Annotated in this window: 188 protein-coding genes and 3 tRNA genes (2 of these 191 running past the window's edge); 80 read left to right on the forward strand and 111 right to left on the reverse strand. The window is 38.6% G+C overall.

The features are described 5' to 3' along the window. Nucleotides 1–464, reverse strand: the beginning of a protein-coding gene (locus A994_RS01015; protein WP_004029388.1) for a UbiD family decarboxylase. 820 nt of this gene lie to the left of the window's left edge; 464 of the gene's 1284 nt are visible here — the first part of the coding sequence; it begins with the start codon at nt 462–464; its stop codon lies beyond the left edge, outside the window. A gap of 508 nt (nt 465–972) precedes the next feature. Next, entirely contained in the window at nt 973–2034 is a 1062-nt protein-coding gene (gene purE, locus A994_RS01020) for a 5-(carboxyamino)imidazole ribonucleotide mutase (protein ID WP_004029389.1), read from the reverse strand. A gap of 183 nt (nt 2035–2217) precedes the next feature. Between purE and A994_RS01025 the strand changes: the two genes are divergently transcribed. Further along, nucleotides 2218–3948, forward strand: a complete 1731-nt coding sequence (locus tag A994_RS01025) for a glycosyltransferase (protein WP_048203987.1) — start codon at nt 2218–2220, stop codon at nt 3946–3948. A gap of 195 nt (nt 3949–4143) precedes the next feature. Here A994_RS01025 and mmp11 read toward each other — a convergent pair whose 3' ends face one another. The 7 genes from mmp11 to A994_RS01060 all read right to left on the reverse strand — a co-directional run bounded on the left by mmp11 (nt 4144) and on the right by A994_RS01060 (nt 10760). Next, a complete protein-coding gene (gene mmp11, locus A994_RS01030) occupies nt 4144–5076 on the reverse strand; it encodes a methanogenesis marker protein 11 (RefSeq protein WP_004029391.1) in 933 nt (310 codons plus the stop codon). 115 nt (nt 5077–5191) lie between these two features. Then, on the reverse strand, nt 5192–5602 hold the full coding sequence (gene ribH / locus A994_RS01035) for a 6,7-dimethyl-8-ribityllumazine synthase (RefSeq protein WP_004029392.1): 411 nt from the start codon (nt 5600–5602) through the stop codon (nt 5192–5194). A 242-nt stretch (nt 5603–5844) separates the two neighbouring features. Beyond that, nucleotides 5845–7041, reverse strand: a complete 1197-nt coding sequence (locus A994_RS01040; RefSeq protein WP_004029393.1) for an aminotransferase class V-fold PLP-dependent enzyme — start codon at nt 7039–7041, stop codon at nt 5845–5847. A 212-nt stretch (nt 7042–7253) separates the two neighbouring features. Next, nucleotides 7254–8240 carry an isocitrate/isopropylmalate family dehydrogenase gene (locus A994_RS01045; RefSeq protein WP_004029394.1) on the reverse strand — a complete coding sequence of 329 codons (987 nt, stop codon included), beginning with the start codon at nt 8238–8240 and terminating at the stop codon, nt 7254–7256. 95 nt (nt 8241–8335) lie between these two features. Continuing rightward, nucleotides 8336–8845 carry a 3-isopropylmalate dehydratase small subunit gene (locus A994_RS01050; protein ID WP_004029395.1) on the reverse strand — a complete coding sequence of 170 codons (510 nt, stop codon included), beginning with the start codon at nt 8843–8845 and terminating at the stop codon, nt 8336–8338. A 98-nt stretch (nt 8846–8943) separates the two neighbouring features. Next, nucleotides 8944–10194: a homoaconitase large subunit gene (gene hacA / locus A994_RS01055; RefSeq protein ID WP_004029396.1), complete on the reverse strand. Its 1251-nt coding sequence runs from the start codon at nt 10192–10194 to the stop codon at nt 8944–8946. A gap of 128 nt (nt 10195–10322) precedes the next feature. Further along, complete coding sequence (locus A994_RS01060; RefSeq protein ID WP_004029397.1) at nt 10323–10760, reverse strand: MarR family winged helix-turn-helix transcriptional regulator; 438 nt, start codon at nt 10758–10760, stop codon at nt 10323–10325. Nucleotides 10761–11077: 317 nt separating this feature from the next. On the opposite strand from A994_RS01060, the gene A994_RS01065 reads away from it, so the two are divergent. The 7 genes from A994_RS01065 (at nt 11078) to A994_RS12795 (ending at nt 20867) form a co-directional block, all read left to right on the forward strand. Then, on the forward strand, nt 11078–13453 hold the full coding sequence (locus A994_RS01065; RefSeq protein ID WP_004029398.1) for an OB-fold nucleic acid binding domain-containing protein: 2376 nt from the start codon (nt 11078–11080) through the stop codon (nt 13451–13453). 112 nt (nt 13454–13565) lie between these two features. Further along, entirely contained in the window at nt 13566–14501 is a 936-nt protein-coding gene (gene radA, locus A994_RS01070) for a DNA repair and recombination protein RadA (RefSeq protein WP_004029399.1), read from the forward strand. 557 nt (nt 14502–15058) lie between these two features. After that, nucleotides 15059–17035 carry a CoB--CoM heterodisulfide reductase iron-sulfur subunit A family protein gene (locus tag A994_RS01075; protein WP_004029400.1) on the forward strand — a complete coding sequence of 659 codons (1977 nt, stop codon included), beginning with the start codon at nt 15059–15061 and terminating at the stop codon, nt 17033–17035. Between the two features lie 435 nt (nt 17036–17470). Further along, nucleotides 17471–18739 (forward strand): serine hydroxymethyltransferase, encoded by a 1269-nt coding sequence (gene glyA / locus A994_RS01080; protein WP_004029401.1) that lies wholly within the window; start codon nt 17471–17473, stop codon nt 18737–18739. A 225-nt stretch (nt 18740–18964) separates the two neighbouring features. After that, nucleotides 18965–19657 (forward strand): dihydromethanopterin reductase (acceptor), encoded by a 693-nt coding sequence (locus A994_RS01085; protein WP_004029402.1) that lies wholly within the window; start codon nt 18965–18967, stop codon nt 19655–19657. Nucleotides 19658–19875: 218 nt separating this feature from the next. Continuing rightward, nucleotides 19876–20265, forward strand: a complete 390-nt coding sequence (locus A994_RS01090) for a HEAT repeat domain-containing protein (RefSeq protein WP_100222230.1) — start codon at nt 19876–19878, stop codon at nt 20263–20265. Between the two features lie 122 nt (nt 20266–20387). Then, nucleotides 20388–20867, forward strand: a complete 480-nt coding sequence (locus tag A994_RS12795) for a nuclear transport factor 2 family protein (protein WP_157787242.1) — start codon at nt 20388–20390, stop codon at nt 20865–20867. A 104-nt stretch (nt 20868–20971) separates the two neighbouring features. Here A994_RS12795 and A994_RS01100 read toward each other — a convergent pair whose 3' ends face one another. Together A994_RS01100 and A994_RS01105 are read right to left on the reverse strand one after the other, a co-directional pair. After that, on the reverse strand, nt 20972–21256 hold the full coding sequence (locus A994_RS01100; protein ID WP_004029408.1) for a DUF5750 family protein: 285 nt from the start codon (nt 21254–21256) through the stop codon (nt 20972–20974). A gap of 153 nt (nt 21257–21409) precedes the next feature. Beyond that, nucleotides 21410–21799, reverse strand: a complete 390-nt coding sequence (locus A994_RS01105; RefSeq protein ID WP_004029409.1) for a DUF192 domain-containing protein — start codon at nt 21797–21799, stop codon at nt 21410–21412. A gap of 226 nt (nt 21800–22025) precedes the next feature. On the opposite strand from A994_RS01105, the gene A994_RS01110 reads away from it, so the two are divergent. Both A994_RS01110 and A994_RS01115 read left to right on the forward strand, forming a co-directional pair. Further along, nucleotides 22026–23066 (forward strand): SIR2 family protein, encoded by a 1041-nt coding sequence (locus A994_RS01110; RefSeq protein ID WP_004029410.1) that lies wholly within the window; start codon nt 22026–22028, stop codon nt 23064–23066. Between the two features lie 901 nt (nt 23067–23967). After that, nucleotides 23968–25185 carry a hypothetical protein gene (locus A994_RS01115; protein ID WP_004029411.1) on the forward strand — a complete coding sequence of 406 codons (1218 nt, stop codon included), beginning with the start codon at nt 23968–23970 and terminating at the stop codon, nt 25183–25185. A 22-nt stretch (nt 25186–25207) separates the two neighbouring features. Here A994_RS01115 and A994_RS01120 read toward each other — a convergent pair whose 3' ends face one another. The 11 genes from A994_RS01120 to A994_RS13010 form a co-directional block, all read right to left on the reverse strand. Next, the gene (locus A994_RS01120) at nt 25208–25615 is read right to left on the reverse strand and encodes a DUF365 domain-containing protein (RefSeq protein ID WP_004029412.1); all 408 of its coding nucleotides are present in this window, start codon (nt 25613–25615) and stop codon (nt 25208–25210) included. A gap of 204 nt (nt 25616–25819) precedes the next feature. Continuing rightward, on the reverse strand, nt 25820–26713 hold the full coding sequence (locus tag A994_RS01125) for a hypothetical protein (protein ID WP_004029413.1): 894 nt from the start codon (nt 26711–26713) through the stop codon (nt 25820–25822). Beyond that, nucleotides 26714–28102, reverse strand: a complete 1389-nt coding sequence (locus A994_RS01130) for a restriction endonuclease subunit S (RefSeq protein WP_004029414.1) — start codon at nt 28100–28102, stop codon at nt 26714–26716. Then, nucleotides 28095–29921, reverse strand: coding sequence for a restriction endonuclease subunit M (locus A994_RS01135; RefSeq protein WP_004029416.1), 1827 nt, complete (start codon nt 29919–29921; stop codon nt 28095–28097). Before A994_RS01135 ends, A994_RS01130 begins: the two co-directional genes overlap by 8 nt. A gap of 1 nt (nt 29922) precedes the next feature. Beyond that, nucleotides 29923–30144 carry a ribbon-helix-helix protein, CopG family gene (locus tag A994_RS01140; RefSeq protein WP_004029417.1) on the reverse strand — a complete coding sequence of 74 codons (222 nt, stop codon included), beginning with the start codon at nt 30142–30144 and terminating at the stop codon, nt 29923–29925. A 302-nt stretch (nt 30145–30446) separates the two neighbouring features. Beyond that, nucleotides 30447–30776, reverse strand: coding sequence for a hypothetical protein (locus A994_RS01145; protein WP_004029418.1), 330 nt, complete (start codon nt 30774–30776; stop codon nt 30447–30449). Nucleotides 30777–30780: 4 nt separating this feature from the next. Beyond that, nucleotides 30781–31005: a hypothetical protein gene (locus A994_RS01150; RefSeq protein WP_004029419.1), complete on the reverse strand. Its 225-nt coding sequence runs from the start codon at nt 31003–31005 to the stop codon at nt 30781–30783. A gap of 683 nt (nt 31006–31688) precedes the next feature. After that, nucleotides 31689–32219 carry a hypothetical protein gene (locus A994_RS01155; protein WP_004029420.1) on the reverse strand — a complete coding sequence of 177 codons (531 nt, stop codon included), beginning with the start codon at nt 32217–32219 and terminating at the stop codon, nt 31689–31691. A gap of 444 nt (nt 32220–32663) precedes the next feature. Next, complete coding sequence (locus A994_RS01160) at nt 32664–33125, reverse strand: hypothetical protein (RefSeq protein WP_004029421.1); 462 nt, start codon at nt 33123–33125, stop codon at nt 32664–32666. Beyond that, nucleotides 33125–33304 carry a hypothetical protein gene (locus A994_RS01165; RefSeq protein ID WP_048203989.1) on the reverse strand — a complete coding sequence of 60 codons (180 nt, stop codon included), beginning with the start codon at nt 33302–33304 and terminating at the stop codon, nt 33125–33127. The genes A994_RS01160 and A994_RS01165 overlap by 1 nt, the downstream gene beginning before the upstream one ends. A 4-nt stretch (nt 33305–33308) precedes the next feature. Further along, nucleotides 33309–33479, reverse strand: a complete 171-nt coding sequence (locus A994_RS13010) for an AbrB/MazE/SpoVT family DNA-binding domain-containing protein (protein ID WP_004029422.1) — start codon at nt 33477–33479, stop codon at nt 33309–33311. A gap of 186 nt (nt 33480–33665) precedes the next feature. Here A994_RS13010 and A994_RS01170 point away from each other — a divergent pair, with 186 nt between their 5' ends. Next, on the forward strand, nt 33666–34505 hold the full coding sequence (locus A994_RS01170; RefSeq protein WP_004029423.1) for a hypothetical protein: 840 nt from the start codon (nt 33666–33668) through the stop codon (nt 34503–34505). Nucleotides 34506–34527: 22 nt separating this feature from the next. Here A994_RS01170 and A994_RS01175 read toward each other — a convergent pair whose 3' ends face one another. After that, on the reverse strand, nt 34528–35586 hold the full coding sequence (locus A994_RS01175; RefSeq protein WP_192812685.1) for a tyrosine-type recombinase/integrase: 1059 nt from the start codon (nt 35584–35586) through the stop codon (nt 34528–34530). A 279-nt stretch (nt 35587–35865) separates the two neighbouring features. On the opposite strand from A994_RS01175, the gene A994_RS01180 reads away from it, so the two are divergent. From A994_RS01180 to A994_RS01195, 4 genes are all read left to right on the forward strand, one after another. Then, nucleotides 35866–37071 (forward strand): methionine adenosyltransferase, encoded by a 1206-nt coding sequence (locus tag A994_RS01180; RefSeq protein WP_004029425.1) that lies wholly within the window; start codon nt 35866–35868, stop codon nt 37069–37071. 305 nt (nt 37072–37376) lie between these two features. Continuing rightward, the gene (gene ileS / locus A994_RS01185; RefSeq protein ID WP_004029426.1) at nt 37377–40520 is read left to right on the forward strand and encodes an isoleucine--tRNA ligase; all 3144 of its coding nucleotides are present in this window, start codon (nt 37377–37379) and stop codon (nt 40518–40520) included. A 21-nt stretch (nt 40521–40541) separates the two neighbouring features. Next, entirely contained in the window at nt 40542–42707 is a 2166-nt protein-coding gene (gene purL / locus A994_RS01190; RefSeq protein ID WP_004029427.1) for a phosphoribosylformylglycinamidine synthase subunit PurL, read from the forward strand. Nucleotides 42708–42816: 109 nt separating this feature from the next. Further along, entirely contained in the window at nt 42817–43380 is a 564-nt protein-coding gene (locus A994_RS01195) for a diacylglycerol/polyprenol kinase family protein (RefSeq protein WP_004029428.1), read from the forward strand. Between the two features lie 167 nt (nt 43381–43547). Here A994_RS01195 and A994_RS01200 read toward each other — a convergent pair whose 3' ends face one another. The 4 genes from A994_RS01200 to A994_RS01215 all read right to left on the reverse strand — a co-directional run bounded on the left by A994_RS01200 (nt 43548) and on the right by A994_RS01215 (nt 47668). Then, nucleotides 43548–44702: an ABC transporter permease gene (locus A994_RS01200; protein ID WP_004029429.1), complete on the reverse strand. Its 1155-nt coding sequence runs from the start codon at nt 44700–44702 to the stop codon at nt 43548–43550. Nucleotides 44703–44721: 19 nt separating this feature from the next. Next, the gene (locus tag A994_RS01205) at nt 44722–45918 is read right to left on the reverse strand and encodes an ABC transporter permease (protein ID WP_004029430.1); all 1197 of its coding nucleotides are present in this window, start codon (nt 45916–45918) and stop codon (nt 44722–44724) included. A 102-nt stretch (nt 45919–46020) separates the two neighbouring features. Next, entirely contained in the window at nt 46021–46920 is a 900-nt protein-coding gene (locus A994_RS01210; RefSeq protein WP_004029431.1) for an ABC transporter ATP-binding protein, read from the reverse strand. A 160-nt stretch (nt 46921–47080) separates the two neighbouring features. Next, nucleotides 47081–47668, reverse strand: a complete 588-nt coding sequence (locus tag A994_RS01215) for a cadmium resistance transporter (protein ID WP_004029432.1) — start codon at nt 47666–47668, stop codon at nt 47081–47083. Nucleotides 47669–48048: 380 nt separating this feature from the next. On the opposite strand from A994_RS01215, the gene A994_RS01220 reads away from it, so the two are divergent. Continuing rightward, nucleotides 48049–49263, forward strand: a complete 1215-nt coding sequence (locus tag A994_RS01220; RefSeq protein WP_004029433.1) for a molybdopterin molybdotransferase MoeA — start codon at nt 48049–48051, stop codon at nt 49261–49263. A gap of 39 nt (nt 49264–49302) precedes the next feature. Further along, complete coding sequence (locus tag A994_RS01225) at nt 49303–50460, forward strand: site-2 protease family protein (RefSeq protein ID WP_004029434.1); 1158 nt, start codon at nt 49303–49305, stop codon at nt 50458–50460. A 177-nt stretch (nt 50461–50637) separates the two neighbouring features. Here the strand turns inward: A994_RS01225 and A994_RS01230 are convergent, their stop codons facing one another. Beyond that, nucleotides 50638–50826: a hypothetical protein gene (locus A994_RS01230; RefSeq protein ID WP_004029435.1), complete on the reverse strand. Its 189-nt coding sequence runs from the start codon at nt 50824–50826 to the stop codon at nt 50638–50640. Nucleotides 50827–51011: 185 nt separating this feature from the next. Between A994_RS01230 and A994_RS01235 the strand changes: the two genes are divergently transcribed. Continuing rightward, nucleotides 51012–52397 (forward strand): NAD(P)/FAD-dependent oxidoreductase, encoded by a 1386-nt coding sequence (locus A994_RS01235; protein ID WP_004029436.1) that lies wholly within the window; start codon nt 51012–51014, stop codon nt 52395–52397. A gap of 404 nt (nt 52398–52801) precedes the next feature. On the opposite strand, the gene A994_RS01240 is transcribed toward A994_RS01235, so the two are convergent. The 3 genes from A994_RS01240 to A994_RS01250 all read right to left on the reverse strand — a co-directional run bounded on the left by A994_RS01240 (nt 52802) and on the right by A994_RS01250 (nt 55309). Continuing rightward, nucleotides 52802–53416, reverse strand: a complete 615-nt coding sequence (locus A994_RS01240; protein ID WP_004029437.1) for a rubredoxin — start codon at nt 53414–53416, stop codon at nt 52802–52804. 131 nt (nt 53417–53547) lie between these two features. After that, the gene (locus tag A994_RS01245) at nt 53548–53964 is read right to left on the reverse strand and encodes a ferritin-like domain-containing protein (RefSeq protein WP_004029438.1); all 417 of its coding nucleotides are present in this window, start codon (nt 53962–53964) and stop codon (nt 53548–53550) included. A 121-nt stretch (nt 53965–54085) separates the two neighbouring features. Continuing rightward, complete coding sequence (locus tag A994_RS01250; RefSeq protein ID WP_004029439.1) at nt 54086–55309, reverse strand: FprA family A-type flavoprotein; 1224 nt, start codon at nt 55307–55309, stop codon at nt 54086–54088. A 384-nt stretch (nt 55310–55693) separates the two neighbouring features. Between A994_RS01250 and A994_RS01255 the strand changes: the two genes are divergently transcribed. Further along, nucleotides 55694–56461 carry a V4R domain-containing protein gene (locus A994_RS01255; RefSeq protein WP_004029440.1) on the forward strand — a complete coding sequence of 256 codons (768 nt, stop codon included), beginning with the start codon at nt 55694–55696 and terminating at the stop codon, nt 56459–56461. A 164-nt stretch (nt 56462–56625) separates the two neighbouring features. Here A994_RS01255 and A994_RS01260 read toward each other — a convergent pair whose 3' ends face one another. The 6 genes from A994_RS01260 to A994_RS01285 form a co-directional block, all read right to left on the reverse strand. Further along, the gene (locus tag A994_RS01260; RefSeq protein ID WP_004029441.1) at nt 56626–57615 is read right to left on the reverse strand and encodes an alpha/beta fold hydrolase; all 990 of its coding nucleotides are present in this window, start codon (nt 57613–57615) and stop codon (nt 56626–56628) included. Nucleotides 57616–57695: 80 nt separating this feature from the next. After that, nucleotides 57696–58325, reverse strand: a complete 630-nt coding sequence (locus A994_RS01265; RefSeq protein ID WP_004029442.1) for a DUF447 domain-containing protein — start codon at nt 58323–58325, stop codon at nt 57696–57698. Then, on the reverse strand, nt 58325–59041 hold the full coding sequence (gene cobI, locus A994_RS01270; protein WP_004029443.1) for a precorrin-2 C(20)-methyltransferase: 717 nt from the start codon (nt 59039–59041) through the stop codon (nt 58325–58327). Before cobI ends, A994_RS01265 begins: the two co-directional genes overlap by 1 nt. A gap of 192 nt (nt 59042–59233) precedes the next feature. Beyond that, nucleotides 59234–59515: a nucleotidyltransferase family protein gene (locus tag A994_RS01275; protein ID WP_048203990.1), complete on the reverse strand. Its 282-nt coding sequence runs from the start codon at nt 59513–59515 to the stop codon at nt 59234–59236. A 343-nt stretch (nt 59516–59858) separates the two neighbouring features. Next, entirely contained in the window at nt 59859–60722 is an 864-nt protein-coding gene (locus A994_RS01280) for a hypothetical protein (RefSeq protein WP_004029445.1), read from the reverse strand. 37 nt (nt 60723–60759) lie between these two features. Next, nucleotides 60760–69162 (reverse strand): right-handed parallel beta-helix repeat-containing protein, encoded by an 8403-nt coding sequence (locus A994_RS01285; RefSeq protein WP_004029446.1) that lies wholly within the window; start codon nt 69160–69162, stop codon nt 60760–60762. A 474-nt stretch (nt 69163–69636) separates the two neighbouring features. Between A994_RS01285 and A994_RS01290 the strand changes: the two genes are divergently transcribed. The 3 genes from A994_RS01290 (at nt 69637) to A994_RS01300 (ending at nt 77868) form a co-directional block, all read left to right on the forward strand. Then, nucleotides 69637–71385: a helicase C-terminal domain-containing protein gene (locus tag A994_RS01290; protein ID WP_048204022.1), complete on the forward strand. Its 1749-nt coding sequence runs from the start codon at nt 69637–69639 to the stop codon at nt 71383–71385. 120 nt (nt 71386–71505) lie between these two features. After that, a complete protein-coding gene (locus tag A994_RS01295) occupies nt 71506–76980 on the forward strand; it encodes a DUF3320 domain-containing protein (protein WP_004029448.1) in 5475 nt (1824 codons plus the stop codon). Nucleotides 76981–77418: 438 nt separating this feature from the next. Beyond that, on the forward strand, nt 77419–77868 hold the full coding sequence (locus A994_RS01300; protein ID WP_004029449.1) for a carboxymuconolactone decarboxylase family protein: 450 nt from the start codon (nt 77419–77421) through the stop codon (nt 77866–77868). A 189-nt stretch (nt 77869–78057) separates the two neighbouring features. Here A994_RS01300 and A994_RS01305 read toward each other — a convergent pair. The 7 genes from A994_RS01305 to A994_RS01335 form a co-directional block, all read right to left on the reverse strand. Further along, a tRNA-Arg gene (locus A994_RS01305) sits at nt 78058–78133 on the reverse strand. A gap of 137 nt (nt 78134–78270) precedes the next feature. Continuing rightward, nucleotides 78271–78879, reverse strand: coding sequence for a TMEM175 family protein (locus A994_RS01310; protein ID WP_004029450.1), 609 nt, complete (start codon nt 78877–78879; stop codon nt 78271–78273). A 171-nt stretch (nt 78880–79050) separates the two neighbouring features. After that, the gene (locus A994_RS01315; protein ID WP_004029451.1) at nt 79051–79734 is read right to left on the reverse strand and encodes a DUF4013 domain-containing protein; all 684 of its coding nucleotides are present in this window, start codon (nt 79732–79734) and stop codon (nt 79051–79053) included. A gap of 170 nt (nt 79735–79904) precedes the next feature. Further along, nucleotides 79905–80522: an FmdE family protein gene (locus A994_RS01320; RefSeq protein ID WP_004029452.1), complete on the reverse strand. Its 618-nt coding sequence runs from the start codon at nt 80520–80522 to the stop codon at nt 79905–79907. Between the two features lie 38 nt (nt 80523–80560). After that, the gene (locus A994_RS01325) at nt 80561–81187 is read right to left on the reverse strand and encodes a flavin reductase family protein (RefSeq protein ID WP_004029453.1); all 627 of its coding nucleotides are present in this window, start codon (nt 81185–81187) and stop codon (nt 80561–80563) included. Between the two features lie 134 nt (nt 81188–81321). After that, on the reverse strand, nt 81322–82095 hold the full coding sequence (locus A994_RS01330) for a DUF4013 domain-containing protein (protein WP_004029454.1): 774 nt from the start codon (nt 82093–82095) through the stop codon (nt 81322–81324). A 210-nt stretch (nt 82096–82305) separates the two neighbouring features. Beyond that, the gene (locus A994_RS01335; RefSeq protein ID WP_004029455.1) at nt 82306–83967 is read right to left on the reverse strand and encodes an ABC1 kinase family protein; all 1662 of its coding nucleotides are present in this window, start codon (nt 83965–83967) and stop codon (nt 82306–82308) included. Nucleotides 83968–84009: 42 nt separating this feature from the next. On the opposite strand from A994_RS01335, the gene A994_RS13210 reads away from it, so the two are divergent. Then, the gene (locus tag A994_RS13210; protein ID WP_157787243.1) at nt 84010–84261 is read left to right on the forward strand and encodes a hypothetical protein; all 252 of its coding nucleotides are present in this window, start codon (nt 84010–84012) and stop codon (nt 84259–84261) included. Between the two features lie 90 nt (nt 84262–84351). Here the strand turns inward: A994_RS13210 and A994_RS01340 are convergent, their stop codons facing one another. Continuing rightward, entirely contained in the window at nt 84352–85623 is a 1272-nt protein-coding gene (locus tag A994_RS01340) for a threonine/serine exporter family protein (RefSeq protein ID WP_004029456.1), read from the reverse strand. Nucleotides 85624–85848: 225 nt separating this feature from the next. Continuing rightward, complete coding sequence (locus A994_RS01345; protein WP_004029457.1) at nt 85849–86550, reverse strand: DUF4013 domain-containing protein; 702 nt, start codon at nt 86548–86550, stop codon at nt 85849–85851. A 255-nt stretch (nt 86551–86805) separates the two neighbouring features. On the opposite strand from A994_RS01345, the gene hisF reads away from it, so the two are divergent. The 3 genes from hisF to A994_RS01360 all read left to right on the forward strand — a co-directional run bounded on the left by hisF (nt 86806) and on the right by A994_RS01360 (nt 91079). Next, a complete protein-coding gene (gene hisF, locus A994_RS01350) occupies nt 86806–87630 on the forward strand; it encodes an imidazole glycerol phosphate synthase subunit HisF (RefSeq protein ID WP_004029458.1) in 825 nt (274 codons plus the stop codon). A gap of 95 nt (nt 87631–87725) precedes the next feature. Next, entirely contained in the window at nt 87726–88217 is a 492-nt protein-coding gene (locus A994_RS01355) for a hypothetical protein (RefSeq protein WP_004029459.1), read from the forward strand. An 855-nt stretch (nt 88218–89072) separates the two neighbouring features. Beyond that, a complete protein-coding gene (locus tag A994_RS01360) occupies nt 89073–91079 on the forward strand; it encodes a beta strand repeat-containing protein (RefSeq protein ID WP_004029460.1) in 2007 nt (668 codons plus the stop codon). A gap of 583 nt (nt 91080–91662) precedes the next feature. Here the strand turns inward: A994_RS01360 and A994_RS01365 are convergent. Beyond that, nucleotides 91663–92508, reverse strand: coding sequence for a pirin family protein (locus A994_RS01365; RefSeq protein ID WP_004029461.1), 846 nt, complete (start codon nt 92506–92508; stop codon nt 91663–91665). A gap of 11 nt (nt 92509–92519) precedes the next feature. Next, nucleotides 92520–92849, reverse strand: a complete 330-nt coding sequence (locus A994_RS01370) for a rhodanese-like domain-containing protein (RefSeq protein ID WP_004029462.1) — start codon at nt 92847–92849, stop codon at nt 92520–92522. A gap of 337 nt (nt 92850–93186) precedes the next feature. On the opposite strand from A994_RS01370, the gene A994_RS01380 reads away from it, so the two are divergent. The 3 genes from A994_RS01380 (at nt 93187) to A994_RS01390 (ending at nt 97126) form a co-directional block, all read left to right on the forward strand. After that, nucleotides 93187–94881 carry an NAD-dependent malic enzyme gene (locus tag A994_RS01380; protein WP_048203992.1) on the forward strand — a complete coding sequence of 565 codons (1695 nt, stop codon included), beginning with the start codon at nt 93187–93189 and terminating at the stop codon, nt 94879–94881. Between the two features lie 375 nt (nt 94882–95256). Then, nucleotides 95257–96222, forward strand: a complete 966-nt coding sequence (locus A994_RS01385) for a hypothetical protein (RefSeq protein WP_004029466.1) — start codon at nt 95257–95259, stop codon at nt 96220–96222. A gap of 205 nt (nt 96223–96427) precedes the next feature. Then, nucleotides 96428–97126, forward strand: coding sequence for a GAP family protein (locus tag A994_RS01390; RefSeq protein ID WP_004029467.1), 699 nt, complete (start codon nt 96428–96430; stop codon nt 97124–97126). 177 nt (nt 97127–97303) lie between these two features. On the opposite strand, the gene A994_RS01395 is transcribed toward A994_RS01390, so the two are convergent. Both A994_RS01395 and A994_RS01400 read right to left on the reverse strand, forming a co-directional pair. After that, complete coding sequence (locus A994_RS01395) at nt 97304–98605, reverse strand: acetyl-CoA hydrolase/transferase family protein (protein ID WP_004029468.1); 1302 nt, start codon at nt 98603–98605, stop codon at nt 97304–97306. Between the two features lie 60 nt (nt 98606–98665). Continuing rightward, on the reverse strand, nt 98666–99322 hold the full coding sequence (locus tag A994_RS01400; protein ID WP_004029469.1) for a DUF998 domain-containing protein: 657 nt from the start codon (nt 99320–99322) through the stop codon (nt 98666–98668). A gap of 347 nt (nt 99323–99669) precedes the next feature. Here A994_RS01400 and A994_RS01405 point away from each other — a divergent pair, with 347 nt between their 5' ends. Continuing rightward, a complete protein-coding gene (locus A994_RS01405; protein ID WP_004029470.1) occupies nt 99670–100947 on the forward strand; it encodes an alpha/beta hydrolase in 1278 nt (425 codons plus the stop codon). A 139-nt stretch (nt 100948–101086) separates the two neighbouring features. On the opposite strand, the gene A994_RS01410 is transcribed toward A994_RS01405, so the two are convergent. Then, entirely contained in the window at nt 101087–101905 is an 819-nt protein-coding gene (locus tag A994_RS01410; protein ID WP_004029471.1) for a class I SAM-dependent methyltransferase, read from the reverse strand. Between the two features lie 280 nt (nt 101906–102185). Between A994_RS01410 and A994_RS01415 the strand changes: the two genes are divergently transcribed. Both A994_RS01415 and A994_RS01420 read left to right on the forward strand, forming a co-directional pair. After that, nucleotides 102186–102821 carry a GIN domain-containing protein gene (locus A994_RS01415; protein ID WP_004029472.1) on the forward strand — a complete coding sequence of 212 codons (636 nt, stop codon included), beginning with the start codon at nt 102186–102188 and terminating at the stop codon, nt 102819–102821. Between the two features lie 241 nt (nt 102822–103062). After that, entirely contained in the window at nt 103063–104049 is a 987-nt protein-coding gene (locus tag A994_RS01420) for a DNA glycosylase (protein WP_100222218.1), read from the forward strand. Nucleotides 104050–104133: 84 nt separating this feature from the next. Here the strand turns inward: A994_RS01420 and A994_RS01425 are convergent, their stop codons facing one another. From A994_RS01425 to A994_RS01435, 3 genes are all read right to left on the reverse strand, one after another. Beyond that, nucleotides 104134–104313, reverse strand: a complete 180-nt coding sequence (locus A994_RS01425; protein WP_048203993.1) for a hypothetical protein — start codon at nt 104311–104313, stop codon at nt 104134–104136. A 149-nt stretch (nt 104314–104462) separates the two neighbouring features. Beyond that, entirely contained in the window at nt 104463–105338 is an 876-nt protein-coding gene (locus tag A994_RS01430; RefSeq protein WP_004029474.1) for a hypothetical protein, read from the reverse strand. A 211-nt stretch (nt 105339–105549) separates the two neighbouring features. Continuing rightward, on the reverse strand, nt 105550–107223 hold the full coding sequence (locus A994_RS01435) for a lipocalin-like domain-containing protein (protein ID WP_004029475.1): 1674 nt from the start codon (nt 107221–107223) through the stop codon (nt 105550–105552). A gap of 374 nt (nt 107224–107597) precedes the next feature. Between A994_RS01435 and A994_RS01440 the strand changes: the two genes are divergently transcribed. Together A994_RS01440 and A994_RS01445 are read left to right on the forward strand one after the other, a co-directional pair. Next, a complete protein-coding gene (locus A994_RS01440) occupies nt 107598–108200 on the forward strand; it encodes a hypothetical protein (RefSeq protein WP_004029476.1) in 603 nt (200 codons plus the stop codon). A 111-nt stretch (nt 108201–108311) separates the two neighbouring features. After that, a complete protein-coding gene (locus tag A994_RS01445; protein WP_004029477.1) occupies nt 108312–108830 on the forward strand; it encodes a GAF domain-containing protein in 519 nt (172 codons plus the stop codon). Nucleotides 108831–108974: 144 nt separating this feature from the next. Here A994_RS01445 and A994_RS01450 read toward each other — a convergent pair whose 3' ends face one another. The 3 genes from A994_RS01450 to A994_RS01460 all read right to left on the reverse strand — a co-directional run bounded on the left by A994_RS01450 (nt 108975) and on the right by A994_RS01460 (nt 110335). Next, nucleotides 108975–109268, reverse strand: a complete 294-nt coding sequence (locus tag A994_RS01450; protein WP_157787244.1) for a hypothetical protein — start codon at nt 109266–109268, stop codon at nt 108975–108977. Nucleotides 109269–109445: 177 nt separating this feature from the next. Then, entirely contained in the window at nt 109446–109871 is a 426-nt protein-coding gene (locus A994_RS01455) for a peptidylprolyl isomerase (RefSeq protein WP_004029479.1), read from the reverse strand. 125 nt (nt 109872–109996) lie between these two features. Next, the gene (locus A994_RS01460; RefSeq protein WP_004029480.1) at nt 109997–110335 is read right to left on the reverse strand and encodes a hypothetical protein; all 339 of its coding nucleotides are present in this window, start codon (nt 110333–110335) and stop codon (nt 109997–109999) included. 273 nt (nt 110336–110608) lie between these two features. On the opposite strand from A994_RS01460, the gene A994_RS01465 reads away from it, so the two are divergent. From A994_RS01465 to dapF, 3 genes are all read left to right on the forward strand, one after another. Beyond that, a complete protein-coding gene (locus tag A994_RS01465; RefSeq protein ID WP_004029481.1) occupies nt 110609–111787 on the forward strand; it encodes an acetylornithine transaminase in 1179 nt (392 codons plus the stop codon). A gap of 161 nt (nt 111788–111948) precedes the next feature. Next, nucleotides 111949–113235, forward strand: a complete 1287-nt coding sequence (gene lysA, locus A994_RS01470) for a diaminopimelate decarboxylase (protein WP_004029482.1) — start codon at nt 111949–111951, stop codon at nt 113233–113235. Then, on the forward strand, nt 113232–114104 hold the full coding sequence (dapF, locus tag A994_RS01475; protein ID WP_004029483.1) for a diaminopimelate epimerase: 873 nt from the start codon (nt 113232–113234) through the stop codon (nt 114102–114104). The genes lysA and dapF overlap by 4 nt, the downstream gene beginning before the upstream one ends. A gap of 476 nt (nt 114105–114580) precedes the next feature. Here dapF and A994_RS01480 read toward each other — a convergent pair whose 3' ends face one another. The 3 genes from A994_RS01480 to A994_RS01490 form a co-directional block, all read right to left on the reverse strand. After that, nucleotides 114581–114934, reverse strand: coding sequence for a DUF488 domain-containing protein (locus tag A994_RS01480; protein WP_004029484.1), 354 nt, complete (start codon nt 114932–114934; stop codon nt 114581–114583). Nucleotides 114935–115166: 232 nt separating this feature from the next. Then, the gene (gene cobJ / locus A994_RS01485) at nt 115167–116228 is read right to left on the reverse strand and encodes a precorrin-3B C(17)-methyltransferase (RefSeq protein WP_004029485.1); all 1062 of its coding nucleotides are present in this window, start codon (nt 116226–116228) and stop codon (nt 115167–115169) included. 63 nt (nt 116229–116291) lie between these two features. Then, nucleotides 116292–116801: a hypothetical protein gene (locus A994_RS01490; RefSeq protein WP_004029486.1), complete on the reverse strand. Its 510-nt coding sequence runs from the start codon at nt 116799–116801 to the stop codon at nt 116292–116294. Between the two features lie 628 nt (nt 116802–117429). Here A994_RS01490 and A994_RS01495 point away from each other — a divergent pair. The 3 genes from A994_RS01495 (at nt 117430) to A994_RS01505 (ending at nt 120198) form a co-directional block, all read left to right on the forward strand. Beyond that, nucleotides 117430–117837: a hypothetical protein gene (locus A994_RS01495; protein ID WP_237739674.1), complete on the forward strand. Its 408-nt coding sequence runs from the start codon at nt 117430–117432 to the stop codon at nt 117835–117837. Nucleotides 117838–117993: 156 nt separating this feature from the next. After that, complete coding sequence (locus A994_RS01500; RefSeq protein WP_004029488.1) at nt 117994–119460, forward strand: DNA-directed DNA polymerase II small subunit; 1467 nt, start codon at nt 117994–117996, stop codon at nt 119458–119460. Nucleotides 119461–119625: 165 nt separating this feature from the next. Next, nucleotides 119626–120198, forward strand: a complete 573-nt coding sequence (locus A994_RS01505; protein WP_004029489.1) for a class II aldolase/adducin family protein — start codon at nt 119626–119628, stop codon at nt 120196–120198. Between the two features lie 371 nt (nt 120199–120569). On the opposite strand, the gene A994_RS01510 is transcribed toward A994_RS01505, so the two are convergent. The 3 genes from A994_RS01510 to A994_RS01520 form a co-directional block, all read right to left on the reverse strand. Continuing rightward, nucleotides 120570–120824, reverse strand: a complete 255-nt coding sequence (locus tag A994_RS01510; protein ID WP_004029490.1) for a UPF0147 family protein — start codon at nt 120822–120824, stop codon at nt 120570–120572. A 198-nt stretch (nt 120825–121022) separates the two neighbouring features. Beyond that, nucleotides 121023–122027 carry a cobalt-precorrin 5A hydrolase gene (locus A994_RS01515; RefSeq protein ID WP_004029491.1) on the reverse strand — a complete coding sequence of 335 codons (1005 nt, stop codon included), beginning with the start codon at nt 122025–122027 and terminating at the stop codon, nt 121023–121025. 262 nt (nt 122028–122289) lie between these two features. Continuing rightward, nucleotides 122290–123396, reverse strand: coding sequence for a cobalamin biosynthesis protein (locus tag A994_RS01520; protein WP_004029492.1), 1107 nt, complete (start codon nt 123394–123396; stop codon nt 122290–122292). A gap of 1917 nt (nt 123397–125313) precedes the next feature. Here A994_RS01520 and A994_RS01525 point away from each other — a divergent pair. Next, nucleotides 125314–126462, forward strand: coding sequence for an orc1/cdc6 family replication initiation protein (locus tag A994_RS01525; protein WP_004029493.1), 1149 nt, complete (start codon nt 125314–125316; stop codon nt 126460–126462). Between the two features lie 139 nt (nt 126463–126601). Here the strand turns inward: A994_RS01525 and pyrB are convergent, their stop codons facing one another. The 4 genes from pyrB to A994_RS01545 form a co-directional block, all read right to left on the reverse strand. Further along, complete coding sequence (gene pyrB, locus A994_RS01530; RefSeq protein ID WP_004029494.1) at nt 126602–127516, reverse strand: aspartate carbamoyltransferase; 915 nt, start codon at nt 127514–127516, stop codon at nt 126602–126604. Between the two features lie 184 nt (nt 127517–127700). After that, nucleotides 127701–128429: a tRNA (adenine-N1)-methyltransferase gene (locus tag A994_RS01535; protein ID WP_004029495.1), complete on the reverse strand. Its 729-nt coding sequence runs from the start codon at nt 128427–128429 to the stop codon at nt 127701–127703. Between the two features lie 144 nt (nt 128430–128573). Then, entirely contained in the window at nt 128574–130973 is a 2400-nt protein-coding gene (locus A994_RS01540; protein ID WP_004029496.1) for a DEAD/DEAH box helicase, read from the reverse strand. 190 nt (nt 130974–131163) lie between these two features. Beyond that, the gene (locus A994_RS01545) at nt 131164–131727 is read right to left on the reverse strand and encodes a hypothetical protein (RefSeq protein ID WP_004029497.1); all 564 of its coding nucleotides are present in this window, start codon (nt 131725–131727) and stop codon (nt 131164–131166) included. Nucleotides 131728–131914: 187 nt separating this feature from the next. Between A994_RS01545 and A994_RS01550 the strand changes: the two genes are divergently transcribed. Next, a complete protein-coding gene (locus tag A994_RS01550) occupies nt 131915–132829 on the forward strand; it encodes a hypothetical protein (RefSeq protein ID WP_004029498.1) in 915 nt (304 codons plus the stop codon). A gap of 57 nt (nt 132830–132886) precedes the next feature. On the opposite strand, the gene A994_RS01555 is transcribed toward A994_RS01550, so the two are convergent. The 5 genes from A994_RS01555 to A994_RS01575 all read right to left on the reverse strand — a co-directional run bounded on the left by A994_RS01555 (nt 132887) and on the right by A994_RS01575 (nt 138655). Beyond that, nucleotides 132887–134548, reverse strand: a complete 1662-nt coding sequence (locus A994_RS01555) for a glycosyltransferase family 39 protein (protein WP_237739675.1) — start codon at nt 134546–134548, stop codon at nt 132887–132889. A gap of 202 nt (nt 134549–134750) precedes the next feature. Further along, nucleotides 134751–135950: an aconitase X gene (locus A994_RS01560; RefSeq protein ID WP_004029500.1), complete on the reverse strand. Its 1200-nt coding sequence runs from the start codon at nt 135948–135950 to the stop codon at nt 134751–134753. Nucleotides 135951–136226: 276 nt separating this feature from the next. Continuing rightward, a complete protein-coding gene (locus A994_RS01565; RefSeq protein ID WP_004029501.1) occupies nt 136227–137582 on the reverse strand; it encodes a single-stranded-DNA-specific exonuclease RecJ in 1356 nt (451 codons plus the stop codon). Continuing rightward, nucleotides 137548–137949, reverse strand: coding sequence for a 30S ribosomal protein S15 (locus tag A994_RS01570; RefSeq protein WP_004029502.1), 402 nt, complete (start codon nt 137947–137949; stop codon nt 137548–137550). Before A994_RS01570 ends, A994_RS01565 begins: the two co-directional genes overlap by 35 nt. 118 nt (nt 137950–138067) lie before the next feature. Further along, the gene (locus A994_RS01575; RefSeq protein ID WP_004029503.1) at nt 138068–138655 is read right to left on the reverse strand and encodes an XTP/dITP diphosphatase; all 588 of its coding nucleotides are present in this window, start codon (nt 138653–138655) and stop codon (nt 138068–138070) included. 139 nt (nt 138656–138794) lie between these two features. Here A994_RS01575 and A994_RS01580 point away from each other — a divergent pair, with 139 nt between their 5' ends. From A994_RS01580 to A994_RS01595, 5 genes are all read left to right on the forward strand, one after another. Beyond that, the gene (locus A994_RS01580; protein WP_004029504.1) at nt 138795–140015 is read left to right on the forward strand and encodes a tyrosine-type recombinase/integrase; all 1221 of its coding nucleotides are present in this window, start codon (nt 138795–138797) and stop codon (nt 140013–140015) included. Between the two features lie 170 nt (nt 140016–140185). Beyond that, the gene (locus tag A994_RS13595) at nt 140186–140314 is read left to right on the forward strand and encodes a hypothetical protein (protein ID WP_272942725.1); all 129 of its coding nucleotides are present in this window, start codon (nt 140186–140188) and stop codon (nt 140312–140314) included. A 432-nt stretch (nt 140315–140746) separates the two neighbouring features. After that, nucleotides 140747–143194 carry a hypothetical protein gene (locus A994_RS01585; RefSeq protein ID WP_157787245.1) on the forward strand — a complete coding sequence of 816 codons (2448 nt, stop codon included), beginning with the start codon at nt 140747–140749 and terminating at the stop codon, nt 143192–143194. A 1-nt stretch (nt 143195) separates the two neighbouring features. Continuing rightward, on the forward strand, nt 143196–143606 hold the full coding sequence (locus tag A994_RS01590; protein WP_004029506.1) for a hypothetical protein: 411 nt from the start codon (nt 143196–143198) through the stop codon (nt 143604–143606). Nucleotides 143607–143973: 367 nt separating this feature from the next. Then, the gene (locus tag A994_RS01595; RefSeq protein ID WP_004029507.1) at nt 143974–144210 is read left to right on the forward strand and encodes a hypothetical protein; all 237 of its coding nucleotides are present in this window, start codon (nt 143974–143976) and stop codon (nt 144208–144210) included. Nucleotides 144211–144247: 37 nt separating this feature from the next. On the opposite strand, the gene A994_RS01600 is transcribed toward A994_RS01595, so the two are convergent. Beyond that, nucleotides 144248–146434, reverse strand: coding sequence for a DUF262 domain-containing protein (locus A994_RS01600; RefSeq protein ID WP_004029508.1), 2187 nt, complete (start codon nt 146432–146434; stop codon nt 144248–144250). 241 nt (nt 146435–146675) lie between these two features. Between A994_RS01600 and A994_RS01605 the strand changes: the two genes are divergently transcribed. Next, the gene (locus tag A994_RS01605; protein WP_004029509.1) at nt 146676–149849 is read left to right on the forward strand and encodes an Eco57I restriction-modification methylase domain-containing protein; all 3174 of its coding nucleotides are present in this window, start codon (nt 146676–146678) and stop codon (nt 149847–149849) included. 15 nt (nt 149850–149864) lie between these two features. Here A994_RS01605 and A994_RS01610 read toward each other — a convergent pair whose 3' ends face one another. From A994_RS01610 to A994_RS01625, 4 genes are all read right to left on the reverse strand, one after another. After that, nucleotides 149865–151805 (reverse strand): DUF3732 domain-containing protein, encoded by a 1941-nt coding sequence (locus tag A994_RS01610; protein ID WP_004029510.1) that lies wholly within the window; start codon nt 151803–151805, stop codon nt 149865–149867. Further along, nucleotides 151802–152299, reverse strand: coding sequence for a three component ABC system middle component (locus tag A994_RS01615; protein WP_004029511.1), 498 nt, complete (start codon nt 152297–152299; stop codon nt 151802–151804). The genes A994_RS01610 and A994_RS01615 overlap by 4 nt, the downstream gene beginning before the upstream one ends. Before the next feature lie 7 nt (nt 152300–152306). Next, the gene (locus A994_RS01620; protein WP_004029512.1) at nt 152307–153479 is read right to left on the reverse strand and encodes an ABC-three component system protein; all 1173 of its coding nucleotides are present in this window, start codon (nt 153477–153479) and stop codon (nt 152307–152309) included. A 217-nt stretch (nt 153480–153696) separates the two neighbouring features. Further along, nucleotides 153697–154938 (reverse strand): hypothetical protein, encoded by a 1242-nt coding sequence (locus A994_RS01625; RefSeq protein WP_004029513.1) that lies wholly within the window; start codon nt 154936–154938, stop codon nt 153697–153699. A 1020-nt stretch (nt 154939–155958) separates the two neighbouring features. Between A994_RS01625 and acs the strand changes: the two genes are divergently transcribed. Then, the gene (gene acs / locus A994_RS01630; protein ID WP_004029514.1) at nt 155959–157863 is read left to right on the forward strand and encodes an acetate--CoA ligase; all 1905 of its coding nucleotides are present in this window, start codon (nt 155959–155961) and stop codon (nt 157861–157863) included. Nucleotides 157864–158139: 276 nt separating this feature from the next. Here the strand turns inward: acs and A994_RS01635 are convergent, their stop codons facing one another. Further along, on the reverse strand, nt 158140–159795 hold the full coding sequence (locus tag A994_RS01635) for a bifunctional N(6)-L-threonylcarbamoyladenine synthase/serine/threonine protein kinase (protein ID WP_004029515.1): 1656 nt from the start codon (nt 159793–159795) through the stop codon (nt 158140–158142). A gap of 348 nt (nt 159796–160143) precedes the next feature. Here A994_RS01635 and cobT point away from each other — a divergent pair, with 348 nt between their 5' ends. After that, nucleotides 160144–161211, forward strand: coding sequence for a nicotinate mononucleotide-dependent phosphoribosyltransferase CobT (cobT, locus tag A994_RS01640; RefSeq protein ID WP_048204027.1), 1068 nt, complete (start codon nt 160144–160146; stop codon nt 161209–161211). A 97-nt stretch (nt 161212–161308) separates the two neighbouring features. Then, nucleotides 161309–162040, forward strand: a complete 732-nt coding sequence (locus tag A994_RS01645) for a cyclase family protein (protein ID WP_004029518.1) — start codon at nt 161309–161311, stop codon at nt 162038–162040. Nucleotides 162041–162195: 155 nt separating this feature from the next. Here the strand turns inward: A994_RS01645 and uppP are convergent, their stop codons facing one another. Both uppP and ilvE read right to left on the reverse strand, forming a co-directional pair. Further along, entirely contained in the window at nt 162196–163035 is an 840-nt protein-coding gene (uppP, locus tag A994_RS01650) for an undecaprenyl-diphosphatase UppP (RefSeq protein ID WP_004029519.1), read from the reverse strand. Nucleotides 163036–163584: 549 nt separating this feature from the next. Then, on the reverse strand, nt 163585–164505 hold the full coding sequence (gene ilvE / locus A994_RS01655) for a branched-chain-amino-acid transaminase (RefSeq protein ID WP_004029520.1): 921 nt from the start codon (nt 164503–164505) through the stop codon (nt 163585–163587). Between the two features lie 423 nt (nt 164506–164928). On the opposite strand from ilvE, the gene A994_RS01660 reads away from it, so the two are divergent. After that, nucleotides 164929–165000: transfer RNA gene (locus A994_RS01660), tRNA-Val, on the forward strand. 83 nt (nt 165001–165083) lie between these two features. Then, a tRNA-Val gene (locus A994_RS01665) sits at nt 165084–165155 on the forward strand. A gap of 428 nt (nt 165156–165583) precedes the next feature. On the opposite strand, the gene A994_RS01670 is transcribed toward A994_RS01665, so the two are convergent. Further along, nucleotides 165584–166438, reverse strand: coding sequence for a restriction endonuclease (locus A994_RS01670; RefSeq protein WP_052309300.1), 855 nt, complete (start codon nt 166436–166438; stop codon nt 165584–165586). Nucleotides 166439–166568: 130 nt separating this feature from the next. Here A994_RS01670 and surE point away from each other — a divergent pair, with 130 nt between their 5' ends. Further along, nucleotides 166569–167345: a 5'/3'-nucleotidase SurE gene (gene surE / locus A994_RS01675; protein WP_004029522.1), complete on the forward strand. Its 777-nt coding sequence runs from the start codon at nt 166569–166571 to the stop codon at nt 167343–167345. A 349-nt stretch (nt 167346–167694) separates the two neighbouring features. Here surE and A994_RS01680 read toward each other — a convergent pair whose 3' ends face one another. The 4 genes from A994_RS01680 to A994_RS01695 form a co-directional block, all read right to left on the reverse strand. Then, on the reverse strand, nt 167695–168699 hold the full coding sequence (locus tag A994_RS01680) for a methanogenesis marker 12 protein (protein WP_004029523.1): 1005 nt from the start codon (nt 168697–168699) through the stop codon (nt 167695–167697). 193 nt (nt 168700–168892) lie between these two features. After that, entirely contained in the window at nt 168893–169879 is a 987-nt protein-coding gene (gene ilvC / locus A994_RS01685; protein ID WP_004029524.1) for a ketol-acid reductoisomerase, read from the reverse strand. Between the two features lie 261 nt (nt 169880–170140). Next, nucleotides 170141–170641 (reverse strand): acetolactate synthase small subunit, encoded by a 501-nt coding sequence (gene ilvN, locus A994_RS01690; protein ID WP_004029525.1) that lies wholly within the window; start codon nt 170639–170641, stop codon nt 170141–170143. 1 nt (nt 170642) lies between these two features. Then, entirely contained in the window at nt 170643–172379 is a 1737-nt protein-coding gene (locus tag A994_RS01695; protein ID WP_004029526.1) for an acetolactate synthase large subunit, read from the reverse strand. Between the two features lie 334 nt (nt 172380–172713). Between A994_RS01695 and purD the strand changes: the two genes are divergently transcribed. From purD to argF, 3 genes are all read left to right on the forward strand, one after another. After that, nucleotides 172714–174027: a phosphoribosylamine--glycine ligase gene (gene purD, locus A994_RS01700; RefSeq protein WP_004029527.1), complete on the forward strand. Its 1314-nt coding sequence runs from the start codon at nt 172714–172716 to the stop codon at nt 174025–174027. A 76-nt stretch (nt 174028–174103) separates the two neighbouring features. Next, nucleotides 174104–174667: a hypothetical protein gene (locus A994_RS01705; RefSeq protein ID WP_004029528.1), complete on the forward strand. Its 564-nt coding sequence runs from the start codon at nt 174104–174106 to the stop codon at nt 174665–174667. 234 nt (nt 174668–174901) lie between these two features. After that, on the forward strand, nt 174902–175807 hold the full coding sequence (gene argF / locus A994_RS01710; RefSeq protein ID WP_004029529.1) for an ornithine carbamoyltransferase: 906 nt from the start codon (nt 174902–174904) through the stop codon (nt 175805–175807). Nucleotides 175808–175982: 175 nt separating this feature from the next. Here the strand turns inward: argF and A994_RS01715 are convergent, their stop codons facing one another. The 4 genes from A994_RS01715 to ilvD all read right to left on the reverse strand — a co-directional run bounded on the left by A994_RS01715 (nt 175983) and on the right by ilvD (nt 180769). Continuing rightward, on the reverse strand, nt 175983–176534 hold the full coding sequence (locus A994_RS01715) for a TetR/AcrR family transcriptional regulator (RefSeq protein WP_004029530.1): 552 nt from the start codon (nt 176532–176534) through the stop codon (nt 175983–175985). Between the two features lie 238 nt (nt 176535–176772). Next, nucleotides 176773–178467 (reverse strand): arginine--tRNA ligase, encoded by a 1695-nt coding sequence (argS, locus tag A994_RS01720; protein ID WP_004029531.1) that lies wholly within the window; start codon nt 178465–178467, stop codon nt 176773–176775. A gap of 148 nt (nt 178468–178615) precedes the next feature. Continuing rightward, nucleotides 178616–179104, reverse strand: coding sequence for a signal peptidase I (locus A994_RS01725; RefSeq protein ID WP_004029532.1), 489 nt, complete (start codon nt 179102–179104; stop codon nt 178616–178618). Between the two features lie 9 nt (nt 179105–179113). Then, entirely contained in the window at nt 179114–180769 is a 1656-nt protein-coding gene (gene ilvD, locus A994_RS01730) for a dihydroxy-acid dehydratase (RefSeq protein ID WP_004029533.1), read from the reverse strand. A 430-nt stretch (nt 180770–181199) separates the two neighbouring features. Between ilvD and A994_RS01735 the strand changes: the two genes are divergently transcribed. The 4 genes from A994_RS01735 (at nt 181200) to A994_RS01750 (ending at nt 185944) form a co-directional block, all read left to right on the forward strand. Next, a complete protein-coding gene (locus A994_RS01735; protein ID WP_004029534.1) occupies nt 181200–183041 on the forward strand; it encodes a threonine--tRNA ligase in 1842 nt (613 codons plus the stop codon). A gap of 226 nt (nt 183042–183267) precedes the next feature. After that, nucleotides 183268–184473 (forward strand): M24 family metallopeptidase, encoded by a 1206-nt coding sequence (locus tag A994_RS01740; RefSeq protein ID WP_004029535.1) that lies wholly within the window; start codon nt 183268–183270, stop codon nt 184471–184473. A 257-nt stretch (nt 184474–184730) separates the two neighbouring features. Continuing rightward, nucleotides 184731–185519, forward strand: a complete 789-nt coding sequence (locus A994_RS01745; RefSeq protein ID WP_004029536.1) for a ParA family protein — start codon at nt 184731–184733, stop codon at nt 185517–185519. After that, nucleotides 185516–185944, forward strand: coding sequence for a hypothetical protein (locus A994_RS01750; RefSeq protein WP_004029537.1), 429 nt, complete (start codon nt 185516–185518; stop codon nt 185942–185944). Before A994_RS01745 ends, A994_RS01750 begins: the two co-directional genes overlap by 4 nt. Before the next feature lie 364 nt (nt 185945–186308). Here the strand turns inward: A994_RS01750 and A994_RS01755 are convergent, their stop codons facing one another. After that, on the reverse strand, nt 186309–187433 hold the full coding sequence (locus A994_RS01755) for a radical SAM protein (protein WP_004029538.1): 1125 nt from the start codon (nt 187431–187433) through the stop codon (nt 186309–186311). Between the two features lie 166 nt (nt 187434–187599). Here A994_RS01755 and cfbB point away from each other — a divergent pair, with 166 nt between their 5' ends. From cfbB to A994_RS01775, 4 genes are all read left to right on the forward strand, one after another. Continuing rightward, nucleotides 187600–188952: a Ni-sirohydrochlorin a,c-diamide synthase gene (gene cfbB, locus A994_RS01760; RefSeq protein WP_004029539.1), complete on the forward strand. Its 1353-nt coding sequence runs from the start codon at nt 187600–187602 to the stop codon at nt 188950–188952. Between the two features lie 638 nt (nt 188953–189590). Beyond that, entirely contained in the window at nt 189591–190763 is a 1173-nt protein-coding gene (locus A994_RS01765) for an oligosaccharide repeat unit polymerase family protein (protein ID WP_004029541.1), read from the forward strand. A 479-nt stretch (nt 190764–191242) separates the two neighbouring features. Next, the gene (locus tag A994_RS01770) at nt 191243–192073 is read left to right on the forward strand and encodes a F420-dependent methylenetetrahydromethanopterin dehydrogenase (RefSeq protein ID WP_004029542.1); all 831 of its coding nucleotides are present in this window, start codon (nt 191243–191245) and stop codon (nt 192071–192073) included. 159 nt (nt 192074–192232) lie between these two features. Further along, nucleotides 192233–193429, forward strand: a complete 1197-nt coding sequence (locus tag A994_RS01775; protein WP_004029543.1) for an HD domain-containing protein — start codon at nt 192233–192235, stop codon at nt 193427–193429. Nucleotides 193430–193617: 188 nt separating this feature from the next. Here A994_RS01775 and A994_RS01780 read toward each other — a convergent pair whose 3' ends face one another. From A994_RS01780 to A994_RS01820, 9 genes are all read right to left on the reverse strand, one after another. Further along, nucleotides 193618–194088, reverse strand: a complete 471-nt coding sequence (locus A994_RS01780) for a flavodoxin family protein (RefSeq protein ID WP_004029544.1) — start codon at nt 194086–194088, stop codon at nt 193618–193620. An 84-nt stretch (nt 194089–194172) separates the two neighbouring features. After that, a complete protein-coding gene (locus A994_RS01785) occupies nt 194173–194826 on the reverse strand; it encodes a TMEM175 family protein (RefSeq protein ID WP_004029545.1) in 654 nt (217 codons plus the stop codon). A 99-nt stretch (nt 194827–194925) separates the two neighbouring features. Beyond that, nucleotides 194926–195564, reverse strand: a complete 639-nt coding sequence (locus A994_RS01790) for a TMEM175 family protein (RefSeq protein ID WP_004029546.1) — start codon at nt 195562–195564, stop codon at nt 194926–194928. A 162-nt stretch (nt 195565–195726) separates the two neighbouring features. Then, a complete protein-coding gene (gene hisB / locus A994_RS01795; protein WP_004029547.1) occupies nt 195727–196305 on the reverse strand; it encodes an imidazoleglycerol-phosphate dehydratase HisB in 579 nt (192 codons plus the stop codon). Then, nucleotides 196268–196495, reverse strand: a complete 228-nt coding sequence (locus tag A994_RS01800) for a 4Fe-4S binding protein (RefSeq protein ID WP_004029548.1) — start codon at nt 196493–196495, stop codon at nt 196268–196270. The genes hisB and A994_RS01800 overlap by 38 nt, the downstream gene beginning before the upstream one ends. A 153-nt stretch (nt 196496–196648) precedes the next feature. Beyond that, on the reverse strand, nt 196649–197245 hold the full coding sequence (locus A994_RS01805) for a flavodoxin family protein (RefSeq protein WP_004029549.1): 597 nt from the start codon (nt 197243–197245) through the stop codon (nt 196649–196651). Between the two features lie 105 nt (nt 197246–197350). Continuing rightward, complete coding sequence (locus A994_RS13510) at nt 197351–200818, reverse strand: PAS domain S-box protein (RefSeq protein WP_004029550.1); 3468 nt, start codon at nt 200816–200818, stop codon at nt 197351–197353. 208 nt (nt 200819–201026) lie between these two features. Continuing rightward, nucleotides 201027–202247, reverse strand: coding sequence for a bifunctional 5,6,7,8-tetrahydromethanopterin hydro-lyase/3-hexulose-6-phosphate synthase (locus A994_RS01815; protein WP_004029551.1), 1221 nt, complete (start codon nt 202245–202247; stop codon nt 201027–201029). A 202-nt stretch (nt 202248–202449) separates the two neighbouring features. Continuing rightward, nucleotides 202450–203742, reverse strand: coding sequence for a TrpB-like pyridoxal phosphate-dependent enzyme (locus A994_RS01820; protein WP_004029552.1), 1293 nt, complete (start codon nt 203740–203742; stop codon nt 202450–202452). A 297-nt stretch (nt 203743–204039) separates the two neighbouring features. On the opposite strand from A994_RS01820, the gene A994_RS01825 reads away from it, so the two are divergent. The 7 genes from A994_RS01825 (at nt 204040) to albA (ending at nt 210729) form a co-directional block, all read left to right on the forward strand. Continuing rightward, nucleotides 204040–205062, forward strand: coding sequence for a DUF1786 domain-containing protein (locus A994_RS01825; protein ID WP_004029553.1), 1023 nt, complete (start codon nt 204040–204042; stop codon nt 205060–205062). A gap of 124 nt (nt 205063–205186) precedes the next feature. Next, nucleotides 205187–205834, forward strand: coding sequence for a PHP domain-containing protein (locus A994_RS01830; RefSeq protein WP_004029554.1), 648 nt, complete (start codon nt 205187–205189; stop codon nt 205832–205834). 134 nt (nt 205835–205968) lie between these two features. Beyond that, nucleotides 205969–206763 carry a DUF63 family protein gene (locus A994_RS01835; protein ID WP_004029555.1) on the forward strand — a complete coding sequence of 265 codons (795 nt, stop codon included), beginning with the start codon at nt 205969–205971 and terminating at the stop codon, nt 206761–206763. Nucleotides 206764–206891: 128 nt separating this feature from the next. Next, complete coding sequence (locus tag A994_RS01840; RefSeq protein ID WP_004029556.1) at nt 206892–208409, forward strand: 2-isopropylmalate synthase; 1518 nt, start codon at nt 206892–206894, stop codon at nt 208407–208409. 154 nt (nt 208410–208563) lie between these two features. After that, nucleotides 208564–209304: an ATP-binding response regulator gene (locus A994_RS01845; RefSeq protein ID WP_004029557.1), complete on the forward strand. Its 741-nt coding sequence runs from the start codon at nt 208564–208566 to the stop codon at nt 209302–209304. A 57-nt stretch (nt 209305–209361) separates the two neighbouring features. Next, complete coding sequence (locus tag A994_RS01850; protein ID WP_004029558.1) at nt 209362–210120, forward strand: ATP-binding response regulator; 759 nt, start codon at nt 209362–209364, stop codon at nt 210118–210120. Nucleotides 210121–210444: 324 nt separating this feature from the next. Continuing rightward, complete coding sequence (gene albA / locus A994_RS01855) at nt 210445–210729, forward strand: DNA-binding protein Alba (protein WP_004029559.1); 285 nt, start codon at nt 210445–210447, stop codon at nt 210727–210729. Nucleotides 210730–211107: 378 nt separating this feature from the next. Here the strand turns inward: albA and A994_RS01860 are convergent, their stop codons facing one another. The 4 genes from A994_RS01860 to A994_RS01875 are packed head-to-tail and all read right to left on the reverse strand — an operon-like array spanning nt 211108 to nt 215182. Further along, nucleotides 211108–212355 carry an outer membrane protein assembly factor BamB family protein gene (locus A994_RS01860; protein ID WP_004029560.1) on the reverse strand — a complete coding sequence of 416 codons (1248 nt, stop codon included), beginning with the start codon at nt 212353–212355 and terminating at the stop codon, nt 211108–211110. Between the two features lie 39 nt (nt 212356–212394). Further along, nucleotides 212395–213588 carry an ABC transporter permease gene (locus tag A994_RS01865; RefSeq protein ID WP_004029561.1) on the reverse strand — a complete coding sequence of 398 codons (1194 nt, stop codon included), beginning with the start codon at nt 213586–213588 and terminating at the stop codon, nt 212395–212397. After that, the gene (locus A994_RS01870) at nt 213589–214677 is read right to left on the reverse strand and encodes an ATP-binding cassette domain-containing protein (protein ID WP_004029562.1); all 1089 of its coding nucleotides are present in this window, start codon (nt 214675–214677) and stop codon (nt 213589–213591) included. A gap of 4 nt (nt 214678–214681) precedes the next feature. Further along, on the reverse strand, nt 214682–215182 hold the full coding sequence (locus tag A994_RS01875; RefSeq protein WP_004029563.1) for a PadR family transcriptional regulator: 501 nt from the start codon (nt 215180–215182) through the stop codon (nt 214682–214684). A 193-nt stretch (nt 215183–215375) separates the two neighbouring features. Here A994_RS01875 and A994_RS01880 point away from each other — a divergent pair, with 193 nt between their 5' ends. The 4 genes from A994_RS01880 to A994_RS01895 all read left to right on the forward strand — a co-directional run bounded on the left by A994_RS01880 (nt 215376) and on the right by A994_RS01895 (nt 218922). Next, nucleotides 215376–216092, forward strand: coding sequence for a sugar phosphate isomerase/epimerase family protein (locus tag A994_RS01880; RefSeq protein ID WP_237739676.1), 717 nt, complete (start codon nt 215376–215378; stop codon nt 216090–216092). A gap of 48 nt (nt 216093–216140) precedes the next feature. Beyond that, nucleotides 216141–217244, forward strand: coding sequence for a DUF362 domain-containing protein (locus tag A994_RS01885; protein ID WP_004029565.1), 1104 nt, complete (start codon nt 216141–216143; stop codon nt 217242–217244). Between the two features lie 394 nt (nt 217245–217638). Then, nucleotides 217639–218169, forward strand: coding sequence for a DUF6790 family protein (locus A994_RS01890; RefSeq protein ID WP_004029566.1), 531 nt, complete (start codon nt 217639–217641; stop codon nt 218167–218169). A 135-nt stretch (nt 218170–218304) separates the two neighbouring features. Then, nucleotides 218305–218922: a TMEM175 family protein gene (locus A994_RS01895; RefSeq protein WP_004029567.1), complete on the forward strand. Its 618-nt coding sequence runs from the start codon at nt 218305–218307 to the stop codon at nt 218920–218922. Nucleotides 218923–219162: 240 nt separating this feature from the next. On the opposite strand, the gene A994_RS01900 is transcribed toward A994_RS01895, so the two are convergent. From A994_RS01900 to ala, 4 genes are all read right to left on the reverse strand, one after another. Then, nucleotides 219163–219951 carry an HAD family hydrolase gene (locus A994_RS01900; RefSeq protein ID WP_004029568.1) on the reverse strand — a complete coding sequence of 263 codons (789 nt, stop codon included), beginning with the start codon at nt 219949–219951 and terminating at the stop codon, nt 219163–219165. A 116-nt stretch (nt 219952–220067) separates the two neighbouring features. Continuing rightward, the gene (locus A994_RS01905) at nt 220068–220700 is read right to left on the reverse strand and encodes a LysE family transporter (protein WP_004029569.1); all 633 of its coding nucleotides are present in this window, start codon (nt 220698–220700) and stop codon (nt 220068–220070) included. Nucleotides 220701–220997: 297 nt separating this feature from the next. Beyond that, nucleotides 220998–221162, reverse strand: coding sequence for a hypothetical protein (locus tag A994_RS13345; protein WP_004029570.1), 165 nt, complete (start codon nt 221160–221162; stop codon nt 220998–221000). Between the two features lie 102 nt (nt 221163–221264). Beyond that, on the reverse strand, nt 221265–222248 hold the full coding sequence (ala, locus tag A994_RS01910) for an alanine dehydrogenase (protein WP_004029571.1): 984 nt from the start codon (nt 222246–222248) through the stop codon (nt 221265–221267). Nucleotides 222249–222514: 266 nt separating this feature from the next. Here ala and A994_RS01915 point away from each other — a divergent pair, with 266 nt between their 5' ends. From A994_RS01915 to A994_RS01930, 4 genes are all read left to right on the forward strand, one after another. Next, nucleotides 222515–223297, forward strand: a complete 783-nt coding sequence (locus A994_RS01915; RefSeq protein ID WP_004029572.1) for an acetyltransferase domain-containing protein — start codon at nt 222515–222517, stop codon at nt 223295–223297. A 214-nt stretch (nt 223298–223511) separates the two neighbouring features. Continuing rightward, nucleotides 223512–224147 carry a thioredoxin family protein gene (locus tag A994_RS01920; RefSeq protein ID WP_004029573.1) on the forward strand — a complete coding sequence of 212 codons (636 nt, stop codon included), beginning with the start codon at nt 223512–223514 and terminating at the stop codon, nt 224145–224147. A 384-nt stretch (nt 224148–224531) separates the two neighbouring features. Further along, complete coding sequence (gatA, locus tag A994_RS01925) at nt 224532–225908, forward strand: Asp-tRNA(Asn)/Glu-tRNA(Gln) amidotransferase subunit GatA (RefSeq protein ID WP_048203994.1); 1377 nt, start codon at nt 224532–224534, stop codon at nt 225906–225908. A gap of 233 nt (nt 225909–226141) precedes the next feature. After that, a complete protein-coding gene (locus tag A994_RS01930; RefSeq protein ID WP_004029575.1) occupies nt 226142–227683 on the forward strand; it encodes a nucleotide-binding protein in 1542 nt (513 codons plus the stop codon). 154 nt (nt 227684–227837) lie between these two features. Here the strand turns inward: A994_RS01930 and ribB are convergent, their stop codons facing one another. From ribB to sepS, 4 genes are all read right to left on the reverse strand, one after another. After that, a complete protein-coding gene (ribB, locus tag A994_RS01935) occupies nt 227838–228515 on the reverse strand; it encodes a 3,4-dihydroxy-2-butanone-4-phosphate synthase (protein WP_004029577.1) in 678 nt (225 codons plus the stop codon). Nucleotides 228516–228697: 182 nt separating this feature from the next. Next, complete coding sequence (locus A994_RS01940) at nt 228698–229072, reverse strand: DUF120 domain-containing protein (protein WP_004029578.1); 375 nt, start codon at nt 229070–229072, stop codon at nt 228698–228700. Between the two features lie 125 nt (nt 229073–229197). Continuing rightward, entirely contained in the window at nt 229198–229392 is a 195-nt protein-coding gene (locus tag A994_RS13350) for a hypothetical protein (RefSeq protein WP_192812686.1), read from the reverse strand. Between the two features lie 281 nt (nt 229393–229673). Next, on the reverse strand, nt 229674–230686 hold the 3' portion of the coding sequence (sepS, locus tag A994_RS01950) for an O-phosphoserine--tRNA ligase (protein ID WP_004029580.1). Its footprint extends 643 nt past the window's final position; only the last 1013 of its 1656 coding nucleotides appear in the window; its start codon lies beyond the right edge, outside the window; the stop codon is at nt 229674–229676.

A 230686-nucleotide genomic window follows, 5' to 3' on the forward strand; every position in this document is an offset into this window, starting at 1 on the left:
CTGGCAGTTAGCCTGTCTTTACCCAGAACGAGCATACGGTGTATGGAAGCGTTACGAACGTCAGTTTCAGGATCCTTGGCAATTATCACCCCAGAAGTGATGTAAGGCCCACCATCCCGAGAATAATAAGTTAATATTGGAATTTCAGAAAGATCAGCTGGTTTAGAAACACTGAAAATATCTTGCACACTTTGACAATCACTGATTGGCATAGGATTGTTAATTGCTCCCATTATTCTCTGAGTAATCCCTGCTACATCTGTGTTTAGAGCTCTGGCAATCTTTTCACGAGTATTACATATACCCGATACGACCTTCATATTTGATTCATGGATATTTTCCATGATGATGGTGTCTTTTGGATTTTTTTTCAGAAATTCAGCAGCTTCAAGGTTAACTGAAACCTCTTCCCCAATTCTAAGGGTGTTAAAGTCTTTTTCAAGAGTTTTTAAGAATTCTTTCATGATTCCACCAACTGATTCATTTGATAGTAGTAATAATAAACAGAACCAAAAATATTAGGAGTATTCCTCCCCAAATATAATTTGCAGGGCACGAAAGTTTGCTTGTGGAACAACTCTCATTTCCCCTTTGGTTTTTCTTTTGTTTCATAAATTCACAGTAAATCGTTAGTTAATCTTATGAATATATTGGAGCTAATTTGGAATATATTTTATGGATATATGGCAGTTAGTGATATTCATTCGATTGCACCTGATTTGTGTAAAAATACATGAAGGAAGTAAAAATCTGAATTAGACTTTGATAACTGCAAATTAAATTTATTTAACAATTAAATTATAATTATAATTATAATTATTTTGAATAAAAATGGTAAATAATAACCTTTTAAGCGAATTATGACGTTTATTGGAAATAATGACCTTTTAAGGGAAATAGTAACCTGTTGAAATATTCCTGAATTTCATTTTAAAAAAAAGTAAATTTATTGAGTTTAAAAAAAGTAGCTCGTCATCTTTTACAGTTAATATTACCTTTAAATCTAAGCAAATCTCTTTTTATCAATGAATCACCTATACCCAACATTTCAGCAGCAAGCAGGGCCGCATTACCCCCTGCATCCACACCCATGGTGGCTACTGGAACTCCAGGCGGCATGTTCACCATCGATAAAAGAGCATCCATACCCCCCATTTTAATGGCACATGGCACCCCTATTACTGGTTTTTCAGTGTAAGCTACCACTGCCCCGGTTACATGGGCTGAAAGGCCAGATATGGCAATGAAAATCTGGGCATCTTTATTTCTTTTGAGGAAATTCTCAAATTTATCAGGAGACCGGACTGGTGAAACAACTGCCGAGTCATAAGTTATGTTAAGTTTATCAAGGAACATAGTGGTCTTTTTAGCCACTTTTATGTCACTGTAACTTCCAGATATCACTGCCACCTGAGGAAGGATATTCCTATCTCTAACTTTACCTGGATGGGTTGTGATCTTATTTTTTGTACCCTCCAGATTTCCATTAACTACTTTTACTTCTTCCTGATCAGGAGTAGGGTTGATTTTAGAATAATATTTCCCCTTCATCTGGAGAAAAAGCTTTTCCTCATCTCCGGCTATCTTTGAATAAAAATCTTTGCGGAAAGAGGATAACCGTTCCCGAACATCGGCATTTCCAATACCTATTATTTGAGCAGCCAGTATAGCAGCATTATCACCCCGATCAATACCCACAGTTGCCACTGGCGCCCCCAATGGCATCTGAACTGAGGCAAAAAGAGCATCAAGCCCGGCCACTTTAACATCCACTGGGACTCCAATAACAGGTTTATGAGTAATACCTGCCATTATGCCAGGGAGATGAGCAGAGAGCCCAGCTATTCCTATAAAAACTTCCACTCCACTTTTTGTTGCTGTTAAAACAATATTTTTTACTTTTTCATGGGTACGGTGCGCTGATGCCACCCTGAGATCATAGTATATTCCCAGTTTTTCCAGAATTGCAGTTGCTTTTTCGGCAATTTTAAAATCTGAAGCACTACCCAGTATAATCATAACCTTTGGTTCCATTATAAACCTCACTTTTTAGTATCGTATACAATTAGGTATCAATGAGACCCTTATGTACATAATAATATGTATAAACTGATAATAAAAGTTTTAGTTAAATTGACCTAATAAAAGGAGAAACCTTATATAATCTTATAAGTTAGTTTAGGTAATAGAAGGTATAGGAATAGAGGTGTAATATAAGTGTATTGGATTATTCTATTATTTGTCCTGTTCATCGCTTCGGTGAAACCCAGGAGTTCAAAAAAACCAATGACCGTTTCGGTCATATTACCCGCTTATAACGAGGAAAAAACCGTTGATAGCGTTATTAAAACTGTTAAAGCACTTAATTATGTTGACGAGATCATCGTGGTTAACGATGGTTCTCTGGATGCCACTGAACAAGTAGCAAAAGAAGCAGGAGCCACAGTTATAAGCCATACCAAGAATCGAGGAAAAGGTGCTGCAATAAAAACCGGGTTTAAAAACTCTAAAGGTGATATAGTAGCATTTATTGATGCTGATCTCCAGAAATTAGCCCCTAAACAGGTGGACAAGATGATCCAGCCCATCCTCAATGGTGAAGCCGATGTTACCAAGACCAAATTTAAAAGAGAAGCCGGCCGAGTTACAGAGTTAACAGCCAAACCTCTTTTAAGCTTTTTCTTCCCTGAAATCAGGTTTGAACAACCCCTGAGTGGTCAGTTTGCCGCTAAAAGATCATTCCTGAGCAACATCCAGCTGGAAGATGATTACGGTGTGGATGTGGGAATTGTACTGGACGCCGATGTAATGGGCGCACGGGTTAAAGAGGTGGATATTGGTAACATAAGCCATTCAATGTCTTCCCTATACGAACTGAACATTGTGGCCACTGAAGTGGTGCGTACCATTGTGGATCGAGCCAACAGCTACGGTAGAATAACCATGATCGACACCCTGGGAAGATCCATCAGGATGGCTGTTTTAGGCCTTTCACTGATAACATTAGGATTTTTCTTTGTGTTCTTCATCCGAATCCGCCCTTCATACTTGGCCCTGTACCTTGGAACAGGTATAATCATAACTGGAATTATAATTGCCGCTTACTATATCATTAAGATCATCAGGGCATCAATTAAAACTATTTTAAGGCCTGATGGTAAGTCCAGGAATCTTAAATCATTTTTTTACATGCATTCGCCCCTGATTGTATCCGCCCTCATTATGTTCGCGGTGCTCTTTACCATGCTGGGCTCGGTGCACGTGGATGAGGGTAAAATATCCATTGAACCTGCAGCCAGGAATGTTATATTCTGGAAACAACCCGTGGAAAACCAGACCATTGATATAAGAGGACCCTATACTGTGGATAGCGCTCTGGAAAATGAATTCACAACCATTAGAATACCACAGGATGCCTTAAATACATTGGAACTGGGGTATGGAGACACCATTATCATTGGGGGGCAGAGTTATAGTCTGAATCAGACCATTCCTGGTGAAGATAGTATAATACGGATCCCATATAATGCCCGAACCACACTGGGACTTAATGTAAGGGATGTTATCAGAGATACGGATCTGCGTAATTACTTTAAGGATCTTTACGCCGAGAAAGCAATTCCACTGAACACGTCCAATTTGACTGTTACCCAGGGTCTTGTGCTTAAAAACACGGTAAGTGATGCTAAAGTTATCAATCTGTATCTGAACAATCAGAAAATAGGCACAACCACAGGAATACTTAAAGATGGGACCTATAGGATTTATGTGAATGGTTATCTTTATGAAACTATCCGCGTGGATAATAACAGTACCCAAAAAACGTTTCTGGTGACTAAAGGGAATAATGTGGTGAAGATGGAAATTGCTGGAGATGCCAAATCCGGCGCAGAGTTCCCCACCTCCGATAAGGGAATAATGTTCTACTTCAACTTCCCCAGCAGTTGATTATTCCCTAATTCATTTTTAAACTCTTAAACTTTTTTTAACAGGATTTTTACTGAATTAATTATTTAACTGAATTATTAAATTTTGGAATTATAATACTAAATTATCCAGTAAAAACAGATAAAGAAAAATTCAAAAAAAATAGAAGATCAAGATATAATTAACGTATCTATGTAAAAATAAGGCATGAAAAAATCAGTAATAAACCTTTACTGCCTCTTCAATATCATTGTACATCCCCAAAGCAGCTAATGCACCAATTTTACCCTGAGAACCTGTGACTTCCACCAGTTCCACTCCCACACCTTCAGCCACTTTTTCAGCTTCATCCACAGTTAGCATGGATTTTTTAGCAGCCTCTGAGTATGAACGGAGAGTTTCTGGGATATTTATGCCTTTAAGAACTGCAATTGCAGTTTTATCAGATAATGTATCTTTTTTAAGTAGTTTCACTACTTTTTGAACCAGTTCATCTTTTTCACCAGGTTTTACTGCGAATACTAAGGCAATGCCCACACAATTCTGGGTTTTATTGGGGTTATGGGGGTAAAGTTGAACCGTGATGTGATCCAAATACTCATATCCCTGTTTAGCAAGTTCTGCACCTACGTTATGAGCTAAGGTCCAAGTAGCACCTTCATCTTTGGTGTCAGTATCATCAATACCAATAACCACTTTTTCCATTATGGGTGTGACTACAGTAGCCCTTCCCACCTTGGATCCACCCCCAATATCCTGAAGTTCTACTCGTTTGACTCCTTCAGCCATTCCCCGGCACATAGCTGCCCCCACACCGGCACCAGCCAGTCCAGCATGAACCACTTTAACTTCATCTTCTTCAACACAGACTTCTTCAATCCCCGCAGCATGTAAACTGGGTTTAAGGCTTAAATTAGATTTACCAGTTTTCACCAGAAATGTGTGTTTATTACCATCTCTTTTAGCGTTTAGAACTATATCACTGCTGTGCTGGTACTGGTAGATCATCCACTGTGATCCGCTGATGCAGGGGTGGTATTCCACAATTTCCACCAGGTCCTCATCTACCATGGTGAGAACTTTCTGGTAGGGTGCAACCCATGGGTCCTGGAATTTATCCTTTAAGTCTTGTGGGGTGAGTATTTCCATAAAATTCCTCCAAAAAAAATCTGATTATGACAATGTACTGTGAATTAGTTTATTTTTATGATTTAGGCTTATTCTAAAAAAATAATAAAATAATTGGATAGGTCTATTAATCCAACTATTTGAGCCGTTCAGTCATTTTTACTACGGCTTCAACGGCACGTTTGGCATAATCTATCCTCTGATGAGCTTCAAGACGTGTCATGCCAGGCCCGGTGATTCCTAACCCCACTGGTTTATCGTATTCTAAGGCCAGGTCTGCGATTTTACGGGAGGCGTGCTGGACTACGATTTCATCATGGGAAGTGGCACCTTCAATAACCGCCCCTAACGTAACCACGGCATCGATATCATCCTGCTCTAAAAGCTTTTTTATAGCTAAAGGCATGTCAAAAACACCAGGAACAGTTATTACCTCTGTTATTTCTGATTCTAAAAATTTAGCGTGTTCTTTAGCTAGTTCTAACATCATGTGAGTGATGTCATAATTAAATTCTGCAACTACTGCACCTATTCTTACTTTTACCATGTTTAATGCCTCCCTAAACTTTTGATGATGTTGATTAAATTCAAACTTTTTACATAATCATTTCAGTTATTATTCATTTTACCGTATTTTAACAACTATCAATAACATGTATAAATCTGGTTACACGTTTAAACTTATATATAAGCTATGATAGCAGCTATTGAGCTGGTACTCATGATTATTATTATAAAAATGGCTATCCACTGAGGTCTGGTCATTTCTTTTGTCTCCTTTAATCTTGATTATCCCAGGAATTTAGAAACCTCTTTGAGAGTCTCAGCCAATATTTCTATTTCTTCCCGAGTATTGTAGTAATGTATGGATGCCCTGACGGTTCCACCCACCTCATAAGCCCCTATATGTTTCATTGATGGTATTGCACAGTGAAAACCACTCCGGACACATATGGATCTACTCTCGTCCAGTATCTTGGCCAGGTCGTGGGGGTTTATATTATCTATATTGAAGGAAACAATACCATAAATATTTTCTGGACTGCCGTAAACTGTGACCTTCTCCAGATCATGAATCTCACAGTACATGAACCTGGTCAGTTCTCGGCTGTGTCTCTCCACATTGGACATTCCAATTCTCATCAAGTAGTCCAGGGCCGCACCCAGACCAATAAACCCTGCAATGTTTTGAGTGCCACCTTCAAAGCAATAAGGGGCTCCAGTGAGTTCAAAATTATCTTCAGTGACCTGGTCAACTGTTCCACCGCCCAGGTTAAGGGGTTGTAATTTTTCCTGCACATTCCGGGCACAGTACAGGAACCCAGTTCCAACTGGACCTAAAAATCCTTTATGTCCCGGGAAAGCAACAAAATCAGCCCCTAACTTTTTCACATCAACTCCCATATGCCCTGCAGACTGGGCAGCATCAACAAGGTACAGTGCTCCAGTTTCACTGGCTATCTGGGCGATTGCCTCCACTGGTTGTACTGAACCTATGGAATTGGAGATGTGGGTGATACTTATTAGTCGAGTGTTTTCATCCACTGCCCTTTCAACTGAATCTGGATCAATCACTCCGTTTTCATCTGCACTTACCACCCTTAATTCCACGCCTTTACTGCGCAGATTAAGCCAGGGCACCATGTTGGAGTGGTGTTCAATGTTAGGGACAACAATGTTATCCCCTTCCTCAAATTCAAGACCACGTGCAACCATGTTTATGGATTCTGTGGTGTTTTTAGTGAAAATAATCTCATCAGGATAAGCATTCACAAATCCTGCAATCTTTTTCCGTGCTTGATCCATTTTCTCAGTGGCCCGGATTGCCATTTGGTAAGCACCTCGACCCGTGTTGGCATTGTAATTGTAGAAATAATCACACATGGCATCCACCACTGGTCTGGGTGTGGGGGTGGTACTGGCAGCATCCAGATATATGACATCTTCCAGTAAGGGAATATCCCTTCGAACATCGGTTGTTTTCATAATATGCCTTAAAATTTACTTTAAATCTAATTATCAATATGGTTTAAATTAGTATATAAAAATTTAAGAAATAATTTGTATAAAAAATAAATAAAAAAATGGGTTAAAACTAAGAATTAAAAAATGGGAATATAAATGAGAAAATAAAAAGAATATATAAAGTAGGCATGGAATATGGTTGCCTACATTGACTGATTGTTTTACTGATTTTTCTATTCTTCCAGTTTCTTTCTGACCTCTACAGCCATTTCCATGGTGGATGCATTACCACCCAGATCTCCGGTTACTGCTTTACCTTCTGCCAGGACTTCTACCAGGGCATTTTCAAGTTTTCGGGCTGCATCGTTTTCTTCCAAGTAATCCAGCATTAACACTGCAGATAAAATCATGGCAGATGGGTTTGCAGTTCCTTTACCTGCATGATCTGGTGCTGAACCATGCACTGGTTCAAACAATCCAATTTTTTCTCCAACGTTTGCTGAAGGGGCCAATCCCAAACCTCCTGCCAGCCCTGCCGCTTCATCAGACAGGATGTCTCCAAAGAGGTTGGTGGTTACTATTACATCGAACATTTCTGGTCGGGTGATGAAGAACATGGCAGTGGCATCCACGTAACGATCATCCAGTTCCATATCTGGATAATCCTTGGCTACTTGGTAGAATGTCTCCCTGAAAAGCCCATCAGTTTTTTTGAGGACGTTTGCCTTGTGTACTGCGGTTACCTTCTTCCTACCTGTTTTTTTAGCATATTCAAAGGCATACTTACATATCCTCTCGGCGGCTTTTCGGGTGGTAACTCGAAGAGCAGTTGCCCCTTCCTCACTTTCCTCTTCCAGGCCAATGTATAAGCCTTCTGTGTTTTCACGGACTATGACAAAATCCACATTATCGAAAAGACATTTTGTACCAGGATATGATTTTGCCGGTCGGATGTTAGCGTACAGTTCCAGTTCCTGGCGCAGTTTAACGATCACATCAGCTGCTGATTCCCCTGCAGCCCCGAACAGACATGCTTGAGATGCTTTGACTATTTCCACGGTTTCTTGAGGTAATGCCACCCCTGTTTTTTCCATGTACTCATCTCCAGCATCGGCGAATGTGTAATCAAATTCAACATCAACTGCTTCCAGGACATGGAGCGTTGCTTCCATAACCTCTTTTCCAATTCCGTCTCCGGGTATAACTGCTATTTTATACATATAAACACCTAAATTTTTTATCCAAATCTTTTTTAATATTCACCCTTAATTCATCCGAGTTTTCCAATTAAAATCTTTAATAATCATTTATTTTACTAATCCTTTATCTCGGCAAGATGGTTCCTCAGGTAACTGATTAGTCCTCCTTCGTTCATGATCCCCATCATGAAATCAGGGAGCGCTGTTATCTGGAACTCTTTGGAATTTGTTAAATCCTTTAAAACACCTTTATCAATGTCTATCTGGATTTCATCTCCTTCTTCGATGTTTCGAGAAATACCTTTGGCTTCTATAAGGAGTAATCCAATGTTTGTGGAGTTTCTGTAGAATATTCTGGCAAAGGATTCTGCTACCACTGCAGATATTCCTGCTCCTTTTATGGCGATTGGTGCGTGTTCACGTGATGATCCGCAGCCAAAGTTTTTCCCAGCAACAATTATGTCACCTTTTCCTACTTTTTGTGAGAATTCAGGGTCGTATCCTTCCATAACGCATGATGCGAGTTCTTTTTCCCCCGTTAACACCAGGTATCTGCCAGGAACTATTATATCAGTGTCCACGTCATCCGGGAACTTCCAAACCTTTCCTTTAAGTACTTTTTCCATAATTACCACCTTTAAATATCGTATAATGATTAATACCTTGTTTAAGATCTTTAATTAGATCAAAACTTCTAATAACAATTAAATCATCTTTAGATGTTTTATCTTGGATCTGTTATTTCTCCCTTGATTGCTGATGCTGCAGCTACTGCGGCGGAGCTGAGGTAGACTTCTGCTTCAGGGCTTCCTTGTCTTCCTTTGAAGTTCCGGTTGGATGTGGAGAGGCTTACTTCTCCTGGTCCCAGGAGTCCTACGTGACCACCCAGGCAGGGCCCACAACAGGGGTTGCATACCAGGGCACCGGCATCCACAAATATGTTCATCAGGCCCTGATCCAGTGCTTGCCTGTATATTTCGCGTGAGGCCGGTATTACCAGCATCCGGACATCAGAAGATATTTGTTTTCCTTTCAGGATTTCTGCTGCCACCTGCAAATCATCCAGGCGTCCGTTGGTACAGGACCCCAGAAATACCTGGTCTATTGGTGTTCCTTCCACTTCAGTCACTGGTTTTGCATTGTCCACATGGTGGGGGCAGGCTATCTGTGGTTCCAGGTCATTTACATTCACGTACATTGTAGTGAGGGAATCTGCATCTTCATCGGTTTTGAAAGCCTGGTAAGGTTTGTTAGTGCGTCCTTTCAGGTACTGGATGGTTTTCTCATCCACTTCCACCATTCCAGTTTTACCCCCCATTTCTATGGCCATGTTACACAGTGCCATTCGCTGGGATACCGACATGTTACTGGTTGTTTCTCCTCCAAATTCACAGGCCTGGTAAGTTGCACCATCCGCCCCTATTTGTCCAATTATGTTTAAAACCACATCCTTGGAGTAAACATGCCTACCTAGTTTGCCTTCTATTTCGAATTTTATGGTTTCTGGGACCTTGAACCAGAGTTTTCCTGTGGCAAATACCATTGCCATGTCTGTTGATCCGATTCCAGTAGCAAATGCACCCAATGCCCCATGAGTGCAAGTATGAGAGTCGGTTCCTACAACCACTTCCCCAGGAATTACATGTCCTTTTTCAGGAAGCACCTGGTGGCAAACTCCTTCCTTAACATCGTAGAAATTGTTTATTCCCTGTTTATCCACGAATTCCCTCATGAATATATGGTTTTGGGCTGCTTCCAGGGAATCTGCTGGTACCTGGTGGTCGAAAAGAACCACGATCTTTTCAGGGTCCCATACTTTTTCCACTCCTATTTTCTGGAAGGATTCCACAGATAAAGGTCCAGTTAGATCATGGGTCATGGCCACATCTATATTGGCCATAACAATATTTCCTGCCTCTGTTTCTTTTAATCCTGCTGATTTTGCCAGTATTTTTTCTGCCATGGTCATTGACATGTGCTTTCCTCCATTTTAAATGTAATTTATGAATTATTTACCTTGCAACTATATTTCATCTGTAATTTTAAATCGGTAATTTCAATTTGGGAATTGAATACTTCAATTGGGAATCAGGGATTTTGATCTTATTTTGAAAACCCTAATTCAGAAATGGTTATTTTGTTTACAATTTTTACAAAAATTTCAACCTCTTCAGGGTTTAAAATCTTTGAAATTTTATTTATTGTGTTTTTATGAACCTGTTTGTGCATTTCCATTATTTGATTGCCTTTAGGTGTTAACTGCAGAGAGTAAAAACGTTTATCTGCATTGGATTGAATTTTGATCACAATTCCCAGATCGATTAACTGGTTGATGGCCACTGAAACCGTTGATTTTTTCACATCCAGTTTTTTGGATAGTTCGGAAACACTTATTCCCTGGTTTTTGTCGATAAGTTCTATGTAGTACAGTTGTCGTAGGGTGTATTCTTTTAGATCTCCGGTTCGAAGTTGTGTTTGGAATTTTCTCATTAAATCGCTTAGTTTATCCATTGATTCTACCAGTTCAAGCTCCTGATTCATGGTTTTCACTCCACCAATTATATAGTTTTATCTAACTAACTATTATATATAATATTCCATATGCTCAAAGATTTTTAGCAGTTCACCATCTATTCAACAATTTCCATCTAAATAAATAATGAAAAACACAACCATAGACATATTACTTCTCAAAAGCTCGGACTAATCACATCATATATATTCTATATAGGGAACAAGTGGACAGGAGTAAGCGAGATAGTAATAAGATATAAATATTATGTAATACTAACCAGTATATTGAATAGAATAGATGATTTAATAATAGGACCCAAGAGAGATATTGGTGAGGGAATAAAATGAGGGAAATGAGCCAAGAGATAAAGGACGAATATGAGAAGATTCAGGATAAAATCTCATATGAAGACTTCTTGAAAAAGATGGAAGAATATAAAAAGGAAAACGCAGACGTAAGCTTTATCGACGATATTAGTATAGCTCATATGGTAGTAGGAGATTATATCACCGAAAAAAATGAGCCCACAGAAGAAATAAAAGATTTTTGGAAGATAGAAGAGTTAGAAACTGGCAAACAACACATAAATCTACTGGGACGAGTAATGAGCATATCCAATGTTAAAAAATTCACCAGTAAAAGAGGTAAAGAAGGAAAATTAGCAAATTTAATCATTGCCGACGACACTGGGCGAATAAGAGTTGTTTTTTGGACTGAAAATATCAAATTACTGGATAAATTCCAGGAGGGCGATGTAGTTCAAATCAATGATGTGGAAATAAAACAGGGATTCCGTGATGATGAAGCCCACCTAAACATACAATCCTCCCTGGAAAAGCTAAACTCGACTGATTATCCAAATTTACCACCATATAATGATAAAATAACTCCTTTAAATGATATCAAGGGAGATATGGAAGTAAATGTGATTGCACGTGTCATTAGAATTCCCAGGGTAAGGTCATTTGATAGGAACGGCCGTGATGGTAAAGTAGCCTCACTGGAACTGCAGGATGATAGTGGCACTATGCAGTTCACCCTTTGGAACAAAGACACCAATCTAATTGATGATCTGGAACTGAAAGAAGGCGATGCCATCAAGGTGCTGGGAGCTCAAAGCAGAGTTCGCAATGGAGAAGTATCCCTAAGCCATTCCTGGATTGGGAGGATAGTAAAGGGAAAATTTGACGTTCCAGAATACCATGAAGACATTCTAAAAATCGGAGACGCCCATGAAATGAGGAATGTGACCCTGGTGGGCCTGGTTAACAAAGTTTATGACACCATAACCTTCGAAAGAGACGATGGCACCACTGGAAAAGTGAAATCCATGGAATTACAGGATGACACTGGTGTTATTCGCCTTACACTATGGAATGAAGACACCGAAATCGAGACTAAAAAGGGAGACATCCTGAAAATCATAGGAGGTAACATTGAATTCGACGATTATTCAGGTACCAATTACAGGGTTAACACCAACTGGAACACCAAACTCATCAATAACCCCCCAATAGACCAAAAAATGAAAGATACCCTGAATGAAGTTGGCAAATACATCAAACCCCTGAAAATCAACGATTTAAATAGTATAGAAGAGGATGGGGAAGAAGTAGATATTGTTGGACGCGTGGTTAATCTGTATGAACCTAACGAATTCCAGCGAGATGATGGTACCTCAGGTATGGTTAGAACTGCAGAAATTGCCGACGATACTGGAATGGTGCGAGTCTCCCTGTGGGATAATAAAGCAGAATACCCGATGAAAGAAGGAGATGCAATTAAAATTGAAAACGCACGCACCCGTCTTGGTGATTATCAGGTGGATCTCAGCGTTGGCAAAACTTCCAGACTAATTGAACCCACAGAAGAGGAGATAAAAGATTTACCATCACTAAAAGATGTTGAATCAATGATCTACCAGACTAAGAAGATTCATGAGTTGGTTGAAGGCGACCGGGATGTGAGCCTCTTCGGCAGGGTTTTAAGTGTGGCAGAACCCACTCAGTTCACTAAAAGTGATGGCAGTACAGGTATAGTTCGCTCAATGGAAATTGCCGATGACAGTGGAGTGGTTCGAGTTTCACTCTGGGATGATCAGGCAAACACCTCATTTAAAGAAGGTGAAGCAGTAAAAATTGAGAATCCGCGTGTTAACCTTAGAAATAATAATATAGAGCTCAGTGTAGGCAGAACTACCATTATAACCAAACCAGAAGAAGATGAGGCATCGGTTCCCAGTTTGGATGAAATAGAAGGAAAATTATATCCCTCCAAGAATATTGGGGATATTGAGGAAGGGGACCAGAGTATAAAAGTAAGTGGAGAAGTAGTAGACATTCGAGGTAGCAAGATACTGTTTGAAATGTGCCCCAACTGTAACAAAAGAGTTAACTGGGTGGATAATGCTTACATCTGCGATATCTGTGGTGAAGAAATCAAAAAACCAAATATGTTAATGATCATCAGCCTCATGCTGGAGGATGATACCGGTACCATAAGTATCACCTTCTTCCGTAAGGCAGCAGAAGAAGTTCTGGGTATGACCACTGCCGAAGCCGAAGAGATCATTGCCACCACTGGAGATGAAGGATCCCTGGAAGAGAAAGTGGGAGATCTGGTGGGTCGGCAGATTACAGTGATCGCTGATGCAAGTTTCGATGAATATAACGAGGAAGTGCGTTTAAACGCCAGGAAAATGGTTGATGTTAAACTTTAAGTATCTGTAATGGAAAAATAAAAAGTATAAATTAACTTTTAATCCATTCAAGAACATCCCGGTTTGTAAAAAGTATTTAAACTAATTAAACAAGTTCAAAAAGGAGATTAAGATGGTGGAACTGGAAGATTTACCCAACGTGGGAGAAAAAACCGCGCAGAAATTAAGAGATGCTGGTTTTGCAGATATGATGCGGCTGGCCACAGCAACTGCCAAAGAACTCAGTGTTAAAGCCGAAATTGGTGAGGGCGTTGCAGAAAAAGTCATTGAAGCTGCTCGTAAAGCAGAACAGATTGACTTTGAAACAGCCCTGGATGTAATGGAACGCAGAAAAGATGTGGGCCATATAATCACAGGAAGCACCGGTTTAGATGAGTTGATTGGTGGAGGAATAGAAACACAGGCAATAACCGAGGTTTTCGGAGAATTCGGATCAGGTAAAAGCCAAATATCCCATGAAATTGCAGTTACTGTGCAATTGCCCCCAGAAAAAGGAGGATTATGTGGAGAATGTGTTTTTATTGACACTGAAAATACTTTCAGGCCAGAAAGGATAAAACAAATAGCAGAAGGTTTCACTTTAGATGTAGATGAAGTTCTAGGCAAAATACACATTGCCCGGGCATTTAACTCCAGCCACCAAATACTCATGGCTGATAAGGTCAACGAACTCATACAAAAAGGTGTGAATATTCGTCTGGTAATTGTTGATTCCCTTACTTCTCATTTCCGTGCAGAATACGTGGGAAGAGAGTCCCTAGCCACCCGACAACAGAAACTGAACCAGCACCTGCACACCCTGCAGAACATAGCAAACACCTACAACGTGGCAGTCTTTGTAACCAACCAAGTGCAGGCCCGTCCAGATGCATTCTTCGGAAGCCCCACCAAGGCTATTGGAGGACACGTACTGGGACACGCCTCAACGTACAGGATATGGCTCAAAAAGGGACTTGCAGGCAAACGTATTGCCCGTTTAGTGGACAGCCCACACCTACCTGAAGGGGAAGCTGTGTTCAAGGTGGTTACCGAAGGAATTGTTGATTAACCCCTACCGGAGAATGAATCATTCTTTATTCTCCATTTATTTATTTATAAAAAGATTTATTTAAAAAAAGAGTTCAAAATCCGCTTATTTTTTTATTAACTATTTTAATGGTCATAATCATCAATGTAATAATATATTTACTAATTATTCCTTTTCTGGCAATCCTTTTCTACAGACATTCCCTAATCCTAATTCTTTAAACTATAGGTTGAGTGATCCCTACCAATCACTACACTGATATAAATCAAGATTATATAATCCCATTATTATTATTTTAATGCAAAACTATTTACTATCCACTTATAACCAGAAACAATTATTTACCAGAATGCTACTCTGTGCAGAATAACTTACATAAATACGAAAATTCAAGATCAAAAATATTAAAACAAGTGAAAGCTCTTAAATAGGACAATTAATGAGAATTGATGGAATATTATTCTACTATATAAACCTTGTTTAAAAATTTTAATAGAAAACTTTATCCGTATAATAGATACAACCCTACACCATAAGATTAGTTAACTATCACAATGTGGAAAAAATAGGTGATCTAATTGGCAGAAGAAAATAAGCAAGAAACAACTGAAGAACCAAAAATCGGAGTCTACACATGTCACTGTGGTATCAACATCGGTGGAGTCGTTGATATTGAAGCAGTGAAAGAATACGCAGCAACCCTGCCCAACGTAGTAGTATCCGACGAATACAAATACTTCTGTTCAGACCCTGGACAGGACATGATCCAACAGGATGTTAAAGACGGTAAAGTTAACAGAGTAGTAGTAGCAGCATGTTCACCACGACTTCACGAACCCACCTTCCGAAGGTGTGTCAGGGAAGCCGGACTTAACCAGTTCTTATTCGAATTTGCAAACCTGAGGGAGCAGGACTCCTGGGTGCACATGGGTGAACCTGAAAAAGCAACTGAAAAAGCCAAAGACCTGGTCCGAATGGCTGTTGCTAAGGCCCGACTCCTGGAACCACTGGAAGCATCCAAGGTTAAAGTGGATAACAAAGCTCTAGTTATAGGTGGAGGAGTGGCTGGTATCCAGTCTGCACTCGACCTGGCTGATATGGGATTCAAAACCTACCTGGTGGAAAAACAACCCACCATCGGTGGACGAATGGCCCAGCTGGATAAAACTTTCCCTACCCTTGACTGTTCCATGTGTATTCTAGCTCCTAAGACTGTGGATGCTGCAAAACACGAAAACATCGAACTCATCTCCTTTGCTGAAGTGAAAGAAGTTCACGGTTACATTGGTAACTTCAACGTAGTAATTGAGAAAAAACCAAGATACATTGATGAAGATATCTGTACCGGTTGCGGAAGCTGTTCCGAAGTTTGCCCAATAGAAATGCCCAACTACTTCGATGAAGGTATGGGTATGGTCAAAGCAACCTCCATTCCATTCCCTCAAGCTGTACCTCTGGTGGCCAGAATTGACAAAGATTACTGTATCGATTGCAAACTCTGTGATCAGGCATGTGGTAACGGAGCAATTAACCACGAACAAAAAGCAGAACGTATCGAAATCGACGTGGGTACTATCATCGTAGCTACCGGTTACGACCCATACAACCCAACTGAGAAAAAGGAATATTCCTACGCAGATGCTCAAAACGTCATCACCGGCCTAGAACTGGAAAGACTCATCAACGCATCCGGACCTACCATGGGTAGAGTCTTAAAACCATCTGACGGTGGACACCCAAAAAGTGTGGCCTTCATCCAGTGTGTGGGTAGCCGTGACGAACAGATCCACAAACCATACTGTTCCCGTGTGTGCTGTATGTACGCTATGAAAAACGCACAGCTCATCATAGACCACGAACCTGACACCGAAGTCGCAATTTACTACATGGATATCAGGGCATTCGGTAAAGGATTCGAAGAATTCTACAGAACCTCCCAGGAAAAATACGGTATCAAGTTCATCCGCGGACGACCAGCTAACGTCCTGGTTAACCCAGACGAAACCCTGACCATCCGTGCAGAAGACAGTTTACTGGGTAAAGTCACTGAATACAACTACGACATGGTTGTTCTCTCTGTTGGACTAACCCCACCAGAAGGATCTGAAGAACTCAGACAGACCATCGGTCTATCCAAATCTGCTGACGGATTCCTCATGGAAGCTCACCCCAAACTACGACCAGTTGACACCCTCACTGACGGTGTTTACCTGGCAGGTGTGGCTCAAGGACCTAAAGATATTCCTGACGCTGTGGCCCAGGCTTCTGGTGCCGCTGCCCGAGCAGCAATACCAATGGTTAAAGGTGAAGTGGAAATTGAACCGATCATTGCAGTGGTCAACTCCGATGTCTGCGGTGGATGTGAAGTCTGTTTAGAACTATGTCCATACGGAGCAATTGAAAGGAAGGATGAAAAAGCAAGCATTAACGTTGCACTGTGTAAAGGATGCGGAACCTGTGTAGGTGCCTGCCCATCCGGTGCAATGGATCAGCAGCACTTCCGAACCAGCCAGATCTTCGCTCAGATCGAAGCTGCTATGAACCCAGGTAAATAAGGGTAACCCCCTTTTTTAACCTTTTTTTATTTTTATGGTCCAATTTTTTAGAGAGAATCCTATTTTTTAGAGCCATATTTAGAGTAATCCCGTTTTTGAAGTTATCTGAAGTTATCTGAAGTTATCTGAAGTTATCTGAAGTTATCTGAAGTTATCTGAAGTTATTTTTAAAATCATTATATCTGAACAACTCAAATTCAAATATTATCTTGAAGAAATGAAAACAAAAACGTTTTTTAAGAAAAACACATCCTAATCCCTGAAAAATGAAAATTAATCCTTAAAATTCATTTTACTTTTCTTTATATCATTGGACAGGATGATTTGGAAAGTATTTATATTGCCTCAATTTTATAGTTCCCTATACTAAATTATATTATCCCTATACCAAACCCGTTAATGTAAGATCATCATGATTTGGCCGGGAGGAAAATAATGTCAAGTAATGAAAAATACGCCCAGGAAATAAAGGATATCACCAAAAAACATCACGAATGGATGAAAAATAGTATAAATCTCATTGCCAGTGAGAACATCACCAGCATCAGCGTCAGAGAGGCACTGGCCACTGACCTATCCCACCGGTATGCAGAAGGACTGCCCTGTCACCGGTTGTATGAGGGATGCCAGTACATTGATGATATTGAAAACATCACCATTGACCTATCCAAAAAGCTGTATAACGCAGAGCACGCAAATGTTCAACCCATATCAGGCGTAGTTGCCAACATGGGATCTTTTTTCGCATTAGCCAATCACGGTGATGGTATGATGGCCCTGGAAGTTCCAGTAGGAGGTCATATCAGTCACGCCAATGTTAGTGCAGCGGGTATCAGAGGACTCAAAGTATCACCCCACCCCTTTGATGAAAAAAACATGAACATAGACGCTGACGCCATGAAAAAGGAAATACTCACCCGTAAACCAAAAATAGTCCTTTTAGGTGGTAGTTTATTCCTCTTCCCACACCCTGTGGAAGAAGCCAGAGAAGCAGCAGATGAAGTGGGAGCCAAAGTAATGTACGATGGTGCACACGTTCTGGGACTCATTGCTGGAGGCCAGTTCCAGGATCCATTAAGAGAAGGAGCAGATTTACTGGTGGGAAGTACCCACAAGACATTCCCTGGACCCCAAGGAGGTATAATTCTTTGTAAAGAAGAATTAAGCAAAAAAATTGATGATGCTGTCTTCCCCGGTGTGGTAAGTAACCATCACCTGCATCACTTAGCTGCCCTTGGTATAGCCACTGCAGAAATGGCAGAGTTCGGAGCAGCCTATGCACAGCAGATCATTAAAAACGCCAAGGCACTGGCTCAGAGTTTCCATGAACTAGGCTTCAACGTACTATGTGAGGATCTGGGATTCACTGAATCCCATCAGGTGGCCATGGATGTCTCCAACATTGGAAAAGCATCAAAGATGGCTAAAGACTTGGAAGCAAACAATATAATCCTCAACAAGAATTTATTGCCTTGGGATGATGTTAACCGCTCCGATGACCCATCAGGCATAAGGGTAGGAACACAAGAGTTAACTCGACGTGGATTAAAGGAATCACACATGCCAGAAGTTGCTGAACTTATAAGAAAGGTAGCTGTTGATGGTAAAGATGCTAAAAATGAAGTATCTGAATTTATAAGTTCTTTCGACACTGTACATTATGCTTTCCGTGGTGAAAGAGCCTACGACTACATAGAATTTTAATTAATGTTGATTAATTCATCATAAAAAGAATTGGAGTATCATCAGAAACTTTGAATATCATCAGAAAATAATCCATGGATTATATCAAGAATTAAATTTTATATCCAGAATTAGCTCATGAAATAAAGGAAGGATGATCCAAAGATGGATGATGATATAAATATTCAACATTAAGTTTTGAAATAGTCGACAATAGGTAAATCATTGATTAACAAAAAGATAGTTATGAAAATTGCTTGGGCATTCACCGGAGCCGGCCACCTGCTCTTGGAAAGTGTGGAAACACTGGAAAAAGTTGCAGGGAAACATCAGGTCACTGTGCTGCTTTCAGGTGCTGGTGAAGAAGTGCTGAAGATGTACGGTCTTTTTAACCGTGTTAAAGCTGTTACCGGCGGTTATTATCAGGAACTGGTTCTGGAAAAAGACCAGATGTGGAGTTATCCCATATCCGGTCGTTTTTCCCTGGGAAGATATGACCTGTTGATTGTTTCCCCCACCACTTCCAACACCATTGCCAAACTGGTGCACGGAATCGCAGACAGCCTGGTGACCAATGCAGTAGCCCAATCAGGTAAAGGAAAAATAAAAACCCTGCTGGTACCGGTAGATATGGAATCCGGAGACCTGGAAACCGTACTCCCCTCTAAACTGGAGCTGGATCTGTGTCAGAACTGTTCTACTTGCGAGGCAGCAGCTGCATGCCCTCCAGATGCCATCACCCCGGGAGTGGAGATAAACCTCCTGAAATGTCAGGGTTGTGCTGCATGTCAACTTGCGTGTCCCTACGGGGCGGTGAGTGGGGGTAGCATCATCACCATACACATGCGTGAAATTGACGTGGAAAACACCCGGAAATTGCACCAGCTGGAAGGAGTGGAAGTCTTAAAAGATCCATCAGAAATTTTGACTCATTTTTAATTAATTTTAAAATAACCAATTAATTTTTTTAAATTGTTTTCTGACATGAAAACTAATAATCAGTTTAATACTTTTTTATTCCTATCTTTCTTCATTTTCCTGTCTTTAAATTTCCCAGATCTTCTAATTAATTAAGGATCAAAAACATATTATTATCAACAAAATCTTGACCAAAGTTAAAATTAGGTGATGAAAGTCAATAAGGGGGTATAAATTTGGTGGAAGAACATAAAAGAATTGATTTTCTTGTGGAAGAACTAAATAGTGATGATTGGAAGGTTCGTGAAGATGCCGCTGAACTTTTAGGAGAAGTTGGTGAACCTGACGCAGTGCAACCTTTAATAAATGCCCTGGAAGATGAGGATTGGCATGTTAGAGAGGCTGCTGCACTTTCTCTGGGAATATTTGAAGATGAAAAATCTGTAGAACCTTTGATTAGGCTCATGGATGATGAAAAAGCTAACGTGAGATACGGAGCTGCTATCAGTCTCTCCATGATAGGTGACGAGCGCGCTGTGGATGTTTTACAGAAGGCAACTGAAGATGAAAACTCAGTGGTTCGTAAAGTTGCCATAGTGGCCCTTAAAGAGGTTAAAAATCGTATTTAAATAGTTATAACACCCTGTGAATATTTTGTTATATGCATAATTAGGAAGGAGCATGATGAATGACGCTACCTAATTAGGAATATCATTGCAGGAACAATTTACGCATAGAAATGATAGTGGATATGAATGATACCTGGCTAGGAATGATACTGCATCAATTAGGAATGATAAACATGGCAGATAATGTGCAACAAAAAGTACTTGATCTTCTGGAAAAATATGTTCAAGCCTATCACGAGAAAGATCTTGATAGCATTTTAAAACTCTTTGCAGACCGTGATGATCTGGTATTAATTGGAACTGGATATGATGAATGGATCAGAGGCTATGATAACATTCGATCCGGTTTTGAAAGAGATTTCAAGCAAGCAGATAATATACAGGTTAAGTTCAGGAAGGTTTCAGTTTCATTTTCTGACAATGTAGCCTGGTTGTCAGCTCACATGACAATGGATACCAGAGTAGATGGTCATGATATTTATCTTCCAGGTCGCCTAACTGCGGTGGTCCTTAAAATTGATGGTGAATGGCTTTTCACACAACTTCATTATTCATTGCCCTCTGTTGAGCAGGAAGAAGGCAAATCCTGGCCGGATATTTAAAAAACTAGCGATGAAAAAGGTTGATTATTGAAAAGTATAGAAAATAAGGATAGGAAAAAAGTAGTAAAAAGGATAGAAAAAATAGAAAAATTATAAAACGATTTTCAATCATCCATCAAATCAAATAAGTATGCAGTCATCTCTAGCTCTTCTCTTGCCAGATAATCGTCCAAACGATTTTTTGAATCTCCAGTACCAAAGGGGAAGTACTCCTCTTCAAAATAAACATTCATATACAATTCATTTTCCTTAACCGTAACTGGATCCTCTAGAAGCCCCCCCAGTTTACGTAACTCTTCCTTATTAAGTCCTGTTACTTTGTAAGTCACGTAATATTTTTTTAAGCTCTCGGAAAATCCGTAATCAATAATTTTTACCCTAAACTGCAATATTATCCCCCCATGTTATGGCCTGATTTTCTTTTTATTCCTGTGAATTTTTATCCACTGATCCTTATTTCTCACTCATCTGAACTGATAATGACACACTGTAGATAATGACACACTGTATAATAACACACTGTCTTCATCATACTTAGTTATTCATGCAATTTCACAGGTGAAATCAAGTTCATCCCCTATTTGAGTATTTGATTCAGTTAGTTTACCCTTTTCCAGCTCAATAACATACCTGGCCGGTGCTACGGGAGTGTAAGTGGTCCATGGATCTAGGGTGACAGTATCCACCACTTTCATAGCAGAATCAACGAATACAACATCTAAAGGTATGCGCATGAAGAACATGTGAATACCCGAGGCCCTTCGACTCCGATCTGATGGTAATTTTAGAATAAGAGCTCTTTCTAACTTTTTAACTAACATTAATCCCTTGAAACGGGAGAAAAAACTGTTGGCTACATCTGCATTTCCCAGATTGGTGCCCTTAGTTTTATTTACTATAAACACATAACTCGTTTTTTTATCAATATGCATAGTTCGGCCTCTTTTAATATATAATCTTTACGGCGATGAGGATTAAATGAAATTTGTATTCATTGGTTCATTGATCTCATAATATTAAATCATGGGCATTATATTTTTTAAAAATTTTTGTATTGAAAATATTAACACAACTTAATTTATCTACTAAAAAAAAATAATATAAATTAAATTAAAAATGTCTGTTATGAATATAATGAGATCAAAAAGAGGGGGTTAAATGGCAGAAAACGTTATTTTTCTTGGGGCAGGAGCATCTACATCTAAAAATGCACCTTTACAAAGTCAATTATTTGAGAAATATTTTTCCTTAGAAACGACTAGCCCCTATGAACAAAAAATGAATGAAAGATTAACTAAATTTTTCAAAGATTTTTTCGCAATTGATGTTACAAACAATTTAGAGGAGATTAATTTTCCAGAATTTGAAGAGATATTAGGAATTCTTGAATTATCATTAAATAGAGAGGAGAGTTTCAAAAATTATGGATTATACCACAATAATCCTCAAATTCAACAGATTAAAGAAGATTTAATATTCTTAATCGCCATTACTATAGACAAAGAAATAAAAAGTAAACCAAAAAACAAATCCCATGAGATACTGACAAAAAGATTAATAGAAGAGAATGAAATTTGGCAAACTGATTTTATTAGTTTGAATTATGATATTATTCTGGATAATACGCTGACACGTATGCATGAAAATTATGATTTGGATTTAGATTATGGAATTGAATTTACGAATTTTGAAAACAATTATGAGGAGGATCCTTGGAAAAGACCTCTTCCCGAAAAAGCTGTTCACCTTTACAAACCCCATGGCTCCTTAAATTGGCTTTATTGTCCAACATGCATATCAACAACATTAACGCCAGAAGAAAAAGGAGCTGTGAAATTATTTTATGAACCAATAGACTGTGAAGTTTGTGGAAGTAAAATTATTCCAATTATAATTCCACCTTCGTTTTTCAAGGTTATGTCAAATAGGTATCTGCAGGAAATATGGTATAAAATGGAAGATTCATTAAAAAATGCTGAAAGAATCTATTTTTGCGGTTATTCTTTTCCAGATGCAGATATCCATATTAAATATCTTCTTAAAAAGGCAGAAATTAATGGAAATTCTAATCCTGAAATTTACATAATTAATAATTCTGAAAAAAAAGAAATAAAATCAAGTTATGAAAGATTTTTCAAATGTGATACGGTTAAATGGACAGGTCAATCATTTGAGCATTTCTGTAAACATGGGTTATAAACTCATTTAACTTACTGAATTTTAATATCATTACCTAGTCCAATTAACTTTTATTTTTGGAATGATTATTTATTGAAAAAAACCTTACATAATTCACTCATTAAGCCAAGATATTTATCGTGATTTTCAAACATCTTCTAATTTAATGAAGCGTTTTAAGTGAATAATCAGTACAAGATATAATTACAAATAATAAGTATCATTGCATACACATTAAATAGGTAATAAAATATAATTTTCATTAATTATGGAAAAATGTGGGCAACTATCGTGAATTTAATAATTTATATATCCTTAAGATTATTAAAAAAATGAATGAGGTTTGATTTTCTGCGAACCCATTCCCTTTAATTTCCGTGCCCTCAATCATGGTCATAAAAAACCTAACATTCTTATAATGTTCAATATAGTGAACATAAGATTAAATATATCTTTAATTGAACATATTATTCCTTTAAAATTCATAATTCCTCCTTTGGAGCTCTCGCTAGGGAAGATGTGACTTTTACATATATGTAAAGTTTTATATGCCTGAAAAATAATCTATTATTCGCACTAACTGATTATATTCAGGCCCCTTAATGGGCCCCATTCATTTTTATTCACTTAATACTTGATTCATTAAGCCGCCTATTTAATTACATTTTTATCACCTATTTTAATTTTAGAAAGATGCATAGCAATCCTTTCTCAGTTTTATCCACATAGAATCTATGAAGTTTTGATAAAAATGATTCTGAGAAAAATCCTTTTTGATTTTTCTGAGTTACTCAAATTTCAAGTGTTCACATTTTTTTTTGAAATTATCAAATTTTCTACATTTACTTTAGTTAGTTTTATATTGTTGGAAAAAATGAAAGTAATTTATGGCAGTTTTTATTTCTATTAGAAAAATAGCTGGGTGGATGTTAAAATATTAGGTAGAACTGGGTATCAAATAGACAATTTAATAGAAAAAGAGCTTATAAAAGGTGTCAAAAGTGGGAAAGAGTTGAAAAATAAAGTTTTGGATTCACTTGGTAAAGAAGTGCCAAAACATTTTCAAAAAGCATATGATCGTTCGTTAATAAAACTTTTAGAAAAAGAGAAAATAATGATTGTTAGTTATGATCCTTCTATGGATTCTAGGAGAACAAAACAGGCATTCAAATCAGATCCTTTAGTTTTTGATTCCTCAAAAAGGCTTACTCGTCCGGACATTTTAGAATTATTAAAAAATCTAACTAAAAGTAACCGCGCATATCAAAATATTAGATCACTATTCAAGAATAAATTGGAGGATTTAAAAACTTTCTATTTTTATCGGTGGAGTATTCTTGAGAATGGAACTTTCTCAGAAACCCCTGATCAGCTTGAAGATATGTTTTCTAACTTCAGATTCTTTGAATATATCCAAGATATGATAACAGATTTAGAAGAAAAAGATAAAGAGGCATATATAAGATATTATTATGTCGAAAGTGTTGATGAAGATGTTGAGTCGTATGACACTGTTTGGAGTGAAATTCAATACATTATAGATAAGGTTGAAGAGAGAGATGAAAGAAAACGATACGATATGTCGTATGACTATGATGATTTGCAAATAGAGAAAGAAAAAAGATCTTTTGAAGAAGAAGATTACTTTAAGTATGATTTAAAAGAAATTATTGAACATATGGCTTCAATTCTGATTTTGCTTGACAAATATAAAAATTATCCCAATTTAAAAATATGGTTTTATCCATTTTCTTCTTTTCAATTTGATGATATTTGGAATGATGTATCTAATAGTTATTATAAAACCTATTCCTCTTTTGATAATAAGATATTGACACATTCAGTTTATACTCTTAAAATTGATAAATATGGTTATTGGGATGATAAAGAAGCTCTAAAAGAAGGAGGCTACAAAAATCAACTTAATAGTATCAAAAGCCCTGATAAAGAGTTTGAACATGTAATAGACATCATTTTAACATATCCCAAGGAAGAAAAAGCCATTTTAATGGGAATATTAGCAAAAGGGTTAAGTGATGAATCAGGATCTATACAAGTGTTTGGAGAATTTTATAGGAAAATGCAAAATGTCGATTATCAAAAAAGACTAACCACTGTTCTTGGTCTTGTTGAATTATGAATAGTACTTACTTAATAATAAATTAATCTTTGTTTCTTTGGATTAAACCAAATTCATCTTCATATATATATTTACCTGCAACAGTGACAAAATGATCTGGTTTTACAGGTTTAGAAAACTTTTCAAAATTTTCAAATTCAATAACAGACATTTCACTCCTACCTTTGGAATATTCCCTAAGTTCATCTTGATTTAACATTAAATTCGTACCATAATTCCTTAAAATATTAGTAGGCTTCATTTTACCTATGAATTTTATATCTGCCCAGCCCGTGTAGGCTTTAGCTCCTTGAGATTCATATATAACAAACTTTTCTCCAATATGTATTCTACACAAACATCGCCTTCCCACAAAAACGGTTTTTCCTTTGTTATATATTCTTTTTGCATATTCTGTGGGTACGGGATGTGTCACTCCAACTATATCCATACCATCACCTTTTTATTGAAGTTCAAGATATTTTTGACATTTATTATTTATTCTAAAGAGACAATTAAAAATTTAGATCATAACGAAGAACCCCATATCTATGGAAAGGAAAACTACTAACACCTAAGGAAAAATTGTGTATAATCTATAAATCTATGCAATTATTTACATGAATTTAACCACTCCCTAATTAATATTATGACATTAAGAGTATATTTTTAGAATTCCCTCTTTTTCTAAAGCATTATTAAAAACTTCAATCTTCTTATTTAATTCTTTATGAATGTCAGTTAATTTACCTGATTCTGACTCTGTTAAAGTCCGATTATGTGCTATACAATTTCTTAAGGGTTCAATATCATCTAAAAGTAGTTTTACATCCTCTAAAAATTCTATATACAGATCTTCTTTAATACCCCTATCAACTATATTTTTTTGAAAATCTTCGTATGTGTTAGAAAAACGAGCAATTTTAAATAGATCACCTTGTTGAAGTGTTTTTGTTTGTAATAATTTTTGATATTGACCAAAATTTAAATAAAAAGATTCATTCTCAAAAAATGTGCTTAAATAGTCTTTTCTCATGCTTTCATTAGATTTAAGCACATTTTGTTCATATTCCACTTTTACCATCCTTTTTTTGGGATATTGAAATTTACCAATATTTATTTCCTTAAATAAATCATAGAAATCATTACCATAAGTATCAATTAAAATGAATGAAATTACTTCACGTATTTTCATCTCGATTTCAAAAATTTTAGAATGATATTTCTTCAATTCATTACCCAAATCATTATCATAATATTTAAAAATAGCTTCTATCTCATTACTCTTCAACTCATCGTTAAATGAGCTTATTACCTCATCAATAAGATCATCATTCAAATCTTCATCCAACTCTTCATCCAAATCAATTTTGAAACATAAAAAGATCATTTTTTCCCCAATGTCTTTTGAATATTGACTTTGAATACATTCTTCAAAAATAGTTTTATCGATCTCGATAGTGATGTTATCCAACGCATCATTCAAAATCATTTTAGGATCTTTAAGTTCTGATTTTTCGAATAATAATTGATAAGAAACAGAAACCATCTAAACACCCAGTATTAGTTCAATTTCATTTTTAGTCTCAAATATTAATTTATTGCCCTCTTCTTGTAATTTAGTTGATTCACTCATTTTATACGAAAATTCTTTTATTATATTTTCTTGAATTTCAATAGGTGGAACAGGAAGTAAAAGATTTTTAATAGATTCTTGAGATAAACTACCCATTATCGCCCCTATTTTATTCCTATCAAATTGTAATTTACCGATGGACGAATTTAAAACTATTTCAACATATTTTTTATTAATGTCTTGTTTAAGTCTTATCCTAAAAATTTCAGAACTTATAATATCATCTAAATCCGCATTAACACAAACAGCAATACCATAAGTCCCTTTCCTTGTAAGTAAAATATCACCTTTTTTTAACTGGATATCCTTTTTAATATCCGTTATAGGTAAATTAATTTTTTTAACATCACTATATTCTATCTCAAACGGTTTAATATTGCTGACTCTCAAATAATTAAGGCCAATATCACTGAATTCACGATAATCCATCCCATTTATTATGCTTTCAATTTCTGTCCCAAATTTTTTAGTATTCAATGATTCATTATTTATTAATTCAGAATACAACTCATTAAAAAGTGGTTTATAATAAAAAGGATCTAATCTTCCTTCAATATCATCACTTCCAACAACAAATGTCATCTTCTCACGAGATTTAGGAATTCTAATTTTCAATTCTTGAAATAGAAAATCTTCCATTGAATTTAAAATTTCAAATGCCTTACTTTCTTTTTCTTTTTTAGTTTTATAGGCATTTTCCATTTTTCGAGCAATATCGTTTTGAATCTCAATTGGAGGCAACAGAATGTTAATACCCCCAATTTCTTCTAAATTAATATTAGCTCTTGCAACAGGCCTTTTTATTCTATTCAATTGTAATTGCCCTAATTTTGATAACAAAAAGATTTTAACATATTCTGGATTAATCTCTTCATTTAATCTAACTAATGCTAAGGCTTGGTTGATATTTGCTTCGTTTTCATCATTATAAACAGAAACTTGGCCGATAGTTGCACCAACAAGAGCTATCAACAAATCCCCTTTTTTTAATTTAGATCCTTTTAAACTATTATTATGAACTTCGGGTTTAATATATAAAATTTTATTGAAATTGATACTATTATATTCATTTATATCCCCACTCCTTATGAATGGAATTCCATTCTCAGCATTAACATACGCTGGACCCCCAGATTTTGGAGTGGATCCACTTTTTATTTTAGAAGAAATCTCTTTAAGGGTTTTAAATTGAAATTCACTATCATTAAATCTATCCATTATTTCAAGAAATTCTAACCTATAATAATTAGGATCCAATCTAGATTCAACATCAATTAAATTAATCGAGAAACATTCAACCATTTTTATCCTCTACCTTATTTAATCCGTTATAATCACTTTCCTCCTTCAAAAATTTGTTATATTCCTCAGGAATAATTTTTTTTAAATCATTTTCTTTAACTTTCTTTCCAGTTGGATCGTAACCTATCGTATTTGCGATAGCCATGAAAATTTTATAATTTCTTGGAGTCTCATTGTCAGTGTATTTCCTCAAAAATAATAATGAACTTCTTACACCAGCTCCAAAGTGCGAAAATGCAAATTGGGGCAGTGAAACTATTGCTAATATTTGGCATTTTTCCATTAGATATTTTCTAACATCTTTTTGAGAACTATTAGTCAAAATTCCATCAGGTAAAACGATTGCCATCCTACCTCCAGGTTTAAGGAAATCAATGCATCTTTCAATAAATAATATTTCCGTTTTTTGCCTATTCTTCTTTCCAAGTTCATAAAGCTCCAAATAAGGTTTCTCATTCTTTTTAACAGAGGCACCAAAGGGAGGATTGGTTAAAATAATATCAAATTGGTTGGGTCCAAATTTTTTACCAAATTCTTGAAGTTTATTGAACTCTTGTAATGCGTCAGTACTAATTATGTGCCCATGACCATCTTCGTGAAGAAACATATTCATTTTACATACTCTAGCTATTTGATCATTTAACTCAATTCCAAAAATATTATTTTTTGCAAAATCGCGCCATACATCCCTTGCTTTAATTTCGTTTTTAAAATTATTCTTGGCATAATTTCGAATATGGTACATTCCATATAACAAAAATCCACCACTTCCACAAGCAGGATCTAAAATTAACTCATTAGGTCTGGGTTTTATTATGTCAACACAAAAGTTAATCACTTCACGAGGAGTAAAAAATTGACCCATTTTTCCCCTAAAGAATTCTTCCATAAACATCTCAAATGCTATGCCTTTGCTATCTAAATCAGTTTCAGTTAAATCTAAACTTTCTATATATTCCACAATTGAATATATTACTTCAGATCCCAATTTGATATCATCTGCAAAAACTTCGGGTTCTGCGTTTTGTGCTTTGTAATAAATTGAATTTATTCTTCTGGATACATCTTCATAACTTTCCCCAGATCCTACTTGAAACTTATATGCTTGCCCATCAATTGTATCCTTTTCATCCTTAAGTTTACAGAATAATAATTTAGAAATCTCATCAAATGCTGCGGTAGGAGCTAATTTACCACCTTGCCACACGGTATCATGTGATTTTTCTAAAATTCGGATCAATTCACCTTTAGGAACACTTTTAATGTCCTCAGTTCCTCCTCTAACATATTTATAGGTTGGAGGTTCTCTATAATCTCTTGGTGTATCCGAAACAATGTTCTTGATTCTTTCAATGGCTTTGTAATCATGATAATTGAAAGTTCTTCGTTTAGTTCCTGCAACTACAACAGCATAACAAGCATTTAAACGATTTGCATTGTCAAAAACTTGTTCAATTGCCTGACTAAACTCCGCATCACTTATTCCATCTTTCTTACACTCAACAACAAGAAAAGGATCACTTAACTTATCATCCTCATAAACTACTATATCTGCCATATATGATGGAATTCGTGTAGAAGTCTTAGTTTCTATTTTTATTCTTTCTTTAAGGTAATTATAATCTAAAATTAATTCCACAAAAAATGCAGCTCTAACTTCCTCTTCAGAATCATTCTTATAGTGAGTTTCATATTTGTTTGAACAATTGTATTTTATTTTAAGAGTGTTATTCAATTTATTATCAGAAATCTCAATTAATTTTGTATCAATTCCTCTTTGTATCTGCTCCGAAAATTTGGAGATAGAATCATCACTCATTTTACCCCTTCTTAAATTTACTTCCGATATCATTTTTAATATAATTCATATCTTGTTTCCCTAAATATTCTATTACGGCTTGCCTAATATGAAAACTCCTTGAAATGTAACTCTTTTCTGATAATTCTTTTAACTCTTCCAATAATGGTAGGGGTAATTTTATCGTTATTTGCTTCATTCGTTGCTTAGATTTTGGTCTTCCCCTTTTTTTTGGTTCTGTCATCTTTTCACAAAAAAATGATATATTTGTAAATGTATAAAAATTTTGTGTTATTTTTTAATATTTATTAAATATTTATTAATTATTTATTGAATATTTATTAAATAATTATTGACTATTTATTTAATATTTATTGAATATTTATTAAATAGTTATTAAATAGTTATTAAATAGTTATTAAATAGTTATTAAATAGTTATTAAATAGTTATTAAATATTTAATAAATATTTATTAAACTTCGTTATATGTGGATTTTACGAAGTACCAAGAAAAGAAAAATTAAAAAAGTAATTTTTAATGAAGATCATTTAAGTTGAATGATTGTTTCACTTAATTGTTTATTAAGCCTCTTTAGGTTATTATTTTCAGTTTTTAGTTCATTTATTTTTTTAATAGTCAATTTAATGTGTTCAATATAGCTTTCTTTAGTTTTTAAACTATCTAAAAGAGTTTCCTTTAATTGATCTGTAAAATGTTTTTGGAACTCGTCCACGTTTTTATCAGTGAAAATCATAACATCTTTTCCCTCCTCAATAAACATAGGAGGATCAATTAAGATTCTGTTATGATACACTATAGTTCTACCTGTTTTAACTTGTGTTATTACCTTATTTCCCTCTTTAAAAACTATCATGACCTTACTTCCTTTTTATACTAGATATCTTATTATCTAATTGTTCTATCTCTTCAGGGGTTCCATGGATGGCCTTATCCATGGCATTATAAAAAATTAAAAAATCCTCTAAGTGAAAAACAATAACTTTATCCCCTTTAGTAAAACCGACCATGCTCTTATCATCTACTGGTTTAATAGTTTTACCAGTCATAACTCCTTTAAATCGTTTAACATCTCTTAAACGCATTATTCAACCCCCATAAGATTTAATTATCCCCAATGGTTTTTTTTGGATATTTTAAATTTTGAGAACTTAAAAAGAAAGAAAAATGTTTCCAGGATTCTATGTTAATTTGAGGGGGTTCTCAAAAATGACCAAAAACAATTGAATCATGGAATCATTAACTTCTTAGTATTATGTAATATATAAATATTAATATTTATTTTTTATACTACTCTAAGGATCATGAAATGTCCAAAAAGTAAAGAGTTCAATTAGTAGAATAGTATTTGGGTCCTATTTTTAAGGACTATTGCCATTTTCATACTGTTATTTTAAACATAATATTCCAGCATATGGCCATATCCCATATTTTTAACTATTTACGGATTTTAATATGCCTATTTTAATCAAATTAATCTAGTTTAATGACATATTTACTTTTTAAAGAATTATAATGCTGTTTATCTTTGGGATTTTTTAAAGAATTTTTAAGGACTAGTGACTTAGGCCCATACCCGACATTAAATTATCCAGAGTTGATGATAAAAAAATCTAACCCAATGAAAATACAAAAAGCTTTGATTATTATGGGTTCAAACCTGGGAACTATGTTTTTAATAAAAGGATATTATTAGAATAAAGTGACTTAATATGAGTCTTAAATTAGTACTTTTCATTTATATAAAAATATGAGAGCCTTAAAAGGGTTAATTTCCCTGTTTTTCCCGTTTTTTATAGTAATAGTTGTCCATAGCTTCTCGTTTAGCTGTGATAAAATCTGGATCAGTGATTAAATTTGTAACATTTACATTACCATTATGTTCATTTTCAATTTTTCCGCTATGTTTTAAAGTCAGTGTTTCCATTGTTACACCAGAGGCAATGGCTTTTTTAGTATATAGATCAGATAATGTTTTAAATGCGTTTACTAAAGATGTGCCTTCTAATTCCTCTAACTTCTCCCATAATTGGCGTATGCCTTCTTCTAACTCTATTATATAAAGTAAAGTGGCCTCGTCCCTAATTCTCTCTATTTCTGCTCTTTTTGTCAGTGCTTTTTTTATAGCTGTGATATCCCTAACTACTTCATGATAAGGTTTCTTGTACTTTTCATAAAGAGAAGGTATCCCTTCAATTTGTAATATTTTAGCAGGACTTACAACTCCCCTAGCCATAAAAGACATTATAATATCTCTTCTAGTTTGTATTTCTTCTTTAGAGTAAATCTGGGTTACCATAATAATCATTTTCCAGTATCAATCTAATTATGGGAAATTATAGTATTCATCTCCAGTTCCAAATTACCACTATTAATTTTTATGGTAAAAATAATCGTAAATGATTAATCCCCAACCGAAATGATGTTATGTTCCCAGGTTGAGGATTAACATGTGAGCAATGGGTCATCTCACTAAATAATCCTTTGTTTAACTAAAATAAGTATTTTTCGTTTGATATAACTTCTAAATACTTACTACTAAGTAGTAAAAAGTAGTAGTAACAATATTCCATCTTTTTTAGCTAAAACTATTAGAAATATTGAGTTGTTTTAATATATTACAATAAAGAGAATAAAGACTTATTCTGTGATTCTAACCAACATACACTATAATAATAAAAGTATATACAATATATATTATATATACAATATATAAAAGAAAATAATGACTTATTTTGAGATTTTAACCCATCCCTGATAATTTGTTTTTATCTTTATATTGTGGATGGAAATTAACAAATTTTGACTTATATTCCTCTGGCATTGCTTTTTTAAGCTCTGAAACACTAATCCCCTTAAAATTTGCTATTTCTTCTAACCTATCTAATCCAATTATGCCTTCATTATCAATAATTTTCATTACAGTACCAATACAAGAATCTAAGATAGTTCCATCCTTTCTAATCTTTTCTTCTTCCTCTTTTTGAAGTTCAATCTCAATATTGTACTCCACTTCTAATTCTCCAATTATACTTTCGTGTTTTTCAATTTCATCGCGAAGGAAAGCAGATTTATCCCTTACCATTAACTTCCTCTGTAAATAATTTTCATAATCCTTTGTTCTATTTGAAATAATTAGTTTGGATAAATCAAATAAACGCCTATCTATTCTCATACAAATAGTTTTAATGTCTTTTTTAACCATTATTTCGCCTCTTCTTTTAGTTTTGTTTCTACGAACACTGCTTGTGCCAATTCATCCTCTAAAGACACCCCTTCAAGTTCTAAGTATTCTTTAATGAGATCTAAAGGAACTGGAGGGCATGGATCATCTTTCCAAAAAATGTAAGAACGTTTTAGGACATCATTGAGTTCTTTAGACATTTATTTATCCCTCAATCATTTTTTTTAATATGAGAATTCCATGATTTCCTTCTTCAACACTCCAAATGAGTTTATCACCTTTTTTAAGATCCATTGCGTTTACCCAAACTTTTGGGATATATACAAAATAGGATCCATTCGTTTTTTGAATCTTCATTGTATCTAATTCCACCATAAGTACCTCCATTAGTTGAGTTTGATGATTGAGTATGTTTATTTATTATTTAAAGATTTTTTTTACATTAAAACATTAAATTAGTAAATATTTGCCCTTTTTTTGTTTTGGGTAAATATTTGCGGTTTTTAAAATAAAGGTAAGTATTTATAATGGACATCCATAAGGAAATTAACAGTGATTAAATTGAAAAAGGGAATAAAAACTAGTTTAAGAAGATTTCTCGTGATAAAAACACTTTTGAATGGTAAGAAATGGGATACACAGTCTCTTCTCAAAAAAATTAACAGTACTTATTTCTTCAGATTTCAACAAGAATATTCGCTAGAGACAGAAGAGATGAATCTTGAAAAGTTAACTGATCCGATGTTATCTAAAATTTTAAAGGATATGAGGGAAGATAAAATAATTGAGAGTGAACCCATGCCTCAAAAAAGCGGAAGAGGCCCATCTGGTTACCAACATTGGCTTGTTAATGATCTTGAAGTTTATTTTGAAGTCTTATTAGAATTTCTTAGTTTTGCGGACTGGCTTGAATACCGTGAAATTCAGTTAGATCTCCATACTTATAACAGGTCCATATTTTTAAACAGTGTTTATGGGCAAAAATTCATCAATATGGATTTGTTTAAATTTTTTAAATCAAAAATAGGAATAGATGTGAATGAAAAATCAAAAAGATGGGTTTTAAAAATACTAAAAATATCACCTTCAGCTCTGAAAACATTTTATGGTTATGTAATGGGTACTGCGGAATATTTAGAATTGTTCCACATAGTTGCAGATGATTTAACAAAAGAAATTTTTTTGTCCCGAATTGTAAGTGCTTTTATTAAGGACTTGACTACACCTTCCTTTTGGACCCCTTACCCTGTCAAATTTAAATCTGTCTTTATAATAGACGAAGACGGTAACGAACAAAAAGATCCCATAAATCGTCCAAAATTTATCTTCAATATTGAAGAAAACAGTTTAAAGTTTGATATTATTTCTAATGGCGTCACATTCTCTAAAAATCCCCCATAATGATTTTTTATATTTTGAATCCTTATTTACGCTCCCCTTTTTCCCTTTCTATTTGTTTTTCAAGTGTTTTCTTGAGCATAGCTTCTAAATTTTCAATTCGACCTTCTAAACTAGTTATTTTACCATCTTTATCTTTGGAATCTCTGATTAGTAGATCATATTCTTGTGTTGTGACATTTTTTACTTTCACTTTTTCTAAGGTTAAATTCTCTACTGCTTCCATATATTTAGCTTTCAAGGTTTGAGGATCGTTTTTAAAGTATGCTTCTGTTACGGGGTTTATTTTATGGCCTAACATCCAATCAACAGCAAGTTGATCAATACCTTTATTGTATAAAGTGCTAGTGAATAACTTTCTCATAGTATGGGAAGTAAAAAATCTTCGATTTCTTTCTTTAGAACGACCAAAACCAGCTCTTTCATTTATTCGACGGAATACAAATACCAAACCTTGACTGGAAATCTGGATTCGACGACTACTTACAAAAAGAGGATCATCTAAATTTTTAATTTCCTTATTGTTATTTTCTCTATGAGACAAATAATCAATTATGGCCTGTGTACTCTCAGGAGAATTAAAAGTAATGTAAGGCATTCCTGTTTTATATCTATGAATTTTCCAGGTTCCAATTAGATCCTCTATTTTCCTAAGTTCATAGACTACTTTAGGTATGTTCAATTTATCTGGATCTGATAAATCTATATAATCCGAAACGGATTTGATAAAATTTTCATATGTGAGGTGTCTTATCTCCCCTGATCCCATCCCACTTGATAACATTAAAAGAAGAATGGCCTTATCACGGATATCGGAAACTTTTACAGCTTCCCTAACATGATCAATAGTGGGAATATCTTCCATACTCCAATTTTCACCACTATTTAGATTAATTTTAAGTTTTGGAAGGTGAATATCGTAATGTCGGTAAAAAGCTTTAACTGTATCGAAATAACCGTTAATTGTGCTTGGGAGCATTCCCTCTTCTTCTAGCTTTTCACGGAAATCATAGAAATAATCATTAATTTTACGATTTCTAAGTTTTATCCCGGCTTCTTCTTCATTTTCAGCTTCTTCTATCAATTCAGTTGGAATTTTACCAACGAAATTTGCGTAAACTCGGATTCTAGTTATGTATTGGGATTTGGTACTTGATCTCCTACTACGAGATCGTATGAAATCCTTAAAACACCGATCATTTTTTATATCATCTAACTCAAAAGGCATAAAGTACACCAACTCGAGTTATGATCTACCCAAAATATGTTCAAAACTATACATATTTGCTAAAAATCATAACTCATAAAGATAGATTTAACCTAATCATTATAATAGGTTTTTATAACATTAGAGGGATCTTGTATGAGAAATATTATTGTTGAAGAGCTTATTCAAAAGCCAATTGAGGAACAGGAAATAGAAATCGTAGAAAGGAAGGGGATAGGCCACCCAGATAGTATAAGCGATGGAATCGCAGAATCAGTTAGCCGGGGACTGTGCAACGCTTACTTAGATCATTTCGGTGGTGTCTTACACCATAACACTGATGAAGTACAGATAACCGCGGGTGAATCTTCTCCTGAATTCGGAGGAGGAGATATAATAAAGCCAATGGACATCCTCCTCACCGGAAGGGGAGTCCCAGAATACGAAGGCAAAAAAATTGGTATAGACAGGATAGCAATTAAAGCAGCCAAAGAATATCTTAATGAAGCCTTGATCAACCTGGACGTGGAAACCTGCACCGTGGTAGAGTGCAAAATTGGACACGGCTCTGGAGACCTGGTAGATGTTTTCAAAAGGCAAGGAATGCCTGCATCCAATGACACATCCTTTGGAGTTGGATTCGCACCATTCTCCGAAACCGAAAGCATGGTTATGGCCATTGAAGAACTTCTAAACTCCAAATCATTCAAAAATAAATACCCACAAGTTGGGGAAGACATAAAAGTCATGGGACTACGTGACCATGATAAAATCACCCTTACCGTGGCTGTGGCCATGATCTCCAAGTATGTTGACGGCGCACAAACCTACCTGGACACCAAAGAAGAACTCAAAGATATCGTCACCAACCTGGCCCTGAAACACACCTCCAGGGATGTTGAAACATTCATCAACACCGCAGACGACCCCACCAGTACAACCGAAGAAGGTTACTACCTCACTGTAACCGGTACATCTGCAGAGATGGGAGACGACGGATCAGTGGGCCGTGGAAACAGGGCTAACGGACTTATAACCCCTAACCGCCCAATGTCAATGGAAGCTACCTCTGGTAAAAATCCAATAAACCATGTGGGTAAAATATACAACCTTTTATCTAACCAGATTGCCAATGACATTGTTAAAGAAGTTGAAGGTGTTAACCAGGTTCACATGATGATTTTAAGCCAGATTGGAGCCCCTATTGACCAGCCAAAAGCTGCAAGTGCACAGCTTATCCTGGAGAAAGGTTACGAGATGAGTAAGGTTAGAAGTGAAGTTCAGGGTGTTATGGACACCTGGCTGGCTGACATCAACAAGATAACTGAGATGTTAATAAAGGGAAAAGTTCGAACCTTTTAAAACCTTCATTCCCTTTTATTTTTCTTTAAAATCTCAATTATTCTTTTATTTTTGAATCTACTTTATTCAAGAAATTTCTATTGTAATTATCACTCCCGCCCATTCTTACCACTGACCATCTCAATTATAATAAAAGGATATAAAAGACCGCAAACAAAGTTTGATATGAATAGATCTTGCTAGGAGTAGATACTCAGTATGATTAATCATTATGTTTTATGAAGATCATCTAATTGAAACAGCCGGTTTACGTTATTTCGGTTGAGTATTTAATTAATAAACAATTATTACAAGGAGAATGTTACATGGCAATCAAGGAAGCCCCCCGATCATACCAGTCTGAAACCATCGAAGATAAGGTACAGAAATTCTGGGATGATAAACAAATATACCAGCTTACTAAAGACCTGAGGAAAGATCAACCTAATTTCTCATTTTTAGACGGACCACCATACTGTAGTGGACGAATACACCTGGGAACTGCCTGGAACAAGACAATAAAGGACAGTTTCCTCCGTTTCAAGTCCATGTCTGGATTCAACGTCCGCAGACAGGCCGGATGGGACACCCATGGACTACCCATTGAACACAAGGTGGAAGGACTCCTGGGACTTAAAAGTAAGAAGGAAATAGAAACCAGGATCGGGATTGAAAACTTCGTGAACAAGTGTAAGGATTTTGCAGTGGAAAACCAGGCCCTCATGACCAAACAGTTCGAAAAAATGGGTGTTTGGATGGACTGGGATGATCCTTACGTGACCTATGACACTCAGTACATGGAAAGCGCCTGGTGGACCCTTAAAAAAGCCCATGAAAAGGAACTCCTTGTAAACGATCTGAGGGTTATCACCTGGTGCCCCCGATGCGAAACTGCACTGGCCCTGGCCGAGATCGACTACGAAAACAAGGAAGACCCCTCCATCTACGTTAAGTTCCCATTAAAAGGCCGGGAAAACGAGTACATTCTGGTATGGACCACCACTCCCTGGACACTACCGGCCAACCTGGCAATTTGTGTGCATCCAGATTATGATTACGCTTACGTTAAAGTTGAAAATGAAGGCATGGACATGGTTTACCTGATGGCTGAAGCCCTGGTGGAATCCACCTTCCCGGAACAGGATTATGAAATAATAAAAGTGGTCAAAGGAAGTGATCTGGAAGGAACTGAATACATACACCCCCTTCCTGAAGAGATACCCTTCCACAGGGATTTCCAGCACCGTATATTACCTGGAGACCATGTGACCCTCACCGAGGGAACCGGCTGCGTGCACACCGCACCTGGACACGGTCCAGATGACTTTGAAATTGGAAAACAATATGGATTACCAATATTCTGCCCGGTGGACGAGGCAGGATTGTTCACCCCCGATGCGGGCAAATATGAAGGCCAATTCGTTAAGGATGCTGATCCTTACATAATTGCTGATCTGGATGCCCACCATCTTTTATTCAAAGAGGGCATCATTGATCACCGTTACGGTTTCTGTTGGAGATGTAAAACTCCCATCATTTACCTGGCCACCAAACAATGGTTTTTGAAGGTTACTGCAGTCAAAGACCAGATGCTCAGTGAACTGGATAAGGTGGAATGGGTCCCGTCATGGGCTGGTGAAAACCGGTTCCGTAACTGGATAGAAAATGCCCGGGACTGGACCATCTCCAGGCAACGTTACTGGGGAATACCCATACCCATCTGGATCTGTGAAGACTGTGGAAAGATGGAAGTAATCGGATCCATAGATGAACTGCAGGAGAAGATCACAGAAGGCCAGCTGGAAGGGGATTTCATCCACCGCCCACATGTGGATGAGATAAAACTGGGTTGCTCCTGTGGTGGTAAGATGCAGAGAACCCCTGATGTTCTGGACGTGTGGATAGACTCTGGAGTTGCTGGATGGGCTGCTCTACATTACCCTAAGGAGAAGGAAATGTTTGAGGAATGGTATCCCTACCAGTTCATCACCGAGGGCCATGATCAGACCAGAGGATGGTTTTACTCCCAGATGGGCTGCGGAGTAATCGCCCTGGACAGTGTACCTTACCAGAAGGTTTTAATGCACGGTTTCACCCTGGATGAGGAAGGTAAAAAGATGAGTAAATCCCTGGGAAACGTGGTGGAACCGGATGAGGTTATAGCCAAGTACGGGGCAGATGTTCTCCGTTTCTACCTCCTGTGGGGTAACAAGCCTTGGGATGATCTTAAGTTCAACTGGGAAGAAATGGGAACTGTGAATAAGATGTTTAACATCCTCTGGAATGTTTACGTCTTCAGCACCACCTACATGGCACTGGATGAATTCAACCCCACCCTTTATAGCCCAGATGATCTTATATTCCGCGATGAAGACCGCTGGATCACCTCAAGAGTTCATTCCGTGGCCCTCGAGGTCACCGATGCCCTGGATTCCCTGCACCTTCACAAGGCCACCCGCAGTCTCAACCATTTCATACTGGAAGATCTCAGCCGATGGTACGTGCGCCTAATAAGGGGACGAACCTGGGTGGAAAAAGACGACCCTGACAAACTGGGAGCCTACTACACACTTTACCACGTGCTTAAGAATATGATAACCATCTTAGCACCCATAGCCCCCCACATCACCGAGGAAATCTACCAGAACCTGGTACGCGGTGTTGAGGAGGATGCCCCAGAAAGTGTGCACATGCTGGACTGGTGTCTTAACGAGAACCTCATTGATCAGGACCTGGAAAACAACATGGACATTTTAAGGGATATAATTGAAGCCTGTGCCCGTGCCCGTGATGTTGCCCGTTACAAGCTCCGCTGGCCAGTTAGTAAGATCATTATCGTCACCGAGGACCGGGATGCAGTAACTGCTGCTCTAGCCCTATCAGATGTGCTCACTGAGCAAGCTAACACCAAGAGTGTGGAAACTTCAGAAGAATTTGAAGGTCTCAAAGTCCTGGCTGCCCCCAATATGAAAACCCTTGGGCCCAAGCTTCGTGGAGACGTGCCTAAGGTTGCGAGTAAATTGGCATCAGCCGATGGTGCCGAGATTGTCACTGCCCTTGAAACCAGTGGGGAGTATGTGGTGGAACTGGATGATAAGACCATTACTCTGGAAGATGGTGATGTGGTCTTTGAAACCGAACTTCCAGATAAAGTGGTCAGTGCTGAATTTTCCAGAGGAAGTGTCTTCGTGGACACCGAGTTAACGCCTGAAATATTATCAGAGGCCATGTCCAGAGAACTCATAAGAAGGATACAAGACATGCGAAAAGACCTTGATCTGGATGTAGAGGCCAATATAAATGTGGCTGTTGATTGCAGCCTGGAATTCCAGAAACTGGTAGAACCGCATTTAGACTTCATTTCACACGAAGTAAGAGCAAAGGAACTTGAATTTGGAACTGAAGATGGATATCACACTAAAAAGTGGAATATTGAAGAATTTGAATTATCTATTATCTTTAAACAATGAACTCCTAAAGAGGGCGAAAAGATGACTTTAACTGACACGGAAATGGAATACATCAAAGAAGAACTGGGAAGGGAACCCAACCCCCTGGAATATGGTATGCTGGATATAATGTTCTCTGAACACTGCTCCTATAAGAGCAGCCGGCCCATCCTGAAATTATTCCCCACCGAGGGTGAAAAAGTCATAATGGGCCCTGGAGACGATGCAGGTATCGTGGAACTCACCGATGACCTGGCCCTGGTTATGGGTATGGAAAGCCACAACCATCCCTCAGCCGTGGAACCCTACGGAGGAGCAGGTACTGGGATTGGAGGAATTATAAGGGATATCATATCCATGGGAGCAATGCCAGTTGCCCTTCTTGATTCTCTACGTTTTGGACCCATGGAAGACCAGCGTTCACGTTACATCTTTGAATACGTGGTTAAAGGAATCTCAGACTATGGTAACCGAGTAGGTATTCCCACTGTTGGTGGAGAAGTGGAATTTGAGGATAACTTCAAATTCAACCCACTGGTTAACGTGGTCTGTGCAGGTATTGTTCGTAAGGATGAAATTGTACTTGGAATAGCCCCCAATGTGGGAGATGTTTTCGTATTGATGGGAGGCCGCACTGGAAGGGATGGTATACACGGTGTTACCTTTGCTTCAGAAGAGTTAACCTCTTCTTCAGAACTGGAAAGCAGACCTGCAGTTCAGGTGGGTGATCCCTTCACTAAGAAACAGGTCATGGAAGCCACCTTTGAGGCCCTGGAGAAAGTTAACATTCAGGGATTGAAGGACTTGGGAGGAGGAGGCCTCACCTGCTGTATTTCGGAAATGGCTGATAAAAGTGGTAATGGTGCTCAGATGGAGTTGACCAAAGTACCGCTGAGAGAGGAAGGAATGACTCCCTATGAAATTATGCTCTCCGAGTCCCAGGAAAGAATGGTCTTCGTGGTGAACCCTCAGGATGTGGATGGCTTACTTGCAATATTTCATAAGCATGAGCTGCCCTATGCAGTGATTGGTCAGGTCACCGACACCGGCCGCATGGTGGTCACCCAGGAAGGGGAACCCCTGGCAGATGTACCCACTCAACTGCTGGCTGACCCACCATTGGTGGAACGTGAAGCCATTAAACCTGTAAATGACGAAGAATATGTTGAAATAGAAGATGGGAACCTTGATGAAGCCCTTTTAAACTTACTTTCCAGTCCAAATCTTGCCAGTAAAAAGTGGGTGTTCCGGCAGTACGATCACGAGGTGCAGATCCGAACGGTAATCAAGCCCGGGGATGATGCTGCAGTACTGCGGGTGGATGATGAGAAAGCCTTTACTCTCACCAGTGACTGTAACAGCATACACTGCTATCTTGACCCATACCATGGAGGGGCTGGGGCTGTGGCTGAAGCAATACGTAACGTGGTGGCCATGGGATCAGAACCATTATGCATGGTGGACTGCCTTAACTTTGGAAACCCGGAAAAACCAGATGTGTTCTGGCAATTCAAAGAGTGCGTTCAGGGAATGTCAGACATTGCTAACCGGTTCCAGTTACCAGTTACCAGTGGAAACGTCAGTTTTTACAATGAAACAGAAGGAGTTACTGTTAATCCATCACCAGTGGTGAGTGTGGCCGGGATCATGGACCTTAAGGATATAAGGACCATGGACTTCAAAAATGAAGGGGATAAGATCATCCTCATTGGAACCACCCAACCAGAGATGGATGGATCAGAGTACCATAAGACCATTCATGGAGTGGTACAGGGAGAATCACCCCAGGTTAATATTGAAGCAGAATACGCCTCAGCTCATGCTGTTCTGGAATTAATCCGTAACGATGAAAATGGCCAGGTTACTGCAGCCCATGATCTTTCAGCAGGAGGATTAGCTGTTGCACTGGCAGAAATGGCTATTAAAGGAAACCTGGGAGCCAATGTAGATATATCAGCAGCCCCTGGTGCTGAAAGTCTTTCTGATTCAGAGATACTCTTCTCAGAATCCCATGCCCGTTACCTGGTTACCGTGCAAGAAGGAAGTTCTGCAGAGATTTTGAACACCTTACAGGTAATGAATGTCCCTGCAGCAGTAATTGGTACAGTTAAAGGAAATTCTCTTAAATTAAGCCCTTCAAACATTGAAATTGACATTCAGCAGCTTAAAGATGCTTACCAGGGCGTTATTGAAAAGTTCATGGCCTAATGAGTTCATGAACTGTGATTATAAAAAGAGCTTGGTAAATGGAATGTATTGGCGTAATAAGAAGGCATTGGTAATATAAAAAATACATAAAAGTTTATGGTCTGATGATATGAAAAAAGAACTCTGGAGGCAGCTAATTCATGCTTCTGGAGTCTTTATCGTTGTTCTCAGCTATTTTCTACCACCACAATTGTTGATCATTCTCTGTGTGACCATCCTGGCCTTCGTGGTTATAGTGTTTCGACTGGACCATCAACACCATATTCCCTTTTTTTCCACTATTTTACGGGTTGCCAAACGTGACGAGGATGAAAGAGGATTTGTTTACTTTTTTATTGGAATTATAATAACCCTGTACATCTTCCAGTTTAACATGGCCATTGCCAATGCCGCGATCCTCATCCTTCTATTTGGGGATTCCGCATCAACTCTTATCGGTCGAAGGTTTGGAAGAATAAAATTACCTTTCCAATCACATAAAACCCTTGAAGGGAGTTTAACATTCCTGGGAGTGGGATTCTTGGTTTCTCTCACCCAGTTACCACTGATCCCTGCTTTTATTGGTGCACTAGCCGGTACCCTAACTGAAGCCTACAGTCCCATTGATGATAACGTGCCCATACCCCTGATTTCAGCACTAGCAATTACGGTAGTAATTTACTTCCTTATTTAACGTCCAATTCATACTCCTCATTTAACACCAGATTTATACTTCCAGATTACGCACAATTTATATTCAAAACCCCAAATTTGACTTCCTGATTTACACCCAATTAAACAAAATAGCCGTTGATTTCGGAAAAATTTTAAATTGCCTTTTTCAACATTTAAAAAAAAAACTTACAATCTTATAGCTCTTTCATGGCGGAAAGACCGCACCGTGCCCACAAATATGAGGAAGGATATGATCAGTGTGGGCAGCAAGTATAACATGATTTCTGGTTGGATATTAGGAGATACTGCCAGTTTAACCATTAAAACCGTGGGTATAAAGTTGAATACTCCCTGAAAAATTTCAGATTTAACGAATAATGGGATGAAAAGGATGAATGTGGCAAATACCAGTACCAAAGTTATGGCAGAGTTGGCTTCCTTGGTACTGTCCACCAGCATGGATATTAGTATCCCCAATCCAATGAAAGCCAGGCCCATGAAGAACAATACCACCACCAGAAGAGCAGCATTGAATATGGGCACCCGGAGAAGATCAAGGACTGCTATCCATGCTATGCTCTGTATGAGTGAAAATAGCAGTATGGGAATTATCTTACCAATTATTACCATGTAACTGGAGAGAGGGGTCATCAGGAGTACTTCAAAGGTTTTCCTCTCTTTTTCACCAACCACACTATCAGTTACAATGTTACTGGCCATGAAGAAAGGTAGAAGGAGAATAAATGGCACTATAAATCCGTATATTACTTCCACGAAATAGGGACTGTCCAGTGCCAGTGGTACCTCTTTATCTTGATTTATTTTAATTTCCTGGAATTTAACTGGGTTTTGAATTATATTAACCTGGCTCTGGTTTAAACCTGCATTTTTAAGGGTGTTTTCGGTGTTGAAATTGTCCACTGCATCACGGATCTTGGTGGATACCACTGGATAAAATACATTAGAGTTATCCATTTGCACCACTACCTCTCCTGATGGGGAAAGATCAACAACTGCCACCAGCTTCTTTCCAAGTTCAGTTTTAGCTTCATCAGTGGTGTTATAATAATTTAAAGTTATTTTCTCATCTTCCAAGTACTTTGAAAGGCTTGAACCCTCCAGGTTCTGAGGTAAACCAATGTTAAGAGCAGATGTAACCCCAGTCTGATCCAGTAGAGTCGGGTCACTGGCCACAGCAGCTACCGCCACCAGGCCCACTGCCCCGATGATTATGAAAACCTGAACCAAAACCACCAGTAAGTATATCCTATTTTGTAGGATATCCCTGGCTTCTTTTATGGCCAGTGCCTTGATTTTCCAGATGCTGGTGGGAATTTTCATGATTTAGGTCCTAGTTTAACTATCTCTTTTTAATACGGAAAAATTGTAGTGTGAGTTTTACCGGTCCCGGACGTGGCCCAAATAGAACATCATCCCGCCCAAAGAGCCATGCTGCAATTTTAAAAAATATTATGCTTAAAATAATTACAGCTGTCACTGACATGAGAATTTCTGGTATGGAAATGGCTTCCCCTGCAAATAAACGCATAACCGCAGTCATGGGAGAAATATTAGCAGAAAAGCTTTTTCGAGATATGTATGCCAGTGCAGGGACAATCAAAAATCCAACCACGATGATGTAGGCGAAGGTTAATCCGATTCCTGCTTCCTTGTAATTTTTGGCATAAGCTCCAATTATGGATGTGAGGCCCACTATTGGTATGGCAGTGAGCACCACCAGGAGATAAACTGGTATAACATTGTTTATGGTGAAACCCGCTGCTATGAGGACAGCTATCCACATAGCCACCTGCAGTGCAGATATGGCAACTACGGCAAGTCCCTTACCCAGCAAAATCTCACCAGGAGATATGGGCATGGCAACTAATATTTCACCAGTTTTACGCTCCTTTTCCCCCACCACACTGTCAATGATTATGTTACCAAATAAAAAAAGAGGAAGGAACAACAGCACCACCAGCATCACCTTCTTGATGATCTGCATAGGAAGCGATTCCCCAGTGTTTTCCTCATTAATTCCAGTTTGAGAGCTGGTATTGGAAGGATTAGCTGATTGTAAATAGGATTGAGTTAAAGCAGAGGATAATGATTTGGTGGTGGTGTTGATGGAATCTCTAACCACACTCCTCCTGGGATCTGAGTAATCAAGATAGAGCACCGTATCCACTACTTCCCCATTCTGTATCCTCTGAATTGAGTCTGATGAAACCGTGTAAAATCCATTGGTTTCACCAGTTTCAAGGCGAAGGAGAGAACTGTTACCATTGGTGGAATATATCTTTATTATTTCAGGGTCTATGCTTTTTTTAAAATACCCTCCAGGGTCATCCACATCCAGAGTGGCAAAATCAACCAGGGAGGGAGTTATAGAAAGTCCTTTTTCCGACTCTATGTTGGTTGCAAAGGAATTGAACATGAAGATCAGCATAGCCAGGACTGATAACTGCATAAAAAAGATTAAAATGAATTTCTTACTCTTGAGAGTGTTTTTAAACTCCCAACGAGTGATGATGCTGAAATTCATGTTGATTTTCATGTTTTATGCCTTTAATTCTTAGTATTCGGACGAAATACGGAGAATAATAATAATACAAAGTGAAAATATTCTCCAAATTGGATTCCAATGCCAATCCAAACTTCACTGCGTAGTCTGGATGAATACATCATCCAGAGTGGGTTCTTTGGTGTTCACGGAGATGGCCTGTTCACCAAAAATATCGATTATAGAGGATATATCCTCCCGGGAGCGTAAGGATATCAAGAACTGGTTACCCTCCAAGTTCACTCCCTCCACAGAGTCAAAGGCCAGTATCTGATCTTTTTGAATTTTTTGGGGTTCATTAACCCGAACCTGCAGGATTATATCACCGTGTATTTTCTCCTTCAAAGATTCAGGAGTTCCCATATTACGAATTTTCCCTTGATTTAAGATTGCAACCCGATCACAAAGTAAATCTGCCTCATCCATGTAATGAGTGCATAAAATAACAGTCTTATCCCCTTTAAGCTCTTTGATGAAGTTGCGAATGGCCCGGGAAGTGGCTGGGTCCAGACCCATGGTGGGTTCATCAAATATTATAACTTCAGGATCATGGATCAGTGCCCTGGCAATTCCAATTCTCTGACGCAGCCCCTTGGAAAACGTGTTGATCTGATCATCGGCACGGTGGCTCATCCCCACCAGCTCCAGGAGCTCATCTATCCTGCCATTAATCTCATTTTTAGGGACACCATACAGTTCACCGAAGTACTTTAAAAGGTCCCGTGCTTTGAAACGCTCATAAAGGTTAGGTTCCTCCGGTAAGTACCCGATCATGGATTTGATTTTGATCTGGTCATGATAAATGCTGTACCCCCCCACAGTTACGTTCCCCGAGTCGGGTTGAAGTATACAGCAAATAATCCGAATAGCCGTGGTTTTTCCAGCACCGTTGGGTCCGATTATTCCCAACAATTCACCTTTTTCTATTTCCAGATTCAAATTTTCCAGTGCCCTGATGCGTCCGAAAGACTTGTTTAAAGAGTCTATTTTAATCATTACATTGTCCGAGCTCAAGTCCACATCTCCATCACGGGATTTGATTAATAATTCCTTTAATATAACTCCTCTTTATTACTTGATTTTATCTTCTTTATTTATTTAACCAAAATCATAGTTTGACCTACTTAATGTAAACAGTTTAACACTGCCCAGTAATTTAAAACCATCCCCTTAAAAGAATCACCAGCCCAATGGTTATCATCACAAATGGAAGAATATAATGGCCATAATTTTTAATTTTATCCCCTAAAATGGAATTGTTTACCAGTTTAAATCCTAAAAAGCACCAAACTCCAACCATGAACAGGAAGGTGATGGCAGTTAAGAACAAGCTATGAAGCCCCATACTGGCAAAAAGAGGCATGTAAATCCCTAAATTATCACCACCATTGGCCAGGGTAACTAAAGCCACTGGTAAGATCTTTTGACCAAATTTGTATTTGTTGAAGTCCGGAGTTTCTCCTGAATCATCTGATTCCGGATTTTTAAGGTAGATTAAGCTCCTAATTCCAATGACAATGGGGATAATTCCAAGTAAACTGATCCATCGAGGTGGAATAATGAACTGGGCGAAATATGCCAGGGAACTAACTGTTAATAGAATGACAAATCCTAAATACTGGCCCAAAACCACATCTTTCGTCCTGAAATGTGGATTTACAAAGAAAGCTGCAAGAATAAACATGTCATCCAGGTTGGTGGATATAAATGCAAAAATTGCAGTTAAAATTATTATAGTTTCCATTTAAATCCTTTAATTAACCTTTTAAATAGTTTATTATAGAATTAAGGCCTTAAATTTAGATTATACGCTCTTTAAATTAAATATACATATCTACCACTTAAATTCCATCTAACATTATTATAAATAGGGAGATATAACAACCTTTAACTAGATTTTATATGTTCCAATATAAGTAAAAATTTCAGATTTAGGAAATACCCAAAGAGTTAGGGCATTCCAAAGTCCACCATAATAATTAAGAAATATGATAAATCGGTTTAAAAGTGCGTAATGAATATAAAAAAGAGGTCAAAAGCTTTAAATATACAATTAATATGTTTAAATCGTATTTAAAGTCAATCATAAAATTATCCAAACGTACCCCTCCACAGATGATGAAAATGTTTTTATCCAAACTCATGCCCCTGGATGATGCCCAGAAAATCATCAATACTTTCACAGAATCCACGGACGTAGAAGAAATTTCATTAGAAGAAGCTTATCAAAGAGTGAATGCTCAGGAAATCATCAGTACTTTGAATTCACCACCTTTTGATCGTTCAGCCATGGATGGCTATGCTCTGCTTGCTGAAGATAGTTTTGGCCACTCTGAAACCAATCCATTCCAGCTGAAAGTGATGGATCGAATAGGGGCTGGGCAAAAGTCAGATCTGAAACTGAAACCTGGTGAAGCAATTAAAATATCCACCGGGGCCCCAATACCTTCCGGTGCAAATGCAGTAGTCATGGAGGAGTTCACCCATGAAGAGGGAGACATTATCCACGTGGAAACATCCCTGACACCCGGCGAGAATGTATCCCCTGCAGGAGAGGACTTTAATAAGGGAGATACTGTACTAGAAAAGGGTAAACTCCTGGGACCTGCAGAACTGGCCATCATTGCCTCAGCAGGTTTTGACCATGTTTCAGTGTATAAAAAACCCAGGATAGCTGTTCTTATAACTGGAAGCGAACTGGTGATGCCTAAAAAAGATCTTGAAGGGGCAGAAATAATTAATTCCAATCACTTTACCATTAAATCTATGGTAGAAAGCTGTATGGCAGTTCCTGAAATGTTCCACTCCATTGATGATGCCCAGCTGGTGGAAGAACGCTTTAATGAATTGTTAAAGGATTACGATACCCTCATAACCACAGGAGGCACTGCTATAAGTAAAGGAGATGTTGTGGTGGATGTAGCTCAAAAATTAGGCGAAGTTCATGTTCATGGAGTGTCTTTAAGACCAGGTAAACCCTTTGGTTTCGCACAGGTTCAGGGAAAACCTGTTTTTATGTTATCTGGTTTTCCAGTGGCTGCTATGGTACAGTTCGATGTTTTCGCCAGGGAGGCATTACTCAAAATGCAGGGATTTAAACGGAACCCGTTGTTAGTCCATAAAAAGGCAGCGAGAAAGATAGCTTCCACTCTGGGCAGAACTGATTACATAAGGGCCCGGATGGAAGGTGAGATGGTCCATCCTCTGAAGATAAAGGGATCAGGGATCATTAGATCAATGGTGGAATCTGATTCGTACATTATAATCCCGGAAAACCTGGAAGGGATTGAAGAAGGGGACCAATGCCAGATTCTCCCTTATCATTCTCTAAAAGCTTAAAGCATTGAAGTTACTTATTCAATACAAAGGTGATCTTGTTTGAACGTTTTATGGTACTACATCATTTTCTTTATCAGTGTCTATATTGTAGCCATTTTATTCCGAAATAAGCTAAAAGTGGACGTTTATGGACCCATTCTTATGAGAAGGACCCAAAAAATGAAGGGATGGATTGATTCCATAGCCCAGGCAAGCCCCAGATTCTGGCGCTGGACTATGAACATAGGCATCCCTGCATCAGTCATCTGCATGGGAATAATGGTTTACCTGTTAATATTGTCCTTAAAGTACATGTTACAGGCCCCCCAGGCAGCGCTTCTTTTACCCGGAGTTGATATTCCTGGATCCCCCATATACATTCCTATCTTCTCAGGAATAGTCGCCCTTGCCCTATTGATGGTAGTTCACGAGTTTGGACATGGAATTCTGGCCAGGGCACAGGGAGTGGGAGTTAAATCCATTGGTGTGATCTTAGTGGCAATACTGCCCGGAGCATTTGTGGAACTGGATGAAGAAGATGTTGAAAAGGCCAAAAGATCGGTTAAACTGCGAATATATGCTGCAGGATCCATGTTCAACCTGGGACTGGCAGCAATTGCCTGGGTGGTGTTAATCATCCTGACCATGTCATTTATCCCCTATGCATTCCAGTCAGATGGACTGAAAATTACCAGTGTGACCCCTGGAGGCCCTTCAGAAGGCATACTTCAGGATGGAATGGTTATTCAAAGTATTAATGGATATTCTGTTGGTAACCGGACTGCAGCCAATAAATTCTTAAATAATACCAGCCCGGGAGATAAAATAACTTTAACAACTAATCAGGGCACCTACACTGTTACATCAACTGGTAATCCCAACAATGCATCGACAACCTATATTGGAATTCGGGGAGACACCAACCTGGTGGTTAAACCCTCTGTTGCCCAGACCTATGGAGATGTGATCCCCTGGTTCTTATACAACCTGGCTGATCTGTGTTACTGGATATACGCCCTGAACATTATGGTAGGACTGTTTAACCTCCTCCCAATGAAACCCCTGGACGGGGGGATTATATTTGAGGAACTGCTCCGATACAAAATACCCGAAAATATAACTGGAAAAATCGTTTCCTGTGTTTCATGGTTGATGATCGGAATTGTAACACTTTTAATAGTTTATGGAACAGTTCCAGGAATAATGCAGATGTTTTAATCATTAAACATCTTATTTTCCCTATTTAAACTATTCTTTTTGGTCTTCTGGAAATAAAATATTAGAATTAGAACAAATAGCCTTATTAACGTTGAAAAACTAAAAAGGCTGCATTATGATCTTGCATTCCCCAATTTATAGAGAATTAACTTTATTCTCAGTTTTTTTTGATTTACTTCATTCAGTTCTTTTCCTGCATTTAAAACAAATGTCCCCTTCATCACTATTTTCATCCCGGTTTGTGCTGAAAATTATTCCACATTTTTTACACTGGACTTTCCTAAGAACTGAAGAAGAACGGGGTACTGCTGGTTTTTTGCACTGGCAAGTCACCCCTAATTTTATCTTACTCTTTCTTTTTGCCATATTAACCATTAGTGGTAATTTTCATTTTTACTCAGGATGGAATTTTTACTCATGAATGGAATAAAATATTTCAAAGGTGGTGCTGATCTAAAAACATTTATCCTCTAACAAACATTATTCAGGGATAAATTATAAATTAATTAGTGTAAGTTTTGATAGTGATCTAAAAAAAGGTGAACATCTTAATGAAAATTGTCATCATTGGAGGAGGAGCGGGTGGACTGTCCACTGCCTCCAACATAAGAAAATACGATAAAAAAGCTAAAATAACCGTTATTACCAGGGATGAAAACATAGCCTACTCCCCCTGTGCTATTCCCTACGTTCTCTCTGGCCAGGTAGACCAGTTCCAGGACATCATCATGCACCAGCCCGAAGATTACCTGGAAAGGGATATTAAAGTTATAACCCGTGCAGAGGTAGTGGAAGTTTCCACATCTCTGAATATAATACGATATAATTTACTAGAATCTGATTCTAATTCTCTTCAGGATGAATCATACGATTTACCCTATGATTATCTGGTAATTGCAACTGGAGGAGCACCGATAACTCCACCTATTGAAGGAGCCGATTTAAAAGGAGTATTCAAGATCAGGACCATTGGAGATGGGGAAACCATTAAAGAATGGGCCCAACACAGCAGTAAAGTGGTGGTGGTTGGAGCAGGACTTATCGGTCTGGAAATAGCCTTTGGCCTTAAAAAGATGGGTCTGGATGTTACTGTAAATGAGATGCTGCCCCAAATCGTTCCCAGATCTCTGGATCCCAGTATGGCCACCATTGTACAGAAGTACCTGGAAAGTGAGGGCATAAAAGTTATCCTGGGCAAGGGAATGGAGAAAGTGGCAGGCCAGGACCAGGTGGAAGGAGTTATTTTTGAAGATGACGTTTTAGAAGCTGATATGATCATCATGGCCACTGGAGTTCGCCCTGAAACCAAACTGGCTAAAATGGCAGGTTGCGAACTGGGAAGATGGGCAGTGAAGGTTAACCAGAAAATGCAAACCTCAGTCCCCAATATCTACGCAGTGGGTGATTGTGTAGAAGTGGTGGACGCCATCACCGGCCAGCCCACCCAGTCACCCCTGGGTTCTACCGCGGTGAGGCAGGCCAAAATTGCGGCCAAAAACATTGCAGGAGTAGAATCTGAATTCAAACCAGTTTTAAACGCCATGGTATCCAAAATTGGAGAACTTGAATTCGGTTCAGTGGGACTAACCGAATCCTTTGCCACCCATAACGGATTAGAAGTTATATGTGGAAAAAGCAGGGCTTTAACCAAAGCACGTTACTATCCCGGGGCAAAACGAATAGATGTTCTGATGATTTGTGATCTTAAAGGAAGAATAATCGGATGCCAGCTAATTGCCAAAGAAAGAGTAGCAGAACGTGTTGACACCATGGCATTAGCCATTGCCAAAGGTGTTACCTGCCAGGAACTGGCCACCACCGAATTTTCCTATGCTCCCCCTGTTTCCATGGTAATTGACCCCATTATACTGGCTGCAGAAGATGCCTGTGAAAAATTAAAACAATTCCACACCACCCGGAATAATAACTGCGGATGAGGTTTTAAAACCTCCATTTTTTTATTTTTAAAAGTTAATTTTGATATTTTTTATTTTTGAACTTGAATAAATCTTAATAATAAAAATAGAAAATTTACAGATTCTTTTAATTAATCGATCGCACAGCAAATTAAGTGAACTGAATTAAGTTATTTCTATCTAATTTTAGTAAGTTTAATTCTGTGTAAACTAAGTAAATTTAATTCTGGTAATTTAATCCTTGTTAAACTCATTCGAAATCAAATAATCCTAATCAAGATAATCCTAAATCAAAAGTAATCATGGACAAAACAGGAAGATTATAGTTAAAAAGAGAAGGGGGATGGGCGACTCCATCCCCCTGAAGGCGGTAAAATCTAATAAATATTTAAAGGTTTGTATAAAAGGTTAAAAGAATTTAGGAACTATTTAACCTTAGATACTTTTTTTAACGTTATTTGATGTCCAAATCCTTGTGGTTCTTTACTTATTCTGAACCGGTACCCAGTGGCTTCTTCCATGGCCATGGCTGCAGTGTTGGTGTAGGGACAGGTGGTTATGAGAACTCCCTGGCTTTCCAGCTGGCTGCATACCGGGAAAAAACGACAGTTTTGCACCTTAAGGTCCACTTCATCATCCCCAACGGAGTATTCTATATTCCCGGCCATATGATGGTTTTCCACGAAGTAACTGCGAACTGATTCCAGTGATGTTTTACTGTCATCAAACTTTAATCCCTTTGATTTGAGTTCTTCCAGGAAGGTGCGGCCAATCTGACGGGTGACTGAGTATGATCCTGTTCCAGCAATGGTCCACAGTCCCTGGGTAAGTCCCAGCACCATTACCAGAAGGGGATCCTTACCCCTGGGAGCCTGGATTTCGTTCCCCATTGGTGTGAAACTGGATTTATCTATACCACACCGGGGGCAAAGCCAATCACTAGGTATGTCCTTGAAGCTGGTTCCAGGTTCAATTCCACCTTCAGGATCTCCATTTTCTGGCTCGTAGATATAGTGGCATATTTCACACTGGTAGTTCACGCTGTTCCTCCATTATGGACATTAATTAGGTATTTTGATACGAAATTTGGTATTGATTGAAATTATTTGACAGAAATTATGAAATTGAACATTTAATTCCATCATATAAAAAAAGGAGTTAAAAAGAGGATTTAGAAGTACCTCTCCAGAATTCCTTTTAACATTCGGGCGTGACGGGCTTCATCACGGGAGCTTTCATCGAAGAAATCATGGGCAGGGTCGATGTCACATTCTTTGGCCTTTTTAGCTGCTGTTTTTTTCTCGTTGTTGGCCATGGTTTCCCCTTCCAGCATCATTTCCAGGTTTTCCTTGAGTGTGGGTTTGATTACTTCGTTCATTTCAGCAAAATGTGCTGCGTGTTCTGCTTCTTCCCATGCTATGGTTTTCAGTACTTCTGCCACTTCTGGGAGTCCCTCTCTTTGTGCCAGTCTGGCCATGGCCAGGTACATTCCCACTTCCTGAGTTTCCCCACTGAAATTGGCAGCTACCAGTTTTTCCAGGTCAGTTCCCTTACAAATTCCTATTTTATGTTCGTTTATAAGATCCATTTTTCTCATCCTCCAGTGTTTATTCCTAGTTAAATTTTGTATTCCAAGACCAATTATTCTATCGGATTAAATTCATTTGAAATATCCCTGAATATTGGTTAATGTGGCTAACGTGTATTTATTACGCTTTTTTTATCTCCTGAGCCAGTTTTTTACCTGCTTCGAAGCATTTTTCCAGTTCATCTGCATCTGGTACGTAGTATACTTCGTATTCATTGAGTACGTTGAATCCGCACTCTTTAAGATCACGGGCCAGGGTTTCTGGAGCTCCTCCTTTTCCACCCATGGATCCAAAGGTTAGTGCCAGGCGTTCCCTTCCAGTTCGGTTGAATTTCAATCCTCGCAGGTAGTATATCAGGTCACCCACGCTGGGGTATGGTTCATCGTAGATGGTAGGGGCCCCTAGAGCTATGGCTTTACTTTCCAAGATGTCCTTCACGATTTCACTTCTTTCATCTTCGTGGAGGAAGTACATTTTAACATCCACTCCTTCGCTCATGGCTCCTTCGGCGACTGCGTGGGCCATTTTCTGGGTGGACTGGTGCATGGTGTCGTAGATGATGGTGATCTTATCCGGGCATTCACCAGTGGCCCATGTGCTGTAGGCCCCGATGACTTTCATGGGGTCGGTCCAGATCTGTCCGTGTGCTGGTGCAATCATCTTGATCTGTTCCAGGAGTCCAAGATCAGTGACTTCCTGGAATTTTTTCAGTACCAGTTTGGATAATGGGGTGATGAGGTTGGCATAAAATTTCTGGGTGCCATCCATCAGTACGTGTTCTGGTATTTCATGGTCGAACCTCTGGGGGTAGCATATGTGCTGTCCAAATGCATCGTTGGGGAAGAGTATTCCTTGTTCTACCAGGAGGGTGAACATGCTGTCTGGCCAGTGCAGTAGGAATGCATCTAAAAATGCCAGTGTTTTTCCGCCCAGTTCCAGTGCATCTCCGGTTCCCACTTCAATGAAGTTGGCACCTTCTAAGGCAGGGAAATGTTTCAGTAGCCCTTTAACTGCGATTTCTGTGCAGTAAATTGGTGCTTCTGGGAATCTGCGGTGTAATTCTGGTAAAACTCCACTGTGGTCTTTTTCAACGTGGTTCTGTACTATCACGTCAAGGTTAACTTCTTTGCCTTCTTTTTCGAATGCATCTTCAACCCGGGCCATGAGTTCCTGATAGTTGCCAGGGTAGGCATTGTCAATTAAAGCCACTTTGTCGTCCCCGAATACAAGATAAGCGTTGTAGGTAGTTCCGTTTAGAGTGTATCCATGGTACTTTCTTATGTCCCAGTCTAAAACTCCTACCCAGTATACGCCTTCACCAATTTTTTCTGACTCTGCTTTCATACTTTCACTCACCGTTTATCATATTACATGAGATTGTATGTTCCAGGACACTTATATAAGTTCGTGTGTCCCCGAACGTATGCTATTTTACGAACGATTCTATATATAGTTTACTGTTCGCATCAAAACGAACGTACTTATATACCCGAACTATTTATATATTAAGTAAGTAGATTTAAGTCAGTAGAACCCAAGTGAAAAAACAAAAATCCCATGGTTTTGTCTTAAAAAAAACGTAAAACGGGAGTTTCTACCTTTACATCAACTAACAAGTAAACTGAGGAATTAGTTAAAAAATTGAACATATTTTAAAAAGACCAATTTTTAAAAAAAAGTCTCATAATTTAAAATAATAAATTAAAAAAATCTCATGGAAGGTTAAAAATGGCCAACATAAATACCGAAAGCCGTATCAAGATATTTTCCACTAAAACTGGAGTGAATGTGGTTCAAAGCCCAATAAAAGCACAGATTCTCTCCATTCTTAAAGAAGGAGGTATGAGTGGATCCCAGATCGTTTCCTCCACCAAACGGTCAAAATCCACCATCTCCGCACACCTGCAGGACCTGGAGGATGCAGGTATAATTGACTGGGTAATAGACCCGGAGGACCGCCGCCGGAAAATTTATTACATAAACTCCAAATTCCTGGGCGATTTATCATCAACCAAGGAAATAGAAAACGATATGAATGATCTCCTAGAAGAATACGTGGTCCAATCTGAAGACCCATTTAATTTCTTCCGTTTCATGTTCAGAGCTATTCGAGTGGCATTATTAGATGAAGGGATTAATATAGACCCCATACTTCATAATGCAGGGGTTAAAGTGGGTAAGACATTTTATAAAAAGTTAAAGGGTCAGGATGTCAATGAACTTACTCGAAATATCGCAGTGTTCTGGGAAGCCAATAAACTGGGAAATATCCAGATAAAAAGTATGAATCCGATTATAATTCAGGCCTATGACTGTTTTGAATGTGAAGATCTGCCCCAACTGGGAAGACCAGCCTGTGCATTTGATTCAGGACTGTTGGAAGGAGTATTCTCCAATTATTATGGGCAGGAAGTGGAAGCTGAGGAAACCAAATGCTACGCTCAGGGAGATGATTTCTGCCAGTTCGTAATTAAGCCTTTAAAATCAAAAGAATGACTGAAAGTGTGAAAAAATTGGTTTAAAAAACAAGACGCAGGTTCAAACTATTTCCTTGGAAATGCCTGTTTTAATTGTTTCCTGTTCTAATTTCCTGTTAAAAAATATTTCCTATTCTAAATTTCCTTTTGGAAAATGTTTCCCAAAAAAATAGGAAATCCTCTTTAACATTCCTTCTCATAAATCGTTTTCACGAAGTTTTTAATGGCACCTTCTGCTTTTTGAACATCCCTAACACAACCGTAATGTCCCCATATGGAATCATAGTTGAAAAGTTGTGAATTTTTCAGTCCTTCATGCATAGGTCGGACACAAAAATTGAAATCAACGATCTGATCCTGATTTATGGCCACCACCAGTGACGGGATTCTGATTTTAGATATTTCATCCCCCAGATCGTGTTCTAAAAGAGCCTTATTTCTCCAGATAACATCATTGGCATCCCATTCATGGGCATCTTTCTCCCGGTCCCCCATTCCATCTAAAAATTCACTCCGGGATTGGAAACAGGTCTCATAATTTTCAGGGGAGAGGCTCCAGAGGAAACTGAGGGCAGATGATTTTTCCATGACACGGAGGGGGTTATCGGTGTAATTGCCATTCATATAACCATAGTCTTCGGTGATCATCTGATTCATAAGGTGGTACATTCCGTACATCCGGTTTGAAATCCGGTGGCTGGTTCCATTGAGTATCAAAAAATCAATGAAATCAGGATACTCAATTGCCCAGTGAAGAGCCTGGAAACCACCCATGGATGTGCCCATAATCCCGTTCAAATGTTTTATTCCCAATTTTGTGGTTATGAGCTCGTAATGGGCCCTTACCATGTCCTTCAGGGTATAGTGAGGGAAATCTGTTTTCAGGCCAGATGTGGATGGGGCAGATGATCCTGGTGCTCCCAGTGCAGTGGGGCTTATCACGTAGAAGTGGTTGGTGTCAATGGCCTTTCCCGGGCCAATTACACTCTTAAGATTCTCTACAGATGTGTAATCCCCACTCCAGCCATGGAGATAGATGAAGGCATTGGTTATGTTCCCCTCGTTATCCAGTTTTTTATTTCCCTGTGTGGCGTATTCCAGCTTTATTTCCGGGAGTATTTCTCCTGATTCCAACTGGAAATCTTTTAAAATATGATACTGTGGTTTGAGCAATATTTCACCTTATACGTTTATCCATTAACTGTGTGAACTTATTCATTAAAAAAAATGCCCTCATTCAATAAATATGTGAGTTATCCTTTGATTCTGATTTCAAATTCTTTTTCTATGAGTTCCATTGCCTGTTTATGGCGTGGCCCACCCACATGGTTCACTACCCGGGATATTTCTTTCAACCTTTCTGCATATTCCATCTTTTTCTCGTGAGGAACCCGTTTAACCCTGCTCAGATTCACCAGAGCTTCAAGAACCCCACATATAGCCCGGCTCAATGGTTCGGATTCTTTCTTCTCCTGTTTTATGTCCCTAACCTGGGAGTGGAACATGACAGTGATATTTTCACCCATGGCATCATTTTCCTTTACTATTTCCTTTTCATGGTGTACTTCACCAAAGAATGATGCATCTGCATTTTTCAGGGAAAATCCATGGTCTTCTTCTGCAAATTCCAGGTCTGAAGTGCCGCCTATAAGTGAATAGGTAAAAAGGAGCGGATCCCTTGATAAATTAACATAGAACTTTTTGTCCCGTTTTACATTGGTAATGGTATGTGACCCTTCATGGAGCCGGAGTACTACTTGGTCCGGGCCTTTGCAGATTATTCCCATGGGGGCAGCGTTTGGTGTTCCGTCTGCGTTGCGGGTGGTTACAATGCCCTCGTAGTGGAGGCCTCTTTCCATGTTCAGTGCGTATAAGTCTAGCATTATTCATCGCCCCCATTGTCATTGAATTTAACTATGGTTGTGGAGAGGTACTTTCCCTTCTTTGCAAAACCTTCAAATACTTCTTCATCGTCCATTCCACAGTTTTGGACCGAGACGACTGTTTTATCCCTTGGATCATTACGAACAAGGTCTTCCAGCATCAGGGAGTGGCGTGATGTTTTCATAACCACTGCAGTATCGGCGTGTTTTAATAGCTCTTCCAGCCGTTCATCAACCTTGGGTACCACCAGGATTATTTCATCCTTTTCACCCAGTGTAATACCTGCACTGGCAGCACAACCTGTAAATGAGGTTATTCCCGGTATCATCTCCACAGAATAGCCCTGGTTTCCAATTATCTGGGCAACATAGGAGAATGTGCTGTAGATTGAAGGGTCTCCCAGGGTGATGAATGAAACATCCAGTCCTTCATCTAATTTCTGAGTAATCAACTGTGCAGCACCATTCCAGTAGCTTTTAAGGGCTTTTTTATCCTCAATCATAGGGAATAATGGTTCAATTGTTTCGTATTCATCACCACGACCATCTAGAATTCCCTGAACTATGGAAAGTGCCACACTAGGTTTATCCCGGGATGATTTAGGTGAGCAAATTATTGGAACGCTTTCCAGAGTCTTTACTGCCTTTACTGTGAGGAGTTCCGGGTCCCCGGGACCCACTCCAATACCAATGAGTTTGCCTTTATTTATATTCATGATAAAACACCGAATTAAAGTAACTTTAGAATAACTAGTCTTCTATTTTATATCATGATAATGGTATTTATCTAGATTCTTTTGACTTTTAAAAAAAGATGAAGGTTAGAATTATTTAAAAATTTTGAAGGAATATGAAATAATTTTGAAGTAAGAATAAACATTTAAATATGTCCCAGAAGAGCAAGATCCTTATTCACACCAGACCACCTCATTTTCCACAGTAGGACGCATATAAGGGCTTAATGCATTATTAGTAACCAAATGAACTTCCTTGTCAAAAAGTTCTTCTAGATAGAAGACCAGTCCCATGAAATTATGGAGTGTGGGTTTATCAAACTCCACCAGAATATCAATGTCACTGGAAGTTGTTTCTTCCCCTCTGACGTAGGAACCAAAAACTCCTATTTTAGCAACACTGCATCTTTCTTTTATTTCATTCTCGTTTTTTTTGAGAAAATCCAGAAACATCATGATAAACACCAGTTATACATCGAAAATTCTATTAGAGTATTTTTATTGTGTAGGATTGATATTAAATTTATCATTCATCTCCAGAAGTGCGATGTATGGGTGAGAACTATCTTTTATAATTTTTCTAACATTTTTAATCCCCTATTATCATCTCTGTTGGAGTAATGTAAATAGGATGAGATGATTATTTTAGTTTCAAGGTATTGGAAATATGAGTATTTGGGTCTTCAACTTGATCTTCACAAAATCACCTAATACTTGAAGTAAGTAGTTATAGTATCTGAGAAGTACTAGCGGTTTGCAATCATATTCATTTATCCCAATTTAGTTATTAAATTTGGTTTTAGGAATAAAAAGCCGTCACAAAACCAATCAAAAACTGCGAAACACCAAACAATACAAAAGACAGCACAATCATGACTAAAAACCCTTTATTGGTTCTTAAATCAATAGGAATAATCTTATTAAGCTTATCCGGAAACAAATACAGGGTTTGCAGTATTAAACCCAGAAAAATAGTGAAAACTACAACCTCTAAAGATGGCGTTCCATTGGTAAAGTGTAATTGTATTCCTGAAAACCCACGACCAACCGTGTATAAACCTACAGCCGATGCAAGAATCCAATAAGAAATAGGCATAAAACCAAAGCCCCTAACAGTTTCAGTAACCTCATTTTCTCCTCCAGAATAAAGCTCTTTACCATCCGGTAAAACCACTTTATCAGGTAAAACTGCTTTCCCTTTGGAAATTATTATACTATCATCATTAAACGTTTTAATTCTCAGAAACATTCCTAAAATCGGGTAAACTAGTGCAACAGCACCACCTAACCCAAACCAAATATTACCAGATGTTAAGCCTAATGATAACATTAAAAAGAAAAACGCAGGCGCCGAAAGAGTAAACAGAATTACATAACCCTGATAAGAATATGGAAATGGTGATTGAAAAGGTTTTAATCCATATTTACTATCCAACCTATCCCAATAATATACATAAAAAATCCATGCGATCAAAAAAAAGCAAAGAGCAAAAAAGAAAGGTAAATATTGTAACTTCATGAGATTAGCAAAAATATAAGAAAGTAAATATAAAATAGGTACACCTAAAAGTGCATTAATTAAAATATGAATTTTTCTTTCTTTTTCATCTAACTTCCAAGGCTCATTTGTAAAAAATATGGAAAAATAATTTTTAACTACCATCAAATCTCTCCAATAACTATAAAATGAAATTAAAAATTTAAACGGTTGCAAAATAATCCGAGATGTTATCATATGTTACAGAACCGTAATAGTCCATTTCAGGGCTGTAGTTGTTCACGATCACTGCAACACGGCTAGGCAGTACAGTGTATTTTAAAGCATTCTTTGCAGCCTCTTGTTCTGTGTCTCCGAACGCTGTTCTTATTACTCTTTTTGTAGTTCCATATTTAACATATTCTACAGTACTCATATAACCTCCAGTGAAAGTGCCACCACCCCATTTGGGCATATTTGTAATCACATAACTCTCAGAATTTCCTGAAATTGTTGTAACCATCTTTTTAGCCCCCGTTTTCGTGACATAACTAATACCAAGCCTACCTGCAACACCACCTTCAGCTCCAATGAACGGTATCAAAGAAGGCCCTACATTCAAACCAAAATTAATCCATCTAGATGTAGTCCATCCCTCATCCAAATCACTAGCAAAATAAGAACCGGCCACACCCAATCCAATAACAGCCAGAGCTAACCAACCTGGAGGGCCACTACAAACAAGCATTGCCACTCCCACAGATATTGCTACACTACTTGCAAGTCCAAGCACTGTGTCCCCCATATCGTCTTGACCCCAGTCTGTGACTAAATCTTCACCAGTTTCTGCAGCCCTTTTTATAGCTGGTTCATTATCAAGTATTGCGTTACCATAGTCATTGGCCCATTCTGTTTGTTGGTCGCCATAACATCTGGTCCCGCTGATAGTGTCATTTAAGTCTATACTTCCAGCATCCCTTACCAAGCCTGTTGCAGGATCAATTATCAATATTCTCTGATTATCACCAACTGCCCTTATGATGGTGTAACCGTTGCTTTCAAATATTTCCAATGGTTCACCATTAAACATCTTATAACCCAGACCCAGTGTTACACTACCTAAAAGGTTACTGGCGGGGTTGTCTGATGGGAATAAGGCACTTCCAACCCAGTATTCTATTGCTGAAAAGGATGATGAACAAGCGTAACGGAACGCCTTCACATTTTCTGCATCACCAACAACATCCATTCCCATCCTGTGGTCCATCTCCCCGGTTATATAAGTTTCATAAGCATCATCACAAACAGAAACCACAATCGGAGTAGTACGACTCCAGGTGACATTGTATTTGTTTGCTGCAGCATCAGCCACTATATCATGACACTTAATCACCAGTAAAGATTCCAAGAAGGTTCCATAAGCTGCTTTCATGGGTCCTTCAGGGTAAAGAAGAGTTCCGTTTGCATTTGTTCTGTCTTTCTCGTCCAGCCAGTACTGTAACATCTCATCTGTAACTTTAGTGGTGACAATAGCAAAACTCCTCACACCCTCATAACCCTCATTTTTATAAACTCTAGAAGTGGGATCATTGCGATCATCTACATGGAAGTATCCACCGTTGGCATAGATCATAGTACTCTCCCTGAAAATAGGATTACCAGGTAAATTAATTCCCACAACCTCACCACTATCCGGGTCCTCAAATGAAAACTTCTTAACAGCATCCCCCGGATAATTAATATAAGTTATTAAATAATCTGTAAAGTACTTACGATACTGGATCAGTTGCATTTCACTATCCGTAAAGCCATTATTCTGTTGAATTATAGTTAATAACCCCGCTTCCAATGCCTTTCCAGTCAAATTCTGCAAAACAGGATTTCTATAAACAATACTATCTAAAGCCATTTCAGATTCTTCAGATTCTGAGAATAACCAGTTCAAGAAATTAACATTATACCAAACCTTTTCAGAAACCACATCCTTATTGTTAAAGTAATTCAAATTGGTAACAGTTGTATTTTGAACTACTTCTCCATTTACAATCAGATCCACCTCATTCTGAAATGTTCCAAAGTCGTTGCTGGTAGATTTATAAAGTACACTCACCCAACTAACCGATTCATTTAACGGTACTTCATAGGTTAAGTATAGTGTTTGGTTGGTGGACAAGTCAATAGCTGAACTGACAATGGTAATAGTTACTTTAGCAATCCTATCCACAGAAGTAGAAGCATGACCCACATCTAAAGTAGCATTAACATTAGTCAAACCAGATTGAAGGCTAGAATCCAATATCAGAGTGACTGAAGCCTTCCCGTCCTCTGTGTAGCTGGTGTTGGTGATGGTACTGTTGTTATCTGAGGTGAAAGTAACCGGTATCCCATCCGGTGTGTAAACCACAGTTGAAACCTCTTCACCATCACTGTTATGGTTTAAATCTGCGGTAATGGTTGCTTCATAAACTTTACCTTCAGAAACCTTGTAGGAGGTGGGTGTGACGGTGAGAACCAACCAGGGATCGTAGTATAGGGTTCCACTGGACACGTAAATATCACGATACAAGGACCCATAGGTATTCGGGTAATTGGTACCCCACCAGTTATTGGTAGCATTCACAGTGCCACCTCTACTATAAATTCCATATTGTCCGTTTCCAAGTATCCTGTTGAAATGAAACTCTCCAGAAGAATAATACAAATAAACACCCGGACAGGTGTTATCCTCAAAATCATTACCTGTAATTACAAAACTGTTGGAATATTCAATAGAGATGCCACATAAATCATTATTTGTCAGATTATTCTCAGATACTGTGGTATTATCTGAGGAGAGAAGATAAATCCCATGACACGTACTGCCTGTTACATTATTTCCCGATAAAAGAGTGTTATTTGAGTACTCAAGATCAATTCCACCCAAATTATTCTGCAAAACATTCCCTGAAACTGTACAGTTAGTAGTGGAATTCATGAAAATTCCATACCCAAATTCACCAGTACTGTTTAATCCAACATTTGTAATGGTGTTATCAATAATATAACAATTATTGGCGTTGTTTAAGTAGATGGCTGATGATTGAGTGGCACCAGTCATGTTAAATCCATAAATCATCACGTTAATACAGTTATTTACTGTGAAAACTGGTGATGAAGGATTGGATGATTGTACTGTTACATTACCCTCTGAAACTATGGTTAAATTTTTACTTATCACCACATTCTCAAGGTAGGTTCCATTGGTAACTAGGATAACATCACCATCCACAGTCAAAGAATCACTAACAGCATCCTGAATGTTACTGAACGATTTATGGAACAATTTGGAAACAGTGAAACTACCCAGAGTAGCATTAACTGTGGTTGCACCATCTGCCGGGCTGGAAGTAAGTGTTACCTTTGCCTTACCGCTACGAACAGTGGCAGTACTGTTAATGGTTCCCAGTGTGGTGGTAAAATTAACTGGCAAACCATCAGGTATTGTTCCTGAACCAGAAGTATCATCCCCCTGGTTATTCTGGGTTAAATCTGCAGTTATCTCCGAATCAGAAGTACCGTTGTGTGTTACAGTAATGGTAGAACCAGTTAAACCAATCACAAGCCATGGATCATAGGTCACAGCTCCTCCCGCAATGTAAATGTTACTGGGACTGGTCGAAGACACTGTGAGATTATTAGTTCCCCACCAGTTATTGGTGGCATTAACAGTTCCATTACCCAGATTGTACAGTCCATAGGCAGTGTTTCCGACGATTATGTTGAAATTGATATCTGCCGAGGAGGATGTGGCTTTAATTCCACTTTGGTGATTACCTGTGATGGTGTTTTCATAAACTGTGCTGTTATTGGAACTTGTGAGTTCAATCCCATTCATTAAATTGTTTTGGAAGGTGTTTGCCATTATCAAAGTGTATAATGAGTTAGCAAGGTAAATTCCAGTTCCATTATTATTCTGGATGGTGTTAGAATAGATGGTATTGTTATTGGAACTGTTAAGTCGAATTGCATCCATTAAATTGCCCGTCAAGATATTATCCCATATCATATTATCATGGGAACTGATAAGAAGCAATCCATAGTAATTATTGGTTAAAGTGTTACCGGCAATGGTACAGTTACTGGCCTGATTAAGATATATACCAGAGGAAGACGTGCCTGTAGCTCCGGTTAAGATAAATCCTGAAATTACAGACTCACTTCCACCGGAATTGATAGTGATAACCGGGTTGTTGAGATTGGCAGCTTGGATGGTCACGTTGCCATCATAAGGTATTAGAGTTAAATTTTTATTCACCAAGATGTTCTCGGTGTAGGTTCCATTTCCAACTATAATAACATGACCATCAAGTGTTAAATTGTCATTAATGGCGTTTTGTATACTGGAATAACCTATACCCGTGTTAAGATTTCCTACCGATGCGAATATGTAATATAAAGTGCCCACTGGAGATTGATTGCCTGTAAAGTCCACTGCCATGAATTTTAAAGTAGTGGTTGTGGTAATGGCGATTGGAGCTGCGTATATTGTGCTGGAAACGGTTGGGGTGCTGCCATTAGTGGTGTAATAAATAATTGGGTGCAGGTCTAGGTTGTCGCCTGCTGTTAAATTCACGTATTGGGTGGTAGTGTAGAGTCCACTATCCAGAGTTGCATTTAAGGTTGGTGCAATTGTGTCAACAGTGATATTCAATTGGATACTTTGCCTATCAACGGTAGTGGTGATATTGGCTATTCCTGAAGTTGTTGTTCCTGTTTTGAATGTTAAAATGGCTTTTCCATTCTTTGTGTATGCTGGACTGGTAATTGTGCCTAAATTGGTGGTGAAATTTACCGGAATACCATCGGGGATATGTCCCTGTGGACATGTATCATTTCCATTGTTATCATGAGTGAAATCTGCGGTTATAGTGGAATTATTGTCTGTTGCCATGGGATTGGCTGTTACATTTAAAACAAGATACGGGTCATAATATACTGTTCCATATTCTATCGCAACATCACTGGGCCCACTTAAAGATTCAGTTAGATTGTTGGTGCCCCACCAGTTGTGGGTTGCATTTATTAACCCTTCTTCGATATAAAGTCCGTATAACCCGTTACTAACAATTTTATTAAAATTGATGTAGTTAACATATCCAGAATAATCAAATATATTAATTCCACAACCCGTGTTGTTAGATATAGTGTTACTATAAACTGTATTATTGTAAGAGCGATTTATACTGATTCCATCAGTGTTATATGTTATTTTATTACCTGAAATAATATTATTGTATCCCAATTGGACTGATATGCCGTTTCCAGTGTTTTGTGATATGGTGTTGTTTAAAATCTTATTATAATTAGAATTGTAGATAGAAACTCCGGTTTGGTTGGATATGATGTTATCTGAAATGGTGTTGTTATTGGAACTGTTGATATAGATTCCTTTTACTGTAAATCCCTGGATAAGGGAGTTACTTCCACCTGAATTAATTGTAATTGACCCGTTGATTATGGGACTGCTACCATTTGCAGCGTTAAGAGTTAAACTTTTATTGAGGAGTATGTTTTCATTATATATTCCATTTGCAACTTCGATAATGTCACCATTAGATGTTGAAGAATCATTAATAGCGGCTTGTATGGTTGTAAATCCTTCTTGAGTTACAGTATTATATACTTTGAATAGATTAACTGTTTTTGAGATTGCCTGGTTATCTAAAGTAGCTGTAACGTTGACTGTGTTATGTGGTACATTATAACTAAGTTGAGATATTGCTTTTCCATTAACTGTGAGTCCAGTTTGCTGAATAATTCCAAAATCAGTGGTAAAGTTTATAATAATTTCATCGGGAACATGCCCTAGAGATAATGTATCAGTTCCTTCGTTATTGTAGGTTAAATCTGCCGTTATATTGGATATACCATCTGAAACTCTAATTGAATTAATATCAAACACGATCCAAGGGCTGTAAACAATATTTCCACCTAAAATGTAAATGTCACTGGAATTGCTGGATGATGCAGTGGGAGTGTTAGTTCCCCACCAGTTGTTAGTTGCGTTTACAAAATTACTATACTGATTAAAAAGTCCGACTAGGTCGTTTTCGGCTATTCTGTTGAAATTAACTGTGGCTGGTGAAAAATAAAGAGTAATACCTTTATGATTGTTTGTTATTGTATTTTCAGTAATTTCGGTGTTATCTGAATTACCAAGATAAATTCCGGTGTCAAGATTGTTTTTTATTGTATTTTCAGAGATTTTGTTATTACTTGAATAAAGAAGGACAATTCCATCTAGAGTATTTTCTGCCACATTATTCATAAAGAGAGTATTATTATTTGTATTTTGAAGACCAATACCTGATGTATTGATTGTTACATTATTCCCTGATATTGTGTTGTTATTTGAATTGAGGATAAGAATACTATATCCTGTGTTGTTTGTGGCATTATTGTTAGATATGATGATGGTGTTTGAATCAAAGATAATAATTCCCCCACCGGTAGTTTCACAAATACCATTATTTATTATATTATTTTCAGATAGTATGATGCTGGTTGCATTATTAATGTAAATACCTATCTTATTGTTTTGTAGATTATTTCTAATTATGCTCAGGTAATTTGAATTATCAATGTAGTATCCCTTAAAATTGTTGTGTATTGCATTATTCTCCGATATAGTGTTGTTATTAGAATGGCACATATAAATTCCATTGTACCCATTGTTTGTAACATTGTTTTGAAATATTAAATTGTTACTTGAATTTTCAAGATAAATTCCATTAAACGTACTGTTCGTCACATTGTTTCCAGTTATCCTTGTATTATTTGAGTTATAGACGCAAATACCATCGTAACTATTTGTTATGGAATTTCCAGTTACATTACAATCATTGGCTTCAGATAATAAGATTCCGTAACTAGTAGATCCTTTTATGGTAAATCCTTGAATTGTTGAGTTACTATAAAAAATCATGAAAACTGGCAATGAGGAATCCATAGGTTGAACTGTAACTTCTTTTCCATAAGCTGAGATTAAATTAATTTGTTTATCTACAACCACATTTTCAGTATAGGATCCTCCTCCTACGAGTAGTGTGTCACCGTTTAGGGTATTTATAGCATTAATTGCTGCTTGAATAGTGTTAAATCTTTCATTTGTCCTATTATTATACACTGGATTTAAAACATAAGTCCATGGTTGCACATCAACACTTTCAGGGAGTATGTGAAAAGAATTATAGGTATCCAAGATTTTACTGAAAGTATAGATCATATTATTGTAACTCATTGTTCCGGATCCAATAAGCCCATAGGATGGTGCCTGATTATTATTGCTAATAATATATGTGTTAATACGCTGCGCAAAATCAATATAACCAGATTTAGTTAAAATACTTGAAACCAGAGATTCTTGCTGAGAAGAAGGTGCAGTATCATCGAGGAGCGGTATTGGAGTGGTATCATTGTTGTTAATCTGATTCGTTGCCAAAACTGCTAATTGCAAATATTGTGCCATATTAACTGTCACTGAACCAATTGTAACAGTATTGGGCATGGTTTTATTATACTCTATGCTGTTTTTTAGTTGAACTGAAGCTGCTACAATCTGTGCAGGAGTAAAAGTGGTTGAATTAAAGACAATAGGAATATTTGCTGCACTCCAGGGCTTAACTCTAATATACGCAGGCAGATATCCATAAGTATGATAAACACTCAAAATTCGACTAAATAAATAAACTTCAGACGAATATCCAATTTGACCTAATCCAAGATAACCATAGGGTGGTGCTTGATGATTGTTATCCATATAATCATCAACACGGAGAGCAAAATCAATATAATCCGCTTTACTCATACTGCCACTATTCAACTGTTCCTCTTGTGACCCGGGTATACTATCACTTGACAAAACTATTCGAGTATTATTGTTATTTTTTATCTGATTTGTGGCCTGAACCGCCAGATGTAAAAACTGTGCAGTGTTGATATTAACTCCTGCAACAGTTACCGTGCTTGGTACATTTTTAGTAGATTCAATTTTTGCATTTAAAACATTAGCTGCAGAAACTATCTGAGTGGGAGTAAAATTGAAAGACTGTGACTCAGTTATTGGAATATTGCTTGTAGACCAGGATTTCATAGTTATCTGAGTTGGTAAAGTACCAGAACAATTATAAATCGTTAAAACACGACTAAAAAGATAAACCTGAGACGAATAACTAATTTTTCCAGGACCGGCATAACCATAAGGAGGGGCCTGATGATTACCATCCATATAACCATCAATACGCTGCGCAAAATCAACATAATCTGCCTTACTCATACTACCAGTATTCAGTTCTTCTTCCTGATAACTGGGCGCAGTGTCACTTTCTAAATAAATTGGAGAACTGTTATTGCTGTTAATGTGATCAGTGGCCTGAACCGCCAGATGAAGATACTGTGCAGTGTTCACAGTTTGCCCATTAACAACCACACTACTTGGTAACGCATTATTAGTTTCAATCTGATTTTTAACATCAACCGAAGCTGAAGCAATATCACTCGAGGTAAAATTAGAAGTTGCAGAAACACAACCAATTCCTAAAAGAAAAACAACACTGATCAGCATAATTAAAGTTATTACCTTTTTCATAACAAATCCCCTCCCTAAACCCAGTAATATCAACTAATATTTAATACTTTCTATATTAATTATATTATTACTAAATGGGCAAATACTTTAAAAAAAGTAATAATTGAATAAAATAACCAAACAGTGACATAAATACTACAATAAATCACCAATGCAAACAAAAACATTGTATGTTTATACCCCCGAACCCACTAATCTCCCTAAAATTAACTAAAAACCCCAAATATCTCTTTAAACAATTTATAAATTATATTAAAAATAGTTATAAATGTATTATTAAATCAGAGTTATAAAAAACTCCTCTAAAGGCCATTAACCCCATTCAATTAATAAAAAAGTATTTAAAAAGAGTTTACCAGATTAATTAATAATAAACCCTTTAAAAGTTTATAATAGAAACTGGTTTTAAAAGAATACTACTCATACGCTGGGAAACTTTACCTATTTATACCACTACCCAAAATATAATTGGTCATGGATAACGGCTTTTTCTGTGAAAAGTGCGGAATGATAAAAGACCGCTGCATATGTAACTCTGGAAGTGTTGAAAACACCATCCAGGCTAAAACTCCCAAAATATCATCATCAAGAATCAACGCCATTAAAAAGGCTTATCCCCACATTGACGAGGACATAATTGAGAAGTTCCCCTTCGCATCACCAAGGGAAGGGCAGCTGGAGATAATATCTGAAATCAGGGATGCCATAGATGAGGGCTACTCTAACATAATCCTGGAAGCCGGTACAGGAACCGGTAAGTCAGTGGTGGCCACCACCCTGGCCCGGCTTTACCATCCGGCTTACATACTCACCATGACCAAGCAGCTCCAGTCCCAGTACGCAGCAGAGTTTGGTTACCCCATGGTGAAGGGCCGTGGGAACTTCCTGTGCCAGAATGAGAACCTGGAGTTTAGCTGTGACCAGGGAACCTGCCAGACCATTCCCAGCACCCAGAAATTCGCCTGTGATTATGGTATCAGTAAGTCTCCCTTTGGTGGAGAAGTGCACGCTTTTCAGGATGCCTTCGGAAGTCCCATGTATTTCCGTTCCAACAACCGGTGCCGCTACTGGGATCAAAAAGCCCATGCAGCAGAAAGCTCTATAACCCTGATGAATTATGATTATGCACTCCTGGAACTTAACTACGTGAAACACTTCGGGAAAAGGGATCTGATGGTCCTGGATGAGGCCCATAACCTGGAGAACAAGCTCATGCAACGCCTGGAGGTTAACCTCTACAACCGCCGGCTGCAGCGTGAAATCAAAAAGACCATACCTCAAAGTATGCTGCAGCACAATGAGCCCCAGGAATGGATACTCTTTGTGGAATCACTCTACGAGGACTACCAGGACATCAACCTGAAACAGATCCCTAAAAACCAGGCCGACAGGGTTAACCGGATGAAGATGAACCTGAGTGAACTCTCACGGAATCTGGAGGATAATCCAGATAACTGGGTGGTGGACACCAGCCCAGGAGGAGTTTCCTTCAAACCACTCCGGGTTAACACCTACGCCAACGACCGGCTGCTTAACCACGCAGATATAAGGCTGTTTATGAGTGCCACTATTCTGGATCAGGATCTGTTCTGCCAGTGGTTGGGTATTGACCCTGAAGAAACCTATCACCTGGAAATTAAGAGTATTTTCCCACCATCATCCCGTCCAGTTCACCTGAAACTGGTGGGTAACATGTCCCATCGCCTGATTAAACGTACCGCCCCCAAGACCATCCCGGTACTGGAGAAGATCATTGAACACCATAAATATGAAAGAGGATTGATACACACCCATAACTACAAGTGCCAGGAGTATATCATCAAACACATGAAAAATCCCCGTTTAATGGGCCATAACTCCAAAAACAGGGAGCATGTTTTGAACCGGTTTGAACACAGTAATGACCCCCGGGTGCTGGTGAGTCCTTCCATGAGTGAAGGGGTGGATCTGCCCTATGAAAAGTGCCAGTTCCAGGTTATCTACAAGATACCATTCCCCTACCTGGGAGATCCCCAGATCAACCAGCGCAAACAGCAGGACCCTTCATGGTATGCATATAAAACCATTATGACACTCCTCCAGGCCTATGGTCGGGGAATGCGAGCTGAAGATGATTACTGTGAGACCTACATCTTAGATGGGAACTTCCGCATGTTACTCCGGAACAAACTTTACCGGGAACTGGTACCCAGCTTCTTCAAGGATGCTATACAGAGGGAATAACCCCACTGTTCATAGAAAAGTAAGATAGTTTTAATATAGAGTTTAAATAAACCATTACCCAGTATATTAATAATCATTGTTAGTTTCAGGGCCAATCCAAGTAATGAGAGGTATAATGAAATGTCCGAACTTTCCAAGGTGGACATATACAGACAGATCGATGTTCTAAGGCAGAGCTTGCTGGACCTTACCATGCGTAACCAGCTTTTAAACTTCCGTCCCCGCAGCATGACCGTGGAGGTTACAGAAGGAGAACTGGCTGAGATTTACGACCGATTAGTTCTTAAAAAAAGCAAAAGGAAACTTTTACAATTTATTCCCCGGGCAGACTCCGAAACCACTACCGGTGCGGGTTATAATAAGAATCAGGGCCATAAAGATAAAAGTCCAGGTTACAATGATAACACTCATTTTGAAAATAAAGAAGATCATGACTCTGATGTAGACCAAACATCTCCCTTAACTAGGGGAAGTCAAACTACAACTGGAAAATCGCTTAATACTACTGATAATCGAATTAAAAAAGTAGATCATGGAGATTTTTCTGCTGATGAACTGGTTAAGGAACCCCAGTTAGTTAATAAACCCCAGAACCAGGAGACTGATTTTGAAGACAAATTATCCACCTCAGATAATGTTGCAGATGATAGTGGGACACCAAATGAAGTTGAGGTAAAGTCCCCTGAGTTTCCAGATACTGAAATGGATAATGAGGCACTTGCACCCGAAGAATCATTATTATGGGAAGCACCATCCCTGGACCAGGAAACCCTGGAAAAGAATAAAGAAATTTTTTTATCCACAGATTTGACACCATCAGAACTTCAGCGCCGATTGTTCTACATAAATCAACGTGCCAGGTCAATGATGGAAGAACAGGGTTACAATATTCTCTACCTGGCCATGGGGTTCTTGAAATGGCATGAAGGCAACGGAACACCAGGAGACCGTGAAGCACCCCTGATTCTGATACCAGTGGAACTGGAACGTAGACGAGTGAAGGGTTCTTTTAAGCTCCGCTGGACTGGTGAAGACATAATCCCTAACATCTCCCTCCAGGCCAAACTACTGGATTACGGGGTTGAAATACCTGATTTTGAAATGCCCCGAACCCAGGAAGGTGTTGATGAATATTTAGACCAGGTAAAAGAATCCATTGCCCATGAAAAAGGATGGGAAGTTAAAGATAAGGTCTACCTCGGTTTTTTCAGTTTCACCAAATTCGTGATGTACAAGGACCTGGACCCTGAAAGCTGGCCCGAAGACATGCCCCTGGAAGAAAACCCCCTTATAAAGGCAATATTCGACCCAGCAGAAGAAGAACTGAGTCAGGGATTCCAGGAAGACCAGGTGGATGTGAAACTATCCTCTGAAGATGTTTACCATGTTATGGATGCAGATTCATCACAGATCGCAGTGATAGAAGATGTGAAACATGGCCGAGACCTGGTGGTGGAGGGTCCCCCGGGAACTGGTAAATCCCAGACCATAGTAAACCTGATAGCCGAACTCCTGGCACGTGGTAACACTGTCCTATTTGTAAGTGAGAAAATGGCCGCCCTTGAAGTGGTTAAAGGCCGTCTGGATAGCGTGGGACTGGGTGAATTCTGTCTGGAACTGCACAGTAAAAAATCGCAGAAGAAGGATGTTCTGGAAAAACTGGAAAGTGTCCTTAGGAATCCCAAACCAGTTGAACTTTCAATGGATGATGATCTAAGCACCATTGAAGAGCTCAAATCAGACCTGAATGAATACGTCACCCTGCTACATTCTCCCTATGCTAAAATCAACTGGACTCCTTACCAGCTTTTTGGTGTTAAGGAGAGATCATTGCACCATTTCGAGAAAATAGGTACTAAAATGCCACGTTTCGTGGTGGAAAATAGTAAAACCTGCACCTTACGGGAATGGCAGCGAACTATAAATAAGTTCAAGGAACTGGGAGAGTTGTACAAACTGGTGAAACCAGTATCCTATAATCCATGGAAATACACTCATCCAGACCCCATACTACCAGCTGAAGAAGAGGAAATCGAAAACCTGCTGGATGAAACCGTTAAAACACTCCATGAACTGAATTTAAAGGCAGAAAACCTTTCCAAAATATCGGGTGTTAAGATACCAGTGACACTGGAAGATACAGAACACCTTATAGCTGCTGTGGAGATAATCTCCTCATTCCCCTCCCTGGAGAGGGAACTCATCCTCAACACCAAATGGGATTATGACAAATTACAGGTTTACAATCTCATTAAAAGCCTGGAAGAATACAAAGCCAAAACCAAGGGCCTGAAAAGGTTCAAAGAAGGGGTTTTGGATGAGGATATTTCATCCTTACTCATTAATTTCCAGGAACAAAAACCGAAACTACTGAAATTCCTTAGTGGAGATTTTAAGAAGGCTAAAAAACGGATTGGTAAACTTTACCTTGGTAAAACCCCGGAAAACGATGAGATAATACTTCAGGATCTTGAAGAACTCATAAAATGCCAGAAGCTGCAGTTAAAGATCAGGGCACAGGATGAACTGGCCAGATCCCTGTTTGGCTCTCACTGGAAGAGGGAGGAAAGTGAAGCTGAAAACCTGAAGGCTATATCAGAATGGATACTCAAATTCAGACAAGCCCTGGAAGAAGGCAGGATCACCGAGAAAATCCTCATAATACTTGATTCAGCCCAGCAGTTTGAAATTAAACAGATCACCCAGGAAATGCACCAGGATTATGACCAGATACTGGATTACATAAACCAGCTGGATAGTTACCTGCACTTTGACCCGGACTCAGTAATAGGAGATTCACTGACCAAAAGTCCCCTTGATTACTTATCATCCCAGATTTCCCTATTAAAAGTGGGACTCTCTGGTCTACAGAACTGGTCCCGTTTCAGCTCATCCAGAGGGGAATGCCTGGAAACAGTGGGAAAAAACCTGGTGGAACTAATAGATAAAGATGAAATTGAAGCAACCGATATCATACCCTGCTTGGAGGGGAACTTTGCAGACTCCCTACTGCGAAATCTGTTCCTGGAGGAACCATCACTCTCCCGTTTCGTGGGCGACGTTCATGAGAAGAAGATCAATGAATTCAGGGAACTGGACCGTAAGATCATAAATCTCAACCGTTTCCGTATTGCCCAGGAATTACACCAGAACCGGCCTTCACTTTCAGGCACTGCTTCACCCCGTTCAGAGCTGGGAGTGCTTAAAAGCGAGTTTTCCCGTAAAAGGGGGCATATGCCTATTAGGAAATTGTTATCCATCTGTGGGGGAATAATACAAACCATAAAACCCTGTTTCATGATGAGTCCCCTTTCCATAGCCCAGTACCTGGACCCTTACAGTGTGAAGAACCTGCGTTTTGATTACGTTATTTTCGATGAAGCCAGTCAGGTGAAACCGGAAGATGCCCTAGGGGCACTATTAAGGGCCAGATGCGCAGTTATAATGGGAGACACCCGGCAGTTACCTCCAACCAGCTTTTTCGATATTTTGATTGATGTGGAAAGTGATGATTATGATCTGGCTGTGCTGGCTGATATGGAAAGCATTCTCCACCTCTGCAAACGCAGTTTCCCCTCAAAGATGCTGCGCTGGCACTACCGTAGCCGACATGAATCCCTCATCGCGGTGAGTAACCAGGAATTTTATGATAACCACCTTTTAATCTATCCTTCACCCAGCAAGGACTCTGAAGAACTGGGATTGAAACTAGTACACCTCCCTGAAACTGTGTATGACCGGGGAAAAACTGCCACCAACAGGGCAGAGGCCAAGGCAGTTATCAAAGCAGTGTTCGACCATTACCAGAAGTACGGTAACACCAAGAGCCTTGGTGTGGGTACATTCAATGTACGGCAGCAGCAGGCCATCCTGGAAGAACTGGAACTCCAGTTAAAGCTCAACCCTAAAATGGAGAGTTACTTTAAAGGAAATCATGGGGAGCATTTCTTCGTGAAAAACCTGGAAACAATCCAGGGAGATGAAAGAGATGTGATAATGGTTAGTGTGGGTTATGGATTTGACTCTGAAGGTAATTTAAGCCATAACTTCGGACCGGTTAACCAGGATGGCGGAGAAAGACGTTTGAACGTTCTTCTAACAAGAGCCAGGGAGAAGTGTTTAATATTCTCCAATTTCAGGGGTCGTGACCTTCAATTAAGTTCAAGTGCACCCTTCGGTCTTCGTGCCCTTAAAGAATTCCTGGAATACGCTGAGAATAAAACACTGGCCCATCAGGATCTAGTTCAGAACAATGCTGATGACGCCTTTGAAGAGGCTGTCTCTGAATTTTTAACTGAACACGGATATGAAATTCACCGCAGAGTGGGATGTGCTGGTTTCAGGGTTGACCTGGCTGTTGTGGACCCAGAATACCCTGGACGTTACCTACTGGGGATTGCCTGTGACGGGCCGATGTACCAGACCAGCAGGGTGGCCCGGGACAGGGACCGGCTCCGCCAGCAGATCCTGAAAGGACTGGGATGGCGTTTCTATCGTTTATGGTCTACAGATTGGTACCGGAACCGTGCTGATGTGCAAAAACGGCTCCTGGCAATAATAGAAGAACTCTTAAAAGAGGAACGTGCCGAGGAAGTTATTCCACCAGTAGAAGAGGTGGAGATTGATTCCCCTGTAGAAGATCTGGAAGCTGGAGAGAGTGTAATTAGTTCTACAGAAGACGGAACTAGCAGTGAAATGGATATTGATCTTTCTCCTGTAGATGAAACAGTACCCTCAATTCATGATGGAAAGGGTGAAATTGATTCGTCAAATGATTCACCATCAAATACTTCCCCATTGGATGATCTCAGATTAGGTGATTCCCAATTAGATGATACCCAATTAGATAATACACAAATAGATGATTCTCCATTTACGGACTCGCCATTAAATGAAACTGAATCCAGTTCTATGCTGTTAAAATCAGAAGAAAGGAATTACTCTAATGAAAATTCTGCTGATTTCCCTGAACTGGATGAGATTTTAGAATCTGAAAAAGAATCCTCTTCTGGTTCCCAGGTAAAAGAAGATGATAAAGATGAATTATCGGATTATGTGACTTGTGAGGACACAGGCGTGCCTGTTTCTGGGGATATTCACAGCCAGCCAGTGGGAGATATTGCCAGGGCCGCCATGAAAGTAGTGGAAGTAGAGGGCCCCATACACTACGACGAGGTTGTAAAACGTATACGGACCTACTGGGGACTTAGCCGAGCAGGAAGGCGGGTGCAGGCAGTTATGAAGGAAGCTATCAATCTGGGATTAATGGATGGCCAGATAATTCAGAAAGGTGACTTTTTATATTACAAAGATGCACCGGTGGTGGTTCGCAGGAGAACTGGTAACCCTCCAGCCAAGATGGACCTTATAAGCCCTGAAGAAATCTCTGCTGCAGTGAAGATCATCCTAAAATCACAGTACGCCACCCAGACTGATGAACTGGTCAGGGAAGTTTCCCGACTCTTCGGAGCCAAAGTAACCCGTGGCCCTGCAATAAGTAGGATAAAAGGAGTTATTGATGATCTTATTCAGAAGGGTGAGATCGAGGAACGGACAGATGGAATGGTGGATATCATCAGAGACCAGGATAAATAAAACCTTTTTCAGTTAATATTTAAGTTTCCACCACCACGCCCCATTTCACCCACCTTAAAATTCACTGTGGTGATTGTTTATGAGTCCTAAGATCAGAACTTATCCGTCTCCTAATATCAAATAGTTTAATGCAACATCCTGATTGATTTCTTAAAATCTGTTCTTTCAAATGGATTCTAATACCTACTACACTTAATGTAGTCCAAGCCATGTTGCTAATCTTATTAATTAAAATTTAATAATGTCAATTTAATTATATTCAATTTGATTTAAAAAAAAACTGTATAAGTTGTCGAGGGTTAAAAATTTATCTAAATAGCAAATATAAACCTATTTAATCATCATCACTTAGAAAGAAAGATCTAAAAATGATAATTAGTGTGAAATAAGATAACAGGATGAATAGGAAAACGAAAAACTTCAGGAGAGAACAAAAATATGGAACAGAAAACTCCCAACCGGTTTACCGAGGCCCTTGGTGAAGAGGTGGATGATGCCTTCAAAAAACTGGCTTCGGAAATATTAAAGGATGGTGCTCTTACTCTCAAGGAAAAAAGTCTCATTGCTCTGGCATGCGCTGTTGCGGTGAAATGTGAACCATGCACACGTGCACATAAAAAACAGGCCCTTAAAACTGGGGCAACCCAGAAAGAAATTATGGAAGCTGCTGCTGTTGCTGGCCTGGTGCGTATGGGTTCCGGGTTTAACACTGCCTATGCCCTTTTAGATGATGATGAAACCGGGAAAAAATTAGTTTTCAAACCACCTACCCGTGATGAAAATAAGCATGAAGAAATGGGTGATGAGTCTAAACCTGAAGGATCTAAAATTCAGAGAAAACCTGATGGTTACCTGAACAGTATTCTCGAAAGAAAGTTCGTCGAATAAATTCCAAAATAGCTAGGGTTTCAAATAAAAGGGATTCTAAAAGAATAAAGGGACGGGGTATTAACCCGCCCTTTAGAAAAAGGTTGAACTGATACAAAAAACAGGAATTGTAAGGAAATTAATCCACAGCCTTCTAAAGAGAGTATTGGTTCTAAAGAAAGGATTGATAATAACCTATATGAAAATTAGCGGACCTGGGGGGATTTGAACCCCCGACCTTGGGATCCGAAGTCCCACGTCATATTCCAGGCTAGACTACAGGCCCATAACTTTTTAAAAAAAGTTTGAATTAAAAAAATGACTTTAACTTGGTGTCATTCTTTTTGAATACAACTCCATATAAACTTTGTTGCTTCTTATGAAGGCACTCACATCAATCAACCAACTCATTTTATCTAAACTTCACATTTTACCGATCCAATATTCCAATGGGAAGATCAGTAAATACACTAAAGCACTCCATCGGGGAAGTACAAAGCTGAGAGATAGTGCCAGGAGCGAGATAACTATAAACAGAACGTTGGTCCTTATAGTGATGGTTATATCTCTAAGAGAAACTTTTTCATCAATAAAATTTTTCTTAGTGGCATAGTACCAGTTTAAACCCAGGAAGAGTGCAATCCCCAGCATGTTTAAATTGAAAATAATGTGAGAAATGGGAAATTCTCCGTATTTCCCAGTTAAAGAAGCAGAAAATGGGACCAGTACTATGAATAATAACCATATCACATTTATCCATAATAAAGGTGTGTTCATTTCATCTATTTTATGAAAAGCACGATGATGATTACTCCAAAATAGAGCCAGAAGAATGAAGCTCATGACTAAAGTATAAAAACTGGGTATAAGACTATAAAGAGAATTTTGAACTGCAGCATTAGATAATGGGCCGGTGATATCGGGAACAGCCAAAGCCAGAACCAGTAAAGTCATAGCAATGGCAAATATTCCATCTACAAGTGTTTCAAGACGCTTCGTGTCCATAAATATACCTGAATTTTCAGATTCCATGTTAATCTCCTAATATTCCCTTAATAAAAAAATATAAACTTATTTAATGTAATATGAGTCAGTTTAAATAGTTTCCGATATTTTTTTAGTTGTATTTGATAATTTAAACAGTACAACACAGAGATACTGACATTAACATCACTAACTCACTCCCCACCTGAGAATATTTAATTATGCATTATCTTGATTTTCAATTCCTTTCTTGTAAATTAATCCCCTGAAACGTCCACCGAAAAGGATCATGAACGTGTTAAACAGGAAATAAATCAGAATGTACAGTGCTAATCCACCAATAGTACCTATCATTGTAGTTAGGTAGGGATTGGCAGAAGTAACGACTGTTGTCAGGACCTGCACTATTATAGTGTAAACTACCAGGTAAAAGAGGTAGTTTCCCCATCCAATTTTTTTTATCATAGCAAATATTTTCTTAAAATCAAAAGCTGCGCGAAACTTCTCTTCGATTGCCATGTTAGCAAGGGCCAGTAAAAACACGATATCAATGATGAACCCCACAATAACAGTTAAAACAGATAAAGAAAATAGGTTGGTGGCAAAATTTGGGTTGCCTGAGAAAATTAAAAGAAAAATAATGGCATAAACTGGGATTCTATATATTATACTTGCCCCCACATAGTTCAAACCATCGGATATTAACTGCGCATATTCATCAAAATCAGGTAGTTCATTTGATCCAGCAATGGTGCTTTGAATTATTCTCAAAGAATAACCCAGTGCCATTAAACCTGGAATTATCAGGAAAACCCCCAAATAAAGGAGAAAAACTTTTAAAAACTTCTTAATATCTGTAAAAGGAAAACTTACGGAATCTTTAAAAACCTGACTAAAATTCATGACCAAACTCCCCATCAATAAATTTGATTTCATTAATTAATTATTACTATTACTTATAAATTTATTGAAATGGGATTATTTGGGAAAAATATTATAGAATCGTTAGGTTAAAAAATGAAGGTTTATCACTTATCTAAGTGGGACTTAAGATAATAAAAAAAAGAAAGAATTTATGTCCGGGAATATTCATTGAAACAGGGCAAGCAGACCATTTCACCATTTTCAACCCGGGCCCGGTGTTCAGCTACTGGTTCCCCACACTTGGCACAGTAGATGGATTTGAATATCCTTGCTTCTTCTGGGAACTCTACTTCAACACTTTCCACCTTGAACAGGTCCTGGGCTGGAATATCTGATAGAATCTTTTCAGTGAATGCATCCTTGGCTTTCTGAAATTCATCCTTCTCTGTTTGAGTGGCTGAAGGAGAAAATGCCTTCTCACGGGCCTTTGAAAACTCAGGGTCAAATTCATCGATGTTGTTTTTCAGTGATATGCGCATTGCTTTTCCTGTTTTACGGTTAAGGAAAGTGTATACCTGTTTACCGTGGTCCTTGAATATGAGGTTACCCTTTCCCATGGTGCAGCCAGTTACCACCTGAATGGCATCCACACTGCAGCTGTCATTTTCAACGATAGCCACCAGTTCTTCATCTTCTGCCCGGGAAGATAATTCACAGATGGCTATTTCAGCTGCACGGTAGCCTATAGCAGTTCCAGGACAGGAATGCCCATGAAATTTGGTTACTTCAGAAAAGGGAATTATTTCACAATTTTTGTCATCTTCCATATTTTCACTCCTGAAAAAGATTGGATAGGTAAGGTTAATTAATCTTCGTACATTCCTGAGAGAGGATCCTTACCATTGGGGAACATTGCCCCGTATGGTTCGAACCAGTCCATATCCTTTACAGTGCAGAAGTGCATTCCCTGATTGGATTCAGTCATCATCAATGGCTGGGCCTTTTCTACATCCCATGAACCATTTTCACGGTTGTAAATATCATCGCGTACTTCCAAATGTACCACTTTCCCCACAACCAGTGCATAGGGGAAATTATCATATTCTTCAGTCACGATTTTATGGAGTTTGCATTCCATCCAGGCGTAACATCCGTCAACTCCCGGTGTTTCAATCTCCTGGCTGGGTTTTTCTTCTAACCCTGCAAGTTCGTATTCATTCACCTCTGGAGGCACGAATTTAGCGGTTGGCATTACACTACCTGCCAGATCCATTCCAGGGAGGCTGATGACAAATTCCTCCCGGGCCTTCATGTTATCAAAGGTATCCCTCATCACCCCAGCAGTGGCTACACATATCAGGTCAAACGGACGTAGAATAGGCATAAGACAGGAATACGGGGCCACATTGCGCACCCCTTCTGGACTGAGGGTTGAAATGAAGGTCACTGGCAGGGGTATTATGGATTCTCTTTTGAAGTTTTTTAGCTGCATATTGGTTCACCGCTAAAAAAATAGGAAGAACACCCATATAAATGTATCATATAGGTGTGACATATAGTATTACTATAGGCGGAGTTAATCGAAAATCTTCATACACCCTACTAACTTTTTAATTCTTATATTTTTTAATCTAAGTTGGTTTCTTCTGTTTCAGGGAGATCTTTAATTTCATTTTGAATCGATTCTCCTTCATCTTCCAGTGTTTCTTTAAAGATTAATCCGATTGCTCTGTACAGGAACAAGTAGATGAATGGATAAATGATGAGGCTTGCTAAAACCAGACCTGCGTATGGTATTATAGTTACTACTGATGCCACCACTAACAGTATGATGTAAAGAATTGCCAGTAAAATCAACATCACTATGTATTCTAACCAGCCAATACTTTCTATTCTCTCCTTGATTTCACCGAATTTAAATGCTGCCCCTATTTCATTATAGTAAGCCATGTTAGAAAGGGCCATTACTGATATTATCCCCAAGATGATGAAAAGTAATGCACTCACTATAAGAATAATCACACCTATACCATAGGATCCTGTAAGTAGCATAATGAATCCAACAATTAAAACAATGGTGGGAATTATTCCATAAGCAATACTCATAATGAAAACTCTAAGTCCATCCAGGAACATTTTAGTCCAATCATTAAACTCAGGGGGTTCATTTTCCCCAATTATGGATTTAGCTATTGTCCTGAGCTGATATCCCATGGTCAGGAAAGCAGCTATTAAAGCAGGAATTAAGAGGAAATATAGCAAGCCGGAAACACGACCATATCCAATTATAATTTCCATTAAAATCTGGGTTATTAAAACTATTACCCCTAAAATCAACAAGCGTTTCCAGTTAGAAACTGGATATTTAAAAGAATCTCCAATAATTTGACCCATGTCCATTCCTAATCAGCTCCCCATGATTCATGCAAATACTAAATCAATTAATTAGTTTATTAACGTTTTCCAGTTGGTTCTCACATGATATAAATGTTATTAGCCACATTAAAAGTAATACAACTGATGCTTTTTGTTTAAATAAAGATTAAACAGCCCTTAAAAAATGAAATAGGGTTTATTATAGCACCGGCTGAAATTATAAACTCCATATATCTAAATCTTCCTGTAACGCAGAATATAAATTATGAGGCCCACACCCAGCACTCCACTGGCTGCAAATCCCAGAAAACCTAGAAGAGGCATGTCCCAGATCATAGGGCCCTTGTTTATCTGGATAATCCAAGATGAACCAATGAGTAAGGCCGCGATGATTATGGCCACCACCAGTTTGTTACTGGTTCTTTCAATGTCTTCTGCCAGTTCCTCAGAGTAGCGTACCTTTATCTCTCCGTTTTCAACCTTAGCCACCAGCCGGTTGAGGTTACGGGGCATGTTCTTAATTAGGTGTTCCAGTTCGAACATGTTATCCTTGAACAGATCTGCCATGTTTTTAGGGTTGAATTTTTTCAGGAGGAGTTTTTTAACCATTGGCTTGAACTGGCTGGTTGCATCGAATTCCTCGTCTAGAGAATAGGCCACCTCCTCAATCAGGGACACTGACCTGGCAATAAGGGTGAATTCTGGTGGGACCCGTGCCTGGTACTTGGTTATCAGGGGAATAGCCAGTTCACTCAGGATATGTCCCAGATGAATATCCTTAAGACTGGCACCATAGAAACGGTCCAGTATATCCATTATATCCCTTTTTAGAATTGTTCTATCCACTGAATCATCTATTATATCCATGTAGATCAGCTGGTTGATAACTGCATCCACCTTGTATTCAATCACCTGGATGAATAGCTCCCCCAGGTTCTCCATGAACTCCTGGTCAATATGGCCCATCATCCCAAAGTCAATGTAACAGACCACGTTATCCTCCAGAACATATAAATTACCAGGATGTGGGTCTGCATGGAAGAATCCATCCATGAGTATCTGCTGGAAGTAGGATTTGGCCACTCTTTCGGCAATGATTTTATTATCGAACCCTTCTGGGTTCTCCATCACCTGGCTCATTTTGGTTCCCTGGATGAATTCCATGGTTAAAATCAGAGAGGTGGAATATTCAGTGAAAACATGGGGCGCATGGATACCAGTATTCTCTGCAAAGTTGGCCTGGAAGTTCTGGGTGTTTCTGGCTTCCAGTTCGTAGTCCATCTCCTTGTGGATTGATTTTTCAAATTCATCCACAATTTCAGGGACATTGAAAATTTTTAAACTGGGGATTCTTTTATGGATTAAATCAGCTAGGTGGTGCATTATAATGAGATCTTTGGCTACAGTATCCTGAATACCTGGTCTCTGCACTTTAATAGCCACCATGGTTCCATCAGGGAGAGTTGCACGGTGTACCTGGCCTATGGATGCGGCTGCCAGTTGTTCCTCTTCAAAGGTCCCGAAAGCTTCGTTTAATGGTTTGCCCAGTTCACCTTCCACAATCATCTTCACTGTGTCAAAATCAAAAGGCAAAGTGTCATCCTGGAGTTTGGTGAACTCATCAGCCATGTTTTGCCCAACCAGATCTGGTCGGGTGCTCATCATCTGCCCCAGTTTTATGAATGTGGGCCCCAGTTCCTCGAAGACCATTCTTAAACGTTCGGGAGCTGTGGCATCCAGATCCGCATCAGAATCATATCTGTATAACAGGTCTCCCCAGCGGGATCCCTTCAATTCCAGCGAACCTACCAGGTTATCAAACTCGTATTTGACCAGTAACTGGATTATCTCTTTTAAACGCTGGTAGTCTACTTTTTTACGGGAAAATGGTTTCATCATCAACACCTTAACTAAATAATTCAATAAGGGACATCTAATTTGTACATAAAATTTTCAGGGAACTTCTCAAGTATAAGGGGCTTCTCAAGTATAAGGGGCTTCTCAAGTATAAGGGGCTTCTCAAGTATAAGGGGCTTCTCAAGTATAAGGGGCTTCTCAAGTATAAGGGGCTTCTCAAGTATAAGGGGCTTCTCAAGTATAAGGGGCTTCTCAAGTATAAGGGGCTTCTCAAGTATAAGGGGCTTCTCAAGTATAAGGGGCTTCTCAAGTATAAGGGGCTTCTCAGTATGATAAATTTTATCATCCCCTTTTTAAAAAACTCTATCGTCACAGCCTCATATACTATCCAATCCTTCGGTGTGCGTAGGGTCACATATCTGATTATTCTATTTTTAATGGATCAGCAATTACCGCACCTATGACTAAACCCATGGATATGGCCACAAAGGTTAGTACCACCATGATCAGGTTAGTAATGGATGCCGAATAGTTCTGTCCAGCCAGGGTGGCCAGGCTGATGAATCCCAAGGATCCTGGTACTAATATCCAGAATGCAGGTATTATTGATACGTAGTATGGTGTTTTAATCTTTGATCGTTCCAGGTATGTTCCCACCATGGTCATGACAGCCGAGCCTAAAAATGCACCGAATAACCCGCCTAAAAGGTAATTGCCTATCTGAAGTCCGCCAAACGTTGCAAATAACACCATTAAAACTCCCAGCATGTCACGGTTTCGTATGGACATTAAGAGGTACATGCCCAGAGTGAAAACCAGGATCCCAATATAGGGAGCCCACCAGCCAAGGGGAGTGGCTAGATATGCCACCATATACGCTCCTGCAGAGAGTCCAACCACCTGCAGGCCTATTAAAACTCCGAAGAGGAGGAGTAAGAGAATAACCACTCCCTGAACCAGGCGGCTGGAACCGGATATGACGTTGTTGGCTGCCAGTTCGTACATTCCAGTGGCCAGAACTGCTCCCGGGATGAAATAGGAAAGTGCTGGGACCAGGATGGTGAGGGATCCCTTTACCATTCCCTGCTTCACCCCGAAAAAGAAGATCATAGACACCAGAAATGCCACTAAAACTGGTAAAATAAGGTTTAGTCTGGGTTTATCTTCAGAGTATCCCACAATCAAGCCCACTATAGCACCTAAAGCCCCACAGAATAGTAACTCATTGGTTGTGGGTAAAAGCAGCATCCCCAGCCCAGTAGAATAGAGTGCATATCCAAGGATGTGCCTTATGTATTTGTGCTGGCGCTTAACGTTGATTATTTCATTTATACGATTAATTCCCTGTTCTGGAGTTATTTCTGCATTTTCTGCCTGGTAGATTAACTCGTATAAACGTGAGACCTGGTCCAGTGGTAGGAGGCCTGGTTTTTGCCCGGTCACTGCCAGGGCTTTTGAATTCCCATCACTGATCTTGATGAGTACGAAGGTGGGAAAGTCAATTACTTCCTGGGCTTTAACCCCATATGCCCGGCATATGTTCTTTAAAATAGCTTCTATTGTCATGACTGCAATGCCTGCCGCAGTCATGGCCCGGGCTAGTTCTGTTAAAAATTCCAGTAGATTTGGAGGCAAGTCTCCTCCATCTGATATGTTGGTAGGGTTTATATTCCCCAAGTTACCTCCAGGATACATTTTATCCCCGGAACCATTTCGTCATCCAAACTCCCAATCTATCCCTGTCTTTACACATACTGTATTTTTGTAAAGGGATTAACTTTGGGAATTTAAACAATCAATCTTTTCTTCTGATATAAATTTGTGAACTGGTAATTATTCGTGAATAATTATTGATTGTAAATTTAATTGTGAATAATTTTGAAGTAAATTCACCTCAAAATTATTTTCATCAAAATTATTCTACTCTTCAATGCCCTCATTATAGATGAGAGCCAGGAATCGGCCGCTGAAAGCGGATACATAAGAACCAATGAAAAATCCTACCACCGCAGCAACTGCATAAACAGTTATCATTCCCATATTCATTAGCTGGGGAATGGCACTGAGTGCAGATACCACTGCGGAAAATGCGGTGAGTACCACAACAGCAATAATATAGTTAACCCATCCAATATTTTTGATTATACCAAAAATATCCTTAAATTTAACTGAAGCTTCTAATTTGTCCTTTTTAACTATGTGGGGCAAAGCAATAAAGCTGAGGATGTAAGGGAACACCATTATGATAAAACCCACCACAAAAAATATCTGGAAAGAAGTGGTTATAAATGCATTAAAACTGGTCACCTGTCCACTGAAGGCAATGGACATGATTATAATAGCCGATATAATACCCACAATAATAGCAGGAATACCCCTGTAAATTAGTATTACAACTACGTACTTCAAACCATCCACGAACATGTTTAACCACTCATTAAATGGTGGTAATTCATTAGAATCTTTGAATGAATATTCAATTATACGTAAATTATACCCATAAGCCAGTATTGCAGGTATTATTAAAATACTGGTGGCCATCAGTATGCCCAGTGTTAAAAGTCGTTTCACATTGGAAAAAGGAAATTTCAAGGAATCTGCAACCATTTCACTAACATTCATTTTCTAATACTCCCCTTTTTAAATAAACTACTCCCATCTAAATTAATAATATAACTAAAAGTTAGTCAAACTTATTAACTTATAATTGTTACCATCTGGCTTTCAGAAAAATAACTGTTACCACCGGACTTTCAGAAAATTTACTTATCTTCTGAAATTTACTTAATATAGTTAAAGAAAATAATTGATATTCATCCTAAATTTTTTTGAAATTATCAAAAAATAATAAAATCATCAATTAATTGGAGATAACTTATGCTTGCCAAAAGAATTATACCCTGCCTGGACTGCGACCTCAACGTCCCCCATGGCCGCGTGGTTAAAGGAGTGGAATTTAAACAGATCCGGTATGCAGGAGAACCCGTGGAACTGGCCACCAAATATTACCAGGATGGTGCCGATGAAATCGTGTTCCTGGACATAACCGCCTCTCATGAACGCAGGGAGACCATGGCCGATGTTATTAATGCAACCACCGAGAATGTGTTCGTTCCCATCTGTGTGGGTGGTGGTATAAGGAAGCCACAGGACTATGTGAACATGCTCAAGGCCGGTGCAGATAAGTGTTCAACCAACACCGCAGCCATTCACAACCCGGATCTCATCAACGAAGCATCCAAGGTAGTGGGTAGTCAGGCCTGTGTCATTGGTATTGATGCCAAAAGACGCTACATTGAAGACCCTAAAGAAAGTGATGAACACATTATAATTGAAACACCCCAGGGTTACTGCTGGTACGACTGCAGTATCTACGGCGGAAGGGAATTCACAGGCATAGACGCAGTTAAATGGGCCATGGAGTGCCAGGAACGGGGAGCCGGAGAAATCCTCCTCACCAGTATGGACCGGGACGGTACCAAGGACGGTTACGACATACCCCTCAACCAGACAATGAGCCAAATGCTGGATATTCCCATAATTGCCTCCGGTGGTGGAGGTAATCCAGAGGATATTTATGAAGTACTCACCCTGGGCAAAGCAGATGCAGCACTTGCTGCCAGCATCTTCCACTTTGATGAGTACCCTGTGCCTGTGGTGAAGGAGTTCTTGAAGGAGAAGGGTGTTGCTGTTCGACTCTGAAAAGTTCTCTACAAAACTTATCTTTCAGTAGATCAACGTTTGACCAGACAACCATTTAACAATTAACATAATCACATAAATTTCAGGCGAGGAATTTGAAAAAACGAAAACACATCTTCCTGGACGATAATGCCAAGGTCGGCAGAATGGAAAGGAAGATTAAAAAATACAACAGGTACAAGTCCCACAGTGAGAAAACTCCCGAGGAAGATTTCCGTCTGCAGGAGAAACTGGCTATGCTCAGTGTGGTGGCCAGTAACTTTATGATGACTGGTCACAGTCCCACTATGGTCCTAACCAAACGTGAGGAAGGAGACGAGGTTATGATGCCAGTGGGTGGTGGTCAGAAGGACCGGGCCCGGGAGATCATTTGCAAAGCAGATTTCCGTAAACTCTACCGTGGAGGTAAGGGCCGTAAAACCGACCCACTCATGATCGTAACCGCCATCTGCATGTACGTCATGAGACAGGACAACCCACGAAGGGGAGATATCAGGTATTCCAATGATTTTATTAGCAATGTTGGAGTGACCAAGGAAATATATGGACACATTAGTCAAAAACTTGATGCAGAGCAAAATTCCTGATTTTTGATAGGTCGCTCTATATAGTGATATCAAAATTCTTGAAAACATTTCTACTTTTGACTAAATTACAACAATATTCAAACCTAACATGGCAGGGCTATCGTTGAATTAAAGAGTTTTTTGTTTTTAATTAGAAAGGTTTTTTGTTAATTAATTAGATAACCTAGCCCATATTATTATTTAGATATCCAGATAGCCCAATATAACTTAAAACCCCTTATTTAGTACATAGTCCTTATTATAATCCTTATTATCAATAAATGGAAATTAAATATAAGTATACTGGTATAGAAATTGATTCTAAGAGAAATTAATGTAATAATTTAACAAATATTCCTTATTAAAGGTCTTTCAGGGTATTTTCAATCTATTCAGGTGTGTTCCATCACAAAGGGACCATGACAGAGAGCTTTTGATAGGATACTAAATTAGAAAATATTTTTTTAAACCCCCATGACATCATTTAGCAATGGTAATAAACTGAGAATCCATAATTCAGTTCGTTGAAGGTGCAATCATGAATATAGTAGTGATTTTGGGCCAAAATAAACTAATATCTGTATTTGACTATGGATGGAACCCTCAAGACAGGCCATTGTCAAATTGGAATAAAAATCACCTTTCCCCATTCTTTAGAATAGATTATGGCACACAATGATCCCTCCAAATCCACGAAAAAGTATTATTACAAAGTTATACTCATAATATGAATTTTTTTTACCACACAATATTTCCTATGGTAAGCAATAACAATAAATATAATGAAGGTCAATGAATTGCCATAATCATATGTTTAATAAAGGGGATTTTAATATTTCTAGACCAAATATCTTTTTAAGTTCAAATGGGGTTTGTATGAATGCTTGGAAAAATGGTATATTAATATCAATTATTCTATTTAGTTTATTTTTTATCGCATCTTCCTGTCTTCAAGTTGTATCAGCAAGTCCAGATGCTATTTATGTCAATGGATCCTGTGGAAATGACTCATGGGATGGGCAAAATATAGCCTGGAACGGCAGTAGTGGACCTAAATTAAGCATTAAAAACGCAGTTGAAGTAGTGGATTCTAATGGAACAGTAAATATTGCAAATGGAGTATACACTGGAGCAAATAATACTGGAATTTCAATTAACAAAAGTATAATCATTAACGGGCAGAGCCAATCGAACACAATTATAAATGGAACAGATACAGCACAGATATTTATTATTGCAAGTGGTGTGAACGTCACTCTCCAGAATTTAACATTAACAAATGGAAAAGCAGTAGATGGTGGTGGAGGAATCTGTAATAAGGGTAATTTAACAGTAACTAATTGTACTATAATCAATAACAATGCAACACATGGTGGAGGAATCTACAATTGGGGTGGTGTTTGTACCGTAATTAATTCCAGTATAAACAATAACACCGCAGCTTATCTTGGTGGTGGAATCTACAATTTTGGCACTTTTGAGGTTGCTAATTCCGATATAAGTAATAATATTGTGGATTATTACGGCGGTGGAATTTGTAACTATCAGGGTGATTGTATTGTTACTAATTCCACAATAAACAACAACATTGCATCACATGCTGGTGGAGGAATCTACAATTATCAAAATAGTAATTTTACTGTAACTAATTCTAGTATAAATGATAATACTGCCCTTACTGGTGGTGGGGGAATCTACAATAATGTTGGTACTTGTACGGTGACTAATTCCACAATAAACAGTAATAATGGCGGCGGAATCTACAATCAGGGCCTTTGTGCAGTGATTAATTCCACTATAAACAATAATATTGCAGATAATAATGGTGGTGGAATCTTCAATGCAGGCACATGTGAGGTTACTAATTCCACTATAAGCGATAACACAGTATCTAATCCAAATATGCTTACTTTGGGCGGTGGAATCTTAAACTATGCAAATAGTGCTTGTACAATAACTAATTCTATTATAAATAATAATAGTGCACAATTTGGTGGTGGAATCTTCAATGCAGGTAATTGTACTGTAACTAATTCTACAATAAGCAGTAACATTGCAACCAATGGTGGTGGAATCAACCATAATTATGGTAATTTGACAGTTACTGGTTCTACACTAATCAATAACCAGGCAGATATGGGTAGTGCGGTTTATACTACAAGTTCTGACACTTTAATTAATTTTAACCGTATTTTTAACAATACTGGAAGTTATGATGTTTATAGTACAGTAAATGGTATTAATGCTACTAACAACTGGTGGGGAACCAACTTCCAGGGAACTAATCCGTTTGATGCGGGAAGAGTAAATGAAAATGTAACTGCTACTCCCTGGATTGTACTTAACATAAATAATACTAACAATTTAATCTTAACTGGCGAAAACAGCACTGTAGGAGCTAATTTAAGATATAATTACAATGGAACAGATTATGAAGATACATGGACTGTTTATGGAAATGCCGTTCCTGATGTTAATGTTTCATTCACCAGCACACTAGGAAACTTATCAATTCTAAACGGCACCATAAATAATGGTTCAAATGCTACAACAATATTTACCGGAACAACAGCCGGAAACGGTACAGTAAACGCAATGGTAGATAATCAAACTGTGACAACCACCATCCAAATAAATGATATAATCAATCTCTATGCCGGACTCGGAAACTTCCAATTCACAGCATCCATAACCTCAAATACATATAATCTAGGTATAACACCAATCACCATTAACGCAGCCACACCTGAAACAACATCCACATCACAGGTAAACGCAGCCACCACCACAGTAGGAATGGAAAATACAGGAACACCCATAAATTACATAGTAATGGCCATTTTGCTAATTATAAGCGGATTAATACTGGAAAAAAAGAGATAAACATCTCTTAATAATTTTTTTAATATATTGATCATTCTGTTTTGTTTACCAATAAAATATTGTAACGAATGAAAATACTTGAAAACCATCAAATGGCCCATTTGGTGCATCTGAAGGTCCTAAATTGCATTTCTAGAGGGTCCAGATGGTGTGGAAATAGAATTAATCCAACCCTGAAGATTGGAACAGCTCAAGACCAAAAACCGTTGCAGATTTGAATAATTTTAAATTTTTATTTAAATTATTAGTTTGTTATCCAAGAAATTTTTAAGCAAATTATTGAATAAAAAGCAATTATAAAACTTATTTAAACAAAATAACGAATTTAATAAAACATCGTTCTTTCTGATAGGTCGCTTTATATAGTGATATCAAAATTCTTGAACACATTTCTACTTTTGACTTAAACTACAACAAAATTCAAACCTAACATGGCCGGGCCATCGTTGATTAGATAGGTTTTTGTTTACTTAGAAAAAGGTTTTTTGTTAATTAATTAGATAACCGAACCAAATTATCAATTAAATAAAAATTAAATCGATTATACTGGTAGTATAATTGATTCTCAACGAAATTAATATAGTTATTTGACGAATGTTCCTTTTTGAAGGTCTCTCAGAGCATCCTCAATCTCTTCAGGTGTGTTCATCACAAAGGGACCATAACGAGCTATGGGCTCATTTAAGGGTTTACCAGATATTAAAAGAAATCTTAATGGTTTGTTTTCCGTGTGAACTTTAATTGACTCCCCATCACCAAAAATCACCAAATTAGTGGCAGATACCAGTGTTCCTTCTTCATCAAAGACCCCTTCACCCTCAAACACGTAGGCAAAAACCGTGTGCCACTGTGGGAGATTATGCTCAAAAGAACTTCTTGCTTCCAGCGAAACATCCAGGTATTCCGGGTCTGCAAAGATTTCAGTTACTGGCCCTTTAACCCCGTTTAGCTCTCCAGCGATGATTTTAACCTGTACACCTTCGAATAGTGTTATTTCTGGTATCTGGGATGCTTTTACTTCCTGATAACGCGGATGAGTCATTTTCAATTTAGCAGGGAGATTTACCCATAATTGAAATCCTTCCAGTTTACCCTCTTCTGGCTCCTGAGGCATTTCTTCGTGGAGTATACCACTACCAGAGGTCATCCACTGCACATCACATGCTCCAATTGTTCCAGAGTTCCCCATGCTGTCTTTATGATTCACATTACCACTTAACATGTAAGTAACAGTTTCAATACCCCGGTGGGGGTGCAGGGGAAAGCCAGCCAGATAATCCTGGGGATCACGAGAACCGAAATGATCGAATAACAGGAAAGGATCCAGGTAATCCAGATAATCCGTGGCAATGGTTCTTCTAAGGCGAACACCAGCTCCTTCCATTACATAGACTGGTTCAACAATCTCTGTTACATTTCTTATCGACATATTTATATCTCCTAATCACTGGTCAGGGGCAATTTACTTATCTTCCAGGCAACGAATCCGCCCAAGATGTTATAAGCCCCAACAAATCCAGATTCCAGCATTTTTGCCATGAAATAACCACCCCTAACACCGCTCTTGCAGTAAATAATGTAGGGACGCGTTTTATCCAGATTTTCCACTTTACTCTGGAAGTGGTGACCATCGTAATCCAAGTTCACTGCCCCGGGAATGTGTTCCTTTATAAAATCCTCCTCAGGCCGGATATCCAGTATAGCAATCTCTGGTTCTTTTTCCATTAAATCAAGTGCACTTTCAGGAGATATGGTAATGAATTTTCCCATTTCTATCACCACATTTATTATTGTTTTAATTACCTTTCTTATTTTCTGTGGCCCTCCAAAAGTTATCAACAGATGGAAAGAAAGGGTATGCTAAAAAGAAAACACCTCCCCCGGCTTAACTATATGGATTAGATCAGATGATATCCTCTCCATAATTTTAATTGCCCAGATTATGACATCATTCATGTCCAAAATTGAGAATGTGACAAAAATTCGCCCTTTTGCATCAGTAAAGTATATATACGGGTTGAAAGGATAATTATATTCCATACCAGGGGGACAATTTAATATCCCGTAGTTCCCAAATAATGGGGGGTTACAGTTTAAATCCATAGCGATTACTGTCGAAAAAGAAGGGACTAAATACATTAAAACTGATCTTAGAGGAAGTCAACTCCTCCAATCTTCACATTTAAATAAAGGAACTGCTTTTAGTACTAAAGAACGTCAATTATTCAATCTTATCGGACTCTTACCTCATTCTGTGGAAACTCTGGATGAACAGCTTCAGAGGGCCTATCAACAGTACTCTCTCCAGGCAGATGACCTACAGAAAAATATCTTTCTAAACAACCTTTACCATACCAATGAAACTCTTTTCTTCCGCCTTATCCGGGAACATATCCAGGAAATGATGCCCATCATTTACACACCCACTGCAGGCCTGGCAATCCAGCATTACAGTGATGAATTCCGTAAACCGCGTGGAATTTATCTTTCTTATCCAGAAAGGGATCATATCAATGAAATTCTTGATCACTGGGATGCAAATGACATTAATCTGATTGTTTTAACTGATTCTGAGCAGATACTGGGAATTGGTGACCAGGGGGCCAATGGAATTGGTATTTCCGTGGCTAAACTGGTGGTTTACACTCTATGTGCCGGTATCAATCCCCGGAGGATGCTGCCCATTATGATCGATGTGGGCACCAATAACCCTCAGTTACTGGAAGATCCATTCTACCTGGGCTGGCGTCATCACCGCATCAGCAGTGCAGAATATCACCAGTTCGTGGAAACAGTGATCAACGCCATAAAGGAGAAGTTCCCCCAGGTTTTTCTTCAGTGGGAGGATTTCGGTAAGAAAAATGCCAGATGTCACCTTGACCGTTACCAGGATAGCATGTGCACCTTCAATGATGATATACAGGGTACCGGGGCCGTTGCCATGGCCGCTCTTTTAAATGCTTTGAAAATAACCGGGACCCCTTTATCTCATCATCGGGTGCTTGTCTACGGGGCAGGAACTGCAGGTTGTGGTATCGCTGATCAGATCTGGGAGCAGATGATCAAGGAAGGTCTCAACCACCAGAAAGCCTACAGTCGTTTCTATCTTATGGACCGTCAGGGACTGGTAACCAGTAATCGGGAAAATATTGATTACTTTAAAGCACCATACGCTCGCAGTTCATCTGAAACAGATGAGTGGGACCGTGCAGATGACCCCACAAGGCTTCTGGATGTGGTGCGTAACATACATCCCACCATCCTTATTGGCACCAGCACGGTGCATGGGGCTTTCAACCGTGAAGTTGTAAATACCATGGCTGCCCATGTGGAAAGACCCATAATATTCCCCTTATCCAATCCATTGACTCTGGCTGAAGCCACACCTGATGATATTATTCACTGGACACAGGGGCGTGCCCTGGTGGCAACTGGAAGCCCTTTTAGTGATGTGGAGTTTCAGGGGAAATTTTACCCAGTGTCACAGTGTAATAACGCCCTGATATTCCCTGGACTGGGCCTGGGTATAATCAGCTGCCAGGCCGAAAGGGTAAGCGCCGGGATGATGGATGCTGCCACCCTGGAACTGGCTAATTCTACCACTGATAAAACCAGACTTCTCCCAGAGATATCCCAGTTACAGGAAGTGAGTAAAAATATCGGGGTGGCAGTGGCCAGGCAGGCTATCCTGGAGGGAGTAGCCCTAAACAGGCCCGATCAAAATGTGGAGAATCTAGTGGAATCTAATATCTGGGAACCAGTCTACATGCCTTACCAGCCTTTAAATATACCTGCCAAATAAAAAAAATCCGTATAACTAATTTTTTAACAATAATATGAATATTCCAGGCTACCTTAGTAATTTTCATGAATTTTTCTGATGAACTCATCGGCTACCTTAAGTAATTGAACCCATCGGCTACCTTAGTAATTGAACCCATCGGCTACCTTAAGTAATTCTCGTGTATTTTTACTAATGAAACTCATCTTAACATAAAGTCCATATGCAGTTATTTACACTATGCATATTAACCCCCACAATCATAATAAAGCCTAGAAATTTATGGTTTACTTAAAAATTTATGGTTTGAGGTAAATCCTAGAAAAATGTTCATGAAAAATCTTAGCATTAGTCGAGAAAATCGTAGAATTATTCATGGAAAATGAAGGTTAAAACATGTCACTGGTCATAAACACAACCACACCGGAAGGAATAGTCTTAGCAGGAGACAGCAGACAGAGCTATCGTAATATGAAGGGCATGGCCCGGATTGGTAGTGAAAACGCCATTAAACTCTTTCAAATCAACCGAAGAGTAGGTGTGGGAATAACTGGCCTGGCCTTCCTCCCAGATGGAGGGGTGCAGAAGAACGTAAGCCAGTACATCGAAGAATTCCGCAGATCCTCCAAGGTTAAAAATATGGAGGTTAAGGATGTGGCCCGGAAGCTACACCACCTCTTCAGCGACAAATACCAGTGGAAAGACCAGTTAGGACAGATAAAAACCAACATCCAGAATGACTTGAATTCCAAGGGATGCACTGTACTGGAGATGAAAATGGAAGACCAGTTATTGAAGTTCAGCTTCAGAACCCCCCAGGGAACCATTGAAAACGGTGTGGCACGGGCAGACCCCATTGAGATACTGGTGGCAGGTTACAACCCCGACGGAACCCACCAGGTTTACAGTGTGTCCATACCAGGACCAGTACAGAAACTCCGGGATAGTAAAAAACCAGGAATGGAATATGGAAGTTCATGGCTTGGTCAGGGAGACGTGGCTGCACGGATCGTTCTGGGATTTGATGGTAGAATCCAGAATGTGGACTTTGTAAAGGAGGCCATGCAGGCCCGGAGTGAACAGGAAATACAGAACCAGCTAAGAGGACTGGAATATGCAATCCAGTGGGGAACCATGACCCTGCAGGACGCAATTGACTTCGCCACACTGATGATTCAGACCACCAGCGCCATCCAACGCTTCAGTGATGGTATCAACGCCGACCCCGGGGACATGCCTGGTGTAGGGGGGCCAATTGACGTGGCAGTTATCACCCCAGACCATGGCTTTGTATGGGTGAAGAAAAAACAGTTGAAATTCAGTGATTGTGAGCTTGATCTGGATAACGAACCATTCCTGTAATCATACATGATTTTTCAGGACATACTACTGGACATAAAATCCAAGACATAACTCCCAATAAAAATTCCAGGACATGACTCCTAAAATAAATTCCAGGACATAATTTCATTAATAATTGGGTTCATATAATTAGATGATTAAATTAAATAATTAGCAAGTTATTTGATTGAATGTCACCTGAAACTTACCATCAGGAGTTAATAACATGTCTGATCTGGCGAGTCTTTTAGCAATAACCATACCACTTTCCTGGGCCGCAGCAGTGAGCCCAGTGACCCTGTCCATTTTCTTAGTTATAATGTCCATGACTAAAAAACCAAGATTAGCTGGTTTATCATTCTACATGGGTGCAATTGTGGTGCTCCTGGTAACAGTGGTAATTGGAATCTTTTTAGGTCAAAAATTAAGTGTTTCTGGTCATGCCGACCCTACCACCATGGCTGCTATAGATATTTTCCTGGGCGCAGTGCTCTTTCTCCTTGGATTTAGAAATATAGTAAGTAAGGACCAGGGAAAAAATAAGAACATTTTAAATCGTCTGCAGGTAGATCCCAAAACCGGTGTATTGCGCCAGTTCACCAAGTACTTTTCCATTGGAATTATAGCATTTTTAATGAATTTCAGCACAGCTATATTTGTCCTGGCGGCAGGACGTGCCATCGGAGTAGCCAATGCAGGTTTAACCAATGATACAACATCAGTTCTCATTTTAATTCTGATCACCCTTGTAATAATAGAAATACCATTATTATTCTTCATTCTCCTGCCAGATAAGGCCCATAAAATTCTGAGTCCAGTTAATGATTGGATTTCCAACCATGGTAACCTGGTGACTGGGATTTTCTGTATTGCAATTGGGTTTTTCGTGGTTTACAGTGGATTGGGGAAGCTAGGAATTGCCTGACTGGGAAAAATAAGTACACAAAACAATAAATAGCTGATAAAAAGATAACTCGGGTTAAAAAATACAATACCTGTTCTATTTTTGAATTTCATTAATTTTTTCAAATACCCCTTTTGAATACCAATTTTTAATTACTCCGGTTAACTCTCACCTTAATTATCCAATTAATGATCCCGGTTATATTAAATACATATCCTCAGCTTTCCTATAGAGTTCTTCACGGAACTTAGGATGAGCTATGTTTATTATTTCCTGTGCCCTTTCTCTGGTGGATTTACCCTTAAGATTAGCAACCCCATACTCGGTTACCAGGTAATGAGTGTCCATCCTGGGTGTTGTAACCATTGCCCCAGGATCTAAACGGTCCACCACGCGTGATATAGCACCATTTTTGGCAGTGGAGTAAAATGCCAGTATTGATTTCCCTCCTTTGGAGTCGAATGCACCCCGAACAAAATCAAGCTGTCCCCCGGTCCCACTGTACTGATGACCTGCCAGGTATTCCGCATTACACTGCCCCAGGAGATCTACCTGAATTAGGGAGTTTATGGATATCATACTGTCGTTTTTAGCTATCACACCGGGGTTGTTTACATAGGAGCAGGGGTAGCTTTCCATGGCCGGGTTCTGGTCCATGAACTCCAGCATTTCCTGGTCACCCTGAGCCACGGTGAAAACATGTTTGCGGGGGTGGAGGGTTTTCTTTTCACCAGTTACTACTCCCTTTTTTATGAGGTGGACCATCCCTGGCCCAAATACTTCAGTGTGGATTCCCAGGTCGTTATGGTTTTCCAACTGCTCAGCCACTGCATTGGGCAGTACACCAATACCCATCTGGATGGTGGCACCATCTGGGACCAGTTCAGATATTTTTTTACCAATGATATCTGCCTCAGGCTGTTTAAACCCACAGGGGAAGTCAGGAATTGGCTGATGGTTTTCAACCACTGCATCAACCTCTGAAATATGTATAAGGGAATCTCCGAATACACGAGACATGTTCTGGTTCACTTCCACAATCAATACCCTTGCAGCCCGGGCAGCAGTGGAGGTGAAGTCGTTGGCAGTTCCAAAGGAGAAGTAACCGGCATCGTCCATGGGTGAAACCGTGGTTATACACACATCCACTCCAATGAACTCTTCCAGGAGCCGGGGGATCTGGTGGAGGTGGTTGGGAACGTAGTAGTTAAGTCCTGTACTCACCAGACCCCTGGTACCAGAATCCACGAATCCACTGTAGGCCTCCACACAGTCCATCAGGTCCGGTGCAAGGATGGTGGAGCAGACACTATCCATTGGGAGCACAGAGAACATTTTAATTTTTTCAAGGTCCCCCTCTCTTAGACGTTGGGCCACTGCCTCCAGAAGGGCTGGTGGTTCAGCCATGGTTAGCCCGTGAACCAACATGTCCCCTTTTCTGATTAATTTGACTGCTTCTTCTGGAATAGTTAATTTTGCCCTGTATTCTTTTTTATACATTTAAACCCTTTATCCCCTTTTTTAGATTTTTAAATATATATTGTGGCTTAATAACTAATTTTAAGAGTTATCTTCCGATCCTCTTCCCATCAGGTATCCTCCGAATCCCAGCAGCCACAGGATAACCGGGTAAGCCACCCATCTTTCCACTCCCCCTCCACCGAGCACTGGTATGAACATGTTGTATGTGAAGAGGAAAAATAGGGAGAGGATTCCCAACAGGAGTGATATGTATTTGAGTGGTGATTTGATTAATCTGTAGGAGTAAATAGCTGACAAACCCCCACAGCTGAAGGTCATCAACGAGAATATGGGGTGCATGGGAGTCATATTCCCCGGGAATACCCCCACACCGAGGGCTCCTAATCCCAACAATCCCACCAGTATCCCCCCTATTTTATCGCGGTAAGCTTTAAAAAGAAAGTAATTGCCAATTAGAATCAGAATTCCGGCTATTATCATCGCAAAATTGAATATGGTTGCCGAGGGTTGGGTTATGATACTGTTAGGGGGCACTGTAGACCCTAAATCACTGATCATGCTCTGGGCCGTGGTGTAGGTGAGTTCTGGAGGGTAAAAAATTTCTCCAGTTATAATGCCCATTAAAACCACCATGGCAGCTATAAAAATGCAAATACCCGCTAGAGTGACATGTGTGGCGGATGGTCTATTTCCCTTAATCTGGTTTTCAGTTGATAACTCCTCTTTATAAGACATTGTTTTGTCCCCCTTACTTCGAGTTTCCCTTTTAGACTTGTAGGTATGTAAATTTATTATATTTCCGGTTTTTAACATTTCCTATATTTCCCATTATTATAAATAAGTTATTATACCCTCTTCAACTGCCAAGATAAGGTATTGTAATTACTGAAATATCTTGAAATTATATAATATCCAATAAAATTTCTAAAAAATAGTTAAAAAGTAGCTTTCCAATCAAATGATAATAATATAAATTTGCAAAATATACATTACTGAAAAGGATACCAATGCTATTAATTTGAACAGCCTTATATTACATCAATCGCAAATGGACATCACTTACATTTAAAAGAGGAGATTATATGAGTTCTTTAAATTTGGATAATTTTAGGGCACTGGCAGAGAGATTCGTGTCCCAGATGCTACAGGGTAACTATGAAATGGCTGCCAGCCAGTTTGATAACCAAATGAAAACTGCCATTCCCTTACCCGAGTTAAAAAAGTCCTGGCAACGTTTAACCATACCTGCAGGTGATCTGATCCAGACTGGAGTTTTGCAAACCGCGGAACTGGAGGGACACCAGATCGTAAGTGTAAGGTGCCAGTTTGAACGGGCCACCATCGATGTACAGGTTGTGTTCAACAGCAAAGGCCGTGTGAGCGGATTAAGCATAATACCCTCCCAAACCGAGTACCATCCACCAGATTACGTGGATGATTCCGCCTTTAGAGAGGTTGAAGTGACTGTTGGCAAGGGTAAATGGTCTTTACCCGGAACTATCACCATCCCCACTGGTCCTGGGCCATTTCCAGGTGTGGTGCTAGTGCATGGTTCTGGTCCCAATGATCGGGACGAAACTCTGGGGCCCAATAAAATATTCAGAGATATTGCCTGGGGCCTGGCTTCAAAAGACATTGCAGTCTTGAGGTATGATAAACGAACCCTCCAGCATGCTTCAGAGTTTACACCAGAACTGTTGTCTCAGCTGACTGTGCAGGAAGAAGTTATTGATGATGCTCTCTTGGCAGCCGAGTTACTGCGCCAGACCCCAGAAATCGATCCAAAACGGGTTTATCTACTGGGCCACAGTTTAGGTGCATCGGTTGCCCCACGTATCGGCCAGGAAGACCCTGATCTGGCAGGATTAGTTATAATGGCAGGAATTATCCGCCCTCTGGAGGATACCATTCTGGAACAGTTCACCTACCTTTACAGTCTGGCTGGTGAGATGACCAAAGCACAGAAGGATACACTGGAATCTTTAAAGGTTAAAGTTGCCCGGGCAAAGGACCCCGAGCTGTCCATAGATGTTCCATCAAAAGAACTGCCATTAGGGATGTCAGCATCCTATTTCCTGGATCTGCGCAACCATCCCACTGACAAAATCATTAAAAACCTGGAAATGCCCCTGTTGATCCTGCAGGGAGGGCGTGATTATCAGGTTTCACCCACAATAGACTTCAAAATGTGGAAAGAAGAACTTGAATCCAGAGAAGATGTTACCTGCCAGCTATTCCCCGGTTTAAACCATCTTTTCATTGAAGGAGAAGGTAAATCAACTCCCACCGAGTATGGAGTTGAGGGTCATGTTAGTGAGGAAGTAATTGAAACTATCATTAATTGGTTAACAGAGGGTTAATAACCAATTTTACATCTGAAAAAAAGTTATTAAGTCCAAAATAAGTTATTAGAGTGCAGTTTTAAATGGAAAAAAATTTTTAATAAAAACTTTAGAAAAAGGGAGGTTTAGAAAAAATTGGTTAAATAAACCAGATACACTATACCCTATTTTTGGCAGGATAGCTACGAATCGGATGTTTAGCTACAAAAATACCATTGTCTTTGGTGATTTTAATCATTCCTTCCTTTTCTATTATGCCCTCAATGTAATCCTCGAAATTTTTCCGATTCTGACCATTAAGTGCCTGGTTAACCTTTCCAAAGGAAAGAATATAATCCACCAAAGGTCCGGCTTCAGTTACTTCCAGACCATCCTGATATTTAATTAACTGGACCTGGTCAAAGGATTCACTTAACTGTTTTTCCCCATTTTCCAGGCCAAAAGCACGTGCCAACGGTACTAAAGAGTAATATATCTCATCATCATAGGCAGATACCAGTTCACTTATTTCTTTAGTGTTTTCAAGTCCAAATGTGGTGGCATAAAGTGCACCATCACTTTTAAGAACCCTGCTTATTTCAGATATGGCTTTTCTCCGGTCTGGGATGTGGTATAACATTAAATTGGCAATTACAATGTCCAGAGAATTATCAGGGTAGGGAATCTCCTGGGCATCCAGTACCTGATATTCAAAAAGGTTTGCTTCATCACCTAAAACCATACGTGCATCAGAGAGCATTCCTTTAGAAAAATCCGATAAAATAATATGGGCATCTTCTGGTATTCGGTTTGAATTTGCTTTCCATAAAAGTCCATTACCACACCCAATTTCAAGTACCCTTGCTTTGTCTGGAAACTGGATCTGGTCAAATATCCACAAAATCCAGGAATAAGGGTTGGTTTTAAATCTCCGGGTTAATTCCACCCTGGCCATGAAATTCTTTGAATCGGAGTACTGTTCTTGGAGTAAACTCATTTTTGATATTCCCCCTCTTAATCATCCCATCTTTATGTATTTCATATAAAGTAGCAGTACCTAAAATATTTTCCATCCCAATATTTTTCATTTTTATAATTTCCATCAAAGGTAAATGGGTTTTTATTCCATTCGGATTATTTATGATTGATATTTCTGTTTAATGAGGAAAAATATCCCAGTTAATGCGATTTAATGTCTGTGTATCGGTAGATTCCACATTCTATTTTCAAAAAATTATTTAGTTATAACCCACCTATTAATACGTGGAGGTTAATTTATGGGAAAAATGTCTTATACTGTTGTACTTGGTGTATTGTTGTGTATTGTTGTAGCTGCCTCAGGATGTACCCAGCAGAGTTCAACTGGAAATCAGACCCCAGATGTTAGTGGGGTTACCAGCGTTATTTTAAACGGTCCTGGAACGTTAATTATCCAGCAGGGAGATAATGAATCGTACCGGGTGGAAGCAGACAGTAGTCTTCTGTCTAAAATATCCACCACTGTGTCTGGGAATTCTTTATCCATTAGCAACCTGAACAGTGGAAGTAACGGGGCTGTGAAATTCTACGTTACCCTAAAAAATTTGAATATTCTCACCACCAATGGTGGAGGTAATTCTGAGGTGACCGGCCTAAACACTGATAAACTCACCGTGACACTGGATAACGGTAAAATGACCCTGGCGGGTAAAGCAAACAACCTGATTGCCACTGTCAATGGAGGGGGTAATATAGCTGCCAGTGACCTGCAGAGTCAAAGTGCTACAGTGACCATTAACGGAGAAGGTAAAGCCAGCGTTAATGTGGTTACCACCTTGAATGCGGTGGTAAATGGTGGGGGTTCAATAACCTACACTGGTAGTCCTCAGGTAACCCAGCAGGTGAATGGATTAGGTTCCGTTAAAAGCGGCTAATAAAACCATTACCCCATATAAATGCCTTAAACCAGTTCTGATTTAACCAGTTATTGCATGTTATGGGAGTGGGTTTTATTCCTCACCTTTTTTTTATTTTTTTAAATAATTTTTTAAAAACCTAGTTTTAACCGAATCTTATGGATAATTAAATACCAATCCCCAGTGGAAAACTTAACATCGGATCTTTTTTGATAACTTTTTTGGATAAGTTTTTTACAATCACCCTAACAATCAAATAATGATGATAACTCAATTTAACATCAAAAACCAGAAAATCAAAGGACCCCTTAACCTATCCCTTACCATTAATAGTGGTCAGACCAGCCAACCACCATGGAAAGAGAGTAATTCCTATTTCCAGGAACTGATACAGGTTGAAGGTGCTCCCTGTCTGGTTAATATCAAACATGATGATGCTGATACAGATAGTAACCTGGAAATAATTGCTGAATCTACTGAAAAAGTATCAGAAAAAGGTATTAAAAACTCTGTTCGGGAGATATTCAGTCTAGACCATGATCTGAACCAGTTCTACCAGTTTTTAAGTGAAGATCCCAAACTGACACCTACCATAGAATTTTGCCAGGGATTACGGCTTTTCAATGCCCATAACCCATTTGAATGTATCATATCATCCATATCATCCGCGAATTGTTCCATATTACGCTGGACACGTTCGGTGAATGATATTAAAAGGAAATGGGGTGACCAGTACCATTTTGACTCTGGTGATTTTTACTCATTCCCAGTCCCGAATGTGCTGGGTAACGTACCTGAACATGATTTAGAGGAAATGCAACGCTGTGAAGATGAATTACCTGAAGATTTCATTTTCGAAAACAATCTTCAGGCCTGTGGAGTTGGTTACCGGGCCAAGTACATTATCAATGCTGCGAGGATGATCCAGTCTGAGATTGGCATCCAGAAGGTAGCCAGAATGAGGTATGACGAAGCATTTGACACTATCCTCCAGCTCCCTGGTGTGGGACCCAAGGTAGCAGACTGCATCTTGCTCTATGGGTTTAAAATGGGAGAAGCTTTCCCAGTGGATGTGTGGATTAAAAGGATTGTTGAACACCTATACTTCCCTGGTGAAGAACTTAAACCTCAGGAAGTCAGAGTATTTGGAATGGAACGTTACGGTGACTGGGCAGGTTATGTTCAGCTGTATTTATTCCACTACGCCCGTAAATCTGGACTTTTAGAATCATTGCGGAAAAAGTGACTGAAAATTACTATGTGCAAATGAAAAATAGTAGTGAATTGAAAAAGTAAGTGATGAAAAAGTTTCTTTACACATCTTGTTCCATTACTCCTCATCATCGGCATTTTTCATGTCGTAGATGCTGATGAAGAGGAAGACCACGAATGCGATTATGGCCAGGTAATTGTAGGTGGAATACTGCCCCAAAATGAAGATCTGGTAAATAAGGATGATCAGAATAAATGAAATCATCAGCACGGCTATTCTACTCAAGTTCTTGTTCATAAAAATACCCCAAAAATTTACGTAAATTCATTCTTTGTATTGTTCATTCTTTAGTTTATAAAATATTTAATTATACACCGATTTAATTATTCCAGTGAATCATTTAATCTATCAACAGGTTATCTAATTCTGAGACTAGCAACAAGTATCTAATTCTGAGATAAATTTTTTACTTTATTCAGGTTAATGGTCCGCTCGGGAAGTAGCAAAACTGCAGCAGCAAAGAAACACACCGCCCCGATGAAGGTCCCCATGTTCATTAAAAATGGATTAAATGGTTGATCCGTAGGTAAAGGAATAAATGCCCCTACAGCGGATACTCCAAAGGCCACTGACCCCACCAGGTTTAGGAAAACAATCCACCAAGATAAACTCTGCGGGTGTATTGAAAAGAACTTATGACCAATTTCAATATAGATCAGGTAACTGGAAACCAGGAAACAGATTGAACCGTAAAGATCCGGACTCCATACAAATAATTCTGCTTGAGATGCGGATAAGGTGCTGATAATTGCAGCGAAGGTGCTTATGTTAAAAAAAATGGTTCCCAGAGACTGAATTGCTGCAGACCACCAGTCAATTCTGGAAGGCTGGAAAAACATGAAATGGAGTTTGCTTTTGATTCCCCCTATTTCCTGTGGTGCACTGGCTGTTTCCAAAAACTGTAAGAATCCAGCAGTGGTGAAAAAAATAGAGCCAATAAAATAGGTTAGATTATCAGTGAAAACACCCACGTAACTGGCATAGGAATGCACAGATCCCAGCGCAAAACAAACCGAACCAATGGCAAACAGTACCCCAATCCACCACCCAACAGCCCCAGGAGCAAGCCATGTTGAACCTCTTCTTATTTCAAGGTTAAAATGATGTTTTCTATGGTAACGGGAAGTCCATGAAACAATTTCACCGGCAGGGGTTTTGAAAATAGCCCTGGTGATGAAGGGTCCTGGTCCCCAAGATCTTAAAAACTGCCAATCATCCGGTACACGAATATAAGGCAATTTATACTTATTTTTATCTGTCAAAAACTCTAAACCTCTAATAATTTTTTAAAATACATATTTTTTAACTTAATAAGCTGTAATCTTCTGAATGCTCAATAGAGTTATAATATTCTGAAGTTAAATAAAGTTATAATCTTTTTAAATGCCTAAGAGTTGTAATCCCCAAATTTGTAATCTCTGAAAATTTATACAACCTATCAAAGTACGGTTTTGTTCAATTAATTAATGATTTTCATCCAATGAAATCTGCTGGCAGGCCCTGTTCCAGACATTTCTCCAGTTTTTTCTTAAGTTTCCTCTGGTGTGGTGGCCACGCCATGTATAACAAGCTTTTCAGCTTTAAAAGAGAGGATGGTTCTGGAGGTTCCATGAGTTTACGCATTTTGGGCGTATCCTTCAATCCTGCCAGGTGGAACATGTTTTTTAATGCATCAGCATAGTACACTGATTCAGCAAACCCTTTACCCAGAAAACGACCCTCAAGGTTCCTAATATGAACTCCACCCTCAGAATACTGGGCTCCACTGGCATTGTAACCAGTCTGCCCACCTTCCACTATTGGTGTCATGGTGAATTCCCTTATATCCTCCGGTACCATATCCAGAAACTGGAAATGCCACCGGTCCGGGTACCAGGTGTTGGTTACAAAGTAGTTTACAGGGTCAGACGATTTAACACTCTTAACCCATTTATCAACATTCAAAGTTCCCTTCATATCCACTACATTGTGTTCATCATCAATGAACTGTCCTTTAACCGGTACGGTCATTTTACCAGGTGGTTCTTCTCCAATTTGCTGGTAGTACTCTAAATTTTCATCGGTGTGGGGTGCGTACATAGTCATCTCTCTTTCATCAGAAAACTGGGCCATGAACCAGTCCCATCCCCTGGAACGGGATGGTTCGGTGAGCATACTTGCTGCCCGAACTACCTTGCATCGGCTGTTCCCCAGAGGTTCCAGAGCATTGCCCCACTGGTGGTCAAACCAGAACTGGCCCTGGGTGAGAGTTAACTCCTCCCCATCCAGTTTCAGCAGACTGCCGGGTTCGAGGCGAAGGTTAGTGGCAGAGTAGTAGAGAGTTCCAATGTCACAGCAGCAGGGCAGGCACCCTTTGTTCCCCTGCAGGAGGAAATCCTTGTTGGATGAGAACCCAAGGTCCACTTCCATCTCCACATCCTCATCACCACCCTGGTTCACCCCCCATGCCTGAACGCGAAGTGGGAAAAGTTTATCTTCGGCCATAGATATTATCCTGTTATTTCCTGCCTGATAATTGAAGGGATTGTTGGAGAAATTCAACAACCCGGTGGTCCCAGCAATAGCAAATGGACGTGCCTGAAGGTGTTCTTCACCTGCCTTGGCCACAGCAAGTTGCATCTCAAATATCTGATTTTCCCAATCTGTCAATCCAAAGCTATGTGCCATTGCAGGAGGTAATAATGAATAACGGTAGAATGATACCAGTATCCCGTATTCCCGTCTACGGGTGTCGCGGCAGTTGCCCACAAAGAAGTGCCATCCCACCTGGTATCCCAGTTGAGGGGCGAAATCCCTGGGAAACTCAAGGTTAGATTCATCAGGAATATTCTGATACCCTCTGCTACTATCCAAACCCAGCAGGTGATTCAATGCATAGGCCTGGATGGATGTCAATGAATCACACTGTTCCAGTAGTTTTTCGTAGCGTTTCCTGTAGCAGGGGGTGAATGAGTCTGGATTATCCAAAAGATCCTGAATGCGATGCCGCATCCTCTCCCCAAATGCCTCAGGACTGTTATTTTTGGCCAAAATTTTGGTCCTTATATTTTTAGGGATTTTTTTGGCCTTGAATTCTTTCATCCACAGAGCCAGGGCTATGTTTTGTTTTTCTAACTCATCTAAATCATTGAGTGCATCTTTTGGCATTTTAAAACTTCTCCCCTCAACTAGGTATAATAGGTATCCGCAATTAGGTATCCATGTTATTATACTAAAATTCTATTCGTTTCCCTGATTAATTAGATTATGGCAGTTATCCAGTATCAGTTATCCGGATTATCATTGAACATCTTGGATCAATTCTTCTTGGATGAATAATCCTTGGATGAATAATTCTATTTTATGAATGAAGATTACAAGATTATTCTAATTACCATGAAATTACATAGTTAATTAAAGGACACATACAGTTACAGGATAGATAAAAAAAGATATGAATACCCTTAGATAAATAAACAAAGATTTTTAATGATTTTAAATAATAATACCAAAATAAGCTGTTATTAAATGAGGTTTTATTTATGGGAAAACTGCAGGAAAGGTTGGATGAATTTCAACGACAAACTGGAACTGTTTATCAGGATATCATGAATATCCTGGAGGATAAATACTGCTGGAAGTGTCCCATGCACAGCACCAGCAAAAATTCACGTTGCAGGGAAATTCACGCCGGAAAAGTAATTTCTGAAGTAATAGATAAAGCAATAACAGTTAAATTAAATGAAAATGGGGTTAATCCTGTTGAAATTGAAGCACTGCAGATGAGGATACTTAAAAAGAAGATTAAAAAGCAGGACGGTGAACAAGGCGAGAAAATTATTGTACTAAATATTGATGCCAAACAAAACCCCAATTTAAGTTCACACAACCAGTCAATAATTAAAATAAACCCTCGAAAGGTACTGAAGGGTGATACTATTTTAATACCAGATAAAACTGTCGAGAGCACTATTTTGGGTGCTTATGCCCTGGTTGCAGGTTTCCCTTTCCAGAAGGCTGTGGTGAAGAAAATTTTCCACGAAGGTAACTTCTGGTACGTTGAAATTGATGATAACCAGATAGTGCCTTTGGAATCTGTTTTTGGTGTGCTACTTAAAGTCACAGGAAAGGAAAATTCACTTTAATTGGTTAATACTTTAATTGGTTAATTATTTATAAACCTCATTCTAAAGTATATGTAACCAGTAACTCTATTTAAAGGGGGAACAGCTATTCAAGGGATTGAAGAGAATCACATGGTTAGTGAGGAGGATTTGAATGCTTCCAGAACAAAAATTCTGGATATGTTACCTGATTCCAATCTCAAAGAAATTTCAGACGTGGTTTTCGGAGAAATTACTGGGCTTCTTAAAAGTAAAAGCTGTTATGTAGCCTTTGTAGACCCTGAAAACAAAGACAGTGTAGGGATTTCTTTTTCTCACCTGACTGAAGAGTGTCAGATGTATGAGGATATGGGTGAGGCCCGTTTCAAGGTACGAAAAGACGGAAGTTACGGTGGACTTCTGGGTTACTCCCTGGACACTGGTAAATCATTGTATGTTCATGATGTGACCAGGCATCCTGCTGCCCATGGTCTACCCCCAGGTCATGAACCAGTAAATCAATTTTTATCGGTCCCTGTGAAATTTGATGGAGATATTCTGGGCCAGATTGTGGTTGGAAACCCAGATGAAGATTACAATGACCAGCATCTACATATAGCCCTTGAAATAGCAGAAGTATATGGTTTAGTCCTTAAAAAGATACTATATTAAAAAATTAAAAGACTTATTTGACTGTTTCTAAGACTTCTAAAGAATAAAGTTTAAATAAATATCAATGGAATTAGAGAATAACCTAAGAAAGTAAATATTTTTTTAAAAATAGCAAATTTTATGAATTGATTTTTATTTAAATCCTTAAAATAAAGTCCATCCTTTAATATACAGTACTATTATTCCTATAATTACGAGAGCTACTATTAAAATCAGCATAATCTTTTTTATCTTTTTTCCTTTGAAGGGATCCATTAATGCCTGTTTGAAAATATCAAATATTACCAGAAGACACATTATAGAGATTATGACTTGTGGTGTGTAGCTTGGCCAGGCCCATAAAAGATTGGCAACCAGCAGGGTGCCTATGATTATCACTATGTAGATGATGATGTTGGCATAGCCTTCCAGATAATTTATGGCTTCCTTTTTCATCAAACTAGACTATATCTACCCTTATATATGTAGTTTTCTTATTAACTGGGAGAAAAAATAGAGCTTATTGTATGATTTTTTTATACCTGAAGATTTTTCAAATACGGAATTCTTTAAAAAATGTAATTATATATTGGTCATTATCCTCTGCAAAATAAAAAAAAAGTAAAATTTTGAGAATTATTCATCGGAAACTGTTACCTTATTCATCACATCGCCGGGTTTAATGGCGTTAACAACTTCCATTCCCTTAACTACTTTACCAAAGACTGTGTGAACACCATCCAGGTGTGGTTGTGGAGAGTGGGTGATGAAAAACTGACTGCCACCAGTATCTTTACCAGCGTGAGCCATTGAAAGGGCACCAGTTCCGTGTTTATGCTCGTTTATCTCACATTTTATAGTGTAACCTGGTCCACCAGTTCCATTACCCTTTGGACATCCACCCTGGATTACAAAGTCAGGGATAACACGGTGGAAGGTTAATCCATTATAGAATCCACTGTTGGCCAGTTTTTCAAAGTTAGCCACGGTGTTAGGGGCTTCCTTTTCAAAAAGGGTTAGTTCAATGTTTCCTTTATCAGTTTCAATAATTGCTTTTTTCATAAGAATCACTATGAAAAGTTCACTATTTCCCTGTTAATAAATGTTTAATAAAAAAAGGAATCACAAGATTATTCAGGTAATTAAATGGAAAGGGAAATTATGGAATCTAAATAAAATTTAAAAAGTTACTGCGGGTCCAAAACTGAATTTTTACCCACCAGCATGAATGAAATCAGAAGACTCATAATTCCTGCAATTATCCATGCTGCTCCTGCTAAAAATTCTCCCAAATATAAGGTGTACCCTCCAATTCCAAGTAATATGAGGGCACATAGTATGATAATTATTTTCCTCATTTTTACGGCCTTAATTGGGCGTCCCAGCTGGGGAGAGATTGAAAGGAAGATCACTCCTAAAACGAACCAGATTACTCCCTGGGATGTCTGTCCCATGTAAAAGGTATAGGCCCCGATAATCAATAAAATTACAGATCCAATGTATAAAATTGCTTTTTGAATGTTCATAAGAGTTTTCCTTCCCAACACTAACTTTCACAGTGTAAGTCTATATAATTTCATCCAGATGTTAATTAAATTCCCTGATCAATTATATCCAATCGGTGTGTTTTTAACCATATTTAATCATTTCCCTAGTCAGAGCATGGATAATGCTTATAATGTCTGTAAACATAATTCATTATATCGCTTAAAATAAAACCTAAATGTAAACTTGTTTAGGGGAGATTAAATTTTAGGAGACATGATAATGATTTTAATTACATTTACAAAGGTGATGATATGAATACAGAGGAGATAATGGCTCAGGACAAGGAATATGTTATGCAAACCTATGGTCGACAGCCAATAGCCCTCAAAGAGGGTAAGGGTGCTGTGGTATGGGATGTGGAAGGACGTGCCTATATTGACTGTGTGGCAGGGATTGCAGTAAACAACGTGGGACATGCTCACCCCAGAGTAGCTGAAGCCATCAGTAAGCAGGCTCATAAATTAATCCATACATCCAATCTTTACTATACCGAAGAGCAGGTACGCCTGGCAGAACTTCTGGTTGAGGTTTCACCCCACCAGAAGGCATTCTTCTGTAACAGTGGAGCAGAGGCCAATGAGGGAGCCATTAAACTGGCCCGCAAGTACACTGGTAAGGGTGAAATCATAGCCATGGAAAACAGCTTCCATGGGCGAACCATAACCACCATCACTGCCACTGGCCAGCATAAATATAAGAAGGGCTTCGGACCACTTACCCCTGGTTTTAAACACGTTCCTTATGGTAATGTGGAAGCAGTGAGTGAAGCTATCAGTGATGAAACTGCTGCTGTGCTGGTGGAACCAGTTCAGGGTGAAGGTGGGATAATAATACCGCCAGAAGGATACTTGGATGAGTTGAAGAAAGTATGTCATGAAAATGATGTTTTACTCATATTTGATGAGGTGCAAACTGGTTTTGGACGTACCGGTGAGATGTTTGCCTCACAGACATTCAAGGTCGCCCCAGACATCACCGCCCTGGCAAAAGCCATAGCTGGAGGATTCCCCATGGGAGCAGTGATGGCCAGTGCAGAGGTGGGAAATGCATTCGAACCCGGTGACCACGCAGCCACATTTGGTGGAGGGCCACTGGCCTGTGCCGCAGCATTAGCATCGGTGCAGACCATTCGAGAAGAAGGACTCCTGGTAAAGTCTCGTGAAAATGGTGAGTACTTCAAGAATCAGTTGAAAGAATTATTCCTGGAGCACGGACTGGTGGAAGATGTGCGTGGTGTGGGAATGATGCTGGGAATGGAAATGGACGTCCCCTGTGGCCATATGGTTGATGAAATGCGGCAGCAGGGAGTTTTGGTGAATTGTACTGCGGAAAAAGTGCTGAGGTTCGTTCCCCCACTGGTAATCAACCAGGAACAGATCAACGACGTGACTGATTGTCTGGATGAAGTTTTACGAAGATTATCCGACTGATAATCTCATTTCCAGATCAATAATCTCATCCAATTTTTTTAACTGAAGTGCTTACTTTTCCACAGGTTACTTTTTTCCACAATTAATACCACAGGAATAGTAATCGTTATATGAACATAAATTGATACATTTAATGTTTACTTCTTTTCGGAGGATCATTTATGAAATTACACTTCAAGACTAATGAAAAAGGCAACCTTGACATTGGTGGTGCCGATGCCCTGGAACTTGCCCAGGAATACGGAACACCACTTTACGTTACTGATGAAATGAGAGTGCGTGACAATTACCAGAGAGTATACCAGGCATTCAGTAATGAATACGCAGACTTTAAAATATTCTACGCAGCCAAAGCCAACACCAGTCTGGCTATGATGAAGATCTTGGAACAGGAAGGAAGCTGTATTGACGCTGTTTCACCTGGAGAAATCTACACTGCATTACTGGCAGGTTTTGAACCAGAAAGGATCCTGTATACTGGTAACAATGTAACCACCGAGGAACTGCAATTCGCCCTAGATGCAGGTGTACGCATGAATTTGGACAGTGTTTCCATGTTGGAACGCCTGGCAGAGCTTCCTGGAGCAAAGGGTACTAAAATATCATTCCGTGTAAACCCCATGGTGGGTGCCGGTCACCACGACCACTGCATAACCGGTGGAGAGCTATCAAAGTTCGGAATAATGGAACACGAAGCAGTAGAGGTTTACCAAAAAGCAAAGGAACTCGGTTTCCAGCCAGTGGGTATCCACACCCACATTGGTTCAGGTATCCTGGATCCAGAACCATTTAAACTGGCAGTACAGGTACTGATGGATGTAGCTGGTCGAGTGCACAAGGAAGCTGGTGTTACCTTCGAGTTCATAGATTTCGGTGGTGGGCTTGGAATACCTTACACCCCTGAGGAGGGATTACTGGATATTGAAAAATTCGCTGCTGAAATTGTAGGACTCTACAAGGACAAACTCAAAGAGCACGGCATGAACAATCCAACCATGTGTATAGAACCCGGCCGTTACATTGTGGGAGATGCATCATACCTATTAACCACTGTTAATACTGTTAAACAGAGTTACCGAAAATTTATAGGGGTTAACGCTGGATTCAATACATTACTGCGGCCTACCATGTACGGTTCCTACCACCACATCCTGGTGGCTGATAAACCTGAAGCAGAAGCTACCGAGAATATTGATGTAGCAGGAAATGTATGTGAATCTGGAGACCTTTTCGCCAGGGACAGGCCACTTCCAGAAATCAAAGAAGGTGATATTCTGGCTATAATGAACGCAGGGGCATACGCTTTCAGTATGGCCAGCCAGTACAATTCCAGACCATTACCAGCCGAAGTCATGGTGTGTGATGGTGAAGTAGATATTATTAGGGAAAGGGAAACCTTTGCTGATCTTTTCAGCAAACAGAATATTCCCATGAGGCTTTTAAAATGAGTGAACGAATTATTTTATTATTTCATAAAATGCATGGACTGGGAAATGATTACGTGGTAATTGATGAATCCACAGAAGAACTTATCCCAGAAGATAAAAAATCAGAAATTGCAGCCGAACTTTGTACCAGAGGATTCTCAGTAGGAGCAGATGGAGTTATATTTGTTTCTCCATCTGTAGAAGCAGATATCCGCTTCCGCATATTCAACAGTGACGGTAGTGAAGCCCAGATGTGCGGTAATGGAATCCGATGCTTTGGTAAGTACGTTTATGAGAATGATGTCGTCAAGCAGAAGAAGATGACTGTGGAAACACTGGGCGGAACCAAAGAACTTACATTGTACGTTGAAAATGGCACTGTAAAATCTATCCGTGTTGACATGGGCACTGCAACCTTCAAAACCAGTGAAGTACCCATGGACAGTGAAGAAGAGGAATTCATTGATCAGGAGTTGATGGTTGATGGTGAACCCATGAACCTTACCGCCATCAGTGTGGGCAACCCACATGCTATTATCTTCAATGATAACCTGAAAGAAGTGGCCCTGGACCATCTGGGCCCTCTCATTGAAAACCATGAGGCATTCCCAGAGCGGACCAATGTGCATTTCGTGGGTGTGGTCAGTCCCCAGGAAGTGGAGATGCTAACCTGGGAACGTGGTGCTGGTTTCACCATGGCCTGTGGCACTGGAGCAACCAGTACAGTTATTGCCGGATACAAGTTGGGACTACTCCAGAAAGACGTTCTGGTACACTTACCTGGAGGGGATCTACAGATAACCGTGTACGAGAAAGATGGAAATTTAGGTGCGTTCATGGAAGGAGATGCAGTTAGTGTCTTTGAAGGGATAATGGAACTGGATTTATAACCCTTCTACCCTTTTAAACCTGATTATCCCTTATTTATTTTCAATATTTTCCTATTTTCTTTTCCTATTTTTCCTTGAATCTCATTTTCCATGAAAATTTGATGAAATTCTATGAAATTTGATATTGGTTTAATGGAATATTGGCTTAAATGGAAATGTTTAGGCCAAAATAGTGATTCCAGTACATAAATGAGATTTTCTACTCCAATTATTAAAAAAACCAGGAATATTGACGCATTTTTTATAAAAATATCTTATAAAAATTGTTACAAAAGCAGAATATCCTAAAATACTGTATATTCCTAAAAATTTCCTAAAAATCAAATAATATTCCTAAATAAAACAGGACCCAGGGTTTTTTTTAAATTTGCATGGTTAATAAGTCACGATATTAAGGGATTTAACTATATTGGATTTAACTATATTTAATTAAACTATATTCAATTTAAATTGTATAATTTAAGTTATTGGATGAATTATGCCTTTAACTCATCCAGAACTTCTTTCAAAACCACTGCACTATTATGCTCGGTATTACCAGAAGTATAAACCAAGGTAACAGTTTCTTTCTCCTTCTCCAGGTCCAGTATTTGATTCAAAAATTCAACTTTATCATGCAACTCTTCTCTGTATTTAGTCTTGAATTCATCCCATTTCTGAGAATTCTGCGACAGCCATCTGCGCAGGTCATGGCTAGGTGCTATGTCTTTCAGCCATACATCCATTTTTAATCTTTGTTTAGATACTCCACGTGGCCATACCCGATCAACCATAATCCGGTAACCATCCTTCTGTGCAGGTGACTGGTAGGCTCTTTTTATTCGAATCATTTTATATCACTAATGTTAGTATGTTGGACATGGTACATTATACTATGGGAAAATTGCTTGACCCCACCAAAAAGTTATTTAATTATCATTCTTTTGAAATATTTTCATAATGTATTCTTCGTATTGTATTTTATTTCAAAAAAGTTGTATTTAATTTGAAATAGCAACAATTTTTCAAAGCAACAATTTTTCAACTGCAATTAACCATCACAATAATCAGTAGAAGCCATGTTTATTTTGTTGAATATACACATTCTCTCCTTAATTTAAGAAGTTCCTTTTTCTTATCTTGAAGGTCTTCCACTTTTTCCAGGAGTTTAGGTAACTTACCCTGTATGCACTCAACAGTATCATCCTGGTGTATCCAAGTGCACTCATCACAACTCCACACTTTCTTCTCTTTTATCCAGTGACCCCCGGTAGATGAGTCTCCGCAAGGATAAAAGGGACAGTAACAGAATGTGCAATTTTGAGGATGGCTGTGACAGGGATAATATTCACATGCTGTGTTTGACCCTTCATTACATTCTCCAGATAGATATTTCTGGTAGAATTCATCTGCCAGAGGATGAGTTGAATAGGGTAGAATGTATCCACGGGGAGTCACCATTTTACCATCATCCACATAGGTGAAGGTGTTACCCACCAAGAGGGTGGTGTTCATATCCACTGATTCTTCATCCAGCTTGTCAAGGGGAACAATTCGAACTTCAGAACCATTACCACCAGTTTTAACTATCCCCACCGGAGTTTGGGGTTTTCTAACCTTGCGAATTATTTTTAAAGCTTCATTCAAAGGTTCGGTCCTTCGTTTACTCCGTGGGTTGTAAAAGGCAATGATGAAATCTGCCTCCACAGCAGCAGTTACCTTTCTTTTAATCTCAGATAGTGGTGTGAGTATGTCACTGAGACTTATAACTGCAAAATCATGTAAAGGTGCACCTAGTAGGGCAGCAGAATAGTTAACCGCAGTGACTCCCGGGATTACTTCCACTTCCACCCCAGAGTACTTTCCCATGACCTGATGAATTACATTGGCCATTCCATAAACACCAGGATCTCCGCTGCTTATAACCGCCACCTTAAACCCTTTTTTAGAATAATCAATGGCTAATTCTGCACGGTCCACTTCCTGACCCATTCCTTTGGATATGATCTGCTTACCTTCCAGGAGATCCTTAATCTGGCGGGTGTATCCCCCATATCCAATTACAACCTCTGACTCTTCCAATGCCTTTAAAGCCCTTAAAGTCATGTCTTCCCTGCGGGGACCTATGCCAACAATTTTAATCATATTTTCACCGTTACATAAAAGAAATTTCACCGTACACAAAAGAAATAAAGAAATTAATTGCACTCATGAGTTGTACAGCACACGAGTGGAAGTTATAACAATGGAGTTCGTATCAATCTGAACACCACCAGTTTTTGATGTACCCGTGCCAGTGGCAGTTATACTGTAAGTTTGATTGGATTTGATCGTAATAGCTCCACCAGATGAATTTCCTACGGTTCCACCACTCTGTGAGTCCTTATAACCCATGGCAGTGATGTTTAAGTTGATAGATTTATCAGTAGTACTCTGGTATGTTTGAGCAGTGAGACTCTGCAGATTGATACCATCAACGCCGGTTTTGGCTTTCAGGACATCCACCACCTCATTCTTATTAAGGATATTCAGATTCTTTTGGGTGGCAATCTTTGGACCCAGATTAAGAAGAGAACTTACACCATTGATCTGCATTTCAATCAAATCAGCAGGGTTTGGTGGTTGTTGGGTTACAATGGTATAGGATGCAAATAGGCCTGCCTCAAAGAACACGGCAAAGAAGATTAGAAATAAGATTATCTTAACAGCTCGGGACAAAATATCACCTTAAATTGTGGGTAAATTCATTTATGTAGGATTCATAAATTAAATTAAATATTAGATTCAAATGATTCTATTCATGACTTTAAATTAGATTTTAATAGTTTCCTTAATTTAGTTTATTAATTAAATTTAATATGGAATTTTAAAGGTAATTTGAGGATTTTGATTAATTTTAAATTTAAGATATAACATATCTCATAATGATCAAAACTATTGATATTTATCAGTCTAACTAACCATTTATATTAAATGTTTTGACTGGAACTTTTTATCAAAATTAGTCTATCAATATTGATACAGATAACTCATTACGTTGAAGGATAAATCCAGATAAACACAGATAAATTAGTGAAAACAAAAACAACAATGTAAACACTGATAAATTAGTGTAAGCACTTATAATCCACTTTAAATATATTTCACTATTTGTATTGCATGTTTAGTACTGTTTGAAGAAAATCCTGGCATTTTACCAGATATGAAATCAAGGATAATAAAATCATAGGATAAAATTACCATGTTCAAGTTGTAATAAAGTCTAATTAATTATAACATATAAAAATTCATTAATAATTCACTTTATGAGGATTTAACTCAATCAGGATGGTAATTAATGTTTGGTATGACTAAAAAACAGTTCTTAAAAAAAAGCAAGAATTGTTTAAAGGAAAGTGGAATTCAACTACTTTTAGTAAGGGAAATTTTTAACAGCGAAGGTAAGGGTGAAATCAGCTTTGACGACGCCAGTAATAATGTTGACAAAATCAGGAAAAACCTGGAAGATATATTCTTCAAATATGAGGCCTTGAAACCACCCTCAAAATGCAAGTCACTCCAACTGGAAATCATGAAAACATTGATAATCCTTCAAGATGTCCTGGTTCTAAATTCTGAATACATTATTTTATCCAAGGAGGGTTCTAAAGTGGAAGGTCAGGAGAAATTTGAAAAATCCATTGATGAACTTGAAAATTTCAGGAATAAATTCAGAAAGTTGAGTCAAAAAGTTGATTTATATCTAAGACAATGATAAAATATAACTAAATAAAGTGGATTAGATGAAATTTTATTGGCGATTATTTCATGAATTAATTAAATTCCAAGTATAAAAGGAATTCTAAGTATAAAAGGCAAATAATATCTAAAAAACTGTTAATATTTCTAACAATAATTCCTGGAGTGCCCTATGACTGATGACATTATATTAAAATTCGCAGATGCGGAAATACTTCTCGATGAATCCGCTTACAATAAAATAAAAGATTATAATGATTCTTCTCATTTGGTGGATTCCATGATCAAGCACCTGACCATTTCACCCCAGGAAATGATGGTTCTCACTGGTGCATGGGTTGATGAATACTTGGGCCAATCAAATGAAAATTTACTGGGTTCAAGCTCTGTGAATAATAATAAAATGCCCCAGATGAAACTGGTTCCACAGGATTTTGATTTTCAAATCCTTAAAGATGCAAGTCGCAAGTCTTACACCAATGGGGAGATTAAAGACCTTTCAAGTTACTTCAAAAGCAGATACCACAAACTCAGGGAACTGTTAACTTACAAGAGAGAACTTAAAGACAGTTACCCTATTAAAGAAGCCACAAGCCTCGATGATGTGGTGAAAATCGTGGGCATGGTTAGCGATATACGTTACACCAAAAATAACCATAAACTCATTGAAATAGAGGATGAAACTGGAAGTGCTACTGTTTTAATCCACAATGAAAACCATGAAGTCTTCCAGCAGGCAGAAAAAGTAGTCAAAGATGAAGTAATTGGTATTATAGGTAGCAGAAAGGGTACCCTGATTATGGCCAGTGAGCTGATAAGTCCAGGTGTACCGCGCATTGATGAAAAACCCATGGACTTTGCCACTGTTTTTTTGAGTGACATTCACATTGGAAGTTCCACTTTCCTCAATGACGAGTTCGAGCGATTCATTCACTGGATCAACGGAGATTTCGGGGATGAAGAACAACGGGAAATTGCCAACAACGTGAAATATGTGGTGGTGGCCGGTGATATCGTGGATGGAATTGGAGTTTACCCCCACCAGGATAAAGAACTCACCATAAAAGACATTCACCAACAGTATGAAGAAGCAGCAAGATTATTCGGCGATATAAGTCACGTGAAAGTTATTATAGCCCCTGGAAACCACGATGCAAGTCGACTGGCAGAGCCACAACCAGCCATTCCTGAAGATTATGCTAAAGGCCTTTACGATCTCAAGAACCTGGAATTTGTGAGTAATCCTGCTCTGGTAAGCCTTGACGGGATTAAAGTGCTAATTTACCATGGTCGTAGCTTTGATGATATGGCCATGACAGTGAAGGGAATGAGTCACCAGCAATCGGATCTCATTATGAAAGAACTCCTGGAAAAACGACATTTAGCCCCAATTTATGGTGAACGAACACCTCTTGCATCTGAAATTGAGGATCATCTGGTTATTGAAGAAATTCCCGATGTTTTCCATACTGGGCACGTGCATATAAACAGTTACAGGAGATACAAAGGAGTTCACCTCATTAATAGTGGAACATTCCAGTCCCAGACCGAGTTCCAGAAGATCTACAACATCATACCCACCCCGGCCCAGGTGCCTGTGATCAATAACGGTAGTTTTAAAATGCTTGATTTCAGTTAATCAGGATTAAGCAGGTTCAATATGATGAATGTAATATTATGATTGATGAATGATTCAAATTTAACCACTTGATTCAAATTTAACAACCGGATTTAAATTTAACCACTTGTATTTCAAATTAACCACAGGGTAAGATAACCGGAAAGTAACAAGGAGTATTAGTAAATGAAGCAAAGCCCATTAACCACGGAGATATGTGAAATTGCCCATTATCTTTACAGTAAAGGATTAGCACCAGGGAAATCTGGGAATATAAGTGCCAAATTCCATGATATTGTAGCTATAACTCCCAGCGGCGTTTCATTAGGACATGTTTCCGAAGATGAGATAGTCATGGTGAATATGGATGGAAAAATATTGACTGGTAAAAATCCATCATCAGAACTTATGCTTCACCTGGAAGTTTATAAAAATAAAGATGTTAATGGAATCGTTCACACCCATTCATCATACGCAACTGGTTTTGCAATGTCCGGAAAGAAAATTGAAAGATTAGAAGGTTTTGGTGAACGAAACAACCCTTTTTTAAAAATGGTCGATTATGCTCAGCCAGGAACTGTGAAACTAGCCCAACTGGTTGGTGAAGGTCTTAAAAAAGAGGATGTGGTAATTCTGGAAAATCATGGAGTGGTGGCTACAGGAGAAAACCTTTCTGAAGCTGCTCTTCTAGCAGAATTCGTGGAAGAAACCGCGAAAACTCAGTTTGTAGCTCGAGTTTTGAGTAATATGGAATTTTAAATTGTTATTTTCATAATTAAATTATTTGTTAATGGATCTAATTTTTTATTATATCTATTTTTAATGAATTATTGTTTCTATGAGTTATTTTATATTTAACATGTTAAAATTAATGTAAAAAAGAAGATAAAATAGAAAAAGTGGAAAACTACAAAAAGAAGATAAATAATTTGGTTAATTTATCTTTTTTGTAAATTTCATTTAATAGTTTCTGACTCAGATTGTCACTTTGACCTTAAATTGTCTTAAAGATCTCTACTTGTTTGATTAATTGTCTTAAAAATAATTTTTCTGACAAAAACAAGTTAAAAACAGGTTCATGGAAGTTGAAAAAACGACAACCATCCAAAAAAATTAGTTTTTATTTAATTTTATTCGCGAACGGATTCTAGTTCACTTAGAACATTCCAAATAAGGGTTCTTGCATGTATTGGGATGTTTGGATCGTTGCTTATCTCATCTAAAATGGATATGACAGTACTGGCTCTGACTGTAGGTTCATCATCATCTTTAGATAATAAATTCTTAGATTCCTCAGCGGCCCTCCTGATATTCCGTGGAACACTTGTGTCCCCCATAATATGTTTTAAAATCTGATTACAACGTTCAAATGCTTCTGTACCCATAATAATGCCTCCATTGAGTTAATTGTGCTTAAGATGGTAATTCATAAAAAGCCTTATCCAAGTTTGTTTATATCTTGAGCTTTAAAAAGGTTTTGGTTAGAATTTTTAAAAAGGGACATATAATCATTTAAAAAGTCTTTAGAGACGTTAAATAATTTAAAAACGTGAATGAAATATAATAATAAATATATACCTTGCTTAATCAATTGAAACAGCAATTGCAACTGTAACTCCATCGTATGCAGTCTTTTTCAGAATAAGACGTGATTTTATACCGGCTTTAATGAGAGACACCGGTTCACAAACTCCCTGCACCCCAAATTCACGCTGCACTAGAGGCGAATGACTACAATCATCATGATTAAATTCAGCTATTTCGTTTAAAGATACTATTTCAAGATTTAATCCAGATTTAGAAGCAGTATCAATAATACCTTTCTCATATTGTTTTACATCAGCCGTTGCCAAAGCATCCAACCTCTCAAATGGTAAGTGAAGATGTTGAAGAGCAGATCGGATGGCAAAAAACACTTTTTCACCTGTTACTCCCTTTTTACTGCCTAAACCAGCCACAATTCTTTTAGGATATAGATCTAACTCATTATTGGATTTTTTACGAGGTAAAGAAGCTCGAATAAAAGATTTATCCCAAATGTGAATATTATAAGAATTTTTTATGTAAGGATGATTCTCTAAAAATTTAAATCGTGAAGGCAAGTATAGATCAACCTTACCATCTTCAGCAATTAACTGGTTCACCTCTTTGATAAGATCAGCTTGGTGAATATCTAACCAGTATTGGTTTGCCAGTGCATCAACACCCATTCTGCATTTCAAATCTGTAGCTGTAGTTATAACTGGAACAGCACCAATAACACCTGCTATTTTAATTGAAAATTGATTGGCGCCACCCAAATGACCTGATATTAAACTGATAACATGTTTCTTATTTTCATCAACCACCAGTACTGCAGGGTCATTTAATTTTGATTTTAATAGGGGACATGTAAGTCTGACCATTATTCCAGTGGCCATTATAGCAACCCAGCAATCATAGTCATTAAAAGATTTTTTCAGAGTTTCTTTAACGTTTTTATGGAACAAATCAACTGTAATTACAGTGGGATCATTCTTTAAAACCAATGCCATGTCACTGGCAATTTTTTGCCCTTGATTAGTCACGCTTATAATTGCAAATCTCATGAAATCACCTTTTTGAATAAGAGAATAATGGTTTGAATATAACAATAGTTTGAATATGGGAATAGGTTTGAATATACCAATAGTAGCTTGAATATGGGAATAATGGCTGTGAAATTCTTAGATAAACTTTTCTCTGAATTATAATTCTTTTTTTTAACTTTTTTAAGAATATTTGGTATTCGTTTTAGTAATAGTATTTAGAATTTTATTTGATTTAATTTATTATTTGTCATTATTGCTTCTTGTCAGAATCATTTAAAGATCAATGGAAAAATAGAAATGTGGAAATTAGAATTAAAATTATAATCATTAAAAATAGAGTAACAGTAATTATGCTTAATTTAATGGCTCTTTTTATCATTCCAGGCTTTAATTCATTTTTAGGATAACCTAACTTGTAAACCCCGGGTTTAATTAATTGAATACCAAGAGATCCAGCAGCTGCTGCCATTGAATAACCAGAGTTGGGGCTGGGAGTACTACGCGCATCACTTAACATAACCTTCCATGAAGATTTATAATCAAAACCAGCAAAAATAGAGGCCAAAACCACTAAAAATCCAGTTAGACGGGCGGGAATGTAATTAAGAATATCATCTAAACGGGCAGGAAACCATCCGATATCAATGTTTTCCGGATTCTTATAACCTACCATTGCATCTAAGGTGTTCACTACCCTGTATGACACACCAGCAAATACTACCAGGTAAATTGGGAATTGATACCATGAATAACTTATTCCACTTACACTTAAAAAGTTCGAAAGTGGACCTTGGAAAGAAGTATGGTTAATTAAAATGGGATTAATGGTTACAGAAGGATGGATTAAATATAATAAAATATTTCCCATAAAACCAAAAATGAATATGTAAAAAAGGGGACTAACAACAGAATCAGTGATGTTTTCAGTGAGAGTTTCAATAGCTGCAGATACAACATTCTCAGAAGATAAATTAGAAGTATTTCTACTAACTAATAATGAAACAGATTTTTTACCTTTTTCTAAATCTTCATTAATGTCCACATACACGTTTTTAACAAAATTCACCAGAGATCTGATTGCAAATGTTGTGGAAAGAATAATGGAAGCCACCAGTAGATAGAAAATGTAATTGAATGAGGAGATATACAGAATAACAGAAAAAAGTGCAGTAAACATAATTATGATTAACATGGTCATTATCAAACCAGAAAGCCGATTTTTAGTTTTAGATGTTGTTAAAAACAGACTCTTAAGTTTTTCTATAGATTTGCCCATCCAGACTACAGGATGAAGCCGTGAGGGGAGCTCACCTAAAATTAAATCAATTGAAACAGCTGCGACTATGACTATTAAGAGTTCAATTGTAAGTAGTTCTATCTGTTGCATAACTTATCCTCATTAAATTAAATGACAGGAAGAATTAATTTAATATTGCTTATTTATCGCTTAAACTGATTAAAGTAAAACATGATTTATAATTTAGATCAATTATTTTAGATTAATTATGAAATAAAAATGTAACATTAAAACTATTTAATGAAACCATTTAATTCAAGCTATTTTCAATGAATTATTTTAATTTTATAAGGATTACACTAATACCTGAATATTTCCATGAATTATCATATTTTACCAAGTTAATAGTTGAATTTGTTTCAGATGTTGTTATGAAACTATGAGTAAGACACCCATTTCAAGTGTAAAATTTTTCCAGTAACAACCTGAAAAAATCAAAATAATCAGGATCCATAAATAAAAGATAGTGAAAGTTAACATTTTGATAAATAGAATAATTTTCATCAAAAAAATCAGATAAAAAGGGAGTAAGACATCAGTTTCAAGTGTAACTTTTTTGAGATATATGGTTTAAATTTTAAAAAAATAGTATGAGATCAACTTCAAGTGTAAGTACATGATATTATTTTTTTTCAAATAAGTGAAACATCAATTGCAAGTGTATTATCCAGATGGATTATCATGTTGTAATTAACGTTCAAGTAAAGTGAATAATTGAGAATGTGAGAGATCAATTTCAACTGTAAAATTAAAAAATAATATGAAAAAAATATAAAATAATAATAATGAATAAAACAAGAAAAAATAAAAATCATTATAACTTGAAAAAACAAATTAATAGATAGTTTGAACTATTTTTTTAAAAAAAAGCTTTAGGATTTATTAAATAAGAAAAAAAGTAATAAAAAATATAAACTCTAACTACTGAAATGATAATAATATTAAATAGAATTATTTGTTTAATTTATTTGTTTAAAATGTTTAAAATTTAATTTGAGATAAAAAAATGGTTTAAATTTTAGTTATTTTTTGATATAATTTACTTAAAAATGAAAATAAGATGGAAATAAGTGTAAAAAGAAAAATAAATAATTATTTTAACTTTTTAAACTAATTAAAATTCAAACAATGAGTTCTGTGTCTTTATTGTATCTTTTTTAATTATTTTTAATTTTTATTTTTATAAATTTTTCATAAAGGTAAAAAAGTATGATTAATATATTTTTTTTATTTTAATATTATATTATTCATTTTATACACATTTTTTTTACACTTGAAATTGATCTCTCTTTCTATATCTTTGTATGATCATTATTTTTTTTCAATTTTTTACACTTGAAATGCACCCCTCACCATAAATGTCAAAATTGAAATTGGTTACTTACACTTGAAATGGACCTCTTCATTTTTTTTCGTTATTTTTTCATTTTTTTTACACTTGAAATGCACCCCTCACCATAACCTTTAATATAGGATTAGCTACTTACACTTGAAATGCACCTTAACTTCGTCAATGTTGTAATTTTACACTTGAAATTGATCCCTGTTTAATCGATTTCACCTTTAATTCAGGACCTGAAATTTTATTTCACTCCTTCTGATGAAGAATTAAGGTTAAAGAATAATCAATTCATAAATCAAATTTCCAGTTAGTACTCAATATTCAAATTAAATTTAGTTTAATCGGATATAGGTTGATATCACCAAATTATAAAGATAATTACAATGGCATCTAATGTTAATCATTATAAATTAACATCAACGGTTAAATCGCAAATAACCTACTAACAAGAATATATTATATGACATCATGCATCTTTAATCAATTAGAAATCTTTAATCCACTTTAAATATCTTTAATCAAACTTCAGGGGGCAATGATCTTTTTTAACTCGATCATAATCTATGAATCATAATCTATGAATTTCAAACATTAACCATCATCTTGGATGATTTTATTTAAGTTTAAAGTATAATGATGTATTTTTATTATAAGAAGTGATATTTATGAATATTTTTGAGGAATTGGGCGACAAAAATTCAGTATTTAAATGTAAAAAGTTTTTAGATCATAGATTTTTACCTGATAATCTACCCCACCGTTCAGATCAAATTAAATCCGTGGCGAAGTACTGGGTTGAGTCATTAAAGAATGTAACTCCTCCTGATGTCACCGTTTATGGTAAAACTGGTACTGGTAAAACTGCAGTGGCCAAATTTGCCAAGAAACAACTGGATCAAATTTCCAAGGAAAAAAATGTGAATGTTCGGGTGGAATATATTCGATGCACTGATTTCACCACAGAATACCAGGTTATTGCTCGTTTATGTCAGCAGATGGGTCAGGATGTTCCTTACAGGGGTTGGACCAAGGCAGAAGTTATCAATGCATTTCGTAACCTTTTCAAGAAAAATGTTTTTGGTAGTGATTTAATTTTAATCATAATCCTGGATGAAATTGATATTCTACTGAAAAATGATGGTGATGGTCTACTTTACACTCTTACTCGAACTGAAAATGTTTCAATAGCATCCATCAGTAACTTTGTGGACTTCAAACAGTTTATAAAACCCAGAGTACGTAGCAGTCTCCGTGACCGTGAGATAGTTTTCCCCCCATACAATGCCCAACAATTGGTAGACATCTTACAGGAACGTTCTAAATTGTCTTTCAATGATGGAGTACTTCATGATGAAGTAATACCTCTTTGTGCTGCATTAGCCGCCAAGGAGGAAGGTGATGCCCGGTACGCATTGGATCTACTGCGGACTTCTGGTGAATTAGCTGATGAAAAAGGCACGGAAATGGTTTATGAGAAATATGTCCGAGAAGCTAAGGATCAAATTGAACATAACAAAGTCACTGATATTGTAATGACCCTTCCCAGCCAGCAACAGAAGGTTCTGGAGTCACTGATATTTTTAACCAAACGCAAAGAAGAAATAACTTCTGGAAGACTTTATGATGTTTACAAAGACATAACCAAGGGAGATTCTGTTTCATACAGGCGTATTTTTGATTTTATCAATGAATTAGAAATGTTAGGACTTATATCTACAAAAACAGTATCTCGAGGTAGGGGTAAAGGAAGAACAAACCTGATCACCCTGCAGTGTGAAATGGAACTCTTGGAAGATGCAATGTGGAGTGGTTAAATACCACTCGAATCTACTCTTTTTTATTCTAAAATTCTTTTTTTATTTTAAAAATTATTTTCCATTAAATCATTTTCATCTATTAATTTTTCATCCATTAATCATTTTTACATTTGATTAAATCATTTTCAGGACCAAATTATATTAGAAGTGATTCTAAAATAGCCATTCTAACTGGAACTCCGTAAAATGCTTGTTGGAAATATTTTCCATAGGGAGTGTTATCCACATCATGGGATATTTCATCTATCCTCGGTAATGGGTGCATTACTATTGCCTCACTTCCTTTTAGAAGTTTTGAATCAATAGTGTAAGCTCCTTTGATCTTTAAATATTCCTGTGGGTCTGGGAATCTTTCTTTTTGTATTCTGGTCACATATAAAACATTAGCATAGTCCAGGACGTCTTTAATATCTTCTGTTTCATGCACACTTACTCCTGCAGCTGCAAGATCATGGAGGGTTTCCCTGGGCATTTTAAGCTCGGGTGGTGATACAAAGCTCATTTTGGCACCAAACATGGCCAGTGCATAAGAAAGAGAGTGCACTGTTCTGCCATACTTCAGATCACCCACCAGTGCCACGTGTAACTCTTCAATATCACCCAAGATACGTTTCATGGTGTACAGGTCCAGGAGTGTCTGGGTGGGGTGCTGTCCTGCCCCATCACCAGCGTTAATCACTGGAACATCCACCATTTCTGCAACGTACCTGGCAGTGCCTTCCATATTATGGCGGATAACCATGGCATCAGTGTATTCGCCCACAACACGAACCGTGTCTGTTAAATTTTCACCCTTGGTGACTGAACTGCTTCCAGCCTCAGCGAAACCAACAGTACTACCACCCAATCGTTTCATTGCGGTTTCGAATGAAAGACGAGTACGGGTGGAAGCTTCGTAAAATAACATTCCCAAAATAGATCCAGATAGAGTACTGGATTTTTCCTGTGACCTGGCTATGGGTTCCATTTCCTCGGCTAATTTTAGGATGTATTCAATATCTTGCTTACTAAAATCCTTAATTGAAATTATATTTTTCAGATTGAAACCCATGGTCTTCACCATTCACTGTTTAAGTACTAATCATTCCTTTAAAACCATCAATCGAACTATATTTTTAATGATATTTATTTATTAATAATATTTCTATTTTTTTAATTTTTAGATTTTAGTTTTTTTAAATAAAAATAAATTTTGGAATATTAAAATTTTTATTTATACTATTTTAATTAGGATACTAAACTTTCCTTCCAAAGGTTAAATATCCTGTATGACCAGTCATTCTGGTTTTTGGACGCACACCCTTATCTTTAACTTCAATTTCACGTACAAGGCATTCTAAACTCTTTAAATCTGAAAATTCCCGTTTTTTCAGGATTCTGGTGAGGAGTTTAACCTGATCAATGTAGGGTGTGTATGCAGCCAAGTATCCTCCAGATTTAAGGCAGTCACGGGCGTTTTCCACCACGTCCCATGGTTTTGGTAGATCCAGGAATACCAGGTCCACATCTTCTTCATCTATACCTTCTGCCACGTCCTGGCATTTCAATGTCACGTTCTCCAGTCCGAATCCCTTCACATTTTTATCTGCTATTTGTGAGAAATCTTCCCGTAATTCATAGGAGTAAACATGGCCGGTTTCTCCCACTATGTTTGCCATGAATATGGTAGCTGCGCCTGCGCCAGTTCCTGCTTCCACAACACGTTGACCGCAACCCAGTCCAGTGTAAGCAGCCATAACACCCAGATCCTTGGAGAGAATAATGGAGCACCTGCGGTCCATGAGTTCAATGTAGTCATTGATGTTAGCTTCTAAAACACGAAATTCTCTGCCGAGATGGGTTTTTAAAATGTCTCCTGACTTGCTACTGGTTATTTCTTCCTTTTTAATGTAACCATGGTCTGTGTGCAGATCATCGGCACCAGCCACAAATTTTTTACCCTTCTCATTTATCAGAATCTTCATTTCTTGTGATCTCCAGTTAACTTAATTATAAATTCGGATATTCCATAATTTCTTAGTAATTTTCTGATTTTTAATCAGTTATCATTAGAATACTTATCTCATATAATTCTATTATTACTCTTCAATTTAAAGGGTCAATAGTTTTCAATCTTTTTCATCATTTTTTTCTATAATATATTCTTTTTTTGGCTTATCTTTTCCATTTATAATTGGCTTTTCAATGGATTCACTACTTTTTGAATACCTGAATGTATCTGAATACTTGGATGAAATTATCTTTCTAATATTTCGAGCAATTTTATCCCCAATTTTATCCACTTTCTTAAGGTCACTAACACTGGCATTGATAATTCCTTCCACACTATCAAACATTTCCAGAAGCTTCCTGGCAGTTACCGGCCCCACATTTGGTAGTGATTCCACTATAAAAAGCTGCTGTTCCTGAAGAGTTAATGGTTTTCTCTCAGTACGCATCTGAACATCCTTGGAACCCCTGTCCACTTCCCTTACTGCGAGTCTGTAGATCATGGCTGCAGTATCCTCGGGGTTACGGGTGGGAATGATGGGTATGTTAAAGTCAACTGCCAGACTGGCCAGTGCCCCTCTGATGGCATTGGGATTCAGTGAACTGCTGTATAAATCCTGGCCTTCCAGTATGATTAATGGTTTCTGGAAGTTTTCCACCAGTTCTTGGGCCTGTTTATACAACCTTTTATCCATTAACGAGCTTACAAAGTCCTGTGTGCTTTTTCGCTCCACAGCCACCTGGGGGCTGATCTGATAATCAGCAACCGGGAGGTTGGTGGGTTCTACCTTAACTCCCAAGTTGCTAAGTCCTCTGGTAACTCCTGACTTGGATTCACGGTGATCTACTTGGACTACTACCCTCTTATCAGGTGAATTATTTTTTTCATAATGTAAATTTCTTTTTTCTTCCCGGTCCAGGACCCGGACATCCTCATCATTGGCAATCAGTGGCCTTTCGGGTTGATTGTATCCATTGGCCAGCTGTTTTTTCATCATCCTTTCCCGGTTTATGCTTGAATAATAGAATGACTCATCTCGAGTTTTTTTGGTTATCAGAACGATCATACGGCCACTGGTGGTCCTACCGGTCCGGCCACGCCTCTGGATCATTCTTATTTCCGATGGGACTGGTTCGTAAAGTACCACCAGATCTACACTGGGAATGTCAATACCTTCCTCAGCCACACTGGTGGAAATCAGTACCTGGTAGGTTCTCATACGGAAGGCCTTTATGATATCTTTCTGTTCTTTCTGGGTGAGGCCCTTTTCTTTATCCCGGCTGGCCTGTCCAAAGAATTTAACCGCGTTTATACCTTCTTCCTGGCACTTCCGATAGATATGATTTACAGTGTCCCGGTACTGGCTGAAAACAATAACCTGTTCCTTGTCCTCTGCAGCACTTTTAAGTATTTCCATGAGTTTTCCCAGTTTAGGGTGTTCAACTCCCTTATCATAGGCCTGTCGGGTTAAGTTAACCGCTGTTTTAAAGTTTTCATCCTTAAATAATCCCTTAGCAGCTTTTGTTTTTTTCTTACGCATCCTATCAAAGTAAGAGTGCAGGTTACTCACACCCTGTGTTTCCAAAAGTTCCAGGGAGTGCATAACACTGAAAACAGCGGTTAACATGGATATTGCCAGTAGACAATCTCTTGGTGGGCTGGCACTTTGAGATATTCGGTTCTGGACTTTTCCCCTGGCTCTTAAGATGTCTTTTTTGCTGACCTGATTGGTTGAATTGAGAACTCCCAGTTTTTTCAAACCTTTAAGGCGGTTTTTAAGAGCCACATCCAGATGTTTTTTAATATCCAGTTGTTCCTTTTTCAAATCAACTTTCACCCATTCCACATCAATTGGGTTGAAATATGGTTTAACATCAGGATCATCCTCATTTTTAACCATCACCTCATTTATGAAGAGGTTCTGGCAGACTTGGTTTATTCGTTCTTCATCTCCACCTGGTGATGCAGTTAAACCCAGTATTAACTGGTGTTTGGCTTGATTAGTGTAACGCTGGGCCAGGAATACGTAGGAATAGGATCCAGTTCCCCGGTGACATTCATCAAAAATAAGTAGTGAAACATCCTCCAGTGAGTATCTTTCTGCTATGATGTCCGATTCTATTGTTTGGGGCGTGGCACAGATGATCTGGGAATCATTCCATCTTTTAATCCTTTCTTCCAGTTTAACCGCACCGGTGAGACTGGTGGTGGTTGTTTTTAAAAATTCGAGGAATCTTTCCTCGTGCTGTACCACCAGTGGCTTGGTGGGAGCTAAAAGCAGGATTTTACTCTCCGGATACTTTTCAAGCCTATCTGCAGCTACCAGGGCAGCCACCACAGTTTTACCCAGGGCTGTTGGGGCTACTATCATAGTATTCCCTTTTTTAATGACATTAGCTGCCAGTAATTGCTGGTAAAGACGTGCTTCAATCTTTCCAGGTTCGATTAGAGGGTGTTGTATCCACCTTACCGTTTTTCTTGAAGGGGGATTGTCATTTTGATGTTTATTTTCAACCATTTTAATATCCTGAACTTGGTTTGTTAGATTTACATTTCTTGAACTAATACTATGTTTGCAATCTATAAAACTATATTAAAAATTCAAAACAATTTTAATTTTTTAGTAGTAATCATGATAGTCATTCTTGGATACTTGAAAACTGTTTAGAATGACGCTAGACACTTGATCAAATCTTTTATATTATATTTTAACCCTTCAAAAGTACGTATAATCCCATAATAAGCATAGGAATTGCAAGAACTATGCTTAAAATGTTCAATCTCCAATAAAAGTGTGCGAATAAAGATATACTAAATAAAAAAGCACCGATTAATAAAATTATGTTCTCTGAATATTTGAAATAATCTTTTATTTTGTTATTAAATGTCTTATGGGTCTGATTTTGGAGATTATTCACATTTTCTTGAATTAAATCTTTTTGTTTTTGGTATAAAAACCAGTATTTTGCCAAGAAACCTCCCATAAATCCAGGTACTAAAAAAATTATAATTAATAAAATTAGGGTAGAACCAGTTAAAAGTGCAGAAGTCTTGGTAATCAATGTATCAACGATTACTGACCCTAACAATATTATCAATCCGGGGTATAAACCATTTCTAGACTTTTTTGTGTCTGATAAATACGTAGCCACAAATCCCGATGTAAAAATGAAACCGACTAATACGTAACCATCATTCCAAATATCAGCAAAAACAAAAATACCTGAAAATGTAATCAAAACTCCAATAATTATACTAATCCAGTTCTTCATTTAGCCCTCTTTCAAGTTTTATTCTTTGCAATTTTCAACTTCTGTATGTCACTCAATATAATACTTCCTCGAATTATTATTACCTGACTCTGTTGATATTGGAATTGTTTGCCCATACTTAACCAATCCCCAATATTTATTACTAATTAATAATTAAATATTAATACTCAGGGGTAGCTGTGATCTTATGGTGGGTGCTGAAGATAATTATCAGGATCATGACCTGACAACCATGTATCATGAATTTATCCAGGAATTTAATCATATTAATGGAGTTTTTGATATTTTAAATGAATTTATGCAATTATGGGAGGAAAATATTTGGGAATCATTATTTAATCTGCACTGCCAGTGGAAAAATCCTCTGGAACTCCAGGGTAATCTTAAATCCGCACCTGAAAAGCTGATTCTTGTTCTGGCCATAAATAATGGAATACAACCGAATAAACGTTATGAAAATTATTCTGATGCTGTTTATGCTAATTCTGCTCTTTTCACTGTGGATTATGATTCATTCCAGTATTTACATATCTTTCTGGAGAAGCTGTACACGTTTTATCTGGGACGTGACCTGGTAGTGGATGATTTATGGGCATTGCATAAAAGTGATCTTTCAGAACGGATCCTGGGTGGGCTGGATCTATTCAATCTTTTCAGTGGTAATTTATTTTTAGGAGATAAATTTTTTCAGGATATAAAAAATGTTACATGGGGTGAAGATAGTATAATTTTCTTTAAAAAGTTCCATAATCTGTTCTTTACATTCCTTTTTGAAGATCAGGGTGAATCTGAGACCACCTATAATCTGGAGCTTGAGAAGATCCTGGTGCTACTGGCCCATTCTGGTGCTGTGCTATCAGATAATCAAAAAATTGATTATAAATGTGTATTAAGGGCATATAAGACCTTGTTTAAAATTATAAAGACAGACATTACATCCTTATCTGATAAAAGGTATTACGCTGGGTTTTTATTGTGTGAGGATTGTAATGAACTGTACCCACTTCTGGAAGATGAAGCGCCCTTTGATTTTTCCAGTTGCAGCTGTGGGGGCGAATTAGAATACCTTAGTTCGGTTGATGGGAATCAATTTAAAAAATAGAAATCAAATGGATTTTAGGTAATGGTTATTTTTTTACTGTTACTTTACTAGTAAAATCTAATGGATTCTTTGATACACCCTAATCAGGTCAGTTTCTTTTATAACACGGAAACCATTGAGATGGGGTTTGGTTTCACTTAAAACATCGATGTAGTATTCTGCACCTGAATTAATTAACATGGAAGAAAATTCATTTTCATCACTGTAATCTCTTAAAACCCCTGTAAACACAGTTTTGTTCATAATCCAGGACACTGCTGGACTGTAATCTGAAAAAATAATTTTATCCTGATATTGGGGATCGTAATCCTCCAACCAATGAGCAGTGGGTTCAACGTACTTAATTAGGCAAGTATTGGGTGTGTGACCTGCGAAGGTGACTGCAGTTGAAGTTAAAAATATCATACCCATGATTAAATACAATCCCCATGACCTTAAGGACTCCCTTTTAATTTTATATTTGTACTTTTCAATAAGGACACTCAATCCCAGGAAAATAAAGTAGGCAAGGGCAGGGGCTATGGTAATTATGTAGCGGTCCACCTTTAACGTTGTCACACTGTGCATTATGAAGAAAGTTAAAAACCACACTAGGAAAAATAAATCCATTCTCAAGTTTTTCCCATCAACATCACCCACTAAATAGTAGATCAAAAGACAGATAAAAAGGACAATGATATCTGTTAACAAATAAGGTGCTCTAAAAAAGCTGATAAATGCTGCAATCACTAAAATTCCCAGGATTGCCAATTGGAGAATCATCCATTTATCAACACCATCCATTATTTCTTGCTTCTTTTTTAAAATAGTGTGAATGTGGATTCCAAGACCACAAAGAACTAATATGGTAGTTATTATGGCTAGAAACGATACTGATCCCTGACTGGGACTTAATATCTGGTAGTAACTTCCGTTAATTGGTCCAACCGCAATGTAATTCAGGATATTATGTAAGTAGTACAGGTTATCTGTATTGTAGGCCGCATCACCCACACCAAAAGATTTCCCAAATATTAAAGAATTGGTAACCAGTAAAATTAAACTCGCTAAATAAGTGATTTTGAGGTAAGCATAGACTAAAAATGGTATTATAATGAATAATGGGATAATCACCTGTTTCAAATGGGTTTTCACGTTCTGCAGAAAACTGGTTCCCACAATGAAATAGAATATTAAAGGGATTATTAAAATGGCAGTGGTGTATCTGGTGAATATGGCCACTACAAACATGGGAATAACCAGGGATAAATATTTTGAATCCTGTTCAATGCCCTTAACCATGAAGTACATGGTCCAGATTGAGAATGAGATGGCTGGCACGTCTATGGAACCACTGGCTGCCCATGAAAATACCAGTGGGAGTGAAATATAAATTAAACATCCAGTGAAGCTTTGTATTTCATTGAAACGCTGTTTCAGTAATAAGTATAATCCAATGACTCCAAAAATGAATATAATAGCATCTAACATGATAATAACACTGCTGGAAATGAATCCAGTCCTGAAAATTAGGGAAGTTAAAAATGGCATCAATGGTGGTATGGAGTTAATGGTCATACCCCCACTGCTTGCTCCCGAGTACTGCAGGGCTACATTGAGGTAGGTGAAAACATCAAAGTAATTCACACCCCTGGTAATCTGCACTGCAGCTAAGATAATGGCAATGGCTGTGGTGATTATGGTGAGAATAAACAGGGGGTTTTTCAGTTTTTCTGACACCTTACTTGAACTCTGATTTGAATCTGGAATACTCATCACCTAATAATTAATTCATCACCTAATTAAAAGTAGAAATTTCATGGATAGTGTATCTTTAATATTTATAAAAATTTTTAAAGAATACACTATTTCGTTAACCCTTCCAGTTTTGGATTTCTCATATTCCAAGATTTCTTAAGATTCAGTTACTCCGGTGGGCTAATTATTTTTTAAAGGCTATGAGATTTTCCCATTCATCAAAGACCACGTCCAGTCCGCACATACTGGGGACGTAGTTAGCAGCCTTGGCCGAGTCAACACCTATAACTTTAAAGCCCATATCTTCTATTGGTGCCACCACCATGCAAGTGTCACAGACCACATGGCCACCTGCTTTTTCTATCATTTCAGTGTAGCCCATTCTATCTGCTGCAGCTTTAACTGAGATGGATGTGCACACCCATAACTGGTTGGCCAATTTTTTACCATCTAATTTAAGAGCAACTTCTCCTATCTCATCTAATGAAGCATGGGGGCATCCTAAACATACTAGATCCGGTTTTTGGGCAGTGGAAAGTTTATCCCGGGTATTATCCAAGTCGTTCCGGGTTATGGTTAATTTTTCAAGATTTCCAGTATGCGTTATTACTTCCCTGTATTCTGGGGTGGTGTTCTCCACATGGTAAAGTGCCACCGCTCCAGAAGATGCCAGTGCAGCACCCAGAGCTTTCAACTGATTAACCTGTGGCTTTATCTGCTCTTTATCCAGTAATTTGAAGTAGGGCACACCATTTCCAACAGCTTTACCCACCAGATATCCCAGTGCACCGTAATCAGATCCAGACAATGGGGTTTCAACTTCAACCAGTAAATTAGGAACCCTAGCCTGGTCCAGGTGATAACCATAGTTGGGTGTTCTCCCACAAATTGCGGCTGATAATGCTCCAGGGCCACCTTCCCTATTTGTACGTGCCCCTAGAACGGAATTAGCATAACAAACAGCTGAAGACTCTGACCAGGCAATATGGCTGCCCAGTGGTGGTACGTTACCAACCAGGTAGGGTGTACAGGTGCAGGTTGTGCTGATTCCCATCTTACGATAGGCTTCAACAATTAGTAACTGTTTTCTGGTGAATTCTTCTGGAAAACCAAGGCTTTTTCCTTGATCTAGATCCACACCTGCCGGGTTGAGGGTGCTGGGAACCTGTACCTGGGCTCCTTCACTGGCCAAGTCATCCAGGTACTCTAAACCTGCTTCACCAATGGTTTTATAGGAAACTCCAGATATCTGGGCAGATACTATCTCCACCATACCGTCTGCTCCGTAGATATCTCCCAGAGCAACCAGGATTTCCATGGATTTTTCCACAGCAGGACCGTACTCGCCTGCGTACATTTTTTCCTCTTCTCGGGTAAGATACATAGAAAATGCCTCGATCGTTTGCGAATTGATAATTTTTTATTAGAATTTTTATAAGAATAATTTTTGTTATAATTTTTTATGAGAATTAAATTTTAAATAGAGATTTAAATAGAGATTTTATAATTTTGTTTTAATGAATATTCCAATCAGGGTATATTTTCAATCAGGATATTAAATGAGAGATGTTCTCGAGGTAAAAGGATGTTCTCAAGATATTCTCAAATTAATACTCCATCCAAGTGAATGCAACACTTTTATTTTTAATGAACTGGGTATTTAAGTGACCTGTGTACTTACAATATCATTTACCAGGTTTTTGAAGTTTTCCAGTTCCTTGTAGGGTACCACTGCGCCTGCAGCGATATTATGTCCTCCACCAGCACCGTTAAAACTTTTAGCTGCCTGTTCAAGTGCAAAACCCAGGTTAACTCCTCGCTGGGTCATCTCCAGTGTGGTGCGGCCTGAAATTTTAACCAGGTTGTGCATTCGGGACAGGGTTATAACCGGTTTTTCAGGGGTTAAAATATTAAGATCAATACCTAAAGAGGCTAAAGTCCCCATGATCTTTTTATTTTCCTTATCTTCAGTGTAAAGGTACTGAACATAATCCATTTCCTGGGCACCCTCTCGGGAAATCCAGCTTATACCTCTAATCAGAGAGTCCCGGTATTTGCTTAAAAATTCCACACCTTGGCTTATGGCAGATTCCCGTTCGCCTAGACAGATACTCAGACCTACAGCGTAGTTCTTGTTTTTACCACATGCATCCAGGATTTCAGCGTAGTTTTCTAGATTGCGGAGTGCAGGGTCTTCTTTGGGCATGCTGTACACGGTGTCAAACACCTTTGGATTCATTTTAGTCAGGTGCTCGGTGAGGAAATCCTTCTCTTCATTGGCCAGATCCGTGAATTTAATACCGTAAGAAATTCCTATCTTTTCCAGGAAAGCCTGACTTTTCTCCAGATTTCCGGAGATTCCAGGGATTGCTGGTTTGAAAGTGTGAGCCAGGGCTTTGTAAAGCGGGTCATCCTTGGAGGATATTTTCAGATCCTCGTGTTCTGTAACCACTCCTGATTCAGTTGCCTCTTTGAGTATGGTCTGGTTCACACCAGTAAACCCATCAGCATACTGCATATCCCCAAAAGCACCAACCAGGGCGAGTCCTGTTAGTTCCACTTTTTCAAGGGGTTTCACAGTGAGATAAGTCACTCCAGACGCACTGACATCCCGGGTTCCGTCCAGTCCGAACAGGTGGGGGTTCACGTGCACCAGGCTTTCCTCATCATCTCCATTACTGTCCATGGTCTGGTGGTGGTCGGCGATTACAGCCTGGCCCCTGAGCCGGCCAATCCTCTTCACGTAGCCACTGCCCATGTCACAGAAAAAGAAAAGTTTGTATTTCTCCCTGGAAAGCCGATCCAGGGTTTCCTCATTAAGGCGGGGGACCATGGTAACATGGAATTTCCCACCTTCCTGGGAGATGGCGTTGCAGATAACACCTGCAGCCGATATACCATCAGCATCATTGTGGGAGATCACTCTCACCACATGATCCTGATCAAGGTGCTCCTTCAGGAGCGTGCAAGCTTCTTCAGCTCTATTTAACAAGTAATGCTGCTTTTTGAGGGTCATATCTCCATCCTTCAGGGAGGACTCCTTCACGGGTGTAGTATTTTACTAGTCTCCTGATTCTGGATTCCACTAACTGTAGACCCCTTTTGGTGTGCAGGTCCTTCGGGTTTTCTTTAAGGTGGTCCCGGATGTTAACTGCCTTACGGATGAGGTTCATCAGATCCTCAGGGTATTCTTCGCCCTGGTCGTGTTTTTCCAGGATCTTGGTTATCTTCATATCGGTTACACTTTTAACATCAGGAATTCCGTACTGATCCCTTAATATAACTCCAATGACACTGGTTGATTTTCCTTCTTTTCTAAGTTTTAATATAATTTCTTCTATTTCTTCGGTTGAATATTCAACCCAATCAGGCTTTGCTGCCATCAAATCACCTCTTATAATATTCCTATTTATCTAAATTATTTCTATTAATCTAAATTAGCTTAATTTAATACAGTTTATAGCTTTTAGATAATAATTTTTAATTCAAGCTCTCAGCTGGTTATTCACTGTTTATGAGATCTTTATACCATTGAGCGAAACTTTCCAGTGACCTGCGGCGATGGGAGAATTCATTCTTCTCATCTCGTGTGAGTTCACCAAAGGTCAGGTTGTATCCTTCTGGTATGAAAAGTGGATCGTAAGCGAAACCATGCTTTCCTTTTTCCTGATGTGCTATATGTCCACCGACTACACCTAAAAAAGTCTCGGGCTCGGTCTTGGGTGTTGCATATCCAATTACCGACCTGAACTCAGCGTAACGGTCTTCGACACTGTTCATCAGTTTTAAAATGCCTTGATTGCCCAGGGTATCCTGCACATATGACGAATAGGTACCTGGAAACCATTTAAGAGCTTTTATAAAAAGACCCGCGTCTTCAACAATAACTGGTCTTCCCAGCCGCATGGCAGCATCTTTTGCACCAAAGCGAGCCACATCTATAAGCTCTCCCTGTATTTCAGGGTATCCAAGGTCTATGTATTCCACCTGAATATCGAACTGGTGGAATATTCCTTGAGCTTCTTTTACTTTGTGTTGGTTACCTGTAATAAAGGTTATGGTCAAAGGAAGATGTCCAGTTTTTGGCATAAAATTCACCCGAAAAATCAGTAAAAATCCATAATAAGCGTTACGTTACTTTCTCTTACATTTGGGTTATGGTTTTTCTACCTATATAAATGACTTGGTTCTACCAATCACTTGGAAAAAAAACAAGAGGTGAAAGGGTATGGCAAAAGCTGACATCATGGGAGATCCTAAATTCCAGCAATTCGTTCGTTCAAGAGGACATAAGGAAAGAACAATCAGAATACACTGTATTAGTTTACAGTTTTATTCAGAGTTTCTAGGAAAAACCCCAACAGAAATTATTGACGAAGCTATAATGGAAGAAGAGGATAGAATCAGAAGGGATTCAAGAAAAATTCAAACATACTTCCTGAATTTCATTGAATATCTACAAGGGATCGGGAATTCTCCACAAACTATTAAGAATAAGATAAATTCTGTTAAAACCTTCTATCATCAGTATGAGGTTGAAACACCAAAAGTAAGGATAAGCAAATGTAATGAAAATCGAACCCTGGTTAGTATACCTGAAAAAGAACACATAAGGCAAGTTTTACCACATGCAAGCATACGTAATAAGGCTATAATACTTTTAATGTCATCATCAGGTATGGGATCAGCTGAAACTAGAAATTTAACTTACAATCATTTTTTAAATGCAATAAAAGAGGAAATAGCTGATTTAACTGATGAAGAAAAGATGGACATCAACAAGGTCAAATCACGGATAAAAAATAAGGATATCATAGGGGAATGGAAAGTAGTAAGACAAAAGACGGGAATGCCTTATTTCACTTTTTCGACACCTGAAAGCATTCATGCCATAATTAACTACTTGATAGACAATGAACGGCAAAATAAACCAATAAAATCCAAAGATGAATACTTATTTGCAGTAAACGGGAAGAGAATGCAAGAAAATACACTACATCAAGCTTTCAAAACTTTAAATGATAAATGTGGCTTTGGTAAACAGGGATATCAAAGATTTTTCAGATCTCATGCAATGCGGAAGTTTATGGCCACATCCCTATTTGTTGCAGGAATGGATAGGGCAAAAGTTAAAATGATGTTAGGTCATGTAGAGGGAGATACAAATGAAGCATACTTTAAATTTCCAGTCAAGGACATGAAAAACATTTATTTAAAGTACATGGATGCGGTAACTATCCAAGACACCAAAACGAGAACCATAGACAGTGAGGATTACCATTATCTTGCTTCCATGATACGGGAGAAGGATGATGCACTTGCTAATGTTGAAAAAAGATTGGAAGAAATAGAAGCCAATAAGAAGGAAAAGAGAAAATCAATTGATGAATTGTTCTCTAATCTTGAATTTGTCGAAGATTTCAGACTTATGGCTGAAAAAATAATGTAATTTTCTTTAAACATTTTTTTTATTTTCAATTCCAATACATTCCATTTCATTCTATTCCATTATAATGCTTGTTTTAGGATATTAGTTGATAATTAATGATTGATTCTATTTAGGTCACGGTTTTTCAATCCTTATATAGTGTAATAGCATATGGTTGATTAACGATTGAAATGGAGGTTGGGAAGATATATGAAATCTTAAAAATATTATACGAGGAAAAGAAGGACCTTAAGAATCCGCCCCAATATTTGGGAACTCTTTATAGGGTTCTGGAACTTGAAACAGCTGTTAAATGTTAAGAGAAAATAGGCATTCATGATTAGCAAATGGTCAACTCTTCATGGGATGCCAAAAGAAATTATCTTTATTTAACTTAATAAAGATTTCTCTTGGCATTCACCTATTTTCTCTCCTTTGAAGGAGTGATTTGTGTGATTAGAGATAAAAGCAGTGAACACTATCAAAAAAATGGTGTTCAAGACATAATTAAAAGGTTCTCCACTTATAACGGAGCAATTAAAGCTGGAATACATGATGATAAAGGATGGTACAAATATGGAGGTGATAAAAGACGATTGATAAAACTTGCAGATGATAAGGATTATCAATATTTAGTAAATAAGGTTGATAAAAGGCTTTTAGGTACATTAAACTATTTCAGACCAAGTATTTTCAATGAATGGCAAGAGAAGCCATGGGATGCTGAAAGCTTGGGTGGATTAGAAGATACGATGTATTACATGCTCTCCATTGATGTGGATTTAGCAAATGATTATACGGTTGATGATTTAAAAGCATTGGAATCCCTTGAAAGGGCAGCTAGATTCATAGAACAAGAGTTAGGAAAAGTTATCAATAATAAATTCCTCATCCTGTTTTCAGGGAATGGAATTTACTTCCACTTACATCCTGAATTTGCTGCATCAGACGAAATTAATGATGCAACCAGTGAAAAACGTGCTGATGAACTAGAGAATATTTTAGATTCGTTCAATCTCTATATTCAAGCGTTAGAAAAGAGACTTTTCAAGGAATGTCCCGATTTACATGGTATAATTAAAATTGATGCTATTAACAATCGTAAGAGAGTGTTTAAATTACCATTGACTACTCATAAAGAATTACCTTATTTGGTATACCCCATTGGGGCTAAAAACATCCAAATTCCGCTTAAAAAAATACCATTAACAGAAAATGACATTGAAAACGCGAAACAATCAATTAATGAATTTTTCAATGAGTTACCTGACTCTGAAGAACTCAAACAGTTTGAAAGCATTCTTAAAGAGTATAGTAAACCAAAAGAAGCACATTCAAAAACGGAAAGGAATGAGGCGCAGGAAGTACCTCCATTTCCTATTCCAATTGATATAATCAAAGAAGAAGATGTTTGTGAAAGGATATTTAATCCGGAGTCCTGGCCAAAAGGTAACACTCGACGTGTTGCTTTCATGACTTCAGTATTAAGACGTTCAGGATGGAAGAAAACAACCACCAAAAATTTCATCAGTAGAATATCTAGTGATTGGAATGTAAGTGCATTGGAACATGTAATTGACTCTTGGATGGATTTTGATCCACCTAACATAGAAACAATATACAGTAATGGACCAGATTACCCTGAAATGAACATGGCTGATTTGTTGGATTATCTGCCTCCTAAACCAAGTTACTACCATGTTATGGATGAAATTTTCAGAATAGCAAAGCAAAAGGGATACCAAGTTCCGGAAAATAATCAATGCGCTGGTAAAGGAGAAAAAAGGAAAATAAACCTTAAATATATGACAAAACACTTGTCTGGGTTCCGTGATCTAGCCGCTGCCACTTCTCTCTTTGGTGATGAATATACCATCATTTTTAAAGTGCTTTGGTATACATTGATGTCTTTCATGATCCCTATCTCCAGTATTAGGGTGGGACATGTGAATGTGGATGGAAGAGTATCTCCATTGTTTGTATTGCCCGCAGGCAAGGGCAAAGGGCAGATTAAAGCAGTAATCAAACAAGTAGTTGAAGCGTTGAATCAGGATTATGGTGAACCCACTTCTTTCCATGCAGAACAGCTTGTTGGGAAGACTGTTAGAGACAAGAATAATGAATTCCACCATAACAGAGGTTATCTCAACGATGACTATGTGGTGATTGATGAAGCCTATCAACTACTAACCTCAAGTGATCTGAAATATGCTGAAGCTAGGAAGTATATAAGGGTTGCTTTGGATCCTTATCCAAAAAATTCCGTGCATAAGAGGACTACGGAGTATGGTCGAGACGGAGCCCTGGAATTCAATCCAAAATGCCCTATCTCTCTGTTTGTGCAACCAATAGTGTTTGATAATGAAATTTTGGTATTAGAGGGAGATATCCGGAGGTTTACGGTAGCATATGCCTTAATAGATTCATCTAACAATTCACAAATACTTGCTAACAGAATCTTTGACGAAACCGATTATAATGGTGCATTGGATAAGTTCATTAAATTAATGTCATCATTACGGCCTTCAGAATCATATGATTTTGCAGAAAGCGCAAAAACTATATTATTGGAGTTATCCGTGGATTTAGATAAAAGGGCATCCTCTTACTCACGAAAAATAGCTAACCTCAATAACTCAAGTAGCCTTACCAACCAGAATACTTTAGTGAAATTTGCTGCTATCCATGCTTTCCAGAGTGGCAGGTCAACCGTAGAAAAGAATGATGTAATTTTTGCTTACATTGATCTGTTTGAAATTCTGGAGCATACGTACCAATTCATTGAGGCCAAGATCCCGGGATCCCTGGATTATGGTGAAGGATGGAATGGTGCCATTCAGAAGGATCAGGAAGTCTTGAGATGGTTATATGATAATGGTATTGTCGATGAAGGAAATGCCATTCCCAAGCAAGACTACTTGAATAAAATCAAGGAACTACATGGAATAAGAGATCGGCAAGCAGAAAGTGTATTCAAAAAGCATACGGAAGTACATGGGTGGGTAGGAAAAACCAAAAGAAAGAGAAATGTTTTTGTTTGGCTAAAATTCCAACCTGAAGAATGCAATAATTGTAATGTGCAGTCTGATTTCAAGTTTGAATATGAGTCATATGTCCAATATTACGAGCAACTCCTGATTGAGGAATCTGAAAAAGCATTGCAAATTGCAAACATTACAATGAATGAGGAGGTTGGATAAAATGTTCCAACCAATTCTTTTAGAGGGATGTAGTATGTTAAATCCATCTCCGAGATTATTACCAAAAGTCTCGGATAATGATGGAATAAATGAAGTCTATGGAGTAGCTAGAGCAAGGGAAATGCCTGTTGTATATGTATTTCAATATGAAGATGGTTCAACAACAGTTAAGTATGATATGGAGCATTTATATGGGTATAAACTGTCTAATGCGGCATGCATGACAATTAATGCGTTTTTTCAGCAAATAGTGTATATCTACGGTTTGATGGAATTTCCACCCGGTGCTGAAACTATACATGTCTGTGCTTATCCTAAATATGGTGATATAAGCAACATCCGCCCAGAAGACTCGAACGGAATAGCTAAACCAATATATGATATTGTAATGGATGCGAAAAACTGGAGATGAGAAAGTTTGGAATACTATCTCAAAAACTTTTCATTTTTAATTTTTTTTTGACATCAAACATGGCTTCTGTGTACAATAAATGATTACTATAATTTGTGTTAGAGGATTATGTTTACAACCCCTATAATTACATATTTCTTTTAAATTGATTTAAAACGATATTTTCCAGTGTATTCCAATGTATTCATGAAATAAATGCATATTTGGGATCCGTTAAGTTTATAAATGATCAAATCATAGTATAATTGCACACAAATTCACCGTGAAGGATTTTAAACCATACAGGGGTGAAATATTCCTGGAAATTTTCACGGTTGAGGGTGACTACTGTGTCATCCTCCACTCCTATTGAGAGGGGGGAGTCGTATTGGGAGATGAAAATTCTAAAAAAAGCAATAAAAATGAAATACGATATGCTATTGGAACAGTGAGTTATGGTGTGATACTGACAAATGAAATGTTGATAAAGGGTCTTAAAACCGGCCATGGGGTTATAATTATTAATAAAGATGATTTAAAAAGGATTATGAATAAAACTTTCGGATTTGATGATTTTATAGATGAAATTTCCCGTATAACAGAAATTATGGATTTATGGCAATAATTTCAATTTATTAAAAAAAATAATAAATTGTTTCTATTCAGATCATCAAATCTTCGTTTGTTATCCATTCACGTATTATGTCTATGTATTTTTCTCTGATGCTATAATAAATAATTCCTTTGATATCTTTTGCTTCGATTATGTCTTCTTTACCCAATCCCTTCCTTCTTGCTGTTAATCCTGATTTAACTCCGGCAATCGTTAGACCATCAATTTCTTTGGTGACATTTTCAAACTTGCATTTTGAAATTTTATTCATCATGATGATTACTGATTGTATTGGGGCAGGGTTTTCTTCAGTTTGTGTAATAGAAGCTAAAAATAATTTTTGAAAGGTAGTAGTGTTATCAAGGTAGGATAATAGTTCGTGTTTTTCCCAGGGCCTGTTTTTGGTTTTAAAAGATGTGAATCTGTCTAAACCCGTATTGGGGTCTTTAATTAGTTCAGATATAGTTAATAAATCAATTAACTTATTTTTAATGGTTCTTTCACGTTCAACAATGAATGAATCGTAGTTATCATCTTTAAGGTATTCCAAGGCTTTCTCTGAAATAAAGTGTCGTTGCATTAATTCATTTAACTCTTCATCATTCATCTCTACGCTCTTCAAGTATGTTGATGGTATTTTATTTTTAATTTTTTCGTTAGTTTCATCTAGCAGGAGTGTTCTGTTAACTATACTATCATTAGTAACTTCGAAATAAGTTGAAGTGGCTTTAGGTAAATTTTTAACGTTTTTTGGGAATATGTGGTGGTCATGTATTTTTATTCCTTTAAACGTTCCAGAATCTAAAGGTCGGCCCGTATAAAAGTCAGGGGCTTTATTCAAAGCAAGTAAGCAGAGAACAGTATTGTAAAGTGAAGAACCTTTATTAATACTTGCTAAATCTAATTTTTGGATATCATCGTTATTTACCCGATTTAATCTCCTTATTACTGATTCATCCTGTATTATAAACCATTTTTTAAAATCACGGTAATCTTCAGACATTATACTATCACTTGAACCACTATAATCCCCGGATATTGTTGCATACCAATACCATTTGGAAAGTAAGTCATCAAATAACTGCCTGTCAATATTACTATAATCCTTTTCATATTTCCACATTATGGCTCCCATTACAGGAATCATTGTTTTATTCTGGATGAAATCGTATTTTATTGCTCCAAAATCGTTTTTTCCAATGTTCATTATTCTTTCAACTGCTTTGATGGCATAATGGTAAGCGTTATCCCATAGGTTTTTAAACTCTTTGGAATCTTCAACCAACGTAATTTTACCTATTTCGTCTCTTTTTTTGATTTTCATTTGGGGAATGAGGTAGAAAACATATTTAGATGAGCAATAATCCTGTTTATACAAAGACATAAGTTTTAGAATATATTCATTCATACTCCTATCGACTTTCTTAAGCTCATTTTTGCCTTGTTTTTCCCATAATTTTCTTAATCTAATGCCTTGTGGGAATAAAAAAGCGTTCATTAGGTCAAAAGTAGATAATCTCATTCCTTTTTGGTTAATTTTTGCAAATATCCCACAAATATCCGATAAATCCCTATCCTTTCCTAAAGTGTGTGTAATAAACGAATAATCCATTATACGGTTAATATTTCTGATGTTATCATATAATTTGATAAAATCATCCAAGTTTTCTGGGGTCATTTTTACAAATGTTTCGGCATATCCCTTGGCCCAATCATCAAAATCATTACTCATGAAATCTTTATCATGGAGGAGCCTTAAAGGAAAGATATTTTCGTTAATCCAATCATTTTTTCTATTTTTCACGTCTTCAATAGCCATATAACTTTTAGAAAACTTGTAAAAGATTGCATCTTCATAATTATCATCTATGTATTCATTTAAATCCAAAAAAAACATGTAATAAGTGTTTCGATATGGGAATTTTTTATTAGGTGCGTATAATGCATAATATAATGAAGATAACCTTTGCTGACCATCAAGAATGGCAAAATATGGGTTTTCAGGTTGGTCGGCACCCCATAAAGGATCCCACTCGCCGATGGCTAGTTGCTCTGGGAACTCCCAAAATAGTAAGAGGCCTGTATAATAATCTTGAAAAATAGAAATTAATAAATCAGATACCATTCCCGGATTCCATTCGTATTTTCTCTGGAAATTTGGAATAACATACTCCCCATTCTCAACACCCTTTAATAAATCTCCAACACTTTTAATAGGACTTGGATCTTTAACCATTTGAACCTCTCCCCGTTTACCATAACATGAAGCCAAGGCATCATCATTAATAATATGAAATTGTGGCCATATGCTTAATCTTACGAATTATGAATATAATTAATTTAGTATTATATTTGTTGATCTTCATTCCCTTTTTCATTAACATCATAATAAAATAAAATCTTCATTTAGGAACCTTTAAATTTAGTTTGGGCATATTTATTATTCATAATATGATTTAGAATTATAGAGGGGTAACATGGAGAATCACCTTTTCAATCAGACTCTACTGAAAAAATATTCAAAGAGTTATAATCTGAATCCTACGAAGCATGATTTACTTAAAGAATACATCAGTAAGATTGATCGTGGTGATTTTAAGTCTGAAACTAAAAATTATCTTAATTTTTACGATATTATTCTTAAAGGGATCCTGGGTTATAAACGGGAAGATGTTCTTTTTGATGAGAAGGGCGATGTGGGTACAGGTAGAAGTGAGTTTGTTCTGACATCTAAAGATAAAAAGTTCATGGTTATTGAACTGAAGGGTCAGGGTATTGACCTGGACAAAAGACAAAGTGGTCGTTCTGATAATAAAAGTCCAGTTGAACAGGCTTTCGGATATGCCATCAACACTGGAGATGTTGATTGGATCATGGTGTCCAATTACGATGAATTCAGGCTTTATAATTATTATGAGAAGACTAAATACATATCATTTACTGCAAGGGAACTGTTAGATAAAGAAACGTTTGCTTTTTTCATGCTAGCATTTTCCAGGGAATCCCACATTGAATCGGGTTATATCAATGAGGTTAAAGATGGAACACTGACTGTAGACCGTAAACTGGCCAGCGAATTTTATAAACTCTACAATGAAACCCGTTTGATGTTAATCAAGGAACTAGAAACAGTAAATCAGATGGAAAGATTAGATGCCATCCATTATTCACAATTAATCCTTAACCGTTACATGTTCATTTGTTTTGCAGAAGACACAAACTTATTACCTCCACAAATATCTATCGACACTATATCCACACCCATACAAAAAGGGAACATAAGACATAGGAGTATATGGCAACGACTAAACGAACTATGTCTCGATATAAACGAAGGAAACGAATTCAAAAAGATAAGTGAATACAACGGAGGATTATTCGCTGAAGACCTGGACTTCATCAAGATCAGGGATATAGTTGATGATCAGAGCATCTTTAATGATGTTTATCAAAACTGGAACTTCACTGAATATGAAAAAGACATCACGCACCTATTAGGAACCGCAAAAGACAGAATAAACCCCATATACCGCAACATGCTTACAATATCATCATTTGACTTCTCCACAGAATTAGATGTAAATATCCTTGGCCACATATTCGAGAACAGTATAGGTGACATAGAAGAACTAAAAGAAGACAGTAAGGGCCGCCGTAAAAAAGAAGGAATATTCTACACTCCAGATTATATTACAGATTATATTTGCAGAAACACTATTATTCCATATTTAAGTCAATCTGGAGATAAAAGCACGGTGAAAGATTTAATAGGAGAATACTGGGGTTCCAAAATCGAAGATCTGGATCAAAAGGTTAAAAACATAAAGATAGTTGATCCGGCCTGTGGATCCGGGGCATTTCTAAACAAAGCTGCTGATATATTACTGGAAATACATGAAGCGATACATGAAACGCGTTATAAAGATAAAAAAAGTACTTTAACTCCCTATTTTGATAATATCGGAGAAAGAAGGGAAATTCTACTAAATAATATTTATGGAGTGGACTTAAATGAAGAGTCTACTGAAATTACTAAATTATCTCTATTTTTAAAGGTTAGTAGAAAAGGTTTGAAACTCCCCAACCTCAATGACAACATAAAATGTGGAAACAGCTTGATTGATGATCCCAAATATACAGATAAACCTTTTAAATGGAGAGAAGAATTTCCAGATATATTTCTTGATGGTGGTTTTGATATTGTTATAGGAAATCCACCTTATTTTAATATAAGAACATTAGGTGCAAAATCACCCGAAATGGATTTTATTATGCAGAATTACCCGGAAGTTTACATGGACAAAAGCGACATCCTTTTTTATTTCATTACTAAAGGTATTGAAATATCAAAAAGATATGTAAGTTTCATAGTTTCAAATGCATTTTTATTCGCTGAAAAGGGACAAAAGTTAAGAAATTATATTTTACATCAGACTTCAATTGTAAATATTGTAAATTTTGAAAGATATAAAGTATTTGATGATGCTTCTATCACTACGGCAATTTTTAAGCTTGATAAACTAAAAAATGATAAAAAAACAAAAGTTGTATCCCTAAAAAAATCTAACTATTCAGCAAATACAATAATTGACCTTATAAATGATTCTAATAACTTTTTTGATGTTTCATTTAAGAAGGATGATGTTTTTGCTTTATTAGATGACAATATTGTCAGTTTAAATAAAAAAATAGATAAAAACCATCCCTTATTAGGTCAATTGCTTTTTGTAGGGAAAGGGATGGAAACAGCAGCCAATAAAGTGTTTACATTCAAAGAAATGCCATCATTCCCCTCTGAATTTATAAAAAAGCGTATGAATGGAGATATAATCAGAAGGTATGCTATTGCAAAAGAAAAAGAATATCTATTATACGTAGAAGATCAAGATAATTTTGAGGATTTGCCAAAAGAAGTACAAATACACTTATTAAACAATAAAAAACCCCTCGAAAATAGATTTACAGTTAAAAATGAAGGTAGACCTTGGTGGAAGTACAGTAGAGCTGTGCATAAAAAATATTATAAATTCAACAAAATTTGGAGTCCTTATAGAAGTAAAGAAAATAGATTTGCTTTGGATGAAACTAATGAATTTATAGGCCTCACAAACACATCAGTTATTTTTGGATGTAATGCCGAAATCTCTTTGAAATATATTTTAGCTTTGCTAAACTCTAAATTACTTAATTTTAGATACAAATCTATTGGCAAACAAACTGGAAGTGGAATTTATGAATATTTTGAGTATCAAATAAGTAAATTACCTATTCCGAAAATATCATTTAATGACCAAGAACCTCTGATCAAAAAGGTTGATAGGCTGCTTCAACTGAATAAAGAACTTAATGAAGAATTCACTGGGTTTAAAAACTGGATTCAAAAGGAATTCAGAATAAAACAACTGTCCAAGAAACTTCACACGTATTATAAATTATCAGAAGATCAATTCATTACAGAACTGCGAAAATTGAAGGTTGACACTAAATCCCGGAAGAATAGGGAATATTTGGAACGAGAATTCAGTGAAAGTCTTGCAATAATAAAACCCTTACTCCAAGAAATCGAACAAACAGACAATGAGATTGATCAGATGGTTTACAAGTTATATGGTTTGAATGATGAGGAGATAATAATTATTGAGGATAGTTAAGTTGATATATTAAGTTCAATCATTTGTCCAGGATTTAGGAATCAATGCTTCTCCTTCTCTCCAATTTTCTATAACGCATTTTTCAAACCATTTTTCTCTTATGTAGGCATGATCAGTCATAATGATTTGGAAATTTGGGCTTAAATCATTTATCAATTTTATTGTGGAAATATACATCTGTTTGACGGCTTCTCTATCTTCATCTTTCTCGATTTCTTCAATATCTCCAGTAACATCCCTTTCTGCAGGGAAATAAACTTGTGAAGGCTGATCAATGAATAAAAATCTTGGAACTGGCCGTTTTTTTCTAACAAATAGGGTATGTAGTCCAAAATGAGCTATTAAATGATATCCAACCCAATTTCTTCCACTACCCATATGATTCATTGGGATTGCTCCATTTTTTTCCGTATCTGCAACAATTGTTAGTTTATTATAGTCTAGACGTAGTGGGTTTTCTGAATGTTCGACTTTAAATTCATGTGCCCAATGGTTTAAATACTTTGTTAAGAGGGATGAAATTGAATTAAGATTTTCTTGAATTTTTGCATCGCTTATTTCCAATTTAAGGTTATATATTATGACTTCTAATAATTCAATTTGTTTTTTTAGATTGCTGGTATCTTCAAGATGAGGTAAACTTTCTAAATAAAGGCTAACTCTGCCTAACAAATATGAACGTTTAGCGTTGTGATCACGGATAAAAGCTAACTTTTCATTAGATTTTTGTATTTTATCTAACATTTGTCTGTTAATTTTGAGTTTATTCTTTATATCTTCAATTTGATCTTCTAATTCCCTCATTACTTTTTGCATTTCTGGTGAAATTTCTTCAACTTCACGTATTTGGGAATCTAGTAGCTTTAATGAATTTTTTATACGATCAACTGTCGGGGATTTCTCTGTGATATTGGAATTACATATTGGGCAGACTTTTTGATTAGTAAGATCTTCAAATAATCCAATAGTTCGCAAACGAGTCAAATGAATGTCTGCTCCTGCAGTATAAGCGTTTTGATCAGATTTAAAACTTTTGGCGGTCTCATATTTTGCTTTAGCAAACTCGAGTTCTTGTTTCAAATTATACTGTTCATCTTGCAGTTTTTCAAAAGTTTCACCTTTTGATATAATTTCTTCTTCCATAGAAACTGGAGATTGTTGTAGTTTTTTCAATGCATTAATTGAGTCTGATAGTTTTTCTGGAATTGATTCACGCCATAAGCCAAAGTCTTGAGCTTCTATTAACAATTTTTTTGCTTGATTAGTCCCTTCTCCTTCAATAGCTTCATATTCAGATAAATTTTGCTTTAAAGTTCTCAATTCCCTGCGAGATTTTCTTAATTGTTTCATTTTGGAAACATAATCGTCGTCTACTGCACCAAGGAAGTAAGGTAGAACGTCTTTAATAGCTTGGGCTTTGCCTTGTTCACCTTGATTATGGAATAAGAACTTTTCGCTGCTGATTTCATTTTGGTGTTGAAATGTAAAAAATAGACTATGTCTGATATTTGCAACAAGTTTGTGTCTTGTTTGCCCCTCAACTGGTTCGTGGATGTTTTCTGAAATTCCAGTATGATCGGATAAAATTTTTTTAAGAGTGGAGCGGTTAATAGTTTTTTTCAGTTCTTCATGTTTCTTGATATCTAATTTTTGTTGAATTTCATAGTAAATGTCTTCAGAACTATTTTTAACGCCTTCTGGGAGTTTTCTAGCAATAAAAACTTCACCTTCAGTTACTTTTAAACGAAGTCCAACCCATTGAACTGTTTCACGGATAATACCTTGAGGTATATTACATGATCTACTTCCGAGACAGTAATCAATAATATTTAATAAAGCAGTTTTACCTGTACTACTGGCCCCAGTTATTATATTAAGTTCTCCACATTTAAATGAAATAATACGGTCATGTCCTTTTTTATTATATAAAACTAAATTTAAAATTTGAAAAGTCATGGTCTCACTCCCCAAAGAGCCATTACTGTTTCTGTTGAACCAGCTTTAGCGAACCATCTTCCAACAAGGTTTGAATGCTTAATACAATCTCTTGTTTCACCTTCTAATTCTCTTAAAAATTTATTTACATCAGTCTTGGTCTTCTGCGTTTTTAATCTACCATTTTCATCTAAAAATAGCCACTCATGTAATAATCCAAATAAAATAGATTCTTGAACATATGGTTTGATAGGAGTAATTCTGTCTTGTACAGACAATCTTAAATGTGCATTTTCCCTGATCCAAGCTCCCAATGAAGTCCTAGTTGACCGAGGTAACATTATACGAGTTTTAGCTTGTAATATGATGGGCAGAACAATGAAAGCTAAAGGTAAAGGAAAACCTTCATCTTTAGTAGTGTTGTATCCTATAACAGACGATGTTAAAATTACACAACAAAAAGCAGGATTTAGCAAATTTGCTGCTTCACTTGACCTTTCATTCCACTTTTTCATAATTCACCTAAACAAATAGATTTTTCAATTTGGTTTCAAAATCAGGGTGCCATCCGACCACCCCTTTATCCGAAAGCATATGATAAGAACCCTTACATATTGAAGGGTGGGTTACGCCGGGCCGGATAGGTTCATTTATATGAGTTTCGATCCAATGATACAACGTTCTAGCAGATTTTTTTTTCACTTCTTCAGCAGTTGTTTCTCCGAGCTTTTCTTTCATCCTATCGAAACATACTTTCCATTCATCGACTAAAATATCTTCATATTGTTCTAATTCATCAGGAATAAAAAGATCATCCGTTGCCCAACGTGTTCGGTGTTCAAAAGCCCTATAATAATGTTTAACTGCCAGAAAAATACGATCATTACTTGATTCAATGATTTCAAGCTGTTTTACAAAATTTCTATCCATATATGCGGATTTATTCACTGTAACATTAAGAATAGATCTGTCAATGGGCAAATTATCATCTCTAAACTGTTCCCGAAGCATATCTATTTCCGCATCTATCTCCCAACTGGGAATTGCGTCTTGAGGTTTTGTTAAATGTTCTAAAACTCTCGTAAACCACCACCCTTCAAGTTGATTGAACAAAGGATCCAAATATTTTTTTTTAGTAGCATAACGGATTGTTTTCTTCATTTTGGAACCTATGCTTGAGATTAATGGCGAAGAATCTATAATAAACACCTTATTCAAAAGGATTTCTTTTTGATCAGGTGAGATATTTTTAAAAGCCTCGTAAGCTTTTTGGTTAGTTAAGTTTGTTGATGTTGCAGCAGTCTTGTTTAAACGTTCAATTGCTGTGGTTATTTCACGTTTTTTGATATAATATGCTGTTGAACCTTTGGAGACTTGTTCAGTAGTGATTAGAAAAAAGGTTGTATCTGAATTGAACTCCCCTGAAGTAATTCCTTCGCTCCATATTCTAATGGTTTTCCAAAGATCTGAAGAGGCATCAGTAAGGTTTGCGGAGTTGTTTATACTATGTTTAGTTTGTAATACTTCTTCTGACTCCCCTTGATGAAAAACTACATCGTCCAATGTTTCTATTGAAACTTTAAATTCTTCTTCATCCCTCATTTTTTTAAGACTTTCCCACAAAGCATAACGACATTGATATAAATATCCTTTAAATGAATCTCTAGCAGAAAAAGGAGAAGTATTATTTTCCAAATCATTCACAACCTATTTGATACTGCATATCTATCAAAACTAATAAATTATTACAAATTAAGCTGTAAGAATATATTTCCAAAAGGTTACCCCCATATGATGTTATGCCTAAACATTATTAAAGTTTATTTAGATCAACGATTTAAAGAACTAAAATATAACCTGTGAGGAAAATAACATAGCTTTTTTGTTAATGGATTGAAACTAGTTTAATAAATCAATTTGGACGACGGCACAACTGACATTTCAATTTTTTAGAACTTTCATTATAAATTTTTTTTCTTTCAGATGCAGGAAAGTCTTTTAACAATCTATCTACATGTGTAGGGATATTAGTGACTGCATTACTTGGATCTAATGGGTTTTCAACAAAAGCAATATGGTCTCCTTTTAATTTAGTTATAATGTTTAATGCTTTAACGTCGTTATACCTACTACCAATTTCATGATCACAATTTTCTTGTCGACATATGTTACATCTATCTTCTTTGTAGCAAACAACATTATCATAAGTTCTTCCAGGTAAATGTGCGCATTCAAACGTAGATTTTCCACAAATTGAGCATACACCTGACGCTGTGGCACCTATACTAAACCCTTTGCGAAAATCAGAAAGAATCACTGGACAATCAAGATTTGCAATACCATCCTCACTAACTTCTAATTCACAACCGAAACGCTCATAAACGAAATTCCCCATGCGTAATAGTTCATTTTTATATTTATCTTTGTTATCATGGAGATATGCTTGTCGTAATGAACTTAAAGCGGATCTAATTATAAGTTCAGCATGAGTTTCATCTTCTTCAAGTATCTTTCTAAAACCTTGGTTTATTTCTTCCTGGGCTTTTGAGTAATATTCGGCTGCTTTTTTTGTTCTCTCTTCAGTATACAATGGTACTTGTTGAACTGGATTTTTCAATGATGGTTTGATGGACATATCTGCCTCAAGAGCTTCATAAACTTCTTCTGGCTTACCTTTGATTTTTCTAATTTCCATGTTGCCATCATTGTTTTGATTTACAAAATTTACTGTAATGTTGTATTCTTCATTATTTCCATCTTCACGCTTGATGAATTTGTCATATATCCATGCACCAACGATACCAATTATTAAATCTCGCGTAGGTTCAGCTACCATATACAAATATGGTAAAACAATATCAATTGGTGTAGAATGGAGTACAATTTCTGTTTGCTTTCTACCATCATCATATAAAGATGCGTTTACACCATTTTCGGATAAAATAGTTAAAATTTCTTTTGTTGTGGACAGAAACCGATTTTCTTCCTCATTAAATTCTACCAAAATTTTATTTTCAGGTAAAATGACTAATTCAGACGTTGAATCCTCTAAAATATCCATATTAATATTTTTTTGTTCTTCAAATTCTTTTTTGGCAATTGTTTTTTGAGAATCCACGAAGTTATTGGAATTATCCTCATTTTTCCCTGTCATTTTATCACGTCACAAAAACAAGTAGAAATTTTATTTTATTATTAATAAATATTTTTAATATTATATTCCAAATTAAATTTTCAAAAAGGGCTGATTTTTAAATAATAGCCCGAAATATCTTTCAAATGTAACGATAACTAATATTTTTAATATAATTTTTATTTGAGGATTCTTCACTAAATATGCACCCCCCCTCAATTTTTTTTACACTTTCAATTCAGATATCATTAAAAAAACAATTGAATCTTATTGGAAAAAAACATTATTATCAGAATATTTTATTCTGCATTGTATCTTCGATAAGAGATAACAAGTTTTATATGTTATAATATGGTTATATAAAAACTAGGTGAAGGTAGAACTAAATGTGAAGCCTAAACTGGTTATCTTTTTCCAATTACAAAGGTTATGTCTAAATCATCTTCATTTTTGCTCATGTGATTCCATCCTTGCATGGAAATTTATTTGCTATTCATTTGATATTCCACATCTAACTGGTTTTTATGAATGGATAAAGCTTAACTAAACTCCGAAATTAATTTTCACACATAAAGAAATTAATTTTGCCACATAATTATTCTCCTTATTCATTACTTTTAATGGTTTATACTCAACAAATATTCCCTAAAAATTTGTAAAAGTTCTCCTAAACAGTAGCATTTATATACTTCTTAAGGTCTCTAAAGAGTGTTAGAATGTTACCAATGGCTTCAATGGACCGAAAACTGAGTATATGTTAAGTTGTGTAGATCGTTGAGTGATTGTTAAAAATTGTGTTTTATTTTAAAAAGTAAGTCAAATTCCTGGAAAAAAGCATTTCTAAATAGTTTTAATTCCAAAATTAAACCAAGAACTAATTTATCATGAAAGTGGTCTAACCCCTTTTCGTAATAAAAAATAATGAATTATTATGAGATTGGGATTAAGCTAGTTTAGGAAGATCTATTGAATGAAATTTAACCAAAAAAATCGGCTATTTTCTGTAAATGCTGATAAATAAAAACTTCAAAGGGTGAAAACATGGTAAAAAGCGGTAATAACTCGAATAATGAGAAAAAAGTGTTTAAACCTAATTACATGCTGGTGGAAGAAGCCCACGTTAAAAACTGGGAGGCAGAAATAGAGAAGGGTAAAGACATTGAGAAGTACTGGGCTGAAAAGGCAGAACAGTTTGAATGGTTCCAGAAATGGGATAAAGTCCTGGATGAAAGCCAGAAACCCTTCTACAAATGGTTCACCAATGGAAAAATAAACCTGGCGTACAATGCGGTTGACCGGTGGATACACACTGATAAAAGGAATCAGGTGGCTATTCTCTATGCAAATGAGAGGGGTGATGAGAAAAAACTCACCTACTACGAGCTTTACCGTGAAGTGAATAAAATGGCCAATGCCCTGAAGAATCTGGGCATAGAAAAGGGGGATACAGTTTCCATGTACATGCCCATGTGCCCGGAACTCTTGGTCTCCATGCTGGCCTGTAACAAGATAGGGGCAGTACACAGTGTGGTTTATTCTGGACTGAGTGTGGGTGCATTTGTGGAGCGAATGAACGATGCCAAGGCCAAGGTTCTCATAACTGCCGATGGAACCTTCCGCCGGGGTAAAGTTATTGATCTTAAAAAGATCGCAGACGAGGCCCTATTAAAGTGTCACACCATTGAAACCACCATCGTGGTGCAGCACGCTGGAAACCCCATCCACATGTCTGAATTGAGTGGTAAGGAAATATTCTACGAAACACTACTGGAGGGTGAACCAGATGAATGTCCAGTTGAGGAGATGGACTCTGAAGATCCTCTGTTCATACTTTACACCTCTGGTAGTACTGGAAAACCTAAAGCAGTTCTCCACACCACTGCTGGATACATGGTGGGAGTGGCTACCACCTTAAAAACCGTCTTTGACATCCATAATGGTGACCTCTGGTGGTGTACCGGGGATATTGGCTGGATCACCGGTCACAGCTACCTCATGTACGGGCCACTGCTTCTGGGAACCACCACCCTGGTATACGAAGGAGCACCAGATTATCCTGATCCTGGTATATGGTGGAAGATAGTGGAAAAATACGGGGTAACCAAACTATACACCTCACCCACTGCAGTAAGACACCTCATGCGGTACGGTAGTAAATACCCAACCTTCTATAATCTTTCTTCATTGAAGATTCTGGGTAGTGTGGGTGAACCAATGAATCCTGCCGCCTGGATGTGGTTGTACAAGAACATTGGAAACGAAAAAACACCAATAATGGACACCTGGTGGCAGACTGAGACTGGAATGCACATGATCACTCCACTCCCTGTTTCTCCCCTAAAACCAGGTACACCAACCCTTCCCTTCCCTGGTGTGGATATAGATGTGGTGGATAAAAATGGGAACCCGGTTCCTGTTGGGGAAGATGGTTATGTGGTGGTTAAAAAACCATGGCCTGCCATGTTCAGGACCCTGTATAAAGATGAAGAACGGTTCGTGAATGTTTACTGGAAAGACATCCCTGGAGGATTTTACCGAGCCGGGGACATGGCCCGGAAGGATGAAGATGGTTATATCTGGATACAGGGTCGTTCTGATGATGTACTGAAGATCGCTGGTCACCGGGTGGGAACCTCAGAGGTTGAATCTGCATTTTCATCACACCCTGCTGTGGCTGAAGCAGCAGTAATTGGTAAATCAGACCCAATCAAAGGACAGGTTATAAAAGCATTTGTAATCCTTAAAGAAGATTACAAGTTAACCACCAAACTTATTAGTGAGTTACAAAGACACGTGCGTTACGAACTGGGACCGGTAGCGGTTTTAGGTGACATAACTCAGGTTGACAAGCTACCTAAAACCAGAAGTGGTAAGATCATGCGCAGGGTACTCCGTGCCCAGGAAGAAGGAAAAGATTTGGGAGATTTGTCCACACTGGAAGAATAGGTTGTGGGATTTATTTCCTCAAATCCTTCTTTAAAATCAATATCTCTAAATAATCCTACAAATCTTTTTTTTATCTTATTTTTATTTTTTTCCTAAACGTCTCTTTAGTTGAAAATTGACATGGGGGGGGCTGGTATTGGGTTATAACTTATAACTTATTAGATATAACTTATAACTTATCATAATATATTTCAGTCACAGAATATAGTTCCAGTCGGGCAATATAGTCTAGCAAATATAAGCTGGCAAATAATATAGGCGAAATATAATTCCAGTCTAAGTATAACGTCCTCTACCCTCTATTTCCTCAATTTTAGCCACTATTTGCTGGTAATCCTGGGCACCTTCGTATCCTTTGATTATGGAATCAAAACATTCCTGGCTGATATCATGGTGAATCCCATTAATGGCCTTTTTAAACACCAGAAGATCCACTCCCTTATCTTCAACCAGATTAGATATTTTACCCAGACCAAAATCAATGAACACCACACAATCCTCATCTTCACTGAGTATGAGGTTGCTGGTGGTGAGGTCCCCGTGTATTATACCACAGTCATGGAGTCTGGCTAGATTTTCACCAATTATCCTGGAAATGGTCTTTATTTCGGATAAATCAAGGGAATTTTTCCCGCTGAAAAGCTCCTTAACCTCGGTTCCATTAATTTGCTCCATGGTAAGGGCACTTTCATTTAAATCCACATCAAAAATTAGGGGGGTAACCACTCCGCAGCGTTTGGCTTCTCCCAGGAGTTTAGCCTCATTCTTGGTTCTCTTCCGGCGAAGGTGCGTATCTATCTCCTTGATTCGGTAACCCTTAACCACCCTCTTTTTTACCAGGACTTCTTCACCAAGGTACTGGTCGCTGTAGATATTGGCCTCAGCACCCTTGGCCACCATTTCAGCCGGGAGTTCCAGTTTCCGGGCTGATTTTTTCATCCAGGGCACATCCACCTGGTCAGTGCGGTATCTCTGTATAACCTGGGTGTCAGTGATGTCATTTTTTCTACCTTGCTGGTTTTTTAAACCCTTCTGATGCATTAACAATCCCAGCCAGGCATTCATGGCCCCATTATCTCCACAGTACCTCATTTCGGGCATGAAAAAATCAGCGTAATGTTCCTGGGTCATGACTTCCAGCATCTGTCTCAGACGCTGGTTGGCTGCCACTCCACCCACCAGGAGAACTTCTGATTTTTTAGAATGGGCCAGTGCCCGTTCAGTTACCTCCACCAGCATGGCGAATGCAGTCTCCTGAAGACTGTAACAAACATCTTCCAGACGAGCTCCAGATTCGTATTTGCGGATGGCAGCGGTGAGTAAACCAGAGAACGACAGGTCCATCCCCTTCACAGTGTAGGGTAATTTCAGGTAATTGTCCGATGTCAATGCCAGTTCCTCTACCCTGGGGCCCCCTGGGTGTCCCAGGCCAACAGTACGGGCGAACTGGTCCAGGCAGTTTCCGATGGCAATGTCCAGGGTTTCCCCGAATATTTGGTAGCGTCCTGAGTCAAAAGCAGTTACCTGGGTGTTTCCTCCACTCACATACAGTGTAAGGGGGTCCTGACAGCCGGTGGTCAGTCTTCCAATTTCTATATGTCCTATGCAGTGGTTCACACCCACAATTGGCACATTCAGAGAAAGGGCCAGGCTACGGGCAGCAGTGGCCACAGTACGCAGGGCAGGACCCAGACCAGGGCCGCGTGCAAAGGCTACCATGTCCAGATCCGTCAGACCTAAATCTGCTTCTTCCAGGGATTTTTTTATCAGGGGGACCAGATTCTGGGCATGGTGCTCGGCTGCTTCACGGGGATGAATTCCGCCTTTTTCTGGGAGGAGTGCTCGGCCCTGCAGGGCCAGTATGTTCCCTTCAGAGTCCACAATTCCCACACCAGTTTTTTCTGCTGTTCCCTCTAAACCTATACATATCAACTATATCACACTCTAAACTACCATATATCGCGAAATTTACACATTAAAGAGGTTTCCTTTTAAAGATAATAAGATTAGCTTTTCATTAACTTTCCAGATGAATTACTAAACATTTCTTAATATCTCTTTTTTCTCCTTATTTTATTTTTCACAGGAATTATGTAAACCATGACCTGTGCTGTTTTTCACCGGAAATTTATTTTTTCTGAAAAATTTATTTTTATATAGAACCTCACCCTACTTTATAGTCAGATAAAATTTAAGTTCTAAAAAAATCAGTGTGCAATTAGTTAAGTTGTAATTTTTTTATATTATTTTAAAAGAGGAATTTATATGGATAAATCTGGTATGGATAAATCTGTTAGGAGTTTCGGTTCACAAGATAAACTCCGTAAACTGGAGAATAAAGATTCATTATTTTTATGTGTCATTGCTACCACTTTAACTTCACGAATACCTGGAATAACCGGTGCGGGAGCATCACCTGAATTAACTGATTACACCCCTGCGGCAGATGTGGAGTTAATTGCCCATGGTGCCCCTAAGTGTCTTCCGGAAATACCTCAAACTGTGGTGGATGGGGGAGCAGCACCCACCCCTGCAGTGATTACAAAAGCCTCACTTGAAATGGCTGATATCCCATTCCTGGTTGCTGATGCAGGATCAGCTGTTAAACCTGGACTTCCTTACGTGAATATAAACGATAAACAGGGAGAGAATATTGTCACCGGTAAAGCCGTTAGTAATCCTCTGGAAATATTTAATAAGGGGATTATACTGGGGAAAACCCTTTCCAAACTCACTGATCACCTGGTAATTGGTGAAAGCACCCCTGCAGGAACCACCACAGCCCTGGGTGTTCTGGAAGCCATGGGCTATGAAGCCTGGGGGAAAATCAGTGGCAGCACACCAGAAAACCCCCACTCACTGAAACGTCAAACAGTGGAACAGGGATTGGAAACTGCGGGTTTGGCCAGTGAAATCCCACTGGATCCCTTTCAGGCAGTGGGAACAGTTGGTGATCCCATGATCCCTGCGGTGGCTGGAATAACAGCAGGCAGCACAGTACCGGTTACATTAGCTGGTGGGACCCAGATGACTGCAGTGTGTGCATTCCTCAAGGAAGCAGTGGAAAATTTTGATTTTCAGGATGTTTCCATAGCTACCACCATTTTTGTGGCCACTGATGAAACTGCGGACATCAATTACATAGCCCGACAGATCGCACCCATAGACATATTCGCAGTTGATCCCGGATTTGAAAAATCCGAAAACCAGGGACTTCAAAAGTACACCCAGGGTGCAGTGAAAGAAGGTGCCGGTGCGGGAGGGGCAATGTTCGCTGCTCAGCTTAAGGGTGTTCACATTGATGATATAAGGTTAAAAACCGAGGAATTATGTCGGGAAATTTTTTAACATAGGTTAAATTTAACCTCACGGGTTGGATTGTATTTTTTAAAAAAAATTCAATTCTTCATTATTATACATTAAAACCATAAGATAGGCATATAAAATGGGAAACAATGATAATAAATCAAGGAATAATTTCAGGTACTTGAAACTATCCTATAACCTCACTGAGGACACACCAGTTCACCCCGACCTGACTAAAATAAAAATAACCCCCAAAACCCAGATTAATGAGGGAGCAGATTACAATACTTCAGTTATAACTGTTGAAAATCATTCCGGGACCCATGTGGATGCACCAGCTCATTTCCTGAAAAATGGACGTCCCATATTTACCTATGATCCCGATGAACTGATTTTTCACAAACCAATTGTTTTGGAATGTCTTAAAAGGCCAGATGAGATTATAAATCCAGAAGATCTGGCCCCACTCCTTAGAAACTTTGAAGATCATGATTTGGATTTTGACTGTGTCTTAATACGCACTGGATTTGGAAAGTATCGTGAAAAAGACCCTGAAATGTACCTGACTAAGAATCCAGGAGTGGCACCAGAAACTGCTAATTATCTCCGCCGCAAACTCCCTAAACTGAAATGTCTGGCCATAGACACAGTTTCAATGTCCAGGTATGGTAGGATGCAGGAAATGATTGACCTTCACCAGACTGCCTTCCGAACACAGGAGGATCTGGGTAAACCCCTCCTTTTTGTGGAGGATCTGAATTTACGGGCCATAGAGCAGGGCATGATTTTGGATGAATTGATGGTTATTCCATGGCAGGTTGAGGGAATTGACAGTGCTCCCTGTACTGTACTGGTTAAAATCAGATTATAATCATTAATTTAATCATAATTTTTTTCTAAATTATTTATTTATAAACATAAAATAAGATTAAAAATAGAATAGGAGATCTATTCATTTAAAAAATTAAAATGCTAATTTTTATTTCTTTACAGGAAAAAATGGTGAAGAAGGGGATTTAAAAATCCTTATACCCATACCATTGAAATTATAATGGTCAGTGCACCTACAATCCAGCAGTAAATAGCAAATATGTTCAGGCTGTGTTTTTGGATGTAGCCCATCATGAATTTAACTGCCAGGTAACTGAAGATAGCTGCTGATAAGAATCCAGCAATTAGAACTTCCAGGTTTGCATCAAAACTAACAATGTCCTTGGCCTGTATTAGCGCCGCACCAAGTATGGCTGGTATGGAGAGTAAGAAGCTGTAACGTGCAGCTAGTTTTCTCTCCAGTCCGGAGAATAATCCTGCGGCAATGGTGGATCCTGATCTGGATATCCCGGGTGCAATGGCAAATCCCTGGAAAAGTCCAATAACCAGTGAATTGGTAAAGCTAACTTCTTTAACATCTTTACCTTTTTTATCCTTGTTTTTCTTTGCTATCCATTCTGAACCCCACAGGATGACTCCAGTTATAAGGAGGAAAAAACCAACTGCTGTAACGGAGTTGAAAAGGCTTTCGAACTCACTTTTAAACAGTACTCCCATTAAACCCGCCGGAATGGTACCTACCACTACCAGCCAGGTTAATCTTTTAAATGGATCTTCCTTCACACCTTCTTTGAAGTTCCCTCTGGGAATATCACGAAGACTGGCTACTAATGCTTTTATCATGGATGTGATATCTTTCCAGAAGTATCCTATCACTGCTACCAGAGTACCTACGTGTAAGAGGGTGTCAAATGCCAGACTGGATTGTGTGCCCAGTAACTGAGGGGCTATGACCAGGTGGGCTGAACTGCTCACTGGCAGGAATTCAGTTAATCCTTGCACTGCACCCATTATTATTGCTTGAATAATATCCATAATAACTTCTCCAAATTTTTACTACGATGCCAATTTAATATTTTACCTATGGTCTCTTATTTTTTATTTTTCACTTCTATTATGCCTTAATTTAGTATAGTTAAAAGGTAATCTGAAGGTAATTAATACGTTTAGCCGGTATTTAAAACATGTGATTATAAGTTATAAGTTGTAAGATATAAGTTCTAACTTATAACTTATAACAACAGATACATGAATAATCTACTTACCTTCAATTGAATATTAATTTTAACTTAAAATAAGCTTATTCCAGGATTTACCCCTATTTATCTATTATTTCCCCATAAATTACACCCAAATTCGCTTGACCATTCACTTAAAATTATTATAATTTTAATAAATTGAACTTTGGGAAACTATCTAAAACCAAAAAAATGGCTAAAACAGGATAGCGAGCGATGGAACTAAAAACTGTAAATTAAAAATAGAAGTTGACTATTAAAAATAAAAATTTAAAAAAAAGTATTTTTTAAGTTGGGTTTTCAGATTAAATTGATTTTTGAAGAATTATTCTAGAAACTCTTTAAGTTAAACAAAAGTTAACCAACCATACTTATCCTCTGCATTACCCTCTAAAATTGCGAAGAAATCGTCCTGTAATTTTTTCGTAATTTCTCCCCGCTTACCATTACCTACAGTTATGCGGTCAACCGATCTTATGGGACTTATTTCGGCTGCAGTACCGGTTAAAAAGAGTTCATCGGCTACGTAAAGCATTTCCCGGGGTATTTCTTCTTCTTTAACTTCCAAATCCATGTCTCTGGCCAGGGTGATTACAGAATTCCTGGTAATACCGTCCAGCAATGAAGAAGCACGGGGTGGTGTGTGCAGGACTCCGTCCTTTACAATGAATATGTTTTCTCCACTACCTTCACTGACCATTCCCTGGTAGTCCAGCATTATAGCTTCATCATAATTATTGGACACGGCTTCCATTTTGGCCAGCTGGCTGTTCATGTAGTTAGAACCGGCTTTGGCCATGTTGGGCATGGTGTTGGGAGCCATACGGCGCCAGGTAGAAACACCAACATCCACTCCATTTTCCAGAGCCTCTTCTCCCAGGTATTTTCCCCAGGCCCAGACAGCGATAATGGATTCCACCGGGCAGTTCAGGGGATAAACTCCCAGTTCAGCATAACCTCGGAATATAGCAGGACGAATATAGCACGCATCCAGCTGGTTAATCTTGATGGTATCCAGGATAGCCTGACAGAAGTCTTCCTGAGAGTAGGGTATTTCCATTCGATAGATTTTAGCGGAGTTGTAGAGGCGTTGAACATGTTCTTTTAAGCGGAACACTGCCGGACCTTTTTTAGTATTATAACACCTTATTCCCTCAAAAACACTGGATCCGTAGTGAACTACGTGTGATAATGCATGAATGTTTGCTTCCTTCCAATCAACTAATTCTCCATTGAACCATATTTTTCCTGACTCGTCAAAGGCCATGTTATCCCTCAAAAATTAAATAATGATCTTATCCAGAATCTATTGGTTACACTAGTTTATTAAATTATATTTACCAACTATTTGCCGGTAATAATCCTGTAGCTATATTTTCATAAATGGTTAAATTTTCCTGGGGCTTGTAATTGACCGGTTATGTAATTGAATTGATATATTATTTCAAATTTAACTTAGTTTATTCAGAATCAATTTTATTTCAAGTTTAACCACTTATTTCAAATTCAACAATCGATTTAATTTTGAGTATCGTTAAACTAAACTCTCTATGGTGGATTTAAGAAGGTTATGGTGTTTAATTAAAGTCCTAGATTATCATCTTTTTACAAATCCATTTTCATACTGGCAACCAACCATCTTGGAAAACTTTATATAACTTCCCTACCAAACCATGGAAGTACCTAGTATGGGCCGGTGGTCTAGGGGTATGATACCTCGCTTACAACGAGGTGATCAGGAGTTCGAATCTCCTCCGGCCCATTTTTAAATCATTTAATAAATCCGTATTTGTTATTTTAAGATTAATAAGAAGCTTAAATCATATTTGAAATCTTATTACAGCTGGGCCGGTGGTCTAGGGGTATGATACCTCGCTCACACCGAGGTGATCAGGAGTTCGAATCTCCTCCGGCCCATTCCATCTACTCCAATGGCATGAACTTTTTTAAATTTTTGGAATGAATTAATCAGATTAAAGATACAGTTGAATAGGTACAAGCAAAAGTGTTTAACTTTCAGATTATCGTGCGTCTTTTAATGAATCTTTGCAGTTGAAATCATTCCGTATATTGGGCCACTTTTAGATCAAGTATTTGGATTTCCTGGTGGTCTTGGTTGGATCACATTGGTCACTTTTGTTGAATCACTTTGTTGAATCAGTTTTGTTGAATCAGTTTTGTTGAATATCTTACCTTAGTTTTGTAATTTTTCTCTTAATGCTTCTGTTACTGTTTGTAAATCTATAAAATCAGATTCTTAAATGGTTAAAATGAAATCAATCGTTAAAATCTAAAAAAATGGATTAAAAAGTTTAAAAAAATGGACTTATCTAAAAAAAGGAAGTTTACGTGACTACGATCATGATAACGTAGATCACCAGGGAAACAAAGAATACGATTGTTCCTTTACTGAGAGTGGTGGTCACGTCACGCTCCACAGCCATCACCAGTCCATAGGATAAGACTGCGGAAATTAATATTTTCGTGACTCCTAAAATAGCAGTATTGGTGTATCCCATACTGATTACGTAGGTTATAAGGGATGAAAGCAGGAATACAATTATTATCAGGGATATTGTATTGGTTAAGAGGGGTTTAAGACCGGGTGCCTCTGGCATGGAGAATGATCTTGATTTGTTGGATCGATCTAAACTTCCCTTTCCCCTGCTGAAGAAACCGGAAGAGGGTGATGTCTTTGGAAACGACGATGCAGTGCTTGATGAAGGTGTGTAATCTTCGACTACCTCTGGATTTCCCCCACCTTCTCCTTCGTCTTCATCGTATACTTGGACTCCACTATAATCCTCATGCTGGGTGGAAAATTTTTTGGCCAGTGCTACTAACCCATCTTTATCTATGGTTTTGATGTTCCTGCGGTCAGCGTAGTTTACTGCACTTTTGGTAAAGTACGAGGTGGTTACCACCACGATCTTGGAGGCTTTCAGGGTTTTTCCCACCATTTCCATCTCCTTCAAAACGTCAAGACCTACTTCCCATCGGTCATCATAGTTTTTACAGGCTACAACCACCCCAATATCTCCGAGGATGGTGGGTAGAACTCCGTAGATGTCAATGATGTGTCGGGAAGTCTGGAAGTTACGGTAGACCTTGAAGCCTGATTCTTCCATTATCCTTGCCATGAATTTGACTAATCTGTTTTTATCCACTTCCCCCACCTTCAAACAGTGATGATATAACATCACCCCATAGTTTCTTTATTTACTAGATGATAATATTTGTTTTTTATTTCTTTATACTTAAAACTGTTCCCCTCACCAACTGGTTACTGCCGCGCAAACTATTTAGATGTTGAGGTATAAATTTGCTTTTATGACCATTCTCATCACTAATGATGATGGAGTTAACTCCTCAGGAATCATCGCTGCTAAAAAAGCAGCAGAAAAACTGGACCAAACACTGGTAGTTGCCCCGGCCACTCAACAAAGTGGAATTGGCCATGCATTAACCCTTTTTGAACCGATTAGAGTTACAGCTACAACTATGAATGATGGTAGTGAGGCCCATATGGTTTCTGGAACCCCCACGGATGCGTTAATTATTGGTATCTTTCAAATCGCTGATGAAAAGCCGGATTTAGTTATATCTGGAATTAATATTGGTGAAAACCTGGGAAAATCAGAGTTAACCACTTCTGGAACAATTGGAGCTGCCATGGAGGCAGCAGTTAACGGTATCCCCGCACTTTCAGTTTCAATGCAAGTTACTCGGGGAGATATCAAGTTTCATGATGGTCACGTGGATCTGGACTTTTCCCATGCTCAGAAGATGACGGAGAGGGTTGCCAGGATGATCTTAAAGAAAGGGTTGCCAGAAGGGGTTGATTTTTTAAACCTGAATATTCCATCCCACCCTGAAAGCGATCGTATACGGCTCACCCGTTTAGGTGAGAGAATGTATCGGGTGCATATTACCGAACGCCTGGATCCCCGGGGAAGACCATACTACTGGATTGATGGTGATTCTGTAGAGGATGATGAGGAGGGTACCGATGTCCATACTCTTAAGCGTGAAAGATGTGCAACTTTAACTCCCATTTCTCTGGATGCAACAGCTCCCCTGGAATTGATGGATGGATGGATGGAATAAAATTTAACTTTTTTAATATTTCGAGGATTTAAATTTTTTTGAGGATTAATTATCTTTTATTTTTAAAAATAGGGCTTAAGAGAGGTTTCATATTTTTCTACAGTAGATAAAATTCAGCTAAAATCCGGATAATTTCAAGGTATTATACTGAGTATTAGGATATTATGCTGGGTATTAATGGATTATACTGAGTTTTAAGGTTATATGCTGAGAATATTTTCTACAGTAGAAAATAAATTGTTGTGCTTCTCCAGCTGGAACAATACTATTCAAGGAATAAATTCTACAGTAGACTTACTTTTAAGGTGCCATAATCTTATTTTTCGTGCGTTAAAAGTTGAAAATGTCACTATTCTGGTTTGGAGTGTACTCCAATTCCCAGTATATCATCTGCACCTTCAAAAACAGCCTTAGCAATCTGGGCGCTTCCCACGGAACCAGATGTCGGGGGTAGCATTACCACTTCTCCAATGTCTTCCACTTCATCCTGCAGTGAACCGAAAAAATCAAATGGTTCCTGCATGGATCCCACCGAACCCGTTAGTACCACTCCCTCTATTTCATTATTGGCGATTCCTGCCAGTCCCCATATTTCCATGACAATAGTCATGAGCATGGTTTCCAGGGCCAGCTCGGCCTGGGGGTCTTTTTCCTGGTATCGTTTCAGGAGAACGTCCTTGGCGTGGGCCACCTTTTCATCAATACCAGCCACTTTAACTGCACCTGCACGGGAAAAACACTGGTTAGCAGTGCGTAATCCTTCATCAACATCACGAATCATCTTCAAATCCAGGGGCCCGTGAACAATTCCCATGGAACCAAGACAGGCATCCACCGCCCCCCTGATTTTCCCATTTTCCAGGAGAAGACTCACGGTGTTGGAGCTGATATCCGATACAATGAAGTGCTCATATCCAGTTTCCAGATGGGCATTGTAACATATACTCACCTTTTCTGCACTGGCGTGATGAGAATACGCAGCTTTGAACCTAGGATCCATGGAAGGGGTGTTCTGGTGTAGTCCAGGTATTAAAACAGTGGGAATTCCTGAATTTTCAATCTCCTCATAAACAGCGGTACCACCACCGGTAACCTTTCCTGCTCCTTCAATGGAGAGAATACCCCTATTTTTCACATGTTCAAGGGGTGTTATTTTGTTTATACCGTCACCCATGGCGTAGGTAATGGCCATCAGCTGGATTGAATCCAGATCAACTATCCTGGAAAGTTCTTCCATTGCGGAAACCTCACCAGCGGAGAGTTCATCCCGTCCTATCTTGAGATGTTCTGGTTCTGGTTCTAAAACTGTAAAAGAAACACCTGTGGTTCCGTGATCCATTCCTACAAATACCATTTTTAGTTCACCCGGGGTAAGATCAGTATTAGTGAAAGAGAAGTAAGTTAAATTAGTAATTTTGATGATTTAAATAATAACCATTTAGATAAGTCATTAAATAAACTAAACTGATAAAGTCATCAGATAAGGTTATCTGAATAAAATCATTAGATAAAATCCTGTTTTCAAATAAAAAAAGGGTGGAAAAGAATTATTCTTCCAGTCCACAGAGTTTTCTGAGCTTTTTGCCCCGTTTTTCAATTTCCAGTTCGTCTTCTATGGCCCTCATCCTGTTGAGTTGAGGATTTCCGGCCTGGTTTTCAAGGGCCCATTCTTTGGCGAATTTACCGTTCTGGATTTCTTTGAGGATTTCTTTCATTTCCCTACGGGATTCTTCAGTTATAACTCTTTCCCTTCGGGTTAATCCTCCAAATTCTGCAGTGTTACTGACATCATTCCACATTCCAGCGAATCCTTTCTTGTATATGAGGTCAACGATGAGTTTGACTTCGTGACAGGTTTCAAAGTAAGCGACTTCTGGCTGGTATCCAGCTTCCACCAGGGTCTGGAACCCTGCTTTTATGAGTTCAGTGACTCCTCCACAGAGAACTGCCTGTTCACCAAACAGATCAGTTTCAGTTTCTTCTTTGAAGGTGGTTTCGAGGACTCCAGCGCGGGTTAGGCCGCTTCCCTGGCCCATGGCCAGTGCCACCTGCTGTGCATTGCCAGTGTAATCCTGCTGGACTGCCACCAGGCCAGGAACACCGAATCCATCAACGTACTGTCCGCGAACTGTGGAACCAGGACCTTTAGGGGCGATCATGGTAACGTTAACATTGGCTGGTGGTTTTATGTACTGGTAGTGTATGTTGTATCCGTGGGAGAAACTGAGGGTGTTACCTTCTTTCAGGCCAGGTTTGATTGATTTTTCGTAAACATCAGCCTGTATTTCATCAGGAATGAGCACGTGAATAACATCAGCTACTTCTGCAGCTTCTTCAACGGTTAAAACTTTCATTCCATGATCAGCTGCGATTTTCCAGGATTTTCCTCCTTTTCGGAGTCCGACCACAACATTCAGTCCACTTTCGGCCATGTTTCGGGCTTGAGCCATTCCTTGACTTCCGTATCCAATAACTGCTATGGTTTTATCCTTAAGTACGTCTATATCCACGTCTTTTTCATAGTAAATCTTCATATGGGTCACCTCTTTTAAAATTCAAAAGAAATACCACCAGGGGCATATAAGAAATTTTTTTCTTAGGTTTTTTTTATATGTCTAATATTGATGGAGTTTGATTAATAAAGTTTGCCCTGAGTTGAATTAAGGCATATTAAACGCATTTAACTTCTAAAAACACCTTATTTATAGGGAATAACAATATTTAAGGTGTAATTTAGGGGATTGCTTTAGTATTAAAAATAAAAATAAGGGGGGGTTAAGGATCAATAATAAATTTTATATTGTTTTTGAACCCCTTGATATGGCGGTTGGTCCAGTTCTGGAGATTTCTTTGATACCAAAGCTTCTTAAAAGGTCAATGAGTGCGTCGATTTTTTCAGGTGTTCCGGTGATCTCCAGAGTGAGATTTTCTGGTCCTGCATCAACGATTCTGCCCCTGAATATCTTGGCATATTGAATGATCTCTGAACGGGATCTTTCTGATGTGGCATGGGTCTTGATAAGACACAGCTCCCGGATTACAGTTCCCTCTGCATCCAGATCCCGCACCTTAATCACTTCGATGATCTTATTCAGTTGTTTGGTGATCTGTTCCAGGATTTTATCATCCCCCTGGGAGATGATGGTCATACGGGCAAGTCCATCCTGTTCTGAGGGTCCTACAGTGATACTGTCGATGTTGAAACCTCTACGGGTGAACAGGCCAGCAACACGCTGGAGGACACCTGGCCTGTGCAGTACTATGGCACTGATTATATGGCTTCTCTGCTGGTCCATTTTAATCACCTCCAGTTTCCTGGGCAGAAGGTCGGTAGTTTATCTCACCCGGGTTTTCCCTTTCAACCTTGTATTCTCCAACGATTTCAGTGAGACCGCATCCTGGGGGTACCATAGGTAGGATCTCATTTGGATCGATCATCACATCAATTAGAGTTGGTTCTCCTGAATTCAAGGCGTTTTTCAGTGTTTCTTTCATCTCGCCGGGACGTTCCACACGGTGAGCGTTGACTCCGAAAGCTTCGGCCAGTTTAACAAAGTCAGGCATGGCATTGAGTTTGGTCTGGGAGATTCTCTCATCGTAGAACAGTTTCTGCCACTGGGCCACCATTCCCAGATAACGGTTGTCCAGGACACAGACAACCACTGGAATGTCATATTCCTTAACCGTTGCCAGGTCCTGGCAGACCATTAAGAATCCACCGTCTCCGCAAACTGCTACCACATCATTATCTGGCATTGCTACTTTGGCTCCCATGGCTGCAGGGAAACCGAATCCCATGGTTCCCAGGCCTCCTGATGATATGAACTTCCTCGGATTTCTGGAGGTGAAATAATGGGCCATCCACATCTGGTTCTGACCAACATCAGTTGTTATTATGGTATCATCTGTAACTGCTTCTGAAATCTCTTTTATAACCTGCTGTGGTTTAAGGGGCATGTCATCAAATGAAAGACGGGGCATACAACTGGCACGGAAGGTTTTTACGTAATCTGTCCAGTCATGATTGTTAGGCTGCTGTGTTTGGGATATGATCCTCAATAAGTGGGATAGGATGATCTTGGCATCACCCACAATGGGCACAGTCACATCTATATTCTTCCCAATCTCAGCTGGATCAACGTCAATGTGAATTATTTTAGCGTTAGGTGAGAATTTATTCACATCTCCTGTGGTACGGTCTGAGAATCGACAACCCACTGCAATGAGACAGTCACATTCATCTACCAGCATGTTGGATGCTACACGGCCGTGCATTCCCAGCATTCCCAGTGATAGTGGATGATCTTCAGGGAAACATCCTTTACCCATTAAACTGGTGGTTACTGGTGCTCCGATTATTTCTGATAGGTGCTGTAGCTCGGGTGATGAACCGGAAAGGATCACACCGCCTCCTGCAAGAATAACTGGTTTTTTAGATTTTAATATCAGTTCTGCGGCTTTTTTAACCTGCAGGGGATGTCCTTTTTTGGTGGGTTTATAACCTGGCAGGTCAATGGTTATGTTTTCTGGATAATCAAGTTCACCTTCCTGGACATCTTTAGGCAAATCAACCACCACTGGGCCGGGTCTACCAGTTCGAGCTATGTAAAACGATGATCTTATCATCGGGGGTATTTCTGATGATTCCATAGCCTGGAAATTGTGTTTGCTAATGGGCATGGTCATGCCTATGGTGTCTACTTCCTGAAATGCGTCGTTACCAATTAGGGAGGTACCTACCTGCCCTGCCAGGGCTACAATAGGAGCGGAGTCCATGTAAGCTGTGGCAATACCGGTCACCAGGTTGGTGGCTCCAGGACCGGAAGTGCCTATGCATACACCTACTTTACCAGAGGCCCGAGCGTAACCGTCTGCTGCGTGGGCTGCGCACTGTTCGTGCCTTACCAGTATGTGTTTGAGGTCTGAATCGTAGATTACATCGTACAGGGGGAGTAGGACTCCTCCAGGATATCCGAAGACTACGTCCACTCCCTCATCGGTTAGTGACTTTATTATGGCTTGACTGCCCTTCATATTTGACACCTAAATTGTGTTGCTTGACAAATTTCCTTACAAATTTCCTTTATTTAAAAATTTTATTTAAAAAAATCCACATTATTTTATTATATGCCGATTAGTTTTCATGTTATATGTATTTGTATGTATAATAATAATTGGAATTCATTAAAGGTTGATAAACTATTTACATGGTTAACCTACCTAATATCTGGCACGTAACGATATTTAAAAGGTAAATAAAGGGTTTTTTAGTGGAGCATTTACAGCTTCACCAAAGGCTCCTTTATAAAACCATGAATTATATGTGTGTGGAATTAAAGATTTAATTTAAGAAACTTGGAGGGTTAATATGAAGATTCTGGTGGTAGGAACTGGAGCAAGAGAACACGCCATTTGTCAGGCGTTACATAAAGAAGCTGATATTTATTCAATAATGAGCAATCAAAATCCGGGTATCGCCCGTATCTCCCAATTCAAGATTGGTAGTGAAATGGACATTGAAGGGGTGAAAAAACAGGCCCTGGATTGGAAAGTGGACATGGCCATAATCGGACCAGAAGCACCCCTGGAACACGGAATAGTGGACATGCTCCAGGAAGCGGGCATTCCCTGTGTGGGACCCACACGTCAAGCTGCCAGAATTGAAACAGACAAGGCATTCATGAGGGAGTTATTCACCAAACATAACATCTCCGGATCCATTGCCTACGGTGCCTTTGACACAGTAGAAGATGCCGGTGAGTTCATCGATGACTTTGGTGATGATGTGGTGGTGAAGCCAGTAGGTTTAACCGGGGGGAAGGGAGTTAAAATCGTAGGTGAACACCTTAAAGACTCAGAAGAAGCTAAAAATTACGTTAAAGAGATTATTGACAATAAAATTGGCGGTCATGCCAGCGTGGTCATAGAAGAACGTCTGGTGGGTGAAGAATTCACAGTACAGGCTCTGGTGGATGGAGATCATTTAATTCCAATGCCAGCAGCTCAGGATCATCCTCATGCCTACGAGGGAGATCAGGGCCCAATAACTGGGGGAATGGGTTCATATTCTGATAAAAATGGTCTTTTACCATTTCTTGAATCAAAAGAGTATGATTCTGCGGTTAAAGTCATGGAAGAAACCATTAATGCAGTTAAAAAAGAGGTAGGTCCTTACAAGGGAGTTTTGTACGGTCAATTCATGTTATGCCGTGACGGACCTAAATTAGTGGAATACAATGCTCGTTTCGGAGATCCAGAAGCCATGAACGTACTGCCACTTTTGGAAACCAGTATGGTAGAATTATGCCAGGGAGTAGTTGACGGAAACCTTAAAAAAGCTCATTTCAAGCCACAGGCAACAGTCTGCAAATATCTGGTCCCCAATGGTTATCCTGAAAGTGGAAAATCGGGCCAACCTATTCTGGTGGATGAAGAAAAGATTAAAGCCGAGGGTGGGCTGGTGTTTTACGCAGCAGTAAACCAAAAAGATGGAAATGTATTAACCACTGGTTCCAGGGCACTGGGCCTGGTCACCACGGGAGACAGTATCCATGATGCCGAAGAGCGCTGTGAAAGAGCTACCCAGCACGTGCACGGGGACCTGTACCACCGTAGTGATGTGGGAACTGATGAAATTATCCTGAAACGTATCCAGCATATGAATGAAATCCGCAAATCATAAACATCCACAAAAAAATTAGAGTGTAAATAATTCTTCATGAATGGATGGAGTAATGTTGAGGGTTAGGGGGGTTTAAATGACCAGATCCAGAAGATACCTGAATAATCTGCCCAATGCTGAAAGAATTAAGCAAATAGCACGCGAAATACTGGACAATGAGTTGAAACTGGACCAGGCCCTGCAAGACAATGCCCGGATAAAAGCTGAGATTCTAACGCTGGAATCTCAAATTTTATCATTCAATACATGGGAAGACCCTCAAAAAATAAAAAACACAAAGAGTAAGTTAGACCAGTTAGGCAATGGCCTGCAACGGAATGATAAAGAAATTGCTCATCTTAAAGAGGAGATTTCTAATTCCAAGTCATTAGTAGATGAAGAGATAAGGGAAGGCCTGTCCAAACTTTTTAAAAAGGCAAAATCAAACCGGGATGAAGCACAGCAGGATATTATCAAACATCAGCAACTGGTAGAAGAAGCCCATAATAGGCTTATGGATAATCCTGCTGAAGAATCTGAAAATCTCCGTGAAGAATGGATTCGGAATTTGGTAAAGGTCAGTATAGTTGAGGAAAAATTAAAAAACAGTGAAAAAGAGCTTGAGGCGATTAAACGGGTTTACAGGCTTGAATTCGGTTAAATATTGCATGTTCTAAGATTTGCTGTGATATTATGAGTTGCTGTGATGTTCGAAAATCATCTCTGTAGAATATCACCAAAAAATTTTATCCTGGTCATAAACTTTAAGTAAAGGTATCAGTAGATATTCCATCTTCAGAAGTAATAACAAACTCATAATAATAAAAACAAAATTATCATTACTTCGCTATCAATTTTTATTTAAAAATAAGGATTAACTTAAGGGATGAGTTATATGAAACATCTTTTATCCGCGCAAGACGCGCGAAACCATCTGGATGAAATACTGGAAAAAGCAGAAGAGTTTAAAAAAGGACAAGGACCTGAAAAACCATTAAAAGGCAAATCACTGGCTATGGTTTTTGAAAAATCTTCAACCAGAACCAGGATATCCTTCGAAGTTGGTATGTACCAGTTAGGTGGACATCCACTGTATTTATCCGCTTCAGACCTTCAGCTAGGGCGAGGAGAGATCATTCCGGACACTGCACGGGCAATGAGTCGTTATGTAGATGGAATTATGATCAGGGCACGTGAGCACGATGATGTCCTCCAGTTTGCCAAGTACGCAGATATCCCGGTGATAAATGGTTTAACCAATCTAGAACACCCCTGCCAGGCCTTTACTGATATTTTCACCATACTGGAGCGCAAAAACACTTTAGACCTTAAGATGACATTTATGGGTGATGGGAACAACGTATGTAACTCTCTATTGCTGGCAACAGCCATGGTGGGCATGGATTTCACTGTAGCCTGTCCTCCAGGTTATGAGCCTGATCAGGTTATTTTAGAAGAGGCAGAGAAGATTGCTGAAAAATCAGGTTCAGTTATTAAAATCACCAGTGATGTTGCAGAAGCAGTTAAGGATGCTGATGTAATTTACACTGATGTATGGGTTAGTATGGGTGATGAAGCCGAAGAAGCCCAGAGAATAAAAGACATGCATGATTATCAGGTTAACCAGGATATCCTGGCAATGGCTGCCGAGGATGCTATGGTCCTGCACTGTCTCCCTGCTATAAGGGGTCAGGAAATAACTGAAGAAGTTTTAAATGGTCCGCAATCAGCTGTGTGGGATCAGGCTGAGAACCGTTTACATGTGCAAAAAGCTATAATGTACCTCTTAATGAAGAGTTGAAGAAAATTTGAATTTACTCTGTGTGAATTTGTTAAGGTTACCAATTTTCATTAAAAAACACTATTCCAAAAACACTATTCCAAAAATAGTTAATGATAGCTATCATTGTGAGAAATGGAAAGATTTAAAAAAACTTTAAAAAAATAAAAGCGGAAAAAATAGGTGGAAAATGAGATTATACTTCCAGGCATCTGGAATGATAATCTATAAATTCTTCAACAGCTTTGTCCAAATCAAAATACGCCTGTCCTGTTTTTCGGTTAAGAGTGATGAAATACAGGAAGCTCAAGATCATGTAGGCCAGCACAGTAGGATCCACATTTTTTTGAGGGAATATTTCTTCCAGGAACTTAGACAGATGCAGTATGAAGATTTCAGTAATGGAATTGGAAACATTGTCTCGTTCATAAACGATTATATTCACGTATTCAAAGTTTTTATCAACTAAATCCACTAAATTTAGGATTAAGGATTTGAATTGGGTTTTAGGGTCTGTTACTTCCTCATCTAGAACCAGTAGGGAATTAACATCTTCCATTACCCTCTGTTTGTTTACAGTTAGAACCTTATTAAAAAGATTTTCTTTTGTTTCGAACTTTCTAAAAAGGGTCATCTCAGTAAAACCAGACTTTTCGGCGATTATTCTGGTTCTAGCACCAGTATAACCATTTTCTGAGAAAACTTTTAAAGCAGCGTCTAATATTTTTTGTTCAGTATTAGTAGACATTAAATACATCCCTTGAAACATTTTCTTAAATAAATTTGTTTTAATGTTTTATAATAATCTTATAATAATCAACAGCTTAATAATCATCACCTAATTCTACATTTTAAGAATCAGCTAATTATATCAAGATGTGTTCTCTATATTCAATTACTTTAATAAAGGTTTAAGAACCTTAATTTAATAAGGTTTAGAACCTTAACTTGCATCATAAGTATTCTCTCTTATTCTTATCCACTACTCACATTGATACCGGGGCTTCTATTCCCAGTAGATCAAGGCAATTTCTAATGGTTATGCGGGATTTGTCTACCATGAGAAGTCTTAAGAATTCTTTTTCAGATCCAATCACTGGAACTGATTTATAAAATTTATTGAAGGCACCAGCCACTTCAAGGGCGTACTGGGCCACAGAATGAACTCTCAGGTCTCTAGCTGAATCTTCAATAACGGTACTGAATTTAGCCAGGGTTTTTAAGAGGTCGACTTCCAGTGTATCCAGATCATGGAAGTTCAAAGTATCCATTTTTACCTCTGATGGAGTGAATCCGCCTGCTTTTTCCAGTAATTTACATGCTCGGGCATGAGCATACTGGATAGATGCACATCCTCTTTCAAAACTTAATGCTTCATCCCATTTAAATACAATGTGCTTTTCTGGGGATAATCGTGCAATATAATAGCGTATAGCTCCCACACCGATGATTTTTGCAATTTTCTTTTTCTCATCTTCACCCAGTTCCGGTCTTCGCTCATCCAGTTCTACCCTGGCCCTCTGGGTGGCTTCGTCTATCAGCTCATCCACACTGATGAACACTCCCCTCCGAGTGGACATGGATCCTTCAGGCAGGGTGATGAACTCGTAGAAAATAACATCCGGACTTTTTCCCCCTAATAAGCCCAGGGCAATTTTTAACTGGTCAATGGCCAGTTTATGATCCGAACCCAGAACATCCACCACCTGATCTGAGTTTTCAGATTTTTGCAAGTGATAGGCCAAGTCTCGGGTACTGTAAAGGGATGTTCCATCTGAACGGGTTAAAATAAGTTCTTTTTCAATTCCGTAATCAGTAAGATCCAGGTAGAGCACATCATTTTGTTTGGTGTATTCATCCAGGGTTTCCAGTATTTTCTTCATTGAACCGTCCCTGACAAACTGGCTCTCCCATACGAATGCGTCGTGGGTGATGTTCATACGGCGGGAAGTATTTTCCACCCCTTCCAGGCAATTACTAACCACTTCCTTAAACATTGATTCCAGTTCCGGGGGGTTTTCTTCCTCGTATGTTTTAAGGATAGAATCTATCTGGCTTTTAATTTCTGGATTTGCTTTTAATTTCTGGTTAACCTGGAAGTAAAGTTTCCCTATCTCCACATCTTTCTTTCCATCAGGATCCATCTGGTAGTCCAGGTTTTGAAGTCCCCAAACGATCATGGCTATCTGTCGTCCCATATCATTAACGTAGTACTGGGTTTCCACCTGGAAACCAGCTGCTCTAAGAACTCGGGCCAGTGAATCGCCTATAATTGCGTTTCTGATGTGTCCAATGTGTAATGGTCCGTTGGGATTGGCAGAAGTGTGCTCCAGGATTACTTTTTCTTGCTTGTTTTCCAGAGCACCGTAGTCTTCCTGAATTGATTCAAGAACCATCCGTGAGAACATTTCCGGGTCAAAGAAAAAGTTAACATAGGGTCCTTTGGATTCTACTTTTTTAAAAGGAGGTATAATTTCAATGTTACCTGAAATGTTTTGTGAAATCTCCACTGGAGATTTTTTAAGTGATGAAGCTAATTGAAAAGCCACGGAAGTGGCCAGATCACCCATATTGGAGTTGGGTGGTACTTCAAATTTGATTTCAGAGGGTTCTTCCCATCCGAGATCTTGAATTGTTTTTTTCACGGATTGAATAGCATATTGTTCCAGTTTTCTGTACATGAATTCACCTTGTAAGTGGGAGTTTTTTTGATAATAGTGGTTAATTTTATGATAATCAATTTTTTTATTGTAGGTGTATGATATTAGTAGATTGATTTAGTTTAGTAAATTAATTTAGTGGATTGTAAAATAAAGCAGAATCAGTGGATTATAATCCACGGATCCATAGGGTTATGTAACCAATTTTAGGGATTACCAGGGGCTGGTTACCAATACTCACTACTTTGGCCTGTACCTGTCCTGTTGAAACCAAACTCGGGTCTGGTTTGGGATTATTATCTCCCTTGGTAACGTAATATTTTTGTCCATCCGATCCGGTCTGAATGCTGATTATACGATGGATAACAGGTTCAGGGAACCAGGTGGCATTGTATATGATAATATCTCCTACATTCAGATCAGTGGGGTTAACTTCCTGGATACCAAACAGGTTGGTTTTTTCTATTACCACCACGTCTCCCCGGTAGAAGACTGGTTCCATACTTCCAGAAACCACCACATTCAGGTGCTGGGCCAGTATAATCCCCACCAGTATGATTATAACATAACTGGCTATTTCCTTTCCCATACTACTGGATTTTTCCTTAGGAGGGGATTTAGGTTTTTGTTTAACTTTATTATTCCTCTTTTTGGCCATTAAACCACCCTATTTTAGAACTGCACCTTCATCAGCAGAACTGGCCATTTTACTGTAACGTGCTAACCATCCTTTCAATGGTTTTTCAGGGTGTTTGATGTTTTGAAGCCTTTGCTTGATTTCATCTTCATCTACCATGAGTTCCAGTTTCCTCTGGGGTATGTCTATTTTTATAATGTCACCATCTTCCACCACGGCAATAGGACCATTACTCATAGCTTCTGGCGAAACATGTCCGATACATGGACCTCGAGTTCCTCCAGAGAATCTGCCATCGGTTATGAGTGCAACGGATTTGATTCCCATTCCAGATATTGCCGATGTGGGGTTTAACATTTCCCTCATACCAGGACCCCCACGGGGCCCCTCGTAACGAATCACAATTACATCCTGTTCCTGGATTTTACCCTCGAATATGGCTTTGGTGGTTTCTTCTTCACTGTTGAAGACTCGGGCTGGGCCCTGGTGGGTCAACATGTCCGGGTTGACTGCTGCCTGCTTAACCACAGAACCATTGGGGGCAAGATTTCCTTTTAAAACCGCAATACCTCCTTCCTGGTGCACTGGATTGTCCAGTGAATGAATAACTGAATCATCCAAAACCTCTGCATCGATGATATTATTGCCGATGGAGTCACCAGTACAGGTAAGAGCTTCTTGAACAATTTTATCTCCTAAAACTTTTAAAACTGCAGGAATACCTCCTGCTTTGTGCAAGTCCAGCATGGTATGTTTACCTGAAGGGCTGATTGCAGCCAGGTGTGGTATTTTCCTGCTGTAATAGTCGAAAAGGTCCAGATTAACTTTAACTCCCTTCTCTTCCAGTTCATGGGCAATGGCTGGTAAGTGTAGGGCGGTGTTACTGGATCCTCCCAGTGCCAGATCAACAACAACGGCGTTGTTAAAAGCTTCCTGGCTCATGATCATGGATGGGGTGATGTTTTTTTCCACCAGTTCCATTATTTTCTCCCCGGATTTTCTGGCCAGCTGGATTTTCTGGGCATCAACTGCATGGGTGGTGGCACAGTAAGGTAGGCTCATTCCCATGGTCTCAGTTAAACAGGCCATGCTGTTGGCAGTGAAAAGCCCGGCACAGGATCCTGCACCTGGACAGGCGCAACGTTCCAGTTCGTCCAGTTCTTCTTCACTCATTTTCCCAGCTGAAACCTGCCCTACTGCTTCGGAAACGTTTATAAAGTCCACTACTTCTCCTTTGTATTCTCCAGGGAGCATGGGGCCCCCGGTAACTACTATTGCTGGTATGTCCAGCCGGGCAGCTGCCATGAGCATGCCGGGAACGGTTTTATCACAGGTTGGTATAAGGACCAGAGCATCTAAACTGTGGGCTTGGGCCATACTTTCCACAGTGTCCGCCACAATTTCCCTGCTGGCCAGTGAATAGCGCATTCCGTCGTGATTCATGGAAATTCCATCACAAATAGCCATGGTGCTGAACTCGAAAGGCACACCTCCAGCCTGATTTATTCCCATTTTAACTGCATCTGCAATCTGTTTTAAATGGAGATGTCCTGGAACTATGTCGGTAAAACTGTTAGCTATTCCAATGAATGGTTTATCCATTTCAGAATCGGTTACTCCACAAGCCCTTAAAAGGGAACGGTGGGGGGCTCTATGGATACCCTTTTTTATGTTATCACTTCTCATCCAATCACCTGTGATTTAGTAAAATAAAATATTGCAAACTTATAATGTTATAAATATTGTCACAACAGCTTTTTAAATGCTATCTCTTTTTAGGGATTGAATTATGAAGTGTATGAAACAGCATATTATCATGTTATTTCATGATTACGGATAAATAAATTCATAAATTGGTCAAATTAATGTTATTAACTTTATTTTTACTTAATATTAAATGAATGGCCTATTATAAGTTTATCCTGGTGAAATCATTCTCCTATTGAACTAATTTTATGGTAAAGGGTAAGTCCATTTTTAATTTAAGAGGTAGCTTATAAATAACATCAAGACAGAATTTTATTCTTAAGGTTAAGTTCTAAAAAAGATAATGGTTAACATAGGTAATAGGTTAACTCAATCATATAATTAACTGAGTTTATATTAAGGTGGTAGTATGCGCATACTTTTGATTCATTCTGATCATTTGAAGTACCAGACCAAATCCAAAACACGAATTGCAGAGGAAATAGAAGACGAAAAGAAGAAAGGCCAATTTGAAAACGCACTGGTGGTTTTCACTGCCGTGGAAAAGGAAGATGAAGAAAACCCAACTGCAGTGGTTGAAAACGCTGTGCAGGAAATATTGGATGTATCCGGGAAAGTTAAACCAGAAAACATCGTAATTTATCCCTATGCCCATTTAAGCTCATCATTAGGTGCACCTGATGCAGCCAAGAAGATACTCACCAACCTTGAATCAGAACTCAAGACCAGAGATCTGGTGGTAAGCAGAGTACCCTTCGGATGGTACAAGTCATTCGAAGTCTCCTGCAAGGGACACCCTCTATCTGAACTTTCCCGTAGCATAACCTCCCAGAAAGCCGCGGAAACAAAGAAAGATGAATCTGAAGATGGTGAAGAATCAGAATTTTACATATTAACAGATGGTGAACTTCTGGACACCGAGAATTACAATTACCAGAATGAGGACCTTAAAAAACTGGTGGATTATGAACTAGGAAGGGGAGAATCAACTGGTGAAGAACCCCCACACGTGAAACTCATGCGTGAGAAAAAACTAGCCGATTACGAACCATCTGCAGATGTGGGACACCTCCGCTGGTACCCTAAAGGCAGGCTCATCCGTGACCTGTTATCGGATTATGTTTACAACCTGGTAACCGACCGCGGGGCAATGCCAGTGGAAACCCCAATCATGTACGACCTGGCCGATGATGCCATCCGGGTGCACGCAGAAAAATTCGGAGAAAGGCAGTACCGGATGACCAGCGGTAAAAAAGACCTCATGCTCAGATTCGCAGCCTGTTTCGGAGCATTCAGAATCCTGGCAGACTCATTCTTAACCTGGAAAAACCTGCCAGTGGGTATCTACGAGCTTTCAACCTACAGTTTCCGTCTGGAGAAAAAGGGAGAAGTTGTGGGATTAAAAAGACTCCGTGGATTCACCATGCCTGACCTGCACACAGTTTGTGCTGACTTGGACCAGTCACTGGAAGAGTTTGAAGGCCAGATTGAAATGTGTAAAAAGACTGGAGAAGACCTGGATGTCAATTACGAAGTTATACTTCGGGCTACAGCAGATTTCATGCAGGAAAATCAGGACTGGATCAACAAAGCAGCAGCCATGATTGGAAAACCAGTTCTGATGGAGATCCTACCGGAACGTAAACACTACTGGATATGTAAAATGGACTTTGCAGCTATTGACGCCCTGGGAAGGCCAATTGAAAATCCTACCATTCAGATTGACGTGGAAAGTGGGGAAAGATTTGGAATCAACTACATTGACTCTGAGGAGCATGAACACCACCCTCTCATCTTACACTGCAGTCCTACCGGAAGTATTGAACGGGTTATATGTAGTTTGCTTGAAAAATCAGCACTGGACATGAAAGAAAAAGTCCCAATGTTACCGGTGTGGCTGGCACCCACCCAGGTGCGAGTCATACCAATAGCAGAGCGACACATGGAGTATGCAAATAAACTGGCACAGCAAATCAAGGACGCTCATATACGTGTGGACGTGGATGACCGCCCAGAAACAGTGGGTAAAAAGATCCGTAATGCTGGTGGAGAATGGGCATCCTATGTTATTGTAATTGGGGACCGTGAAATTGAAGGAGGTTCTGAATTAACAGTTAACGTTAGAGAAACCGGTCAAAAGGTATCCATGGGCCTTCAGGAACTCATCGATGTCATAAAACTGGAAACTGAAGGAATGCCCTACAGGCCACTACCTCTTCCAATGGACATCTCAAGAAGGGTTAACTTCTAAATTTAGATCATCTAAATTTAAGTTAACTTTTAAACATTTTTTAAACACTTCAGGTTTTTTTTAAGTGTAAGCCTATAATTTACAAGAAAAATACGTTCTTCTAGGAGGATATCATCTTTTTACGGACGTGTTCTCAACAGAACGTACTTCTTTAGAAGAATATGTTTCCTTAAATAAAGAATATGTTCCTTTAAAATTACTGGTAAAGTAGTGGGAGATAAATGCAATGAAAAATGCTTTAATTGAAAAGGTTCCTTTATCCCAGATCGAAGGTAGGATAAAATCTTTTAAGGCCATAATGGACGTTTCAAACCCGGGATGGGAAATGGCAGTAATTTTCAGTAAAATCAACATTTACTACTTCACCGGCACCATGCAGGAGGGCATACTTTTAATTCCCTGTGAAGAAGATCCCATTTTATGGGTACGGCGCAGTTACCAACGAGCAATGGATGAATCATTATTCCCCTATATTAAACCAATGAAAAGTTTCCGGGATGCTCGTAAGGAAATTAAAACTCTTCCAGATACAGTTTATCTGGAAACTGAAGTGGTACCCCTGGCACTGTACCAGCGTTTTACCAAACACTTCCCTTTCAAAGAATTCAAACCAGTTGATCAACAATTAGCTGCTGTGAGGGCAGTTAAAAGTGAATACGAGCTATCTTTCATGAGGAAGTCAGGGAAAATCCATCAAAAGGTTACCGAAGACATGGTGCCTGAAATGTTGCAGGAGGGTATGAGTGAAGCAGATCTGGCTGTTGAAATCTTCAAAACTCTGGTAAATGAAGGTCATGATGGATTAACCCGTTTTGGAATGTTCGATAACGAAATGGTAGTGGGACATGTTGGTTTTGGTGATAGTTCCATTTATCCCACCTATTTTGACGGTGCCAGTGGAACTCGTGGGATAAGCCCAGCAGCACCAGTCTTAGGGAGTCGTAATCGAAAACTGGAAAAAGGTGACCTGGTATTTGTAGATGTAGGCTGTGCTGTAAATGGTTACAACACCGATAAGACCATGACCTACATGTATGGCAGCACATTACCTGAACATGCCCTGGAAGCCCACCAGAGGTGTGTGGAAATCCAGAACCAAATCGCCCGAATGTTGAAACCCGGTACAATTCCCTCCCAGATATATGGTGACATTATGGATAACCTGGATGATGATTTTCTGGAGAACTTCATGGGGTTCGGACCACGTAAGGTAAAGTTTTTAGGGCACGCAATAGGCCTGTTGATTGATGAACTCCCGGTGATTGCAGAAAGATTCGACCAACCACTCCAGGAAGGCATGGCCTTTGCAGTGGAACCTAAAAAAGGAATTAAAGATATTGGGATGGTAGGAATTGAGAATACCTTCATTGTCACAGCTAGTGGTGGGGAATGCATCACCGGGAACCATCCCGGAATGATCCCTATCTTTTGAATAAAGTTTAAATTTTTATTTTATTTTTTTTTCAGATTTTCATTTTTAATCATTGAGTACACATATTCCCCAAATTTTTTTCATGTCTTTCGTCCCTTTGAATTTAATTATATTGTATATGGAAACTTTAAATATTATAACTTATAACTTATACTTAATAACTTATAATTTATAAGAAAACAGCCCATACATACAGTCTGTATCAAAAAATTTAAAAAAAATACAATTGGATTTTAAAAAATAATTGGAGAACCATTATGGCAGAAGTAATATCTATACTCAATCAGAAGGGTGGTTGCGGTAAAACCACCACTGCGGTAAACCTTTCAGCGGCATTAGCACTTTTAGGGAAAAAAGTTCTGGTAATTGACATGGACCCTCAGGCCAATGCCACCACTGCATTTGGGGTGGAGAAAAACGAGGAAAATTCAGTTTACAGGGTTTTAACTGGTGAACAAACCGTAGGGGAGGCAATTGTTTCCACTGAAATTTCCCAATTGGACCTTCTTCCCAGTCATATCTCACTCAGCGGGGCTGAAATAGAGCTCAGTAAAGATATTGGATTCCCATTCATATTAAAAGAATCCATGGATGGTCTTCTGGATGATTATGATTATGTTCTGCTGGATGTGCCTCCTTCTCTTGGTATTCTAACCATAAATGCCCTGGTAGCTGCAGATAGTGTTATCATACCTATCCAGGCCGAATTTTATGCCCTGGAGGGAATGGCTGATCTTTTAGATGCCATGAAACTGGTTGAAAGTCGTCTAAACAGTCCTTCGCCAATAAAGGGAATATTAATCACCCTCTATGATTCTCGCACTCGACTGGGTAGGGATGTTTACCAGAATGTAAAACAGTACTTCGGTGATACTGAATACATTTTTAAAACCACTATCCCTCGGAATGTTAAACTGGCCGAAGCCCCCAGCCATGGGAAGCCCTGTATTATTTATGATGATGAATGTATAGGAACTGAAGCCTACAATGACCTTGCCAAGGAATTTTTATCACTAAATGAATCTGATGGGGAGGGCAATAAATGACTGCTAAAAAAGGGGAGAGTGCACTTGGAAGAGGCTTAGATGCCCTTATTCGGAAAGAAAAGCCTAAAAATGAGGATAAACTGAAAGAGGGTAAGAGTGAAAAAATAGCACCTGTAAAGAAGAAAACTCCTGAAAAAACAGTTGCCAGAAATTCTTCAAAGGTTAAAAGCCCTCAAAAAACCAAAAAACAACCCAGAAAGGCCAAGGAAGATCCGGATAGAGTCATCATTGATGGAGTGGTGTTGGATGTGCGTAAAAACCCTCGTATATCCCTATGGTCAGCCAGATCCGCGGCCGTTTTAAGATTTTTAAAGAATACTAAACCTGCATTCAGTATAAGTAAAGAAGCATCTGCCCTTATTGAAGAGGCAGTGCAACAGAAATATCCTGAGATCTGGGAAATGTTTGATAACGAAGATTTTTAGAATTTATAAGTTATACGGGGGTGGTTGGTTATAAGTTATAATTAATTATAAGTTAGAACTTATTAGTTATAACTTATAACTTCATTATTTTTTGATCCTAGGTGGGGTTTCTTATTTTTTTGGGGGTGAATTATAATTTACAAATTTTAAGGTGTAATTTAACTTATTGGTGCAATTTTGACACTTATAAAACAGTTTAATAAAAAATATAGTAAAAAAATCCAGTAAATTATAAAAAAATCCAGTATATTTAAAAGTATATTAAAAATTCAGTATAATGATACAATTTAAACAAGTAAAATAATCAAATTTAAACACGTAATGATTCAACTTAAAAAAATAATTCCTTAAAATGGTAGTATTTTTAAAAAGACAGTGTGGTCTGTCTGGCATGGTTCAACTGGATGAATGGCTCAGCCCTTTTGGTCACCACACCTAAATTCTTAAGCTCTTCCATTTTGTTGAATTTCACTCCTTTTCTACGGGCATCGGTGATCCTCTGGGCAGATTTTTTTCCTACTCCAGGGATACGCATCAACTGTTTAAAACTGGCTTCATTTACCTCCACCGGGAATTCTTCTGGGTGAGATTTTGCCCAGAGCAATTTAGGATCTTCATTCAGGAGAATGAAACCATCATCATCCAGAATAATCTCATTCAGTGAAAAACCATATGAATTCAGAAGAAACTGAGCTTGATAAAGGCGGGGGGTTCTTTTCTCTTCAGGTTTAGTGTGATCAGATAGTGGAGTTTCTTTAAGAGGTTCGAAAGGACTTAGATAACTTAAATTGATATTTAAATGTTTATGGAGCCATTGGGCTCGTTTCAGAACATCCTGATCAGTTTCATTATTTGCACCGACGATTATCTGTGTGCTCTGACCAGATGGGACCATTTCAGGATGACGTTTCTTCAGGCGACCGATCCATTTCATTCTCCGCAGGACATCGTTATGGTAATCTTTGGTGCTGGTGAGTTCCTGGAAACCTGATTCAGTGGCGGATTCAAGGTTCACACTCACCCTGTCTGCCAGGTTCATGGCCCTTTTAATCATATCATAAGAAGCCCCTGGAATTACCTTAAGGTGTATGTAACCCTGATATTCATACTCCAAACGCAGTTTACGTGCTACCTCCACCATATTCTCCATGGCCACATCAGCATCCCCTGGCATTCCTGAACTTAAAAAAAGCCCTTCAGCGTAGTGATTCTGATAGTAATGAAGAAAAACGGATATTAACTCTTCTGGTGAAAATTCAATCCTGTTAAAACGGTTATGGCAGTGGTTGATACAGTAGTTGCAGTCACTGGTGCAGTGGTTGCTCATAAGAACCTTAAATAGTGGAACCTGACAACCACCTTGAGTTCGGGCATGATAAATCCCTGGCAGGTTTACTGATGTGAAATTCTCCTTATTCAGACTCACATAGTTACAGAGGTCGTATTGAGAGGCTTCACCCAGAATACGCAGTTTTTCTATCTCCATCATTTATTATGTGTGGGCCAAGATTAATAAAAATTTAGAAAGAGCAGATGCGAAGTAAACGCATGGTCTTCCGAATTGAAGATTTAAGATCTTACTAGATTCAAGTTTTTACCATAGTCTTTCAAATCTGTCACCACTTTTATTATAAAAGACAGTTCTTATTAGAAATATGAGATTAGTACTGGCAGGCACAGGTAGTGCGGTGGGTAAGACCACCATTTCCACCGGGATAATGAAAGCCTTATCCCATGAACAGGAAGTTCAACCCTATAAAGCGGGCCCTGATTACATTGATACCACCTATCATACCATGGCCACTGGAAACATCAGCCGAAACCTGGATTCATTTTTCATGAGCGACGGCCAGATCCGCGAGGCATTCGAAAGGGGATTGAAGATTTCAAACTCAAAGGTAGGAGTTATAGAAGGTGTCAGGGGTCTTTATGAGGGAATAAGCCCCACTGGGGATGTGGGGAACACAGCATCAATTGCCAAAGCACTCAACGCACCAGTTGTTCTGATTTTAAACTCTCGCAGTCTTGTTAAAAGTGCTGCAGCTATTGTAATCGGCTTTAAAACCCTGGATCCCACCATCAGGATCGAAGGGGTTATCCTTAACCTGGTTAAAAATAGGAAACACTACCTTAAAACCAAGGAAGCTGTGGAAAAACTGGCTGAAACTCCTGTGATTGGCGGTATTCCTCGGGATGATGTCATTACTGTGGAACAACGTCATCTTGGCTTGGTGCCTGCAGTTGAAAGGGAGAATATTAAGAGGAACATTGAAGACTGGGGCAGGGTCATGGAGGAGAACATAGACCTGGATGCACTTACCAGTATAATGAAAGGTGCTGGGAAACTGCCTGAAGGAAGAGAACCACTTTTCCAGCAGGAAAACAACCGGAAAGTTAAAATGGGTATTGCACGGGACGAGGTGTTCACCTTTTATTATCAGGATAATCTGGAGGCACTGGAAGATAACAATGCAGAATTGGTTTACTTCAGCCCATTGCACGATGAAGAAGTGCCTGATGTGGATGGAATCTATATAGGGGGAGGGTACCCTGAGATATTTGCCCGGGAACTGGAAGCTAACCGGGCCATGCGTAGTTCCATTAATAAGTTCCACCAGGAAGCACGACCAATTTATGCAGAGTGTGGGGGGTTAATGTACCTCACTCGTTCCATAAACCAGCACCAGATGTGTGATGTGTTTGGTTACGATTCTCATATGACCAAAAAACCCCAGGCACTGAGTTATGTTATTGCCAGGGCAGCACAGGATAACATCATCATCCCTGAAGGTGAAACATTCCATGGTCATGAATTCCACTACTCTAAACTGGAACTGGAAGGCAGTAAACCGAAATTTGCATTTGACATTCTACGGGGTAGAGGGGTAACTGATTCTATGGATGGGCTGATGAGTAAGAACACCCTGGCCAGTTACGTTCATACACACGTGGCAGCATGCCCTACCTTTGCCAGTCGATTGGTTAAAACTGCAGCAGAAGATTATTGAATTCAAAGTTGATTATCAGAATATAAAGTTTAGATTGTTAAAATCTAATTTTCAAATTTAAAATTTTACAATTATTTATTCTTTTTGAATTTTTCAGAATTTTTTTTTAAGATAAATTTCGCCCCTAATTCCAAAAAAATGTTGTTTTAAAGGTTTTAATTTTTCTACTGTAGAAATATTTTTGGATAATTTATTGGACATTCTTGCAATATGGTCATTTTTTCATTAAAAATAAAGAATTTTTTCTACTGTAGACTACTGGTCCTGTTATGGGGTTTTCCTTCTAGAGTAATTTTTTCTACAGTAGAAAAAAGTGAGTTGATTTTAGGTAAAATTAGGGATGGGGCTGAGGATAGAATCAATACATTGACTAAAAAGTTTTATAAACAAAAGGAATAAAGCACTTAGACAATAATAATTTAAAAAAATTCTCAAATCTTATAAATCTTAAATCTTAAAATTTCTTAAAACCTAAATAAATTCCAAAAAAGGAAAAAAATTCTGATATTTTTTATTAAAAGTTTATTTCAATACAACTCAATACAACACTGAATAAGTTTTCAATGTATACAGGTTTATTCATAAGATAACTATGCGGGTAATATTTTAAGTCAAGATAACATTTTAGGAGAATGATTATGAAGTTTAAAAGCGTGGATATATTTTCACCCTACATTCTGGTGATAATTATAGCTTTGTACGTATCATTGGCAGCAATAGCTTACCAGGAACACCTGAGAAACTTACAATGGATTTCCAGTACCACCTGGGCCTATGTTTTTGGAGGGACCATTTTTTTCATTGCCGGAGTATTCCTCCCAAAATTCATTTACAATCACAACGAAAAACTAAAATCGCTCTTTGGAGGGCCCAACGTTGGCGAAAAAGATTCTGCTCCATGGTACAATAAACTGCGAATGCTCTTAGATGAGCGGGTAGTCCTTGCTGCAGTAATGATTGCCATATTCCTGCAGATACTAAATCTCTATCTCCTGGGGGGCATACCAATCTTAAGCGGCTACCTGAAGTTCAAGGCCACTACAGACTTATGGCGTTTTGCATACCCACTGTTTCTCCCAGCAATTACCATTCTTCTGGCTAAATATCCACGTAAATGGTACTATCTTCTCTTTATCATAGGACTGGGAGTTTTTGCTATCAATGGGTACCGAACCACCACCATGGCCATACTCATCAGTGGTTTCATAACCCTGTACTACACCAGAAGAATGAAAACCAGCCATATACTAATTTCTCTCCTTATAATTGCTTTAGTAGGGGTAGCAGCAGGTTATATTGCTGTCATGTCTATTCAATGGCAGCAATGGGCATTGAATCCATTACAGCTCGTTGCTTACCGGGCAGGATTTACAATGATGGTCTTTGACAAGATCGTCCACATGGCAGGAACCACTGGAGGCACTCTGTTTCAGCAAGCATTCTCAACAGGACATCCCAGGGTTATAGTGGGAGAAGTAGTTCTTCATTACCCTTTACCCGGTGGTGCACCAACTACCAGTATCACATCCACCATATTCGGACCAGCAGTACTGGACTTTGGATTTTATGCCATGGCCATACAGATGTTCATAATTGGAGCAGTACTAAGGATAATATACGCTACCCAGATTAAGGCCAACGGAGCATTCACCGCCCTGTATGCAATCGTGCTTACTCACACCATGATATGGGTGGAAACAGGCCCCACAGATAGTGTGGTTTACATCTTCTATTTCCTGGCCTTAATTGCAGTGGTTATTTATGCGACTCAATTGATGAGAACTCATAAAAAACCTGAGGGTAATTCATAAAGAACATGAGGGATAACCCCTAAAAAACCTGAGGTAACCCCTAACCTGGGGTAACACCTAAAAAACCTGAGGTAACTCATAAAGAACATGAGGGTATTAAAACGAGCTGGATCCTCCATGGAATATTTCTATATGGGGTCAAGCAATCCCATTTTTTAGGGAGTCAAAAAAATCTCCCTTTTTTCCATTTTAAAGGAATAATGGAAAATTTTTTACACTGGAAATGCACGTCTTTTTTAATCAGGAATATTATTTTTGTAATACAATAGGGTTATCAACACTCCTGTAACTTTGAAGGCAATAAACTGATAAATAATTAATTAACCTGTTTATCCGAATAAGAGCTTTAATTATGGAATCTGATTTCTTTAAATAGCTGCCTTTCCACTTGCCCTCTGAATCTCCTATATAAACCTTCCCCTAATAATTAAATGAAAAAATACTTAAGCCGATCTCTCAAATAGCAAATCGGTGATAATATGGTTGTAAAAATAGGAGTTATTAAAAGCGGTAACATAGGTACCTCTCCAGTTCTTGACTTAGTCTTAGATGAGAGGGCAGACCGACCTAACATAGACGTTAGAGGAGTGAGCTCTGGAGCAAAGATGAACCCAGAACAGGTTGAAGAAATCGTACCAAAAATTGCAGATTTCGACCCTGATTTCGTAATATTCATCAGCCCAAACCCTGGTGCTCCTGGACCAGCTAAAGCTCGAGAATTATTATCTGGAATGGACGTCCCAGCATTAATCATTGGTGACGCTCCTGGAATGGGTAAAAGGGAAGAAATGGATGAACAGGGATTAGGATACGTCGTTGTTCTCGGAGACCCAATGATCGGAGCTCGAAGAGAATTCCTGGACCCAACTGAAATGGCCTCATTCAACGCAGATGTAATAAAAGTACTGGCCGCCACTGGTGCATACCGTGTGGTACAGGAAACCATCGATGGAATGATCGCTGCCTGCGAAGCAGGAGAAGACATTGAATTACCAAAAGTTGTTATTGACGCTGCTAAAGCTACAGAAGCCGCTGGATTCGCCAGCCCATACGCAAAAGCAAAAGCAATGGCTGCTTACGAAATGGCTGCTAAAGTGGGTGACATTGACCTCAAAGGCTGTTTCATGGTTAAAGATATGGAACAATACGTACCTATCGTGGCTTCAGCTCACGAACTCATTGCTACAGCTGCTAAACTCGCAACTGAAGCACGTGAAATCGAAAAAGCAAACGACACTGTACTGCGTAAACCACACGGTGCTCAGGGACAGACCATGTCCAAAACCGTGTTAGTTTCCAAACCAGAATAAGTCTATTCTTTAAACAGTCCTTGGGGACTGTATTTTTTTTATTTTTTGATAAATTTTTGTTTCAGTTACATTTTTCTAATTCATTACACGTTCTCAAATTTTAATAAGATCATTACTATTTAATATTACGTCATCCATAACCAAATATGGTGTATTAAAATGATCGAAAACATCATTGAACGCTTCTCCAAAGCAGCCAGCATGCAACGATGGAATGACCACATACGTCCGGTTGAATTTACTGAACTGGATAAACAGGCTCATAAAATGGTTATTGCCTATGTTATAGCTAGATTTGAGGAAGACAGGCGGGGTCCTGGTAGTGTAAACTGGATTTCTCTCATAGAAGGGGGTATATTCGAATTCCTCCACCGGACTGTTTTAACGGATATTAAACCCCCAGTATTTCACCGTATGATGAAAGAAAAGGGTGAAGAACTTAATAAACATGTTTTTCAGAAACTGGAAAGTGATATGGAGGGTCTGGATCAGGGGTTCCAGAACCGTTTTATGAGTTACTACCAGGAAAGTCCCAGCAGCTTGGAAAGACGAATACTTCGGGCAGCGCACTATCTGGCCACTCAGTGGGAGTTCAAGATCATCTACCATACCGCACCATTCATCTATGGTATTGAAAAAACTAAAGAAAACATTGAAAACCAGATAGAAGATCATTACGATTTAATCGGGGTGCAGAAGATCCTCCTGGGTAAAAAATCCTTTGGATTCATTGACCTCTGTGGACAGCTCCGTTTCCAGAAGCGATGGGCACACATTCCCCGCATACCCGAAACATCAGTACTGGGGCACATGTTCATTGTGGCTGCAACCAGCTATCTATGCACTCTGGAAATGGGCATGAATGCATGTTCTAAAAGATTTTACAATAACTTTTATGCAGGATTATTCCATGATCTACCTGAAGTCCTGACTAAAGATATCATATCACCAGTTAAAGGTTCAGTAGAGGGCCTTAAAGAGATAATTAAGGATTATGAAGATTTTCAGATGAAAGAAGAACTTTTACCCCTCTTGCCCCGACCATGGCATGAGGATATGAAATATTTTTCAGAATCAGAGTTTGAAAATAAGATACAGGCTAATCAAGAAGTTAAACTGGGTATCAGTTTCCGGGACCTCAATAAAAAGTACAATCGCGATGAATTCTCACCTCTTGATGGGGAACTTCTCCACGCAGCGGATCGTCTTGCTGCATTTATTGAGGCTAAACTCTCCCTGGACCATGGAATAAAATCATTGGAACTGGAAGAAGCAGCAAAAAACATATACTCAGATTATGAAGGGCAGAAGATTTCAGGCATAGATTTTGGTAGAATATTCAAGTACTTTCGATAAGTGACCAAGTAATCCTAAAATGGAAAAATAGGCATAATTACCTAAGATACGAAAATAAACAGGGTAATATTTAAGCAATGGAAAAATAAGCCAATTATTTCTAAAAAAGGGAAAAATAAAATGTGAGGGATGGAACAGATTCCATAATTAATTTCTTAAATTTATTAACCATTCCATTTTTTTAGTTACTATTCCTGGAATTTCCTGGCAAAATCTTGTACCATGGTTTCCCATTCCCCACTTTTCTGGGCCTTACCCCAAATGGCCATTTTGTCAATAAATTCCATTCCCTGGGATTCTAAGTTTTCACGGATCTGCATGGTGGCGATCTGATTACCATCACCACCCATGGTTACCAGGGCAGCGCATTTTTTCCCAGAAACATTCTCCAACTCTTTTAGGTACTGGTTAATGCCTGGGGGGGTGCGGCTAGCCCAGACAGGACAGCAGACAATTAAACAATCGTATTGGCTCATGTCAGTTATGCAGGGTTTTATGGGCCATTTTTTCTCCAGATATGCGTGGACTGCTTTAATAAGATACCATCTATCTTTAACAGGTTCTATACGTGTAAAATCTGCATTTATTATATCCTGCAGTTTCTGGGCAACAGTCAGTGTGTTCCCAGAGTAAGAATAACAGGCGATCAGTGGTTTCATTTTTTTACCTCCAAATTTATTTTTCGTAAAAGATTATCATGTTTGCACTTGACAATATCATGTTAATGTTTGTTCAATAAATCTTTAGTCTTTGGTGCCTAGGATTAATTTTTTAAGATCTCTAAGGGACCATACTTTGAGGGCAACCACAAAAAGCACAGGGATCATGAATAAAATTAACAAACTCCATTTCAGGTTAATAAAAGAGATTAACATGGACAGGATCACTATGGCTGGTGTGAATAATGTGATTCTTTTAATGTAAGGATCGTATGGTTTTACCTTCTCCAGGATCAGATCATGATCTACAGAATACTTCCAGATCATAAAGGCGAACAAACCCACAACTAGGATGTTCACGTCGAAAATCACTTGTGAGAGCTGGTACTGGGGAAATTGTGCAATAAGTGATGTTGATAGGGGCACCAGAGCTATGAACATCAACCAGAAAACATTGATCCAGATCAAAGTCATATTTGCTTTTTTAATAAGGAACAATATATGGTGGTTTATCCAAAAACCAGCTAATATTAAGAAACTGAGAAAGTAAACAACGTACTTGGGTAAAATTTCTCCGGTGGTTTGTAGAAACAGTTGAGAAGTGTGGATGGGCCCCATGGGTATCTCAATGGTCACCACTAGGATGGTCATGGCTATAGCAAACAAACCATCAGTCAGGGTTTCCAGTCTATTGGTAGGAAAGTACAGGCCTGGTTTCTTTTTATCTTCAGAATTCATTTCAGTCTCCTTTTGCTTAAAATGTTCCCGTTTAGTTAATGGTTTGTTTACAATTTATAGATATCTGTTTTTAGTGGTATTATTAGGTCTATTAATTATTTACTTTATCCTCTTCTTTTTTTGACAAAGATACGTAATATTTAAAAGAACGGGTATCAGTATGAAAATGAGAATAGTTCCCACTGGAATGATAAAAGAAATTCCAATTGCTATCAACGATATTACTGGCAGTAAAAGGTTAGATCGTTGGATTATCTTGGCGTAGGGGGTCACTGGTTCGTATATCATTTCATTTTTAAAAGCGTAGTGCCAGATGTTATAATATAAAACGCCGATAATCAGCATGTTTAAGGCGAATATGATCTCTGCAAACTGGTACTGGCCATAGTTACTCATTAATGATGTGGAAAATGGCACAATGGCAATTGACATTAACCAGAATATGTTTAACCAGTTAAGGGCCAGATCAGTATACTTCATGGCGTAAAATATGTGGTGGTTCAACCAGAAACCACCTAAAATTGCGAAACTAATTATGTAAATGCCTATCTGGGGCATTAGTGTGTTAACGATATAATCATTGATTAAGGGTGGGGTGGGGTTAGCAGGCAGTACAGGTACTTCAAGGCTTAAAACCAGCAGAGTCATTGCTATGGCAAATATTCCATCAGTTAAGGTTTCAAGTCTGATTTTTGGAATTTTTTGTTCAGGTGCAACTGGTTCTTCATTGCCTGACATAATTACTCCAATGATTACCCAATGATTTTTTAGTTTTCAATCATGGCATTTAGATTTACCCAATGATTCATTTTAGATTATTCGATCATTGTTTTTAGATTTACCCAATGATTCCTTTTAGATTTACCCAACGTTTGTTTTTAGATCATCCTAATGATTGCTTTAGATGACACCTTTGGTACTGGGCATCCTATCATGAACCACTCTGGTTGCATCGTGCAGTGCACGGGCCAGGGCTTTGAAAATGGCTTCCACCTGGTGGTGGTCATTTTCTCCTTCACAGCGGGCGTGTAGATTGATCTTCCCTGTCTGGGCCAGAGACTCTAAAAAGTGCCCCACGTTCTCGGTGCTGAGGTCACCTACTTTTCCCTGGCGGAAGTTCAGATCCAGTACAGTGTAACTGCGGCCGGACAGGTCTACAGCTACCATGGCCAGGGATTCATCCATGGGAACCAAAGCATGGGCCATTCTACGTATTCCCTTTTTATCTCCCAGTGCTTCCTGCAGAGCTTCACCCAGAACTATGCCCATGTCTTCTACAGTATGGTGGTCGTCTATTTGCACATCTCCCTGGGCTTCCACATTCAGATCAAAAAGACTGTGCCTGGTGAAGGACTCCAGCATGTGGTTAAAAAACTGGATCCCGGTTTCCACCTGGTACTCTCCTGTACCATCCAGATCCAGCTCAACATTTATGCTGGTTTCAGAGGTCTTCCTCTGTATCTTGCTTTTTCGGTTCATTTGGATCATCCCTCACTATGAGTATGGCACCTTCCGGACACTTGGAAGCGCAGATTGTGCAGATGTGACAGTAGCGTAAATTGGTGGCCATGGCTTTATTATTCACATCCCATATTTTAGCTCCTTTGGGGCACTCTTCCTTACAGATTCCACAACCAGTACATTTTTCTGGATCTACTTCTATTCTCATAACCAATCTCCTTATAACTTATAAGTTATAACTTATCATTAAATATTTATAATCGATTAGCAGTATTTTTAGTATATCTAAAGGGTTAATAATCTTTAATTAATTATAACTTATAACTTCATGTTTTCATGTGGAAATAACTAAATAGGATCATCAGTCTTTTTGGTATATTTCCAGGAATTCCTGGAACCGGTTCAGGGTTTTCTTGAGACTTCTAAAACCTTCTTCATCTTCTTTAACCCCTTTTAGGGTATCTCGTGACCAGAAGTTGGCTCCCAGATTGGATCCAAATGGCCCTCCACTAACCGGTATTGCTCCGTTAAGAATATAAAAAGTCATAATCTGTTGTATGGCCAGTTCCTGACCTCCAACACGATCTCCACCCACAGCAATGGCCATTCCTACTTTGTGTTTCAGGAAGTTTATGTCCACTGCCGCAGCTGCACGGGTACGGTCCATAACAGCTTTGATTTGGGCGCTAACCCCTCCATTGTAAATGGGGGTGGCCATTATAATCCCGTCAACATCCTTAAAAAGAGGATAGAGTTGATACATATCATCTTTAACAATACATTCCTTTTTCCTCAGGCAGTAATCACAATTCCTGCAGGGGCTAATATCTTTCCCCCGAACAGTGAACAACTCGGTTTTATAACCCTTTTCTTCCATGGTGTTCAGAGCTTCACTTAGGACGTGCTCTGTGGCCTGTTTCCTGGGGCTTCCGCTTATTCCTAAAATTACTTTTTGCACATTAATTCCCCCACATTGAAAATAATTTGAATTTATTAGGTTTTAACTTTTTTCTTATACGAACTGTTTTTTCTTATAATATTGGAGAAATATGGTTATTACCATTTAAATCCTATTTTTATACTTTAATTCTTTAAAAATGATTTTGAATTCTGTGCCCTGACTTTTATTTAGAGTGATAATTCCATCAAGTTGATTTACTAAATTATTTACTAATTTAAGTCCAAGAGTATCCGTGTTTTTAAAATCAATCTCTTCAGGGAATCCAATTCCATTATCCCCTATCTTAAGTTCATATTTATCATCATCGGTTCTAAGACAAACACAGATTTCTCCTTTTTTACCCTCTGGAAATGCATGTTTAAGACTATTGGAAACCAGTTCGCTTATTATGAGGCCACAAGGAATTGCAGTTTCAATGTTTAACATTATGTTTTCGATTTTGATTGTGGGCTTTATCTGGCCTTCTTTGAGTCTATATGAATAAAAAAGACCGTGTATAAGGCTCTGGATATAATTTTCAAAATTGATTTTAGTTAAATCATTGGACTGGGATAATTTCTCGTAGATGGTGGCCATGGCCTTAACTCTATCCTGACTCTCCTTTAGGACATTAACAGTTTCAGCACTGATAACATATTGACTCTGAAGGTTTAAGAGACTGGAAATGATCTGCATGTTGTTTTTCACACGGTGATGTATTTCACTTAAAAGAACTTCCTTTTCATTGAGAGATTTTTTTATCTTATCTTCTGCTTTTTTCCTGTCGGTAATATCACGGGCTACATGTACAATTCCACTCAGCTTCCCATCTGAATCATGTAATGGTGATACACTGACAATGAAATCACCACCCAGACGATCCTCATGAACCTCAACAGTGTGCTCCTGACCATCTTCAAGCAATTTTATGTAGGGACAAAATGATGGGGGTGAATCTAATCCATGTACTACTTTATAACAGGTAAGTCCAACTGCTTCTTCAGGATCCACCCCTAATCTGTTGGCCATGGCCTTGTTGGCACGGACAACATGAAAATTAGTATCCAATATAACTATTAGGTCTGGAACGCTATCGAATGTATGTTCCCATTCCTCCTTTGCCCGGAGAATTGCATCATCATTTTTTTTCCGTTGGGTGATGTCTCTGGCGATTGTGGATATTCCAATTAGATCATGGGAGGCGTCAAAAATAGGGGACAGGGTTAATGAAACATTTATTTCTTTCCCATCTTTCCTCACCCTTATAGTTTCATAATGGAGGATACGTTGGCCCTGTTTGATTTTTTCGATGAACTTTTTTGTTTCATCCTTCAGATGAGGTTGTGCCAGGACGGAAATATCTTTTCCCACAATTTCTTCAGCAGGATATCCATAAATCAACTCTGCACCTTTATTCCAGCTGGTTATCTGCCCGTCAAGTAACTTGGATATAATGGCATCATCAGATGATTCCACCACGTTGGCCAGCATCTGAATTTTCTCTTCAAATTTTTGGAGTTGGGTGATGTCGCGTGCTGCTGCGAAAACTCCAACCACGTTCCCTGATTCGTCTTTATACAATGAAGCATTGTATAAGATAGGAGTTATATGGCCATTGGGGTGTTGAATCTTTAAAGGATAATCACGTACAAAACCTTCTTTGAAGACTTTTTGATAGCCTTTTCTGGCTTTGTCTGGTTCTGTGAAGTAATCTGAAAAGTCAGTGCCGATAATTTTCTCCCGGGAGTAGCCTGTAACCTTTTCAGTTGCCTGGTTAACATCGGTGATCTTACCATCTGGCCCAATGGTAACCAGAGGATCCAGACTGGATTCGATCAAGCTACGATTATACAGACTTGCCATTTTGAGTTCATCTTTTACTCGTTTTAGTTCAGCTCGCTCACGTAGAGCGGTTATGCCAAAGGCCAGATTGCCTGCCAGTTCCTCCATGAGCCAAATTTCATCTTGAGTAATTGCGTTGGCTTCGGAGGAGTAAATCATGAGAACTCCAAATACATTATTGTTTTTGTCTTTAAGGGGCAGAGCAATACCTGAACGGTATCCGTGCTGCAATGCACTTTCGCGCCACGGGCCCATTAAGGGATCAGTGGTGAAATCCTGAACATAAACGATTTCTCCACTCCTTATAACTATTCCTGCAGGACCTAAACCTTTCTCTGTGTCTTTTGACCAACTCAGTTTGGTATTAGTGACATATCCGCTATCAAATCCTGCCCATGCTACCGGTTGGATGGTTTTATTTTTATCGTGCTCAGCGTATCCCACCCAAGCCAGACGGTATCCTGCTTCGTCACAAATGATACGGCATATGTCTATCAGTAGGGTGTGCTCGTCTACGGCCCTTAATAATGTCTGGTTACAGTTACTAATGGCTTTTAATTTACGATTCAAACTTTTTTGTTCCTTTTCTGCCTGCTTTCGTTCTGAAATATCTCTTATTATGATCATATCTGCTGTTTGGCCTTTCCAAACCGTTTTCGCACCTGTAAATTCAATTGGAATAACTTTCTTATTTTTCCGCACAATAATGGTTTCGTGTGTTGGGGATAGAGGTTCGTCGGCAATTCTGCTATTATACCTTTCCATTAATCCTTTTATTTCATTAGGGTGCGCTAAATCACATATACTTGTATTAACCAATTCTTCAACCGTGTATCCGGTTATTTCTGCTGCCATCTGGTTGGCATATACATGGATTCCTTCTCCAGTGGCAATAAGGATACCTTCACTGGCATTGTCTGCCATGGCCCTGAAGTTTTCCATGATTTCATGGGTCTTCTCATCTGCTTTTTGTTGTTGGGTGATGTCGCGTGCTGCTGCGAAAACTCCAACCACGTCCCCTGATTCGCCTTTATAAACTGATGCGTTGTACAGTACAGGAGTTATGCTTCCATTTTTGTGTTGAATTTTTAAGAGGTAGTCCCTAACATATCCTTCCTTAAAAACTTGCTGATAACCCTCTTTGGCTTTTTCAGGTGTGGTGAAATAGTTTGAAAAGTCCGTTCCTATTAATTCTGCTCTTGAGTAGCCAGTCACCATTTCCGTGGCCCGGTTAACATCGGTGATCTTACCCTCCGGACCAATGGTAACCAGAGGATCCAGACTAGCTTCAATCAAGCTACGATTATAAAGACTTGCCAACTTAAGATCATTTTCAGTTTTTCTACGGAGGGCTTCGGCATCATCCCTAACTTTCTCCACTGATTTTTTGTACAGGGCAATATCAATAGTGTATTTCAGTTCAAGAGGGTCGTATGGTTTTATTATAAATCCATAAGGTTCGGTAAGTTTAGCTTCTTGGACAGTAGCTTCTTCAGAATGGGCTGTCAAATATATAAACGGGATTTTAAGTTTTTTAATGTTGGATGCTACTTTAATACCGTTAAAATTTCCTTTTAAAACTATATCTATCAAAACAAGATCGGGCATAATATCTAATGCTTTTTCTACAGCTTCTTCGCCACGTGAAGCGATATATGGAACATTATAACCGAAAGATTCCAGTGTGTGCTTGATATCCAGGGCTTCTATGCTTTCATCCTCTACCAGAAGGATATTTACATCTGCCATAATACACCTGATATCATTATGTTGTTTAAGATATTTGTTTTTAGCGAAAATGCGCTTTACTGGAAATGGGTAGAAATATCCAGTTAAATCGAGTTAAATAAATTAGTTTAGTCTCTTAAAAGATTAAAAAAAGTTAAATTGGTAAAAATAATTTAAAAAAGTTAAAAAGAAATTAAGAGCACAATTAGTGCCCTCAGAAGTTCTTTTTTTATATTGATTCGTCTTCGTCTAAAGCCAGTCGCATGGTGTCAGGGTCCTGGGGCATTTTTTCCAGGAAGTCCTCGGCTGCGTGGCGTACATCTCTGGAACCGATGATGTAACGGCCCACCACAATAATGTCCGCACCACTGTCTAAGGCCTGATCCATCTTTTTAGGAACAATACCCCCGGCTACTGCCACCAGACCATTATCGCCCAGAATGTCCTTGATCTGGTTAATGTTACCCCATTCGGTCATGGCTGCCTGTTCTTCACCACGTTCAGCTTTCATGGTTTCCAGGTCCACGTTACGGTGTAAGAGGACGATGTCTGGTTTTAAATTGAGGGTTTCCAGTTTTTCAGTGAAGTTGTCCACATTCATCATGTCCAGTATGGAGTAAATTCCCTGTTTCTGGGCTTCGTGGATTGCTTTTTCAATGGATTCCTGGGTACCAAGTCCGGATATAGCCACTGCATCTGCAGTTTCATCTGCTGCCATTTTAACTTCTACACGGCCAACATCCAGGGTCTTGAGGTCGGCAATGATGAAGGCATCCTTCTTGAGTTCCCTGATCTTGCTGATGATTCCCACTCCAAACTTCTTAACCAGTGGGGTTCCTGCTTCTATCAGGATTCTTTCCCTGTCGGGTAAGCTGTCTATGATGCGTTCCATTTCCTGCATGTTGTCCAGGTCAAGTGCTACCTGCAGGTACGGTGGCTTCCATAGTCTGGTTACTTTGAAACCCATAACTGGATGCGCTCCTCTGTCTTTTTCTGCTAATACTTTATTTACGGATGGATATCCTTCCATTGCTCTTCTCAGGGCTAGTTTGGTTGCTCCGTAGTTGTACTGGTAGATTTTACGGTAATCTGAGGCTTCAGGATGAATAAACACACTGATGATCAGAACCATGTCTTCGGCATCTTCTTTTGGTAATATACCTTCTTCCACTGCATCAGCCACTGCTCTACCTACTGCGGTTTGAGCTGGTCCAAATATCTTGTTGGCATCATCAAGACATCGTACACTGACTTTGGGCACTATGAGTGTTGCTGGTTTGGTCATCAGGTTAGGTCTGACAACTGAGAGCAATGGTGTGTGGCCCAGTGAAAGATTTGACATATTATTCACGAAGGCAGCGCCTACTGGCCCGTTTTTGTCTCCAATTACTAGATCAATGTGAGCAATTTCATTTCCGTTTCCGATTAAGGCTTCCCCTATCTGGTACATAATAATGATCCTCCAATTTAAGTCTAAATTTATACATTAATTCTATGAATGATGGATTATAAATAGATATTCTACCCATCCATAAAAGTTCTACCCGTCCAAAAAAGCTGAATTCTCCACAACCTGTTTTGGGAATGAAAAAAAGTAAGGGGGTAGAAAAAAGTAAAAAATTTATTTTAGGGTTAAAAAAGGTTTAGATGGATTAATCTACTATTTTACCTTCTAGATAATCATCATAACCTTTAAGATCCAGAAGTCCGTGGCCAGAGAAGTTAACCACTATGTTTTTCTCTTCACCAGTCTTCTTGCATTCTAATGCTTCATCTATTCCGATTTTTATGGCGTGACAGGTCTCTGGTGCAGGTACTATTCCTTCTGTTCTGGCGAAGGTCACTCCGCTCTTGAAGATATCGTTCTGTTCCACAGCTCTTGCTTCCACAATACCCTGGTTAACCAGAAGAGCCACTAAAGGTGACATACCGTGGTACCTGAGTCCTCCAGCATGGTCTGAGGGTGGTATGAAGTCGTGTCCCATGGTGTACATCTTAATGAGTGGGGTGAGCCCGGCGGTGTCTCCGAAGTCATAGCAGTATTCTCCCTGGGTCAGGGTTGGGCAGTGGGATGGTTCGGCGGCAATGAATTTACAGTCGATTTTTTCATCCAGCTGGTCTTTGACGAAGGGGAATATGGCTCCGGCAAAGTTACTGCCACCACCAACACATGCCACCATAACATCTGGGGATTCATCGAATATTTCCAGTTGTTTCTGGGTTTCTTGTCCGATCACGGTCTGATGTAACATAACGTGGTTTAAAACGCTTCCTAAGGAGTAATTCACTTTTTCATCATTTAGTGCGTCTTCGATTGCTTCGGATATGGCCACTCCCAGGGTTCCGGGATGCTCTGGATTTTCTTTAAGCACTTTTCTACCGAATTCAGTTCTATCGGTTGGGGATGCTAATACCTCTCCATTGTAGAGTTGCATGATTGTTTTACGGTAAGGTTTCTGGTTGAATGATACCTTAACCATGTAAACTGTGCACTCCATATCCATGAGGTTACAAGCCAGTGAAAGAGCAGTTCCCCATTGTCCTGCCCCGGTTTCGGTGGTTAAACGTTCAATACCATCTTTTTTAGCGTAGTATGCCTGGGCTATTGCTGTGTTTAATTTGTGACTTCCAGTGGGGGAGGTGTCTTCCCTTTTGTAGAATATTTTGGCAGGGGTGTCCAGATGATCTTCCAGAGCTTTGGCTCTAACCAGGGGAGTGGGTCGACCCATCTGTTTGTAAAGGTTTCTAACTTCCTTTGGGATCTTAATGTAACGTTCTGTGGATAATTCCTGTTCTAATACTCCTTTGGAGAATATTTTAGGCAGATTTTCCAGCTGTTTTCCTTCTTCGGTCTGATCGTAGGCCGGGAACTCTACTGGTAAATCCGCGGCGATGTTGTACCATTTTTTGGGAATTTCTTTTTCAGTTAATTTTACACTGTACATGAATTCACCTCTTAAATTTTCCTTGATTTCAAATTTAATTCCTATACGCATTATTTGAAAGATTTACTCCTTAATTATGCATATTAACTGGATTTAATAAATGGGAAATCTTGAAAAATCAATGAAATAATCTTTGTATTTTTATAGATTTTTTAGACGTTCCCCTATATAATTGTCTGACACAAGGATATGCTTAACGTACTACTTAAATCTTTGTTGTATAGATATGTACATTTTATTGGTGTATCATTGAGTGGGGTGTTAATTCTTATTATAAAAGGGTCTATACTATAAAACATGAAAATACTGGCAATAGATGTGGGTACCGGGACCCAGGATATAATGCTATATGATTCTTATGAATCAATGGAGAATGCAGTGAAGATGGTTCTTCCTTCTCCTACACAAATAATGGCCAACAGGATAAAAAAACATCATCATGACCTGTTTTTGAGTGGTGAAACCATGGGTGGGGGTCCCATAAATAAGGCCATAAAAACTCATCTTGATAAAGGTTACCGGGTGGTGATGACCGAAAATTCAGCCAGAACAGTCCGGGATGACCTGGAACGGGTAAGGTCTACCGGAGTGGAAATTATTCAGGGAACAGAAAAACATCCCGAAATCCCAGAATTAGAGCTAAAAGATGTTGATTTAACTGCAATCCGGGATGCTCTTTCGAATTTTGATGTGGAACTTGATTTTGACCGTATTGGGGTGGCAGTGCAGGATCATGGTTACCAGGCAGGAACTGGTGACCGGAACTTCCGTTTCCAGAAGATAAGGGAGAAACTTGACATTCCACGGGCACCGGAAGAGTTTGCCTATCCTGGTGAAATCCCAGAATACTTCACTCGTATGCAGGGAGTTAAGAGAACCCTTAAAGGTTACCAACCACTTATAATGGATTCTAAATTCGCTTCTATTTGTGGAGCAACTCTGGATCCTCTAGTCAGTCAGATGGATAAATACGTGGCTATTGATGTTGGTAACGGACACACACTGGCGGCTTCTTTTATGGATGGGAAGATTCATGGAGTTTTTGAGCATCATACTGGTATTTTAACTCCTAAACGAATAGAAGAACTTGTAAAACGGTTATCTGAAGGTACTATCACTCATGAGGAGGTTCATGATGAACATGGACATGGGGCATGGGTGGTGGATGCCATAGGATCATTTGAATGTGTGGTGGCCACTGGGCCAAAGCGTGCCATACTGGCTGAGACAGATTTAAATGTACACAACGCTGCTCCAGGGGGAGATGTGATGATGACTGGGCCGGCAGGACTGATAAAATCTATTGCATCATGTAAATAAACTGATTAATCTAGTCAAATAAGTTGATAATTCACTAATTAGGTAATAAGCTGATAAAATCTATGGCAAATAATTAAGTAACCAATTAAATGAACTTAAAGTAAGTAAATTACAGGTGATATTCGTGATCATTGACCCCCACATTCACAGTACCTACTCTGGAGACTCCACAGCCACGGTGAAAGATATTGTCAAGCATTCCCGTAAGATTGGCCTGGATGCCATTGCCATTGCTGATCACAACACCCTTAAGGGGTCAGAGGTTGCTTTAAAAGAATTCGGTAAAATGGATGATCTGGTGATCATACCGGCCATGGAAGTTTCCACCAGCAAGGGGCACATCGTGGCCCTGGGCATAAGTGAAGAAATACCCAAAGGAATCTCTCCTGAGGAAACAGTGGAACTCATCCGTGTTCAGGGGGGAATTGCAGTAGCAGCCCATCCATTTGTATCCTACCGGGAAGGACTGTTTACCAATGTGAAATTTGTGGATGTTGATGCCATGGAAACCCTTAACTCCCGTTATATATTCGGATACTCCAACTGGCGAGCTAAGAACATGGCCAATGAAAGGAACATCCCCCAGATCGGTGCCAGTGACGCCCACTTTTTAGGGGCCATTGGTAGCTGTGTTACTGAAGTGGAAGCAGATTTCTCAGTGGATAGTATTATCAAGGGTATACTTTCCGGTAAGACCAATGTGTTCGGAGACAGAACACCATTACCCCTCATACTTAAAGAAGTCATTAACAAGAAGATCAGACGAATTTGAATGATATTTTATTTTTTTCAATTTTTTGATACTTTTGTCAAGTTTTTAAATAGGATGAACTATTTTTGGGCATATTAAGATAAAATTAAACATATTAAGATAAATTTAAATATTTTAACACCCTACATAGGGCCATGGTTCTTGATCAAGTCACTCAGTACATCCAGGAGAACTTCGTCTACCTGCACCCGGGTTACACCACATTCAATACCATTGTTTTTGGTATAGTTCTGGGTCTAATAATTCTCCTAATCATTAAAATGTTTAAATGGATTGACAAGGACCCGCAGGATCTTTTCATACCCTTAATACCATTCATATTCTTCGGATCCAGTGCCAGGGCCCTGGTGGACAATGGTATATATCCCTTAACCTACATCCTGGTAACTCCAGGCATATACATATTAACTGGATTAACTGCAATATTCACCCTTTTAGCATCGGTTTTAATTGAACGCAAGATTGGGTGGAATTATCGCTACATCATATTTGCAGTGGGTGCAGCGATGTGTGTTCCAAACTTATATTACACTCAAAATATCAATCCAGTGGTAGTATTCCAGGTAATTGGAACATGGGCTTTAATTTCTGCACCATTCGTACTACTTGGTTTTAAATGGAGTCTTTTAAAGGACAAGTTTAACCTGGGTGTTCTTTTAGCTCACCTTCTGGATGCCAGTTCCACCTTTATAGCAGTGGATTACTATGGTTATGGTGAGCAGCACGTCCTGCCCAATGCCCTCACCCAGATGGCGGACAGTGCCATTGTAATGTTCCCTCTTAAAATAGCAGTTATACTACCTGCCCTCTACATAATCGATACTTATGTCGAGGATAAGACCATCAGAAACATGTTAAAACTGGCTATATTTATTCTGGGATTGGCACCGGGCATCAGGAATTTCCTGAGCCTGGCAATGGGAACATGATTAGCAGTAAATTAGTTTTATCATAAATTTTTAGGTTTACTCGTTAAAATTTTCTTAACTTTTTACACAATTTTTTTATGAAGTCCAACACAAATACTAAATAAATGTCAAACCACAGGGGTCTTCCCATGTACATAGATAAAGTAAAAAAAGAAATGAAAATACCTGAAAAGGTAAGAATATTCGATACCACCCTCCGTGATGGTGAACAAACACCAGGGGTGGCTATAACGCCGGACGAAAAGATTAGAATAGCCAAGAGGCTGGATCGTCTGGGAGTGGATGTTATAGAAGTGGGTTTCCCAGCAGCATCACTGGGTGAGCAGAAGGCTGCACAGGAAATTAAAGGTCTGGAACTTAATGCAAAAGTATGTGGTTTGGCTAGAGTACTGCAGGAAGACTTAGATGCAGCTATAAATTCTGATGTGGATTACATTCACACTTTTATAGGTACATCTCCATTACACAGGGAATTTAAGTTACACATGGGTCAGGAGGAAATACTGGCTAAATCAGTGGAAGCAGTGGAATACATCAAGGATCATGGTATCATAGCAGAGTTCTCAGCCGAAGATGCCACCAGAACTGAGTTTGAATACTTGAAAGAAGTTTACACTGCAGTGGAGGATGCTGGGGCAGATGTGATCAATATTCCCGACACAGTGGGGGTCATGGTACCCTCCTCAATGCGCCAGCTGGTAGCGGATATTAAAAACGTGGTGAACATTCCCATAAGTGTGCACTGTCACGATGACTTTGGACTGGCAGTGGCCAACAGCCTGGCAGCAGTGGAAGCCGGAGCCCAGCAAGTCCACGCCACCATCAACGGTCTGGGGGAAAGAGCAGGAAACACCTCCCTTGAAGAGGTGGTCATGGCATTAATGACTACTTATGGTGTTAAAACTAATATAACAACCGAACTCTTAGTGGGAACCTCGGAACTGGTTTCCAGAATCACTGGAGTGAAAATGCCACCTAACAAGGCCATTGTGGGGGAGAATGCATTCGCCCATGAAGCAGGTATACATGTCCATGGGGTATTACAGAATGCTGAGACCTATGAACCAATGAAACCGGAAATGGTAGGACACACCCGCCGTATAGTCATGGGAAAACACTCAGGGGCCCGTTCCATAAGGTCAAAACTTGATGAATACGATATTGAGATGGATGAAGACCAGTTCTGCACATTATATGACCAGGTGAAGAAGCTGGGAGATAAGGGTAAAATGGTTACCGACGCCGATCTCCAGGCACTGGCCGAAACTGTGCTGGGAAAACCCAAAGAAGAAAAGGTCAAACTGGAGGGCTTCACTGTGATGACCGGGGACAACGTACTTCCCACAGCCACAGTTAAACTGAACATGGATGGTAAGATAAAAACAGCTGCAAAAACTGGTGTGGGGCCAGTTGATGCTGCTATAAATGCTATACAAGATTTAGTAAGGGAAACTGCTGATATAGAACTCAAAGAATATCATATTGAAGCAATAACCGGTGGTACCAATGCTCTGGCAGAAGTTTTTGTAATCATGACTGATGGTGAAGGTAACAGTGCCACTGGACGGTCGACTGTGGAAGACGTGGTCATGGCCAGTGTTGAAGCAGTTTTAGATGCAATTAACAAAATCCTTATTGCAAGATAAAAATCCTTATTGCAAAATATTGCATGGCATGAAGTTGCACTAGATTGTGATAAATAAGCACAGAGAATCATTATAAGATGGTAAAGATATAATTAACAGTACTAAATTAGTTAAGAGTTATTATGTTGTATAAATTTCAGGAGTGCAGATAACCATGGCCAGTGCAACTATTCTAGTGGTGGAAGATGAAAGAATCACCGCAGAAGACATACGGGCAGGACTAGAGTTTGCAGGTTACAAAGTACCCGTAATATGTTCTACTGGTGAAGATGCCGTTCAACAGGCTGGACGAATTGAACCCAATTTAGTACTCATGGATATCAAATTAGAGGGTGAAATGGATGGTATTGAAGCAGCTGCCCAGATAAGGAAGTTCTACGACATCCCAGTAATTTATCTAACTGCTTATTCTGATGAAAAAACTGTTGAAAGAGCTAAATTAACAGAACCCTCTGGCTTTTTGGTTAAAGGGCAAGGAATGTTAAGCAAACCATTTGATGAGAATGAACTCCATGCAGCTATAGAAATCACATTATACCGTCATCAGATGGAAAAAGAACACGATCAGCTAGCATCGGCCATGCTACTGAAAACCAGTGAAGCGGTGATTGCAACCAATTCCACCGGTCAGATCAGATTCATCAATACCCTGGCTGAGAAGATAACTGGCTGGACTAAAGATAAAGCACTGGGTAAAAATATAGAAGAGGTTTTCCTACCTCTTTCTGAAATTAAGGATGAATCCTCCCTGGAAGATGTTCTGGCTGAGGGGAAACCAGAAATAATTTCTCGTAATGGTTCACGTTTCATGATTAAAGGCACTGTAACTCCTATAAAAGATTACAAGCATGAAATAAACGGTATGGTAGTATCATTTCAGGTTCAAGATGATTGATACATTGATTTAAAAAGCAGTGTTAATTGGTAGAGTAATATTAAGGGGGAATATGAAATGGCCAATGCAAATATCCTGATAGTGGAAGATGAGAGGATAACTGCTGAAGACATGAAAAGAGCATTAAACAGTGTTGGTTTTAATGTGCCCGCCATTGTGTCTTCTGGTGAAGAAGCTATTAAGGCAGCCGAAGAGTTAAAGGTTGATCTGGTGATCATGGATATTAAACTGGAAGGTGAAATGGATGGTATCCAGGCTGCAGAGAAGATCCGTTCCAAACTGGGAATTCCCATTATCTACCTGACTGCCTACTCTGATGAAAAAACAGTTCAAAGGGCCAAAGTAACCGAACCTTCTGGATTTATTCTCAAACAACCATATGGATTTTTACGCAAACCATTTGAAGAAAGTGAACTCAACACCGCCATTGAAATAACCCTTTACCGGGATCGGCTGGAAAAAAAGCTCCGAAAACATGATAAATGGTTGGGGGCTATGCTCAGAAGCATCAGTGATGGGGTGATTGCCACGGATCCCCATGGTCAGGTAAGATTCATGAATTCAATGGCTGAAGAATTAACAGGCTGGCTGGAAGAAGATGCTTTAGGTCATGATGTACGTGACATATTCAAACCCATGGATTACAAATTCCCCCGGGGTGAGGATATTTCTATTACTGAATCTCGTTTTAAAAGAGCCATTCTGCCAACCAAAGATGGAAGCAAATTAACAGTTGATGGAAGTGTGACCCTCATTAAAGACTTTGAAGATAATATTGATGGTTTTGTGGTAATATTCCGCTCAATTGACCAGTGATCTTGAATATTCCATTTATCTTGAATATTCCATTTTATCCGGGTACGTTATGTTGAAGTTTTGTAGATGAATTCCTAAATCAATATTAAATCGTTCGATTATCATAAAATTAAGTTTTAACTAGTTTGATTAATGGTTCTAAACTAGATTTTAACTAGATTTTAACTAGATTTTAACTAGATTTTAACTAGATTTTAACTAGATTTTAACAGATATTTATTTTTTGTAACGTTTCAAAGGGCTTATTTCCTTAAACTGTGTAATAAAATATATATAATATTAGTAACAGCATAGAATCATAGTATATCAATGGAGGTTAAGTGAATGTCAGAGGAAAATGTGGTGTACATTGGAAACAAACCGGTAATGAACTATGTATTAGCTGTAGTAACACAGATGAACGGCGGTACCAACGAAGTAATACTAAAAGCCAGAGGACGAGCCATCTCTAGAGCAGTGGATGTTGCAGAGATAGTCAGAAACAGATTCATAACTGATGTGAATATTGGAGGCATTGAAATATGCACAGAAGAAATTATGAATAATGAAGGGACCTCCACAAATGTTTCGGCCATTGAAATACAGCTTGCAAAGGAGTTCAGTAAATAGTTTTTAAACCTCCTGTTTTCCTTTTTTTATGTGAATTAATTCAATATAAAGTTTAATTCCACATTTAGGGATTTTATTTAAATTTTATTTAAAAAATAGAGAATGGTACATTTTTATATTTATATTTTATATCTCAATTTTTTCAATTTCGTATACTATACTCTAGTACGGTAATTAGAATTGTATTGAAATTATATTGTATTTGGAAATTATGAATAACATTTTGTTTTAAAAATGGATTTTTTATATTAATTGTTTTTTATTTTGTTTTTGAAAACATTATTCCTGATTTATTTTAAAAAATTTAAAAAAAAGAATACAGAAGATGATGAAATCTTCTGCAAATTTAAGAACCGAATCCTTCTAGGATTATTTTATTTATTCATCCTTTTTTCGTCGGTTGCGTACAGTTCTACCAATCAGTAAAAGGGCGATTATGACTATAATTGCCCCACCGATGTAGTAGACGTATACTGACATTGGAGCGGTTTTTTTGTCGTTGTTGAGGGCATACATGGATCCATCATCTGCACCAATGTAGATCATGTTTCCATAGGTTGCTGGAGAAGACTGCATAGGCTGATTAAGAATACCATAGCCTGGATTGTAGGTCCACTCTTCGTTACCATTGTATTTGTTCACTATGTAAACTGTACCTCCATCTGATCCAAATACAATTTTGTTACCGGTAATGGCGGCTGTGGTCTGCACTGCACCGCTGGCGGTGTAATTCCATTTTTCCACACCATTTCGGGTGTCCAAACACATCATCTTACCATTATCAGCCCCTATAAACAGGCTGTTGTCGTTGGTATCGATTGTTGGTGAAGAAGCAACTGCTTTGCCCATATCGTAGTTCCACTGGAGTGTTCCATCGGAGGTATTAAGTGCGTATACTTTTCCATCATTGGATCCAACATAGACCACATCGTTCATCACTGCTGGGGATGATTCCACTTTATCTCCAGTGGTGTATTCCCACGTCTTATTACCATTGTTTATATTCAGAGCGTATATTTTTCCATCATCTGATCCAACAAACAGTGTGCTTCCAGAGATGACTGGGGATGATTTGATGGCATTACCTGTGTTGTATTCCCATACTTTGGTTCCATTGTTAATATCTATTGCGTAAATTCGTCCATCGTCTGATCCAACATAGGCACGGTTACCCTGAATCAGTGGTGAAGACTCTATGGCGTTACCTGTTTTGTATTTCCATTTCACATCACCATTTTTGGTATCCTGAGCGTAGAGGTATCCATCTGATGATCCCACATAAAGAACATCTCCTGCCAGGGCTGGAGAGGATACTACTGCCCCGTCAGTCTTATAGTCCCAAAGTTTGGTACCGTCTTCCATGTTAACTGCGTAAACATGACCGTCGTTAGAACCAAAATAGATTATTTTGTTCATTATGGCGGGGGATGATTTTATAGCTCCCTGTGTATTGAAATACCATACTGTAGGTGTGAAATCTGCGGCCTGGTCAATAAAACCTGTATGCTGGGCATTTTCATGGAATGAACTCCAATCTGCACCTGCAACTGTCGCTATGCCCATTGGCGATGCCATAAGGCATGTTATCATAAATCCGAGAAGGATTTGCTTTTTTCCAATATCCATTTTATCACCTTATTACACATTTGTTAAGCTAAAATCTTCTTAAATGTCTCTGTTAAATCTGGTCACTCCCATAGCGAAGAATAATAGGGTGAAACCTGCCAAAACTACTATGTCGATCCATATGTCTCCAATTCCTGCTCCTTTTAACATAACTCCTCTTAAAGCGTCGTTTGCATAGGTTAATGGGAATATGTAAGCTATTTTCTGGAATATCCAGGGCATGGTTTCAATGGGGTAGAACACTCCTGAGACGAACATCATGGGCATAGTGAAGGGCATCACCATCTGGGTGTAATCTTCCTGGGTGGAAACCCTGGCAGAAACCATTATACCGAAACCAACAAAACACAAGGCTGACAGGACCAGTAAAAGGATAGTCAGTGTTAGGCTGCCGTTAATGGTAATTCCAAATAGTACTATGGCTGCAGCTATGAGTAGTATGGCTCTTGCTGTTTCTATGGTAAGTTTAGATATGATCTTACCTCCCACTACCGTAGCCACACTGGTGGGAGTCATGAATAATCTTGCCAGTTCTCCTCGCTCACGTTCACCTGCTAAAGCCTCTCCCATACTGAACATGGCTCCCATCATTATGGTCATGGCTAGAATTGCTGGAACCAGGAAGTCAATGTACTTTATGTCACCGTATATCTTGGTGATCTGGAAATTAATTGAGTTCATTATATTCTGGTAGTTAACTCCAGTGAGTGCAGATGTGGTTGGAACGCCCTGGGACTGTACCTGAATTGCCGCGGACTGGGTATTCATTGCCTGTAATTTTTGAATTCCAATTTGGGAAGATATCTGATTGAAAAGTCCCTGTGTTGCCGGTACCAATGCCTGTGTTGCTATTTGATCCGAAGAATCCACATACGTCACTACGGATTTGGCATTGGAACTGTTTAAGTTCTCATAATCAGAGGGTAGTATAATAGCTGCTTTTACCTTCCCTGATTCAACCATTTCTTTCCCCCGTTGGGGGTCACTGATTATATCAACTACATTGTAAAATGATGTTCCTTTAATGGCATTGAGTGTAGCGTCGGTTACTGGACCATCACTCTGTTTCACCACCACCACTGGAACGTTTTCAATGGATCCGCCCATACCATAACCAAAAAGGGCTATCATAAGTATAGGGAAGAGAATAATGGAAAATAAACGGGGTTTATGCCTCCAAAGGACTATTAAGTCTTTTTTAAGCATCCACATGATTTTTTTAGTTTCAACCATTTAATCACCTCCCTGTCCCTGGTTTTTTTCTTTTTTGGCAGTTACTTTCATGAAAACATCTTCTAATGAAGGATCCTTAGTTGATATGGATGTTATGTTACCTCCAGTTTCCATGATTGCGGATATCACCTGGGTAACTGCATTTTCAGTGTTAGCCAGTTTAAATCCAAGTCTTCCTGATGCGTGAGTTTCAATATCCAGAACACATGGTATTTGGGATAATCTATTAACCAATTCACTATCTGAACCAGTTACCATCAAACTCATTTCTCTGGCTTTGTCAATTTCAGATTCTCGTGCAACATCTTTCAGCTTGCAGAGTGAGGGATTGGTGCTGCTGAGAGTATTGGATTCTTCCATTTCACGCACGATTTCTCCTACATTACTTTCAGTACACTCTTCCTGTGTAAGTACCGTGTCTTTGAGGCCCTGTGGTGTGTCAAATGCAGCAAGTTTTCCTAAATTGATTATGCCTACGTGATCACAGAGCATATCCACTTCGTACATATCGTGAGAACAGAGGATAATAGTGTGGCCGCTCTGGTTTAATTCATCAATCAAATCCCATAACACGCTTTTAGTGGTTGGATCAAGACCAATGGTGGGTTCATCCAAAAATAGGATATCTGGTTGATGTACCAGACTGGCAACTACCGATACTTTCTGTTTCTGTCCCCCGGACATCTGCTTAACCATCTTGTTTTCAGCGTACTTGATGTCCACCAGTTCCATTAATTCATCAATTCTCTGTTCTTTAAGGTCCCTGGGCATTCCGTAGTAATCTGCGCATAGTTCTGCATTTTCCCGTGCAGTGAGATCACCATATAAGCTTACCAGTTGTGGTACCATCCCTATTTTTTGCCGAACTTCGTCTGGTGATTCAGTGATATCGTATCCTGCTACTTTTGCAGTGCCTGAAGTAGGAGGAATTAAACAGGTGAGCATTTTTATAGTGGTTGTTTTACCCGCCCCATTTGGGCCTAAAAATCCAAATATGCTTTTATTTTCAACTTTCAATTCTAAAGCATCAACTGCTTTAAAGTCACCATATATTTTGGTGAGATCAGAGGTTTCAATGGCATATTTCATAAATTCAACTCCTTTTATCCTCCTCATCCATTAACATGTCCTTCATGAAATCTAACCATATGCTGGAATGGTTATTCTTAGTAAGTTGTGCTATTTTTCTAAAGGTGGAAAGGGTTTTATGACCTTCTTCGGTCATTTCATAATATTTTATCTTTCTTTTGCCCTGATGCCCCCAGGATCCTTTGATTAATCCATGTTTTTCTAGATCATGTAATACTGGGTATATTTTACTTGCACTGGGCATTTTAGTATCGGTAAGGGAAGAATCGTGAAGTTTGGTCATTATTTCGTATCCATGTTGTTTTTTTTGGCTAATCAGCCAGAGGATCATTGTATTCCCAAAACCCCTCATTAATCCTTTCATAAGCTTTTTTTCATATTTAGACATATTTTTAATGGTTTTGTTGCGCTCTTTTAATAGTTTCTCCATATTTTTCAGTTTTTCTTCATTGTATTCGTCTGAATCGTCAGATTCATCTGAAAAGGGCGCATTTTCTCTATCCATTCGTTTACCTCCTTTCGTTATGATATATCAAAATTAGACATAATACATTGTGATATATCTATTTTCCATATAAATATTTTGGTTATATCTGATCATACACTATTTTTCAAGAACAGTTATTCGAAAAATATATCCGATTTTACAGTACAGAATGTTCATTATGAAAATCGGGTTTTCAACTTTGGCTCTCTTCATGAAGTCGTTTGAAGATTTTTTAGATAAAGCAACTGCTGATGGATTTGATCTTATGGAAATACTCTGCGAAGGTCCTTACTGGCCTAGGAACATTCAGAGCCCGGAGGATGGTCTGGAAATATTTGCATCATATGATGTGGACGTTTTCCTGCATGCTCCCACCATAGATTTAAATCCGGCCAGTATGAATCCTGGCATCAGGGATGAAACTCTCCGTCAAATTACTGAAACAGTGGATTTGGCATCAAAAATAGGGGCAGAAGCCATAACCACCCATCCTGGAATGATACACAGACTAGAAGATAGAATTCGGGATATGGGCAAATATTTTGCCATTGAAACTTTGAAGGAGGCAAATGAATACGCAGAAGATAGTGGTGTTATATTATCGGTGGAAAACATGCCGCATCGATACGCTTACTTCTGTAATACTGCACAGGAACACTCTTACTTCATTGATCAATGTGGATGTCACGCCACAGTAGACCTGGGCCATGCCAACACCACCAATGATCCTGCTTCATTTTTAGAACTTGAAAAAACATATTACTATCATTTAAGTGACAATAATGGGAAGAAAGACCAGCATCTAGCCTTGGGTGATGGAACGCTTGATCTGAACCTGATTAATGGCATTGATCGGGGAATCATTGAATTAGATAATTATGATAATGTTATAAAAAGTAGAAATGTTCTCTTAAATCTCTCAAAATAAACAGAACACATTTTTTTTCAAACAGTAACTATTCCATGGAGGTTTTAAATGTCGAGTGAAGTGTATTTTTCTAATTTCCGGTCCCGAAGCCAGAAAGAAAACAAGATCAGTAAAATAAAACGGTTATTTGACCGGGCAGAATTTGGAAAATTCCTAGAGAAGGATGATCTAACTGCCATAAAACTGCACTTTGGAGAAAAAGGAAATGATGCCTACCTTAAACCCGTCCTGGTAAGTGCTGTGGTTGAAAAAACTCTGAATTATCATGCCAAACCATTCCTAACTGATACTAACACACTTTATTATGGTAGTCGCCATAACTCAGTGGACCATCTCCAGACTGCCATAAAAAACGGTTTTGCATACGCAGTTACCGGGGCCCCGGTGGTTATTGCTGATGGAATTCAAGGAGATAACTGGATTCGGGTAGAAGTGGGCTTGAAACATTTTCAGAAGGTCAAAATCGCAGGAGACATTGAAAACTCCGACAGTATGCTGGTTTTATCCCACTTCAAGGGACACGGCATGAGTGGGTTTGGAGGGGCAATCAAGAATCTGGCCATGGGATGTGCATCAGCCCCTGGAAAAATTGAACAGCACCGGTGTGCTCAACCACTGATAACTGATAATTGTAACGTTTGTGGTACTTGTCTTGCTTCCTGTCCATTATCGATCATTTCTCTGGTAGATGGTAAAGCAGTAATTGATCTGGATGCATGTGTAGCCTGCAATAACTGTCTGTCTATCTGTCCAGAATCAGCTATAGGACTGGATTTCAATTCACTAACTGAATTCATGGAAAGAATGGTGGAATACGCTTATGGGGCTGTAAAAAGTAAAAAGGGAAAAGTTGGTTACATTAACTTCCTCATGGACATTACCCCAGACTGTGATTGTGAAGCATTCAGTGATGCACCCATTGTTCCAGATATTGGAATACTGGCCTCTACCGATCCAGTGGCCCTGGATAGTGCAAGCTATGATCTGGTGAACCAGCAAGTAGGATTGGAAAATTCCTTACTTGAACATCAACACCACCGTGGAAGTGATAAATTCAGAGGAGTTTGGGAAGGTGTTAATGGGAGGGTGCTGCTGGAATATGCAGAGGAAGTGGGATTAGGTTTTCAAGAATATGAACTGATAAATTTATAAGTCTTTGAGGTTATGGATGGATTCTGAACTTGCTGAGATTATGTTGGAGTATAATCTATGAGATTATTATAAGTCAGCTATCTATTGAGATTTTATAAGTCAGATATAATTCAGATATAATCTATTAAGATTATCGATGGGGTTAAACCATTAAAATGTACTAATTGATGAATAATCCATTAGGATATAAGTTGAGTTTATGGACAGTTTTGCTCCGGCTTCTGGAATTTTAAAGTCATAATTCTGTGTTGTTTTTTCAGGATTCAGAAATTGGACATATAAATTTTTCCATTTTTTTCCCAGAGCAATGTATTAAATAAATGATAATAAAACAGAAGTAGTAAAGTGTTAATTTTTTAATTTACATTAAATCTGGTTAAGAGAGGGGTTTTAAATGGACACAGCTTACACTTGGCTGATACTAGGGATAATTGGCGCATTAATAATGTTAGGTATTCAATTTTATTCTAAACGAGTTTTAACCACCAAAAAAATAGTGGAAATAACCCTTCTATCTTTACTGGTTGTCACAGTAGGGTTTGGTTCCATCTGGGCTGCTATTGGACATTCATTCTTTGCTAACCAGGTGGCTTCATCAATTGGATGGGCGCCGGGAAGTCCATTCCAGCAGGAAGTAGCTTTTGCCAATCTGGCATTTGGTGTTCTAGGAATTTTGTGCATCTGGATCAGAGGCAATTTCTGGACTGCTACTGTTATAGGAGTTTCCATCTTCCTCCTGGGAGATGCCCTGGGACATATAACTAACATATTTGCCACTGGTAACCAAGCTTCTGGAAATGCAGGAGCGGTTCTGGTTCTTGATATACTGGTACCAGTACTTTTAATTAGCCTTCTGGCAGTCTATAGGGTCATGGAAGAAAGGGCAGTACGCAGTGCCATTAAAAGTCTGGAGAGGTCACTTTAATTGGAGAGGTCACTGCAATGTGGAAGGTCACTTTATAAGAAAGTTCATTTAGAGGAAAGTTCATTTTATAGGAACACCAGTGGTTATGTAAGATTATTATAGTTTTAAAAAGCTTATTACAATGAGGGTTAACATTTGCCGGACAAAAATGCAATAAACTCCACAGGAATCAATGCCAAGCGTATAGAAACCCTGGTAGATGGTGTTTTCGCAATAGCCATGACCATTCTGGTCTTGGGGATTACTGTACCATCAATAGCCAACCCCACTGAAGCTGGACTTTATCAAGCTCTAATCAATCTTTTACCCAATTTTTACAGTTACTTTATCAGTTTCATTCTTCTGGCTGTTTTTTGGAGAATCAATCACAACCAGTTTAACAGGATTAAAAGAGCAGATGGCACTTTGCTGTGGATAATTATCATCTGGCTACTTTTCGTGGCATTACTCCCCTTCTCAGCCTTCTTTATAGGTGAATATGGGAATTTCCAGATTCCCAACATATTCTTCGACCTGAATCTTTTTGCCATAGGTTTTCTTTTATTCTTAAACTGGCGTCATGCACTCAACAGTGGGCTGGTGGATGGTGTTGATGATGAAATGAGAAGAACCAGTTTAAGGCTTAATTTAATACTACCAGTAATTTCTTTACTTGCATTGGGAATTACATTTTTCCCCTTTATGAAAGAAGTGGGATATGCTTGGTCAAGTCTGATTTATCTTATTATCACCTTACTGAAACGTTTTTACTAAAGTATTATGGATACTATTTTGAGTAGATCAAATCAGATGGTTAATATTGTAATCAGGTGTATAATCAATTAAAAATTAGATTTATAATTCACTGCAATTTATAAATCAGGAAATAATGGATTAAAATCAGTGGATATTAATGGATTAGGATTATTGATACAAATTAAATATTGATACAAATTAAAATCAATATCATCTATCAGTCAATCGTTACACATTATAAATCAATATCATCTATAGTTAAAAATCGATATCCAGGATCTCTTTAATATTACCTACCACAACATCAGCCGCATCGAAAACTTTTTGGGGTGTTTCTTCAGCTTGTTGTGTGGTTAAAACACCAACATCTGCTTCTTCAAGTGCAAGGATGTCATTGGCACTGTTACCTACCATCATCACCCGATACCTACTTTTAAGTCCGGCCACAATTTCCTTTTTTCTCCAGGAATCTGCAGTCCCGAAAACATTTTCTGAGGGAATGTGGATGAAACTGGCCAGCTCCTCCAGGGACTTCATCCTGTCTCCTGAGGCCACGTAAATATGGAATGATCGTTTTTTGAGTTCTTCCACCACCTCTGGAACTTCCGGGAATATTTTACCTCCGGCAGTGATGGTGAATTCTATGTGCCCGGTTCTGGTGTTCATTATAAATCCAGATCCACTGCATATCTGCACGTTATAATCTTTTTCAACCACGGCTTGAATTGTATCCTGGATATCGCTAATTTTAACGTTTTCATTTTGAATGAGAGTTAACACATCCTCTTTCTGGATATCTGAAGATGAATAACTTATATCAAAGGGCACTTTGTTCCGTGTTATGAATTGATGGATGGTTTGATTGGGTCTGGCATTTACCAGGCAGGTGGAAGGGTCTGTTTGAAGGACTACCAGGGCTCTATATGGATCTTTATCAACTAAGTCAATTGAACTGGTGTTATCATGGATAAATCCACTATTAATATCCTTAATGGCTCTGTACCTTGAAATTAAGGTTCCGGAGTTATCGAAAACAACAGCTTTCATGGTTTTATAATACTCCATCGTGACTTAAATAATTACAATTTATTGAAAATTCACAATTCAAAAATTATCATTTTCTATATTCTATCCTGTTCATAATGAGGGTATTAGTCCTTAATTCAGGTTATTAAAGTGGAGTAGATGAAATAAACTCCTAATAATACCAGAAAAATACCACAAATCATCATCATGATCCGGTAACGCTTACCTGGGAGCACACCTCTTCCCTTGCTGGTGAAAAAAGACACTATACTGTACCAGCTGAGATCCGCCCCCCAGTGGCCCACCAGGAAACTCAAAACTCCTATGATTCCAGCTAATTCTATTCCCTTAAGCATGAAGGCCCAGCCCACAGTGGCCCACCAGAGGTAGAAGTAGGGATTGGTTACACTGGTAATTATTCCACTTAAAACTGATCCCCTTTTTTCTATTGGCTCACCATCTCCCGGAATCTCCTCTGGCACAGGGGATCTGGCAATGCTGTAACCAATGTAGATAAGCATCACTCCTCCCACTCCTCCGATGATCATGGTCACCCACTGGGACCCAATAACCCAGCCCAGGCCCAGAACCAGGAGTATTATCAGGGTTGTCTCTGCAATGACATGTCCCAGAACTACCAGTGGTCCGGCTCGAGATCCCTTCTTAAGGGAATCAGAGATGGTAACAGTTAACATTGGTCCGGGGACCATTGCACCTGATAAACCCACCCAAAAAGAGGCTGCTGCAAATAAAATAACTTCTATCCACATTTAAATCAAACAAATCAATTAATTTGAATTTTAAATCATTTTTAGAGAATAATAATTTTTAGAGTTAGTAGAATCATGTCAGGATTCTAACGATAAATGAGTTTTAGAAACATAAATACTATTCTTGATTCTTCAATAAGTATTTAATCATTAATAAGTTTTAAATCCTCTAATTTTCATCCATTAATCTTGTAATAATGATGAATATTGAATTATGGTGTCCGGTTCAATTGTAAGATATAATATAATCTATATCATCTCATTATTAACTGAAAAACCCTTCAATAATGGTATTAATTAATATCTGGGTTGGTTCAGCACATCTATGATCCGGGATAACTGCTGGTCTATATCTTCAATCTGGTCATCTGTGAGGGATCGGGTTCTGGATAAGAACCGGAAGCGTTCGTATACATGGCCCATTTTATTCAGGACTTCGCTTCGATTTACTTTCTGGTACATTCGCATCACCAGAACTAGATTGAACTTTCAAACCTATATATCTTACTAAATGGGAGAGGTTACACTTCCAAACCTCTGTAAAAAGTAAATAATGGATTTTAATTAACTTATAAAGTCAAAATCCATTCCAACACCCTGTTCTCTGGCTCTGCGGTAGATGAGTCCTGCAGTTACCACATCCTGAACTGCCAGGCCAGTGGAGTCAAAAATGGTGATTTCATCTCCTTCTCTGCCGGTTTCTTTTCCAATGACCACATCACCCAGTTTGGCATGGATGTCCTTCTGTTTAATGACTCCCTGGGAAACAGGTACGTTGATTTCCCCGCTGTGGCTGGCCTGATCCCATGAATCAATAATAATCCTTGACTTTAAGAGTAACCGGGTTTCTAATTCCTGTTTGCTGGGAGCATCGGCACCCATGGCGTTGATATGGGTTCCGGGACTGATCCAGTCGGCACTGATCAGTGGCTTCCGTGAGGGGGTGGTGGTTACAATCACGTCAACATTCTTCACAGCTTCTTGGGCAGTTTCAACGGCTTCAACATCAAAACCATAGAGTTTTGATGCGGTTTTAGCAAAATTGGTCCGGGTACTGCAGGTTCTGCAGAAAACCTTGGCCTTTGTAATATCCATAACTTCGTTCAGGGCCATTAACTGGGTGCAAGCCTGTTTTCCAGCACCGATTATTCCTAAAGTCTCAGAGTCTGGCCGGGCAAGATATTTGGTGGCCACTCCTGCTGCTGCTCCGGTCCGCAGGTCTGTTATTAGGGTTCCATCCATGACTGCCAGGGGGAAGCCAGTTGCTGGATCTACCAGCTCAATGACTGCCATTACCGTGGGTAACTGGTGCTCCAGGGGATTTTTAGGATGCACATTCACGCATTTAACTCCTGCTTCTTCACTGCTCCGTACGTAACATGGCATGATCCTGAGATCTCCTTCGTGGAAAAATAGGTACTCCTTGGCAGGCATCTGCACATCACGCTCTGCGTAGGCCTTAAAAGCGGTTTCAACTGATTCAACAACTTCTTTCATGTTAATAAGTTTTTTAATCTCGCTTTGTTTTAGTATAAGAGTTCCAGACATGTTTGCACCTCTTAGATTAAACTATTAATCAAAAAAATAATAAAACACTTCTTATATGGTCAAATTCTTGAATAATCAACGGTTTTTTTAGATGGGATTTGACTGTGGATATTATGATGGGAGAAACATTTAACTTTAACTATTTGTGCATATAAGAACACTTTTTAGGAAATAAGGGGGGCATAGGGATTTTAATAAGCTCCACTACATAAAAGCAGATAAGAAATCACTTCACCTGTATTTAACAAAAAAATCTTAAAAAGAAAATGACTGATTTAAGCAAACGTTTCTGGGAAATAGATGTCCTGAGAGGCCTGGCAATACTGATGATGATAACCTATCATCTGGTCTTTGATCTTACTTTCTTTGGGATATTCTCATTTAGCGTTTCATCGGGTATTTGGTGGTGGTTCGCCAGGACAACTGCCTTCATATTCCTGTTCCTGGTTGGGATTTCCCTTACCCTGAGCTACACCCGGGCAGAGCGCATTGATTCTCAACAGGAAAAAAAGAGTCTTTTCCCAAAATATCTCAAAAGGGGAGTTAAAATATTTTCATTGGGGTTATTAATCACCCTGGTAACATGGATTTTCATACCCGCGGATTTCATAGTTTTTGGAGTACTGCATTTCATTGGAATAGCAATAATCCTGGAATATCCATTTTTAAAGAAAAAATACACCAACCTAATTCTTGGAATTATTTTCATATTTAGTGGTTTTTTCCTGGCCCAGTTCACAGTCAGCTACCCCTGGCTGTTATGGTTAGGTTTAAAACCTGCCGAATTTGTAACCGTGGATTACTTCCCCTTACTACCCTGGTTGGGAGTGGTTTCTCTGGGTCTTTTTGCAGGGAAAACACTTTATCCTAATTATGAAAGGAGATATCACCTTCCTGAACTTTCTAAAAACCTATTTACAGGGATATTCAGCTTCTTAGGTCGGCATTCACTACTGATTTATCTCATACATCAGCCCATTCTTATATTGATACTGTACCTCATGGGTGTACTTGATCTGGGAAATTTATTTCAGTTTATAAATGCATAGTAAACGCATTGTAAAACAGCATATACCTACCTACCTTGTATAATAACCATACCCTAATTACTCAGCATATAACCTTACCTAATAACTCAGCATAATTAAAGTGCAGATTAATGGAGTAAACTGTGGAATTTGGGTAAATGGTAAATCAAATGGAAAACTGGGGTCCTTAATTAAAATTAATTAAAAATTATTAGTAAATTCAGGGGAGGGGCATATGCCCTATTTAATCTGTGAAGATTGTGGAAATTATTATGAACTGGAAGAAGGGGAATCTCCTGAAGATTTCCAACTGGAATGTGATTGTGGAGGTGAGTTAGGTTACTACTCAACCAAATATGATTACTATAAAAACCACAGGACTAATCAGGATTCTAAAATCAAACCGGAGCAGGACTCTACTGAAAATAAGGAAAATTTAAATAAAGGATTTTTTAGTAATCTAGATGCTCAATCAAAGGGTTTTATTGCAGTTGGCGTATTTGGGGTTATTATTTTAATCTTGCTATTTGGTTTATCCGGAATATCTTCTTCAATAAGTCCATCTTACCTGGATATGATGCCTCCTGAAATTCAGGCAGCTCAAGCCCCTGTATTGGTGGTATTGTATGCTCCAAGATGTTCGGCCTGCAGGCAATTTGAGTCAGAAACTCTCAGCAACCCGGATGTTCAGCAAAAGTTATCTGCATATTCAGTTATGAAAATAAACGTCGACAGCAGTCCAGAACAGGCCAGTCGTTTTAATTCCAATGTTATTCCCACCTTGGTACTCCTTGATGCTGATGGTAAAGAAATACGTAGAAACGTGGGTTACATGACTGCCAGTGATTTTATAAAGTTCTTAAAAACATAGGGTGTGATTTTTCGGGAAATAGAGATTCCTGATAACATTTCTTCCTGATGATTAGTTCATACATGATAGGTCCTAAGTGAGATATTCCCTATATGATATGTTTTTGTGTAAGATGAGTTTCTAAATGGAAGATAAGTTTCCCTAGACGACAGAAATTCTCTAAAAGACAGATTTTTCCTCGATAAAATCAGAATGAATTTATAAAAACAGTACATAGCCGTATGTGGATCTTAATTATTTTCATTTTTAACCCAACAGAAAGGGTAAATATCTTGGTAATGGTAAATATAATAAGATTAATTTTCTAAATCAATGATGGTAATGATTAACTAGATGGGTACATTACAGGTACAGATCCGCTACTCACACACTTTAGGTGGGAATATGAATATTTTGGAAAAATCACAATCAATCAAGAATCATGAATTAACTTCAGAAGAGAATCTGGAAACTTTCATAAAACAAATTGAAGAACATAATCCTAATATAAGGGCATTTGTCGAACTTAACTATGATGAAGCCCGGAAAAGGGCCAATGAAATTGATGATAAAATAAAAAACGGCCAGAAAGTTGGAAAACTGGCTGGTATGGTGGTGGGAATCAAGAGTAACATCAATGTTGAGGATTTCCATATCACTGCTGCCTCCCGGACACTGGAAAACTATCAGGGAAGTTACGACGCCACAGTTGTTAGCCGTATAAAAGCTGAAGATGGGATTATAATTGGAATGACCAACATGGATGAATTCGCTGCTGGAAGTTCCACAGAAACATCTTTCTTCGGGCACACAGACAACCCTGCAGCTCCAGGCCGCATACCAGGGGGATCCAGTGGGGGCAGTGCAGCAGCAATTGCCGCCGGAATGTGTGATCTGGCTTTGGGCTCAGATACTGGGGGATCCATACGCAACCCTGCCTCCCACTGTGGAGTGATGGGATTCAAACCAACCTACGGTGCAGTGAGCAGGCAGGGACTACTGGATCTGGCCATGAGCTTCGATCAAATTGGTCCATTTTCCAGGGATGCCAGTGGTATAGCGTTGATGTTAGAGGTCATTGCCGGGGAAGACCGCCGGGAGTGCACCACCATCGACTGGAATGTACCGGAATTCACTTCATCCATCACTGATCCTGAAAATGCACTTAAAGGCATGAAGCTGGGTGTAGTGAAGGAATTCTTTGATGTCTCCGATGGACCCATAGTCAATATTATTGAAGATCGCATCAACCAGATGCAGGAGGCAGGGGCAGAAGTAGTTGAATTAAGCTTTGATTATCTTAAATTATGCCTACCTACCTACTACCTCATAAACTATGTGGAGTTCTTCTCAGCCACCCGGAAGTACGATGGTCGAAAGTACGGTGAACGCATTGAAGAAGTGTGTGGAGAGGAAGTACTGCGCAGAATACAGATGGGATCCTACATCAGCCAGAAAGAATTCAGTGGTAAATACTACAACAAAGCATTACAGGCCCGTTCCCTCATAAGAAAAGAAATCACCGGACTCCTGAAAGATGTTGATGTTCTGGTAGGACCAACAGTTCCTAAACTACCTCATAAACTGGGCACATCACTGGAACCAATGGAAATGTACGCCTATGATATTCTGACGGTTATAGCCAACCTGGCAGGCATACCCGCAGCTAGCACCCCTGCAGGAGACGTGAACGGAATACCAGTGGGAATGCAGTTCCAGGCCAAACCACTGGATGATGAGAAAATAGTACAGTTAATGGCAGCTCAGGAATGGCTGAACTAACTATTGCTGATTATTTTTTTATTATTTTTTTAATTCCAAATCAATTCAAACTCAATTATGTGGATACAAATCATTGGAGTAAATTAGAAATCCCTAAAGTAATTAGAAATCCCTAAAGTAATTAGAAATCCCTAAAGTAATTAGAAATCCCTAAAGTAATTAGAAATCCCTAAAGTAATTAGAAATTCTTAAAGAAATTAGAAATCCTTAAAGTAAAACAGTTGTGGATCCCAATGAAAAAAATAGGCATCCTGTACGTTAAAGGGGCACTACCCAATTTTGAGAACTTTGGAAAACTCCCTACCCATATATTAACGGACAATGGCTTGATAAATGGAAAAAAAGCACACCATATCCTGGATGGTCTCATAATTCCTGGGGGGAGTATCATGGAATCAGAGAGCATCACCCCTGAAGTGGCCAGTGTCATTAGGAAAATGGACAGTCAGGGGAAGTTCATACTGGGAATGTGCTCAGGATTCCAGGTTTTGGCCCGTAAAACGGATATCGGTCGTAAATCACCCTGTCCAGTGGAACGTGAGGGACTGGGAATACTGGATGTCACCTTCCACCCCCTCATTGGAACAGACCGGGTTCAAGCTGAAATAACAGATGAATCTTTCCTCACCTCGGGAATGGTGGGTGAAACAATCACCGGTTTCCACTGCCACACCTATGGTGATATAAGGGGGGATGCACATCCTGTACTTTTTTCACAGGTTAAAAGAACGGATTACACTGATAATCCTCGTAAAATACTGGCAGGGGTGCGTAATGATGAGGGAAATGTTGTGGGAACCATGATTCATGGTTCTCTGGATGAAAATCCCTCTCTGACCGGTAACATTCTACAGTACATGGATGTAGATGAAAATGAGGCCCACCAGATCCATCAGGCTAACCAGGAGCTCTTGAAGAAAATTAAGGGTGAAATAGGGATTGGATATGATATTCATGCAGATTACCGCCTACCTTCTGATACGGAGGGTGGTTACGGTAAAATCTCCCCCAATAATCAGAAAACAGATGAACTACCTCCATTTCTCATGATAGCCAGCACGGGCTCTGATTCTGGAAAAACATTCCTCACCACTGGTATGGTAGGGGCTCTTAGGAGGAAAGGATACCGGGTAGGAGTTTTAAAGGTTGGTCCAGATACCAGGGACCTGGTACCATCTTTGTACCTGAACAAAGAACCCATGGCGAGTTTCTCATCAATCAAAATAGGTGGTCTTGGCTGGAAGAACTTAGAAGAAATAATTAACGCATTAAAAGGCCAACCATACGATCTGATCCTGATCGAAGGAGTGATGAGTGTCTTCACAGGTTTGTTAAACGAAAAAACACCCTTCTCAGCAGCAGAAATAGCTAAAGCGGGTAAAATACCCACCATCATGGTATCAGGATGTAACAAAGGAGGTATTGAAACAGCAGCACTTGATCTGGTTTCACACATTCAAATGCTGCATAAACTAGGTATTAAAACCACCGGTGCTATCCTGAACAAGGTTTACCATGATAAAATAGCAGAAAATGCATCAAATTACATTAAAAAAACCACAGGACTAGACTGGGTAACGAATGTTCCTAAAGCCCAGCTGGCAGCACGGGGTGGAACTCCTGAAGTGGAACTGAAACTGGAAGACTTTTGCTTGAAGGCCATGGAAACTGTTGAAAAACATCTTGATGTGGATAAAATCCTGAAAATGGCGCAAAAACCACAATTTACTGGTTATTTTTCTTACGATGACATTTTAGGTATTTATCTATCTTAAAATTTTAAGTATTATCCCTCTCAATATGTTTATTATGGTTTTAATGTCGTATTGGAATTTATGTTTTGTATTCAGGATGGAAAATTAGAAAATTAAAAGGAAATGGGGAAATGAAATGGGTCTAAAAAAGAATTAAAAGCTTAATATTCTAAGTTTAAATACCTTTAAACTCATGGTAAGCTTCTATTAACTCTGCTCCGCTTAAAAACACCAGGTCATTCTTTTTGGCATACTCGCCCACTTTGTCGGTGTTCATTGAACCGCCGGTTTCATCATCCATCATTTCGCAGCAGACTGCTACCGGGGTTATTCCGGCCATTTCCGCCAGGGCAATGCTCATTTCAGTGTGGCCTTTTCTTTTTAAAACATGGTCTTTGGTGGCTCTGAGAAGAGTTACATGTCCCGGGGCACGGAAGTATTTACCGAAATCCTGGAAATTTCCATTTTTACACAGTAGTCCCAGTTCTTTGATGGTGCAGGCCCGGTCGTTGTCGGTGATGCCGGTGAAGGTTTTCCTGTGGTTCACAGTTATGGAAAAGGCTGATTTTTCATCGTAAGGTATGTCATTAGGGGTTAATTCTGCCAGAACCGGGTATTCATCACTGGCTGCATCCATTAAATCGGTCATATATGGAATTCCAAGATTATCAGAGATTTCAGATGAGATTGGGACACAGAAAAGACCACCTGCATCATTTCGTATGGTGGTCATGTGCTGGGGTGTCATAAACTCCGCAGCCATGATCATATCGGTTTCCCTCTCCCGGTTGTCACTGTCAAATATTAAAACTATTTCTCCCTTTTTAAATGATTCTATGGCTTTTTTTATCATGTCATCACTGGTTAGATTTTTTTTAGTAAGATTTTTTTTAGCATTTAGTAAACTATTGTTTTTTGCAAGTTACACTTTTTCAATTTATATAAGTAATTGTATTTTTTTAGTCAATCCTTTCAATTAATCATTTAATTAATCATTTCAGTTAAGTATTGTATTAAAAAACAAAAGGTTAATCGTTAATCTATTTTTAATGTAGCTTGGTCTCCATCATTAAATTTAAATTTATTTCGAAGATTTTCCTCAGCAACGAATTCCAAAATTTCTGAGGGGTGTTGGGTCTTAATAGGGAATAAAATGGCCCCATTAACTATTCCGTTGAGTTTTGCTGGGAGGAATTTAACATCTCCATAGTTACCAGTCCCCTTGATGACTCCCATTCTATCATGTAAATCATGGATGATGCCGGCATTTTCTTTGGAGATTTCCAGATTAAGGGTACCGGGAAATGGTTTAAATTTAAGTTTTTTCTGGAATTCCTCCTGGTAGGCTTCTAAAGACATAAAATAACTACCCTTATGAGTTCCTGAGATAATTTTACCTTTAATTTCCATAATTAATTCCTTCAATTATCTTAATTACACTCTAATCCTAATTACCCTTAATTTTAATTCCTCGCTAATAAATTTTTAAAAGTTTCTATAGCTTTATAGAGGATTGTCTAAGTAAATTGGCGAATTTAAAAACACAAGTAATTTTTATAATATTTACTGGAGTCTTTAAGGATATTTTGTGTCCAATAAACACATATATTCCATTTAAAAGCCCCCTCCACCAAGTGTTTGTTTTCTTTAATCAGTTGAAATTCATTACTGGTGTGGTGTTTTTTGGTGGCCACGTTTATATATCTTTCACCAAATAATTTTTTTGCCAATGGTTTCTTGCCAAATGGTTGGAACAACCTGCCCTATCCTATGGATGGTAAGTCCTGAAGCACACCTAAGATGTCAGTCTGAATCTCGAGGATCATAAAACCTTACATTCTTTCTCAATACATGGAAAAATCATGGTTTAAGTATTTAATATAATAAATACTGGGGTGTTTACAAATGACAGGGAAAACTTAAGAGGTATGGGGAAAATAGTTCCTCAGGCTAGGAAAAATGTTCCTCATGTCATGTATTATATTAACTTATGTGCCTCTTAGGTTTATTATTAAATTTTTCCAGTTATAGTACAAAATATGGGGCCCCTAATGTCTATAACTTTGTTTTTGCTGTTTATATGGCGCATGGCCAGTTCGTCCAGTTTAAGGTTGATATCTGAAGGGGATTTAGCTATGGTAGTGCGTAGTTTAATCTCTTCTTCTCCACTTACCACCATTTCTTCCATGTGATAGGCGGCCTGTGCTGCCACACCTGCCATATAACTGATACCAGTTGGAACACCTTTTTTAAGGGCCTGAATAGCCAGTTCATCCATCACTTCTTTTCCCAAATTTCCCAGAACCTCCTCTACAATATCATCTGGAGACTGGAAACGCTCCATCTCTGCAGGTTGTGGCACACCAACGATATTTCCATCATAAACATGCACACGATTCCAGCTGGCCGGTCCCAGTAGTTTTGTTCCTGCTTCGGGTTCTATAATTTTAACTTCAAGGTCCTTACCCATAAATTCTCCTTGGAAAGTGATAAACTCACAGGGGGATTTGGTTTCGCCGTGTTCTATGGCAGTATTGATTATGGATTCCATCAACTTTCGCCCATCATCAGTTACCGGGTACAGGTTCATATGGATCATTGATGCTATTTCCCGGTCACTGAGACCCCATTTGCCATAAGTATGGGGATAAACCATCTCCCGGATATCTTTATGACCACCCAGGATCATGGCAATTCTCTCGGCACCCACACCCAGATTCATCACTTGCTGGTCAATACCGTACTTGGCAAGGGCAATGGGAGAGTACAATCCAAAAGTGGCCACTTCAACCCATTCATTCAGTTTGGGATGGTATCCGTAAACCTCGGTCTGGGTCCCGGGGATGTAATATTTGGATTTCTTCTCATCAGGCAAGAATTTGAATTTTTTAAATCCAAAATATTCCAGTAAACTCTCAGAAACTGCCATTCCCATATCCAGGGAAACTTCATCATCCATCCAGACACATGAAGCGGAATGGTAAGTCATAAGGTGACTTGCATCTTCCCTTTGCTCGCGACGGA

This window comes from Methanobacterium formicicum DSM 3637, assembly GCF_000302455.1.
Lineage (GTDB): Archaea > Methanobacteriota > Methanobacteria > Methanobacteriales > Methanobacteriaceae > Methanobacterium > Methanobacterium formicicum_A.

Bases quoted from the DNA above. Each gene is read 5' to 3' on its own strand.
- A994_RS01230 (WP_004029435.1), bottom strand. From the start codon at position 50,826: ATGGCAAAAAGAAAGAGTAAGATAAAATTAGGGGTGACTTGCCAGTGC.
- A994_RS01930 (WP_004029575.1), top strand. From the start codon at position 226,142: ATGAAAAAAATAGGCATCCTGTACGTTAAAGGGGCACTACCCAATTTT.
- A994_RS01505 (WP_004029489.1), top strand. From the start codon at position 119,626: ATGAAGCAAAGCCCATTAACCACGGAGATATGTGAAATTGCCCATTAT.
- A994_RS01320 (WP_004029452.1), bottom strand. From the start codon at position 80,522: ATGGAAGATGACAAAAATTGTGAAATAATTCCCTTTTCTGAAGTAACC.
- gatA (WP_048203994.1), top strand. From the start codon at position 224,532: ATGAATATTTTGGAAAAATCACAATCAATCAAGAATCATGAATTAACT.
- A994_RS01545 (WP_004029497.1), bottom strand. From the start codon at position 131,727: ATGAAGAACTGGATTAGTATAATTATTGGAGTTTTGATTACATTTTCA.
- A994_RS01845 (WP_004029557.1), top strand. From the start codon at position 208,564: ATGGCCAGTGCAACTATTCTAGTGGTGGAAGATGAAAGAATCACCGCA.
- A994_RS01145 (WP_004029418.1), bottom strand. From the start codon at position 30,776: ATGATAGTTTTTAAAGAGGGAAATAAGGTAATAACACAAGTTAAAACA.
- purE (WP_004029389.1), bottom strand. From the start codon at position 2,034: ATGGAACCAAAGGTTATGATTATACTGGGTAGTGCTTCAGATTTTAAA.
- A994_RS01420 (WP_100222218.1), top strand. From the start codon at position 103,063: ATGATGATAACTCAATTTAACATCAAAAACCAGAAAATCAAAGGACCC.
- A994_RS01770 (WP_004029542.1), top strand. From the start codon at position 191,243: ATGGTTGTAAAAATAGGAGTTATTAAAAGCGGTAACATAGGTACCTCT.
- A994_RS01440 (WP_004029476.1), top strand. From the start codon at position 107,598: ATGGGAAAACTGCAGGAAAGGTTGGATGAATTTCAACGACAAACTGGA.
- A994_RS01785 (WP_004029545.1), bottom strand. From the start codon at position 194,826: ATGAATTCTGAAGATAAAAAGAAACCAGGCCTGTACTTTCCTACCAAT.
- A994_RS01740 (WP_004029535.1), top strand. From the start codon at position 183,268: ATGAAAAATGCTTTAATTGAAAAGGTTCCTTTATCCCAGATCGAAGGT.
- A994_RS01300 (WP_004029449.1), top strand. From the start codon at position 77,419: ATGGAACAGAAAACTCCCAACCGGTTTACCGAGGCCCTTGGTGAAGAG.
- A994_RS01205 (WP_004029430.1), bottom strand. From the start codon at position 45,918: ATGAAAATCAACATGAATTTCAGCATCATCACTCGTTGGGAGTTTAAA.
- A994_RS01210 (WP_004029431.1), bottom strand. From the start codon at position 46,920: ATGATTAAAATAGACTCTTTAAACAAGTCTTTCGGACGCATCAGGGCA.
- A994_RS01695 (WP_004029526.1), bottom strand. From the start codon at position 172,379: ATGAAGGGCAGTCAAGCCATAATAAAGTCACTAACCGATGAGGGAGTG.
- mmp11 (WP_004029391.1), bottom strand. From the start codon at position 5,076: ATGGAAATACTCACCCCACAAGACTTAAAGGATAAATTCCAGGACCCA.
- A994_RS01295 (WP_004029448.1), top strand. From the start codon at position 71,506: ATGTCCGAACTTTCCAAGGTGGACATATACAGACAGATCGATGTTCTA.
- A994_RS01335 (WP_004029455.1), bottom strand. From the start codon at position 83,967: ATGAAACCATTTTCCCGTAAAAAAGTAGACTACCAGCGTTTAAAAGAG.
- A994_RS01280 (WP_004029445.1), bottom strand. From the start codon at position 60,722: ATGGTAGTTAAAAATTATTTTTCCATATTTTTTACAAATGAGCCTTGG.
- A994_RS01535 (WP_004029495.1), bottom strand. From the start codon at position 128,429: ATGAAGATTCTGATAAATGAGAAGGGTAAAAAATTTGTGGCTGGTGCC.
- A994_RS01160 (WP_004029421.1), bottom strand. From the start codon at position 33,125: ATGGTTAAAAAAGACATTAAAACTATTTGTATGAGAATAGATAGGCGT.
- A994_RS01455 (WP_004029479.1), bottom strand. From the start codon at position 109,871: ATGAAAAAAGCAATTATTGAAACTGATAAAGGAAACATTGAACTAACC.
- argS (WP_004029531.1), bottom strand. From the start codon at position 178,467: ATGTACAGAAAACTGGAACAATATGCTATTCAATCCGTGAAAAAAACA.
- A994_RS01915 (WP_004029572.1), top strand. From the start codon at position 222,515: ATGACTGATTTAAGCAAACGTTTCTGGGAAATAGATGTCCTGAGAGGC.
- A994_RS01250 (WP_004029439.1), bottom strand. From the start codon at position 55,309: ATGAAAGCAGAGTCAGAAAAAATTGGTGAAGGCGTATACTGGGTAGGA.
- A994_RS01645 (WP_004029518.1), top strand. From the start codon at position 161,309: ATGGGAAACAATGATAATAAATCAAGGAATAATTTCAGGTACTTGAAA.
- A994_RS01900 (WP_004029568.1), bottom strand. From the start codon at position 219,951: ATGAAAGCTGTTGTTTTCGATAACTCCGGAACCTTAATTTCAAGGTAC.
- A994_RS01725 (WP_004029532.1), bottom strand. From the start codon at position 179,104: ATGGCCAAAAAGAGGAATAATAAAGTTAAACAAAAACCTAAATCCCCT.
- A994_RS01465 (WP_004029481.1), top strand. From the start codon at position 110,609: ATGAATACAGAGGAGATAATGGCTCAGGACAAGGAATATGTTATGCAA.
- A994_RS01920 (WP_004029573.1), top strand. From the start codon at position 223,512: ATGCCCTATTTAATCTGTGAAGATTGTGGAAATTATTATGAACTGGAA.
- cobI (WP_004029443.1), bottom strand. From the start codon at position 59,041: ATGAATATAAATAAAGGCAAACTCATTGGTATTGGAGTGGGTCCCGGG.
- A994_RS01290 (WP_048204022.1), top strand. From the start codon at position 69,637: ATGGATAACGGCTTTTTCTGTGAAAAGTGCGGAATGATAAAAGACCGC.
- A994_RS01330 (WP_004029454.1), bottom strand. From the start codon at position 82,095: ATGGACATGGGTCAAATTATTGGAGATTCTTTTAAATATCCAGTTTCT.
- A994_RS01590 (WP_004029506.1), top strand. From the start codon at position 143,196: ATGTTCCAACCAATTCTTTTAGAGGGATGTAGTATGTTAAATCCATCT.
- A994_RS01275 (WP_048203990.1), bottom strand. From the start codon at position 59,515: ATGATGTTTCTGGATTTTCTCAAAAAAAACGAGAATGAAATAAAAGAA.
- A994_RS01890 (WP_004029566.1), top strand. From the start codon at position 217,639: ATGGACACAGCTTACACTTGGCTGATACTAGGGATAATTGGCGCATTA.
- A994_RS01255 (WP_004029440.1), top strand. From the start codon at position 55,694: ATGGCCAACATAAATACCGAAAGCCGTATCAAGATATTTTCCACTAAA.
- argF (WP_004029529.1), top strand. From the start codon at position 174,902: ATGAAACATCTTTTATCCGCGCAAGACGCGCGAAACCATCTGGATGAA.
- A994_RS01155 (WP_004029420.1), bottom strand. From the start codon at position 32,219: ATGGTAACCCAGATTTACTCTAAAGAAGAAATACAAACTAGAAGAGAT.
- A994_RS01735 (WP_004029534.1), top strand. From the start codon at position 181,200: ATGCGCATACTTTTGATTCATTCTGATCATTTGAAGTACCAGACCAAA.
- ilvC (WP_004029524.1), bottom strand. From the start codon at position 169,879: ATGAAGATTTACTATGAAAAAGACGTGGATATAGACGTACTTAAGGAT.
- A994_RS01860 (WP_004029560.1), bottom strand. From the start codon at position 212,355: ATGGATATTGGAAAAAAGCAAATCCTTCTCGGATTTATGATAACATGC.
- A994_RS01125 (WP_004029413.1), bottom strand. From the start codon at position 26,713: ATGGTTTCTGTTTCTTATCAATTATTATTCGAAAAATCAGAACTTAAA.
- A994_RS01540 (WP_004029496.1), bottom strand. From the start codon at position 130,973: ATGGTTGAAAATAAACATCAAAATGACAATCCCCCTTCAAGAAAAACG.
- A994_RS01615 (WP_004029511.1), bottom strand. From the start codon at position 152,299: ATGAAAAAGTGGAATGAAAGGTCAAGTGAAGCAGCAAATTTGCTAAAT.
- A994_RS01670 (WP_052309300.1), bottom strand. From the start codon at position 166,438: ATGTTATATCATCACTGTTTGAAGGTGGGGGAAGTGGATAAAAACAGA.
- A994_RS01460 (WP_004029480.1), bottom strand. From the start codon at position 110,335: ATGAACATTCAAAAAGCAATTTTATACATTGGATCTGTAATTTTATTG.
- A994_RS01200 (WP_004029429.1), bottom strand. From the start codon at position 44,702: ATGAAAATTCCCACCAGCATCTGGAAAATCAAGGCACTGGCCATAAAA.
- A994_RS01510 (WP_004029490.1), bottom strand. From the start codon at position 120,824: ATGGGTACAGAAGCATTTGAACGTTGTAATCAGATTTTAAAACATATT.
- hisB (WP_004029547.1), bottom strand. From the start codon at position 196,305: ATGAACCGAAAAAGCAAGATACAGAGGAAGACCTCTGAAACCAGCATA.
- A994_RS01580 (WP_004029504.1), top strand. From the start codon at position 138,795: ATGGCAAAAGCTGACATCATGGGAGATCCTAAATTCCAGCAATTCGTT.
- A994_RS01325 (WP_004029453.1), bottom strand. From the start codon at position 81,187: ATGCAGCTAAAAAACTTCAAAAGAGAATCCATAATACCCCTGCCAGTG.
- acs (WP_004029514.1), top strand. From the start codon at position 155,959: ATGGTAAAAAGCGGTAATAACTCGAATAATGAGAAAAAAGTGTTTAAA.
- A994_RS01600 (WP_004029508.1), bottom strand. From the start codon at position 146,434: ATGGTTAAAGATCCAAGTCCTATTAAAAGTGTTGGAGATTTATTAAAG.
- uppP (WP_004029519.1), bottom strand. From the start codon at position 163,035: ATGGATATTATTCAAGCAATAATAATGGGTGCAGTGCAAGGATTAACT.
- A994_RS01390 (WP_004029467.1), top strand. From the start codon at position 96,428: ATGTCTGATCTGGCGAGTCTTTTAGCAATAACCATACCACTTTCCTGG.
- A994_RS13345 (WP_004029570.1), bottom strand. From the start codon at position 221,162: ATGTACCAGAAAGTAAATCGAAGCGAAGTCCTGAATAAAATGGGCCAT.
- ilvD (WP_004029533.1), bottom strand. From the start codon at position 180,769: ATGAGAAGTGATAACATAAAAAAGGGTATCCATAGAGCCCCCCACCGT.
- A994_RS12795 (WP_157787242.1), top strand. From the start codon at position 20,388: ATGAATGATACCTGGCTAGGAATGATACTGCATCAATTAGGAATGATA.
- A994_RS13010 (WP_004029422.1), bottom strand. From the start codon at position 33,479: ATGGTGGAATTAGATACAATGAAGATTCAAAAAACGAATGGATCCTAT.
- pyrB (WP_004029494.1), bottom strand. From the start codon at position 127,516: ATGGGTTTCAATCTGAAAAATATAATTTCAATTAAGGATTTTAGTAAG.
- purL (WP_004029427.1), top strand. From the start codon at position 40,542: ATGACTTTAACTGACACGGAAATGGAATACATCAAAGAAGAACTGGGA.
- A994_RS01310 (WP_004029450.1), bottom strand. From the start codon at position 78,879: ATGGAATCTGAAAATTCAGGTATATTTATGGACACGAAGCGTCTTGAA.
- ilvN (WP_004029525.1), bottom strand. From the start codon at position 170,641: ATGGACCAGCAGAGAAGCCATATAATCAGTGCCATAGTACTGCACAGG.
- A994_RS01085 (WP_004029402.1), top strand. From the start codon at position 18,965: ATGAAAATTGCTTGGGCATTCACCGGAGCCGGCCACCTGCTCTTGGAA.
- radA (WP_004029399.1), top strand. From the start codon at position 13,566: ATGGTGGAACTGGAAGATTTACCCAACGTGGGAGAAAAAACCGCGCAG.
- A994_RS01560 (WP_004029500.1), bottom strand. From the start codon at position 135,950: ATGTATCTTACCCGAGAAGAGGAAAAAATGTACGCAGGCGAGTACGGT.
- A994_RS01875 (WP_004029563.1), bottom strand. From the start codon at position 215,182: ATGGATAGAGAAAATGCGCCCTTTTCAGATGAATCTGACGATTCAGAC.
- albA (WP_004029559.1), top strand. From the start codon at position 210,445: ATGTCAGAGGAAAATGTGGTGTACATTGGAAACAAACCGGTAATGAAC.
- A994_RS01400 (WP_004029469.1), bottom strand. From the start codon at position 99,322: ATGTCTTATAAAGAGGAGTTATCAACTGAAAACCAGATTAAGGGAAAT.
- A994_RS01480 (WP_004029484.1), bottom strand. From the start codon at position 114,934: ATGATTCGAATAAAAAGAGCCTACCAGTCACCTGCACAGAAGGATGGT.
- A994_RS01365 (WP_004029461.1), bottom strand. From the start codon at position 92,508: ATGTCGATAAGAAATGTAACAGAGATTGTTGAACCAGTCTATGTAATG.
- A994_RS01880 (WP_237739676.1), top strand. From the start codon at position 215,376: ATGAAGTCGTTTGAAGATTTTTTAGATAAAGCAACTGCTGATGGATTT.
- A994_RS01265 (WP_004029442.1), bottom strand. From the start codon at position 58,325: ATGCTAGACTTATACGCACTGAACATGGAAAGAGGCCTCCACTACGAG.
- A994_RS01395 (WP_004029468.1), bottom strand. From the start codon at position 98,605: ATGTATAAAAAAGAATACAGGGCAAAATTAACTATTCCAGAAGAAGCA.
- A994_RS01870 (WP_004029562.1), bottom strand. From the start codon at position 214,677: ATGAAATATGCCATTGAAACCTCTGATCTCACCAAAATATATGGTGAC.
- A994_RS01565 (WP_004029501.1), bottom strand. From the start codon at position 137,582: ATGACCCTCAAAAAGCAGCATTACTTGTTAAATAGAGCTGAAGAAGCT.
- A994_RS01825 (WP_004029553.1), top strand. From the start codon at position 204,040: ATGAAAATACTGGCAATAGATGTGGGTACCGGGACCCAGGATATAATG.
- A994_RS01500 (WP_004029488.1), top strand. From the start codon at position 117,994: ATGACTGATGACATTATATTAAAATTCGCAGATGCGGAAATACTTCTC.
- A994_RS01050 (WP_004029395.1), bottom strand. From the start codon at position 8,845: ATGGAAAAAGTACTTAAAGGAAAGGTTTGGAAGTTCCCGGATGACGTG.
- A994_RS01040 (WP_004029393.1), bottom strand. From the start codon at position 7,041: ATGAAAACAACCGATGTTCGAAGGGATATTCCCTTACTGGAAGATGTC.
- A994_RS13510 (WP_004029550.1), bottom strand. From the start codon at position 200,818: ATGGCAGATGTAAATATCCTTCTGGTAGAGGATGAAAGCATAGAAGCC.
- purD (WP_004029527.1), top strand. From the start codon at position 172,714: ATGAAGATTCTGGTGGTAGGAACTGGAGCAAGAGAACACGCCATTTGT.
- A994_RS01525 (WP_004029493.1), top strand. From the start codon at position 125,314: ATGAATATTTTTGAGGAATTGGGCGACAAAAATTCAGTATTTAAATGT.
- A994_RS01515 (WP_004029491.1), bottom strand. From the start codon at position 122,027: ATGAGATTTGCAATTATAAGCGTGACTAATCAAGGGCAAAAAATTGCC.
- A994_RS01765 (WP_004029541.1), top strand. From the start codon at position 189,591: ATGAAGTTTAAAAGCGTGGATATATTTTCACCCTACATTCTGGTGATA.
- A994_RS01745 (WP_004029536.1), top strand. From the start codon at position 184,731: ATGGCAGAAGTAATATCTATACTCAATCAGAAGGGTGGTTGCGGTAAA.
- cfbB (WP_004029539.1), top strand. From the start codon at position 187,600: ATGAGATTAGTACTGGCAGGCACAGGTAGTGCGGTGGGTAAGACCACC.
- A994_RS01435 (WP_004029475.1), bottom strand. From the start codon at position 107,223: ATGCCAAAAGATGCACTCAATGATTTAGATGAGTTAGAAAAACAAAAC.
- A994_RS01130 (WP_004029414.1), bottom strand. From the start codon at position 28,102: ATGGTTGAATGTTTCTCGATTAATTTAATTGATGTTGAATCTAGATTG.
- A994_RS01780 (WP_004029544.1), bottom strand. From the start codon at position 194,088: ATGAAACCACTGATCGCCTGTTATTCTTACTCTGGGAACACACTGACT.
- A994_RS01605 (WP_004029509.1), top strand. From the start codon at position 146,676: ATGGAGAATCACCTTTTCAATCAGACTCTACTGAAAAAATATTCAAAG.
- A994_RS01220 (WP_004029433.1), top strand. From the start codon at position 48,049: ATGTTTTTATCCAAACTCATGCCCCTGGATGATGCCCAGAAAATCATC.
- A994_RS01150 (WP_004029419.1), bottom strand. From the start codon at position 31,005: ATGCGTTTAAGAGATGTTAAACGATTTAAAGGAGTTATGACTGGTAAA.
- ala (WP_004029571.1), bottom strand. From the start codon at position 222,248: ATGTCTGGAACTCTTATACTAAAACAAAGCGAGATTAAAAAACTTATT.
- A994_RS01585 (WP_157787245.1), top strand. From the start codon at position 140,747: ATGTATTACATGCTCTCCATTGATGTGGATTTAGCAAATGATTATACG.
- A994_RS01905 (WP_004029569.1), bottom strand. From the start codon at position 220,700: ATGTGGATAGAAGTTATTTTATTTGCAGCAGCCTCTTTTTGGGTGGGT.
- A994_RS01195 (WP_004029428.1), top strand. From the start codon at position 42,817: ATGAAAAAAGAACTCTGGAGGCAGCTAATTCATGCTTCTGGAGTCTTT.
- A994_RS01800 (WP_004029548.1), bottom strand. From the start codon at position 196,495: ATGAGAATAGAAGTAGATCCAGAAAAATGTACTGGTTGTGGAATCTGT.
- A994_RS01625 (WP_004029513.1), bottom strand. From the start codon at position 154,938: ATGACAGGGAAAAATGAGGATAATTCCAATAACTTCGTGGATTCTCAA.
- A994_RS01385 (WP_004029466.1), top strand. From the start codon at position 95,257: ATGTCACTGGTCATAAACACAACCACACCGGAAGGAATAGTCTTAGCA.
- ileS (WP_004029426.1), top strand. From the start codon at position 37,377: ATGGCAATCAAGGAAGCCCCCCGATCATACCAGTCTGAAACCATCGAA.
- surE (WP_004029522.1), top strand. From the start codon at position 166,569: ATGACCATTCTCATCACTAATGATGATGGAGTTAACTCCTCAGGAATC.
- A994_RS01340 (WP_004029456.1), bottom strand. From the start codon at position 85,623: ATGTATCCTGGAGGTAACTTGGGGAATATAAACCCTACCAACATATCA.
- A994_RS01865 (WP_004029561.1), bottom strand. From the start codon at position 213,588: ATGGTTGAAACTAAAAAAATCATGTGGATGCTTAAAAAAGACTTAATA.
- A994_RS01840 (WP_004029556.1), top strand. From the start codon at position 206,892: ATGTACATAGATAAAGTAAAAAAAGAAATGAAAATACCTGAAAAGGTA.
- A994_RS01425 (WP_048203993.1), bottom strand. From the start codon at position 104,313: ATGAACAAGAACTTGAGTAGAATAGCCGTGCTGATGATTTCATTTATT.
- ribB (WP_004029577.1), bottom strand. From the start codon at position 228,515: ATGATAAAAAAAGCCATAGAATCATTTAAAAAGGGAGAAATAGTTTTA.
- A994_RS01360 (WP_004029460.1), top strand. From the start codon at position 89,073: ATGAATGCTTGGAAAAATGGTATATTAATATCAATTATTCTATTTAGT.
- A994_RS13595 (WP_272942725.1), top strand. From the start codon at position 140,186: ATGGAGGTTGGGAAGATATATGAAATCTTAAAAATATTATACGAGGAA.
- A994_RS01850 (WP_004029558.1), top strand. From the start codon at position 209,362: ATGGCCAATGCAAATATCCTGATAGTGGAAGATGAGAGGATAACTGCT.
- A994_RS01180 (WP_004029425.1), top strand. From the start codon at position 35,866: ATGAGAAATATTATTGTTGAAGAGCTTATTCAAAAGCCAATTGAGGAA.
- A994_RS01345 (WP_004029457.1), bottom strand. From the start codon at position 86,550: ATGAATGTTAGTGAAATGGTTGCAGATTCCTTGAAATTTCCTTTTTCC.
- ilvE (WP_004029520.1), bottom strand. From the start codon at position 164,505: ATGGCCTTTGACGAGTCAGGAAAAATATGGTTCAATGGAGAATTAGTT.
- A994_RS01370 (WP_004029462.1), bottom strand. From the start codon at position 92,849: ATGGGAAAATTCATTACCATATCTCCTGAAAGTGCACTTGATTTAATG.
- A994_RS01065 (WP_004029398.1), top strand. From the start codon at position 11,078: ATGAGGGAAATGAGCCAAGAGATAAAGGACGAATATGAGAAGATTCAG.
- A994_RS01755 (WP_004029538.1), bottom strand. From the start codon at position 187,433: ATGATGGAGATAGAAAAACTGCGTATTCTGGGTGAAGCCTCTCAATAC.
- A994_RS01215 (WP_004029432.1), bottom strand. From the start codon at position 47,668: ATGGAAACTATAATAATTTTAACTGCAATTTTTGCATTTATATCCACC.
- lysA (WP_004029482.1), top strand. From the start codon at position 111,949: ATGAAATTACACTTCAAGACTAATGAAAAAGGCAACCTTGACATTGGT.
- glyA (WP_004029401.1), top strand. From the start codon at position 17,471: ATGTCAAGTAATGAAAAATACGCCCAGGAAATAAAGGATATCACCAAA.
- A994_RS01165 (WP_048203989.1), bottom strand. From the start codon at position 33,304: ATGTCTAAAGAACTCAATGATGTCCTAAAACGTTCTTACATTTTTTGG.
- A994_RS01405 (WP_004029470.1), top strand. From the start codon at position 99,670: ATGAGTTCTTTAAATTTGGATAATTTTAGGGCACTGGCAGAGAGATTC.
- A994_RS01885 (WP_004029565.1), top strand. From the start codon at position 216,141: ATGTCGAGTGAAGTGTATTTTTCTAATTTCCGGTCCCGAAGCCAGAAA.
- A994_RS01790 (WP_004029546.1), bottom strand. From the start codon at position 195,564: ATGTCAGGCAATGAAGAACCAGTTGCACCTGAACAAAAAATTCCAAAA.
- A994_RS01775 (WP_004029543.1), top strand. From the start codon at position 192,233: ATGATCGAAAACATCATTGAACGCTTCTCCAAAGCAGCCAGCATGCAA.
- A994_RS01550 (WP_004029498.1), top strand. From the start codon at position 131,915: ATGGTGGGTGCTGAAGATAATTATCAGGATCATGACCTGACAACCATG.
- A994_RS01315 (WP_004029451.1), bottom strand. From the start codon at position 79,734: ATGAATTTTAGTCAGGTTTTTAAAGATTCCGTAAGTTTTCCTTTTACA.
- dapF (WP_004029483.1), top strand. From the start codon at position 113,232: ATGAGTGAACGAATTATTTTATTATTTCATAAAATGCATGGACTGGGA.
- A994_RS01060 (WP_004029397.1), bottom strand. From the start codon at position 10,760: ATGAATCAGGAGCTTGAACTGGTAGAATCAATGGATAAACTAAGCGAT.
- A994_RS01140 (WP_004029417.1), bottom strand. From the start codon at position 30,144: ATGACAGAACCAAAAAAAAGGGGAAGACCAAAATCTAAGCAACGAATG.
- A994_RS01135 (WP_004029416.1), bottom strand. From the start codon at position 29,921: ATGAGTGATGATTCTATCTCCAAATTTTCGGAGCAGATACAAAGAGGA.
- A994_RS01235 (WP_004029436.1), top strand. From the start codon at position 51,012: ATGAAAATTGTCATCATTGGAGGAGGAGCGGGTGGACTGTCCACTGCC.
- cobJ (WP_004029485.1), bottom strand. From the start codon at position 116,228: ATGATTAAAATTGTTGGCATAGGTCCCCGCAGGGAAGACATGACTTTA.
- A994_RS01575 (WP_004029503.1), bottom strand. From the start codon at position 138,655: ATGCCAAAAACTGGACATCTTCCTTTGACCATAACCTTTATTACAGGT.
- A994_RS01045 (WP_004029394.1), bottom strand. From the start codon at position 8,240: ATGTATAAAATAGCAGTTATACCCGGAGACGGAATTGGAAAAGAGGTT.
- A994_RS01570 (WP_004029502.1), bottom strand. From the start codon at position 137,949: ATGGCAGCAAAGCCTGATTGGGTTGAATATTCAACCGAAGAAATAGAA.
- A994_RS01750 (WP_004029537.1), top strand. From the start codon at position 185,516: ATGACTGCTAAAAAAGGGGAGAGTGCACTTGGAAGAGGCTTAGATGCC.
- A994_RS01410 (WP_004029471.1), bottom strand. From the start codon at position 101,905: ATGAGTTTACTCCAAGAACAGTACTCCGATTCAAAGAATTTCATGGCC.
- A994_RS01415 (WP_004029472.1), top strand. From the start codon at position 102,186: ATGGGAAAAATGTCTTATACTGTTGTACTTGGTGTATTGTTGTGTATT.
- A994_RS01820 (WP_004029552.1), bottom strand. From the start codon at position 203,742: ATGTACAGTGTAAAATTAACTGAAAAAGAAATTCCCAAAAAATGGTAC.
- cobT (WP_048204027.1), top strand. From the start codon at position 160,144: ATGGATAAATCTGTTAGGAGTTTCGGTTCACAAGATAAACTCCGTAAA.
- A994_RS01715 (WP_004029530.1), bottom strand. From the start codon at position 176,534: ATGTCTACTAATACTGAACAAAAAATATTAGACGCTGCTTTAAAAGTT.
- A994_RS01520 (WP_004029492.1), bottom strand. From the start codon at position 123,396: ATGCAACAGATAGAACTACTTACAATTGAACTCTTAATAGTCATAGTC.
- A994_RS01120 (WP_004029412.1), bottom strand. From the start codon at position 25,615: ATGGATATAGTTGGAGTGACACATCCCGTACCCACAGAATATGCAAAA.
- A994_RS01110 (WP_004029410.1), top strand. From the start codon at position 22,026: ATGGCAGAAAACGTTATTTTTCTTGGGGCAGGAGCATCTACATCTAAA.
- A994_RS01245 (WP_004029438.1), bottom strand. From the start codon at position 53,964: ATGGATCTTATAAACGAACATAAAATAGGAATTTGTAAGGGAACTGAC.
- hisF (WP_004029458.1), top strand. From the start codon at position 86,806: ATGCTTGCCAAAAGAATTATACCCTGCCTGGACTGCGACCTCAACGTC.
- A994_RS01610 (WP_004029510.1), bottom strand. From the start codon at position 151,805: ATGACTTTTCAAATTTTAAATTTAGTTTTATATAATAAAAAAGGACAT.
- ribH (WP_004029392.1), bottom strand. From the start codon at position 5,602: ATGGTAAAAGTAAGAATAGGTGCAGTAGTTGCAGAATTTAATTATGAC.
- A994_RS01285 (WP_004029446.1), bottom strand. From the start codon at position 69,162: ATGAAAAAGGTAATAACTTTAATTATGCTGATCAGTGTTGTTTTTCTT.
- A994_RS01680 (WP_004029523.1), bottom strand. From the start codon at position 168,699: ATGGTATTTGTAGGAATGGATCACGGAACCACAGGTGTTTCTTTTACA.
- A994_RS01815 (WP_004029551.1), bottom strand. From the start codon at position 202,247: ATGTACCAGATAGGGGAAGCCTTAATCGGAAACGGAAATGAAATTGCT.
- A994_RS01495 (WP_237739674.1), top strand. From the start codon at position 117,430: ATGACTAAAAAACAGTTCTTAAAAAAAAGCAAGAATTGTTTAAAGGAA.
- A994_RS01940 (WP_004029578.1), bottom strand. From the start codon at position 229,072: ATGGAAATTAAAGGTAAAATTATCTCAGGAACTCATAAGGGTAGTTAT.
- A994_RS01705 (WP_004029528.1), top strand. From the start codon at position 174,104: ATGACCAGATCCAGAAGATACCTGAATAATCTGCCCAATGCTGAAAGA.
- A994_RS01835 (WP_004029555.1), top strand. From the start codon at position 205,969: ATGGTTCTTGATCAAGTCACTCAGTACATCCAGGAGAACTTCGTCTAC.
- A994_RS01445 (WP_004029477.1), top strand. From the start codon at position 108,312: ATGGTTAGTGAGGAGGATTTGAATGCTTCCAGAACAAAAATTCTGGAT.
- hacA (WP_004029396.1), bottom strand. From the start codon at position 10,194: ATGTCAATGACCATGGCAGAAAAAATACTGGCAAAATCAGCAGGATTA.
- A994_RS01105 (WP_004029409.1), bottom strand. From the start codon at position 21,799: ATGCATATTGATAAAAAAACGAGTTATGTGTTTATAGTAAATAAAACT.